Origin of the sequence: Streptococcus mitis (genome assembly GCF_000722705.1) — a bacterium.
Lineage (GTDB): Bacteria > Bacillota > Bacilli > Lactobacillales > Streptococcaceae > Streptococcus > Streptococcus mitis_P.
The window spans coordinates 114,873-345,558 of record NZ_JPFW01000007.1 but is presented as its reverse complement, the minus strand read 5'-3'; the positions used below and the strand labels follow the sequence as shown (position 1 = coordinate 345,558).

The 230,686-nt window shown below is 40.5% G+C and carries 218 protein-coding genes, 2 tRNA genes, 9 pseudogenes and 4 other annotated features (2 of these 233 only partly in view); of the genes and pseudogenes, 27 read left to right on the top strand and 202 right to left on the bottom strand.

Annotated features, from left to right (window positions below; translation table 11 throughout):
• Window positions 1–3,796: the 5' portion of a YSIRK signal domain/LPXTG anchor domain surface protein gene (locus SK642_RS09710; protein ID WP_051734066.1), read on the bottom strand. 1,853 nt of this gene lie to the left of the window's left edge; only the first 3,796 of its 5,649 coding nucleotides appear in the window; its start codon is at window positions 3,794–3,796; its stop codon lies off the left edge, out of view.
• Between the two features lie 247 nt (window positions 3,797–4,043).
• Here SK642_RS09710 and SK642_RS04410 point away from each other — a divergent pair, with 247 nt between their 5' ends.
• The 3 genes and pseudogenes from SK642_RS04410 to SK642_RS04405 all read left to right on the top strand — a co-directional run bounded on the left by SK642_RS04410 (window position 4,044) and on the right by SK642_RS04405 (window position 7,426).
• On the top strand, window positions 4,044–6,317 hold the full coding sequence (locus SK642_RS04410) for a Xaa-Pro dipeptidyl-peptidase (protein WP_033683529.1): 2,274 nt from the start codon (window positions 4,044–4,046) through the stop codon (window positions 6,315–6,317).
• 338 nt (window positions 6,318–6,655) lie between these two features.
• Window positions 6,656–6,949: pseudogene (locus SK642_RS11195) on the top strand (Xaa-Pro dipeptidyl-peptidase); the annotation flags it as partial.
• Window positions 6,950–6,955: 6 nt separating this feature from the next.
• Window positions 6,956–7,426: an arginine repressor gene (locus SK642_RS04405; RefSeq protein WP_033683528.1), complete on the top strand. Its 471-nt coding sequence runs from the start codon at window positions 6,956–6,958 to the stop codon at window positions 7,424–7,426.
• A 45-nt stretch (window positions 7,427–7,471) separates the two neighbouring features.
• On the opposite strand, the gene SK642_RS10735 is transcribed toward SK642_RS04405, so the two are convergent.
• The 29 genes from SK642_RS10735 to ybeY form a co-directional block, all read right to left on the bottom strand.
• Window positions 7,472–7,630 (bottom strand): hypothetical protein, encoded by a 159-nt coding sequence (locus SK642_RS10735; RefSeq protein WP_033683527.1) that lies wholly within the window; start codon window positions 7,628–7,630, stop codon window positions 7,472–7,474.
• 9 nt (window positions 7,631–7,639) lie between these two features.
• Entirely contained in the window at window positions 7,640–8,950 is a 1,311-nt protein-coding gene (gene obgE, locus SK642_RS04395; RefSeq protein WP_033683526.1) for a GTPase ObgE, read from the bottom strand.
• Window positions 8,951–9,013: 63 nt separating this feature from the next.
• The gene (locus SK642_RS04390; RefSeq protein ID WP_033683525.1) at window positions 9,014–9,148 is read right to left on the bottom strand and encodes a DUF4044 domain-containing protein; all 135 of its coding nucleotides are present in this window, start codon (window positions 9,146–9,148) and stop codon (window positions 9,014–9,016) included.
• 58 nt (window positions 9,149–9,206) lie between these two features.
• Complete coding sequence (locus SK642_RS04385) at window positions 9,207–9,383, bottom strand: PspC domain-containing protein (protein WP_033683678.1); 177 nt, start codon at window positions 9,381–9,383, stop codon at window positions 9,207–9,209.
• A 29-nt stretch (window positions 9,384–9,412) separates the two neighbouring features.
• On the bottom strand, window positions 9,413–10,738 hold the full coding sequence (locus tag SK642_RS04380) for a glycosyltransferase family 4 protein (RefSeq protein WP_033683524.1): 1,326 nt from the start codon (window positions 10,736–10,738) through the stop codon (window positions 9,413–9,415).
• A 15-nt stretch (window positions 10,739–10,753) separates the two neighbouring features.
• Window positions 10,754–11,797, bottom strand: coding sequence for an alpha-galactosylglucosyldiacylglycerol synthase (gene cpoA, locus SK642_RS04375; protein ID WP_033683523.1), 1,044 nt, complete (start codon window positions 11,795–11,797; stop codon window positions 10,754–10,756).
• A gap of 115 nt (window positions 11,798–11,912) precedes the next feature.
• Complete coding sequence (locus SK642_RS04370) at window positions 11,913–12,242, bottom strand: metal-sulfur cluster assembly factor (RefSeq protein ID WP_033683522.1); 330 nt, start codon at window positions 12,240–12,242, stop codon at window positions 11,913–11,915.
• A gap of 14 nt (window positions 12,243–12,256) precedes the next feature.
• Entirely contained in the window at window positions 12,257–13,366 is a 1,110-nt protein-coding gene (gene rpoD, locus SK642_RS04365) for an RNA polymerase sigma factor RpoD (protein WP_033683520.1), read from the bottom strand.
• Between the two features lie 2 nt (window positions 13,367–13,368).
• Window positions 13,369–15,129, bottom strand: coding sequence for a DNA primase (gene dnaG, locus SK642_RS04360; RefSeq protein ID WP_033683519.1), 1,761 nt, complete (start codon window positions 15,127–15,129; stop codon window positions 13,369–13,371).
• Window positions 15,130–15,324: 195 nt separating this feature from the next.
• Window positions 15,325–16,083, bottom strand: coding sequence for an ABC transporter ATP-binding protein (locus tag SK642_RS04355; RefSeq protein ID WP_033683518.1), 759 nt, complete (start codon window positions 16,081–16,083; stop codon window positions 15,325–15,327).
• Window positions 16,080–16,946, bottom strand: a complete 867-nt coding sequence (locus tag SK642_RS04350; protein WP_004234420.1) for an ABC transporter permease — start codon at window positions 16,944–16,946, stop codon at window positions 16,080–16,082. The genes SK642_RS04355 and SK642_RS04350 overlap by 4 nt, the downstream gene beginning before the upstream one ends.
• 75 nt (window positions 16,947–17,021) lie before the next feature.
• A complete protein-coding gene (trpX, locus tag SK642_RS04345; protein WP_004259575.1) occupies window positions 17,022–18,017 on the bottom strand; it encodes a tryptophan ABC transporter substrate-binding protein in 996 nt (331 codons plus the stop codon).
• A 112-nt stretch (window positions 18,018–18,129) separates the two neighbouring features.
• Window positions 18,130–18,347, bottom strand: a binding site (T-box leader).
• Between the two features lie 96 nt (window positions 18,348–18,443).
• The gene (gene ppc / locus SK642_RS04340) at window positions 18,444–21,140 is read right to left on the bottom strand and encodes a phosphoenolpyruvate carboxylase (protein ID WP_033683517.1); all 2,697 of its coding nucleotides are present in this window, start codon (window positions 21,138–21,140) and stop codon (window positions 18,444–18,446) included.
• A gap of 24 nt (window positions 21,141–21,164) precedes the next feature.
• The gene (gene ftsW, locus SK642_RS04335) at window positions 21,165–22,388 is read right to left on the bottom strand and encodes a cell division peptidoglycan polymerase FtsW (RefSeq protein WP_033683516.1); all 1,224 of its coding nucleotides are present in this window, start codon (window positions 22,386–22,388) and stop codon (window positions 21,165–21,167) included.
• Window positions 22,389–22,546: 158 nt separating this feature from the next.
• Complete coding sequence (gene prsA / locus SK642_RS04330; protein ID WP_033683515.1) at window positions 22,547–23,485, bottom strand: peptidylprolyl isomerase PrsA; 939 nt, start codon at window positions 23,483–23,485, stop codon at window positions 22,547–22,549.
• A 66-nt stretch (window positions 23,486–23,551) separates the two neighbouring features.
• Window positions 23,552–24,265: an O-methyltransferase gene (locus tag SK642_RS04325; RefSeq protein WP_080708942.1), complete on the bottom strand. Its 714-nt coding sequence runs from the start codon at window positions 24,263–24,265 to the stop codon at window positions 23,552–23,554.
• Window position 24,266: 1 nt separating this feature from the next.
• Entirely contained in the window at window positions 24,267–26,069 is a 1,803-nt protein-coding gene (gene pepF, locus SK642_RS04320; RefSeq protein ID WP_033683514.1) for an oligoendopeptidase F, read from the bottom strand.
• A gap of 18 nt (window positions 26,070–26,087) precedes the next feature.
• Complete coding sequence (gene coiA, locus SK642_RS04315; RefSeq protein ID WP_033683513.1) at window positions 26,088–27,041, bottom strand: competence protein CoiA; 954 nt, start codon at window positions 27,039–27,041, stop codon at window positions 26,088–26,090.
• Window positions 27,042–27,113: 72 nt separating this feature from the next.
• Window positions 27,114–27,974, bottom strand: coding sequence for an SAM-dependent methyltransferase TehB (gene tehB / locus SK642_RS04310; RefSeq protein ID WP_033683511.1), 861 nt, complete (start codon window positions 27,972–27,974; stop codon window positions 27,114–27,116).
• 15 nt (window positions 27,975–27,989) lie between these two features.
• Window positions 27,990–28,457 (bottom strand): SsrA-binding protein SmpB, encoded by a 468-nt coding sequence (gene smpB / locus SK642_RS04305; protein ID WP_001051750.1) that lies wholly within the window; start codon window positions 28,455–28,457, stop codon window positions 27,990–27,992.
• A complete protein-coding gene (gene rnr, locus SK642_RS04300; RefSeq protein ID WP_033683510.1) occupies window positions 28,420–30,774 on the bottom strand; it encodes a ribonuclease R in 2,355 nt (784 codons plus the stop codon). The genes smpB and rnr overlap by 38 nt, the downstream gene beginning before the upstream one ends.
• Before the next feature lie 215 nt (window positions 30,775–30,989).
• Entirely contained in the window at window positions 30,990–31,223 is a 234-nt protein-coding gene (gene secG / locus SK642_RS04295; protein WP_000282517.1) for a preprotein translocase subunit SecG, read from the bottom strand.
• Window positions 31,224–31,262: 39 nt separating this feature from the next.
• On the bottom strand, window positions 31,263–31,412 hold the full coding sequence (gene rpmG, locus SK642_RS04290) for a 50S ribosomal protein L33 (RefSeq protein ID WP_001809104.1): 150 nt from the start codon (window positions 31,410–31,412) through the stop codon (window positions 31,263–31,265).
• Entirely contained in the window at window positions 31,412–32,611 is a 1,200-nt protein-coding gene (locus SK642_RS04285) for a multidrug efflux MFS transporter (RefSeq protein WP_033683508.1), read from the bottom strand. Before SK642_RS04285 ends, rpmG begins: the two co-directional genes overlap by 1 nt.
• Window positions 32,598–33,203, bottom strand: a complete 606-nt coding sequence (coaE, locus tag SK642_RS04280; protein WP_033683507.1) for a dephospho-CoA kinase — start codon at window positions 33,201–33,203, stop codon at window positions 32,598–32,600. Before coaE ends, SK642_RS04285 begins: the two co-directional genes overlap by 14 nt.
• A complete protein-coding gene (gene mutM / locus SK642_RS04275; protein ID WP_033683506.1) occupies window positions 33,203–34,027 on the bottom strand; it encodes a DNA-formamidopyrimidine glycosylase in 825 nt (274 codons plus the stop codon). Before mutM ends, coaE begins: the two co-directional genes overlap by 1 nt.
• 48 nt (window positions 34,028–34,075) lie before the next feature.
• Window positions 34,076–34,975: a GTPase Era gene (era, locus tag SK642_RS04270; RefSeq protein WP_000143264.1), complete on the bottom strand. Its 900-nt coding sequence runs from the start codon at window positions 34,973–34,975 to the stop codon at window positions 34,076–34,078.
• A gap of 16 nt (window positions 34,976–34,991) precedes the next feature.
• Window positions 34,992–35,387 carry a diacylglycerol kinase family protein gene (locus SK642_RS04265; RefSeq protein WP_033683505.1) on the bottom strand — a complete coding sequence of 132 codons (396 nt, stop codon included), beginning with the start codon at window positions 35,385–35,387 and terminating at the stop codon, window positions 34,992–34,994.
• Window positions 35,368–35,865, bottom strand: coding sequence for an rRNA maturation RNase YbeY (ybeY, locus tag SK642_RS04260; RefSeq protein WP_000275156.1), 498 nt, complete (start codon window positions 35,863–35,865; stop codon window positions 35,368–35,370). The genes SK642_RS04265 and ybeY overlap by 20 nt, the downstream gene beginning before the upstream one ends.
• A gap of 104 nt (window positions 35,866–35,969) precedes the next feature.
• Here ybeY and pavA point away from each other — a divergent pair, with 104 nt between their 5' ends.
• The gene (pavA, locus tag SK642_RS04255; RefSeq protein ID WP_033683504.1) at window positions 35,970–37,637 is read left to right on the top strand and encodes an Rqc2 family fibronectin-binding protein PavA; all 1,668 of its coding nucleotides are present in this window, start codon (window positions 35,970–35,972) and stop codon (window positions 37,635–37,637) included.
• A 216-nt stretch (window positions 37,638–37,853) separates the two neighbouring features.
• Here pavA and SK642_RS04250 read toward each other — a convergent pair whose 3' ends face one another.
• Window positions 37,854–38,183, bottom strand: a complete 330-nt coding sequence (locus SK642_RS04250; protein ID WP_033683502.1) for a winged helix-turn-helix transcriptional regulator — start codon at window positions 38,181–38,183, stop codon at window positions 37,854–37,856.
• Between the two features lie 268 nt (window positions 38,184–38,451).
• Here SK642_RS04250 and SK642_RS04245 point away from each other — a divergent pair, with 268 nt between their 5' ends.
• Window positions 38,452–39,822, top strand: coding sequence for a DHA2 family efflux MFS transporter permease subunit (locus SK642_RS04245; RefSeq protein ID WP_033683501.1), 1,371 nt, complete (start codon window positions 38,452–38,454; stop codon window positions 39,820–39,822).
• Here SK642_RS04245 and SK642_RS04240 read toward each other — a convergent pair.
• The 30 genes and pseudogenes from SK642_RS04240 to SK642_RS04090 form a co-directional block, all read right to left on the bottom strand.
• A pseudogene (locus tag SK642_RS04240) lies at window positions 39,787–41,508 on the bottom strand (IS1182-like element ISSmi2 family transposase). The gene SK642_RS04245 and the pseudogene SK642_RS04240 overlap by 36 nt on opposite strands.
• A 166-nt stretch (window positions 41,509–41,674) precedes the next feature.
• A complete protein-coding gene (locus SK642_RS04235) occupies window positions 41,675–43,387 on the bottom strand; it encodes a glucosaminidase domain-containing protein (protein WP_033683500.1) in 1,713 nt (570 codons plus the stop codon).
• 98 nt (window positions 43,388–43,485) lie between these two features.
• Window positions 43,486–44,472 (bottom strand): dihydroorotate dehydrogenase, encoded by a 987-nt coding sequence (locus tag SK642_RS04230; RefSeq protein ID WP_161681766.1) that lies wholly within the window; start codon window positions 44,470–44,472, stop codon window positions 43,486–43,488.
• Window positions 44,435–45,235 (bottom strand): dihydroorotate dehydrogenase electron transfer subunit, encoded by an 801-nt coding sequence (locus SK642_RS04225; RefSeq protein ID WP_033683499.1) that lies wholly within the window; start codon window positions 45,233–45,235, stop codon window positions 44,435–44,437. The genes SK642_RS04230 and SK642_RS04225 overlap by 38 nt, the downstream gene beginning before the upstream one ends.
• A 247-nt stretch (window positions 45,236–45,482) precedes the next feature.
• Complete coding sequence (locus SK642_RS04220) at window positions 45,483–45,863, bottom strand: VOC family protein (RefSeq protein WP_000157153.1); 381 nt, start codon at window positions 45,861–45,863, stop codon at window positions 45,483–45,485.
• A 58-nt stretch (window positions 45,864–45,921) separates the two neighbouring features.
• Window positions 45,922–46,281, bottom strand: a complete 360-nt coding sequence (gene rplT, locus SK642_RS04215) for a 50S ribosomal protein L20 (RefSeq protein WP_000124834.1) — start codon at window positions 46,279–46,281, stop codon at window positions 45,922–45,924.
• Between the two features lie 51 nt (window positions 46,282–46,332).
• On the bottom strand, window positions 46,333–46,533 hold the full coding sequence (rpmI, locus tag SK642_RS04210; RefSeq protein WP_001125941.1) for a 50S ribosomal protein L35: 201 nt from the start codon (window positions 46,531–46,533) through the stop codon (window positions 46,333–46,335).
• A 32-nt stretch (window positions 46,534–46,565) separates the two neighbouring features.
• Window positions 46,566–47,096, bottom strand: a complete 531-nt coding sequence (infC, locus tag SK642_RS04205; protein ID WP_000848180.1) for a translation initiation factor IF-3 — start codon at window positions 47,094–47,096, stop codon at window positions 46,566–46,568.
• A 15-nt stretch (window positions 47,097–47,111) separates the two neighbouring features.
• Window positions 47,112–47,243: a sequence feature (ribosomal protein L20 leader region), on the bottom strand.
• A gap of 160 nt (window positions 47,244–47,403) precedes the next feature.
• Window positions 47,404–48,588, bottom strand: coding sequence for a membrane protein (locus SK642_RS04200; protein ID WP_033683498.1), 1,185 nt, complete (start codon window positions 48,586–48,588; stop codon window positions 47,404–47,406).
• Between the two features lie 3 nt (window positions 48,589–48,591).
• Window positions 48,592–49,179: an ABC transporter ATP-binding protein gene (locus SK642_RS04195; protein WP_033683497.1), complete on the bottom strand. Its 588-nt coding sequence runs from the start codon at window positions 49,177–49,179 to the stop codon at window positions 48,592–48,594.
• 387 nt (window positions 49,180–49,566) lie between these two features.
• A complete protein-coding gene (locus SK642_RS04185) occupies window positions 49,567–51,807 on the bottom strand; it encodes a DNA internalization-related competence protein ComEC/Rec2 (protein ID WP_033683496.1) in 2,241 nt (746 codons plus the stop codon).
• Window positions 51,791–52,441 carry a helix-hairpin-helix domain-containing protein gene (locus SK642_RS04180; protein WP_033683495.1) on the bottom strand — a complete coding sequence of 217 codons (651 nt, stop codon included), beginning with the start codon at window positions 52,439–52,441 and terminating at the stop codon, window positions 51,791–51,793. Before SK642_RS04180 ends, SK642_RS04185 begins: the two co-directional genes overlap by 17 nt.
• 66 nt (window positions 52,442–52,507) lie before the next feature.
• Window positions 52,508–53,077, bottom strand: coding sequence for a GNAT family N-acetyltransferase (locus SK642_RS04175; RefSeq protein ID WP_033683494.1), 570 nt, complete (start codon window positions 53,075–53,077; stop codon window positions 52,508–52,510).
• 107 nt (window positions 53,078–53,184) lie between these two features.
• The gene (locus tag SK642_RS04170; RefSeq protein WP_033683493.1) at window positions 53,185–54,189 is read right to left on the bottom strand and encodes a PhoH family protein; all 1,005 of its coding nucleotides are present in this window, start codon (window positions 54,187–54,189) and stop codon (window positions 53,185–53,187) included.
• 85 nt (window positions 54,190–54,274) lie between these two features.
• The gene (locus SK642_RS04165) at window positions 54,275–54,490 is read right to left on the bottom strand and encodes a YozE family protein (protein WP_001232084.1); all 216 of its coding nucleotides are present in this window, start codon (window positions 54,488–54,490) and stop codon (window positions 54,275–54,277) included.
• Window positions 54,491–54,498: 8 nt separating this feature from the next.
• The gene (cvfB, locus tag SK642_RS04160; RefSeq protein WP_001095445.1) at window positions 54,499–55,353 is read right to left on the bottom strand and encodes an RNA-binding virulence regulatory protein CvfB; all 855 of its coding nucleotides are present in this window, start codon (window positions 55,351–55,353) and stop codon (window positions 54,499–54,501) included.
• A gap of 59 nt (window positions 55,354–55,412) precedes the next feature.
• Entirely contained in the window at window positions 55,413–55,970 is a 558-nt protein-coding gene (frr, locus tag SK642_RS04155) for a ribosome recycling factor (RefSeq protein WP_001262225.1), read from the bottom strand.
• An 8-nt stretch (window positions 55,971–55,978) separates the two neighbouring features.
• Complete coding sequence (gene pyrH / locus SK642_RS04150; RefSeq protein ID WP_033683492.1) at window positions 55,979–56,716, bottom strand: UMP kinase; 738 nt, start codon at window positions 56,714–56,716, stop codon at window positions 55,979–55,981.
• 83 nt (window positions 56,717–56,799) lie between these two features.
• On the bottom strand, window positions 56,800–58,134 hold the full coding sequence (trmFO, locus tag SK642_RS04145; RefSeq protein WP_033683491.1) for a methylenetetrahydrofolate--tRNA-(uracil(54)-C(5))-methyltransferase (FADH(2)-oxidizing) TrmFO: 1,335 nt from the start codon (window positions 58,132–58,134) through the stop codon (window positions 56,800–56,802).
• A gap of 283 nt (window positions 58,135–58,417) precedes the next feature.
• The gene (gene rsmI, locus SK642_RS04140) at window positions 58,418–59,296 is read right to left on the bottom strand and encodes a 16S rRNA (cytidine(1402)-2'-O)-methyltransferase (RefSeq protein WP_033683490.1); all 879 of its coding nucleotides are present in this window, start codon (window positions 59,294–59,296) and stop codon (window positions 58,418–58,420) included.
• Window positions 59,297–59,298: 2 nt separating this feature from the next.
• Window positions 59,299–59,616 carry a DNA replication initiation control protein YabA gene (yabA, locus tag SK642_RS04135; RefSeq protein WP_000358228.1) on the bottom strand — a complete coding sequence of 106 codons (318 nt, stop codon included), beginning with the start codon at window positions 59,614–59,616 and terminating at the stop codon, window positions 59,299–59,301.
• Window positions 59,617–59,655: 39 nt separating this feature from the next.
• Window positions 59,656–60,546 carry a DNA polymerase III subunit delta' gene (locus SK642_RS04130; RefSeq protein WP_033683489.1) on the bottom strand — a complete coding sequence of 297 codons (891 nt, stop codon included), beginning with the start codon at window positions 60,544–60,546 and terminating at the stop codon, window positions 59,656–59,658.
• Complete coding sequence (tmk, locus tag SK642_RS04125) at window positions 60,543–61,181, bottom strand: dTMP kinase (protein ID WP_033683488.1); 639 nt, start codon at window positions 61,179–61,181, stop codon at window positions 60,543–60,545. Before tmk ends, SK642_RS04130 begins: the two co-directional genes overlap by 4 nt.
• Window positions 61,182–61,294: 113 nt before the next feature.
• Window positions 61,295–62,092, bottom strand: a complete 798-nt coding sequence (proC, locus tag SK642_RS04120) for a pyrroline-5-carboxylate reductase (RefSeq protein WP_033683487.1) — start codon at window positions 62,090–62,092, stop codon at window positions 61,295–61,297.
• Window positions 62,093–62,095: 3 nt separating this feature from the next.
• Window positions 62,096–63,358, bottom strand: a complete 1,263-nt coding sequence (locus SK642_RS04115) for a glutamate-5-semialdehyde dehydrogenase (protein ID WP_033683486.1) — start codon at window positions 63,356–63,358, stop codon at window positions 62,096–62,098.
• A 9-nt stretch (window positions 63,359–63,367) separates the two neighbouring features.
• Window positions 63,368–64,477, bottom strand: a complete 1,110-nt coding sequence (proB, locus tag SK642_RS04110; protein WP_033683485.1) for a glutamate 5-kinase — start codon at window positions 64,475–64,477, stop codon at window positions 63,368–63,370.
• 99 nt (window positions 64,478–64,576) lie between these two features.
• Complete coding sequence (gene cbpE / locus SK642_RS04105; RefSeq protein WP_033683484.1) at window positions 64,577–66,460, bottom strand: phosphorylcholine esterase CbpE; 1,884 nt, start codon at window positions 66,458–66,460, stop codon at window positions 64,577–64,579.
• A 2-nt stretch (window positions 66,461–66,462) separates the two neighbouring features.
• The gene (locus tag SK642_RS04100; RefSeq protein WP_033683483.1) at window positions 66,463–67,350 is read right to left on the bottom strand and encodes an RluA family pseudouridine synthase; all 888 of its coding nucleotides are present in this window, start codon (window positions 67,348–67,350) and stop codon (window positions 66,463–66,465) included.
• Window positions 67,340–67,801 (bottom strand): signal peptidase II, encoded by a 462-nt coding sequence (gene lspA / locus SK642_RS04095; RefSeq protein ID WP_033683482.1) that lies wholly within the window; start codon window positions 67,799–67,801, stop codon window positions 67,340–67,342. Before lspA ends, SK642_RS04100 begins: the two co-directional genes overlap by 11 nt.
• Window positions 67,798–68,706 (bottom strand): LysR family transcriptional regulator, encoded by a 909-nt coding sequence (locus tag SK642_RS04090; RefSeq protein ID WP_033683480.1) that lies wholly within the window; start codon window positions 68,704–68,706, stop codon window positions 67,798–67,800. Before SK642_RS04090 ends, lspA begins: the two co-directional genes overlap by 4 nt.
• Here SK642_RS04090 and SK642_RS10730 point away from each other — a divergent pair.
• Window positions 68,699–68,773, top strand: a pseudogene (locus tag SK642_RS10730) (AraC family transcriptional regulator); the annotation flags it as partial. The gene SK642_RS04090 and the pseudogene SK642_RS10730 overlap by 8 nt on opposite strands.
• Before the next feature lie 174 nt (window positions 68,774–68,947).
• Here SK642_RS10730 and SK642_RS04080 read toward each other — a convergent pair.
• The 5 genes from SK642_RS04080 to SK642_RS04060 all read right to left on the bottom strand — a co-directional run bounded on the left by SK642_RS04080 (window position 68,948) and on the right by SK642_RS04060 (window position 71,642).
• Window positions 68,948–69,358 carry a DUF5301 domain-containing protein gene (locus SK642_RS04080; RefSeq protein ID WP_033683479.1) on the bottom strand — a complete coding sequence of 137 codons (411 nt, stop codon included), beginning with the start codon at window positions 69,356–69,358 and terminating at the stop codon, window positions 68,948–68,950.
• Window positions 69,359–69,678: 320 nt separating this feature from the next.
• On the bottom strand, window positions 69,679–69,972 hold the full coding sequence (gene rpmA / locus SK642_RS04075) for a 50S ribosomal protein L27 (RefSeq protein ID WP_000916509.1): 294 nt from the start codon (window positions 69,970–69,972) through the stop codon (window positions 69,679–69,681).
• Between the two features lie 16 nt (window positions 69,973–69,988).
• Window positions 69,989–70,333, bottom strand: a complete 345-nt coding sequence (locus SK642_RS04070) for a ribosomal-processing cysteine protease Prp (protein ID WP_000613699.1) — start codon at window positions 70,331–70,333, stop codon at window positions 69,989–69,991.
• A 15-nt stretch (window positions 70,334–70,348) separates the two neighbouring features.
• Window positions 70,349–70,663 carry a 50S ribosomal protein L21 gene (gene rplU / locus SK642_RS04065; RefSeq protein WP_000109141.1) on the bottom strand — a complete coding sequence of 105 codons (315 nt, stop codon included), beginning with the start codon at window positions 70,661–70,663 and terminating at the stop codon, window positions 70,349–70,351.
• A gap of 36 nt (window positions 70,664–70,699) precedes the next feature.
• Window positions 70,700–70,879: a sequence feature (ribosomal protein L21 leader region), on the bottom strand.
• Window positions 70,880–70,937: 58 nt separating this feature from the next.
• Window positions 70,938–71,642: a YoaK family protein gene (locus SK642_RS04060; protein ID WP_080708930.1), complete on the bottom strand. Its 705-nt coding sequence runs from the start codon at window positions 71,640–71,642 to the stop codon at window positions 70,938–70,940.
• 140 nt (window positions 71,643–71,782) lie between these two features.
• Between SK642_RS04060 and SK642_RS04055 the strand changes: the two genes are divergently transcribed.
• A complete protein-coding gene (locus SK642_RS04055; protein WP_033683478.1) occupies window positions 71,783–72,766 on the top strand; it encodes a Gfo/Idh/MocA family protein in 984 nt (327 codons plus the stop codon).
• Window positions 72,756–73,838 carry a DEAD/DEAH box helicase gene (locus SK642_RS04050; RefSeq protein ID WP_033683477.1) on the top strand — a complete coding sequence of 361 codons (1,083 nt, stop codon included), beginning with the start codon at window positions 72,756–72,758 and terminating at the stop codon, window positions 73,836–73,838. Before SK642_RS04055 ends, SK642_RS04050 begins: the two co-directional genes overlap by 11 nt.
• 150 nt (window positions 73,839–73,988) lie before the next feature.
• On the opposite strand, the gene tuf is transcribed toward SK642_RS04050, so the two are convergent.
• A complete protein-coding gene (tuf, locus tag SK642_RS04045) occupies window positions 73,989–75,185 on the bottom strand; it encodes an elongation factor Tu (protein ID WP_033683476.1) in 1,197 nt (398 codons plus the stop codon).
• Window positions 75,186–75,390: 205 nt separating this feature from the next.
• Complete coding sequence (locus SK642_RS04040; RefSeq protein WP_033683475.1) at window positions 75,391–76,500, bottom strand: AI-2E family transporter; 1,110 nt, start codon at window positions 76,498–76,500, stop codon at window positions 75,391–75,393.
• A 102-nt stretch (window positions 76,501–76,602) separates the two neighbouring features.
• Here SK642_RS04040 and pbp3 point away from each other — a divergent pair, with 102 nt between their 5' ends.
• A complete protein-coding gene (gene pbp3, locus SK642_RS04035) occupies window positions 76,603–77,844 on the top strand; it encodes a D-alanyl-D-alanine carboxypeptidase PBP3 (protein WP_033683474.1) in 1,242 nt (413 codons plus the stop codon).
• Window positions 77,845–77,905: 61 nt separating this feature from the next.
• Here pbp3 and sufB read toward each other — a convergent pair whose 3' ends face one another.
• From sufB to parE, 19 genes are all read right to left on the bottom strand, one after another.
• Window positions 77,906–79,318 carry a Fe-S cluster assembly protein SufB gene (sufB, locus tag SK642_RS04030; protein ID WP_000797054.1) on the bottom strand — a complete coding sequence of 471 codons (1,413 nt, stop codon included), beginning with the start codon at window positions 79,316–79,318 and terminating at the stop codon, window positions 77,906–77,908.
• Window positions 79,319–79,378: 60 nt separating this feature from the next.
• Window positions 79,379–79,816, bottom strand: a complete 438-nt coding sequence (gene sufU, locus SK642_RS04025; protein WP_033683473.1) for a Fe-S cluster assembly sulfur transfer protein SufU — start codon at window positions 79,814–79,816, stop codon at window positions 79,379–79,381.
• Window positions 79,803–81,029 carry a cysteine desulfurase gene (locus SK642_RS04020; protein WP_033683472.1) on the bottom strand — a complete coding sequence of 409 codons (1,227 nt, stop codon included), beginning with the start codon at window positions 81,027–81,029 and terminating at the stop codon, window positions 79,803–79,805. The genes sufU and SK642_RS04020 overlap by 14 nt, the downstream gene beginning before the upstream one ends.
• 10 nt (window positions 81,030–81,039) lie before the next feature.
• Entirely contained in the window at window positions 81,040–82,302 is a 1,263-nt protein-coding gene (gene sufD / locus SK642_RS04015) for a Fe-S cluster assembly protein SufD (RefSeq protein WP_033683471.1), read from the bottom strand.
• A 27-nt stretch (window positions 82,303–82,329) separates the two neighbouring features.
• The gene (gene sufC, locus SK642_RS04010; protein ID WP_000114489.1) at window positions 82,330–83,100 is read right to left on the bottom strand and encodes a Fe-S cluster assembly ATPase SufC; all 771 of its coding nucleotides are present in this window, start codon (window positions 83,098–83,100) and stop codon (window positions 82,330–82,332) included.
• 149 nt (window positions 83,101–83,249) lie between these two features.
• On the bottom strand, window positions 83,250–83,444 hold the full coding sequence (locus SK642_RS04005; protein ID WP_001081602.1) for a DUF3272 domain-containing protein: 195 nt from the start codon (window positions 83,442–83,444) through the stop codon (window positions 83,250–83,252).
• A 27-nt stretch (window positions 83,445–83,471) separates the two neighbouring features.
• On the bottom strand, window positions 83,472–85,127 hold the full coding sequence (gene dnaX, locus SK642_RS04000; protein ID WP_033683470.1) for a DNA polymerase III subunit gamma/tau: 1,656 nt from the start codon (window positions 85,125–85,127) through the stop codon (window positions 83,472–83,474).
• Entirely contained in the window at window positions 85,127–85,624 is a 498-nt protein-coding gene (locus SK642_RS03995; protein ID WP_033683469.1) for a GAF domain-containing protein, read from the bottom strand. The genes dnaX and SK642_RS03995 overlap by 1 nt, the downstream gene beginning before the upstream one ends.
• A gap of 85 nt (window positions 85,625–85,709) precedes the next feature.
• Window positions 85,710–86,912, bottom strand: coding sequence for a 30S ribosomal protein S1 (gene rpsA / locus SK642_RS03990; protein WP_033683468.1), 1,203 nt, complete (start codon window positions 86,910–86,912; stop codon window positions 85,710–85,712).
• A 161-nt stretch (window positions 86,913–87,073) separates the two neighbouring features.
• Window positions 87,074–87,145: transfer RNA gene (locus SK642_RS03985), tRNA-Gln, on the bottom strand.
• A 9-nt stretch (window positions 87,146–87,154) separates the two neighbouring features.
• A tRNA-Tyr gene (locus SK642_RS03980) sits at window positions 87,155–87,235 on the bottom strand.
• Window positions 87,236–87,284: 49 nt separating this feature from the next.
• A complete protein-coding gene (locus SK642_RS03975) occupies window positions 87,285–87,515 on the bottom strand; it encodes a DUF2969 domain-containing protein (protein WP_033683467.1) in 231 nt (76 codons plus the stop codon).
• Between the two features lie 98 nt (window positions 87,516–87,613).
• Complete coding sequence (locus tag SK642_RS03970; RefSeq protein WP_033683466.1) at window positions 87,614–89,581, bottom strand: peptide ABC transporter substrate-binding protein; 1,968 nt, start codon at window positions 89,579–89,581, stop codon at window positions 87,614–87,616.
• A gap of 21 nt (window positions 89,582–89,602) precedes the next feature.
• Window positions 89,603–90,625 carry a branched-chain amino acid aminotransferase gene (locus tag SK642_RS03965; RefSeq protein WP_033683465.1) on the bottom strand — a complete coding sequence of 341 codons (1,023 nt, stop codon included), beginning with the start codon at window positions 90,623–90,625 and terminating at the stop codon, window positions 89,603–89,605.
• A 141-nt stretch (window positions 90,626–90,766) separates the two neighbouring features.
• The gene (locus SK642_RS03960; RefSeq protein ID WP_080708929.1) at window positions 90,767–92,779 is read right to left on the bottom strand and encodes a thiol-activated cytolysin family protein; all 2,013 of its coding nucleotides are present in this window, start codon (window positions 92,777–92,779) and stop codon (window positions 90,767–90,769) included.
• A 63-nt stretch (window positions 92,780–92,842) separates the two neighbouring features.
• On the bottom strand, window positions 92,843–95,323 hold the full coding sequence (parC, locus tag SK642_RS03955) for a DNA topoisomerase IV subunit A (RefSeq protein WP_080708928.1): 2,481 nt from the start codon (window positions 95,321–95,323) through the stop codon (window positions 92,843–92,845).
• Window positions 95,324–95,375: 52 nt separating this feature from the next.
• On the bottom strand, window positions 95,376–96,110 hold the full coding sequence (locus tag SK642_RS03950; RefSeq protein WP_033683464.1) for a CPBP family intramembrane glutamic endopeptidase: 735 nt from the start codon (window positions 96,108–96,110) through the stop codon (window positions 95,376–95,378).
• Entirely contained in the window at window positions 96,091–96,924 is an 834-nt protein-coding gene (locus SK642_RS03945) for an aminoglycoside 6-adenylyltransferase (RefSeq protein ID WP_152548301.1), read from the bottom strand. The genes SK642_RS03950 and SK642_RS03945 overlap by 20 nt, the downstream gene beginning before the upstream one ends.
• 27 nt (window positions 96,925–96,951) lie before the next feature.
• Window positions 96,952–98,895 (bottom strand): DNA topoisomerase IV subunit B, encoded by a 1,944-nt coding sequence (parE, locus tag SK642_RS03940; protein WP_033683462.1) that lies wholly within the window; start codon window positions 98,893–98,895, stop codon window positions 96,952–96,954.
• Window positions 98,896–99,030: 135 nt separating this feature from the next.
• Between parE and plsY the strand changes: the two genes are divergently transcribed.
• On the top strand, window positions 99,031–99,672 hold the full coding sequence (gene plsY / locus SK642_RS03935; RefSeq protein ID WP_033683461.1) for a glycerol-3-phosphate 1-O-acyltransferase PlsY: 642 nt from the start codon (window positions 99,031–99,033) through the stop codon (window positions 99,670–99,672).
• 34 nt (window positions 99,673–99,706) lie between these two features.
• Here the strand turns inward: plsY and SK642_RS03930 are convergent, their stop codons facing one another.
• From SK642_RS03930 to SK642_RS03890, 9 genes are all read right to left on the bottom strand, one after another.
• Window positions 99,707–100,663, bottom strand: coding sequence for an ABC transporter permease (locus SK642_RS03930; RefSeq protein WP_033683460.1), 957 nt, complete (start codon window positions 100,661–100,663; stop codon window positions 99,707–99,709).
• A 2-nt stretch (window positions 100,664–100,665) separates the two neighbouring features.
• Window positions 100,666–101,724: an ABC transporter permease gene (locus SK642_RS03925; RefSeq protein ID WP_033683459.1), complete on the bottom strand. Its 1,059-nt coding sequence runs from the start codon at window positions 101,722–101,724 to the stop codon at window positions 100,666–100,668.
• Window positions 101,717–103,252, bottom strand: coding sequence for an ABC transporter ATP-binding protein (locus tag SK642_RS03920; RefSeq protein ID WP_033683458.1), 1,536 nt, complete (start codon window positions 103,250–103,252; stop codon window positions 101,717–101,719). Before SK642_RS03920 ends, SK642_RS03925 begins: the two co-directional genes overlap by 8 nt.
• A gap of 143 nt (window positions 103,253–103,395) precedes the next feature.
• Window positions 103,396–104,448: a BMP family lipoprotein gene (locus SK642_RS03915; RefSeq protein ID WP_033683457.1), complete on the bottom strand. Its 1,053-nt coding sequence runs from the start codon at window positions 104,446–104,448 to the stop codon at window positions 103,396–103,398.
• Between the two features lie 89 nt (window positions 104,449–104,537).
• Complete coding sequence (locus SK642_RS03910) at window positions 104,538–104,927, bottom strand: cytidine deaminase (RefSeq protein ID WP_033683456.1); 390 nt, start codon at window positions 104,925–104,927, stop codon at window positions 104,538–104,540.
• On the bottom strand, window positions 104,914–105,576 hold the full coding sequence (deoC, locus tag SK642_RS03905) for a deoxyribose-phosphate aldolase (protein WP_033683455.1): 663 nt from the start codon (window positions 105,574–105,576) through the stop codon (window positions 104,914–104,916). Before deoC ends, SK642_RS03910 begins: the two co-directional genes overlap by 14 nt.
• Window positions 105,577–105,595: 19 nt before the next feature.
• A complete protein-coding gene (locus tag SK642_RS03900; RefSeq protein ID WP_033683454.1) occupies window positions 105,596–106,873 on the bottom strand; it encodes a pyrimidine-nucleoside phosphorylase in 1,278 nt (425 codons plus the stop codon).
• Entirely contained in the window at window positions 106,870–107,460 is a 591-nt protein-coding gene (locus SK642_RS03895) for a class I SAM-dependent methyltransferase (RefSeq protein WP_080708927.1), read from the bottom strand. The genes SK642_RS03900 and SK642_RS03895 overlap by 4 nt, the downstream gene beginning before the upstream one ends.
• A gap of 205 nt (window positions 107,461–107,665) precedes the next feature.
• Window positions 107,666–108,070, bottom strand: a complete 405-nt coding sequence (locus SK642_RS03890; protein ID WP_033683452.1) for a hypothetical protein — start codon at window positions 108,068–108,070, stop codon at window positions 107,666–107,668.
• 200 nt (window positions 108,071–108,270) lie between these two features.
• Between SK642_RS03890 and coaA the strand changes: the two genes are divergently transcribed.
• The 3 genes from coaA (at window position 108,271) to SK642_RS03875 (ending at window position 110,060) form a co-directional block, all read left to right on the top strand.
• Entirely contained in the window at window positions 108,271–109,191 is a 921-nt protein-coding gene (gene coaA / locus SK642_RS03885) for a type I pantothenate kinase (protein WP_033683451.1), read from the top strand.
• Window positions 109,192–109,258: 67 nt separating this feature from the next.
• Entirely contained in the window at window positions 109,259–109,495 is a 237-nt protein-coding gene (rpsT, locus tag SK642_RS03880; protein ID WP_001274000.1) for a 30S ribosomal protein S20, read from the top strand.
• A 52-nt stretch (window positions 109,496–109,547) separates the two neighbouring features.
• A complete protein-coding gene (locus SK642_RS03875) occupies window positions 109,548–110,060 on the top strand; it encodes a DNA topology modulation protein (protein ID WP_033683450.1) in 513 nt (170 codons plus the stop codon).
• Window positions 110,061–110,291: 231 nt separating this feature from the next.
• On the opposite strand, the gene SK642_RS03870 is transcribed toward SK642_RS03875, so the two are convergent.
• The 13 genes and pseudogenes from SK642_RS03870 to SK642_RS03805 form a co-directional block, all read right to left on the bottom strand.
• The gene (locus SK642_RS03870) at window positions 110,292–111,023 is read right to left on the bottom strand and encodes an NAD-dependent protein deacylase (protein WP_033683449.1); all 732 of its coding nucleotides are present in this window, start codon (window positions 111,021–111,023) and stop codon (window positions 110,292–110,294) included.
• 228 nt (window positions 111,024–111,251) lie between these two features.
• On the bottom strand, window positions 111,252–111,962 hold the full coding sequence (gene deoD / locus SK642_RS03865; RefSeq protein WP_033683448.1) for a purine-nucleoside phosphorylase: 711 nt from the start codon (window positions 111,960–111,962) through the stop codon (window positions 111,252–111,254).
• 239 nt (window positions 111,963–112,201) lie between these two features.
• Window positions 112,202–112,696, bottom strand: a complete 495-nt coding sequence (locus SK642_RS10905; protein WP_033683673.1) for a thiol-activated cytolysin C-terminal domain-containing protein — start codon at window positions 112,694–112,696, stop codon at window positions 112,202–112,204.
• Between the two features lie 6 nt (window positions 112,697–112,702).
• A pseudogene (locus SK642_RS11190) lies at window positions 112,703–113,893 on the bottom strand (discoidin domain-containing protein); the annotation flags it as partial.
• Window positions 113,894–115,163: 1,270 nt separating this feature from the next.
• Window positions 115,164–115,973, bottom strand: coding sequence for a purine-nucleoside phosphorylase (locus tag SK642_RS03845; protein ID WP_033683447.1), 810 nt, complete (start codon window positions 115,971–115,973; stop codon window positions 115,164–115,166).
• Window positions 115,970–116,531, bottom strand: a pseudogene (locus SK642_RS03840) (DUF1697 domain-containing protein). Before SK642_RS03840 ends, SK642_RS03845 begins: the two are co-directional and overlap by 4 nt.
• Window position 116,532: 1 nt before the next feature.
• Window positions 116,533–117,744: a phosphopentomutase gene (locus SK642_RS03835; protein WP_033683445.1), complete on the bottom strand. Its 1,212-nt coding sequence runs from the start codon at window positions 117,742–117,744 to the stop codon at window positions 116,533–116,535.
• Window positions 117,745–117,757: 13 nt separating this feature from the next.
• Window positions 117,758–118,441: a ribose-5-phosphate isomerase RpiA gene (gene rpiA / locus SK642_RS03830; protein WP_033683444.1), complete on the bottom strand. Its 684-nt coding sequence runs from the start codon at window positions 118,439–118,441 to the stop codon at window positions 117,758–117,760.
• Between the two features lie 750 nt (window positions 118,442–119,191).
• A complete protein-coding gene (locus SK642_RS03825) occupies window positions 119,192–120,034 on the bottom strand; it encodes an NAD(P)H-hydrate dehydratase (RefSeq protein WP_033683443.1) in 843 nt (280 codons plus the stop codon).
• A 13-nt stretch (window positions 120,035–120,047) separates the two neighbouring features.
• Complete coding sequence (locus tag SK642_RS03820; protein ID WP_033683442.1) at window positions 120,048–120,869, bottom strand: hypothetical protein; 822 nt, start codon at window positions 120,867–120,869, stop codon at window positions 120,048–120,050.
• Between the two features lie 63 nt (window positions 120,870–120,932).
• Window positions 120,933–121,793 carry a bifunctional methylenetetrahydrofolate dehydrogenase/methenyltetrahydrofolate cyclohydrolase gene (locus tag SK642_RS03815; RefSeq protein ID WP_033683441.1) on the bottom strand — a complete coding sequence of 287 codons (861 nt, stop codon included), beginning with the start codon at window positions 121,791–121,793 and terminating at the stop codon, window positions 120,933–120,935.
• 177 nt (window positions 121,794–121,970) lie between these two features.
• A complete protein-coding gene (locus SK642_RS03810) occupies window positions 121,971–122,705 on the bottom strand; it encodes an amino acid ABC transporter ATP-binding protein (RefSeq protein WP_033683440.1) in 735 nt (244 codons plus the stop codon).
• The gene (locus SK642_RS03805; RefSeq protein ID WP_001011642.1) at window positions 122,705–123,388 is read right to left on the bottom strand and encodes an amino acid ABC transporter permease; all 684 of its coding nucleotides are present in this window, start codon (window positions 123,386–123,388) and stop codon (window positions 122,705–122,707) included. Before SK642_RS03805 ends, SK642_RS03810 begins: the two co-directional genes overlap by 1 nt.
• Window positions 123,389–123,578: 190 nt before the next feature.
• On the opposite strand from SK642_RS03805, the gene SK642_RS03800 reads away from it, so the two are divergent.
• From SK642_RS03800 to SK642_RS03785, 4 genes are all read left to right on the top strand, one after another.
• Window positions 123,579–123,809, top strand: coding sequence for a DUF1797 family protein (locus SK642_RS03800; protein WP_000443570.1), 231 nt, complete (start codon window positions 123,579–123,581; stop codon window positions 123,807–123,809).
• Window positions 123,810–124,039: 230 nt separating this feature from the next.
• Complete coding sequence (locus SK642_RS03795) at window positions 124,040–126,298, top strand: ATP-dependent Clp protease ATP-binding subunit (protein WP_033683439.1); 2,259 nt, start codon at window positions 124,040–124,042, stop codon at window positions 126,296–126,298.
• A 129-nt stretch (window positions 126,299–126,427) separates the two neighbouring features.
• Window positions 126,428–126,880: an NUDIX hydrolase gene (locus tag SK642_RS03790; RefSeq protein WP_033683437.1), complete on the top strand. Its 453-nt coding sequence runs from the start codon at window positions 126,428–126,430 to the stop codon at window positions 126,878–126,880.
• 58 nt (window positions 126,881–126,938) lie between these two features.
• Window positions 126,939–127,238 (top strand): DUF1827 family protein, encoded by a 300-nt coding sequence (locus SK642_RS03785; protein WP_000767189.1) that lies wholly within the window; start codon window positions 126,939–126,941, stop codon window positions 127,236–127,238.
• A 170-nt stretch (window positions 127,239–127,408) separates the two neighbouring features.
• Here the strand turns inward: SK642_RS03785 and ezrA are convergent, their stop codons facing one another.
• The 7 genes from ezrA to SK642_RS03750 form a co-directional block, all read right to left on the bottom strand.
• A complete protein-coding gene (gene ezrA / locus SK642_RS03780) occupies window positions 127,409–129,136 on the bottom strand; it encodes a septation ring formation regulator EzrA (protein WP_033683436.1) in 1,728 nt (575 codons plus the stop codon).
• A gap of 81 nt (window positions 129,137–129,217) precedes the next feature.
• The gene (gyrB, locus tag SK642_RS03775; protein ID WP_033683435.1) at window positions 129,218–131,164 is read right to left on the bottom strand and encodes a DNA topoisomerase (ATP-hydrolyzing) subunit B; all 1,947 of its coding nucleotides are present in this window, start codon (window positions 131,162–131,164) and stop codon (window positions 129,218–129,220) included.
• A gap of 14 nt (window positions 131,165–131,178) precedes the next feature.
• Window positions 131,179–131,742: an HAD family hydrolase gene (locus SK642_RS03770; RefSeq protein WP_033683433.1), complete on the bottom strand. Its 564-nt coding sequence runs from the start codon at window positions 131,740–131,742 to the stop codon at window positions 131,179–131,181.
• An 86-nt stretch (window positions 131,743–131,828) separates the two neighbouring features.
• Entirely contained in the window at window positions 131,829–132,383 is a 555-nt protein-coding gene (locus tag SK642_RS03765) for a DJ-1 family glyoxalase III (protein WP_033683432.1), read from the bottom strand.
• A gap of 10 nt (window positions 132,384–132,393) precedes the next feature.
• A complete protein-coding gene (locus SK642_RS03760; protein ID WP_033683431.1) occupies window positions 132,394–133,617 on the bottom strand; it encodes an FtsW/RodA/SpoVE family cell cycle protein in 1,224 nt (407 codons plus the stop codon).
• A 36-nt stretch (window positions 133,618–133,653) separates the two neighbouring features.
• Window positions 133,654–136,104 (bottom strand): bifunctional DnaQ family exonuclease/ATP-dependent helicase, encoded by a 2,451-nt coding sequence (locus tag SK642_RS03755; protein WP_033683430.1) that lies wholly within the window; start codon window positions 136,102–136,104, stop codon window positions 133,654–133,656.
• A gap of 199 nt (window positions 136,105–136,303) precedes the next feature.
• Window positions 136,304–137,233 (bottom strand): peptidase U32 family protein, encoded by a 930-nt coding sequence (locus tag SK642_RS03750; protein ID WP_033683429.1) that lies wholly within the window; start codon window positions 137,231–137,233, stop codon window positions 136,304–136,306.
• Between the two features lie 138 nt (window positions 137,234–137,371).
• Here SK642_RS03750 and SK642_RS03745 point away from each other — a divergent pair, with 138 nt between their 5' ends.
• Complete coding sequence (locus SK642_RS03745) at window positions 137,372–137,659, top strand: DUF3270 domain-containing protein (RefSeq protein ID WP_033683427.1); 288 nt, start codon at window positions 137,372–137,374, stop codon at window positions 137,657–137,659.
• On the opposite strand, the gene ciaH is transcribed toward SK642_RS03745, so the two are convergent.
• From ciaH to SK642_RS03670, 14 genes and pseudogenes are all read right to left on the bottom strand, one after another.
• Window positions 137,623–139,026 (bottom strand): two-component system sensor histidine kinase CiaH, encoded by a 1,404-nt coding sequence (gene ciaH / locus SK642_RS03740; RefSeq protein WP_033683426.1) that lies wholly within the window; start codon window positions 139,024–139,026, stop codon window positions 137,623–137,625. The genes SK642_RS03745 and ciaH overlap by 37 nt on opposite strands.
• Window positions 139,016–139,690, bottom strand: coding sequence for a two-component system response regulator CiaR (ciaR, locus tag SK642_RS03735; protein ID WP_000590639.1), 675 nt, complete (start codon window positions 139,688–139,690; stop codon window positions 139,016–139,018). Before ciaR ends, ciaH begins: the two co-directional genes overlap by 11 nt.
• A gap of 107 nt (window positions 139,691–139,797) precedes the next feature.
• A complete protein-coding gene (locus SK642_RS03730; protein WP_033683425.1) occupies window positions 139,798–142,344 on the bottom strand; it encodes a M1 family metallopeptidase in 2,547 nt (848 codons plus the stop codon).
• Between the two features lie 121 nt (window positions 142,345–142,465).
• Window positions 142,466–142,906 (bottom strand): ASCH domain-containing protein, encoded by a 441-nt coding sequence (locus SK642_RS03725; protein ID WP_033683424.1) that lies wholly within the window; start codon window positions 142,904–142,906, stop codon window positions 142,466–142,468.
• Window positions 142,903–143,752 (bottom strand): annotated as a pseudogene (locus tag SK642_RS03720) (putative PEP-binding protein). The gene SK642_RS03725 and the pseudogene SK642_RS03720 overlap by 4 nt, the downstream one beginning before the upstream one ends.
• Window positions 143,730–144,230, bottom strand: coding sequence for an NUDIX hydrolase (locus SK642_RS03715; protein ID WP_033683423.1), 501 nt, complete (start codon window positions 144,228–144,230; stop codon window positions 143,730–143,732). Before SK642_RS03715 ends, SK642_RS03720 begins: the two are co-directional and overlap by 23 nt.
• A gap of 10 nt (window positions 144,231–144,240) precedes the next feature.
• Complete coding sequence (locus SK642_RS03710; RefSeq protein WP_033683422.1) at window positions 144,241–144,939, bottom strand: 3-oxoacyl-ACP reductase; 699 nt, start codon at window positions 144,937–144,939, stop codon at window positions 144,241–144,243.
• On the bottom strand, window positions 144,932–145,168 hold the full coding sequence (locus tag SK642_RS03705; RefSeq protein ID WP_033683421.1) for a DUF2829 domain-containing protein: 237 nt from the start codon (window positions 145,166–145,168) through the stop codon (window positions 144,932–144,934). The genes SK642_RS03710 and SK642_RS03705 overlap by 8 nt, the downstream gene beginning before the upstream one ends.
• 69 nt (window positions 145,169–145,237) lie before the next feature.
• Complete coding sequence (locus SK642_RS03700; protein ID WP_033683420.1) at window positions 145,238–146,053, bottom strand: hypothetical protein; 816 nt, start codon at window positions 146,051–146,053, stop codon at window positions 145,238–145,240.
• Between the two features lie 3 nt (window positions 146,054–146,056).
• Window positions 146,057–146,377: a PadR family transcriptional regulator gene (locus SK642_RS03695; RefSeq protein ID WP_000665414.1), complete on the bottom strand. Its 321-nt coding sequence runs from the start codon at window positions 146,375–146,377 to the stop codon at window positions 146,057–146,059.
• A gap of 418 nt (window positions 146,378–146,795) precedes the next feature.
• On the bottom strand, window positions 146,796–148,793 hold the full coding sequence (gene metG / locus SK642_RS03685; RefSeq protein ID WP_033683419.1) for a methionine--tRNA ligase: 1,998 nt from the start codon (window positions 148,791–148,793) through the stop codon (window positions 146,796–146,798).
• A 123-nt stretch (window positions 148,794–148,916) separates the two neighbouring features.
• The gene (locus tag SK642_RS03680; RefSeq protein ID WP_033683418.1) at window positions 148,917–150,176 is read right to left on the bottom strand and encodes an ABC transporter permease; all 1,260 of its coding nucleotides are present in this window, start codon (window positions 150,174–150,176) and stop codon (window positions 148,917–148,919) included.
• 1 nt (window position 150,177) lies between these two features.
• Entirely contained in the window at window positions 150,178–150,879 is a 702-nt protein-coding gene (locus SK642_RS03675; RefSeq protein WP_000811469.1) for an ABC transporter ATP-binding protein, read from the bottom strand.
• Window positions 150,863–152,068: an efflux RND transporter periplasmic adaptor subunit gene (locus SK642_RS03670; protein WP_033683669.1), complete on the bottom strand. Its 1,206-nt coding sequence runs from the start codon at window positions 152,066–152,068 to the stop codon at window positions 150,863–150,865. The genes SK642_RS03675 and SK642_RS03670 overlap by 17 nt, the downstream gene beginning before the upstream one ends.
• Before the next feature lie 290 nt (window positions 152,069–152,358).
• Here SK642_RS03670 and gor point away from each other — a divergent pair, with 290 nt between their 5' ends.
• Together gor and SK642_RS03660 are read left to right on the top strand one after the other, a co-directional pair.
• Entirely contained in the window at window positions 152,359–153,705 is a 1,347-nt protein-coding gene (gene gor / locus SK642_RS03665) for a glutathione-disulfide reductase (protein WP_033683417.1), read from the top strand.
• Window positions 153,706–153,894: 189 nt separating this feature from the next.
• A complete protein-coding gene (locus SK642_RS03660) occupies window positions 153,895–154,431 on the top strand; it encodes a biotin transporter BioY (protein WP_033683416.1) in 537 nt (178 codons plus the stop codon).
• Window positions 154,432–154,590: 159 nt separating this feature from the next.
• Here the strand turns inward: SK642_RS03660 and SK642_RS03655 are convergent, their stop codons facing one another.
• Window positions 154,591–154,806, bottom strand: coding sequence for a YdbC family protein (locus SK642_RS03655; RefSeq protein ID WP_000807422.1), 216 nt, complete (start codon window positions 154,804–154,806; stop codon window positions 154,591–154,593).
• A 98-nt stretch (window positions 154,807–154,904) separates the two neighbouring features.
• Here SK642_RS03655 and SK642_RS03650 point away from each other — a divergent pair, with 98 nt between their 5' ends.
• Window positions 154,905–155,225 carry a hypothetical protein gene (locus SK642_RS03650; RefSeq protein ID WP_033683415.1) on the top strand — a complete coding sequence of 107 codons (321 nt, stop codon included), beginning with the start codon at window positions 154,905–154,907 and terminating at the stop codon, window positions 155,223–155,225.
• Between the two features lie 29 nt (window positions 155,226–155,254).
• Here the strand turns inward: SK642_RS03650 and SK642_RS03645 are convergent, their stop codons facing one another.
• From SK642_RS03645 to rpsP, 7 genes and pseudogenes are all read right to left on the bottom strand, one after another.
• The gene (locus SK642_RS03645; RefSeq protein WP_001196040.1) at window positions 155,255–155,593 is read right to left on the bottom strand and encodes an ATP cone domain-containing protein; all 339 of its coding nucleotides are present in this window, start codon (window positions 155,591–155,593) and stop codon (window positions 155,255–155,257) included.
• An 11-nt stretch (window positions 155,594–155,604) separates the two neighbouring features.
• A complete protein-coding gene (trmD, locus tag SK642_RS03640; protein WP_033683414.1) occupies window positions 155,605–156,324 on the bottom strand; it encodes a tRNA (guanosine(37)-N1)-methyltransferase TrmD in 720 nt (239 codons plus the stop codon).
• A complete protein-coding gene (gene rimM, locus SK642_RS03635) occupies window positions 156,314–156,832 on the bottom strand; it encodes a ribosome maturation factor RimM (RefSeq protein WP_033683413.1) in 519 nt (172 codons plus the stop codon). The genes trmD and rimM overlap by 11 nt, the downstream gene beginning before the upstream one ends.
• Window positions 156,833–156,862: 30 nt before the next feature.
• On the bottom strand, window positions 156,863–157,651 hold the full coding sequence (locus SK642_RS03630) for an alpha/beta fold hydrolase (RefSeq protein WP_033683412.1): 789 nt from the start codon (window positions 157,649–157,651) through the stop codon (window positions 156,863–156,865).
• Window positions 157,652–157,748: 97 nt separating this feature from the next.
• Window positions 157,749–158,082, bottom strand: a pseudogene (locus SK642_RS03625) (MazG nucleotide pyrophosphohydrolase domain-containing protein).
• Between the two features lie 43 nt (window positions 158,083–158,125).
• On the bottom strand, window positions 158,126–158,365 hold the full coding sequence (kphA, locus tag SK642_RS03620; protein ID WP_000379617.1) for an RNA-binding protein KphA: 240 nt from the start codon (window positions 158,363–158,365) through the stop codon (window positions 158,126–158,128).
• Between the two features lie 19 nt (window positions 158,366–158,384).
• A complete protein-coding gene (gene rpsP / locus SK642_RS03615) occupies window positions 158,385–158,657 on the bottom strand; it encodes a 30S ribosomal protein S16 (RefSeq protein ID WP_000268760.1) in 273 nt (90 codons plus the stop codon).
• Between the two features lie 802 nt (window positions 158,658–159,459).
• Here rpsP and SK642_RS03610 point away from each other — a divergent pair.
• From SK642_RS03610 to SK642_RS03600, 3 genes are all read left to right on the top strand, one after another.
• Window positions 159,460–160,056: a membrane protein gene (locus SK642_RS03610; protein ID WP_033683411.1), complete on the top strand. Its 597-nt coding sequence runs from the start codon at window positions 159,460–159,462 to the stop codon at window positions 160,054–160,056.
• Window positions 160,057–160,058: 2 nt separating this feature from the next.
• Window positions 160,059–160,283 carry a helix-turn-helix transcriptional regulator gene (locus SK642_RS03605; RefSeq protein WP_001041097.1) on the top strand — a complete coding sequence of 75 codons (225 nt, stop codon included), beginning with the start codon at window positions 160,059–160,061 and terminating at the stop codon, window positions 160,281–160,283.
• Between the two features lie 305 nt (window positions 160,284–160,588).
• Complete coding sequence (locus SK642_RS03600) at window positions 160,589–161,392, top strand: peptidylprolyl isomerase (RefSeq protein WP_000731911.1); 804 nt, start codon at window positions 160,589–160,591, stop codon at window positions 161,390–161,392.
• Between the two features lie 55 nt (window positions 161,393–161,447).
• Here the strand turns inward: SK642_RS03600 and SK642_RS03595 are convergent, their stop codons facing one another.
• The 7 genes from SK642_RS03595 to SK642_RS03565 all read right to left on the bottom strand — a co-directional run bounded on the left by SK642_RS03595 (window position 161,448) and on the right by SK642_RS03565 (window position 168,124).
• The gene (locus SK642_RS03595; protein WP_000025377.1) at window positions 161,448–162,989 is read right to left on the bottom strand and encodes an ABC-F family ATP-binding cassette domain-containing protein; all 1,542 of its coding nucleotides are present in this window, start codon (window positions 162,987–162,989) and stop codon (window positions 161,448–161,450) included.
• 116 nt (window positions 162,990–163,105) lie between these two features.
• Window positions 163,106–163,579 carry a VanZ family protein gene (locus tag SK642_RS03590; RefSeq protein WP_033683410.1) on the bottom strand — a complete coding sequence of 158 codons (474 nt, stop codon included), beginning with the start codon at window positions 163,577–163,579 and terminating at the stop codon, window positions 163,106–163,108.
• On the bottom strand, window positions 163,579–164,664 hold the full coding sequence (gene rlmN, locus SK642_RS03585; RefSeq protein ID WP_033683409.1) for a 23S rRNA (adenine(2503)-C(2))-methyltransferase RlmN: 1,086 nt from the start codon (window positions 164,662–164,664) through the stop codon (window positions 163,579–163,581). The genes SK642_RS03590 and rlmN overlap by 1 nt, the downstream gene beginning before the upstream one ends.
• 20 nt (window positions 164,665–164,684) lie before the next feature.
• Window positions 164,685–165,215, bottom strand: coding sequence for a YutD family protein (locus SK642_RS03580; protein ID WP_033683408.1), 531 nt, complete (start codon window positions 165,213–165,215; stop codon window positions 164,685–164,687).
• A 155-nt stretch (window positions 165,216–165,370) separates the two neighbouring features.
• Complete coding sequence (gene sodA / locus SK642_RS03575) at window positions 165,371–165,976, bottom strand: superoxide dismutase SodA (RefSeq protein ID WP_033683407.1); 606 nt, start codon at window positions 165,974–165,976, stop codon at window positions 165,371–165,373.
• 141 nt (window positions 165,977–166,117) lie between these two features.
• The gene (holA, locus tag SK642_RS03570) at window positions 166,118–167,155 is read right to left on the bottom strand and encodes a DNA polymerase III subunit delta (RefSeq protein WP_033683668.1); all 1,038 of its coding nucleotides are present in this window, start codon (window positions 167,153–167,155) and stop codon (window positions 166,118–166,120) included.
• Between the two features lie 33 nt (window positions 167,156–167,188).
• Complete coding sequence (locus SK642_RS03565; protein WP_033683406.1) at window positions 167,189–168,124, bottom strand: dihydroorotate oxidase; 936 nt, start codon at window positions 168,122–168,124, stop codon at window positions 167,189–167,191.
• A gap of 225 nt (window positions 168,125–168,349) precedes the next feature.
• Here SK642_RS03565 and gdhA point away from each other — a divergent pair, with 225 nt between their 5' ends.
• Window positions 168,350–169,696 (top strand): NADP-specific glutamate dehydrogenase, encoded by a 1,347-nt coding sequence (gene gdhA / locus SK642_RS03560; protein WP_033683405.1) that lies wholly within the window; start codon window positions 168,350–168,352, stop codon window positions 169,694–169,696.
• Between the two features lie 477 nt (window positions 169,697–170,173).
• On the opposite strand, the pseudogene tnpA reads toward gdhA, so the two are convergent.
• From tnpA to SK642_RS03410, 31 genes and pseudogenes are all read right to left on the bottom strand, one after another.
• Window positions 170,174–170,560: pseudogene (gene tnpA, locus SK642_RS03555) on the bottom strand (IS200/IS605 family transposase); the annotation flags it as partial.
• A 287-nt stretch (window positions 170,561–170,847) separates the two neighbouring features.
• Window positions 170,848–171,216, bottom strand: coding sequence for a 50S ribosomal protein L7/L12 (gene rplL, locus SK642_RS03550; protein ID WP_001196965.1), 369 nt, complete (start codon window positions 171,214–171,216; stop codon window positions 170,848–170,850).
• A gap of 75 nt (window positions 171,217–171,291) precedes the next feature.
• On the bottom strand, window positions 171,292–171,792 hold the full coding sequence (gene rplJ, locus SK642_RS03545; protein WP_033683404.1) for a 50S ribosomal protein L10: 501 nt from the start codon (window positions 171,790–171,792) through the stop codon (window positions 171,292–171,294).
• A 39-nt stretch (window positions 171,793–171,831) separates the two neighbouring features.
• Window positions 171,832–171,967, bottom strand: a sequence feature (ribosomal protein L10 leader region).
• A gap of 74 nt (window positions 171,968–172,041) precedes the next feature.
• Window positions 172,042–173,301: a TRZ/ATZ family protein gene (locus SK642_RS03540; RefSeq protein WP_033683402.1), complete on the bottom strand. Its 1,260-nt coding sequence runs from the start codon at window positions 173,299–173,301 to the stop codon at window positions 172,042–172,044.
• Window positions 173,302–173,415: 114 nt separating this feature from the next.
• Entirely contained in the window at window positions 173,416–175,164 is a 1,749-nt protein-coding gene (locus SK642_RS03535) for an ABC transporter ATP-binding protein (protein ID WP_033683401.1), read from the bottom strand.
• Between the two features lies 1 nt (window position 175,165).
• On the bottom strand, window positions 175,166–176,890 hold the full coding sequence (locus SK642_RS03530) for an ABC transporter ATP-binding protein (RefSeq protein WP_033683400.1): 1,725 nt from the start codon (window positions 176,888–176,890) through the stop codon (window positions 175,166–175,168).
• Window positions 176,891–176,950: 60 nt separating this feature from the next.
• Entirely contained in the window at window positions 176,951–177,889 is a 939-nt protein-coding gene (gene msrB / locus SK642_RS03525; protein ID WP_033683399.1) for a peptide-methionine (R)-S-oxide reductase MsrB, read from the bottom strand.
• A gap of 258 nt (window positions 177,890–178,147) precedes the next feature.
• Window positions 178,148–179,017, bottom strand: a complete 870-nt coding sequence (thrB, locus tag SK642_RS03515) for a homoserine kinase (protein ID WP_024057159.1) — start codon at window positions 179,015–179,017, stop codon at window positions 178,148–178,150.
• A 1-nt stretch (window position 179,018) separates the two neighbouring features.
• On the bottom strand, window positions 179,019–180,305 hold the full coding sequence (locus SK642_RS03510) for a homoserine dehydrogenase (RefSeq protein WP_033683397.1): 1,287 nt from the start codon (window positions 180,303–180,305) through the stop codon (window positions 179,019–179,021).
• A 151-nt stretch (window positions 180,306–180,456) separates the two neighbouring features.
• Window positions 180,457–181,194, bottom strand: coding sequence for an adaptor protein MecA (mecA, locus tag SK642_RS03505; RefSeq protein WP_033683396.1), 738 nt, complete (start codon window positions 181,192–181,194; stop codon window positions 180,457–180,459).
• A gap of 200 nt (window positions 181,195–181,394) precedes the next feature.
• Window positions 181,395–182,429, bottom strand: a complete 1,035-nt coding sequence (locus SK642_RS03500) for a hypothetical protein (RefSeq protein WP_033683395.1) — start codon at window positions 182,427–182,429, stop codon at window positions 181,395–181,397.
• Window positions 182,422–183,891 (bottom strand): O-antigen polysaccharide polymerase Wzy family protein, encoded by a 1,470-nt coding sequence (locus SK642_RS03495; protein ID WP_033683394.1) that lies wholly within the window; start codon window positions 183,889–183,891, stop codon window positions 182,422–182,424. Before SK642_RS03495 ends, SK642_RS03500 begins: the two co-directional genes overlap by 8 nt.
• A gap of 15 nt (window positions 183,892–183,906) precedes the next feature.
• Window positions 183,907–184,893, bottom strand: coding sequence for a glycosyltransferase family 2 protein (locus SK642_RS03490; RefSeq protein WP_033683393.1), 987 nt, complete (start codon window positions 184,891–184,893; stop codon window positions 183,907–183,909).
• A 1-nt stretch (window position 184,894) separates the two neighbouring features.
• Window positions 184,895–185,998, bottom strand: coding sequence for a glycosyltransferase (locus SK642_RS03485; RefSeq protein ID WP_080708923.1), 1,104 nt, complete (start codon window positions 185,996–185,998; stop codon window positions 184,895–184,897).
• On the bottom strand, window positions 185,988–186,833 hold the full coding sequence (locus SK642_RS03480) for a LicD family protein (protein WP_080708922.1): 846 nt from the start codon (window positions 186,831–186,833) through the stop codon (window positions 185,988–185,990). Before SK642_RS03480 ends, SK642_RS03485 begins: the two co-directional genes overlap by 11 nt.
• A 231-nt stretch (window positions 186,834–187,064) precedes the next feature.
• Complete coding sequence (locus tag SK642_RS03475; protein WP_033683392.1) at window positions 187,065–188,360, bottom strand: LCP family protein; 1,296 nt, start codon at window positions 188,358–188,360, stop codon at window positions 187,065–187,067.
• Window positions 188,357–189,205: a prephenate dehydratase gene (pheA, locus tag SK642_RS03470; RefSeq protein WP_033683391.1), complete on the bottom strand. Its 849-nt coding sequence runs from the start codon at window positions 189,203–189,205 to the stop codon at window positions 188,357–188,359. The genes SK642_RS03475 and pheA overlap by 4 nt, the downstream gene beginning before the upstream one ends.
• Entirely contained in the window at window positions 189,202–189,678 is a 477-nt protein-coding gene (locus SK642_RS03465; RefSeq protein WP_033683390.1) for a shikimate kinase, read from the bottom strand. The genes pheA and SK642_RS03465 overlap by 4 nt, the downstream gene beginning before the upstream one ends.
• Window positions 189,671–190,954 carry a 3-phosphoshikimate 1-carboxyvinyltransferase gene (gene aroA / locus SK642_RS03460; protein ID WP_033683389.1) on the bottom strand — a complete coding sequence of 428 codons (1,284 nt, stop codon included), beginning with the start codon at window positions 190,952–190,954 and terminating at the stop codon, window positions 189,671–189,673. The genes SK642_RS03465 and aroA overlap by 8 nt, the downstream gene beginning before the upstream one ends.
• 91 nt (window positions 190,955–191,045) lie before the next feature.
• A complete protein-coding gene (locus tag SK642_RS03455; RefSeq protein WP_033683388.1) occupies window positions 191,046–191,384 on the bottom strand; it encodes a YlbF/YmcA family competence regulator in 339 nt (112 codons plus the stop codon).
• Window positions 191,385–191,435: 51 nt separating this feature from the next.
• Window positions 191,436–191,723 (bottom strand): hypothetical protein, encoded by a 288-nt coding sequence (locus SK642_RS03450; RefSeq protein ID WP_033683387.1) that lies wholly within the window; start codon window positions 191,721–191,723, stop codon window positions 191,436–191,438.
• A 144-nt stretch (window positions 191,724–191,867) separates the two neighbouring features.
• Window positions 191,868–192,017, bottom strand: coding sequence for a hypothetical protein (locus SK642_RS10725; protein ID WP_200872271.1), 150 nt, complete (start codon window positions 192,015–192,017; stop codon window positions 191,868–191,870).
• Window positions 192,018–192,027: 10 nt separating this feature from the next.
• Window positions 192,028–193,131 carry a prephenate dehydrogenase gene (locus SK642_RS03445; RefSeq protein WP_033683386.1) on the bottom strand — a complete coding sequence of 368 codons (1,104 nt, stop codon included), beginning with the start codon at window positions 193,129–193,131 and terminating at the stop codon, window positions 192,028–192,030.
• 9 nt (window positions 193,132–193,140) lie between these two features.
• Window positions 193,141–194,307, bottom strand: coding sequence for a chorismate synthase (aroC, locus tag SK642_RS03440; protein ID WP_033683385.1), 1,167 nt, complete (start codon window positions 194,305–194,307; stop codon window positions 193,141–193,143).
• A 9-nt stretch (window positions 194,308–194,316) separates the two neighbouring features.
• Window positions 194,317–195,384 (bottom strand): 3-dehydroquinate synthase, encoded by a 1,068-nt coding sequence (gene aroB, locus SK642_RS03435; RefSeq protein WP_033683384.1) that lies wholly within the window; start codon window positions 195,382–195,384, stop codon window positions 194,317–194,319.
• A gap of 18 nt (window positions 195,385–195,402) precedes the next feature.
• Window positions 195,403–196,257, bottom strand: a complete 855-nt coding sequence (locus SK642_RS03430) for a shikimate dehydrogenase (protein WP_033683383.1) — start codon at window positions 196,255–196,257, stop codon at window positions 195,403–195,405.
• Entirely contained in the window at window positions 196,247–196,924 is a 678-nt protein-coding gene (gene aroD / locus SK642_RS03425) for a type I 3-dehydroquinate dehydratase (protein ID WP_033683382.1), read from the bottom strand. The genes SK642_RS03430 and aroD overlap by 11 nt, the downstream gene beginning before the upstream one ends.
• On the bottom strand, window positions 196,921–198,084 hold the full coding sequence (locus SK642_RS03420; RefSeq protein ID WP_033683665.1) for a class I SAM-dependent rRNA methyltransferase: 1,164 nt from the start codon (window positions 198,082–198,084) through the stop codon (window positions 196,921–196,923). The genes aroD and SK642_RS03420 overlap by 4 nt, the downstream gene beginning before the upstream one ends.
• Window positions 198,085–198,427: 343 nt before the next feature.
• Window positions 198,428–198,688 (bottom strand): hypothetical protein, encoded by a 261-nt coding sequence (locus SK642_RS11135; RefSeq protein ID WP_080708920.1) that lies wholly within the window; start codon window positions 198,686–198,688, stop codon window positions 198,428–198,430.
• Window positions 198,689–198,760: 72 nt separating this feature from the next.
• Window positions 198,761–200,398 (bottom strand): hypothetical protein, encoded by a 1,638-nt coding sequence (locus tag SK642_RS03415; RefSeq protein WP_033683381.1) that lies wholly within the window; start codon window positions 200,396–200,398, stop codon window positions 198,761–198,763.
• Entirely contained in the window at window positions 200,379–201,128 is a 750-nt protein-coding gene (locus tag SK642_RS03410) for an ABC transporter ATP-binding protein (protein WP_033683380.1), read from the bottom strand. Before SK642_RS03410 ends, SK642_RS03415 begins: the two co-directional genes overlap by 20 nt.
• A gap of 176 nt (window positions 201,129–201,304) precedes the next feature.
• Between SK642_RS03410 and SK642_RS03405 the strand changes: the two genes are divergently transcribed.
• A complete protein-coding gene (locus tag SK642_RS03405) occupies window positions 201,305–202,759 on the top strand; it encodes an alpha-amylase (RefSeq protein ID WP_033683379.1) in 1,455 nt (484 codons plus the stop codon).
• Between the two features lie 232 nt (window positions 202,760–202,991).
• Here SK642_RS03405 and alaS read toward each other — a convergent pair whose 3' ends face one another.
• From alaS to budA, 10 genes are all read right to left on the bottom strand, one after another.
• Window positions 202,992–205,610 (bottom strand): alanine--tRNA ligase, encoded by a 2,619-nt coding sequence (gene alaS, locus SK642_RS03400; protein ID WP_033683378.1) that lies wholly within the window; start codon window positions 205,608–205,610, stop codon window positions 202,992–202,994.
• Between the two features lie 21 nt (window positions 205,611–205,631).
• Window positions 205,632–206,117: an LURP-one-related/scramblase family protein gene (locus tag SK642_RS03395; protein ID WP_033683377.1), complete on the bottom strand. Its 486-nt coding sequence runs from the start codon at window positions 206,115–206,117 to the stop codon at window positions 205,632–205,634.
• A gap of 273 nt (window positions 206,118–206,390) precedes the next feature.
• The gene (locus SK642_RS10720; protein ID WP_033683376.1) at window positions 206,391–206,642 is read right to left on the bottom strand and encodes a hypothetical protein; all 252 of its coding nucleotides are present in this window, start codon (window positions 206,640–206,642) and stop codon (window positions 206,391–206,393) included.
• Between the two features lie 148 nt (window positions 206,643–206,790).
• Window positions 206,791–207,861, bottom strand: a complete 1,071-nt coding sequence (locus tag SK642_RS03385; RefSeq protein WP_033683375.1) for an ABC transporter substrate-binding protein — start codon at window positions 207,859–207,861, stop codon at window positions 206,791–206,793.
• Window positions 207,858–208,631 (bottom strand): ABC transporter permease, encoded by a 774-nt coding sequence (locus tag SK642_RS03380; protein WP_033683374.1) that lies wholly within the window; start codon window positions 208,629–208,631, stop codon window positions 207,858–207,860. Before SK642_RS03380 ends, SK642_RS03385 begins: the two co-directional genes overlap by 4 nt.
• Window positions 208,628–209,434, bottom strand: coding sequence for an ABC transporter permease (locus SK642_RS03375; RefSeq protein WP_004258194.1), 807 nt, complete (start codon window positions 209,432–209,434; stop codon window positions 208,628–208,630). The genes SK642_RS03380 and SK642_RS03375 overlap by 4 nt, the downstream gene beginning before the upstream one ends.
• Window positions 209,415–210,572 (bottom strand): ABC transporter ATP-binding protein, encoded by a 1,158-nt coding sequence (locus tag SK642_RS03370; RefSeq protein WP_000742900.1) that lies wholly within the window; start codon window positions 210,570–210,572, stop codon window positions 209,415–209,417. Before SK642_RS03370 ends, SK642_RS03375 begins: the two co-directional genes overlap by 20 nt.
• A gap of 158 nt (window positions 210,573–210,730) precedes the next feature.
• Window positions 210,731–211,636: a UDP-N-acetylmuramate dehydrogenase gene (gene murB / locus SK642_RS03365; protein ID WP_033683373.1), complete on the bottom strand. Its 906-nt coding sequence runs from the start codon at window positions 211,634–211,636 to the stop codon at window positions 210,731–210,733.
• A 112-nt stretch (window positions 211,637–211,748) separates the two neighbouring features.
• Window positions 211,749–212,501 (bottom strand): YhfC family intramembrane metalloprotease, encoded by a 753-nt coding sequence (locus SK642_RS03360; RefSeq protein WP_033683372.1) that lies wholly within the window; start codon window positions 212,499–212,501, stop codon window positions 211,749–211,751.
• A 9-nt stretch (window positions 212,502–212,510) separates the two neighbouring features.
• Window positions 212,511–213,242: an acetolactate decarboxylase gene (gene budA, locus SK642_RS03355; protein WP_033683371.1), complete on the bottom strand. Its 732-nt coding sequence runs from the start codon at window positions 213,240–213,242 to the stop codon at window positions 212,511–212,513.
• A gap of 140 nt (window positions 213,243–213,382) precedes the next feature.
• Between budA and SK642_RS03350 the strand changes: the two genes are divergently transcribed.
• Complete coding sequence (locus tag SK642_RS03350; RefSeq protein WP_033683370.1) at window positions 213,383–214,654, top strand: PLP-dependent aminotransferase family protein; 1,272 nt, start codon at window positions 213,383–213,385, stop codon at window positions 214,652–214,654.
• Window positions 214,655–214,871: 217 nt separating this feature from the next.
• On the opposite strand, the gene SK642_RS03340 is transcribed toward SK642_RS03350, so the two are convergent.
• The 16 genes and pseudogenes from SK642_RS03340 to SK642_RS03265 all read right to left on the bottom strand — a co-directional run.
• On the bottom strand, window positions 214,872–215,687 hold the full coding sequence (locus SK642_RS03340; RefSeq protein ID WP_000837372.1) for an ABC transporter substrate-binding protein: 816 nt from the start codon (window positions 215,685–215,687) through the stop codon (window positions 214,872–214,874).
• Window positions 215,688–215,844: 157 nt separating this feature from the next.
• Complete coding sequence (gene phoU / locus SK642_RS03335) at window positions 215,845–216,498, bottom strand: phosphate signaling complex protein PhoU (RefSeq protein ID WP_033683369.1); 654 nt, start codon at window positions 216,496–216,498, stop codon at window positions 215,845–215,847.
• A gap of 11 nt (window positions 216,499–216,509) precedes the next feature.
• Entirely contained in the window at window positions 216,510–217,268 is a 759-nt protein-coding gene (gene pstB, locus SK642_RS03330; protein WP_000133485.1) for a phosphate ABC transporter ATP-binding protein PstB, read from the bottom strand.
• A gap of 12 nt (window positions 217,269–217,280) precedes the next feature.
• Window positions 217,281–218,083: pseudogene (gene pstB, locus SK642_RS03325) on the bottom strand (phosphate ABC transporter ATP-binding protein PstB).
• A 10-nt stretch (window positions 218,084–218,093) separates the two neighbouring features.
• Window positions 218,094–218,978 (bottom strand): phosphate ABC transporter permease PstA, encoded by an 885-nt coding sequence (gene pstA / locus SK642_RS03320; protein ID WP_033683367.1) that lies wholly within the window; start codon window positions 218,976–218,978, stop codon window positions 218,094–218,096.
• A complete protein-coding gene (pstC, locus tag SK642_RS03315) occupies window positions 218,968–219,885 on the bottom strand; it encodes a phosphate ABC transporter permease subunit PstC (RefSeq protein WP_001070903.1) in 918 nt (305 codons plus the stop codon). The genes pstA and pstC overlap by 11 nt, the downstream gene beginning before the upstream one ends.
• Window positions 219,885–220,763: a phosphate ABC transporter substrate-binding protein PstS gene (locus tag SK642_RS03310; RefSeq protein ID WP_033683366.1), complete on the bottom strand. Its 879-nt coding sequence runs from the start codon at window positions 220,761–220,763 to the stop codon at window positions 219,885–219,887. Before SK642_RS03310 ends, pstC begins: the two co-directional genes overlap by 1 nt.
• A gap of 219 nt (window positions 220,764–220,982) precedes the next feature.
• Complete coding sequence (locus tag SK642_RS03305; RefSeq protein ID WP_033683365.1) at window positions 220,983–222,287, bottom strand: RsmF rRNA methyltransferase first C-terminal domain-containing protein; 1,305 nt, start codon at window positions 222,285–222,287, stop codon at window positions 220,983–220,985.
• On the bottom strand, window positions 222,288–223,061 hold the full coding sequence (locus SK642_RS03300; RefSeq protein WP_033683364.1) for an inositol monophosphatase family protein: 774 nt from the start codon (window positions 223,059–223,061) through the stop codon (window positions 222,288–222,290).
• Complete coding sequence (locus tag SK642_RS03295) at window positions 223,051–223,329, bottom strand: UPF0223 family protein (RefSeq protein WP_033683363.1); 279 nt, start codon at window positions 223,327–223,329, stop codon at window positions 223,051–223,053. Before SK642_RS03295 ends, SK642_RS03300 begins: the two co-directional genes overlap by 11 nt.
• Window positions 223,329–223,730: a Spx/MgsR family RNA polymerase-binding regulatory protein gene (locus SK642_RS03290; RefSeq protein WP_000631259.1), complete on the bottom strand. Its 402-nt coding sequence runs from the start codon at window positions 223,728–223,730 to the stop codon at window positions 223,329–223,331. Before SK642_RS03290 ends, SK642_RS03295 begins: the two co-directional genes overlap by 1 nt.
• 316 nt (window positions 223,731–224,046) lie before the next feature.
• A complete protein-coding gene (locus SK642_RS03285) occupies window positions 224,047–224,664 on the bottom strand; it encodes a TIGR01906 family membrane protein (RefSeq protein ID WP_033683361.1) in 618 nt (205 codons plus the stop codon).
• Entirely contained in the window at window positions 224,654–225,427 is a 774-nt protein-coding gene (locus SK642_RS03280) for a TIGR01457 family HAD-type hydrolase (RefSeq protein WP_033683360.1), read from the bottom strand. Before SK642_RS03280 ends, SK642_RS03285 begins: the two co-directional genes overlap by 11 nt.
• Before the next feature lie 10 nt (window positions 225,428–225,437).
• Complete coding sequence (locus tag SK642_RS03275) at window positions 225,438–226,175, bottom strand: acyl-[acyl-carrier-protein] thioesterase (protein WP_033683358.1); 738 nt, start codon at window positions 226,173–226,175, stop codon at window positions 225,438–225,440.
• Between the two features lie 4 nt (window positions 226,176–226,179).
• Window positions 226,180–227,310 carry a radical SAM family heme chaperone HemW gene (gene hemW / locus SK642_RS03270; protein WP_033683357.1) on the bottom strand — a complete coding sequence of 377 codons (1,131 nt, stop codon included), beginning with the start codon at window positions 227,308–227,310 and terminating at the stop codon, window positions 226,180–226,182.
• Between the two features lie 181 nt (window positions 227,311–227,491).
• On the bottom strand, window positions 227,492–230,686 hold the final stretch of the coding sequence (locus tag SK642_RS03265) for a YSIRK signal domain/LPXTG anchor domain surface protein (RefSeq protein ID WP_033683356.1). Its footprint extends 10,122 nt past the window's final position; the window shows 3,195 of its 13,317 coding nt (coding positions 10,123–13,317); its start codon lies off the right edge, out of view; its stop codon occupies window positions 227,492–227,494.

Below are 230,686 nucleotides of genomic sequence, written 5' to 3'. Positions count from 1 at the left end.
ATGTCGGTTTTGGTGTGTTTGGTATTTCATTTCCACCTTCGTCCACTAAGATGACTTTTCCTAATGGTTTATACACTACTGTATCACTTGCTTCTGGATTTGTTGGGGTTACCTCTTTTCCACCTGCTTGTGCTTTATCTGCATAATATCCTTCTACTTTTGGTGTTGTTACGACTCCATAAGTATGTGTTTCTTCATTCCATGTTGTTACGTTTGTAACTTTATTTGTTTTTCTAATAAATGTATAATCTGTTTGTTCATTAGTCGCTGGTGTATTCTCTCCTGCTCCTTCGTACGTTACCGTTTGTTTTGTTGCTTTTGTGATTTCATCATATAGTAAATCATACACATAAGTTACAGTAACTTCAGGGCTATCAATTGTTCCTGTGGGACTTGGTGAAGAATCCTTCACTTTTACAAAGTAATACTCTTTTTCATCTTTTCCAATTAGAGTATTAGGTTTATATTCTTTAGTATCCACATCATAACCTTTTTTATAGGCACGACTTTCAATAGCAGTCACAGTATCTTTAATTGAAACATTATCTTTATTTTCATACGCTACCTTAACGGCACCTTTTTTAACATCTTCAATTTTAACTGAAATTCGAACGGGATTTGTTTCGTTAAATGTATCTTGTCCATCTGTACGTGTTGCTGAAGTAAGAACGGCAACTTGATTATTCGTAGCAGTACTACTTACTTTTGCTGGAAGATAAAATGCTGCAGTTGACCCCGCTCTTAAAGAAGCATTTTGATTAGAAACAAATTTTACTGCTGTTACGGTTGACCAATCTGTAATTTGATCTGCCGTTAATGTAATAGCCTTTTCTAACTCAACTGCTGTTCCAGATACTGGTGTAGTTGAATAATACGCAGTCCAACCTTCTGGAGTTGTCGCTGCTGCAGTCATATGAACATCAAATTGTGAACCACGATCTTTTGAGTTTAATACAATATTTTTATCAGATACTCGTGGTAATGTTGAAATAACTACATTGTTTCCAGTAGCAGCATTTGAACTGTTTGTTAATGACAAACGATACTTCACTTCATCATTTGGAGCTAAGTTATAGGCTCCTGTTGAATAAGTACTTGAATCTGTCGGTTGATCCGTCACTTGTGCAATTAATCGAGTTGCCGAGTTATTAATTACTGGTAATTCATACGTAAAGGTACTCGTATTTGTGATATTTGCATTTGTACCATCATAATCATTATTTGGATTAATCCCAACTACTCTTTCATCTTCATTCCAAACTAACGTATATTTAATAGGATATGTTCCTGATGCCACCCAATTATCTACCACAAATTGTAAATCTGGAGATAATGTATACTTTGAATTTTGACCCCTTGGTGTTACTTCTAAAACTGTTTTTCCTGAATTATTATAATTTTCTACAGTCTTAACAGAACTATCATTTCCTGCGTAACTAAATCCATCTGGTAATTCTACAAGTAATTTCGCATTTTTAGCAGCAATATTTTGTAAATCAACATACGTTTTACGATCCCAGGTTTGGTTATTATAGATACGATTTCCTAATCCATTAGGTGAATACTCATAGACTTCAAATTTACTATCAAGTACTTGAGTTAAGTTCCCCGCTAAAGTAGTAGTAATAGGGTTTGTTGTAGGGACTAGCTTAATCGCATCTCGTGAATATGCAAAGGTTGTTTTTGATACAGCAACCTTTGGTTCATCATATCCATATGTATAGACAGATGCTGTAACGATACTTTCAACTTTATTTCCTTCCTTAGCTAATTTTTTTGCTTCTTCTAATCCTTTTAAATCTTGACTTAAAAATAAACCAACACCTTGTAGCCCAGCAGTTTCTAATGGCATATTTCCTTTTGGTTTTAACTTCACGGTTGTAGTACCATCAGGCAAGGCTACTTTGTCTGCAACATCTCCTTTACGAAGTGATACCTCTCCAATTTTTGATTCTGTACCATTCGTTACAGAGTATACTTCAAAAGTCAATGTAGAATTTAATCCTAAACTTTCTGGATTATCTTGATAACTAACAAAGGTAGATTTCCCTTTATCTGTCGGAGTCCAAATCGCATAAAATTCAATCGCTCGATTTTGATCAATATTACTATCAATCGAAATTTCAGCTTCTTTTAGATTTGCAGGACCGTATGAATCACCATAATCTCCTGATAATTGAATAATTCGGGTATCTTCTGTTTTTGCATTAATATAAGGCATTGCAATATTAACGACACGAGATTTATTATCCTCCATCGTAGTATTAAAAATTGCTACTGGAACATCACTCTTAGTAGGTACTGTGCTACCACCAGTTCCACTGTTGTTTCCACCTGAATTAGTCGGATCATTATTTGGATTTGAACCACTTCCAGAGTTAGAACCACCAATAGATTTTTTAGGATTTACAGCACGAACTGTTACTGTAACATCGTCTGAAGTTGTATTCGTAAATCCGGATTTATCCGTATAAGTTGCATTATCTTTAAACGTTAATTTTTTACCCGTTAAAAATTCTGCTGGTGTTCCACCATTACTTACATTTAAATACAACAGTTCATTTTGTGTATTATCTCCACTAGCAAACATCGTTGTAGAAGAAGGGACTAGTCTTGTATATTTTGCAACACCATTTTCTAATCTCCATCCCTCATCTAGGGAGGTTTGAGCAATAGTAACACCTGCCGGTAATTCAACAGCATGATCAATTTTTGTAATTGCAGCTGCCTCTTTATTGGTAGATTTTAAACTTAATTGTAAATCTTTACTCTTAGAAACATCAACTTCTGTTTCTTGTTGATTTGTTTCTAATAACGTTTGTCTACGAATACCATTTCTAGTATCAACTGAAATATATGGCGTACCAGTTGTATTCGTGTTAGAAAAGTTTGTAGATTTGATTAAAGTATTATTTTTATCAAACAATTCAGCCTTTATAGTTGTATGTGAATCTTTACCTGTTTCAAATTTTTTCAATTTATAACTAACGTTAATATTAGCGTATGCTCCACCTGATAATTCTCCAGTATATAATTTATACTGATTATTATTAACTTTTTCAAATCTTAAACTTGATCCGATTTCAAAAGCATCTAATGGTTCATTATCAGAGGCAGTAATTAAAATATATCCTCCTTCTTCAATTTTTGTTGGTGCCGAAATATCTAAATTATAAGAACCTAAGATTTGTTCACCAACTACATATTGTGTTTTTCCGTCATTTAATCGTCCAGATATCTTAGCACCACTATAATCTGTACCACTATGATCTGGAGTTTCCTCTTCAGATAATGCACGTTTGCTACGTCTGCTATGTTTAGGAGCTACTTCCTCCTTCTTTTTATTTGATTCAGTAACTGTATTTTCTTCAGTGTTTGTCTTCACTACAGCATCTGAAGTAGCTGGTTTGCTCTCTTCTTTTGCTGTTTCTGATGTCGATGTAACTGCAGGAGTCTCAGAAGCAGCCGCTTGTTTCGCAATCTCTTCAGCGCTCAAAGTAGGTTTTTCAAGCACAGCCACTTCAGTTGTAGTTGCTGTTGGAGGCAAGGTTACATTTTTCAAGCCATCTGTCGCGCTATTGGTTCCTTCATCCACACCTTGACCAGTGCTTGTCAGTGCAGTATTTGCAGAAACAGCATCATCCGCCTTGGCTGATGCCTGAGGTAAACCCAAAATCAAAGCAGTGCCAAGAAGGACACTAGCTGCTCCAAAATGGTATTTACGGATTGAGAAACGCTGGCTCAAGCCATACCAATCAAAAGATTTTCTGTTTACTTGTCTTCTTGCTTTATACATAGTTATCGCTTTCTATTTTTATTTTTGTAATCAATTGAATACAATTATACAGTATATATTATACTCCTCTCCCCCCGTAAAAGTCAATGAAATCAGTTGCTATTGCTCATTTTTTAAGCTTATTTTAATAAAAAGATTCGTTTTGTTTATATTATAATATTAACAATAAATCATTTTGACGTTTATATTTGTATTTCCCTATTTTTTTGATATAATAATTTTAACTATAATTTTATATGGAGGTTCTATGCGTTTTAATCAATATAGTTATATAGCCCTGTCTAGAGATAGAATTTATCATGATTTCCAGTTATTCGGCTTCCCTTTTCATATTAACTTATCCGAAAAGGAACTATTAGAGCATTTTCTACGACATATCTTTTTCACCCACCAACATACAGATTATCCTCTAGCAAGTTTAGCTGCTGATAAAGAGACTGACCTCCTAACCTTCTTTCGATCAGACCGAGAACTAAGCGAGGATATTTTCTACACGATTGCTTTTCAAGTGTTAGGTTTTAGCTATCTTGTTGATTTTGAGGATAGCCAAACTTTCCGTAAAGAAACTGGCTTTCCCATCGTATATGGTGACTTGATTGAAAATCTCTATCAGTTGCTCAATACTCGGACCAAAAAAGGAAATCTCCTGATTGATCAACTGGTCAGTGACGGTCTTATTCCTGAGGATAACACCTACCACTACTTTAACGGCAAGAGCTTGGCTACTTTTTCTAGCCATGATGTCATTCGAGAAGTGGTCTACGTCGAGTCTCGTGTGGATACTGACAAAAAGGGCCTACCTGACTTAGTCAAGGTCAGCATCATTCGACCTCGTTTTGATGGACAGATCCCTGCTATCATGACGGCTAGTCCCTATCATCAGGGAACAAATGACAAGGCCAGCGACAAGGCTCTCTACAAGATGGAGGGCGAGCTCGAGGTTAAGCCTGCACACAAGATTGAGCTAGAGGAACCTCGACTCAATCTAGTCCAACCCCAAGGTCAAGCTGAACTTGTGGCAGAAGCCGAGGAAAAGCTAACTCACATTAACGCTAGCTATAGTCTCAACGACTACTTCCTTCCACGAGGTTTTGCTAATATTTATGTCTCAGGTGTTGGGACCAAAGACTCTACTGGTTTCATGACTAACGGAGACTACCAGCAAATCGAGGCTTATAAAAATGTCATCGACTGGCTCAATGGTCGCTGCCGTGCCTTCACTGATCACACGCGCCAGCGTCAAGTAAAAGCTGACTGGTCAAACGGAAAAGTAGCTACAACAGGACTTTCCTATCTAGGTACCATGTCTAATGGTCTTGCGACTACAGGAGTCGATGATTTAGAGGTTATCATTGCTGAGGCTGGCATTTCCTCATGGTACAACTACTACCGTGAAAACGGTCTGGTGACTAGCCCAGGTGGCTATCCAGGCGAGGACTTTGACTCCCTTGCTGAGTTAACCTATTCTCGTAATCTCTTGGCTGGCGACTATATCCGTGGCAATGAAGCTCACCAAGCTGACTTGGAAAAAGTAAAAGAGCAACTTGATCGCAAGTCTGGTGACTACAATCAATTTTGGCATGACCGCAACTATCTGCTCAATGCTGACAAGGTAAAAGCTGAGGTTGTCTTTACCCATGGTTCACAAGATTGGAATGTTAAACCACTTCATGTTTACCAGATGTTCCATGCCCTTCCTGCTCACATAAACAAGCATCTCTTTTTCCATAATGGCGCCCATGTTTACATGAACAACTGGCAGTCTATTGACTTTCGTGAATCCATGAATGCTTTGCTGAGTAAGAAATTACTGGGACAGGAAACAGATTTCCAACTTCCTACTGTCATCTGGCAGGACAATACTGCTCCTCAGACTTGGTTATCACTTGATACCTTCGGAGAGCAAGAAAACTTTGAAACCTTCTCACTCGGTCAAGAAGAGCAAGTTGTTCAAAACCAGTACTCTAATAAGGATTTTGAGCGTTATGGTAAGACCTACCAGACCTTCAATACAGAACTCTATCAAGGAAAAGCTAATCAAATTACTATTGACCTTCCTGTGACTAAGGATCTTCATTTGAACGGTCGTGCTCAGCTCAATCTACGTATCAAATCTAGTACAAACAAGGGCCTATTATCAGCCCAACTACTGGAACTTGGTCAAAAGAAATACCTACAACCTTATCCAGCTGTTTTAAGTGCTAGAACCATTGACAACGGTCGCTATCATATGCTGGAAAATCTCTGTGAATTGCCATTTCGTGAAAATCAACAACGAGTCGTGACAAAAGGCTACCTCAATTTACAGAATAGAAACGATTTACTATTAGTAGAGGATATTACTGCAGATGAATGGATGGATGTGCAATTTGAACTGCAACCAACTATTTACAAGTTAAAAGAAGGAGATACTCTTCGTCTAGTCCTCTATACTACTGACTTTGAAATCACCATCCGTGACAATACAGACTACCACTTGACTGTCGACCTCGCTCAGTCCACGCTTACCATACCTTGCTAAAAGGTATAGGCTATCAAACTTTCAATATGGAAGAATTCCAAGGATAAGGTCACTCAAAGACCCATTTGCCTTCCTATCATCAGAGACACCCACTTGAACAGTCTAACTAATACTCTTCGAAAATCTCTTCAAACCACGTCAGCGTCGCCTTACCGTACTCAAGTACAGCTTACGGCTAGCTTCCTAGTTTGCTTTTTGATTTTCATTGAGTATAAACTACAACTTGGTATCAAATTCTGTCCAAAGAACAGATTATTCTACCCCCACTGCTAAACCTTGGACAAATGATACCAACACCCCTGACCAACATGTGTAACCCTCTATCATACACGCTACCACACCACATGTTGGACAATCTCTGTGAATTACCGTTTAGCGTACATTCACAAGAAGCCGTGACAAAATGCTACAAAATTGAATGATTCACTGTCATTAAAGAACATCAATGCAGATGAAGGGATAGACAGCCAATTCATCTGCACCCAACAAGTGACAAGTTAAAAGAAGGAGATGCTCTCCATCTAGTTCTTTATACTACTGACTTTGAAATCATTATACGTGACAATACCGCTTACCACTCGACTGACAATTTCGATCAGTCCACGCTTTCTGTACTTTGTACAAGGAGTTAAATTATTATGAACAAATCTGAACACCGACACCAACTCATACGAGCACTTGTAAGCAAAAACAAGATTCATACTCAAGCTGAGTTACAAGCTCTTCTTGCCGATAACGACATTCAAGTTACTCAGGCAACTCTTTCCCGTGACATCAAAACAATGAATCTTTCAAAAATACGTGAAGAAGATAATTCTTACTACGTATTAAATACTGGTTCTATCTCAAAATGGGAAAAACGCTTGGAGACTTATATGGAGGATGCTCTTGTACTGATGCGTCCTGTTCAACATCAAGTACTTTTGAAAACTCTTCCTGGTTTGGCTCAATCATTTGGTTCTATTATTGATGCTTTGAGCTTTCCTGACGCTATCGCTACGCTCTGTGGGGACGATGTCTGTCTGGTCATCTGTGAAGATGCAGAGGCTGCACAAAGTTGTTTTGAAGAATTGAAAAAATTCACACCACCATTCTTTTTTGGTGAATAAAAAAACTCCGTGTCTGATGTTAAGGCACGGAATTTTTTATCTTCTTTACTGTGATGGATTTTCATTTTTAGTTCGTGCCAATCTCAGGGCACGATTTGGATTGAGACGATTAAATAGTTCTTCCAATTTCTTTTCATTCCAAAGGTCTGCGGCGGAAACGAAATTGCCATCCGCATCTCGGAAAGATATCGGTTTATCTCCCATATCAGTCTCCTAATCTACAAATTCAAACTCAAATTTACCAATGCGGACCAAATCCCCATCCTTAGCACCACGCGCACGTAGGGCTTCATCAACCCCCATACCACGTAATTGACGGGCAAATTTCATAACAGATTCGTCACGATCAAAGTTGGTCATATTGAAGAGTTTCATGAGTTTTTCACCAGAAAGTATCCATGTCGCATCGTCATCACGACTAATTTCAAAGGCTTTTTCTTCCTCGTCAAAGCCGTAGTAAGCTTCTTCTTCCATATCTGACTCGTCGTAGAGCAAGAATTCTGGTGTCTTGTCTAACAATTCAGCTGTAGCATCCAAGAGCGTTGCCAGACCTTGCTTGGTCAAACCAGATATTGGGAAAATAGCTGGTAACTCTTCAAATTCATCGTAGTTTTCAGCCAATTTTTTCTTAAATTCTTCAAGATTTTCCTGACTCTCAGGCATGTCCATCTTATTGGCTACAATAATCTGTGGACGCTCCATGAGGCGAAGATTGTAAGACTCCAGCTCTTTATTGATTGCTAGGTAGTCCTCATAAGGATCACGGCCTTCGCTAGCTGACATATCAATGATATGGAGGATAACACGGGTACGCTCGATGTGACGGAGGAACTGGGTTCCTAGACCAACACCCTGACTAGCCCCTTCAATCAAACCTGGCAAGTCGGCTACTGCAAAGGATTCACCTGATTGGGTACGAACCATACCTAGATTTGGCACAATGGTGGTAAAGTGGTAAGCACCGATTTTAGGTTTAGCTGAGGTAATAACACTTAGAAGTGTTGATTTTCCTACAGATGGGAATCCTACTAAACCAACATCCGCAAGGATTTTTAGTTCTAACTGTAACTCACGCTCCTGACCTGGTTCTCCATTTTCAGAGATTTCAGGTGCAGGATTTTTTGGTGTCGCAAAGCGGATATTTCCACGACCACCACGACCACCGTGGGCAACGATAAATTCTTGACCGTGTTCAATCAAATCTGTCAAGACCTTGCCTGTCTCGGCATCACGCACAGTCGTTCCTTGTGGTACTCGAACTCTAAGGTCCTCGGCACCACGACCATGCATCCCTTTGGTCATTCCTTTTTCACCAGAATCAGCCTTGAAATGGCGATTGTAGCGGAAATCCATGAGGGTACGCAGACCTTCATCTACAACGAAGACCACATTGCCTCCACGACCACCGTCACCACCCCAAGGTCCGCCATTAGGGACATATTTTTCACGGCGAAAGGCAACCATGCCATCGCCACCATTACCAGCCTTGACCTTAATCTTGGCTGTATCTAAAAACATACTCATTTTTTCTTCTCACTTTAAAAAAGGGCTGGGAAATCCCAGTCACAAAATTTTCTTGAATCTATTTTATAGATTACTGAGGGCACCAATTGCAGTTGCAAAAATACCCAAAATACTTGCCAAAAGCATAATAACAACGATAATTAAAGTTAATTTCTCAAACAAGGTTTTTTTACGATTTCCATTATCTCCAAATGCCATTTTTTTCTCCTTCGTTACATTCTATTTTCTATTATCTTAGCATGAATTCAGCTAGTTTTCAATAGTCAGTTGCTACAGGTGCAATCATCCATAAAATGATATAGGCTACAATTCCAGCTCCATAACCAAAAGCAAGAACACCCCATATTACACGAACAATAGTGGGATCCATATCAAAATAATTAGCCACTCCAGCACAAACACCAGCAATCTTTTTATCATGACCACTTCTCATTAATTGTTTTTTCATAGCTGTTCCTCTTTCTATTCTTCACTGTCTTTCCAATAATCTCTGATGCTGATTAACTGTGTTTTTGAGGCCTTCAGCATGCGTCTAGAGCCTTTTACGGGCACAGCAACCACCTGTTGTGGAAGGTACAAAACAGTTTTAAAGATACGCTGACTGACCGTATCATCTTTAGCCAAATCTTTCTCGAAATTATTTGAAATGATGGCATCCAGATAAAACTCATGCACCCGTTTTCCAAAGTTCTCCGCTGAAATCTCGTACAACTTATCTGATAAAGTATTCTCATTCATGTCTGGCGTAGCAATCAGGGCTTCCAAAATAGCTCCAGCCAGATCATGTTCACCGTAATACAAGGTTCCAAACATTTTATCACTGATCAGATTGTCTAGATAAGGATTTCCATGTGCAATGACAGGCGTTCCACTAGCTAAGCTTTCTAAATAAGTCAAACCTTGCGTTTCACTTGTCGATGCCGAGATGAAGAAATCTGCTGCCTTATAATAAAGAGCTGTCTCACTAGGAGCAATCATGCCTGTAAAGATGACTGAATCTTGAATCTCTAGTTTCTGGGCTTGCTCTTTGAGGTCATCCAGATAAGGACCGTCCCCAGCTACCACCAGTTTGACCTTGTCTTCTTCTTTCAGAACTTCTGCAAAGGCTACTAGTACTGCTTGAATATTTTTTTCATAGGAAATTCTGGAAAGACTAAGCAGCATCTTTTCATCATCTTGAATCCCTAGTTTACTACGTAGTTCTTTTAGATTTTCTTGCTTGATTTCTGGACGTTCAAATTTAGCTAATTCAATCCCAGTTGGAATGATCCGCTTTTCAACCTTGACTTTATAGTCAGATAGCAAGTCCCGAACAATCTCACTCGGGCAAATAACCCCATCCACGTCATGAAGGAAACCTCTGACCAGATACTTGACCATACTCGGACGAATCAACATCCCCTTGGCAATATAATGCACATAGTCTTCGTACTGGGTGTGATAGGTATGAATGACTGGAATTTTCAATTCACGCGCAATCCAAATCCCTAACAAACCAAGAGAAAATTCTGTCTGAGTATGGATAATATCTAGCTGATACTGCTTGGCAATTTCAAGCGCCTTGCTAAAGCCTCGATAGGCAAAGCGGCGATCTTTAAAAGCAAAAAAGGGAACACTTGGAATGCGGATAATTTGCCAATCTTCATAGCGGTTGACATCCTTATCCGTCGTCGTAAAGATAAAAACAGCATGTCCCTGCTTTTCAAGTTCTGTTTTCAGGGTTCGAATACTGGTCGCAACACCAGAAACCTGAGGAAAATAGGTATCTGTAAATAAACCAATTCGCATAGATTACCTCACTTTTTACTTTCTCCCTAAAGCGGCTTGTTTCTCATAAAAGTCTAACCAGATTTGTAACAGATGCTCTTCAGAATATTCTCTGGAAATATTCTTAGCCTTTTCTTTGAGGGCTTTTAAGGCAACAGGATTCGCTTGATATTCCAGAATAGCTTCTTTCATTTCTTCTCTATCTGCTGTCGCCCGATAATTCCCCTCCAAAATCACCTTATAGAGATCCAAATCACGCAACATAATAGGCGCTTCACAACTAGCAGCCTCTAAAATAGTCATAGGAAAGAGCTCATTATAACTAGGTAGCAAGAAAAGGTCCGCTAGGGCATACAACTCACGCATTCGCTCTGGTGACACGATACCTGGAAAAATCAAATTTTCTGGAGGATTATCCATCATTTTCTTATAGCGTTCATAACCATCTGTCATGCCCCCAAAAGAGAAACCACCCGCCCAAATAAAGGTAATGTGGGGTAATTCCTCAGCAAGGCGGATAAAGTCATCAATCCCCTTGCGTTTCTGAACTTGACCCGCACCAACTACGATAAACTGATTTTCATTAACACCTAGCTCTGCGCGCAGTCGAGCCACCTCTTCTTGTGAAAGGGGATGCCATTTTTCCTTATTGACAAAGTTAGGAATATAGGTCACTTTTTCACGGGGGATACCAGCTGCCACCAAATCCTCAATGAACATAGGATTAACCACCACCAAGTGCTCCATCCGATTGTAAAAAGAAAATACATAGCGTTTAACAATTCCCTTTAAGAAAAATGGAATCTTCAAACTCCCCTCAAGTGTATCAGGTAAGAAATGCACATAGCCAATTTTTCTCCCTGAGCGTTTCTTTTGGAATGTTGATAAATAATAGGGGAAATCAATCGTATGAAAGTGAGTCACATCTGCCTCGATTGGTAGATTTTCAGTAACAATCAATTGGTCCTTGGCATCACGGTGAAGAAGACGAACTAATTCACGGTAGGCACCTGAAACTCCTTGTCCTGCTACTTTCTCACTTGAACTCAACATATTGATGCGTAATTTCTTTTTTTCCATAACTACTATTATATCATTTTCTTTGAATAAAATCAGCAAAAGAAAGGAGAGACTAGAGGAAAAGAAAGGGAAATTTCCTCGCTTTTCCAATAGTCTCTCACTTACTTCTATATGATTACTTAATGCCTAGGGCAATGCGGGCATAGCGACTCATTTTTTCAACGGTCCAGGCTGGATACCAGACCAGTTTGACCTCAGTATCCGTTACTTCTGGCACCTCGGTCATGGCATCATAAATCTGGTCTGTCAAAAGATCTGCCAGGGGACAACCCATGGTTGTCAAAGTCATATCAATCTCTGTTTGTCCTGTGTCGCCATCAAAACGAATCTCGTAGATCAAACCAAGATTGACAATATCAATCCCCAACTCAGGGTCGATAACCTCTTCCAAGGCTGATAAAATTCGTGTTTTGATAGTTTCGATTTGTTCTTCTGTATAAGCCATATTTATCCTCACTCTTAGTCTTCAATAAAATCACGAAGCGGTTTGCTGCGACTTGGTTGGCGTAGTTTTCTCAAAGCTTTAGCCTCAATCTGACGGATACGCTCACGGGTTACGTTAAAGACTTTCCCCACATCTTCAAGGGTGCGCATTTTCCCATCATCTAGTCCGAAACGTAGACGTAGAACATTTTCTTCACGGTCTGTAAGAGTATCCAAGACCTCATCCAACTGCTCACGCAAGACGATACGAGTTGTGTAGTCCACTGGATTTTCAATCACTTCATCTTCGATAAAGTCTCCAAGGTGGCTATCATCCTCTTCACCGATTGGTGTTTCCAGAGATACTGGTTCTTGGGCAATCTTCAAGATTTCACGCACCTTGTCAGGGGTCATATCCATACGTTCAGCAATTTGTTCTGGCGTTGGATCTTGTCCCAATTCTTGAAGGAGGTTACGTTGTTCACGAACCAATTTATTAATAGTTTCAACCATGTGGACTGGGATACGGATGGTACGAGCTTGATCCGCAATAGCACGAGTGATGGCCTGACGAATCCACCAAGTTGCGTAAGTTGAGAACTTGAATCCTTTAGAATAGTCAAACTTGTCAACTGCCTTCATCAAGCCCATGTTTCCTTCTTGAATCAAGTCAAGGAACTGCATACCACGGCCGACATAGCGTTTGGCAATGGAAACAACCAAACGAAGGTTGGCTTCCGCAAGACGTTGTTTAGCTTCGATATCGCCAGCTTCAACTGCCAGTGCCAATTCTTTTTCCTCTTCATTGGTCAAGAGAGGAACGACACCAATTTCTTTCAAGTACATACGGACAGGGTCGTTGACCTTAGCCGAAGTTGAACCAATCAAGTCCTCGTCGCTGAGTTCTGGCTCTTCTTCTGCACTAAGAACACGCGCACTTGGATTTCCTTCGTTATCTGTGATAGAAATTCCTGCATCCTGAATTCGTTGCAAAAGGTCTTCAATTCCATCAGCATCCAAGGTAAAAGGAAGGACAAGACTGGCATTGATTTCATCATCAGTTGCTGTCCCAGTCTGTTTATGATTGCGGATAAATTCTGCTACTTGTACATCAAATGTTGTTACTTCTTTTTGTTTTGTTGCCATTATTACTCCATTCTTCTCTTTTGGGAAATTAAACGTTCCAATTCTTCTAGGGCTGTGTCGGTATCTCCTACATGGCTAGCTTCCTGCACCTTCTTTTTGATTCTCATATTGTCATGATTCAAGAGAGCCTTATTTCGAGTCATCTCTACTTCACTAAGTTCCTGCGGTGACATCTCAGCAGGTAAATCCTGAGCTAAGACTTGGTACCAAGCTCTTTCAACTTCCTCTGTCTGTTCTGCTAGAACTTCTGGAGGAAGATTGCCATACTGACCAAGCAAGTCATATAAAACCTGAAATTCAGGTGTGTCAAATGCAAAGTCTTCTCTCAAACGGTAATCATTCAAAACAAGAGGGGATTCCATCATTCGATAAAGTAGATGGGCTTCTGCCCTCATAATAGCCGATAACTGCTTGGTAACAGGCATAGTGATTGGCGTCGGTCTGGAAATTCCTTCCATGCGATTCTGTCTTTGCGCCTGACGACTCTCATTCACAATCTGCTCAATCTGAGTATAATCAAAAGACGCCAGACTGTCAGCTAAAATATGAATATAGCTGTTTTGAGCAATGATAGACTTTTCTTGAACAATCAAGGGAGCTATTTTTTCAATAAACTCAATCTGAGCCTGCAGATTTTCACTGTTTTCAGGTTTGTACTGGTGAATGTAAAACTCAATCGGACTAATACGAGTTTTCGTTAATAGATAGGCCAAGTCTTCTGGTCCATTTTTTTGTAGATACTCATCAGGATCCAAGTTATCAGGCATGCTAACGATTTGCACAGGCATATCGCCAATTTCATCCAAGGCTTTCAATGTCGCAGCCTGTCCAGCCTTATCGCCATCGTAAACAAGAACCAACTTCTTGGTTAACCTTTTTAGATGCTCAACATGCTCACGACTCAAGGCCGTTCCCATGGACGCCACAGCATTTTCGATTCCAGCCCGATAGGCTGCAATGACATCCATGAACCCTTCCATGAGGTAAATCTCACTGGCTTTACCAGAAGATTTTTTTGCCCTATCCATATGATATAATTCGTAACTTTTGTTAAAAATTGCAGTCGATCGGCTATTTTTATACTTAGAAGTTTGTGAATCCGTTTTCTGCCAGATACGACCTGAGAAGGCAATGACCTTTCCCTGATCATTTGTAAGGGGAAACATAATGCGATTGTGAAAGGTGTCTACAAATTGATTGGCATCAGAGAGATAAAACAGTCCTGAATCTAGAAAATCCTCTTCACGATACTGAGCAGACAAACGTTGATAGAGATAGTTTCGTTCTGGAGGCGCTAAACCAATCCGAAAATGTTTGAGCACTTCATCTGTCAAACCACGCTGATAGAGGTAATTTCTCGCCTCTTCACCCATAGTCGTTGTCATGAGAATAGCATGATAAAATTTGGCAGCATCTTCATGCATATCATAAAGAGCTTGGTGGGGGGAGGCTGGCTTCTGCTCACTATAAAGCGGTGTTTCTACCTCTATCCCAACACGCTGACCTAAGATTTGGACAGCCTCCATAAAGGCAACCCCTTGGTACTCCTCGATGAATTTAAAGACATCACCTGAGCGACCACAACCAAAACAGTGGTAAAACTGCTTGTCCTCTACAACGTTGAAAGAAGGTGTTTTTTCACCATGAAAAGGACAGAGCCCTAGATAGTTCCGTCCTGCCTTTTGTAAAGAAATCACATCTCCTATGACTTCCACAATGTTGGCATTGTTTTTGATTTCTTCAATGACTTGTTTGTCAACCATACACAATACCTCCATGTTATCATAGTTTACTTTATATAGTATACTTTATTTCAGAAAAAAAGTAAACCATTTCATACGCTTTCCGTAATTATCTTTGCCTCATTTTTTTAGATTGCAAGAGAAGATAAAAAACTCAGAAACACTTCCGTGCCTCTAAGTTTTGCTTAACAATTTTTGATAAAATAAGGCTCTCGTCTATTCAAATAATTGATAGTAGTCTGAGATTTTCATTTTTGCTTTTTCTTCTTGTTTCAAATCTTGGATAATTCGTCCTTCTTTCATGACAATCAAACGATTGCCATATTTGAGAGCATCTTCCATATGATGGGTAATCATAAGAGCTGTCAGCTGGTCTTTCTTGACAAATTCATCCGTCAATGCCATCAAGGCCACACTGGTCTTTGGATCAAGAGCTGCAGTATGCTCATCTAGCAAGAGTAATTCAGGACGCTTCAAGGTTGCCATCAAAAGACTCAAGGCCTGTCTTTGTCCACCTGATAAGAACTCAATTGGTGTATTCAAATGTTTCTCAAGACCGTTTCCTACTTTTTCAATGGTTGTCTGAAATTCATCCTTGTAGCTAGCCAGACGTCTCGGAAACAGTCCGCGTTTTTCACCACGAAACTTGGCAATCAAAAGATTTTCAGCTACCGTCATACGAGGGGCTGTCCCCATCTTTGGATCTTGGAAAACACGAGACAGATACTTGGCTCTCTTCTCTGGTGAAAACTTGGTAACATCTTCACCTAAGATACGAATTGTCCCACTGGTTAATGATAAGGTTCCTGCAATGGTGTTAAAGAGAGTTGATTTCCCAGCACCATTTCCACCTAAAATAGTGATAAAATCCTGTTCAAAAATTTCTAAGGAAACATCATTTAAAATAATCTTTTCTTCATCAAAGCCATTTTTAACGACTTTGGTTGCATTTTTTAATTCTACAATTGCTGTCATTTACTTAACTTGGCTCCTTTCAAGATTGTTTGCTTAAATGTTGGAATCATGAGGCAGACTGCTAAAATCACTGCACTATATAGACGAAGGTAACTTGTATTAAAGCCAAGTGCGATAACTGCCCATACTAAGAATTGATAGGCGATAGAACCGACAACGATGGTAACCAAGCGCTCTGCCAAGCTCAAACTCTTGAAGATAACTTCTCCAATAATCAAACTTGCAAGCCCCACAACGATAACCCCGATTCCTCGAGATACATCGGCATAACCTTCTTGCTGGGCAATGAGAGCTCCTGCAAGGGCAATCACACCATTTGATAAGACCAAACCCATGAGCTCCATGCGTCCAGTATGAATTCCAAAACTTCTAGCCATATCAGGATTGTCACCTGTAGCAATATAGGCCTGTCCTAGTTTGGTATCCAAGAAAAAGAGCATGAGAGCAATGACAAGACTGACAAAGATAAGACCTGTCAAGAGTTGGTTCAAGTCTGAATCAAAAGGCAAGACATCCTGAATTTGCTTGGTTCCAAGCAAACCTAAATTAGCACGTCCCATAATCAAGAGCATGATAGAGTGACAAGAAGTCATTACCAAAATCCCTGATAGCAAGGTTGGAATCTTCCCTTTTGTATAAAGAAGTCCTGCTGCCATTCCAGCCAAACAACCTGCTCCTACAGCAACAAGTGTCGCTAAAAAGGGATTTACACCTTTGGTTATCAGAGTGACAGCAACAGCTCCTCCAAGAGGGAAGGAACCTTCTGTCGTCATATCTGGAAAGTTTAAAATCCTAAATGTCATAAAGATTCCCAGACCTAGAATAGCCCAGACAAATCCTTGAGAAATAATAGATAATATCATCTGTTTCTTAACCTTTTCTATACGATTTCTTTTGTAAAAAATTGGAGGAGATGTCCCCAACTCCTCCATTACAGATTATTCAATCACTTGTCCTGCTTCTTTGAGAACAGACTCAGGAATAGTAATACCTAACTCTTGTGCCAATTTTTTGTTGATCACTGACTTACCTGTTGAAAAGACATTGACTGGAGTATCAGCTGGTTTTGCACCCTTCAAAACTTGAGCAATCATTTTACCTGTTGCCACACCAAGATCATGTTGGTCAACTACAACGGATGCCAAACCACCTGCTTCTACCATGGCAGTTGCACTTGGATAGATTGGTTTTTTAGCTGATTGGTTGCTTGATACAACAGTTGAGAAAGCTGAAGCAATAGTGTTATCAATTGGAACCCAGATAGCATCAACCTTGCTAGTCATAACGTTGACTGTTGAAGCAATTTCATTTGTTGAAGGAACTGCAAATGTTTCTACTGTCAAACCTGCTTTTTCAGCATAAGCCTTAAATTCTTCTACCTGTGTTTTTGAATTGTCTTCGCTGCTTGAGTAAAGGGCTCCGATTGTTTTCACATTTGGTGTTAGAGCCTTGATGAGTTCAACTTGCTGTTGAGCTGGATTGTGGTCAGACACTCCTGTAATGTTGCCACCTGGTTTTTTCAAATCTTTAACCAAGTTCGCACCGATTGGGTCTGTAATAGCAGCCATGATAACAGGTAGATCTTTTGTTGCACTAGCCAAACCTTGGGCAGCTGGTGTTGCGATACCAACCACAAGATCATTGCCATTTGCAACCAACTGTTTACTCATGGTCGCAACCTTACTTTGGTCACCTTCTGAGTTCATAAAGTCGATCTTCAACTGATCATCTTTATAACCTTCTTCTGCAAGTCCATCTTGAATCCCTTTATAAATCAAGTCAAGAGATGGATGACTCACAAACTGAAGGACACCAACTTTGGCAACTTTCTTTTCGTTCTTAGCTTCTGGTTTATTCATTGAAGAGTAAATCAAGCTTCCTGCTACTAAAACTGCTAATGCAGCGATAATTCCAATTAAACGTTTATTTTTCATTCTATTTCTCCTTTTTAATTCCTTTAAAATACTTCACTTATCTAAACAAGCGACGCCATCGTTTTCTTTTCATACTAACCTCCATCAAAAAAGTCCTCACACAAAAAACTTGTGTGAGGACGTCAATGCGCGGTGCCACCTCAATTATAGGGAATTTCCCTATCGCTCTGTCTCGCAATAACGAGATGCACTGTAAGGTGTGCTCACCGAATTTTTATGATTTCAAATTCTAAATAACATCCAGCCCAATTTTCATCATCGCCACTTATCTGTTTTCAGCTACCACAGACTCTCTAAAAAGTTTGTATGATTACTTTTCTGAATGGTTAAATTATATCATTTTTCAACTACTTGTCAAGACTCTTTGAGAATTTTTTTGAAATATTCAAAAACTTCCCCTATAGAAAAGAGGAAGTTTGATAGGTATCAGCCTGAATTACGCAAACCTGTCGCAATTCCGTTGATGGTTGTATGGATTAATTTTTCTTGATCGCTTGACAATTCTCCTCGACGTTGACGTTTAATCAATTCCAACTGGATATAGTTAAGGATATTAAAGTAAGGCATACGATAATCCAAACTTGCTTTCAGATATGGATTTTCAGCTAATAATTCGTCATATCCTTCAATCTCTAGGATAACATTTTTAGTTAATTGCCATTCGTCTAAAATAGTATCATAAATAGCCTTCACTTGATCATCTTCACATAATTTAGCGTATTCAAAAGCAATATTCATGTTAGATTTTGACAAGACCATGTCTACATTTGAAAGGAGAGATTGGAAGAAAGGCCAATTTTGGTACATATCTCGTAAGATAGCGATATTTTCTGGATTTTTATCGATAAATTCCTTGAAGCTTGATCCTACCCCATACCAGCCAGGGAACATAACACGACTTTGTGACCATGAGAAGACCCAAGGAATCGCACGCAAACCACCGATTTCTGTAATGGTCTTACGAGCAGCTGGACGAGAACCGATATTAAAGCTGGAAATAGCCTTAATAGGACTTGACTCAAAGAAATAATCGTAAAAATGTTCATTCCCAAAGACTAGGTCTCGGTAAATATCATAACTACGGTCCACTACTTGATCCATAATAGCCTCATAGCGATTTGAGGTATTAGTATCACTCTTCCACTGAGTAATCATGCGGTTAATAGCTGCTGAAACCAACATTTCAAGGTTATAATAGGCAGCATCTTTATTACCGTATTTATTGCCAATTACTTCTCCCTGCTCCGTCAAACGGATACGATCCTTGATAGACTTAAGCGGTTGAGAGGTAATAGCTTCATAAGTTGGTCCACCACCACGACCGACAGTCCCACCACGACCATGGAAGAAGGTAACCTTAACGCCAAATTCATCTCCAATGGCAGTCAGTTGTTGTTGAGCCTTGTAGAGGGTCCAGCATGATGATAAGTAACCACCATCTTTATTACTATCAGAATAGCCAAGCATGATTTCTTGATAATTATTGCGCGAAGCAATCCATTTCTTAGCAAGGGCAAGAGAAAGGTATTCTCTCATGGTTTCTTCTGAGTGGTCCAAGTCCTCGATTGTTTCAAAAAGAGGAACGATTTGGACACGAGCTCTTTCTTTATCAACTAACCCTACTTCTTTTAGTAAGATAGCCAATTCCAACATGTCTGATACGCTGGTTGCATGTGAAATAATGGTCTGACGAATAACATCATCACCCAACTTATCTTTCAAATTACGGGCAGCCTTAAAGATGGCCAATTCTTTTTCAAGTAACTCTGATTTTTCAACATGAGTAGCAGAAAGAATGCGTGGATCTTCCTCCAATTCTTTCAAGAGAAGCTGGCATTTTTCTTCTTCACTTAGTTCGCTATAACGAGAATGAATTCCTGCTGATTTCAAGAGTTCTGCTACGCATGCCTCATGAACACTAGAATCTTGACGCATGTCAATAGATGCCAAATAGAATCCAAAAATTTCAACTGCCTGAATCAATTCAACAAAATCACCAGAAATCAGTGCTTCACCCTTGTTTTCCAAGAGGGAATCACGGATAGTAACTAAGTCCTTATAAAAATCATTGGCTGTTTCATAGCGAGCTCCAACTTCCTTATCCTCAATCAGATAAGCTTTTGTTGCTTGGATTTTTGATTGAATATCAAACAAAGCGCGACGATACAGCTCTTTTTCACGATAAATTGAGTTATCCTTAGATTGACGAGCCATTTCTCTGACTTGCTTGCTGACATTGACAATACTAGTTGAGAGAGAGAACTCACGATAAAGTTGGTAAATCTTTTCATCATAGTAGTTCATGATGACTTCACACTGGGTCATGGCAGATTTCTTCAAGGTATCTGCTGTAACAAAGGGATTCCCATCACGGTCTCCACCAATCCACATTCCCATGGTAATTGGTTTAGGATGTTTCAACTCTAAGCCATGTTTTTTAGCCAGACGCTTGTACTCAGCAGTCAAATGAGGAACAGCTTTCAAGAATGAACTATTGTAGTATTCCATAACATTCGTGATTTCATTGGTCACTTTCAATTTCTTTTCACGAATCATATCTGTCTGCATGATAATCTCAATGTAACGACGGAGGTCATTATGCCATTTTTCCTTATTAATCAAGCCTAACTTCACATCACGGTACTTACGCAAGAGGGTATGGATATGGTTGGTCAAATCCAGCATACTCTTACGTTGAACTTGTGTTGGATGAGCTGTCAAAACAGGGACAACATTCAAGTGTTCTAGAATTTCAACCGCATTTTCTTTTTCTGCAACCATTTTGATTGTTGCTGACAATTTACCAAGATAATCTTGATCGATATTATTTTGGTGGTTAATTTCATAGGCCAAGTCCACGTCTTCTGAAATATTAATCAAAAGAGGCAAGATAGAGAAATAGCGTGAAATATAAGCCATTTCATCATTTGTCAGACTAGTCACCAATTGGTTCAAACCTTGATAATCTTCCTGAGTTGACAATTCTTTCAACTGCATGATTTTTTTAAAAGTCTCTGGGGCAAGCATATTTTTAGTGATATCTTCTAACAATTCTGTTAAAATCAATACTTCTTCTTGCACGACAGCTTTATTACTATAGTTTTCTAATTTTTGAAGAGACATAAGTAATCCTTTCCACTCTCAGCTCTACATATAGTGTGATGAGTGAGCTTCTAACTCCTCATATAATTGGGTACGTTTTTCACTGGCATCAATATTTAAGACAAAGGCAATGGCTACAGACAGGACTAGGAGACTATTCCCTCCTTGCGATAAGAAGGGGAAGGTTACTCCCGTTGAAGGAATAATACCAGAGATTCCACCGATATTAACAAAGACCTGTACCAACATCATACCTCCAACTCCAATCGCCATCATGGAATTAAAGGGATTCTTAGCACGAATACCGACTAGGATAATTCGCAAAATTAGGAAAAAGACAAGGGCTAAAATCAAGCTGGCCCCCACAAATCCAAACTCTTCAATGACAATTGAAAATACAAAGTCTGTATGGGCTTCTGGTAAATAGCCACGTTTTTCGATTGAGTTTCCTAAACCTAGACCAAACCATCCACCATTTACCATGGCAAAATAGGAATTTGCGAGTTGGTGACCAGCTCCTGCCAAATCAGCAAAGGGATTAAAATAGGCGCTGAAACGTTTAGCCACATATCCAAATACTGGAACTTTTGAAAACTTATCAACCCCTATCATATCAATAGCTGTTAAGGAAAGGGCCGAAACTCCAAACAAAAGACCGATAAAGGCTATAAACCAACGATGAGCAATCCCACTAACTGTATACATAATCAAGGCAACCAAAGCTAGGATAGTAGCATTCCCCAAATCTGGGAAAATAGCCAGACTTCCTATCATTACCAAGAGGACAAAGCGCCAATCATTAAAAGCACGAGGAATCCATTGATTTTGAGTTAAAACTTGGAAATCATAAACAGCAATTTCATCCTGTTGTTTTGAAAAGCGTTGAGCCAAGTACCAGACGATAATAATCTTCAAATACTCAGCAGGCTGAATGGTCAAAGGTCCTACTGAAATCCAACCATAGGCTCCATTGACTGGCGTACCAATTATACGAGCCAGAGCTAAGAGAATTAGCTCAATAAACATAACAATAAATAAAAGTCGTTCTTTTCTTAAAAAATTCAGTTTTAGCTTATATATCAAGGCAATCAATATTAAACTAAACACCCAAAACATTCCCTGACTTCGAACCAATTGCAGGGCACTTTTACCTTCTTCGATTAGAATGGCACTGGTTGTAGAATAGACTACAATCAAGCCCAAAATAGATAAAAGTAAGTAAGGAACTAGGATAGAATAGTTTAATAGGTGCCTTTTACTAATCTTCATAGTATCACCAATCTAATGAGAACAAAAAATGATTCCCAAATTCCGTTTATTTTCTAGTTTTGATTGCTATTATACCATTTTTTCCGAAAGAAAAAAACTCTTATCCTTAAGATAGAAGATTTTCTCATAAGAAAAAGAGCACTTGGCTCTTTTCTGTTTTATTCTTTTGATGAACTACTTGAGCTTGAATCTCCACCACCGATATATTGGGTAAAGATATTTTGGAAGGCTTGGTCTTTGACCTTGATATTAGCTGCTTGCAATTCTTTTCCGATAATGCTTTGAACAAATGTCGCGTCGTTCTGTTTTTTAGTTAAGATAACAGTTTTTAATTTTTCTTTGTAGTCATCGATATTAGATGATTTTTCTGTTTTTTTAGTGAGTTTTACAATGTAATATTGGCTGCTATAGGCTTGTGTGCCAGCGGCTGTGATTACATCAGAAACCCCATTCACATCTAGAGCAAAAGCTGCTTTCTTAACTTGTTCTGGTACTTCTGTTGAAGCTGAATCAAAAATGATTTCTCCACCGTTCGCTTTGGTTTTCTCATCAGTTGAGTTATCTTTAGCTAATTGAGCGAAATCTGCACCACTTGCCTTAGCTTTTTCGAGGACTTCTTTCGCTTTATCCTCATTATCAAGACGAATGATTTGAGCCGTTACATCTGGAGTATATTCATCAAAGGCCTTCTTATAAGCATCATCTGTCAATTCAGCTTCTGCTGCCTTCTTAACTGCCAACTCAACTAATTTACTTGTACGAATTTGAGCTTTACGTGTTTCAAGAGTCATGCCTGCTTGTGACAAGACACGTTGGTAGTTCTCACCGTATTGTTTTTCTTCTTCTGCAATCGTGTCATTGACTTCTTTGTCATCTACTTCTGAACCGTATTGTTTCTCAAATACTTTTTGAATGGTCAAATTCAACAACACTTGTTGGGCTGAAGGATTGCTTTTCACTTGCTCATAAAATTGATGTTCTGTGATAACATCCCCTTTCATGCTGATAAGGTCTGCCCCTTCTGAACCTTTCGAACAAGCTGCTAATGTTGCTACTGATAATAGTGTAATGGCACCTGCCAATAGTTTTTTCTTCATGTCTACTCCTTTAAGATAAGTGTTACCCTATCTATTTTACTATATTTTCTTAAATTTTTCTGAAAATCATTCGCTGTCAGGCAATTGAACATCTGCTACATTTTTACGAAGCATGAGAATACCGTCTCCCAGAGGGACTAATGTTGCGGTGAGTCCTGGATTGTCTAAGGTTGCATCAAATAGTCTTTGAAGGCCTCGATAAATAGTTCGCTGACCTCGACGGACTTCCATAATGTCCTTGGCAACATCACCACCTTGGAAAATATCATCCAAGACAACCACACCGCCAACTTCCAAATGTTTGAGGATTTCTGGCAAAAAGACGATGTATTTAGACTTAGCAGAATCCATAAAGACGAAATCATAGGACTCTGTCAGGGTTGATAAGACATCTACCGCATCTCCTTCTAGGAGTGTGATTTGTTTGCGACTATCAAACTGGCCAAAATTTTCCTTGGCAAAATCAATCATTTCTGGATTGCGATCAATGGTTGTAATCTTGGCATTTGGCGCATGTTCCGCCATTAAAAGAGCTGAAAAACCTATAGCCGTCCCAATTTCCAGAATATTTTTAGGCTGCATGATTTCCATAAGAAAACGAAAATAAGCAACCGTTTCATGGGGGATGATGGGAATATTTTCCTTACGAGCAAAGTCTTCCAATTCTTTCAGGGAACCTGTGACTTGCTTTTGACGCTGGCGCATCAAGTCCACAATTTCTTCTTTGACAACGGGACGTCGCATGTTATGGTTGGCGTTTTTACTATACGATTCAACCATTTTATGCCAATCCCAATTTTTCAACAAGGGCTTCAAACTCATTTAAACGACGTTCAAAGACTGCAAAGGCATCGTTGAGATAGTCTTCCTTCTCCATATCAACACCAGCTTTTCTCATGACATTGAGTGGGTAGTCAGACTTACCTGCCTTGAGGTAGTCGATATAGCGGTCACGGTCTTCTTGACTACCATGGACAATCTTTTCAGCCAAGGCTGAGGCTGCTGCAAAACCTGTTGAATATTGATATACATAGTAGTTATAGTAGAAGTGTGGAATGCGAGCCCACTCGTATTGGATTTCAGGATTGTCTTCCTTGCTCAATCCATAATACTCTTGGTTCAAGTCTGCGTAGAGTTTATTTAGGAAATCGCTGGTCAAGACTTCTCCATTTTGATCCGCTTGGTGAATCGCGTGTTCAAACTCAGCAAATTGAGTTTGTCGGAAAACTGTTCCACGGAAACCGTCCAAGAAGTTATTAAGAATAGCAAAGCGTGTTGCATCGTCTTCCACTTCTTCCAATAATTTCTCCGTCAAGATATTCTCATTGGTAGTTGAAGCAATCTCAGCCAAGAAGATAGAATAATCTCCGTAAACATAAGGCTGCGTTTCGCGAGTATAGCTGGAATGCATACTGTGACCTGTTTCATGAACTAGAGTAAAGAGATTGTCTAGATTGTCCTGCCAGTTAAGGAGCATAAAGGCATTGGTATCGTAAGAACCGCCAGAGTAGGCACCTGAACGCTTGCCTTGATTTTCATAAACATCAATCCAACGCTCGCTAAAGGCCCGTTTAACACGGCTCAAGTAATCCTCACCCAAGACTTCCAAGGCCTCTTCTGCCTTTTTCAAGGCTTCCTCGTAGGTAAAGCTGTATTCTACTGAAGATAGTGGTGTGTAGACATCGTACATCTTGAGGTCTGAAATCCTCAAGATTTTTGAACGAAGCTCAAGATAACGATGCAAGAGTGGTAAATGCTTGCGAACTGCTGCTACCAAATTGTCATAAACACTCTCTGGAACAAAATTGGCCGCTAGGGCTGCATGACGAGCACTCTTGTAGTTGCGAACTTTGGCACGGTAGTTTTGCACCTTAACATTGGTTTGCAAGGTTTTGGCATAGGTGTGTTGGAGTTGTTCATAAGTCGCATAAAGAGCTTGATAGGCACCACGGCGCACCTCACGGTTTTTAGACTCCATCAAACGCATATAAACGCCATGTGATAATTGTACTTCGTTACCATCTTCATCTTTAACAAATGGAAAGACGATATCTGCATTATCTAAAATAGCAAAGGTTTCACTCGCCGAACCAAAGATTTCTCCAGCTCCAGCCAATAATTCTTCTTCACGTTGTGAAAGAACGTGATCCTTGCCTTGCAAAAGCTTGTCAAAATAGTGTTGATAAACCTGCAATTTTGGTTGAGTCTCTAAAAAGTCAGTATATTGCTTTTCACTAATCTCCATAAATTCAGGTTCATAAAATGAAAATGCTTGGTCTAGCTGGCTGTAGAGAGTCATTGCCTTGGCGTAGTACTCTTGATACTTGGCTTCACGTGTGTCTTGGTCATTTTTCATATGAGCATAAACGTAAAGCTTCTCCATTTGGCGTTCCATCTCAAGAGAAAATTCAGTAATTTCGAGTAGGCTATCCGCACTATCCAAGAGATGACCTTCATACTGGGCCACTGTCTCCAATTGTTCTGTTAAATCTTTTAAGGCTTCTTCCCAAGCCTGGTCAGTTGGGTAAATCGTTGATAGATCCCATGTATCTTTTTCATTTATTTCATGTCTTTGTAATACCATTAGATTCCTCCATCCTTTCTATTCTACCATATTTTTTAAGAAATATTGCTGATAAAAGGCTGGTGGATAGAGCTTTTGCCAATCATTTTGAGGATTTTCTTTGTAATAGGTGTAAAAGTGCTGATAATAGCTATTCAAGTCTTGTTCAATCTGGGAGAACTTGCCCACTAATGGTCGAATTTGTGGATACCATTCTTTGAGCCCATAAGTCAGGATATTTTCTCCCTTCTGATAGGCTTCTGCTTGTTCTTTCATCCAAAAAGGATTTTGATAATAAAGCTGTTGTCGGATATAGCGACAGATGTCCCTATCTTGAGAAACTGTAAAATGCGAAATTTTTTGTTTCTTATAGGGAAGACGTAATATTTCCAGTAAGCTATCTTGACCATAGGGAAATTCTTTAATCTGATAATGGAGTTTCCCGCGGAGATCCTGGTGAATGAGGTATTTGAGTCTTAAAAGCTGTTTTCCCTTGTCTAATTCCCAAACATAAAAGCCCATATTTTGACTAAAATAAAGAAAACCTTGTTGCAGACGAGTCAAACGATCCTTGAGCCACAGTTTTTGACCCAGCAACCACAGTACTTGGTAACCCTGACTACGATAGCCCTCACTTCGCTCTTTAAGGACTTTTTGAGGCAAGGGACTACACTGAACCTCTAGAGCTAGATTGCCATTTACAAACACATCCGCAATCTGTTTAAGCTCTGGAAGGGGGTATTCTAATTGAACCTCTGTCTCTTTTTTCAACCAGTGATAGAGGGATTCCTTATTGGCTAGGTGTTCTGGACTTTCATTTTCAAATGAAAAATCACAGTCTTTTAGGGATTTATGGGCAAAATGAGTCCGTACACTTGGTCCTTGACGCAAACGGAGCTGACCTCCACAAGCTGGGCAAGTGTATGCTTGCTTCTCGAGCTTATCCTCTAGCACATTTACCAATTCTCCCCTAGCATCTTTCGCAACAAACATGATTTCCCTCCTTTTTTATATTATTCGTAAAAAAGAAAAAAGATCAGGAAAATTCCTAATCTTCATTCATCCTTATTTGATTTTTTTAGCTAGCATGGTCGCAAAGCGTAGTTGAATGCGATTGCCATTTTCATCGCGACGGTGCAAATGGCCTGGATTTTCATTGTACTTAACCAATTCCCAATCCTTGTAGTATTCAGCCAATTCTCCTTCTTTAAAGGTGAATGGGAAGTTCACTGAGCAAGGATAATCCTCCGTGTCCATGGCACAGACGATAAGATTGTAGCCACCAATAGTGGTTTTCTCCTGCATATTTTTGATAATTTCAGGAATGCGGTCTGCTTGCAGAAACATGAGAACAACTGTTGAAACAATAAAATCATACTCTTGCCCAATACTGGCTGAATTGATATCATAAAGACCAAGAGGCATATCCAAATCTTCCTGCTCCACAATGCTTTGCAAGATTTCAAGGGCCAGTTCATTTTGATCCACAGCTGTCACATCAAAACCTTGCTGGGCCAAAAAGAGGGAATTACGACCCTGTCCACAGCCCAAATCCAAGGCTTTCCCTGGTTTTACCGTCTGCATAGCTTCCAGAACTTCTGAATGAACAGGATTGGTATTGTATTTCTTAGGGAAATAATCCTCAGGTTTACAATAAAATTCCAAGTACCATTCCACATCATCTGTGGCAGCCTCTACTCGGTGCCATGCTTGAGGTTGCGCCATGGGATTATCTGCCCCTGCTTCAAAGAGGTGTTCAGCTAGAACTTCACCATCCTCTGTCAACTCAATAAACTTGAGAACTCCTTTTACTACAGTGATCTTGCCCCAAGTTCCAACCTTGGTATTGTGTTTCTGCTGAACAGCTTCAGGCATAGTTTCTTTATTCCACAAGGGCATTCGTTTATAGGCAACTAGTTTTTCCATTTCCAATTCCTCTTTTTATCGCTGATTAACAGCTTTCATCACGCGCGCAATGTCGCGGTTTTGCTCACGACGCTTGATAGACTCCCGTTTGTCGTAGTCATGCTTCCCTTTAGCTAGGCCTAAAAGGAGCTTGGCATAGCCATCTTTGATATAGACCTTAAGGGGAACTAAGGTCATTCCTGTCCCTTTGGTCTCTTGTTCCAATTTTTGGATTTGTTTCTTATGGAGCAGGAGTTTGCGACGGCGTTCTGGTTCCTGATTCCAGATATTGCCCTCTTCGTAAGGAGCGATATGAACATTGCTCAACCAGACTTCCCCATTTTTTACTTGGGCAAAGCCATCCTTGAGATTGATTCGAGCGGCTCGCACACTCTTGATTTCAGTTCCAGTCAGGACCATTCCTGCCTCTAGCGTATCTACGATTGTATAGTCGTGGCGCGCCTTTTTATTTTGTGCGACGACCTTTCCCTCGCCCTTTGCCATGCTTGGCTCCTTTCTTAGCTACTTCCTTATAAAAAGGTTTCTTTCCTTTTTTCTTCTTATCTTTTGACGAATGCTTGCGCTTATCATTTGAGCGTCCTGACTTTCTCTTGTCTTCCTTCTTATCTGAACGACGACTGGAACCACGCCCTCTGTCACTACGACTAGACTGTTTCAAGCCTTTTTCAATCACATCAAACTCACTTGGGATATAAGAGAAATCAATTTCCCCCGTCATCTTATCAGCTCTTTCAACCCGAATACGAATCTGCTGTCCTACACGGAAGGTTGTACCCGATTTTTCCCCACGCAGGGTCAAATCACGCTCATTGAAATGATAAAATTCAGGTAAATTGGTGATATGAATCAAGCCCTCAACTGTGTTTGGCAATTCAACAAAGAGACCAAATTTGACAATACTTGATACAACCGCATCGTATTCTTCACCTACATATTCTTCCATGTACTCAGCCTTTTTCATGGCTTCAACTTCACGCTCAGCCTCGATAGCACGACGCTCACGGTTGGAAGACTGGGTCGCAATCTCTGGAATCACTTGCTCAAAATACTCTGCTATTTCCTTAGAACGGCCGTAATCCCGAATCATACGGTGAACTAGAAGGTCAGGATAACGGCGAATCGGGCTAGTAAAGTGAGTGTAATAGTCTGCAGCAAGTCCATAGTGACCGTGATTGTGCTCTGAATAGCGAGCCTGCTGCATAGAGCGAAGAAGCATCATGGACAATACATCCGCATAAGGTTCTCCCTCAACAGTACGCATGATGTCTTGAAGCGCCTCCTGGCTAATCTCACTGGCAGTCCCATAAATCCGCAAGCCAAAACTTGAAGCATAATCAATAAACTTCTGAACCTTTTCAGCCTTTGGCTCCTCGTGAATTCGATAGATGAAAGGCAAATCCAACTTGCTGAAATGCTCGGCAACTGTTTCATTGGCCATCAACATAAAGGACTCAATCATGCGCTCGGCAACACCACGCTGGCGAAGAACGATATCAACAGGCTTACCTTGTTTGTCCACTAAAATCTTCGCTTCGTTGGTATCGAAATTGAGGGCTCCACGTTTCACACGCATGTTTTCTAGCCTTTCATGGAGCTTGGCCATAAGTTCGATACTTGGAACAATTTTCTGATATTCTTGTCTCTTTTCCTTGTCTCCAGCTAGGATATCATTGACATCACTGTAGGTCATCCTGAAGCTTGTCTTGATAACCGTTTGTGTAATGGTGTAATTGACCACACGACCATGTTTATCAATTTCCATAATAGTAGACTGGGTCAGACGGTCAACTTGAGGATTGAGGGAGCAGATGCCATTTGACAAACGCTCTGGAAGCATTGGCACCACTCGGTCTGTCACATAGACAGAAGTCGCGCGGTTAAGGGCTTCCTTATCAAGAGCAGAACCCTCGGTCACATAATAGGAAACATCTGCGATGTGAACTCCAAGCTCCAGATTTCCATTTTTCAGAGCCTTGATATGTACCGCATCATCCAAGTCCTTGGCATCGGCACCGTCAATGGTAAAGGTAATCTCATCTCTCAAATCCAGACGGCCTTCCATATCCTTTTGAGACGGAACATCAGGCACACTTTCTGCTTCCTTGACAACAGCTTCTGGAAACTCGGATACAATGTCCATAGACTCCAAAACCTCAAGGACATCAATCCCAACATCCGTCGAGTGCCCCACCACATCAAGGACACTAGCAACAAAGAAATCATGTTTCTTGCTTGGATATTTGTCGATAAAGACCTTGAGAACTTCGGTTCCTTCTAGTTTAAGAGCTGGTTTCTTAACATAAATTGGTTGGCTGATTTTCTGGTTTTTCGAACGGATGTATCCAGCATACTTAGGTTTTTCCTGATCTAGTACGATTTGACCGACTACGGTTGTCAGACTGTGTTCTAAGATATCAATAATTTTGGCTTCTGCTGCTGTTCCCTTATTGCGGTCAGCGATTTTCTTGATGACGACCTCAACGGTATCGCCATCAATAGCATAGTTGACATCGTTTTTTCCTACAAAAAGGTCGTCCTCTTCCCCTTCTAGACTAACAAAACCAAAGCCATTTTTATGGGCATGAAAAATCCCCTTGAGAGTAATCTCATGTTTTTTCTTGGCTTCCAAGGTCAGACTCCCATCTTCTTCAAAGCGAATCTGGTGCTTTCTTTCCATTAGGGACAAGGTTTTAATCAACTCACGAAAATCCTTGGACCCATCTTTTCCCAAAGCCTGAGCCAAGTCATTGACCGTCACCTTTCCCTTATCTTGCAAATATTCTTTTATTCTATCTTTCATATTTTCTTTCTAGATTTTTAATTTTCTTTTACTGTAAAATCTTCTCAAACATCCTTTAATACTCAATAAAAATCAAAGAGCAAACTAGAAAGCTAGGCGCAGGTTGCTCAAAACACCATTTTGAGGTTGCAGATGGAAGCTGACGTGGTTTGAAGAGATTTTTGAAGAGTATAAAAATAAAAAGAGGCAAAGACCTAGTCCTGCCCATTATTTTCTTATCTACTTGATAATACCGTCAATGCTAAGGCAATGGCTAGCCAGAAAAAGACTAAAATCCCTGTCAAACGCTGCATTACAGCTTCAAAACCGCGTGCTTTACTGCGTTCAAACAAATCACCTGAGCTGGCATCAAATACATTGCTGGATTGGTTTTTAGTTGGTTGCATGAAAATCGCAATCACAATCACAACAGATAATACTAATAAAATGGTTAATAATAGGTTATACATATCAAACTCCTTAAAATCCCTATTATTTTACCATAAAATCTACTTAGATTCAAGATGTAGGGTTACTTTTCTTTCCTTGGGACAATACTTTAAAACCTCAATCTTATCTGGATGGGTTTTTGAATTTTTACTGGTTAGGTAATTGATACTGCCACAAGAGGAGCATTTGAGATTAATTTTTACTCGCACTAGATTTCCTTTACTTTTAATAATGTTCGAAATTGAAGCAGGTTAAAGAGACAACTAAAGGCAACACAAAGGCTTGTCGCATAAAAGACAGCATGGTAGCCAAATTGACCTGCTACTGCGGAACCTGCCATAGGACCAACGACACCTCCCAAATAAAAGAATACCTGATTGAAGGCAAAGACCCTCGAAATGCCGGCTTTGGGAGTCATTTTGCTGAGTAGGGCATTAACCCCAGGGATCAAGGCACCGGTTCCCAGGCCAAAGAGGAAACGATAGAGTCCCAGTTGGAGGGGACTAGAGGCATTGGCACAGAGAAGATAGATGATAACTGAATAAAACTGGGCGACAACCAAGAGACGATGATTGCCCACCTTATCACCTAGCTTACCCATGACTCCTGCACTCATCATGCTGGAAAAGCCCATACTGGATACAATCAAACCAGAGACAAAAAGAAGATTCTCTGTCTGCCCTAAGTCACGCACATAAAGAGCTAAGATAGGGCCAATTGATTGGGCTGAAAATTGGATGACAAAACTGGTTAGAAAGAGATTAACTAAGAGATAGGGATATTTAAGTGATGAAAATAATTCCTTTGTTGGGATGGCCTTTTCCTTGACTACTGGTTTAAAATCTTCCTTAATAAAGCAAATAGTCAAAATAGCAGCTAAGAATAGAAAACTACCAACCAGTAAGAAAACAGTACGAATGCCAAATAATTCTGCGATAAAGCCACCAATAAAGGGACCAGTTAGAGTACCTGCAACTACTCCAGTAGACAAAGTACCTAAGGCAGAGCCTGATTTCTCCTTGGGAACCTGACTGGCTATCAAGGCCGTTGCATTGGGAACAAAACCTGCAAATACACCGTTTAATAAACGAAGAAAGATTAACCAATAGATACTTGGGACAAAGGCCAAGCCTCCCATAGTGATGGTCATGGCAAGCCCAGCCCGAATCATCATGGGTTTTCGACCGTATTTATCGGCAAGGATTCCCCAGATAGGAGAGAAGAGCGCCGCGGAAATAGCAGAGACAGAAATAGCTAAACCTGCATAAAAAGCAGCTTGATCACTCCCTACACCCAGATTTTCCACGAAGATGGGCATAAAGGGCACAACTAAGGAAATACTGGCTCCTGTCAGAAAATTACCAAACCAGGCAATGCGCAGATTATCCTTCCAGTTAATCTCTGTCATCTTGCCTACCTCCCTCAAGTAGGGAGACCACCTGAGTAAGAAGCTGGTCCTGATTTCCATTGTTGTCTAGAACATGGCTAGCCAAATCTTTCTTTTCTTCTAAAGGCCATTGGGCTGCCAGACGAGATTCAGCTTCATTTTTGGGCAAGTGGTCTCTTTTCATTAAACGTTCTACTTGGACATCTCGGTCCACATAGACCAACCACGTCTCATCAAACCAAGAGGCATAGTCCTGCTCAAAAAGCAGGGGAATATCCATGAAAAAAATCTCTTCTGTCTGAGCCAACTGGTCTCTTAATGTAGCCAACTCTTCACGAATAATCTCTCCTTGGATTTGCTTAGACCATTCTTGTTCTTGAGGATTTGGAAAGATGAGACTAGCTAGGAGAGGGCGATTAAGTTCTCCGTTTTCAAGGATGATTTTTTGACCAAAATGCTGGACTAGAGCCTCAAACAGACGACCGCCAGGTTTCTGTAGTTGGTGGACGACTGCGTCGGCATCCACTACTTGAAAACCTTGCTTTCTTAGAAAATTTGTCACGGTTGACTTACCAGAGGCAATTCCTCCTGTGATTCCAATGATTTTTCCCATCAGTCCCTCCTTTGACAAGTTGGACAAAAGTGGGTGCCTCGTCCGCCTAATTGGATTTTCTCAATGATGGTGCCACAGCGTACACATTCTTGACCAGCCTTGTCATAGACCTGATGAAAATCCTGCATGGTTCCGTCTTCCCCAAAGGCATTGGTATAAGTCCGAATGGTGGAGCCACCTTTTTCAACAGCCTGGCCCAATACAGCAATGGTCTGGTCATGAATGGCTGACGCTTCTTCTGCTGTCAAAGTTTGGGAAGGTCTAGCTGGATGAACCTGAGCTCGCCATAGGACCTCATCTACATAGATATTACCCAGACCAGCTACCAAGGTTTGGTCTAGGAGATGGGATTTGATAGGCTTTTTGGACTTGGCTAGGGCAGCTTGAAAGACCTGTAAATCAAAGTCTTGCTCCCTTGGTTCAGGCCCTAATTTCTTAGAAATAAAGTAGGTATCCAAAAGGTCAGGAGACAATAGTTCCATAGTACCAAACTTGCGTACATCCTCATAAACAAGCGTGCCACCGTCTTCAAACTGGAAGAAAACATGGGCATGCTTACGTTCAGGAACCTGGTCTGGATAGTAAAAATACTTGCCTTCCAGGCGCAAATGGGAAATCAAGACCTTATCTGTCAGGTAGAAAATCAAATATTTACCACGACGTCCCATTGACTCAACAATCTGACCAGGCACTTCCTTTTGAAACTCGTCCAAATCTGTCTTCATCATCTTGGGATAGCGAATTTCTATACTCGAAATCTTTTTACCCAGAATCAATTTTTCTAGGCCACGACGAACAGTTTCAACCTCTGGTAATTCAGGCATAAGTCCTCCTTCTGTAAAAACAAGAAGCAGGCATGAGCCCACCTCTACTTAGTATTCTTTTTCATTATAGCCAAAGTCAGCCAAATCTAGCTTTTTATCGCGCCAGTTTTTCTTGACCTTGACCCAGGTTTCTAGGAAGACCTTGTCTCCTAGCATGAGTTCAATATCACGACGGGCCATACTACCAATTTTCTTAAGCATAGCGCCACCTTTACCGATGATAATCCCTTTCTGACTATCGCGCTCCACCATGATGGTTGCACGGATGTGAACCTTGTCTGTCTCTTCGTCTCGTTTCATAGAGTCAACAACTACTGCTACCGAATGCGGAATCTCTTCACGAGTTAGGTGCAAGACTTTCTCGCGAACCATTTCTGAAACCAAGAAACGTTCTGGATGGTCTGTGATTTGATCAGACGGGAAATACTGGAATCCTTCGTCCAGATTTTCACTCAAAATATCCACTAGACGAGACACGTTATTGCCCTGAAGGGCTGAGATTGGAACAATTTCCTTGAAGTCCATCTGATTTCGGAAATCATCAATCTGAGACAAAAGCTGGTCTGGATGAACCTTGTCAATCTTGTTCACCACCAGAATCACAGGAACCTTGGCAGCCTTGAGACGCTCAATAATCATGTCATCCCCCTTACCACGCGCTTCATCAGCGGGCACCATGAAAAGAACAGTGTCCACTTCACGAAGGGTGCTATAAGCAGACTCAACCATGAAATCTCCAAGAGCCGTTTTAGGCTTGTGAATCCCTGGCGTGTCGATAAAGACAATTTGCTCCTTATCGGTCGTGTAAATTCCCATGATTTTGTTGCGCGTTGTCTGCGCCTTGTCACTCATGATGGCAATCTTTTGCCCCATAACGTGATTTAAAAAAGTTGACTTCCCAACATTAGGACGTCCTAAAATGGCTACAAAGCCTGATTTAAAAGTCATAATTTCCTCTTACTGTTTAAAATATTAAATCCCAGATTCGTGGGAGAAAAATCAATGCGCCTGTTAAGGCTGCAAAAAGAGAGACCACTAATACCGCGCCAGCCGCCATATCCTTGGCATTTTTAGCCAGCATGGAAAAGTGATAGTGACTGGCCAAATCCACCACATTTTCAATAGCAGAGTTGATAATTTCAAAGGCTACTACCAAGAAAATGCTCAATAGGAGAAAGAGCCATTCGATTCGTGACACCTGAAAAAGAAAACCTGCAAGGATGACCACGAGAGCCGTCACTGCATGTTTTCGCATATTGCGTTCTTCCTTGATAGCAGTAAAAATTCCTGTGAGGGCAAATTCTAAACTGGATATCAGGTCACGATTTTTCCATTTTCGTTTATTGTCTTGTGAGTCCATAGGCTGTCAAAATTTCTTCTTGTAAACCGAACATCTCCGCTTCTTCTTCTGGAGTGTAGTGATCATAGCCGTTGATATGTAAAAAGCCGTGTACTGCCAAGAAGCCCATCTCACGCTCAAAGCTGTGACCATATTCCTCAGCCTGCTCATGAGCCTTATCGATAGAGATGAACAGTTCCCCAATATAGGCATCAAACTCAGACATCATCTCTGCCAATTCAGGATTTTCAAGCAAATCCTCTTCGTCAAAGGCAATTTCCAACTCTGGCTTATACTCAAGGCTGATGACGTCTGTCGGACGGTCTGTGTCACGGTACTCCAGATTGAGTTCATGACTACGCTCGTTGGTCACAAAGGTAACTGCCATTTCCTTGTCTTCTTTGCCTAATTTTTGGGCTGCAAATTCCAAAATTTCTTGGGTTTGTTGCAACATTTCTTTTGAAACTTGACCAGTTTCATCTACCATTTCAATATACATGTGCTTCTCGTTTCTCTTTACTTGGCTTTATTATACCACATTTCCATGATTTTATTCTACCTTTTTGATATAATACTATGGAATACAATCACAAGGAGAGAACGATGTCATTTGACGGATTTTTTTTACACCACATGGTTGAGGAATTGCGAAGAGAGTTAGTGAATGGTCGCATTCAGAAAATCAATCAGCCTTTTGAACAAGAGTTGGTCTTGCAAATCCGCAGCAATCGCCAAAGCCATCGCCTGCTCCTTTCTGCCCATCCAGTTTTTGGTCGCATTCAGCTGACCCAAACAACTTTTGAAAATCCAGCCCAACCTTCCACCTTTATCATGGTTTTGAGAAAGTATTTGCAGGGGGCCCTGATTGAGTCTATTGAGCAGATTGAAAATGACCGTATTGTGGAAATCACGGTTTCCAATAAAAACGAGATTGGAGACCATATACAGGCTACCTTGATTATCGAAATCATGGGGAAACACAGTAATATTCTACTTGTTGATAAAAGTAGTCATAAAATCCTCGAAGTTATCAAACACGTCGGCTTTTCACAAAATAGCTACCGCACCTTGCTTCCTGGATCAACCTATATCGCTCCGCCAAGCACGGAATCGCTCAATCCTTTCACAGTCAAGGACGAGAAACTCTTTGAAATCCTGCAAACTCAGGAAACGACAGCTAAAAATCTTCAAAGCCTCTTTCAAGGTCTGGGACGCGATACAGTAAATGAATTAGAAAACATTCTGGTTAGTGATAAACTGTCTACTTTCCGTAACTTTTTCAGTCAAGAAACCAAGCCATGCTTGACAGAGACTTCCTTTAGTCCAGTTCCTTTTGCAAATCAGGTAGGAGAGCCTTTTGCCAGCCTTTCTGACTTGTTGGACACCTACTATAAGGACAAGGCTGAACGCGACCGCGTCAAACAGCAAGCTAGTGAACTCATTCGCCGTGTTGAAAATGAACTTCAAAAAAATCGCCATAAGCTGAAAAAACAAGAAAAAGAGTTACTGGCGACAGACAATGCTGAAGAATTTCGTCAAAAAGGAGAATTGCTGACAACCTTCCTCCACCAAGTGCCTAACGACCAAGACCAGGTTATCCTAGACAACTACTATACTAACCAACCTATCACAATTGCGCTTGATAAGGCCTTGACTCCCAACCAGAATGCCCAGCGTTATTTCAAACGCTACCAAAAACTAAAAGAATCCGTCAAATATTTGACAGATCTGATTCAAGAAACCAAGGCAACCATTCTCTATCTGGAAAGTGTCGAGACCGTCCTCAACCAAGCTGGACTAGAAGAAATCGCTGAAATCCGTGAAGAATTGATTCAAACAGGCTTCATTAGAAGACGCCAACGAGAGAAAATCCAGAAACGCAAAAAACCAGAACAGTATCTGGCCAGCGATGGCAAGACCATCATCTATGTCGGACGCAACAACCTGCAAAATGAGGAGCTTACCTTTAAAATGGCCCGTAAGGAGGAACTCTGGTTCCATGCCAAGGACATTCCTGGAAGCCACGTTGTCATCTCAGGAAATCTTGAGCCATCTGATGAAGTCAAGACAGACGCAGCAGAACTTGCAGCCTACTTCTCTCAAGGGCGCCTGTCAAATCTGGTGCAGGTGGATATGATTGAAGTCAAGAAACTCAACAAACCAACTGGTGGCAAACCCGGCTTTGTCACTTACACAGGACAAAAGACCCTCCGCGTCACACCAGACCCCGAAAAAATTACATCCATGAAAAAGAGCCTGGGCAAAAACTAGCTTTAAAATCATGACCACCCGTCAAACGGGTGGTCATGATTTTGCCTGTTTTTACCTATGGTCTTACCCACGACAAAAATTATAGAGCCAAAAAACCCTAGTCACACATTTGAACTAGGTTTTTACGTTGCTTTGATTAACAAGATTACCAAATCTTTCAGAATTACATTTTCTATTTTATAGAAAAATATTAATAATAAATTATGTAAATTCAATCTAATTTCTATAAGTTTGCTCCCATTTTTTCATTTCTTCAACGATACTTCTTAGAGCAATACCTTTTTTTGTCATTTTATATTCAACCTGTGGAGGCGATGTCGGTAAAACTTTTCTTGATAAAATACCTTCTTGCTCGAAATCATGTAACCGTTGAGCTAATATTCTAGGATTAATACCTTCTACACTACGCAAAAGACTACCATAATGTATATTACCATTAATAATTTCAGATAAAATCTCAAGAGTAAATTTACCCTTTAGTAAATTCAAGACCCTTCTTGCTGGACAAATTGATTTTTTCAAAGATTGCATTTTGCTAGTCTCCATTCATTTCCTCATTTTTTGATAGTTACTATACTTTTTTTCCCTTCTTGTTTCATAAATAATTACATGATAAATTAATTATATCACTTGAAAGGGGAAATTACTATGGATATTATAACTAAGTTTGACCGTATTGACGATATTCTCGGTTGCGCTGATGGATGATACTTTGATACTGGATATACTCAAGTAAAATATTTTCAGAAAGTTAAATATATTGCTTTTGATTGATAAATGAAAATTGGTTTGATGAAATAACGGAGGAAGATTGATGAAAAAAACAAATACAAAAGCGCCAGCTTATCTACTTTTTATTCTTTCACTAGGATACATTATGGCGGTCCTAGATACAACCGGAGTGGTTCTTGCTGTTCCCCATATTGAAACAGCTATGAGCGTCTCATTAGAGCAATCCATTTGGATTATTAACGCCTATACACTAGCTTTAGGGTCTTTACTCCTACTTTCAGGAAATCTAACAACAAAATATGGTGCTAAACGAATTTTATTAATTGGAATGACAATTTTTACACTATCCTCGTTTGGGTGCTCTTTTTCACCAAATATTGAAACATTAATTATACTTAGATTCATTCAAGGTTTCGGTGCTTCTTTGTTTATGCCAAGTTCATTAGCACTTTTATTCATTTCATACCCCGATTCTACTAAAAGAGCACGTATGTTAGGAATCTGGACAGCAATTATTTCTGTTGCAACCGGTACTGGTTCTTTTATTGGTGGACTAATTATTAACTACTTCGGATGGAGGGGTATTTTCTTGGTCAATATTCCATTTGGAATTTTGACAGTAATTTCAATATTACTTCTCGTGAAAAATAATATTGCCAATCTAAAGACCAGAATTGACATCTTTAGTAATATATTTTTGGTTACAACTATCGGAAGTCTAGTTATTTACCTTGTTGAAGGGAATCAATATGGTTATAGTAACTCAAATCTTTTATTGTTTCTTCTCCTATTTATATTATTTGCTATTGGTTTAGTAGTCCACGATAAAAAAAGTAAAGCACCTATTGTTCCCCACCAACTATTAAAAAATGCTAAGTTTATTGTCTCTAATCTATTAGGTTTAGTAGTTAACATTTCACTATATGGCATTGTTTTGGTGCTAGGACTCTATTTTCAAACTTATTTAAACCTTTCCTCAATGGTTTCTGGACTCCTCATTCTACCAGGAATGATTGTCTTAATTATTGGTAATTTATTTTACGCACGTGCTGTAAAACGATTTTCCGTGGGAAGCCTCGCTACTGTCTCAATTATTTTTGCCATTGTAGGAGCAGCAGGAATTTTTGGAATTGGAGTTCTTTTTAATGAAATTCAACTATACATCCTAATTCCTTTATTTTCTTTAATGAGTCTAGGTATCGGAGTGTTAACTCCAGCAACTACAACCATTCTTATGGAAGCTGCTGGTCAAGAATTATCTGGAATTGCTGGTGCAACTCTAAACGCTAACAAACAGATTGGTGGACTTTTTGGTACAACAATTATGGGGATTGTAACTACTAATTTATCCCATGATTGGAATATAGTCATCGTTATCGCATTTTTGGTTAACGTGATAATGTATATTGCTATTTGGTTAATTGCTAGTCGTTACCTTTATGGAAAAGAATAAAACTAAACAGAACGAGGCTGGGCAAAAACTAGCTTCTAAATAAAACCACACAGTGATTCCAGTCTTGAATCCAATCAAGCTGAAAGAAATACTGTGTGGTTTTTGAATAGTGGATGTTTTAGAGGCTAGATTCTTGGCCAACTTGGTGAGATTCATGCTTATAAAGATGAATCCTATTTCTGTTGAGACAGCTTGTTTCCCTCTGACATGCACTCCTCGCACGCCAAAAACACTCTTCAATCTACCAAAAACGGGTTCAACATCGATTTTCCGTTTGGCATAGATTCGAGAGCCTTCTTCACTATGTAATGTTTGCTTAAGGAGTTCCTTAAAGTAATTCCAAGTTGGATTATAATGGATTTGTTTATGATTGCCACTATCTGTTTTAGCCAACTGTTCTAACTATGGAGTGTCTTGAACTTTATCCGCCTCATAAATCTTGAAATCACGTTGAAAGCCATACTTGTCAGTTCGACTAGAGTAGTTCTTAAAAGAATAAACTAGGCCGTCGGGCTTTATAAACTGATCCGTGTCCTCAAGATATTCCCAGTTCATTGGATTATCTGTGCTCGTCTGGTACTTTTTAGTCAATTCCTTCTGATACATGGTGTAGGGAATAAGCGGTGTTTTTTCCAATTCATCAATGATAAAACGATAATTTTCTTCGCTACCATAACCAGCATCTGCTACGATATAGTTGAATAAGTCTAGGGTTTGAATCGATTGGAGAAAGGGTTTCAGAGTGCGAGTGTCTGTTGGATTTGGAAAGATATCAAAATCAAGGACATACTGACCATTGGTAGCCGCTTGGACATTATAACCAGGTTTCAGTTGCCCATTTTGCATATGGTCTTCCTTCATTCGCATAAAAGTGGCATCATGATCCGTTTTTGAGAAAGAGTTGCGGTCTTCTAAAATTTTTCTAGCTTCTTCATAGCGCTGTTTACGAGGAAGGAAATCATCCTTTAATTGCTTACGGATTTTCTTTATCCGACGGCGTTTTTGTCTATTGGCAGACCCACCCTTTATCACTTTAGGCTCTTCTTCAATAGCTTGTTCTATTTCAACTAAGGTAGCCTCCGTTTTTTCTAGTAGCTCCTCCAATCCCTGACTGGTTTCCCGTTCTTCTTTAGATAAGGCGAGATTTACTCCTTCTTGAATCAGCTGATCATAGAGCTGGGAAATTTTCCCATTCAAGGCTGCTTCATATTTGTCAATAGCTCTTTTCCAAGTGAAAGAATAGAGATTGGCATCAGCTTCTAGTTTTGTTCCATCAATGAACAAGGCATCATCCTCAATCATTCCGTTCTCACGCATGAGTAAGGTGAAGTAAATAAAAGCAGTTTTGATTAGGTTGTTGGCATGTTTACTGGAGCGGAAGTTATTAATCGTTTTATAGCTAACATAGGTATCTTGGCTCAACCATTTCATGGGAATGACTTCTTCGTTCATTTGAACGATTTTACGTCCAGAAAACACTTGACGAGCGTAAGCGAATAGGGTCATCTTCATAAGAATGGCTGGATGAAAGGCAGGGCGACCAGTGTGAGAGGTCTCTTCCAATAGAACTTGACTAGGGATACTGTCCACAAAGAGGCTAATCATTCTCGCTTCGTGACTTGATGGAATATCGTAGGCAAGATTTACTTCCAAACTTAACTGATTTGTGTTATAATCTTTATACATTGTCATGGCTTTCTAATTGTTTTGTTGTTATTTTAATTATAAACCATGACATAAGAAAACGAGCATTTCCAACTACGGAAATGCTCGTTTTTTTGATAGTTAGAAGTGGGTTTTTTCCCAGCCTCTTTTAACTTACTATTCAGTCAAATCATATCCAATTATAGGACTAATCTTTGCCACCTAGTTTTTCATTGATTTTCATCATCACACTAGCAATTTTTTCGCCCCAATAAGGATCTGAGGCATATTCCACATTCATACCAGAAGCCTTGTTGCCAAGGAAAGTTCTGCCCCTATCGATATAATTTTCCTTAATCCACTTGCTTGCACCTAAAATTCCCTTATCCACATCATCAAATGTCTTGGCAGAAAGGTATGGAGTCGTATCATAGGCTGTAATGCCAAAGAAATTATTCTTATCCTTGGCAATATTACTTCTTCCCCAGTCACTTTCTAAGGCACTATGGGCAAGGAGATAGAGGGCATTGATATGGTAATGTTCTTCAGCTTCCTTAAAGGTAGCGCCCTTATTCTCCAAGAGACTATTGTCAATATTTAACAGACTAAATACCTTATCCAATTCTTCAGCACTATAGTTTGTTGCCTCTGTCAAATCTTTGAATAGGAAGGGATTTTCAAGCTTAAAACCATCAAAATGTAGCCCATCTGCCGAATAATATTTCTTGCCTACTTCCATATCAGAAAGATGAGAAGCTACTGGGATACTAGCATTCTGAGCCACATAGTGATAAAAACGGTGGCCATCACTCTCATAATAAGGGATAAAATCCTTACTAGCATCTAGTGCTTGTAAATCTTCTATTTTCATATAGCCTGACAAACCAGAAACAGTAATAGCCAGGCGCTTATCATCACTTTTTCTATCCTTATCTAGCCAAACGACACTACCTTGCGATATATAGGAGAGTTTTTCACCATCTGCATCATAAACATTTGCTGTGACAGGTACTACTTGATAATAAGCAGCATTTTCATTTGTAGCTTTTTCTCCAAGCCATTTACCATCGCTTCCAAACTGATAACCATCTACTGTTTCATTTTTCGCCATGTAGCCACCAGATTTGAAGTAGTACCAGGCTTGACTTTTAGCATCGTATAACCATTCTTTATCAGCCATTTTGCCATCAGATTTGAGGTAAAACCATGACTCTTTATCCCAAATCCATTCATTTGCTGCCATATAGCCACCAGATTTTAGATAATAATAGTGACCATTTTCGAAAATCCATTCTTTATCAGCATGATTTCCATTTTCTTTAATGTAAAACCAAGATTGGTATTGTTTGTCATATAGCCAACCTTGCTGTACTTTGGCACCACTAGCATTCACATAAGCCTGGTCAATCCACTGACTTGTTAGCAAATAACCACCAGATTTAAAATAATAGTCCTTGCCCTTAATTTGGAGCCATTCTTTCTCTGCATGCTCTCCATCTGCTTTGATATAAAACCAAGCGTCGTATTGAGAATCATAGACCCAGTCTTCGATTACTTTGGCACCTGTTGCACCAACATAGGAAGTTCCTACCCAAGCATTTCTTTTCATCTTTCCATTTTGGTCAAGATAATAGAGGACTCCCTTGTCTTCTATCCATTCTGACTTGGCCATATAGCCGCCAGATTTGAGGTAAAAATAGTCGTCACCTTGCTTCAACCATTCATTTTCAGCATAGTTGGCATCTGCTTTTATATAAAACCAAGATTGATAATGAGCATCAAAAACCCACTCATTGGCTGCTTGACTGCCATCCGCTTTCAGGTATTGTTTTCCTTGCCAAGTACCATCGCTAGCCATTGCACTCTCTGGTCTGACTAAGAAAAATAGCAGGGCTAAAAAAATAAATCTCAATTTCTTCATTAACTTTCTTCCTCTGTTCTTACTCATTTCATTATATCAAAATTCTCTATAATCAACATTACAAACTAATAAAAAATCAAGAACAGATTGATTGCAGTTTACCTCAGAGACTCTTTCACTTCCTTGCGTAGATTTTCTAGACTGCTGATGCCATATTTATCCATGACTTTTGGCAAATTTTCAATAATATCAGGGCAGGCATATGGATTGGTAAAGTTGGCTGTTCCAACTCCGATGGCAGATGCCCCAGCCAGATACATTTCTAGCGCAGCTTCAGCCGAATCTACTCCTCCCATTCCAATGATAGGTAGGTCTGTTGTTTGAGCTACCTGACGGATAAGTTTGAGGGCTACTGGAAAGACTGCTGGACCTGACATGCCACCCGTTCCATTTGCCAAGATTGGTTTTCTGGTTTTAAGGTCAAAACGCATTCCAACCAGAGTATTGATCATGGTTAAGCCACTTGCCCCTGCATCTTCTGCTGCTTTTGCGACAGTAACGATATCCGTCACACTAGGGGTTAGTTTGACATAAACTGGTACATCAGAGGCTTCCACAGCTGCTTTCACCACATCATAAGCTAAATCTGGGTCTTGACCAATCAAAAGACCATGATTACAGTGGTCAACATTGGGACAAGAAATATTGAGCTCAATAGCCTTCACATTAGCTGCCTTGGAAATACCATGAGAAACAGCCGCATACTCTTGTTTTGAAAAACCAGCTACATTAGCAATAATAGGAAGATTTGGATATTCTCTTTCCAGCCAAGGAAGTTTTTCAGCCAAAACAACCTCTAAACCAGGATTTTGAAGGCCGATTGCATTCAGCATACCTGCAGGTGTTTCTGCCACCCTTGGAGTAGGATTGCCAAAACGTGGTTCAAGCGTTGTCGCCTTAATCATAATAGAGCCTAAAAGGTCTAAATCATAGTACTTGGCATATTCCTGGCCAAAACCAAAACAGCCTGATGCTGGAATAATGGGATTTTTCAAATCCAAGCCAGGTAGAGAAACTTGTAAACGATTTCTAGTCATGATTTTCTCCTTACAATACAACTGTTCCAGTACGGAAAACAGGGCCATCTTCACAGACACGTTGACTGACGGTTTCACTATCTGGGACTTTTAGGACACAGGCATAGCAAGCCCCCATCCCACAAGCCATACGAGATTCCAAAGATAGATAGGCTCTTGGATGGTCATAAAAGTTTTGATTGATATACTTCATCATTCCAGGTGCCCCACATGAGTAAACAGCATCAAATGGACTATCTAAATCATTAATGACAACGGAAACATTCCCCTTAATACCATAAGAACCATCATCCGTCGTTACAAAAACCTGACCATATTGGGCCAATTCCATCTCTAAAATAACAGCATTTTTAGTCGCAAAACCAAGAACCGTCACTACTTTTACTCCACGCTCATGCAATTCCTTAGCCACCTCAAGCAAGGGCGGAACACCAATCCCCCCACCAACAAGGAGTACCTGACTCTGCTCATCAAGGCCAGACAAGTCAAACCCATTTCCCTGAGGACCCATCACATCAAGAGTATCTCCCTGACTTAAGGTTGAGAAAATAGCTGTCCCAGCTCCCTCAATCCGATAAATGAGATGACACTGCTTCTTAACCTTATCGATAGACGAAATCGAAATAGGGCGACGCAAGAGATGAGCATCATCAGGCACACGCAGATGAAGAAATTGACCTGCTCGCATAGATTCAACCATTTCCCCTTCTAGGACTAATTCAAATATCGCTGGCGCGATTTCCTCCTGTGCAACCACCTTCATGGTTTCCAAGCGAATCGCACCCAAACGTTTCTTACATGTGGGATTCATGACTTTTCCTCCTTAAATTTTAAGGGAACCAGATAAAGAAAAGACCTTGCTAGTGCAAGGTCTCAGTTAAAATCGTACAACACAAGAGAGCGCACTCAAAAAGTCTCCTCTAGAAAATTGTACTATTCTTTTATCTGACACCTTGTGAGTCTCTCTGGGCTCCCCTTAAAGGTTAAATTTTTACTAGTATACTCTTTCAACTAAAAAAGTCAAGTAGAAAACGAACATTCTACTTGACTTCACGAGATTATTTTTCACGAATAACTTCGACCTTGTAACCATCAGGGTCTTTGACAAAGTAATAGTTTGGTGCAGTTCCTGGTAGACCATTTGGCTCAGTTACTTCATAGCCTTTTGCACTATGCTCTTGATGAAGTGCCTCAAGATCAGGTGTACTGAGGGCGATGTGGGCAAATCCATCTCCAACCACATAAGGGCCGTGATCATAGTTATAAGTCAACTCCAACTCATAGTCGTCACCCTCAAGACCTAGATAGACAATCGTGAAGGCATGATCTGGAAAATCTCTGCGACGCAATTCTTTAAAACCAAAAGCATCTTGATAAAATGCAATTGATTTTTCAAGATTTTCTACTCGCAAGCAAGTATGTAGCATTTTTGAAGCCATATTTTTCTCCTTTATTTTTAAAAAGACTGGGACAATTCTGTTCCAGTCTTATCTGTTATTATTTACCAAGTTTTGCTTTCGCTGCATCTGCAAGAGCTGTGAAAGCTGCTGCATCGTTAACAGCCAAGTCAGCAAGCATTTTACGGTTAACTTCGATCTCAGCCAATTTCAAACCATGCATCAATTGTGAGTATGAAAGTCCGTTCATACGAGCTGCCGCGTTGATACGAGTGATCCACAATTTGCGGAAGTCACGTTTTTTCTGACGACGGTCACGGTATGCATAGTAGTAAGAGTTCATTACTTGTTCTTTCGCAGTACGGAACAAGATGTGTTTAGCTCCATAGTAACCTTTTGCTAATTTAAGAATACGTTTACGACGTTTGCGTGATACAACGCCACCTTTAACACGTGCCATGTTTTATTTCCTCCAAATATTTCCTAGAATTGTTTACTTACAGTCAAGCTATTATTTCAAGCGAGTAAGCATTGCTTTGATACGTTTGTAATCTCCTGCATGCACCATAGATGCTTTACGAAGATGACGACGTTGTTTCTTAGTTTTTCCGTGGAAACGGTGAGAAGTGTAAGCACGGAAACGTTTAAGTCCACCAGAACCTGTACGTTTGAAACGTTTAGCTGATGCGCGGTGTGTTTTTTGTTTTGGCATGATTTTTTCTCCTTTATTTAACTTTCTGACAATTATTTTTTGTCAGTTGCTGGCGCCAATTGCATGAACATTTGACGTCCATCCATTTTAGCACGTTGTTCGATGATTGCAATATCTTGAGTTGCTTCAGCAAACTCGGCTAAAACTTTTGCACCAATCTCTTTATGGGTAATCATACGACCCTTAAAGCGAATAGATACCTTAACTTTATTTCCTTTTTCAAGGAATTTGCGTGCATTGCGAAGTTTTGTATCAAAGTCACCCTTGTCAATCGTTGGACTTAGACGAACTTCTTTCACAGTAACAACACTTTGTTTTTTACGTTGTTCTTTTTGTTTCTTCTGGTACTCAAATTTGAACTTACCGTAGTCCATAATTTTTGCAACAGGCGGTTTGGCTTGGGGTTGAATCAATACTAGGTCAACATTAGCGTTATCAGCCAAAGCTTGCGCTTCACTGAGTGGCTTAATGCCTAACTGTTCTCCTTCAAGACCAATCAAGCGAACTTCACGTACACGAATCTCATCATTGATGAATAAGTCTTGCTTTGCTATGGTTTTCACCTCTTTTGTTTTATTAGAGAAAAACAATAGCGGACTCGTAAATATACAAGCCCGCACGTTATGATAGCGTTTCTTAGAAACTTTTCATCCGTAGGGCCAGGCAACTTAATGTCACAAGGCGAGAAGCTCTCACTTCTGCTTTTCTCAACTTTTATATGATACCAAGTTTTCTAGTCCTTGTCAAGATAAAAAGTTATTTTTTTGAAAAGTTTGTGTTTGTATTTTGCCTTGGTTTCCTCATCAAAAAGAGAGAATCAAGTTGATTCCCTCTCTATGTTAGTTTTTACTTATTTTCCCTATAGGAAAGCTAGGATCTATTAAAAAATTCTTTTTTCCGTGAACTTCCCCATCTTTCGATAAATAGAATCCCCACTAACAAAAGGATAATCAGGCAAGGAAGTAAGACCATCCCCATGCTCCAATTTAGATTGACATTATCAATTTGCTTAGGTAATCTTCCAGATAAAATATCCACTGAACGTAAGTAAGTAAAGGGAATCAGATGTGCAATCTTTTGAAGAGGCTGGATTGTTTGGATGCCAAACAATAAGCCAACAATCCCAATGAGTGAAAGAAAGAGGATGGGCATTTTTTGCTTGAAAAAGGATGCAATCAAGTAGACGACTTCCACAATGACGATAAAGGCTAAGAAAGCTAAGAACAAGCCAGGAAATAACACATCTTGTATCTTTCCAATAGTTACCTCTTGATTCACTAAGCTATAAATCGGGTAGGGATAATCTAACTGTCCAAAACCACTTATCAGACTTCCCACTAGAAAAGAAAATCCGCTGATTCCGATAAACAGCACAGTTACATAGCCCACTCCAACTCCAAGAGAGGACATGGCAAATGCCACTTTTGAAAAAGGATATAACTGAGCTGTATCCAGATGATTTTGATATCTTTCTGCAAATAGTTGCGTTAGCATAAAAATAATAGCAACCACAAACAAGCTTGGGATGATAGCCTCTAAAATCCAGACAATCTGATCAATCCCGTAGGTCGGATAAACTAAATTGTGGGCTTTTATGTTCAAGGGATATAGGGCTTGGTAAGTCTTTCGTTCGCGGTCAACCGCCATTTTTAAGTCAGAACTAGCAGTCGGTTCCTTTGATAAAATTTCATAACTCTTCTCTACATCTTGCCACTGCAAATAATAGGCTTCTTTCCACCGTCCTTCTTTTAACAAAGCCAGAATTTCTTTCTTTTGAGTCGAAAGATTTTTTTGCGATTCTAAATTAATTTTAGCAATCTGGTATTCCTCCGAGTTGGTGTCAGATATTTGGGAGAGTTTCTCTTCATATTCATTGATGACTCTCTCATTTTTTACAAGACGGGTTTCCAACTCGCTCTCCAAGCTGACGGAGTTTGCAGTCCGACTATTGAAATAAAAGGTAACACCGAGTCCAGATACAAATAAAGCTAAGATAATCCAATTTAAGCGACTTTTGAAAACTTTTTTCAATAAAAATAGACCAACATCTTTCATAAACTAAACCTCTTCTATCTTTCCCCGATGAATGGTTACTACTCTATCGCAGACATCAACCAACTCTTCCTTATAGTGGGAACTTAAAAGAACCAGCTGCTCTTGTCTATCGATTTGTGCTAGCCTATCAAAAAACTTCTGTCGATAATACTCATCTAAGCCATTTGTAATCTCATCCATAAGCCAGCATTTCGCCTGACTGAGGAAATACATGGCAATCACCAAGCGTTGCTTCATGCCTAAGGAATACTTACGAATGGGAAGGCTGATATAGTCAGACATTTCCCAGTAATCAATTTCATCCCCCAAGTTTAGATCTGACTTCCAGATGTTTTTTATGAGGCGAAGGTAGTCCATCCCACTTAAGTTTCCATCCAGCCATTCAACGCTCTCATAATAAAATAAAGAAGGAGGGACTGCGATATTTCCGCTACTTATAGGAATTAAATTGCTAATGGCGCGGAACAGTGTCGTCTTTCCAGAACCATTGATAGCAAGAATACCATAAATCCTACCCTTTTCAAATGTAAAATCAACATCTTGTAAGATGACTTGTCGCGTTTTTAAGGTCACATGAGTAAGCTGCAACATATCTAGCCCTCCTTTTTGGATTAATAGCCTCTGCTGTAGTAGTTTAGTACCTCATAACAATCGTAGTTCCAACCAGAACCAATTTTATATTCAGAATAGCTGTCATAACGATACCATAACAGGGAATTAATATAGTTATATCTCTAGCAATTCATACTAGACTTATAGTAGGTATTCCAATCATACCGATAAATTTTAAGAACGCTCACAGCAGATATACTGGAATGAAAAAGACCAATAGATCATAAACTAACTAATTAAACGGTTTTTACTAATTTTTAATGGTTTTATATCATCAATATCGAATACGCTTTTATTATATCGTTTTTATCATTATTATGCAACAGATTTTTAGTTTATTTTACTAATATATAATATTTTTCCTTCCTATCGAACGCTTTCGATTTTCCAACTTTTCCACCCTTTAAAGCGTATAGCTCCTTGCTGGTCAGTTCGGTAAACTTTACTATTGATACCTTCCAGTCGGGTCAAAGTTTCCTGATGGGGGAGTTTGGTTCGATTGTTTTTTCCAACTGAGATAAGAGTAAGCTCTGGTTTGAGTTTTTCTAGAAAGGCTGAACTTGATGATTTTTTAGAGCCATGTTGGCCAGCTTTCAAAACATCCACTTCTAGGTCAGAATATTGCTTCAGCAAGTCCTTCTCTCCTTTCTCCTCCAAGTTTCCTGTGAAGAGGAAGTGCTTATCCAAGAGTTTCCCATACAGAACTATGGAATCTTCATGACCTCCATCTCCAATTTTCCTTGGAGATAAGACTTCTAACTGACTTCCAAAAATTGGCAAGTTCTCTCCTACTGTCACACTACGCACGTTAGTTTGAGTAGCCTGTAGTTCTGCTACAAATTCCTTCTGTTTCAAACTGCCTTTTGATACTAAAATTTCGCCTACATGAAAAGCCTTGGTCACCTCCAACAAATCTCCAACATGCTCCTTGTCTGTGTTTGTCAAAACCAGCTGGTCAATCTTGGATACTCCTCGACTTTTGAGATAGGGAATCAAGGTTCGCTGGGCATTGCTGGTCGTCGTCCTTTCTTGCCATTTTTCGATTTTCTTATCAGATTCTGCCTTGCCACCGACATCTATGAGAATGGTTTTACCAGTTACATCCCGTAGGAAAATACTCTCGCCTTGCCCCACATCCAGCATAGTGATTTCATTTTCCAGTGGATACTTGGTCAAGAAAAAGAGACCTGTAATCAATAAGCTCAACACTGCTAGCCTTTTAATGTTTTTCCTCAAATCATAGACTAAAGCCAAGGAAATTAACAATAGGATTAAAAGCCATGCATTGGGTTGTCCAAAGACCAGAGGTCTACTTGCCACCTGTGATACCAAGCGAATAATGTCCTCCAACCATTCAAAAATAAAATTAAGCTGAATAACTGGATAAAGAAAAGAAAGGGCAAATAAGATAGACAAGAGCGGTAAGAAGACCAAGTCAAATAGAAAGGAAAAGACAAAGGTCAAAAGGATAGACCAAGGTTGAAATTCTGCAAAATAGAAGGATAGAATGGGCAATATTCCCAAGGAGATGACTAGACTTTCTCTGGCAACAGCCTTAAGTCCCTCCCCTTCTTTGCTGCTCATAGTCAAGATAAAAGCATAAGCACATGACAAAACTCCTCCTGCAGTCAGGAAAAAGTTGGGCATGACGATAAAGAGGACAAGGACTGTCAAGGCAAAATTATCCAAGCCCTTAACACCATGTTGAGCCAGTAACTTTTGCAGGAGACTGCGAACAACCGAAGCTGAAAATCCTGTCAGACCAGCATAGATAAGGGAAAAGGGATAAGTCAGCCATTTCAACTTTTCTTGGGTCAAGCCCAATCGCAAGAGAAGTTTCCTAAATCCGTCCATGAAAAAGCCTACCTGCATGCCGGACAAGGCAAAAAGGTGGATAATTCCTAGACTGGAATAAAGCTCATTCATCTCCTCAAAGTCGGTGTCCAGATGTCCCAATAAAAGACCTGTCATGTAATTGCGCATAGGGTCTGGAAAGTGTGTCTTAATCCAAACTACAGCCTTTCGACGTAAACTGGACAGGTTTTCTCCTATATCCCAACTGCCAACCTTTTGAAGTGACTGGATTTTTTTGACATTGAGAGTCTGGTAAATTCCCTGAGTTTTCAGATAGGCTTGATAGTCAAAGCCACCAAAATTTCTCTGCCCTTCTGGCTCCGAAAGTTTTCCTTCAAGTTCTATCTCATGAAGATCTGTTAAGGTTTGAAAGACTTCTTTTTCATTCTCGGACTGGAGTTTATAATAGACTTGAAAAATGCGTCCATCAGACTTACCACGAAAGGATAGACTATCACCATTAACCTTAATAGTGTCAGGAAAAATCCGTACCCTTTCAACAGAGTCCGCTAGGTTTTGACTCGCTTGACTCTGTTGCCAAGTTTGAAACAGAAACCAAAATCCAAAGATTCCACAAATCGCTAGAACTCTACCAGCAGACTTCCACGGAAATTGGATAAAGAGACAGACCAGCAGAAAAACGAAGCCCAACAAAGCAAGATAGGATGCTGAGAAAATGGCATAATAAAGCCAAAGCAATAGAAAACTCAGATAGATTAGGGAAATTGGGAAATTCTTAATCCACTGTAACATAGTCTTTTAACTTTTCTATGGTCTTGGCACCAATGCCAGAGACCTTCTTGAGTTCGTCAACCGACTTGAACTTGCCATTTGCCTCACGATGGTCGATAATATCCTGAGCTCGTTTGCCGCCCAGACCCTTGACCTGCTTGAGTTCTTCCAGACTAGCCTTGTTGACATTGATCTTCTTTTCCTTGCTCGTTGAAGAAGCCGTCCCAGAACCAGTCTGTTGACTAGTTGCTTCTTCTCCCTTAGTTGGAACGTAAACTAGAGCCTCATCACTAACTTTCTGAGCTAGATTGAGCGACTTGCTGTCTGCTTGCTCTGTCAAGCCACCCGCCTTTTGAACAGCATCATTGACCCGACTACCTACAGGCAAGTCATAAATCCCTGGCGATTTAACAGCACCCTTCACATCTACTGTAATCAAATCTTGTTCAAGTGGTTCTTCCTTCTCTTCCTTCTTCACTTCCTTTTCGGATAATGAATCCTTGGAAACAGCTGCAACTTCTGCCTGTAAATTCGTCTCTTTAACAGGTGTTTGTGGAACTGGTTTTAGCAGGAAAAATCCTCCTACAAGCAAGCCCAGACCAGTACAAATGACGATGATTTTATACTCTTTGATTTTCTCGATAATTGCTTCCATATTTTCTCCTCTCTTAGATTATTCGTAAGAGGAAGAAAAAACAGTTGAAAATTTCTTCTCAACTGCTTATTTATTTGCAAAATAGTCTTCCTTGGTCAAGACATAATGAACTCTTGTAACAATTCGACCTTCTTCATGCTGGTCCATACAAGCATATGGTTCTGCATGGGAAAAACGCATGCCTGATTTCTCCATGACCTTGCCAGATGCAGGATTGTCCTTATCGTGTAAAGCAACTAACTTATTCATTCCTATCTTCTCAAAAGCTAGCTCAATTACGGCACGATTGGCTTCTGTCGTTAACCCTTGATTCCAATATTTTTTATTGATAATGTAGCCAATAGCCGCTTTCTTAAGAACAGGATCAATCTTGTGTAAGTCAATAGTTCCGATAAATTTGCCATTGCTTTTTAGTTCTATTCCCCAGCGTCCCAAGGGATTGGCCAAGTAGAACTGAGCAATGTTATTCTTAGTTTCTTCCAAGCTTTGATTGGTTGGAAAAGTGTAGCGCGTATTTTCTCTGTCTGAGGCATACTCAAACATAGCTTCCGCATCATCCAAGGTTACAGGTCTAAGCAATAAACGCTCCGTTTCTATAGACGGATACTGGGCAAGTTTTACAAAAATTGATTCCATACGTTTCCTCCACTTGAAACCTTTCTAATCTAATACAAGGATATTGAATAAAACATCTAAAAAGCAAATTTATACTTGGTATTGAGATAACTTTAATTACAAAAGAACTATCCTTCAGACAGAGGTTGAGACTCTAATTCTTCACTCTCTTCATTCTTGACAGGTGCTGGTTCATAAGCTCGGATAATCTGAGCAACAACTGGATGGCGAACCACATCCTTAGCTGAAAAATGAACAAAGTCAATCTGGTGAATGTTCTTGAGCTTTTCTTGGGCGTCAATCAAACCTGACTTGACATTACGTGGCAGGTCAATCTGACTGATATCTCCATTGACAATCATCTTAGAATTAAAACCTAAACGAGTCAAGAACATCTTCATCTGCATGATGGTCGTATTTTGCGCTTCATCGAGAATGACAAAGGCATCATCCAAGGTCCGTCCACGCATGTAGGCAAGGGGTGCGATTTCGATAATCTCACGCTCCATGAGACGAGTTGTTTGGTCTTTCCCCAAAATCTGATACAAGGCATCGTAAACAGGTCTAAGGTAAGGATCTACCTTCTCCTTAAGATCACCCGGAAGAAATCCTAGACTTTCTCCTGCTTCCACTGCTGGACGAGTTAGAATAATTCGCTTGACCTGCCCACGTTTAAGGGCTGTCACTGCCAAGGTCACTGCAAGAAAGGTCTTCCCTGTCCCTGCAGGCCCAATTCCAAAGGTCACATCATGCTGTTTAACACTATCCACATAAAGCTTTTGACCCAATGTTTTGACGCGAATCGGTTTCCCAGTATTGTCCTTGATGATTTCTTCTTCGTAAAGGGCGACAAACTTGTCTATTTCATCATTTTTGACCATGCTAATCGCAGTGACCACATCTGGCGTGCCAACGGTCATCCCCCGATTCACCAAGACCATCAAAGCCTGAATAACCTGACGGGCTTCCTCACATGCAGATTCTTCGCCTAAAACCTGTACAATCTCTGTACGGGCATGAATCACCACATCAAGCTCTTCTTCCATCAAACGAAGATGGCGTTCATTGGAACCAAAAAGATGAAACAGGTCATCTGGATGACTCAGTTGAATGTCTATTGAATGTTCCTTCAAATAAAGAACCTCTCTAATCCGTTTATTTCTTTTTATTATAGCAAAGGGATGGAGAAATTACTAGCCTAAACCCAATGACTAAATGCTAGTGTTCTAAGTATTCTTGCCAGATAGCGTCAAAGTCTCCTAGGTTAAAAGAGAAACTGGCATGTTCCTCCAAAAAGCGACTGACCTCATCAAAATCGTCTGTGTGTTTTGGAAAAGCAGACTCTTCAAAAGCGAGGTCTGCCAAGATGGCTTTGGGACTATTACTTTTAGGATTACGCTCAGTCATGAGCCAAGTGTAAAATGATTTTCTCATAAGTCACCCTAAATCAACTCGGTCCCAAACTGGTCTTGCTTGATTTTGCCAGCCTTCATCAAGCCACCAAGTGCTTTCTTGAACTGACCTTTAGAAATACCAAAGGTTGCCTTTATATCGTCTGGAGATGACTTATCATTTAAGGTCATGAACCCCCCATTACTTTCCAAGTAGGTCAAAATCATCTGGGCATCATTTTCCAACATTTCAAAAGAACGTGGTTTAAGGGAGAGGTTCAAGGTACGGTCCACTTCACGGAAACCAATGACACGCGCATCTAGAACTTGGCCCAAACGTGGCTCTGCATAACGCTCACTTGGGTGAATAAAACCAAGCATATTATTCTCTGGTAGGTAGACAAAGGTTCCTGACAGCTTGAGACGGTATACAATGGCTGGCCAGTTTTGGTTCTGCATGTTGTTGTAGGCAGGACGAGCCAGACGTTGGAAGTCTTCTTGATAGGCTAAGAGTCCCCAGATACGGTCTTTCTTGTCCACCTCAAGACGGATGTAGAGTTGGTCGCCCTTCTTAGGCCAGAGTTCCTTGAGCTCAGGGAGAATATCGAGTGACACAACGATTTCCTTGTCAGGAAGACCTGTATCCACAAAGACACCCAAGTCCTTACGAACTTCTGTGACACGGCCCCAACCAAATTGATCCTGAGTAGCAGTCACTTCTAGAGTGGTCAAGCGGAGCTTTTGCTTCATGTCTGTATAGGCGAAACCTTTAACCGTATCACCTACCGTATGCTGACCTTCTTCCTTGGCAAGCGCATAGGTCTGGCCATCCTTTTGCACAAAGTAAAAACGGTCATTTTCATCGATGATCAGTCCAACGATAAAACTTGCAAGATTTGTATTCATATTTCCTTCTTTCGAATAAAACTCAGCCAGCAATGCCAACTGAGTTTTTCTGTTTTATTTTAGACTTCCAAAAGTTCTTTTTCTTTATTGGCAGTCATGTCGTCGATGTGTTTGACAGCATCGTCTGTTACTTTTTGAATATCTTTTTCAAGAGTCTTCAATTCGTCTTCAGTGATTTCTTTTGCTTTTTCTTGTTTCTTAGCTTCGTCCATAGCATCGCGACGGATATTGCGGACAGCCACTTTAGCATTTTCGCCGACCTTCTTCACTTCTTTAGCAAGGTCACGACGAGTTTCTTCTGTAAGAGCTGGGATAACCAAGCGAATCACAGAACCATCATTAGCTGGTGTAATACCAAGATCAGAAGCGTTCAAGGCACGTTCGATGTCTTTCAATGAAGACTTGTCAAATGGTGTTACCAACAAAACACGCGCTTCTGGAATCGTAATTGAAGCGATTTGGTTAAGAGGAGTCTCTACTCCATAGTATTCTACATGTACACGGTCCAGCAAGCTTGCATTGGCACGTCCAGCACGGATACCACCAAATTCACGAGCAAGTGATTGGTGAGACTGAGTCATTCTCTCTTTAGCTTTTTCAATAATTGCGTTAGCCATAATCTTTCTTATTCCTTTTCTTCGATATTATTTGAAACTGTAGTTCCGATATTTTCACCAAATACGACACGTTTGATGTTACCTGGTTGGTTCATGTTGAAGACAACCAAGTCAATGTCGTTGTCCATTGAGAGGGTTGAAGCTGTTGAGTCCATGATACGAAGACCTTTATTGATAACGTCACGGTGAGTCAATTCTTCAAACTTAACGGCTGTCTTGTCCTTCTTAGGATCGGCATTATAAACACCATCTACGCCATTTTTAGCCATGAGGATGGCGTCTGCTTCGATCTCAGCTGCACGAAGGGCCGCTGTTGTATCTGTTGAGAAGTATGGTGAACCAATTCCAGCACCAAAGATAACGATACGACCTTTTTCAAGGTGACGAAGGGCACGTCCACGTACGTAAGGCTCTGCCACTTGTTGCATGGCAATGGCTGTTTGTACACGCGTATCAACCCCAACTTGTTGCAAGGAATCTGCCATCACAAGAGCATTCATAACAGTCCCAAGCATTCCTGTGTAATCTGCCTGAACGCGGTCCATTCCTGCTTCTGCAGCAGGTTCTCCACGCCAGAGATTTCCTCCACCGATAACAAGGGCAATTTCGATACCTAAGCTATGAACTTCTTGAATCTCTTTTGCGATTGTTTGAACTGTTTGGATATCAATCCCTACGCCACGTTTACCAGCAAGGGCTTCACCTGATAACTTGATTAAAATACGTTTATACTTGGGATTCGCCATTTTCACTCTCCTTTTTTTATCCTACCTATTTTATCACAATTTCTAAGATTTTTATAGTATCATGAGCAATTCTTTCAAAAAAATTAGACCGTTAAAAATTCCTCTAAGTCGGCAAGGGCACGCTCTGCAATTTTTTCATAACGAGCCTTCTTATCACGAATACGCTCGCCTTCCAACTCCTTGATAATTCCGAAATTGACATTCATCGGTTGAAAATGTTTGCTGTCCGCATGGGTGATGTAATGAGCAAGACTTCCAATCGCTGTTGTTTCTGGGAAAATAGCCTCGCTTTCTCCCTTGAAGAGACGAGCCGCGTTAATGCCAGCTACTAAACCAGATGCTGCTGATTCAACATAGCCTTCCACACCCGTCATCTGACCAGCAAAGAAGAGATTTGGTTGTTTCTTAGAACGGTAAGTCTGCTCCAGAAGATTTGGTGAATCCATGTAAGAATTGCGGTGCATAACACCATAGCGAACAAACTCCGCATTTTCAAGACCTGGAATCATTTGGAAGACACGCTTTTGTTCTCCCCATTTGAGGTGGGTCTGGAAACCGACGATATTGTAGAGGCTACCAGCCGCATTGTCCTGACGAAGCTGAACCACCGCATAAGGAGTCTTAAATTCTCCATCACGAGGTCCTGTGTAGTCGTCTGGATACTCAAGCCCGACTGGCTTCATAGGTCCATAAAGCATGGTTTTAATACCACGTTTGGCCATGACTTCGATAGGCATACAACCTTCAAAGTACTTTTCTTTTTCAAAGGAATTCAGCGGTGCTTCTTCCGCATTGACCAAGGCTTCATGGAAATTCATAAACTCTTGCTTGGTCATGGGAGCGTTGAGGTAGGCCGCCTCTCCCTTGTCATAACGAGACTTGAGATAGACCTTGCTCATATCGATGGTGTTGACATCGATAATAGGCGCTGCCGCATCGTAGAAATAGAATCCATCGCCGTCATTAAGGGCATGAATCTTCTCAGCCAGGGCATCGCTAGTCAAAGGACCAGTAGCGACCACAGTAATAACGTCCGTTGGCAATTCTGTAATTTCATCGCGAACCACTTCAATCAAGGGGTGGTTGGCCACTTTTTCGGTCACCATTTGAGAGAAACCATCACGGTCTACCGCAAGCGCACCACCTGCAGGAACACGTGTAGCCTCAGCAGATTCTAAGATAACAGAACCCAAGCGACGCATTTCTTCCTTGAGAAGCCCAACAGCATTAGTCAAAGCATCCCCACGTAGGGAATTGGAACAAACTAACTCAGCAAAATTGTCTGTTTTATGCTGAGGAGTTGACTTGACACCACGCATTTCATAGAGTTTAACTGGAATACCACGCTCTGCGATTTGGTAGGCTGCTTCAGAACCTGCCAAACCAGCACCGATAACATTGATATAAGATTGAGACACGACACTAATACCTCTTTGGGAGTGTAAAGACAAGCTTCACATTGAAAAAGCCAACCGAACTTACTCGCTTTCGAGTTGCTTAGCTCAGGCGGAAAAAGTCCACAGGACTTACTTCGCTTTCGAGTTTCTTGGCTCAGGCTGAAAAAGTCCACAGGACTTACTTCGCTTTCGAGTTTCTTGGCTCAGGCTGAAAAAGTCCACAGGACTTTTTCACTCCCACAAATCTTTCTATTTTTTCTTCTACTAGTATAACAAAAAAAGGGAAGAAGGCAAACTTCCCTGTTTAGTCATTTTCTTGATTTTCGTCCCAATCGTGGTAAGCAGCATAGAGCTGGCTTTTATTCCACTGGTAAATCTTAGCGACTTCCTTAATAGCTTGATTTTTCTTCACACCTTGCTGGATGCGGGTTTGAATTTCTACGAACAAGTCTTCCTCGTCTTTTTCCTCCACATCTTGGCTGGCACCTTCAACAATGAGAAGGCATTCGCCCTTGAGTGGCGTTGCAGCGATACTTTCCAGCAATTCAGAAATGGTACCTCTTTGGTATTCTTCATAGATTTTGGTCAATTCTCTAACCAAGACAACCGAGCGGTCACCGTAGACTTCTAGCATATTTTCCAATGTATCCGCCACACGATGGGGCGATTCGTAGAAAATTTGTGTTTCAGGATAGTCTTTTTTTGAGTCGAAAAATTGCTTTTGCTGGCCTGATTTTCTCGGTAAAAAACCGTAAAAGATATGTGGCTGCGGTGCTAAACCACTGGCAATCAAGGCCGAAATCCCTGCAGAGGCTCCTGGCACTGTGACAACCGCAATTTCTTCCTCAATAGCTGCCTTAACCAAATCATGACCAGGGTCCGAGATACTAGGCAGACCTGCATCAGAGACCTGAGCAATACTTTGCCCTGCTTTCAGAAAACCAATCAAATCAGGAATTTTTTCCTTGGCGTTGTGCTCATGAAAACTGATCTGCTTTGTCTGAATGTCAAAATGCTTGAGCAAAAGGCCAGTATTGCGCGTGTCCTCAGCCGCAATCCAGTCCACTTCTTTCAGGGTTTGGATAGCACGGAAGGTCATATCATCTAGATTGCCAATCGGCGTTGCCACTAGATACAGCTTGCCATAAGGAGACTGCCCCTTAAAACTTTTTTGAATCTGCATGCTTACTCCCTGTATAACAACTCGTCACAGAACATACATTCCTCGTCCTGCTCTCGACGTTGTCCATAAAAATCATTACATACGTGAAATCCATCACGGTAAATGCGACGGACACTTTCACGAACATGCTTGGCCTTGACAGGAGCATCTGCCTCCACCTCACCCAAGCGTTCTCGCAACTTAGAATTTTCCAAGCGAAGAGCTGTATTTTCCTCTACCAGGCTCTTGAGATTTTTCTTGATGGCTTCCACATCGGCCAAGGTTACCAATAACTGTTGGGAAAAATCATCCAGCGCGTCAAATAATTCTTTTTTGTCCATAAACCAGCCCTTTCCTTTCTTTATCGTTCATTTTTGAGTTTACATTTCTTTCAAGACCAGATATTCCATGGCGTTTTGAAAGCTAACATTGGCTTGCCACATTTTTCTAGCTTCTAACAAATCTTGTAGAACCACTCTTACTCTTGCTTGCAGGAGGTCCTGCCCACAGAGGACTTCAAAAATCCGTAAAACCTGATCCTGTTTTTCCTTGTCATCTGCCAAGTTGGCTAATTTAGCAACCTGCAGATAACTTTCTTTTTTCTTAGCTACTAACCAAGTCAGCAGCCGTTCACTTTCATCGACCAAAGTCCAAAAACTTGCCTGATTAGCCAACTTTTCTGCTTCAGCTCGCGATTGACTAAACTGAGCTAGGAGAGTCGCTTTTTTCTTAACCAACCCCATTTGTTCTAAGAGCAAGATGAGTTTTTCTTCCTGCTTTTTAAAGTGGAAAATCTGGGTCCGACTACGGATGGTCGGTAACATCTTTTCCTCATCGCTGGTCAAGAAGAAAATATAAACCTCACTCTGGGGTTCTTCGATGACCTTAAGCAGAGAATTAGCTGCGTTGGGATGCATTTTCTCAGCTTGCTCGATAATAAAGACCTGTTGCTGACTTTCAATCCCTGCTTGAGAAAACTGACCCACTAATTCCCGAATGCGTTCTGTCTTTATGACCTGATTGACTGGCTTAATCAAGGTAACATCGGGAAACTCTTCCTGTTCAATCAGCTTGCAGTTTCGGCATTTCTCACATGGTAAAACACCTACTTTATCTGTACAAAAGAGGCTCTTAGCCAAAAACTGCGCCATTTCCAAGCTTCCAAAGAAACCTGAAAAGAGGTAAGCATGATTGAGCTGGTCTTGCTCCAAGATACGGACAAAGCGGTCAAACTGGGCTGGCTGCCAAGCCTTTAGTTGATCTTGTTTCATTTAGCCAAGCCCATTCTGTCAAACAAGACAGCCTTGGTCGTTTCCACAACTTGGTCCAAAGGAAGGCTGGCATCAATCTTGACAATGCGATTTCCTTCTTTTTCCAGAAGAGAAAGGTAGCCTTGACGAACTTTTTTATGCAAGTCCAACCCTTCCAAGTCCAAACGATTGACCTCACGATTACTATTAGCAGCAATGCGAGCCAGTCCCTCTTCCACCTCGATGTCAAAATAAAGTGTCAAATCAGGTTTGAGGCCATCTGTCGCAAAGTGATTGAGCCAGTCAATGGCTTCAATGTCCAAACCACGACCAAATCCCTGATAGGCAACAGAACTATCAATAAAACGATCCATAATGACCAACTTACCAGCTTCAAGGGCAGGGAGAACTTTTTCCACCAAGTGCTGTCTGCGACTGGCGATATAGAGAAGGAGTTCTGTTTTAGGATCCATCTGAGTATGACTTGGATCCAAAATCACTTCCCGAATCTTCTCTCCTATCAAGACTCCGCCAGGTTCACGGGTCGTCAGCACCTCTCCCCCTTTTTCCTCTAAAATTGGCAACAGTGCCTCTAAAACACTGGTCTTTCCTGCTCCCTCTGGTCCCTCAAGAGAGACTAAAAATCCTTTTGACATGTCTAACTCATTTCTTTTTTACTACTTCTATTTTATCAAAAAAATAGATATTGTGAAAATCTTTTTGGACACTGATTTTAAGGAAGTATAAAAGAGGTAGATTTCTCCACCTCTTATTTACCTAGTTTTTTAGTTCGTTTGTAGGCTTTTTTGACTGCCTCCATAACGGTTCCTCTAAAGGCATGTGCTTCTAAACTAGCTACACCAGCAATAGTAGCGCCCCCTGGACTACAAACCTTGTCTTTCAATACTCCTGGATGTTCTTGAGTATCTAGGACCAATTTGCCTGCTCCAATAACTGTTTGAGCTGCCATTTGTAGAGCAGTTTCTCGTGGCAATCCTGTCTGAACACCTGCATCCGCCAAAGCTTCAATGAAAAGATAGACAAAGGCTGGTCCACAACCTGCAAGACCCGTTGCAGCATCGATTAACCCTTCACTGATTTCAAACAATAAACCAGCATGTTGTAAAAGTTTACAAAAGACTTCCTTATCATCTACTTGGCAGTTAGCTGACAAAGCATAACTAATGACTCCTTGACCGATAGAAACTGGAATGTTGGGCATCATGCGAATTAAACGGTGCTGACTTGGAACAAGACTAGCTAGTTTTTCCAACGTTATACCCGCTGCCATGGAAATTAAGAGCAGACTCTCCCGTTTTTCAAGAATATCTTGAGATTCCGCAAGTAAAGTAGATACTTGAGCTGGTTTCACTCCTAAAAAAATCACATCTGCTTCCGCAAAGATTTCCTCATTACTAGAAACTTGACCTCCGTAGCTAGCAATAAAATCATCCACTCTATCTTGACTTAGATTAGAAAGAAGAAACTTATCTGTCGTATTAGCTTGCCAAACAACCTTGGCCAAACTAGCACCCATATTCCCCAAACCGATAAATCCAATCTTCATTTTTTACTCCCTTATCTGTCCATCACCAGCAACTACATACTTGTAACTGGTTAATTCTTTTAAGCCCATTGGACCACGTGCATGCAGTTTCTGAGTAGAAATCCCCATTTCACAACCAAGACCAAATTGACCTCCATCTGTAAAACGCGTTGAGGCATTGACATAGACTGCTGCAGAGTCCACTTGATCTGTAAAGTAAGCTGCAGCATCAGCATTTTCAGTCACAATGGCATCCGAATGATGGGTACTGTGGGCTTCAATATGCGCAACCGCTTCTTCTAAACTGCTCACTACTTTAACAGCTAGAACATAGTCTAAAAACTCGGTATCAAAGTCTTGAGCCCCAGCTGCTTGGCCAGATACAAACTGACTAGCCTTCTCATCCAAACGGAATTGAATCGGTTCAAGTCCAGCTTCTTTACGATCTGCAACCAGCACTTGCTCCAAACGAGGAAGGAAACTTGCTGCCTTAGCTTCATGAACCAACAAAACCTCCATAGCATTGCAGACAGAAGGACGACTAGTTTTAGCATTGTTTATGATCGATAGAGCCTTATCTTCATCCACATCCTTATCCACATAGACATGGACAATCCCAGTTCCTGTCTCGATAACAGGTACGATAGCATTCTCAACCACTGCATTGATCAAACCAGCTCCCCCACGAGGAATAAGAAGGTCTAGATATCCCTTGGCCTTCATCATGGCATAGCTGCTTTCTCGGCTGGTATCTTCCACCAGTTGAATCACATCTGGATGAATGGTAGTCGTCTCCAAGCCCTTCTTCAAGGCTGTGACAATGGCATGAGCTGTTTGATAAGCATCCTTCCCACTACGAAGAACGACCGCATTCCCACTCTTGAGAGCCAAAGCAACCGCATCAGACGTCACATTTGGACGGCTTTCATAGATAATGCCGATAACACCCATAGCCACCCGTTTCTTGGTGATAACCAAACCGTTTTCAAGCTGACTGGTTTCTATAACTTCACCGATTGGATCTGGTAAGGCAACCACTTCACGAATACCAGTTGCCATTGCTTCTATACGTCCTGCATCCAAATAAAGACGATCCAGCATCACATCTGAGATTTTACCCTTGGCCGTTTCCATATCGAGGGCATTGGCCGCTAAAATTTCCTCAGTAGCTGCTATTAAGTGATCAGCCATGGCTAGCAAGGCTTGGTTTTTCACCTCTTCACTAGCTGTGTTGATCGATTTTTTAACAGCCTGTACCTGTTCAAATTGTTCTTGTGTACTTACCATAGTTTACCTCTAAAATTCTGTAAAGAGTAGTTGGATTTCAGGCGTAATGGAAATCCAGTCATCACGGTGAATCAAGACACCCTTAGCTTTTTGAGAACGCAACATATCCTCCAAAGCAGATGCTCCAAATTGCACGCGTCCTTTTCCAAGTGATTTTCCACTTTCCTTGTCAAATACTGTCACGATATCACCGTAAGAAAAGGCTCCTTCTGCTTCAACAATACCAGATAAGAGAAGACTCTTGCCATGTTGAGAGAGAGCTTCTGCAGCCCCTCTATCAACCCAAATAGAACCCTGACTTTTGGCATAAAAAGCTAGCCATTGTTTCTGGGTACGAAGTCCCTTCTTTTGCGCAACAAAGTAGGAACCATCCTTGGTCTCCTCAGCTGCTTCAATCATGGCATCTTCCTTCAAGGATAAGCAGATATAAACTGGAACTCCTGATTCTGTTGCGATAGTCGCAGCCTTAATTTTGGTTAACATGCCCCCAGTTCCGTTTGAAGAACCTGCTCCGCCAGCCATATCGATAATCTCACGATTAATGGTCTCGATTTTCTCCAAGCGTTTGGCTCTTGGGTCTGAATTAGGATTTCCAGTATAAAGACCGTCCACATCTGTCAAGAGAACCAAAAGGTCTGCTTGTACCATGGCCGCTACCTGGGCACTTAAAGTGTCATTGTCCCCAACCTTGAGCTCATCAATAACAACACTATCATTCTCATTGATGATAGGAATCGCCCCACGGCTAAGTAGAACTGACAAAGCCTGATGGGCATTTTTATAACGACGCTTATCCACAAAGTCGTCCTGGGTCAGCAAAATTTGTGCAGAAACGATTTGACGCAAGAGAAGATTGGTTGTGTATTCTTCCAACAAAAGCCCTTGTCCTACCGCTGCTGAAGCCTGTTTATCAGCAATCTTAGTCGGACGTTTCTTAAATCCTAAGGCTCCAAAACCTGCAGCAATGGCACCTGACGACACCAAAATCAATTCATGACCCGCCTCGTGCAACATCGCCAACTGCTGGGTAATAGCCTTTACCTTACTACGTGATAAACTTCCATCCTCATTCGTCAGAGAAGAAGTTCCTACCTTAAAGACAATCCGTTTGTATTTCATAGTCTCACTCCGATTCTTCATATTTATCCATTATAACATGAATGACAAAAAATAGAAAAGAGTTGATAGGAAAAAGAAGGCCTAAAACCTTCTTTTTTACTACTGTTCTAATTCAGATCTGTTTACAATCGTTTCAGAGCTTTGTGAAGTTGAAGAAGTCAAATCCTGACTAGTCGAAGAACTTGTAACACTTTCGTTCTGAGTCGTTACTTTATTTTCAAGATCTTTTTTCACTACTTCACTGGATTCTTTTGTCTCTGAATGACTTGTAGTTTTAATTGTAGCAGATTTTTCTACTGGAATATCCACTAACCAGACACCACTTGAATCAACAGTATAACCTTCTGGTGTCTTACCATTCACAAGTAATTGACCATTTTCTTTCAAGAAGTACCATTTATCCTTGTCCTTGATCCAACCCGCGGCTCGTGAACCATCTTCCTTGTAGAAATACCAATCATTTGCCTTTTTAAGCCAGCCTTGCTTCATAGCTCCTGATTCTTCTAGATAATAATGTTGACCTGCAACTTCTATCTCGCCTGTCTTCATGATACCAGCAGAATCCATATAGTACCAGATTTCTTTATCTTTTACCCAGCCCGTTTTCATTTCCCCTGATTGAGCAAAGTAATACCATTGCCCCTTATATTGAAGCCAACCTGTTTGCAGCGAACCATCCTTGGATAAATAATAATTCTGACCTCCAGTATTTATCCAACCAATTTCCATCTGGCTTTCTTTGTTGAAATAATACCAGCTTCCATCGATTTTCTTCCAATTTTTTGCAGCAGCACCAGAGTCTGTCAAATAAAACCAACGATTGTTCCACTTTTTCCATTGATTCTGTAACAAGATACCCGTTTGGTTAAAGTAATACCATTCACCCTTGATTTCATTCCAACCAACTGCATACTCTCCTGTAGAATCAGGTGCTTGATACCACCAATTCCCATATGCACTCTTATGCCAACCAGCTTGAAAACTTGGAATATGCTTGTAGGAGGTTGAAATATTGACAAATCCGTCTTGTCGAATATCAAAAACTGTCGCATCATAGTCTTTGCTGGCTGCGTTAATTCTCTCAATTCCAAGTTCTTTAAGCCAATTGACATACTCACTATCAACACCATTTTTCCAAGGTAGACTATCCGAAGTTTGAACAATCAAACTCGGACTCAAATTTTTAATAAAATTCTTTGTGTTTGATTTGTTGGTATCATGGTGATGGTTAAACTTCATCAAATCAACTTTTCCAATGAGAGGACCATACTTGTCTTCTGCTCCATGAACATTATCTAAGTCGCCCCCAAGGTAAATTTTCTTGCCATTGACTTTCACTACACTAATCAAGGAATTGGAATTGTCATCCCAAATTTTCTGTAATTCACCTGACGAATCGGTTTCATTCTCGTAGTTATAGAGTTGAATATCCATGTCTCCAAACTGAAAATGAGCATCTCCTTGTGAGATGTTTTGAATAACTGAAACACCTTTTTCTGCAGCAGTCTGTAAAACCTTATCATAACCGTACAGATTATCCCATAAACGTTCAGAATTAGTAATACGATTATCACTATATTTTTTAAGATAGACTCGGTCAACTGGATAGGTAGACAGTAATTCATCAACATTTCCAATATGGTCACTGTGGGTATGGGTTACCAAAATAAAATCAAGTTTTTGAACACCCAATTCCTTCAAACGACGAAAGACACGGTCTGTTAGAACATGCTTATAAGATGTTTCAATTCCTTCTCTCCATGGATAACGAGAATCACTTCCATCAGGAAAATCATAATCTTCTCCTGTATCCACCATGGCAAAATGCCCATTGCTTTCAAGAATAATCGCATCACTGCCACCTTCTTGAACATTGATAAAGTGAATTTTATTTCCTGAACTTTCTTGAGCTTGAACATTTCCATACCATGACAAAGCTAAAAAAGCGCCTGCAAGTGCTAAACTAGTTAATTTCTTTTTCATTCTTACTTTCTCAATCTCTCCAATGTTTCCTTAAAAATCTCTGGGATATCTGCTGTAAATTCTAAGGTCTCACCTGTTCTCGGATGAGTAAAACCTAAAGTCTTGGCATGAAGAAATTGCCCATGCCCTTTCAGAGTCTTGCGTGGTCCATAGACTTCATCACCAGCGACTGGATGACCAATATAAGCCATGTGAACACGGATTTGATGGGTACGCCCTGTCTCCAGTTGTAACTCCACTAAGCTGTAATCACCAAAGCGTTCCACGACATGGAAACGGGTCACTGCAGGTTTCCCTTTAGCAGTTACAGCCTGTTTCTTACGATCTTTTTCACTACGACCAATCGGTGCTTCAATCACACCACGATCATTGGGCAGATTTCCATGAACAATCGCCCAATATTTGCGGAGAGACTTTTTATCCTTGAGTTCTTGAGCAAGTGCTAGATGCGCCTCATCGTTTTTAGCAATCATGAGAAGGCCTGACGTATCCTTGTCAATACGATGAACAATTCCTGGACGCAGAACCCCATTGATACCCGACAAGTCCTTAATATGATACATGAGAGCATTTACTAGGGTTCCACTAGTATGACCAGCACTCGGATGCACAACCATGCCCTGAGGTTTGTTAACGACGGCCACATCCTCATCTTGGTAGATGATTTCTAGCGGAAGATCCTCAGCCACATACTCTAAAACCTCTGGTTCTGGCACATGATAAGTGACGATATCGCCCTCTTGGACAGTGTATTTAGCTTTCTTGACTTGGCCATTGACCAAGACCTGGCCTGATTTGATTTGTTCATTCGCGAGACTACGTGATAATTCTGTCAAATCCGACAAAGCCTTATCCAAACGCAGGCCACCAGTTTCAATTTTAATTTCCATTTATTTCCTCTTTTAGCATTGCAATCAATAAAATAATCACTCCAACAGTCAGATAGCTATCTGCCACATTGAAAATTGCAAAATTGATAAAGTCAAGGTGGAACATATCCACAACAAAGCCCTGACTGATCCTGTCAATAAAGTTTCCAAGACCACCTGCGATTATCAATATCAAGCCCAAGAGCATCCAGAGTGAGTCCTCCATGTGTTTATGTAGATACCAAATGGCACCTATCATAACGACCAATGTAATGATAGCAAATAACCACTGCTGGTCTTGTAAGATGGAAAAGGCTGCCCCTCGATTTTGCAGGTAGGTTAAGCTAACGAGATTGGGAATCCACGAACGAACTTCACCCAGTGGAATCTGCCAGACGATATAGGATTTGACTAACTGATCCAGCGCAATCAAAAGCAGTACAATGACTGCCACTATTCCTCTTTTTTTCATGATTTCCTCTTCTGATCAAAATATTCTTGCATGACTTCTACGAAAAGAGTTCCAGCCTGACTAAGCTCCACTTCCTCACGTTTAACATAGACCATGCGATTATCTAGGTTATCCTTGAGACGAATAACTGTGATGCCATTAACACTATCACTATCTAAAAATCCAGAACCTGTCGCATAGGCATCCGCCCGCTCCAAAATACCATTCAAAGTAGCACGGTCTGTCACATTGAACATCTGCGAGCTAGCGCTGGTATCAACAAAGTTCTCCGAATAATAAAGGTACTCGTCTTTCTCTTGAGTGAAACGAACCGTTGGTAGATCCGCTAAATCCTCCATGACCAATTCATCTTTCTGAGCCAAAGGATGCCCTTCACGGAGATAAATGTGAGTATGGAAAGGAATCAATTCAATGACCTCAAGACCCAGCTTTTCAACCCGCTGCATAATACCCTTTTTATTTTGATTGTTAAGGTAGATAATCCCAATCTCACTGTGACCTTGTGCTACTTCATCTAAGATTTGAACAGTAGTTGATTCAAAAATACGAAAGTTCTTATAGTCAGGATAACGCTCTGAAAAAGCTGTAATGGTTGGTGGCAAGAAGTCATAGTGCTGGCTAGCAATGGAAAATTCATCTTTTTCTTCCTCAGGATTGGCATACTGATTTTGAAAAATATCAAATCCCTTGACCAATTCTTGCGCTTTTTCATAAAATTCCATCCCACGACGGGTCAAGAAAGTCCCTGAGCTGGTCCGACGGAAAATCTTAAAACCCAACTCTTTTTCCAAATCACGAACAGAAATAGACAGACTCGGCTGACTAACATACATCTTTTCAGCAGCTTCACGGAAAGTACCACTATTGGCAATGGCAACAACATAGCGTAATTGTTGAATGTTCATCTTCTACCCCCAACTTCTTTATCTTTTCATTATACCATATTTTAGAAGTTTTCCAAAAAGGAAAAAAGTCTAGAAATTTTCAAGTCTCAATAAATACTCTAACATCCCAATACAAGAATTTGAACCATTCTTTTTTCAGTCTTTATATGATTTCAAGCAAATAAAAACAGCAAATCTTTTTGATTTACCGTTTATAATATGATGCAAGAAAAGCCTCTAATATTTTCTTTTGCCCTATAAATCAACTAGAAAAAGCCTCTTCAATCCTATTAGCTATATCTGGATTTACTTCCCAAATACCAGCATAAGGTTGTTCAATATACTGTTTTTCTTTCATAGTATATAGATAGGCTACACTATCATTTTCTTCATTCTGATGATAAAATTTGATAATGATGTAATCTTTAACATTTGTCGGTTGATCATTTACACTCTCTAAAGTTGTAGATTTTGATTGTTTGTGTATCTCCTTAATCAATTCTGAAATTTCTTCTCTCTTACTTATTGTTTTAATTTCTCCAGAGATACTTTTCTGCAGGGAAATTACAGAAATCCTTTCAGATTCAGGAAGAATGATTTTTTTGTTATTGTCACAAGCAGATAGAACAAGAAAAGAGATTGAACAGACTATTATGATGAATATCTTTTTCATACAGGGTCACATCCTTTCATTCTTCTTACTTCTTCTTTTAGATACAATTATAATATCAAAGCTTAGCAATTTTTACAATATCTTATTACCTTATAAAATTCATTACTAAAAAATTTTTACATCATGCTATTTTTTAATTGTAAAATAAAGTAACCGACAAATTCACTTCTTACATTGGTTTTTAAAATATGGGTATCAGCGTGGGTATCAAAATAAAAAAATAGGCTCTCCGAAAACTCGGAAAGCCTTAGTTTATGCTACTTCTAGCTTCCTCGCCTTTACATTTCAAGGCTCGGGATAAAAAGGTTCACTGGACCTTTTTATTTAGCGATTGGGTAAACAGAAACTTGTTTTTTATCGCGTCCTTTACGTTCAAAGCGTACTACGCCTTCAACTTTAGCGAACAAAGTATCGTCTCCACCACGTCCAACGTTTACACCTGGGTAGATGTGTGTACCACGTTGACGGTAAAGGATTGAGCCACCTGTTACAGTTTGTCCGTCAGCTGCTTTAGCTCCAAGACGTTTCGCTTGTGAATCACGTCCGTTTGATGTAGAACCTCCACCTTTTTTGTGGGCGAAAAGTTGCAAGTTGTTAAGAGTCATTTTTAACATAATGTTTTCCTCCGTGTTAGTTTTCTGTGATAACTCTGGTTTGGACGAACTCAGAAGAGTTCTCCGATAAGTTTGCCATACCTAAGAAAAATGATTCAAAAAATAACTGGGTCATTTCTCTCTGGTGTGAAGGAAGATCTTTTGGAATCTCAACCATCAGATAGCCACCTTCATCTTCGTTTAATTCTAGGATTGGTTCATAGCCTGCAAATTTTTCAATAGAATTGATAAAGTTAATGGCAAGCGTAGAAACCGATGCACACACGACATCTAAGCCGTATTCGCCACTCTCGGCGTGTCCAGTAATTTCCGCACTCCTCAGCTCGCCATCTTCGGCTCTCTCAAAGACTGCTTGTATCATGTGTTCTCCTTAAAATTAAGCGTTGATTGCGTTGATGACAACTTTTGTATATGGTTGACGGTGACCTTGTTTACGGTGGCTACCTTTTTTAGGTTTGTACTTGTAAGTAACAACTTTCTTTTGTTTTCCTTGTTTTTCAACAGTTCCAACTACAGTAGCTCCAGCAACAAGTGGAGTTCCGACAACAGTGTTTTCACCACCAACAAGAACAACTTCGTTAAAAGTAACTTCTTGACCAGCTTCAACGTTCAATTTTTCAACGTAAACTGCTTGACCAACTTCAACTTTAACTTGTTTTCCGCCAGTTTTGATAATTGCGTATGTGCTCATTATGCACCTCCTATGATTTTTATGGGTTTCCCCGAATTTTTTGTGAAGACTCGCCTAGCATCGTGGGACGAACCACTTAAAGGAAGAGCTCTAAGTATAACAAAGAATAAACTAGGAATTGAGCCGAAGACATAACTTATGTTAGGCAAGGCGACAATGACGAAGTTTAAATTTGTTATACGACGAGCAACGATGTTCGTGCGGTTGCACAGGATCGTGCATAGTCAACTCTTCAAGTATAGCATATCTCCTATTTTCTTACAAGTAATAACACCTAAAATGAAGCTTTTTCTTTTACTTTTTTCTGCCACGAGGCAAAAAGCATACTGAGATAAAAAATACTCATCATAATAGGAACACCAAGAATGGTCTTTTCCTGATAAAAAATCGTCAAATAGGCTGAAAAGACAACGCCAAGGACAAAACTACTAAGCAGGCTAACAAATATGAACCCTTCACGCAAAAAAGGAGTGTGCTTGGTTCGGAAATAATCTCCAAAAGCCAGCATGGTCCGCTTGATATTTCCTGTCATAAAGGCATTATTATAAGCAATACCGGACACTTCTCCAAAAGCAGTTGTCACCAGTCCCATACAGAAGGCCAAGGGTGGTACTAGATAGATATTATCCACAGTCTGAGGCACAAAACCAATAACTATTGATAAGATTGCCAAAGGAATCAGTGACAGAATCGGTTTTTTCACAATTCTCAATTTTTCCTTATAAACAGTTAATAAAAAGATCCCCATCATAAAAGCTAGCAAGGTGAGAACCTTGTCCCTAACATCTGAAACATTATTCTGGATTAATTCTACTGAAAGAAAGACGACATTCCCAGTTTGTCCAGCTACAAGAGTATTCCCTCGCACAATAAAAGTATAGGCGTCTACATATCCTGCACAAAAAGTCAAAAAAAGCGCTAGCCTCTTAGACTGACGTGATATTTTTCTTATAGGTAATAACCTCATTTTCCCTCCCATTCATTTACTCATCTCATTATTGTACCACTTTCTTTGGAAAAGACCTAGTAGCTTATTTGAAATTTTTTACCCTCTGTTGGATAGTCCCGTCTATCTATGTTATAATGAAAGAAGGATTTGAAATCGGAAAAGGAGTAACTATGCTTAAATTAGGTGTCATCGGAACAGGGGCTATCAGCCATCACTTCATAGAAGCAGCCCATACCAGTGAAGAATACCAGTTGGTCGCAGTCTATTCTAGAAAACTAGAAACTGCAGCAACCTTTGCTTCTCACTATCAGGATATCCAACTCTTTGATCAATTAGAGGACTTCTTCAAGAGCTCTTTTGATGTAGTCTATATTGCTAGTCCAAACTCCTTGCATTTTGCTCAGGCAAAAGCTGCCTTGTCTACTGCTAAACACGTTATTCTTGAAAAGCCAGCTGTCACGCAGCCACAAGAATGGCTGGATTTGATTCAAACAGCTGAGAAAAATCACTGTTTTATCTTCGAAGCAGCTCGTAATTATCACGAGGAAGCTTTCACAACTATCAAAAATTTCTTAGCAGACAAGCAAGTGTTAGGGGCAGATTTCAACTATGCCAAGTATTCTTCCAAGATGCCGAACTTATTGGCTGGACAGACACCTAACGTCTTTTCAAACCATTTTGCTGGAGGAGCCCTTATGGATTTGGGGATTTATCCCCTCTACGCTGCCGTTCGTCTCTTTGGAAAAGCTAAGGATGCAACCTATCAGGCTCAACAGCTTGACAATAGTATTGACCTAAATGGTGACGGAATCCTCTTCTACCCAGACTATCAAGTTCATATCAAGGCTGGAAAAAACATCACTTCCAATCTCCCTTGCGAGATTTATACAACAGATGGTACCTTGACCCTCAACACCATCGAACATGTCAGCTCAGCTATTTTTACCGACCATCAAGGCAATCAAATCCAACTCCCTATCCAACAGGCTCCTCATACGATGACTGAGGAAGTCGCTGCATTTGCACAGATGATCCAGCAACCAGACCAGACACTCTACCAGACTTGGCTGGACGATGCAGGCTCTGTTCATGAGCTACTATATACCATGCGCCAGACTGCTGGCATTAGATTTGAGGCAGAAAATGAAAACTAAACTACCGACTGAATGGCAAGAACTGAGCGACCAACTCGGTTTCCAAGAATTTACCCCCATTCAAACTCAACTATTTGATCCCCTTCTTGCAGGAGAAAATCTTCTAGGAGTGAGCCCAACAGGAACTGGTAAGACCCTAGCTTACCTCCTACCAAGTCTTCTCCGACTACAAAAGAAAAAAGCGCAACAACTCTTGATTCTAGCACCAAACACGGAACTTGCTGGACAGATTTTTGATGTATGTAAAACGTGGGCAGAAGCCATCGGTTTGACAGCCCAACTCTTCCTATCGGGTTCAAGTCAGAAACGTCAAATTGAACGCCTCAAAAAAGGACCAGAAATTCTGATTGGAACCCCTGGTCGTATCTTTGAGTTGATTAAATTGAAAAAAATCAAGATGATGAATGTAGAAACCATTATCCTGGATGAATTTGATCAATTGCTAGATGATTCTCAGATTCACTTTGTCGAGAAAATCACCCACTACGCACCTCGTGACCACCAACTCATCTACATGAGTGCGACAACCAAGTTTGACCAAGAAAAGATTGCGCCTAATACACGTACCATTGACCTCTCTGACCAAAAATTGGACAACATTCAACATTTCTATATGCAGGTATATCAACGTCACCGAGTGGATATGCTACGAAAACTGGCTCATGTAGAGGATTTCCGCGGACTAGTCTTTTTTAACAGCCTGTCAGATCTAGGAAGTGCAGAAGAAAAACTACAATATCGTGATATCTTGGCTGTTTCTCTAGCGAGTGATGTCAATGTTAAATTTAGAAAAGTCATCTTAGAAAAGTTTAAAGACAAGCAACTAACCCTACTTCTTGCAACTGACCTTCTGGCTCGTGGAATTGATATCGATAGCCTCGAATGTGTTGTAAACTTTGATGTCCCTAGAGATATCGAGACCTACACCCACCGTGCTGGCCGTACTGGCCGTATGGGCAAGGAAGGTTATGTTATCACTCTCGTCACTCATCCAGAAGAAATCAAAAAACTCAAAAAATTTGCAAGCTTACATGAAATTGTCTTGAAAAACCAAGAACTATATATCAAATGAAGCCCCATTTGCTCTATACACACCAAGTGTATGGAGCTTTTTTGTAAGCAATTCTTCAATTTTAGTTCAATACCAGAAAAAAGAACCTTGCAAAGCAAGATTCTTTTAGTGTCTGACTTAAATAATTGTTCTTCTGGGAACTAAATCGAATTAAGCTTCGATTTCTGTAACCATACCTGAACCAACAGTACGTCCACCCTCACGGATAGAGAATGTAGTACCTTGTTCTACGGCGATTGGGTGGATCAACTCAACGTCGATTGTCACGTTATCACCAGGCATTACCATTTCAGTACCTGCTGGAAGTTCGATTGAACCTGTAACGTCAGTAGTACGGAAGTAGAATTGTGGACGGTAGTTGTTGAAGAATGGAGTGTGACGTCCACCTTCTTCTTTAGTAAGGATATAAACTTCACCTTTGAATTTAGTGTGTGGGTTGATTGAACCTGGTTTAGCGATAACTTGTCCACGTTCGATTTCATCACGTTGAACACCACGAAGAAGGACACCTACGTTATCTCCTGCAAGACCTTCGTCAAGTTGTTTACGGAACATTTCAACACCAGTTACAACTGCTTTATGAGTTTCTTCTTTAAGACCAACGATTTCGATTTCGTCGTTGACTTTAACAACACCACGGTCGATACGTCCTGAAGCAACTGTACCACGTCCAGTGATTGAGAATACGTCTTCGACTGGAAGAAGCAATGGTTTGTCAGTGTCACGTTCTGGTTCTGGGATGTACTCATCAACTGTGTTCATCAATTCCATAACGATATCTTCGTATTTAGAGTCACCTTCAAGAGCTTTAAGAGCTGAACCTTGGATAACTGGAAGATCGTCACCTGGGAAGTCGTATTCTGACAAGAGGTCACGGATTTCCATTTCAACCAATTCAAGCAATTCTTCGTCGTCAACCAAGTCAACTTTGTTCATGAAGACGATAAGGTGTTTAACACCAACCTGACGTGAAAGAAGGATATGCTCACGAGTTTGTGGCATTGGTCCGTCAGTTGAAGCTACTACAAGGATAGCTCCGTCCATTTGAGCAGCACCAGTGATCATGTTTTTAACGTAGTCCGCGTGTCCTGGAGCGTCGATGTGAGCGTAGTGACGTTTTTCAGTTTCGTACTCAACGTGCGCAGTGTTGATTGTGATACCGCGTTCGCGTTCTTCTGGAGCAGCATCGATAGACGCATAGTCTTTAGGTTGGTTAACTGATGAAGGCAAGCGACGTGCCAAAACAGTTGTGATAGCTGCAGTTAGGGTAGTTTTACCGTGGTCAACGTGTCCGATAGTACCAATGTTAACGTGCGGTTTACTACGATCGTATTTTTCTTTTGCCATTTGAGTAAAAGCCTCCAATAAAATATATTTTATAGATAGACAGTAGGCAATACAGTCTAACTTTCCTTACTATTTTATCAAATTTCAGCTAAATTGCAAGTGTTTTACAAAGTTTTTGTGAATTATTCTTAATCTGCTAATCTAAACGACACTTCTACTCCTATCACTTAGCTAAACAAAAAGAAAAATCAGGAATTCCTGACTTTTACTTAGCTAATTCTCTTTCTCGTTCTTTCATTATTTTATGATTTTCATACAAACGTGATAAAAACTTAGAAATTTCTTTTAAGATAGAATAAGTTGGTACTGCGACAATCATACCAATGACGCCATAGATGTTACTTGATAATAAAAGTAATACTAAAATCGTAATTGGATGAACCTTCATCACTCCGCCAACGATTCGAGGGTAAAGGATGTTCCCATCCACTTGTTGAATGATCAACATGTAAATAACTGCAATCAGCATTCTATGAGGATCAGTAAAGACATTTGCGATAATCATTGGAATCAAACCAATACTTGGTCCCACATACGGAATGAGATTGGCTAATCCTGAAAAGATGGCGAAGACCAAAGCGTATTTTAAACCGATCACGCTATATCCGATAAAGGCCAAACAACCAATAATAATCGCATCAATGGCGACTCCACTAATATATCGAGCAATTGTCGCATTCAAATTTTTTAAGAGGCCTACAATATGCAACTTATCTCTCTTTAAAACAGTACGTTCAAGCATCGGTAAAAATTTGTGACCATCTAACAAAAAATAAACCAAAAATACAGGTGTCATGATAATAATTAAAACAGTACTAAAGAGAGCTGATAGGATACTTCCGACACTATTGGTCACACTATTTAGTATATTTTGTAAAATATCTACATAAGAAAGATTTAACTGTTGAATAGTCGCTTGGATATCCAAATTTTGAAAAGCTGGATAAGTAGATAAATCCAAAATCAAATCTTGTAAACGGCTGTAGATAGTCTGGCTAGTCGCAATCAAGCTGGTCAACTGATTGACCAAAATCGGTAAGAGATAGACTACCCCAATAACTAGCCCCCAAACCAAGGCACACAAAGTTAGTAGAATACCAATGATACGATTAATTTTGAAATACTTTTGTAAAAAACTAACAAAGGGATTGGTCAAATAATATAAAAAACTACCTAGAAGAAAGGGAATCATTATGGTGTTTGCGACACTTACAAAAGGCGTTATAATCCCACCCATCTGTCTCCATAAATAAAAGATGATGGTTAATAATAAAATCTCACTGGTCCAAAAAAATAATTTATTCTTACGAAACATGGGGTACCTCCATTCATCTATTTTACCACACTTTCAAAAAAGCTTCTTTCTTCTATCGTGAAACTGGGAATATTTTTTTCTTTATGTTAGAATAAACTTACTATGAAAAAAATCATTTTAACTCTACTAAGCTTATCTGTGATTGGGTCAGCATCTACTGTTGCTGCTCAAGATTTTAATATTGCTGCAAAACATGCAATTGCCGTTGAGGCAAATACTGGAAAAATACTTTATGAAAAAGATGCAACTCAGCCAGTCGAAATCGCTTCTATTACAAAATTAATTACAGTTTATCTTGTCTATGAAGCCTTGGAAAACGGAAGTATTTCGCTATCTACCCCAGTAGATATTTCTGAATATCCTTACAAATTAACAACTAATTCTGAAGCAAGTAACGTCCCTATGGAGGCTCGTAATTATACCGTCGAACAACTACTGGAAGCAACACTAGTATCTAGCGCTAACAGTGCAGCCATTGCTCTAGCTGAGAAAATTGCTGGCTCAGAAAAAGATTTCGTCGATATGATGCGGGCAAAACTCTTGGAATGGGGAATTCAAGATGCTACTGTTGTCAATACAACTGGTCTGAACAATGAGACTCTAGGGGATAACATTTACCCAGGCTCTAAAAAAGATGATGAAAACAAGCTCAGTGCTTATGATGTTGCTATCGTTGCTCGTAACCTCATCAAAAAGTACCCACAAGTCTTGGAAATCACCAAAAAACCATCTTCTACTTTTGCTGGAATGACAATCACTTCAACAAACTACATGTTAGAAGGCATGCCTGCTTACCGTGGTGGTTTTGATGGACTGAAAACAGGAACAACAGACAAAGCTGGAGAGTCTTTTGTTGGTACTACTGTCGAAAAAGGAATGAGGGTTATCACAGTTGTTTTGAATGCAGATCATCAAGCCAATAATCCTTACGCTCGTTTCACAGCTACATCTTCACTAATGGATTATATCTCTTCTACATTCACACTTCGCAAAATCGTTCAAAAAGGCGAGGCCTACCAAGATAGCAAAGTCCCTGTACAAGACGGAAAAGAAGATACAGTCACTGCTGTTGCCAAAGATGATATCTCTCTAATTGAACGTGTTGGGAATCAATCTTCCCAATCTGTTCAATTCACACCTGATTCCAAAGCAATCCCAGCACCACTTGAAGCTGGAACAGTGGTTGGCCATTTAACTTATGAAGACAAGGACTTGATTGGTCAAGGTTACATTACCACTGAACGTCCTAGTTTCGAAATGCTAGCAGAAAAGAAAGTTGAAAAAGCCTTCTTCTTAAAAGTTTGGTGGAATCAGTTTATCCGCTTCATCAACGAAAAATTATAAAAAAATCGCGATTTTAAACCGCGATTTTTTTACTATTTCTTAGTTCTACTAAAATATAACTTTATCCAACTGATCCTTCCATTTCATAGCTAATCAAGCGGTTAAGCTCAACAGCATACTCCATTGGAAGCTCTTTTGTGAAGGGTTCTACAAATCCCATAACAATCATCTCAGTTGCCTCAGATTCTGACAATCCACGGCTCATGAGGTAATAGAGTTGTTCTTCAGAAATCTTAGATACCTTAGCTTCGTGTTCCAAAGCGACTTGTGAGTTGTGAATTTCATTAAATGGAATAGTATCTGATGCTGACAAGTCATCCATGATAATAGTATCACACTCGATGTGAGAGACAGATTTTTTAGAGTTCTTATTAAAGGTTACCTGTCCACGGTAGTCAACCTTTCCTCCGCCTTTAGCGATGGATTTAGAAACAATAGACGAGCTAGTATGTGGAGCATTGTGAATCATCTTAGCACCCGTATCTTGGTGTTGCCCTGCATTAGCAAAGGCAATAGAAAGCATAGTACCACGCGCCCCTTCTCCATCAAGGTAAACAGATGGGTATTTCATAGTAGTCTTTGCACCCAAGTTACCATCAATCCACTCAACCGTGGCATCCTTTTGAGCCTTAGCACGCTTAGTAACCAAGTTATAAACGTTATCAGACCAGTTTTGGATGGTTGTATAACGCATATAAGCACCATCTAAGGCAAAAATTTCTACGATGGCAGCATGCAAGCTGTTACTTGAATATGTTGGTGCCGTACATCCTTCTACGTAATGGACGCTTGCTCCCTCATCAACGATAATCAAGGTACGTTCGAACTGACCTGTATTTTCGTTGTTGATACGGAAATAAGTTTGAAGCGGAATATCTACCTTAACACCTTTTGGTACGTAGATAAAGGTTCCACCTGACCATACTGCTGAGTTCAGGGCAGCCAACTTGTTATCAGTCGGCGGTACCAACTTCGCAAAGTATTGTTTAAACAAGTCTGGGTATTCCTTGAGGGCAGAATCTGTATCTGTAAAGATAATCCCCAATTTTTGGAACTCTTCCTTCATGTTGTGGTAAACCACTTCTGACTCGTACTGGGCAGAGGCACCTGCTAGATAAGCACGCTCAGCTTCAGGAATCCCGATACGCTCAAAGGTTTCTTTGATTTTTTCAGGAACTTCATCCCATGAACGGGCTGGTTTATCAGATGGTTTTTGATAGTAAATCAAGTCATCAAAGTCAATCTCTGACAAATCTGCTCCCCAAGTCTGCATTGGCATTTTTTTGAAGGTTTCATAAGACTTCAAACGGAATTCTAACATCCACTCAGGTTCTCCCTTAGCAGCTGATAATTCGCGAATGACATCTTCGTTCAATCCTTTTCCTGTCGATAGGACAGGCTCTACATCGTCATGGAAACCAAATTTATATTCACCAAGATCAATTGGTTTTGGTTCTACTCTTTCTTCAGCCATAATATCCTTTCCTTTATTCTTCATTTCTACTGATTCATAAGACAAAAGAAACTTGTCTTACTAATTTTCTTGATTTTCAATTGTTTTCTTCAGGGCATTCCAAGCTAGGGTTGCACACTTAATTCGTTGAGGGAATTTAGCAACACCTGACAAGAAGGCTGCATCTCCAAGACTATCTTGTCTGTCATCTTTTTGCCCTTGAACCATTTCAGAAAAAATAGTCGCAAGTTCTAAAATTTCTTGTTTGGTTTTTCCTAAAACTGCGTCCGTCATCATACTAGCAGAGGCAGTTGAGATGGTACAGCCTGAGTTTAGAAAAGCGATATCCTCCAAACGATCATCTGCATCAAACTTGACAGAGAGGTTGATGACATCTCCACAGGTCGGATTGTTGAGACTGATTTGCTCAGCATCTTCCAACTTCCCTTGGTGATGTGGATTTTTCGAATGGTCCGCTACCACTGCCATATAAAGGCTATCTAGTTTAGAAAGTGCCATTGAAAAACTCCTTTGTCTTTTGTAGGGCATCGACCAACTTGTCGCAATCTGCCTTGGTATTGTAGATATAAAAACTTGCACGAGCTGTTGCTGGAACTTCCAAATACTGAAGCAAGGGTTGCGCACAGTGGTGACCTGCTCGAACAGCCACTCCTTCATAATCCAAAGCAGTCGCAAGGTCGTGAGGATGAAGGTCGCCTAGGTTAAAAGCAATGACACCTGAACGTTGAGCCAAGTTCTGCGAACCATAAATGGTCAATCCTTCAATCGCCTGCAGTTTCGGATAGACGTATGAAATCAATTCCTGCTCATGAGCTTCAATGGCATCCATACCAATCTTTTCCAGATAATCCACTGCTGCTGCAAGTCCAATAGCACCTGCCATATTGGGCGTTCCAGCCTCAAATTTCCAAGGCAATTCTTTCCAACTAGCAGATTGCTCATAGACGAAATCAATCATCTCACCGCCAAATTCAACTGGTGACATTTGTTCCAGATACTTCTCTTTGCCGTAAAGGACACCAATACCAGTTGGACCCGCCATCTTGTGACCTGAAAAGGCGAAGAAGTCCACATCCAAGTCCTGAACATCAATCTTCATATGGGGTGTAGATTGAGCACCATCTACCACCATGATTGCTCCAACTTGGTGGGCCATTTGAGTAATTTCCTTAATTGGATTGATCACTCCAAGAACATTAGAGGCATGAGCTAGCGAAACAAACTTGACATTGTCCGTCAATTTAGCTCGCAAGTCATCCATATCCAAGGCACCGTCCTTGAGATAAACATAGACCAGCTCTGCTCCAGTCTTGCGACAGGCTTCCTGCCAAGGAATAATATTGGAATGGTGTTCCATGATAGAAATCAAGACCTGGTCTCCCTCAGTCAGGATTTCCTCAGCAAAGCGCGCCACCCAGTTAAGACTGGTTGTCGTTCCTCTAGTAAAGAGAACTTCCTTTGTAGAGCCTGCATTGATAAACTTACGAATGGTTTCACGGGCAGCTTCATAAGATGCTGTCGCCCTTTCAGCCAAGGTATGAACGCCACGATGAACATTGGCATTGTCGTTCTCATAGTAGCGGTTAATCGTCTCCAGAACTGCTAGTGGTTTTTGTGTCGTCGCAGCATTGTCCAGATAGACCAGAGGTTCATCGTTAACAATCTGGTCTAAAATCGGAAAATCCTTGCGAATCGCTTCTACATCTATCATAGGCTACCCCTTAGCGTTTTGACAATTTTTCTTCAATAGTTGCAATCATTTCATCACGAACTTCTTTGACTGGTATCTCAACGATAACAGATCCAAGGAAACCACGAACAACCAAACGTTCTGCAGTTGCCTTATCCAGACCACGGCTCATGAGGTAGTACATATCTTCTGGATCCACCTGACCGATAGAAGCCGCGTGTCCTGCAGTTACGTCATTTTCATCAATCAAAAGAATTGGATTGGCATCTGAACGCGCTTGATCTGAAAGCATGAGAACACGACTCTCTTGTTGCGCATCGGCTCCCTTAGCACCCTTGATGATATGACCGATACCGTTGAAGGTCAAAGTTGCTTTTTCAAGGATAACCCCATGCTGGAGGATATTTCCGATTGAGTTGCAACCATAGTTAGTCACACGAGTATCAATCCCTTGAATCTGACGTCCACTTGAAAGAGCTACCACTTTTAGGTCGGCATGGCTACCGTTACCAATCAGGTCGCTATCAAAGTCAGCAACGACGTTTCCTTCGTTCATAACACCAATCGCCCAGTCAATGCTTGCATCGTTGCCCAATTTACCTCGACGGCTAATGTAGGCAGTGACGTTTTCACCTAAACGGTCAATAGCCGCAAACTTCACTTGCGCACCAGAACGTGCAATTACTTCTACTGTGATATTAGCAGTTGCTTTGGCACTTCCTTCACCGCGTGACTCTAAACGTTCCAGATAACTAATCTTAGAATTTTTACCAGCGATAATCATAATATGCTTGTTAAACGGCACATCACTATCGCTGTCTTGATAGAAAATTCCTTCGATTGGTTCTTTAATCTCAACATTATCAGGAATGTAGAGAACAGCACCACTGTTGAAATAAGCTGTATGGTAGGCTGCCAACTTGTCATCGTCATACTTAACAGATGACATGAAGAATTCCTCAATAAGCTCTGGAATTTCTTCTAAAGCTGAGTGGAAGTCTGTAAAGACGACACCCTGTTCAGCCAACTCAACTGGAATTTGCTCAAAAACAGTTTGAGTTCCTACTTGAACCAATTTCAAGTGGTTATCTAGTGCAGTGAAATCTGGAACATTTGCTGATGGCTCACTTTCTATAATCGTTCCATCACCCAGATTCCAACGGTGGAATTTGACACGCTCAATAACCGGTAATTCTAAACTCTCAATCTTATCAAAAGCTTTTTGACGGAGGTCAGCCAACCAGCTTGGTTCAGCGTGCATTTCTGAAAAAAGTTTAATATTTTCTTTAGTCATTTACTTCTCCTAAAAGATACGAGGGAATTACAATTCTTCCTTGTAGTCGTAGCCAAGTTCTTCAGCTAGTTTTGCGTATCCTTCACGTTCCAAACGCGCAGCCAATTCTGGACCACCAGAAAGGACAACACGACCTTCCATCATGACGTGTACCACATCAGGTGTGATGTAGTTCAAAAGACGTTGGTAGTGAGTGATAATCATAGCACCAAAGCCTTCCCCACGCATGGCATTCACACCTTTAGACACAACTTTAAGGGCATCAATATCAAGACCAGAGTCAATCTCGTCCAAAAGGGCAAATGTTGGTTCCAACATCAAGAGTTGAAGAATTTCATTACGTTTTTTCTCACCACCAGAGAAACCTTCGTTGAGGTAACGCTCAGCCATTTCTTCTTTCATGTTGAGCAATTCCATCTTCTCATCCAATTTAGTGATAAACTCACGAACTGAAATCTTCTCATCGTCTTCTTTACCAGCATTCATGGCTGCACGAAGAAACTCAGCGTTAGTAATTCCAGGAATTTCTGATGGGTATTGCATAGCAAGGAAAAGTCCCATACGCGCACGCTCGTCTACTTCCAATTCAAGAATGTTGACGCCGTCAAACAAGACTTCACCTTTGGTAACTTCATAGTTTGGATTTCCCATGATAGCGGCAGAGAGAGTCGATTTACCCGTACCATTTGGCCCCATGATAGCGGCTATTTCACCTGTTTTCAGGGTCAGGTTAACCCCTTTTAAAATTTCTTTTCCTTCAATCTCAACGTGAAGATCTTTGATCTCTAATACTGACATGATAGTTCCTTTCTTTTTCAAGGCCTTTACAATACTTACTAGAAACATACTTGATTTCCCTAGAAAACACGGTAAAAGGTCAATAAATATACTTTTATAGTATAACAAAAAAAGCCTAAAAGGCTTTGATTTTGTCTAGAAGCTGAGGACTAGTCTTTTCCTTTCAAGTGCTGGTCAATGACATCTACTATTTTCCCCATCAAGTAACTGACTCGAAAATTTCTAAAGAGCAAAATGGCCCAAAAGGCTGCCATAATATAGCGACCAGTCATCCAGGCTTCATTAAAAAAATAGGTCTCAGCAGCTGTAAACAGCGCGATGATAATAAATTGTTGTCTATTCATAAACTTATTGTATCATGAAATCTTTCTTTAGTCTTCCTCTACCTTCACTTTATCTGCCAAAAATTCAAATCCTTCTGGAATCAGGCTTTCTTCTGCTTCTTTTTCAGTTTGAGAAGATTTGGCTTTGGCTGAAAAGGCTGCGCGAACTTCTTTCCATTCTTCCATAGAAATAGCTAAAATCTCAGGTGAAAAACCTGCTGCTTGACTTAGAATGTTGCCAAACATGGTGTTGAGATTGTCTCGTTTCATGGTTTGACCAGCATTGAAGTTAGACTCAAAAGCAAGAATAGCGTGGTGTTCATTGGCCGCAACTGGTTGAGATCCAACTAGCAGAGCCTTATCAGGACCTCCAAGACTTTCAATCACCTCTCCCCAGGCATTCTGTAAACGAATCAGATTTTGACGTGCTAAATCAGGATTTTCGACGGCCTCTTGTAAGATAGATTGAACTTTATTGCGATCTACACGATAGACTGTTTTGCCTGCCGCTGGACGACTAGGCGCTGGACTAGTTGGCTTGGCTACAGTTCCCACATTGGCGAGTTCTTGTTTGAGACGGGCAACTTCCTGTCTCAGCGTAGCAATTTCATTTTCAACCGCCCCTGAAAGAGCTGGTTCAGGCTCAATCTCTGCCAATCGAATAGTCATCATCTCAGCATAAATCTTTAGCTGTAAACTAGACTTAATATCTGCTAAACTGACTGTCGCCAAGCGAATCATTTCAAACAGATTTTCTTGAGGAAGTGCCAAGTTTTCTACAAAGACTGGACTATGATGAGTGTTTTCTCCACCTGTTTGAACAATTAACAAATCTCTTAAATAGTGCAAAAGATCGGTCACAAAACGAGTCATGCTCTTACCATTCTCAAAGAGAAGATTTAAGCAAGACAAGGCTTTGGGAACATCCTGTTGAGATAAGGCAGACACATAATCATCCAAGGCTGACAGACTAATAGTTCCTGTAATTTCTTCAGAGATAGCAGTCGTCAATTCATTTCCCTGTGTCAAACTCAGCGCTTGATCCAAAATAGACAAGGCATCTCGCATTCCACCTTCAGCCCGTCTGGCAATGATTTCCACAGCCTCTGGTTCAGAACTGATATTTTCTTTGTCTAAGATATAGTGGATATGTTCCTTAATATCTTGTGTCTTAATTGATTTAAATTCAAAACGTTGCACACGGGATAGAATAGTCGCAGGAATCTTGTGCAATTCCGTTGTAGCTAAAATAAAGACCACATTCTGTGTTGGCTCTTCCAACGTCTTTAGGAGAGCATTAAAAGCCCCTGTAGACAACATGTGAACCTCATCTATTATATAAACCTTATAACGGGCAAGGCTAGGGGCGTAGGTAGATTTATCACGAATTTCACGGATTTCATCGACCCCATTATTAGAAGCCGCATCCATTTCAATGACATCTTCTAAACTACCATCTGTCACTGCTTGACAAATATAGCAGTTATTACAAGGTTCACCACCCACTTGATTGGGACAATTCATAGCTTTAGCAAAAATTTTAGCTACACTGGTTTTTCCCGTCCCACGAGGGCCAGAAAAAAGATAAGCATGACTTATTTTCTCTTGCTCCACCGCTTGTTTAAGAGTCTTAGCAACAACTTCTTGACCAACCAACTGGGAGAAATTTTGACTTCTATATTTTCGATAAAGTGCTTGATACATTAGGCTTTCTCCTCAAACATTGTAAAGTCCCATTCTGTCTTTTCAAGCAAAATAGCGACAAATTGTTCCAAATAATCTCGATCCATAGCATCATAATCATCAATCTCTGAAGAATCCATATCCAGAACTCCAAGTAATTGACCATTCTTAGCCATCGGAACAACAATTTCACTTTTAGCTCGACTATCACAAGAAATATAGTTGGGATAGGTTGTTACATCACCAACCAGAACAGTTTCCTGAAAGTGAGCTGCCTCACCGCAAACTCCCTTTCCAAGTGCAATACGGATGCAGGAAACACCTCCTTGGAAGGGACCTAAAACCAATTCCTTTCCATCGAACAGATAAAAGCCTGCAAATACGGTATTAGGAAAACGTGATTTTAGAAGAGCACTGGCGTTGGAAAGATTAGCCAAAACATTGGTTTCGCCTTCCAATAAAAAAGAGAGCTCTTCATTTAACATTTGATAACGTGATTGTTTTTCTGATTCTAACATAGAACTATTATATCAAAAAAGGCTTGCAGACAAAAGAAAAATCCCTTGTTTAGAAAACAAAGGATTTTGTGAATTTTCAATTTGATTAAAGTTCGATATCACCGAACAAGTCAGCCATTGAGAATCCTGTTTGTGTTTCTGGAAGTTCGAAATCACGTTTTTCTTGACGTTTTGGACGACGTGGACGTGGAGCACGTTTTTCTTCTTTTTGTCCTTCTTCTTGAGCTGGACGCTCTTCAAGAGCTTTGATAGAAAGTGATACGCGCTCTGCATCTGCGTTAACTTCAAGAACTTTAACTTGAACTTCTTGACCAACTTTAAGAGCTTCTTTTGGATTTTCAATACGTTTGTGTGAAATTTGTGATACGTGAACAAGTCCATCGATACCTGGCAATACTTCAACAAATGCACCGAAGTCAGTCAAACGTTTAACTGTTCCTTCTACTACATCACCTTTAGCCAATTTTTGCTCAACGCCATCCCATGGTCCAGGTGTTGTTGCTTTAAGTGAAAGTGATACACGTCCTTCTTCTTCGTTAAGATCAAGGATTTTCACTTCAATTTCTTCACCAACAGTTACAACTGATTTTGGTGAAACGTTACGTTCATGTGACAATTCAGTCAAGTGAACCAATCCGTCAACACCACCAAGGTCGATGAAAGCACCGAAGCTTGTGATACGTGCAACTTTACCAGTTACTACATCACCAACAGCCAACTTACCGAATACTTCAGCGCGAGCTGCTACTGTAGCTGCTTCAACAACTTCACGACGTGAAAGGATGAAGCGGTTTTCTTTAGCGTCAACTTCTTTGATTTTAGCATCAAATTCTTGACCTACAAAACGCTCAGTGTTACGTACGAAACGAGTATCCAACATTGAAGCTGGGATAAATCCACGAACACCTTCAAATTCTACTGAAAGTCCACCTTTAACGGCACGAGTTCCTTTAACAGTAACAACTTCTTCTTCGCGACCAACAAGTTTGTCCCATGCTTTGCGAGCTTCAAGGCGTTTTTTAGATACAAGGTATGTAACTGTATCAGTATCTTTACCAACTACTTGACGAAGTACAAGAACATCCAATACTTCTCCTACTTTAACAAAGTCATTGATATCTGCATCGCGATCGTTTGTCAATTCGCGAAGAGTCAAGACACCTTCAACACCAGTTCCAGAGATTGCAACGTTAGCTTGAGTCGCATCAACTGTCAATACTTCAGCACTAACAACATCACCAGTCTCAACTTGGCTAACGCTATTTAGCAAATCTTCAAATTCGTTCATCTAAAAAATCCTCCAACAATCAAGTTTTTCTTAAACTTGACATACTTATAATTTTTTTCCTAAGCACCCGCAAGGACATGTTCATATCGTTCACGTCTTTCAATTATAAAAATAAAATACCCTAAGATATTTTGCTTTTTATCTTGATCATTACCTAAGAACTGGGGTAGCTGGATTCGAACCAACGCATGAGGGAGTCAAAGTCCCTTGCCTTACCGCTTGGCTATACCCCATTGATAAAATGGAGAGAGAGGGATTCGAACCCCCGAACCCGAAGGAGCGGATTTACAGTCCGCCGCGTTTAGCCTCTTCGCTATCTCTCCTATAATCAACATGGACTATTATATCATGAAAATTTCAAAAAAACAAGACTTATTTTGCTAAATTATAATTTTCAATCAAAATTTCCACAGCTTTTTCCAATTTTTTATAAAAACTATCGACATTCCCATTCTTTATGATGGCAAATTGTCCATCTAATTCGGCAATTTCTCCAATAATTTTTTTACCGATAGTCAATGTATAACCTTCAAAACTGTCTTTTCCTACATTAACTTTGGCATCTGCTACTTGAATTTCAATTTTTTTATCTTTCTTACTCATTTCATACCTCTCTTCACTTTTTCTATTTTACAAGAAAATCCAAAAACTAGCAAGAAAAAACTCTATATCATTCCGTGTCTGATATAGAGTTTTCTGCTTTATTTAATGTGTTTTTCTAGTTCTTTTTGGTACTTACCGTTTGATTCCAATTTTTCTTTTTGCCATTTTTTCAGTGCTTCTTCATATTCTTTTGTTGTAACGATATCTTTTTGCAATTTCATTCCTTTAAAGATATATGGGTCACCCTTAATACCAACTTGTGAGTATGGTTTTGAGAATGGCACTACATTACTTACAACTGGAGAACCACCAGATGAGGCTGTTGGCATCAATAATGAACTATCTGTCAACCAAGCTTGAGCCTTGGCATATTTTTCATAGCGCTCTTCAAGATTCGTAGTTTCTGAATCTGCATCATCCAATAATTTCTTATATTGGTCCAAACCAAGTTTAGCTACAACATCCTTATCTTTTCCTTTAGTGATACCAAGGTGTTTCATAGCAGAACCTGATTTAGGATCCATGATAGTTAAATAAGATGCTGGGTCTTGATAGCTTGGAGCCCATCCTGTACTGTTCAAATCATAGTCTTTTTGAGAAGGAACACGCGCTTGTGAAGTGATTGTTTCCTTTTCATTATCTGTCATTTGAAGAACATCGATGACAACATTTTCAGCACCAAGAGTTGATTCGATTGACTGTTTGAAAGAGTTACTTTGTTGAACGGCGATGGTATCTGTTTGTTCAACTGGAACATCCAAGTGAATTGGGAAGGTTACCCCTTTAGATTCCAAGTCTTTCTTAGCTTTTTCAAAGGCAACTTTAGCCTTGTCAGGGTTGTAGATAGAATCCTTACCATCAACTAGCTCGACACCTTTCCATTGGTCACCATAGTTCACCAACTCAGCTTGAGCAATTTGACCAAAGTTCTTACCGCCTGCTTGTACAAAGTTGTCAGGAACGAGACTGTTACGAATAATCTTGTCCGCACCGTCTTCACCATTTAGCTGGGCAGCGTAAGAATGGCGGTTGAAGGCAAAGTTGATAGCCTGACGGAAATCCTTATTCAACATAGCTTCTTTTGTAGAAGTCTTTTGTTCTTCACTTGTTTTCGCAGTTTTATTGTATGACTGACGATTTACGTTAAAAGTGAAGTAATAGCTACTTGAATCCTGTGGACTATAAGTAATTTTATCTCCGTATTGTTCCAAAGTTGAAGCAAAGTTTGAACTACTTGGGAAGAGACGGGCTGTTGTGTAGGCACCAGAAGAGAAGCTTCGAATCAATGATTCCTGATCTGAACCATCGTAGTAGGTCAATTTGATCTTCTCGATTTTTACATTTTCTTTATCCCAGTAATTTGGATTTTTCTCGTATTCAATCAACGATTTAGAAGTCAAGGTCTTCAAGAAATAAGGACCATTATAGAGAATTCCCGCTGGAGTCACTGCTCCATAATCTTTACCTGATGCCTTCAGAAACTCTTCATTTACAGGTAACATCGTTGCTGTTGTAACTTTAGAATTCCAAAAGCTTTCTGGTTTGTTTAGGGTATATTCGACTGTGTAATCGTCCAAAGCCTTGACACCAACTGTAGAGAAATCATTGGTTTCACCAGTCATGTAGGCATCCAAGCCCTTGATTGAATTTTGAATAAGAGAGACACCGTCTGACTTGCCATCAGCTACGTGTTTTAGTCCTGTCACAAAGTCATGGGCTGTTACTTCTGCGTATTCTTCACCCTCAGAAGTGTACCATTTCACTCCTTTACGAAGTTTATAAGTATAAGTCAACCCATCTTTTGACACAGACCAATCTTCAGCCAAGGAAGGAATAACATTTCCGTATTGGTCGTTTTCCATCAAACCATCAATAACATTTCCAATAACGTCTGTCGTCGATGTCCGAGTCGCTATACTGTAGTCCAAAGATGCTGGATCTACTGCATAGACATATGAAAATGTTGTCGGTGCATCTGCTTCTTTATCAGCTTTTCCACAAGCTACTAAAAAAGCTGTTGTGCTCAGGACCACTCCTGCTGTTAAGAGCCACTTTTTCGATTTCATAAAAATCTCCTTTTGTTTATTTTAATCTACTTTTACAATCCATCCTTCTGGCGCTTCAATATCACCAAACTGAATACCTGTCAATTCATCATAGAGTTTACGAGTCACAGGCCCAACTTCTGTCTCACTATAGAATACATGGAAATCATCACCGTGTTGAATTCCACCAATTGGTGAAATCACTGCTGCTGTACCACAGGCACCTGCCTCTACAAAACGATCAAGATTATCAATTGGTACATCTCCTTCAATAGGAGTTAAGCCCAAACGATGTTCTGCCAAATAAAGCAAAGAATACTTAGTAATAGATGGCAAGATAGATGGACTCAATGGTGTTACAAATTCATTGTCAGCTGTAATTCCAAAGAAGTTAGCTGAACCGACTTCTTCAATCTTTGTATGAGTTGATGGGTCTAGGTAGATAACATCTGAGAAATGGCGTGATTTAGCCAATTTCCCTGGCAAGAGACTGGCAGCATAGTTCCCACCAACCTTAGCCGCACCCGTACCATTTGGAGCGGCACGGTCGTATTCATCCTGAATCAAGAAGTTGGTTGGAACCAAACCACCCTTAAAGTAATTACCAACTGGCATAGCAAAGATGGTGAAAATGTATTCCTCTGCTGGTTTTACTCCGATAATATCTCCTACTCCAATCAAAAGTGGACGAAGATAAAGGGTTCCACCTGTTCCATATGGTGGTATGTATTCTTCATTCGCGCGGACAACTTCCTTACAAGCTTCTACAAACATGTCTGTCGGAACTTGTGGCATCAAGAGACGATCACAAGTGCGTTGCAAACGTTTAGCATTTTCGTCAGGACGGAAAAGTTGAACACTACCATCTTTAGTACGATAAGCTTTCAAACCTTCAAATGCTTGTTGACCATAGTGAAGACTTGGAGAAGACTCTGAAATATGTAAGGTTGCATCCTCTGTAAGCTCTCCTTGATTCCATTGTCCATTTTTAAAATGAGCAATATAGCGATAAGGTAATTTCATATAGGAGAAACCAAGGTTTTCCCAATCAATCGTTACTGTCATATTCCACTCCTTATTCTAAAAACTTATTTCTTTTATTCTACACTATTTTTCTAAAATAGCAAGCATATTTTGTAATTTTCAGAAAATTTCTTCAATAAAAAGAACCAGCTCTGAGAACTGATTCTTCTTACAAGTGAGAAATTAATTATTTTCAACTTTTTCATCGTATTTTGGTCTTAGTGTTGTACCTGAGTTAATAATTGTACGTTTTTGAACAAGAGGAAGGTCTGTACGATTATAAACTGTACGCCATGGTTCCCAAACAAGACCTGTTTTTTCTTGAATCTTCACTCGTAGGTTACGTACATTTCCTTTAAATTGAAGTTCAGTTTGGAAGCCAGCTGTTCTGTTTTTACCATTATCTTCCCATTGACGTGAGCGAATACTTTCAATTCCATCCTTATCATAAGTTACTTCATCCCAGTAAACATAGTAACGAGCAATATAGGCTCCCTTATGTTGTAAATTAAGATAACCATTTTTGTATGAAGTCACTTTAGTTTCAATGTAGTCTGTGTTACTTTGAATTGTGGCTACTTGATTATCTTTCAAGAATGCAGTCTTGTAAGAAATTGGAACAGCAGGGTTTTGTGTACTGAAAGTAGCTCCTTCTTGAATCAATTTCTTCAAATCTTCTATTGTACCTGTCACAACACGTGCAGCACCATCAACATTTCCACCTACGATTGAAACGGTTACAGTTGTATTCTTCAAGACACGCGCCCATTCAGATTCAGCTTTAATAGGTACTCCCTTAATTACAGCATTGATGGCTGCTTTCAACTCTGTACTCTTGCTTGTTGTTTCAAATTTGACATACATTTGACGTCCGTATGAAACGCTTGACACGTATACAGGAGGTGTTTTATCATCAATTCCACGTGCTTTCAATTGATCAACCGATACTCCTGGGGCAAATACATCTGATGGATTTTTTGGAGCATCAAAGTTAGCAGTATAGTAAATTTGTTTAAAATCAACAACTTCAACTTGTTTTTCACCCTTGTTCACAGCCTCAAAGTCAATTTTCAAATTAACACCGACTTTTTCAAAATCACTTCCGAATTTTGCTTTCAATTGATTCATGCTGTAAGCAGAAGTTGATTCGTACTGCATACGTGCTGGAGCAGGATTTTTTGCAGCATATTTTTCATGCCAACGGTTTAACAAGGTATTCACACCTTCCTGCATACCACTTGCAGTTGGATTAGCATCTACATAGCTATCTCCGCCTACCATTCCTGGTAGATCAACACTAATTCTACCTTTGCTACGATCTAAACTAATTTGTTGTGGTTTATTTTCTAGAAGGTCTTGATTTGCTTTAAACAAAGCACCTAGGAAAATATCTCCGTTTCCATTAATAGCAACATCAGCGTGACCACTGGAAAGGTTTTTCTTCACTTTTTCTACAACCACAAATTCATTTCCTTGTTGTTTTGTGCTTGTATTCGTGTAATTTTCTATTGCCTCGCCTCGTCTAGTTAAAATATTTGTTTTATCATAATTCAAGCCAAACAAATAGTTATTTAGTTCTGCAGTATAATCTGTTTTAACTTTGTTTTCTGTTTTCTTACTTGCTACTACTTTTTCTTCTTTTACAGAACGATATACTTCAACTTCTGCTAAACTAAGTGGAGTTTTAGATTTATTTAATTCAATTTTTACATATCGTGCAGCAACTCCTGAGAATTGAACATCAACTGTTGGTTGATTGTTTAAGCTATCTACATGTTGACGAGCCACTTCATTTCCAGCTTTATCCAACAAAATAACATCAAAATTAGATAAACGATTTGCTACATCCCCATCTCCACGATTGTAGATACGAACAGTTCCTACTGATTCTTCTTTCTCTAAATCAACTTTCCACCAAGAATGATCTTGAAAATCTGTATGGGTAACGGAACGGTGGCTCCATGCGTTATCACGATTGCCATCAACTGCTCTAGAAGCATCTCCGCCATAGGCAATTGAACTTTGACTTGCAGGTTTGTGAGCAGCAATGTTTTCACCAGAAACTGTAGCTACACTTGGCTCTGTAGCTTTTACTACATTTGATTGAAAAATTAGTCCAGAACCTAGTAAAAATGTTGCAATGACAACGCCACATACTCCAATACTACGCTTACTAATCCCTTTATTTTTAATCATACAAAACTCCTTTAGCATAAAAACTATACTTAATTCGCTATTATTATAGCAAAAACACAGATATTAATCAATCGTTTTCTTGTCTATTTCATAACTATATAAATAAGCCTCAAAAACTTCTTCATCTGAAATCGTGTCAGAGATGAAGCTACCGTTGCTAGTTCGTTCTGACAAATTCAAGTCTTGCAATCGGCTTTCATAGACAGTTCCTTTGTTGGATTGAACAAGCAGAATTTGATCATTTTCTTCTACTTCCGTACTAAAGAGGTCACCAACGAAGTCTTGCTCGGCAACTGCTCCTGCCAAGAAAACTCGATGTGGTTTATTTTTTAACTCACGTAAAACTTGTAATCCTCGTTTGGCACGACTGGTTGCTGGAATTTCCTCAATAGAAACACGTTTCAAGCTTCCACGCTGAGTCAAGAGGTAGAAGGATGAAGTATTACAGATAAAGGCCGATTGGAGGACATCATCTTCTTTCAGGTTCATAGCCTTAACACCTGCAGCCTTGGCACCCACAACCGGAACCTCTTCTATGTTAAAGCGCAGGGCATAACCGTTTCGACTTATCAAGAGAACATCATCTAGTTTAATTGGAGCCACTGCTACAATCTGGTCTGTCTCGTCTTTGAGCTTAGCATACTTGACCGACTTAGACTTGTAGGTCCTCCATGGAGTGAATTCTTTACGTTCTACACGTTTGATTTGACCGAGACGAGTGGCTGCAAAATAGGTTGTCGCATCATCAAACTGATCCACTACTTCCACATAAAGGATTTCTTCATTCGTTTCAAAGTTTGTAATGGTCTGGCTCAGATGCTCTCCGATATCCTTCCAGCGAATATCTGCCAATTCATGGATTGGTCGATAGATGACATTTCCAAGACTTGTGAACATCAAGAGGTGCTGAGTTGTCTTGGCAACTTGCACAAAAATCAAACGATCATCATCACGTTTGCCAATTTCTTCCAGCGTTGAAGCCGCAAAGGAACGTGGACTAGTACGCTTGATGTAACCTGCCTTGGTCACGCTGACATAGGTATCTTCCTCAGCGATAAGACTAGCTGTATCAATCTCGATTGCTTTCGCAGTGTCTTCTAAAGAACTCAAACGCGGAGTTGCAAATTTCTTCTTGACCTCACGAAGTTCTTTCTTCATAAGATTGTACATAGTCCGTTCATCACCGATAATCGCCGCAAGCATGGCAATCTTTTCACGAAGTTCTGCTTCTTCTTCCTGCAAGACAACCACGTCTGTATTGGTCAAACGGTAAAGTTGCAAGGTTACAATAGCCTCAGCCTGCTCTTCTGTAAAATCATAGCTGACCTTGAGGTTTTCCTTGGCGTCAGCCTTATTCTCAGAAGCACGGATAAGGGCAATAACTTCATCCAGAATTGAAATAACCCGAATCAAACCTTCCACGATATGGAGACGCTTCTCAGCCTTTTCCTTATCAAAGCGGGAACGTGCCAAAATCACTTCACGACGGTGGGCGATGTAGCTAGACAAAATTGGGACAATCCCAACCTGACGAGGCATGAAATTGTCAATCGCCACCATGTTGAAGTTATAATTGATTTGTAGGTCAGTGTATTTAAATAGATAGTTTAGAACAAGCTCCGTGTTAGCGTCTTTCTTGAGTTCAATCGCAATACGAAGACCATCACGGTCAGATTCGTCCCGAACCTCAGCAATACCTGCTACCTTGTTATTGACACGAACATCATCGATTTTCTTGACTAGATTGGCTTTATTGATTTCATAAGGAATCTCGGTGATAACGATTTGTTCCTTACCACCTTTTAGCTTTTCAATCTCAGTCTTGGAACGAACAACTACACGCCCTTTCCCAGTTTCATAGGCCTTCTTGATTTCATCACGACCCTGAATGATTCCTCCAGTCGGAAAATCTGGCCCTGGCAAGAATTCCATGAGCTTTTCAATCTTGGCAGTAGGATGATCAATCATGTAGACTGTAGCATCGATAACTTCAGCCAAATTATGTGGTGGAATATCTGTGGCATAACCAGCTGAAATACCTGTAGAACCATTGACTAAGAGGTTTGGAAAAGCCGCTGGTAAGACAGTTGGTTCTTTCTCGGTATCGTCAAAGTTCCAAGCAAAAGGAACTGTCTTTTTGTCGATATCCTGAAGAAGATAGCCTGCAATCTCAGACAAACGCGCCTCAGTATAACGCATAGCTGCAGGCGGATCTCCGTCCATAGAACCGTTATTACCGTGCATTTCAACTAGAATCTCACGATTTTTCCAGTCCTGAGACATACGGACCATGGCATCATAGATGGAACTGTCACCGTGTGGGTGGAAATTCCCCATGATATTCCCGACTGACTTAGCCGATTTACGGTAGCTCTTGTCAAAAGTATTGCCATCCTTATTCATCGAATAAAGAATGCGACGCTGAACCGGCTTGAGCCCATCACGAATATCTGGCAAAGCACGGTCTTGAATAATGTATTTGGAGTAGCGACCAAAGCGCTCTCCCATGATGTCCTCAAGGGACATGTTTTGAATGTTAGACATAATAATTCTCTTTTTAGTGTTTTATTGTAAAGTAAATCTATATTTTATAAATTTAAGTGTTTCTTTGTAGGTAGTAAGAAAAGAAGAGCAATCCTACTAATCCTAGAATGAATAAAAGATTAATTTTAATAACAAATAAGCTAAGTAGGGTATTAATTAGACCGTGAAAAATGGCGCAAAAAAGGATTGACTTAGTCTTTTTGAAAACAGCTGCTAGAAGAATACTGAGATAAATTGCAAATAGACTGAATAATATAAAAGGCATCCCACTTTGGGAACTTCCAATCACAAACCATAAAGGTACATGCCATATTGCCCAAATACAACCTGTTATCAAACCGGAAATCCAAAAGGAGAATCTAGTTTCCAAAATTGGTTGCAAGATGCCTCGCCATCCCAATTCTTCTTCGCCACCATAAACACAGACTGCACTCAAAAAAACAACAAACAAATTTCCTAGTGGAAAAGCCAGATTAAGTTCCTTAGAGGAGAAAGCGATGACACCTGTCTGTACGAAAATTAGTAAAAGAAATAACAAAATATATTTCTTTGAGTCCCCTAAGATAAAAGAGACTATGCTTTTAATGGATTTTTGAGGCAAACAAAAAATGGCTGCAATGGTTGGACCGAAACCTCCTAGTAAATGGAGAAAAACTCCTAGTGGACTTGTTAGACTTAAGAGGCTCATTTGCGTCAGAAAAGCGAGTAATCCCCAACCAAATCCCCAAGAAATGAGAAAACTAATCAGTAAAAATTTTGTTATCTTATTATTTTGTAAATGTTTCATTTGTTTCGAGTCCCTCCTCAGCATACTGAATCATCTTCTCAGCTACTTCTTTATCATAGTCAAATCCCATTTTTTGAACAAGGTACTGAGCTTCTTGGTGGAAGAATTTCATCGTAGCAAATAAAGACTGGGTGAGCTTCTCTATACTTGAAAAATCAAGCAGATTTGAGAATTCCTTTTCTTTCTCAGTGGGTAAATAGTTAAAAAGATACTTATAATTCTTGCCGACGTCTACTGTTCCCTTATCCCTTGCCACCTGCCAAGCTAAGACTTTTAATAACTCTTGTTGACAAATGCCGTAGAGATGGTCAGTGGCATAGATGACTTGCTTGCGACAAATTCCTTTGACCACGTAAGCCGACACCCACCAAAATTCATTACAGGCTTTTTCAAAATCCGTTTCAGTAGCTGAGGTTATCCAGTAACGCTCTAGATTTGGGAAATAGGCTTCAAATAAATTTTCTGGATCTTCCAAAACAGCAAATCCTGATTCACTGTCCACCCACTCTTGAATGTATTCTTTAGGGCAAAGAGTCAAATCAATGCGGTTACCATCTTCAAAGAGCATGAGATAGAGACGACGATTACCAAGACTAACTTCTTGCTCGATAATGCGTTTCCCGAAATAGGCCAACCAAGAAAGGTCACTCGTCAGATTATCCAAATCATCCACAATATAGACCACGTCGTAGTCTTGAAATTCATCTTTTGGGACATTTGGGCAAGTCCGTGAACCAGACATGGCGACAGCTTTGACTTGTAAAGTTTTGCCTGTTTGTAAAATTCGATTTAGCATTTCTGTTTCAGTTCTCATGTTAATACCCATTCGTTAAAGACAGATTTAAAACACTGTCGCTTCTTCCAGCGTAAACTTGACATTATCTTCAATCCACTTGCGACGTGGTTCGACCTTATCTCCCATGAGGACATTGACACGACGTTCGGCACGTGCTAAATCTTCGATCGTTACACGGATAAGAGTACGTGTTTCTGGGTTCATGGTTGTTTCCCAGAGCTGGTCCGCATTCATCTCACCAAGACCTTTATAGCGTTGGAGGGTTGCGCCTTTACCGAACTGCTTACGGAGTTCTTCTAGCTCTCCATCTGTCCATGCATAGGCAACTTCTTCTTTCTTGCCTTTTCCTCTGGACATCTTGTAAAGAGGTGGAAGGGCAATATAGACATGTCCCGCCTCAACTAGCGGACGCATGTAGCGGTAAAAGAAGGTTAAGAGAAGTGTTTGAATGTGGGCACCGTCGGTATCCGCATCGGTCATGATAATGATCTTGTCATAATTGGCATCATCAATAGAGAAGTCTGCCCCAACACCTGCACCAATGGTATAAATCATGGTATTGATTTCTTCATTTTTGAGGATATCCGCCATCTTGGCCTTGGCTGTATTGATAACCTTACCACGAAGAGGTAGGATAGCCTGGAACTTGCGGTCACGACCTTGCTTGGCAGATCCACCGGCAGAATCACCCTCGACTAGATAGAGTTCATTCTTAGCTGGATTCTTAGACTGGGCTGGGGTCAATTTCCCAGACAGCAAGCCCTTGTCTTTCTTGTTCTTCTTACCATTTCGGCTCTCATCACGCGCCTTACGTGCCGCTTCACGAGCATCACGCGCCTTGATAGCCTTGCGGATGAGGTTAGAAGCCAATTCCCCATTTTCCATAAGGAAAAAGGTCAACTTATCAGCCACAATGCCATCCACAACCGGACGAGCTAGTGGGCTTCCAAGTTTGTCCTTGGTCTGTCCTTCAAACTGGAGGTGTTCTTCTGGAACCAAGATAGAAAGAACGGCTGCTAGTCCCTCACGATAGTCTGAACCTTCAAGGTTTTTATCTTTTTCCTTGAGAAGACCTGTCTTACGCGCATAGTCATTCATGACTTTGGTAATGGCAGACTTGAGTCCTGTCTCATGCGTTCCACCGTCCTTGGTACGAACGTTATTGACAAAGGACAGAATGTTATCTGAAAATCCATCATTGTATTGGAGAGCAACTTCCACTTGGAAACCATTATCTTCCCCATCAAAGTACAGAACTGGTGTCAAGATCTCCTTGTCTTCGTTTAGATAAGAAACAAAGTCCTGAACTCCGTTTTCATAATGAAACTCAATCGCTTCATCTGTTCGCTTGTCCGTCAAAGACAAGGTCACATTTTTCAAAAGAAAAGCTGATTCATTAAGGCGCTCTGAAATGGTATTGTACTTGAAATCTGTCGTAGAAAAGATGGTCGCATCAGGCATGAAGGTAACCTTGGTACCTGTTTTAGACTTGGGCGCTGTACCGATTTTCTTCAAAGTCGTGACAGGTTTTCCACCATTTTCAAAACGTTGTTTGTAGATTGCCCCATCACGGGTGATTTCAACTTCTAACCAGCTAGAAAGAGCGTTAACAACGGAAGAACCGACCCCGTGGAGACCACCAGATGTCTTATAGCCCCCCTGACCGAATTTCCCTCCAGCATGAAGAATGGTAAAGATAACCTCAACAGTTGGAATTCCCATAGCGTGCATACCCGTCGGCATCCCACGACCATGGTCTTGAACCGTTAAACTTCCGTCTTTATTGATAGTTACATCGATACGATCACCAAACCCAGACAGGGCTTCATCGACTGCATTATCGACTATTTCCCAGACTAGGTGGTGGAGACCAGCACCATCGGTCGATCCGATATACATCCCTGGACGTTTTCGGACCGCATCCAACCCTTCTAGCACCTGAATGGCATCATCATTATAATTGTTAATATTGATTTCCTTTTTTGACACAAGGAACCTCCTATTCGTTCATCTTTACTATTCTACAGGTTTTCCAAGAATTTTGCAAAATTTTTCTTTCTCCGCTGTGACAATTTCAGAAGAGATTCTCTGCCTTTCTTCTCCATTTCATGATATAATAGGAGTATGATTACAATAGTTTTATTAATCCTAGCCTATCTGCTGGGTTCGATTCCGTCTGGTCTCTGGATTGGACAAGTATTCTTTCAAATCAATCTACGCGAGCATGGTTCTGGTAACACTGGAACGACCAATACCTTCCGCATTTTAGGTAAGAAAGCTGGTATGGCAACCTTTGTGATTGACTTTTTCAAAGGAACCCTAGCAACGCTTCTGCCAATTATCTTTCATCTGCAAGGCGTTTCGCCTCTCATCTTTGGACTTTTGGCTGTTATTGGCCATACCTTTCCAATCTTTGCAGGATTTAAGGGTGGTAAGGCTGTCGCAACCAGTGCGGGAGTGATTTTCGGATTTGCGCCTGTCTTCTGTCTCTACCTTGCGGTTGTTTTCTTTGGAACCCTCTATCTTGGTAGTATGATTTCACTATCTAGTGTCACAGCATCTATCGCGGCTGTTATCGGGGTTCTACTCTTTCCACTTTTTGGTTTTATCCTGAGTCACTATGACCCTCTCTTCATCGCTATTATCCTAGCACTTGCTAGTTTGATTATCATTCGGCATAAGGATAATATCACACGCATTAAAAATAAAACTGAAAATTTAGTCCCTTGGGGATTAAACCTAACCCATCAACATCCTAAAAAATAAAACGCCAGTTGTGAACTGACGTTTTTTTGTATACTTATTTTGATTTGATGTAATTGATACCATCTGCTTTTGGTGCAACTGCTTTTCCAAAGAAGGCTGCCAAGACAAGAATTGTCAAGACATAAGGTGCGATTTGAAGATAAACCGTAGGCACTCCTTGTAGGAACGGCAATTGAGAACCGATAACAGCCAAACTTTGTGAAAGTCCAAAGAAAAGACTAGAAAGCATGGCTCCGATTGGATTCCATTTTCCGAAAATCATCGCAGCAAGGGCGATAAATCCAGGTCCAACAATGGTTGTCACTGAGAAGTTAACTGAGATGGATTGAGCATAAATCGCTCCACCAATTCCACCTAGGAAACCTGAAATAATAACCCCTAAATATCTCATCTTGTAGACATTGATTCCCAAGGTATCCGCTGCTTGAGGGTGCTCACCGACAGAGCGGAGACGAAGACCAAATCGAGTCTTGAAGAGGATAAACCAAGCAAGGAAGGAGAAGGCAATCGCCAAGTAACCAAGAAGACTAGTTGACTTGAAGAAGATATCACCAACCACTGGGATATTTGCCAAGACTGGGAAATCAAAGCGTCCAAAAGTCTGACTTAGGTTGTCGGTTTGTCCTTTGTTATAAAGGACTTTCACTAAGAAAACAGCCAAGGCTGGTGCCATCAAGTTCAATACCGTACCGCTGACAACATGGTCTGCCCGGAAATGAACCGTCGCTGCTGCGTGGATGATAGAGAAGAGACCACCAACCAATCCTGCTACAAGCAAGGATAGCCATGGAGTTGCTGCTCCAAATTGTTCTGCAAATTCAAGGTTAAAGACGACTCCAGAGAAGGCACCCATAACCATAATTCCTTCAAGGCCGACGTTTACCACACCACCACGTTCAGAGAAAACACCACCGATACTTGTAAAGATGAGGGGTGCTGAGTAGATCAGCATAGAAGACACCAAGAGGGTGAGCAAGGTTGTAATAGACATCTTTACTTACCTCCTTTAACTTGTTTTTTCGGTTTGACAAAGCGTTCGATAAGATAATGAACACTGACAAAGAAGATAATAGACGCTGTGACAATGCTGACAAGCTCAGATGGTACCTGCGCCGCATTCATACCAGGAGCTCCAACTTGGAGAACACCAAATAGGAAGGCTGCAAAGAGAATACCAATTGGTGAGTTGGCCGCAAGCAGACTAACTGCCATCCCGTTAAATCCGACAGCCAATGATGCCCCTTGAACATAGACGTTCTGGAAGGTTCCCAGACCTTCAACAGCTCCACCAAGACCAGCCAAAGCACCTGAGATAATCATAGAGAGGATAATTGTTCGTTTTGCAGAAATACCAGCGTATTCTGATGCGTGAGGATTGAGACCAACCGCACGGATTTCAAAACCAAGAGTTGTTTTCTTGAGCATGAACCAAATGACTGCAACGGCAATGAGAGCAAAGAAAATACCGATATTCATCCGCGAGTTACCAGTCAACTCAGCCAACCAAGGTGTCTGGTAGGTTGCATTAGCTCCGACACGAATCGTCGAATCTGTACTTTGCATGAAGTCTTTAGGAAAGGCATGGATAAAGGCATTTCCTACATACAAGACAATGTAGTTCATCATGATGGTTACGATAACCTCTGATGTCCCTAGATAGGCTCTAAGAATACCTGGAATCGCTCCGACAATCCCACCAGCAATCAAGGCAATCACGATAGTTGCTAGAATCATCAAAGGACGTGGCATATCTGGATGCGACAAGGCAAACCAACCACTGAGAATCCAACCTGCCAAAGCCTGACCAGGAAGTCCGACGTTAAAGAAACCAGCACGACTGGCAACGGCAAAACCAAGACCAATCAAGACCAAAGGCCCCATAGCACGGAAAATCTCCCCAATCCCACGCAGACTACCAAAGGCTGTATAGAACAATTCTTCGTAGCCCCAAATAGCATCATAACCGAAGATCCACATGACAATGGCTCCGAGTAAAATTCCTAGGAAGACAGAAATCAAGGGAACCGAAATTTGTTGTAATTTTTTAGACATCACTCTTCTCCTTTCCCAAGTTTCCACCAGCCATCAAGACACCAAGTTCTTGTTTATTGGTTGTTTCTGGTGACACAACACCTTGAATCTTACCATCGTGGATAACGGCAATACGGTCTGAGACGTTTAAAATCTCATCCAATTCAAAGCTGACAACAAGGACAGCCTTCCCATTATCACGCTCTTCAATCAAGCGTTTGTGGATATATTCAATGGCACCGACATCCAAACCACGAGTTGGTTGGCTGACGATAAGGAGATCAGGATCTCGATCAATTTCACGAGCAATAATTGCTTTTTGTTGATTTCCTCCTGAGAGTGCCGCTGCAGGCACAAATTCACTGGCAGCACGAACATCAAATTCTTCCATTAGCTTTTTAGCATAAGAAGTAATATTTGAATAGTTCAAAATTCCATTTTTACTATGTGGTTCTTTATAGTAGGTTTGAAGGGCAATATTTTCAGAAATCATCATTTCCAAAATCAAACCATCACGGTGACGGTCTTCTGGAACGTGCCCAACACTTAACTCTGTAATCTGACGTGGGTGCAAGCCTACAATTGAATCTCCTTTTAGCTCGATGCTACCAGATTCAACCTTGCGAAGACCTGTGATGGCTTGAATGAGTTCAGACTGACCATTTCCATCAATCCCTGCAATCCCAACAATCTCTCCAGCACGAACATCCAAGGATAGATTTTTCACAGCTGGGACACCACGGTTTTCATTGACCACCAAATCTTTGATTGACAAGACCACTTCTTTTGGTTGAGAGGCTTGTTTCTCTGTTTTAAAGGAAACAGAACGACCTACCATCATTTCTGCTAAATCAGCATTGGTAGCTCCTGCAATTTCGACTGTTTCAATTGATTTCCCACGACGGATAACTGTAACGCGGTCAGAAACTGCGCGAATCTCGTCCAACTTGTGGGTAATCAAGATAATTGATTTCCCTTCTTTGACAAGATTTTTCATAATAGCCATCAACTCCTCAATTTCTGATGGAGTCAAAACAGCCGTTGGTTCGTCAAAGATAAGAATATCAGCCCCCCGATAAAGGGTTTTTAAAATTTCTACACGTTGTTGGGCTCCAACTGAGATGTCTGCTACCTTGGCAGAAGGGTCTACAGATAAGCCATAACGTTCAGAAAGAGCCTTGATTTCTGTGCTAGCTCCAGCGATATCTAGCACACCATTTTTAGTCAATTCACTACCTAAAATGATGTTTTCAGCCACTGTGAAGGCCTCTACCAACATAAAGTGCTGGTGAACCATTCCGATTCCCAAGCTAGCTGCTTTAGATGGTGAGTCAAGGTTAACAACTTGACCGTTGACCACAATTTCACCACTGGTTGGTTCAAGAAGCCCTGCTAACATGTTCATGAGCGTAGACTTTCCAGCCCCATTTTCTCCTAAAAGTGCATGAATTTCACCTTTTCGTAGGTGCAGGTTGATTTTGTCGTTGGCAACAAATTCACCAAACACCTTGGTAATATCACGCATCTCAATGACATTTTCGTGTGCCATGTGCTCTTCCTTTCAGAGTCTTATTTTATTTCAATAAAACTTGCTAGTTTCTCTAGTAGCAAGCTTTACTGAGACAAAATGACTTTGTCTCAACTCTTAAAAAAGCGGCCAAGGGCCGCTTCCTAAGAAATGACTTCCATCCATTATTTTTCAGGAACTTTTACGCTTCCATCAAGGATTTTAGCTTTTGCAGCTTCGACAGCTTTTTTACCTTCTTCTGAAAGGTTTGTTACTGCCAAGTCAACCCCTTTATCTTTCAATGAGTAAACGATCACTTGACCACCAGGGAATTCACCTTTTTCTGCCTTGTTCGCAATATCTTTTACAGTTGTACCAACTTGTTTCAAAGTAGATACAAGAACAAAGTTTGATTCTTTACCATCTTTAGAAGTGTATTTACCTTCTGCTACTTGGTCACGGTCAACACCGATAACCCAAACTTTTTCACTTTCAGGACGGCTTTCGTTGAGTGATTTTGCTTCCGCAAAGACACCAGCACCTGTTCCACCCGCTGCTTGGTAAACAACGTCTGCACCAGCTGCGTATTGTGCTGCTGCAATTGTTTTACCTTTAGCAGCATCACCAAATGAACCAGCGTAGTCTACTTGAACTTTGATAGATGGGTCTACTGACTCAACACCAGCTTTAAATCCAGCTGCAAAACGTGAGATAACTTCAGACTCAATACCACCTACAAAACCAACTTGTTTTGTTTTAGTTGTTTTAGCTGCTGCAACACCTGCAAGGTAAGCAGCTTCGTTATCAGCAAATGTTACGCTAGCAACGTTCTTTTGATCTTTAATCACATCATCAATCAAGACATAGTTCAAATCAGAGTGGTCTTTCGCTGCTTCTTCAACCGCATTGTGAAGGGCAAAACCAACACCGAAGATTAGGTTGTAACTTCCAGCCGCTTGTTGCAAGTTGTTAGCGTAGTCAGCTTCACTTGTTGATTGGAAGTAAGTAAAACCTTTATCTTTTGAAAGATTGTGTTCTTTACCCCAGTCTTGCAAACCTTCCCAAGCTGATTGGTTGAATGATTTGTCATCAACACCACCAGTATCAGTGACGATTGCTGCTTTTGTCTTCACATCAGAAGATGAAGCTGCGTTACGAGAAGAGCGGTTACCACATGCAGCAAGTCCAACTGCTGCCACTGCAACTAGACCAAGGCCTAGCCATTGTTTCTTGTTCATTACTGAACCTCCTAAATAAGATGTGCAACGATGTTGCAAGTATGGATTGGTTGGCCACAAGGACCGTGCCACTCAGAGAGCGACTCAGACTAGTTTAAGTCTGTAAAAGAGTATGGAAGTAACTCCCCGACCGTCATCTCGACCGTCGATTTATCTTTTGCGACTAAGGTCACTTTTAGATCTTGTTCAAAAAATTCAGCCATCACTTGGCGACAAGCACCACATGGTGAAATTGGTTTTTCAGTTTGTCCATAGACAATCAATTCTGAAAACTCTCTTTGACCTTCGGAAACTGCTTTAAAAATCGCTGTACGTTCTCCACAGTTGGTCAAAGAATAACTAGCATTCTCGATATTGACACCAGTATAAATACTACCATCCTTTGCCACTAGAACAGCGCTAACAGGAAAGTGAGAATAGGGCACATATGCTTGCTTGCTGGTTTCAATTGCTAGTTCTATCAACTCAGTAGTCGCCATCTACCAATTCTCCTTTTAAAATGGCTACCCCAGCTGAAGTTCCGATACGGGTCGCCCCTGCTTCCACAAAGGCAAGAGCATCTGCATAAGAACGAGCTCCACCAGCAGCCTTGACTCCCATATCAGGTCCAACTGTTTCACGCATTAATGTAACATCTGCTATCGTAGCGCCACCAGTTGAAAAACCAGTAGATGTTTTAACAAAATCAGCTCCAGATTTTTGAGCTAATTGGCAAGCCACAACTTTTTCTTGGTCGGTCAGAAGGCAAGCTTCAATAATGACTTTCACTAACTTGTCACCACTTGCTTCCACGACTGCGCGAATATCAGATTCAACCAAATCAAGATTACCCGATTTGAGAGCTCCAACATTGATCACCATATCAATCTCATCTGCACCATTTTGAATAGCTTCTTTGGTTTCAAATGCTTTCACGGCTGAAGTTGTTACTCCCAAAGGGAAACCTACTACTGTGCAGACCTTGACATCTGTTCCTTCAAGCCCTTTTTTAGCATATTTAACCCAGGTCGGATTGACGCAAACACTGGCAAAATCATACTCTCTAGCCTCAGACAACAAACAATCAATGTGATTTTCTGTCGAATCTTGTTTTAAAAGCGTATGATCGATATATTTATTTAATTTCATATTCGGATTCTCCTGCGGTTTATGAGATAATTTCTATAATTTCTCGTAAACTTTGCACCCTATCATTTATTTTAACATATTTTTGAAAATCTGTAACTAGCTGAGGAGAAATTTTTCCATTTGTGTATACTTTTGCAACAATTTCTCCCTTTTGAACAGAATCTCCAACTTTCTTTTCAAAAACAATTCCTGTTTCATAGTCCAAGGCATCAGACTTGACTGCACGGCCTGCCCCCAGTCTCATAGCATAAAGCCCAAATTCCATAGCTGGAAGAGCTGAAATGACACCCGTTTCCTGGGCAGGGATTTCCACCACATGGGCTACATTTACAGGACGATAGAGGTCTTCCAAGTCTCCACCTTGGGCTTGGACCATTTCCTCAAACTTAGCTAGCGCTTGGCCATTTTCAAGATGTTGGCGAACTTCTTCAACTGTTTTATTTACATTTGCCATGCCAAGCATAATTTGAGCCAATTCACAGATGAAGTGGGTAATATCCTGACGACCTTGCCCTTGTAAAATCTCCAGTGCTTCAAGAATTTCGAGGCGATTTCCAATCGCTCGTCCCAAGGGCTGACTCATATCCGTAATCACTGCTACCGTTTTTCTACCAACTGCCTTACCAAGTTCCACCATGGTTTGAGCCAACTCACGCGCCTCATCAACCGTCTTCATGAAGGCACCCTCACCGACAGTCACGTCTAGCAAAATAGCATCCGCTCCTGCCGCAATTTTCTTGCTCATCACCGAACTCGCAATCAAAGGAATCGTGTCAACAGTTGCGGTCACATCACGGAGGGCGTAGAGAAGCTTGTCTGCTTTAACCAGTTGGTCTGATTGCCCAATGACAGATACTCCAATGTCTTGCACTTGATTAATGAAATCCTCTTGACTGCGCTCAACTTGATAGCCCTTAATGGATTCCAATTTATCAATTGTTCCACCAGTATGACCGAGACCACGACCACTCATTTTCGCGACTGGAACTCCAAAACTCGCTACTAAAGGAGCTAAAATCAGAGTCACCTTATCACCAACACCACCCGTAGAATGCTTGTCAACCTTAACCCCATCAATAGCAGATAAATCAAACTCTTGCCCTGTCTGAACCATTTTCATAGTTAGGTCAGAGATTTCTCGAGTCGTCATTCCTTTGAAATAGACAGCCATAGCAAAGGCAGACATCTGATAATCAGGAACAGTTCCTGACACATAGCCTTCAACTAGCCATTCAATTTCACTCGAAGTTAGTTCTTGACCGTCTCGTTTTTTTTGGATTAGATCAACTGCTCTCATTCGTTCACGCTTCTAAGGATGTAATATCCCTTATCTTTTTTGACAATTTCACAATTGCCAAACACATCTTCCATCTTGGATTTGGCACTTGGAGCCCCTTGTTTTTTCTGGATAACGATTGTTAAATCTCCACCAGTTTCCAAGAAATCTTTACTTTTCTCAATGATTTCATGAACCACTTGCTTGCCCGCACGGATAGGAGGATTGGAAATGACATGGTCAAATTTCCCTTCAACTTGTTCATAAATATTAGACTGGAAAATCGTCGCTTCTATTTTATTTCGTTCAGCATTTTGTCGCGCTAAATCCAAGGCACGATTATTAATATCGACCATGGTCGCCTGAACTCCATAAACCTTAGCCAAGGACAATCCCAAAGGCCCGTAACCACAGCCTACATCAAGGACAGTTTCTCCTTGGTTGACCTCAAGACACTTGAGCAAGAGTTGACTGCCAAAGTCAATCATTTTCTTGCTAAAAACACCCGCATCCGTTAAAAAGGTCATTTTTTCTCCCAACAAGTCCACTCTCAACTCATGAATGTCGTGAGTAGCATCAGGATTTTCTGCATAATACATTTTACTCATGAAACTATTTTACCATAATTTGACTTAAATTGTAAATCGTTTACAAATTGATAATAAAACGAAAAAGACTGAAGAAACCTAGTCAAGAAGACCTTTTCTTCAATCTCTTTCAACACTTATAAATAATAAGCCATTTAGAACTAGAAATATCATAATCAGGATAAAACAACAAATTTATCATCTATAATTAGGCTCATTTTTATGACTATTGCTTAACCTTCAAATACTTTATTATCAACAAAATTCCCAACAGGATGTTTAGATAAAAGCCCAACTGATACGTTTTTGTCAGGAATTCCAAACTTGTCCAAAGTCGTATCAAATCTTCTAGTGACATTCGAAAGAAATAACCCTCTGTAGCAATCCATAGAACTAAGAAGACATAACTTCCAGCAGCAAGCCGTTTCGTCCACCGTTTTTTGAGTAGCCAAGCAATCAAGAGGGAACAGATAAAGACAGCCGTTACAATGGCATGTTCCATCAAAAAAGTAAAACCGTAATAGGTTTCCACAAAACGTCTACCATTATCCGCATTGACTCCTTTTAAAAAAGGTAGTGCAAAACTTAAAATAAAACAGAGTTCCAATATGTAACGTTTTAAGATTTTCATAGTAGACCTCCTATAAGTTGTGAACTAAAAATTTCCCTTTATTAGCTTATAAATCAGCAAAAACTATCTCCTACTTCATCATTAAATTGTTCAGTCTCTATCTACCTCTATTATACAATATTGACTTACCAGCATCAAGAAACCGCTTTATTTTTTTAGCTTTTTATGGTATGATAGACAAAATATCTAGGGGAAAATAAATGACCAACGAATTTTTACATTTTGAAAAAATCAGCCGCCAGACTTGGCAATCTTTACATCGAAAGACAACGCCTCCTTTGACAGAAGAGGAATTAGAATCCATCAAGAGTTTTAATGACCAGATTAGCTTGCAGGATGTTACCGATGTCTATCTTCCCCTAGCCCATCTCATACAAATTTACAAACGTACCAAGGATGATTTGGCCTTTTCAAAAGGAATTTTCCTTCAACGCGAAAGCAAATCCCAGCCTTTTATCATTGGGGTTTCTGGTAGTGTTGCCGTTGGAAAATCAACAACCAGTCGCCTACTTCAAATCCTACTATCCCGTACGCTTACAGATGCTAGGGTTGAGTTGGTAACGACTGACGGCTTTCTCTACCCCAACCAGACCTTGATTGAGCAAGGGATTTTAAATCGTAAGGGATTTCCTGAAAGCTATGATATGGAAGCTCTTCTCAACTTCTTGGATCGCATCAAAAATGGACAAGATGTAGATATTCCTGTCTATTCTCATGAAGTCTACGACATCGTACCTGAGGAAAAACAAAACGTCAAAGCAGCTGACTTTGTGATTGTCGAGGGGATTAACGTCTTTCAAAATCCACAAAACGAGCGTCTCTATATCACTGATTTCTTTGACTTTTCCATCTACGTTGATGCTGCGGTCGATGACATCGAGAGTTGGTATCTCGACCGTTTCTTGAAAATGCTGAGCCTAGCCCAAAACGATCCTGATAGCTACTATTATCGTTTTACTCAAATGCCGATTGGGGAAGTGGAATCCTTTGCCCATCAGGTCTGGACCAGTATCAATCTCACAAATTTACAAAATTATATTGAACCGACCAGAAATCGTGCGGAAGTGATTCTTCATAAAACAAAGAACCATGAAATAGATGAAATTTACTTAAAAAAATAATTTCCCCTTGTCAAAACGTAAGTTTTCAGATATAATAGTATAGTTAGTAAATATGGAGGTAAGAACATTGGCAAACATTAAATCAGCTATCAAACGCGCTGAATTGAACGTTAAACAAAACGAAAAGAACTCAGCTCAAAAATCAGCTATGCGTACTGCTATCAAAGCTTTCGAAGCAAACCCATCTGAAGAACTTTTCCGTGCTGCTAGCTCAGCTATCGATAAAGCAGAAACTAAAGGTTTGATTCACAAAAACAAAGCAAGTCGCGACAAAGCTCGTCTTTCAGCTAAACTTGCTAAATAAGAAACAGTCCATAGAGGCTGTTTTTTTGTCTCCAAATAGGAAAAGGTAGAAAATGAAAATCGCAATTATCGGATATTCTGGTGCTGGTAAGTCAACGCTAGCCGAAAAGTTATCTAACTACTACTCCATCCCAAAACTTCACATGGATACACTCCAATTTCAACCTGGTTGGCAAGACAGTGACCGTGAATGGATGTTGACCGAGATGAAAAGCTTTCTCACCAAGCATGAAGCTTGGGTCATTGATGGAAATTATTCTTGGTGTTTCTATGAGGAAAGAATGCAGGAAGCTGACCAAATCATCTTTCTCAATTTTTCGCCATTAACCTGTCTCTTTCGAGCCTTTAAACGTTATCTCACATACCGAGGTAAGATCAGAGAAAGTATGGCAGCTGGTTGTCAAGAACAATTTAATTGGGAGTTTATCAGATGGATTCTCTGGGATGGCCGAACAAATAATGCTAAGGATAGATACCAATACTTAAACAATACTTACCCAGAAAAGATGCGTATTCTCCATTCGCAAGCAGAGATTGATTGTTTTTTGCGATCTCTTAAAAAATAGACGGTAGAGCAACATTCATTTAGGTCACAGTATGGACTGAATGACTAAAAAAGGAAGATTTTCATCCAGAAAATCTTCCTTTTTCCTTTTATTCAACAATTAAAAATAACTCGAGCAATTTATAAATCAACAATAAAATTCCCCTAGAAATGAAGAGAATCTTGTTCATAGTTTCTGAGTTCGTGATACAAGAAAACTGAAGGAAGTATAGTCCTACTTCTTTCAGTTTTTTTATTGTCTCAATTTAGAAAAAACTTCTCCAATCTTACCTTTGATAACTAAATCAGCTTGGCTGTCTTGAGGAGTGCTGGATTTGTTGATAACAACAAGATTTGACCCTGAAAAATAATTGATTAAGCTAGCTGCAGGGTAAACAACTAAGGAAGTTCCACCAATGATCAACAAATCTGCTTGCTGAATGGCTCGAGCTGCGCGACTAAATACATCCATATCTAGCGCTTCCTCATAAAGGGTCACGTCAGGTTTGACCACCTTGTCACAATCTAAGCAGTAGGGAACTGGACCTTCAAGTTCCAAAAAGGCAGTCAAATCATAAAAGCGATGACAGCCCAAACAATAATTACGATCTGCACTACCATGCAGTTTCAAAACTTTCTGAGATCCTGCCATTTCATGGAGACTATCGATATTTTGCGTCACAATCGCCTTTAATTTACCTGTTTTTTCCAACGACGCTAGATAATCATGTGCTAAATTCGGCTTGGCATCAGGATAGACCAGATACTTTTTGTAGAAATCAAAAAAATCCTCTGGATAGCGCTCAAACATAGTGCGTGAAACCAGTTGCTCGGCAGTAAAATGGCGACCTAGTTTCAGACTATATATACCATCTGAACTACGAAAATCTGGAATATTAGACTCTGTAGAAACCCCTGCACCACCGAAAAAGACAATTCTCTGACTTTGATCAATAATACCTTGTAATTGTTCAATCTTATCCATTTTGTACTCCTAGGAATTTTCAAGTTAAAAAGTTGAAAGTCTTGACTTCTTGTCAACTTGGCTTCCAACTTTATTTGATTATGATTTAGATATTAAACTGACTAGTCTCTGTCCTTTGACACAATTAGGCTTTCTTCAATTTCCTTATTCTTACCTATTTCAGAATTGATTCATTGTTAATAGTTATCATTTGAGAACAAGAGAAATCATTCTGAATATAGCCTACTTTTAGTCTGCAATCAATGTTTCCAAACCTACCTTCATCATATCTGTGAAGGTATTTTGGCGTTCTTCTGCAGTTGTATCTTCATCTGGATTGACCAAGCTATCCGAGATGGTCATGATAGCTAGCGCATCAACATGGTATTGGGCTGCCAGATAGTAAAGGGCTGCTGCTTCCATTTCCACAGCCTTGACTCCCCATTTACCAAGTTCGATGTTCTTTTCAAAGTAGTTTGAATAAAAGACATCAGAAGACAAAACGTTCCCAACGTGGGTGGTCATACCGAGTTCTTTAGCGATATGGTAGGCCTTATCAAGCAAATCAAAGCTAGCGATTTGTGGAAAATCGTACTGTGGCCAATCGTTGCGGATGATGTTTGAGTTGGTTGCAGCTGCCTGCGCCAAAACCAATTCACGAACGTGGACATCTTCATTCAAAGAACCCGCAGTTCCCACACGGATCAATTTTTTCACACCGTAGTCAACAATCAACTCACGCGCATAAATCGAAATAGATGGCATTCCCATCCCAGTTCCCATGACAGATACACGGTGACCCTTGTAAGTACCAGTGTAACCAAACATGTTACGAACTTCGTTAAAGCAAACAGCATCTTCAAGAAAATTCTCAGCGATAAACTTAGCACGAAGAGGATCCCCAGGAAGAAGAATTTTATCAGCAATTTCACCCTGCTTAGCAGCAATATGGATAGACATAATTTATGATACAAAGAGCGACAAGAAAACGACTGAAAATTAGGAATCTGACGAGAAATCCTGATTTCTCAGTCAGATTATCTATTTTCCGAGTTTTCCGCTCGTGTTCAAATTAGAACACTTCACTCTACCTTTCTGTTTTATTTTTTTCTCTCATAGAAAGCTACCTGAATTCTGTTCAAGATTAGCTAGTACTTTCCTTATAAGCTAGACAAACTAACTGTCATTGTACCATCAGATTATAAGACATCATCGTCACTCACCTTAGAATTCAATGTTGTTCCCCAGTGAGTGATTTTTCGATGGGCTTGTGCAAGAATTGGTCTATTATCATAGATTGTTTGCCATCTATTCCAAAAAAGACCAGTTCTTTTCTCAATCTTAATTCGAAGATTGCGCATATTAGACTTAATTGGGAGATTGAGGACAGAGCCTGCGGTCTGATTTCGTCCATTCCCTTCCCAAGAATGACTGCGAACAACTGAATTACCCTCTTTATCTACTGTAACTTCTTCCCACGATATTGAATAACGTGCAATATAAGCACCACTATGTTGGATAGTTAGGGTCTTATCTTTTACAGGAGTGTAGTTTAACAGTTGTACAGGCTTAGAAGCTTGAGTAGTTGCATTATTTTTAGCTACAAATCGAAAAACTTCTACTTCTGCAAGGCTGAGAGCTTGATTTTTTTGACGCAATTGAATGCGAACACGGCGACCTAATTTACCATTCAACTGGAGATCTAAACTGCTTCCTTCTAAACGAGAAACATATTGTCTAGCAACTTCTGTCCCTTTTTCATCATATAAAATCACATCAAAGTCTGACAGACGTTTAGAAAGTTCTCCATCCCCACGATTATGAAGGCGAACAAGTCCTACCTGTTCTGTACGACCTAAATCAACTTCCCACCAAGGCTGGTTTTCAAATTTTGTATGGGTAATTGATTGCTGGCTATAACTACTATTGGTATTGCCATCCAAGGCACGACTAGCATCTCCTCCAAATTCGGTAGAGCTTTGACGTGCTTGTTTTTTCCAAGCAATATTTTCAGCGCGAAAAACCTGAACTTCTGCAAGACTGAGAGCGTTATATCCATCTAACTCAATGCGTACAAAACGAGCTTTCTTATAATCAATTGAAATCTGAGCGGAACTATCTCGTAAGTATGCAATACGCTTTCTTTCAATTTCCTTTCCAAAACTATCCAAAAGAATCACATTAAAATTAGTCAGTCTATCTTGAGCAGCATCTGTTCGATTGTAAATATTAATCTGACGAATCGTTTCTTCCTTGTCTAAATCGACTTGCCACCAAGGTTTTGATTGAAAATCTGTATGAGTGACAGAGTTATGTCCGTAATTCCCATCTAATTTCCCATCAACCGCTCTTCTAGCATCTCCTCCAAAAGCTGTCGAACTTTGAGTTACTCGTTTTCCTAGAGCTATGTTTTCAAATGATTCTGAACTAGGTTGAGTAGACAAGAGGGGAACTTCCTTTTTCTTAAAGAAATAAACGTTGTCCAATTTTTGATCACGATATCCCTGTTTATCAAGCGTATCACGTTTTCCAATATTAAAATTCGGGATAGCATTCATTCTACTTTCAAAATAACCACGCGAACGGTGCTTGAAACTAGAGTTACCTGTAAAGGTTACAATATCATTATCATTACGAATCAAAGATGTCACAACATTATCATTATCGACCACATAATGTTTTATTTTTCCAGATAAAGCCAACTTACGACTTTCTAATCCTACATCCCAGAAACCATTTTTAGCATTCCAAATAGTTCGAGAAGTAATTACTTTAGGAGCGCTAAATGTCGTAACTTTTTTCAAAACATTATTATAAAAAGTAGGATATTTTTGATAAGCTTCAACTGCCGCTATTTGAGCTAAGTAGCCTCCCAGCGAATGACCTGTCATATAAAGATTGGTAATGCTGGAATCCTGCGCTAGTTCTTTTACAACATTACGGATATCATCCGCTTGTGCAGGTTTATTTCCTCCTAACAAAACAAAATCTGCACTTAAATCTTTCGCATCATTCAGTCTTGTTCCACGTATAGCCAACATTTGAACAGTATTGTCTTTTAAATAAGGAAGATCACTCTTAGTTTCAAACAAAAAAGCATCCATCCCACTTGCTGTATGATAAGCCTTTTTCATCTTCCAAAATGGGGCTAACTCATTGTGCATCATTTTATATTCTTGACGATCAAGATAAAGACTTGGAAAAGGATTTTTATGATCTAGAATTTTGTCAATGTAATCATCATTACGATAAGCCAACTCCATAAAAAGGAGAGAATCACGATCTGTGACATACCATTGTTTCTTGTTATCATCTTCTCCATCTGCTAATCCATCTCCATCACTATCTGCTAGTAATGGATGGCTATGGTAACCTAAATAGTCTTTCCCATCTTTATTGTAAATATACAATTCATCCTTATTTTTTATTCCATCATGATCATCATCGCCATCAGGATCTAAAAATTTTCCACCGTATAAAGAATTATCTACAAGATCCTTCTCTACATGGAGTTCTCCTTTAGAAATTTTGACAAAGTCTGCCTCTGTTACTGGACGAAAATTTTTCGGCTCATCCTTTAGAATTTCCTCTTTCTTCAATTCCTCATGAGGTACAGCAGATTCTTTTTTATATAATTCTTCTCCTGCTTTTTCTTTCTCATGTGTAACAACTTCTTTTGTTTCTAAAGTTGATTGAGTAGCTGTAGCTTTCTCCTCTGTAATAGATATTTCCTGTTTTTTATCAGTACCTTCTTTTACAGGACTATCTATTGCATTTACTACTAGAGGAGTCTCATTTTTCACAACTGGATTTCCTTCATTGGCAGAAATTCCTGTCGGTGCTAAAAAAGCAAAACCAACTGCAACAGACACAACTCCGATACTTAGTTTTTTATACCAAAACGCATAATTCGTTGATCAATTCTCATTTATTCATATATCTTTCTTTTATTTTTTTCACCCTCTTTACCAACAATATTCTCCAATCAGCTAATCTCCCTTAGCGTCACAGTTTCATTTTTATACTTGGTTAACAAGGATTTGATGAGGTTTGTAAAAGTATAGGAACCTCATTCAATTTTATATCATAATTCTATATGGAAGTTAATTGTTTCATTCATCTTCCAACTTACAGAAATGCTTTCCTACTTATTTTTCTTTCTCATAGTTCAGCAAGAATCGCTTTGAGCAAGCCTTTGAAATCACCTTTGACACGTTCGGTTACTTCTACAACTTCTTCGTGGTTGAGTTCTTCTTGGAATCCTGCAGCATGGTTAGTAATACATGAAATTCCTAGAACTTTCAAGCCTGAGTGAGCTGCTACAATAACTTCAGGAACAGTGGACATACCGACTGCATCTGCTCCCAATGTCTTATAGGCACGAATCTCTGCTGGGGTTTCATAAGTCGGACCAGTTACACCGATATAGACACCTTCATCAAGCTTGATACCAAGTTTTTTAGCCACTTCATGGGCAGTTGCACGGTATTCTGGTGTGTAGGCTTTAGACATATCTGGGAAACGTGGACCAAAATCATCCAAGTTTTCACCCATTAATGGGTTTTGCCCCGTCATATTGATATGGTCTGAGATAGCCATCAAGGTACCAGGACCAAATCCAATACCTCCAGCTGCATTAGTTACAATGACACCTTCACATCCGAGAACTTTCATGACACGTACTGGGAAAGTCACGACTTCCAGAGGATTTCCTTCATAGAAATGGAAACGACCTTGAAGAGCCAAGACCATGCGACCTGCAAGTTCTCCATATACCAATTTACCAGCGTGACCGACTACTGTCGAACGGCCCCAGTTTGGAATCTCAGCATAGTCTACTACAACTGGATTTTCGATTTCTTCTGCCAATTCTCCAAGTCCTGATCCAAGGATTAGACCGAACTCAGGCGCTAGTATTCCCTTGTCTTTCAGGAAGGCAGCTGTTTCATTGATTTTATCTAAAAATGTCATTGTGTGTCTCCTTTATTATTTTTTTAGCATTTGACCGATTTTGTCAAAAGTTTTAGCATTGCGAATGGTGATGTTGCGATAAAAGGGCATCTTGAGCAAGTACTTATGATAGGCAGTTGCATAGTAGGATTCCTCGGAGAATTTCCCCCAGAAAATCCCAAGTCTTCCAAAATGAACCACTTCATCTTCCAGTTCCAAACTGTTCACTTTCTCGATGACTTGATCCACAGCCAAACTCTCCGTGTAGAAGAGCACATCTTTTCGAGCTAGGTCTTTGGTCCACCAATCTGGCAGATTATTCAGCTCTTCTTCATAATCTTCCTGACCCAGCAAAGAAAAGCTCTGAATAAATGGATAATGGACTGTAAAGAAAGCCTCTAACTTTTCAACCAATTGGGCTTTGGGAGCTGTCGAAGTAAAGAAAATATTGCCACTGTTGATGTAGGTCTCAACCTTTTCCAGTCCCAACTCTGTCAGTTCTTGACGAAGTTGCTCCATGACAACCTTATTTTTCCCACCTACATTAATGCCCCTTACCAGTAAAGCATATCGTGTCATCTTATACCAATTTATCTAAGAAACTTTCCCCAATCATGGCAGTTTCCACACCAAAGTTATCCGCAACTGTCGCTGAGATATCTGCAAAATGTCCGACAGGAATGAGACCATTTCCTTTAAAGGAAGGGCTATAGGCCAACAATGGAATATATTCACGAGTGTGGTCTGTTCCTGCATAAGTTGGGTCATTTCCATGGTCCGCTGTAATCAAGAGAAGATCATTCTCTCTCATGGCTGCGATAATTTCAGGTAAGCGTTCATCAAACTCATGCAAACAATCACGGTAACCATGAGCATTACGACGGTGGCCGTAAAGAGCATCAAAGTCTACCAAGTTTGTGAAGGAGAATCCTTTTTCAAACTCAGCAAGGCCCATAGTCTTCAACAGTGTGTCAATTCCATGACTATTTGACTTGTTGTGACCCATATCATGGTTGATACCAGCACCGTTAAAGATATCGTTGATTTTACCAACAGCATAAGTATCGATACCTGCTTCATTGAGTTTATCCAACACAGTTGGTGCAAATGGAGATACAGCCAAGTCACGACGATTTGCTGTACGAGTGAAGTTACCAGGCTCACCTACATAAGGACGGGCAATGATACGACCTAGAAGAGCTGGGCGCTCAAGGGTAATCGAACGAGCGTATTCACAAATACGATAAAGTTCATCCAAAGGAATAATGTCTTCGTGAGCAGCAATTTGCAAAACAGGGTCAGCTGAAGTATAAATAATCAATTCGCCAGTTTCCATCTGACGTGGTCCAAAGTCATCGATAACAGCCGTTCCTGAGTAAGGTTTATTTGCTTCACGAATGACTTTGCGTCCTGAGAATTCTTCGATTTTTGTCAAGATTTCTTCTGGGAATCCGTTCCAGAAAGTATCGAAAGGCTCCGTAATGTTGAGTCCCATGATTTCCCAGTGTCCAGTCATGGTATCCTTACCAAGAGATACTTCTTCTAATTTTGTTGCATATCCAGTTGGATTGCTTTCAGCTGCTACAGTCTTAAGAGGAGTTTCACGAGGAATATTTCCTAGACCGATTTTAGCCATGTTTGGCACATTCAGACCAACTGTTTTTGAAATGTGTCCCAGTGTGTCAGAAGCTCCATCTGGAACCCCTGCATTGACAAAGTTATTAGCATCTGGTGCAGCACCGATTCCTACAGAATCTAGTACCACCAAGTGAATACGATTAAATTTTGACATAGTGTATCTCCTCCTATTTTCCTTTGTTTGAAGTTAAAATCTGAACTCCATCTCGTCCAGCAACGATGACCTTGTCCACCATTTGGTTGAATAATCCATGCTCCACGACACCAACGACATGGTCCAGTTCTTGTCCGAAAGCAATTGGATCTTCAATGACATCCAAGGCAAGGTCAATGATAAAGTTCTGCATATCAGTCACAAAACGTTGGCCGTCTTTTTCACGGAAACTTGGTTTGTAGCCAGCTCGCTCAAAACGACGAAAGACCTGTTCTGCGCCATACTGAACCACTTCTACTGGCAATTTAAAAGCACCTAGTTTGTCTACCAGCTTGCTTTCATCCACTACCCAAATATATTCTTTTGAGGGCGTTGCGACAACCTTCTCCATCAGAAGAGCACCACCACCGCCTTTGATTCCATTAAACTGATTATCCACTTCATCCGCCCCATCAACCGTCACATCAACAGAGTCCACTTGGTCAATAGACTTAAGAGGGATATTGAGTCCTTCTGCCTGTTTACTGGTTACACTAGAAGTCGTCACAGCTGTAATCTGCAAGCCTTCTTCCTTGATTCGACGACCGATTTCCTCCACGAAATAATAGGCAGTAGAGCCAGTTCCAAGTCCGACTACCATACCATCAGTAACAAACTCAGCAGCCCTGATACCTGCCATTTTCTTCAGATTTTCCACTCAAATACCTCCATTAGAGAGCTACTTTCATTATATCATGTATACCTTTATTATTCAAAAATTGGAAACATCAAATATTCTATTTGCGGCAACATTAAAACAATAAAATGAGATTGAAAATATTTTCATTTCAGAAATTCTTTATTATTATTTTTAAAAATTTATAAAATGAATAAAAAAAGCAATTAAACAAGAACATTCATTATTATAAAATTATTTCCGTTTCTTTTTTCCATTTGAACTGTCTTTTCCCAAATTTCTCATAATTGACTTCCTGTGATACAAAAAGTAATAAAATAGAGATATAATTAGGGTAGAAAATATATTTGGCAAAGTAAAGTTCTTTAAAATTTTTTCAACAGCCTATCGAAGTTGAAGGAAAAGGTTGGATTGAGAATGAATCTAATTATTGAAATGATTGGTTTTAAAAGTAATTAACATTGCTCAGGATGTCTACTTGAACTAAGATATAGTAAATTGAAGTTAGAATAGCACAAATTAACTTCTAAAGCATTTTTAAAAATTAATTTGAATGCCCCAAGTGATTTATCTAAATCTTATTCCAATCTGCTATATTTTTTAATGAATTGTCAACAAAAAGGTACAGTATCATTTTAAATGAGTATAAAAGATCACAGAGATTTCAAAATTATAAAAACGCATATTATCAGGTATAAAAAACTTGATATTGTGCGTTTTATCTTAGAACATTTTTCTAAATTTCCCACTCAAATTAAATTCTAGCCCAGCCTATTTTGAGACATTTTTCATTGCTTCTGGAAGATAATTACTAATCTCCGTCGGCAAGATCACATAATGTTCTTGTGCTAGTTCTTGAGCAATAGCTGAATGAAGATGAGTCGCTACTGCCACACGCTCGTAGAGACTGGCCTGTTGGAATTGGCCTGCAAATCCTGCAATCATCCCAGCAAGTGTATCTCCCATTCCTCCAGTCGCCTGATAGGGACCGCCAACCTGTAACTGGTAATAATCTGATTGGCCAGCTTGCCAAATACGAGTAGCCGCACCTTTCTCTACCAAAATTGTTCCTTGAGGGAAGGAAGTCAGGGCACTAGCCGTTGCATCTTCGTTTTGCTTTTCAATAGCAATACCAGACAGCTTTTCCCATTCTTTTTGGTGGGGAGTTAGGATAAGCTGACTCGAAGGAAATGACAAACTTATCCTAGAAAGAATGGTCAAGGCACCTCCGTCTACAATCAAAATCTGATTCTGTTTTAAGCTAGCAAATACCTGTTTTACTAGATTTTCTCCAAAAGTATCGTCTCGTAAACCAGATCCTAGCAAGATAACTTCTGCCTTCTCCAATTGCTCTTTTAACAATTGCTGGTCTTGAATAGAAAAGGCCATAGCCTCAGGTAAATAGCTGTGCAGAGCTGGGATATTTTCCCTATCTGTTCCAACGGTCACCAATCCTGCACCACTTTTAACAGCTGCCAAAGCAGCCATGATGATGGCACCACCATAAGGATAGGTACCACCCAGCAACAACAGACGGCCATAGTCTCCTTTATGACTGGTACGAGAACGTTCAATAATGACTTTTTCTAATAATGCTTGCTCAATCACTTTCATCTTTTTTCCTCAACTATCCTTTATCTGATTGTTTTAAAACAACTTGATAGACTTTCTTAGTCCACTCTTCTAAGTCTTCTCCAGCATAGTCAAGATAATACACCCTATCTTGTATTTTGGTTGGAATAATATTTTCAAATTGGCTCTTATTATGAGTTGGAATAATGCAAATATACAACTCACTTAATAAATTAAGCATGTCCTTAATTTTTGCAACATGATAGCCATCAAAAATATAACCAGTAACTTTAATCAAATCTGTATAGATAAAATGAAAACTTACTCCAGGAATAAACTTGTCTTGTAATTCTTTCTCTGAAGGAGCTCGACCTAATAAACGCTCCATCGCTAATCGATAACCAGAACTTGTATTTGACCACCCTAACATGACATAGTCAAAATAATCTATCGGATCCGATGCAGCATTTCTACTATCCAAAACCAACTCCTCAGCATCTCGCCCAAAGGCTTTCACAGCAGATAAAATCTGACCTGTTTTAAAGATAGAAATCGCTGCATCTATAGTCGTAGTATGACTACAGTAGTCTGAAGTCACTAACCTCTTATGTAGATCATAAGTCGAGGCTACTCTTTTATCTGTAGGGGTAAATGGTGGCAGAAAGGGATGCTGACAGATGTAATCTAAAATTTCTTTTTTTAAATAAGAATCAGCACACTCAATACTTGTTTGACGTCTATGAAGTTTTTCGTAAGCTATAAATTTAGCAATTTTTTCTAATTCCCACTCTTGAATATTTGGATAATCAATTAGTGCTAAGTAGTATATTCTATCCCATTGTAAACTATATTCTCCATTATAAATTTTTAAAATCATCTAATCACCTCACTCCATTATACAACAAAAAGGAAGCGCATACCTCCTTTTATAAACTTACTTTTAAAATTTTCTCTCCAAAGTCCAAAGGGCTGCCTGATAGGTTTGCTCCATCAGCATAGTAATGGTCATAGGACCTACACCTCCAGGAACTGGTGTAATATGGCTAGCAAGTGGGGCAACTGCCTCATAATCCACATCCCCACAGAGCTTGCCATTTTCATCACGATTCATCCCAACGTCAATGACTACCGCACCTGGTTTGACAAAGTCATCAGTCACAAACTTGGCACGACCGATTGCTACTACAAGAATATCTGCTTTAGCAGCTACCTTGGCAAGATTATGAGTACGTGAATGGGTCAAAGTCACTGTAGCATTCTTTGCCAAAAGAAGTTGAGCCATGGGTTTTCCAACGATATTGGAACGACCGATGACGACCGCATTTTTACCTTCCAAGTCAATCCCATATTCATGAAACATTTCCATAATTCCTGCAGGTGTCGAAGGAATCATGACTGGATGACCAGACCAGAGACGCCCCATGTTTAAGGGATGGAAACCATCTACATCCTTTTCTGGGTCAATGGCCAACAAAACTGCCTCTTCATCAATATGTTTTGGTAATGGTAACTGAACCAAAATTCCATGCCAAGCTGGATCTTGATTGTATTTGGCAATCAAGTCTAACAATTCAGCTTGACTAATGGTATCTGGAATTCTCACTACTTCACTACGGAAACCAGCCGCAAGTGCAGAACGTTCCTTGTTACGAACGTAGACTTGGCTGGCAGGGTTCTCCCCAACCAAAATCACTACTAAACCAGGTACTAGCCCCGTTTCTTCCTTTAATCTTTCAGTCTTTTCAGCCAGCTGTCCTTGTAACTTAGCTGCTAGAGCCTTCCCATCAATAATCTGTGTCATATCACTTCTCTTTTCTTTCAAATATCTTCCATTATATCAAAAACTGCTAATCCTCTCTAACACTTCTTTCCTAAGCTATCCTATAGTTTCAAACTATAAGAAAAAGCTCGAGTCGAGCTTTTCATTAATCTATATTTTATATGTAAAGTTGGCTACAAATAGCTTAACAAAGCTAACTTATAAAACCTTACTCAAGAAGTCTTTAGTCCGTTGTTCTTGGGTTTGTTCAAAAATCTGTTCAGGTGTTCCATCTTCAACAACCACACCGTTTGCCATAAAGATGACACGGTCTGCCACCTCACGAGCGAATCCCATCTCATGCGTTACGATAACCATGGTCATTCCTGACTTGGCTAAGTCTTGCATAACAGCCAACACCTCACCTACCATTTCAGGGTCCAGGGCTGAAGTTGGCTCGTCAAAGAGCAAAACATCAGGTTCCATAGCTAAACCACGCGCAATAGCAATCCGCTGTTGCTGACCACCTGACAAACTCTGTGGATAAGCAGTTGCCTTATCTGGTAAACCAACTTTTTCCAAAAGTTCCTGAGCTCTCTTCTCTGCAACTTCCTTACTTTCACCTTTTGTCTTGATAGGAGACAAGGTGATATTTTCCATCACAGTCATATTAGGAAAGAGATTAAATTGTTGAAAAACCATGCCCATCTTCTCACGCATAGCAAACAGGTCATTCTTCTTGTCCGTAATATCGACTCCCTCAAAGATAACCTTCCCCTTGGTCGCTTCTTCCAACAAATTCATAGAACGAAGCAAGGTAGATTTCCCACTTCCTGAAGGACCAATGATAACGACAACTTCTCCTCTTTTAATCTCGAGGTTGATGCCCTTCAATACTTCATTCTTTCCAAAGGATTTATGTAAATTTTCAATTTTTATCAAGGTTTCTGTCATTATTTTTTATCTCCTTGTCCCATACGTTTTTCAAAAGCTTTCAAGGCTACTGTCAAAATAGAGGTCATAATCAAGTAGTAAAAGGCTGCAAATAAAAGTGGTGTCAGAGGTAGATAGGTTGTTGTAGAAACTGTTGTAGCCCCATTCCATAACTCCATAACACCGATAGCTGATAAGAGGGAACTATCCTTGATAATAGTGATAAATTCGTTCCCCAAGGCTGGCAAAATATTTTTGATTGCTTGTGGCAAAATCACATAGCGCATCGCATTTTTAGGACGAATCCCTAAAGAATAGGCCGCCTCTAACTGACCCTTAGGAACTGCATTAATCCCAGCACGCACAGTCTCAGAAACATAAGCACCACTATTCATAGAAATAATCAAAATCCCTGGAATCAGGCGAGACAAATCAACACCCAAAATCCCAACCTGAATAGTCGGAGCATTGATATGCATAAGAGCAAAGGCAATCATAATCTGAACCATCATCGGTGTCCCACGGAAAATCCAAACGTACAAGTTGGCGAGCCAAACAAGCGGTTTAAACTTGGAACGTTGCCCAAAAGCCAAGACAACACCCAAAATAGTTCCCAAAAAGACAACACAGATAGAAATAAGAACCGTCACAACAGCCCCATAGTTAAAATAAGGTAAATACTTGGGTAAAAAAGAAAAATTCATAGTCACACTGCTTTCTAAAATAGAATACTGTATGATTATAACATTAATTGAATTAAAATTCAAATCTTTTATCTAATTTATTCAAAAAAACTTTAAGCTGGTAGAATTAGCGAGAAATCTTAGTTTTTTCTAGTCAAGTTGACCTCCTTTATGGTAAAATAGTAACGATAAGAAATGAAGGAGAATCAAAATGGAATCACATTTGGTTAGAATTATCAACCGCCTTGAAGCAATGGCAAAAGACGGCGGAAATTTAAAACGTAATTTTGAACGCGAAGGAGTTGTTGTTGCAGAAGTTGCATACAGCCACGACGAAGAAAACGGATCAATCTTTACCCTTCGTGATGTCGAAGCTCGCGAAACTTATACGTTTGACAGCATTGACTTGATTGCAATGGAGATTTACGAACTCCTCTACTAATCTAAAACTAGCCGGGATTACCCCTGCATCTCTAACCAAAATCCTTTTTGTCTCACAAATAGGATTTTTTTTATAGTCCAAATCCACAAAGATTTTCATTGTAACAACTTCTCAAAGCTGCAATCTTTTTACTTGCTTTACACCCCAATCCTGTTATAATGAGAGTATAGAATTTTGACTATTTTTGACCTTTAAACAGGTCAGGCTAAAGAAAGAAATGAGGTAGATGTATGCTTTGTCAAAACTGTAAAATCAACGACTCAACAATTCATCTTTATACCAATCTCAATGGAAAACAAAAACAAATTGACCTCTGTCAAAACTGCTATAAGATTATCAAAACAGATCCTAACAATAGCCTCTTTAAAGGTATGACGGATCTGAATAATCGTGACTTTGATCCCTTTGGTGATTTCTTCAATGATCTAAACAATTTCAGACCTTCTAGCAATACCCCTCCTATTCCCCCAACCCAATCAGGTGGAGGTTACGGTGGAAACGGCGGTTATGGTTCCCAAAATCGTGGACCTGCTCAAACTCCGCCCCCAAGCCAAGAAAAAGGCCTGCTGGAAGAATTTGGTATTAACGTAACTGAGATTGCCCGTCGTGGAGATATAGACCCTGTTATTGGACGCGACGATGAGATTATCCGTGTCATCGAAATTCTCAATCGTAGAACCAAGAATAATCCTGTTCTTATCGGTGAACCAGGTGTCGGAAAAACGGCCGTTGTCGAAGGTCTAGCTCAGAAAATCGTTGATGGAGATGTTCCGCATAAACTCCAAGGTAAACAAGTCATCCGCTTGGATGTGGTTAGCTTGGTTCAAGGAACGGGGATCCGAGGACAATTTGAAGAACGCATGCAAAAACTCATGGAAGAAATTCGCAAACGTGAGGACATCATCCTCTTTATCGATGAAATCCATGAAATTGTCGGTGCTGGTTCTGCGGGCGATGGCAATATGGATGCTGGAAATATCCTCAAGCCAGCCCTTGCTCGTGGGGAGCTGCAACTGGTCGGTGCTACTACCCTCAATGAATACCGTATCATTGAAAAGGATGCTGCTCTCGAGCGTCGTATGCAGCCTGTTAAAGTCGATGAACCAACTGTGGAGGAAACGATTATTATCCTCAAAGGGATTCAAAAGAAATACGAAGACTACCACCACGTTCAGTATACCGATGCTGCAATTGAAGCAGCTGCAACTCTTTCTAATCGCTACATCCAAGATCGCTTCTTACCTGATAAGGCCATTGACCTCCTAGATGAAGCGGGTTCTAAGATGAACTTGACCTTGAATTTTGTAGATCCTAAAGTAATTGATCAGCGCTTGATTGAGGCTGAAAATCTCAAATCTCAAGCTACACGAGAGGAAGATTTTGAAAAAGCTGCTTACTTCCGTGACCAGATTGCCAAGTATAGGGAAATGCAAAAGAAAAAGGTCACAGACCAGGACACTCCTATCATCAGTGAGAAAACAATTGAATACATTATCGAGCAGAAAACCAATATCCCTGTTGGGGATTTGAAAGAGAAAGAACAATCTCAACTCATCCATCTAGCTGAAGACCTCAACTCTCATGTTATTGGGCAAGACGATGCTGTCGATAAGATTGCTAAGGCTATTCGCCGTAATCGTGTCGGACTTGGGACTCCTAATCGCCCCATCGGAAGCTTCCTCTTCGTTGGGCCAACCGGTGTCGGTAAGACAGAACTTTCCAAACAACTAGCCATTGAACTTTTTGGTTCTGCTGACAGCATGATTCGCTTTGATATGAGTGAATACATGGAAAAACACAGTGTGGCTAAGTTGGTCGGCGCCCCTCCAGGTTATGTTGGCTATGATGAAGCTGGGCAATTAACTGAAAAAGTCCGCCGTAATCCCTACTCACTTATCCTCTTGGATGAAGTGGAAAAAGCCCATCCAGATGTCATGCATATGTTCCTTCAAGTCTTGGACGATGGACGTTTGACAGATGGACAAGGACGTACCGTTAGCTTCAAGGACGCCATTATTATCATGACCTCAAATGCAGGTACAGGTAAGGCTGAAGCCAGCGTTGGTTTTGGGGCAGCTCGCGAAGGACGTACCAACTCTGTTCTCGGTGAACTCGGCAACTTCTTTAGCCCAGAGTTCATGAACCGTTTTGATGCTATTATTGAGTTCAAGGCTCTCAGCAAGGACAATCTCCTTCAAATCGTCGAGCTCATGCTAGCTGATGTTAATAAACGCCTTTCCAGCAACAACATTCATTTGGATGTAACTGACAAGGTTAAGGAAAAATTGGTTGACCTCGGCTATGATCCAAAAATGGGGGCACGCCCACTTCGTCGTACTATTCAAGACTATATTGAAGACGCAATCACTGACTACTACCTTGAAAACCCAAGCGAGAAAGACCTCAAGGCAGTGATGACCAGCAAGGGCAAGATTCAGATTAAATCTGCCAAAAAAGCTGAAGTAAAATCTTCTGAAAAAGAAGTATAAATCCTATAAAAAAGGAGTAGAAAATGAAAATTTTCTGCCCCTTTTTACTAAAATAACTATAAATTCTTGACAGCTAGGCCTTTGTCCATTAAGATAATAATAAAGATAATAGATAATGAGGAAAATGCAATGTCAAACCCAACTTTTGGAGAAAAAAAAGCAAATATAGACTATATTGCACGCTATGGAGTGTATGCAGTTATTCCAGACGATGAACAAAAACAAATTGTTCTTGTTCAAGCGCCTAATGGCGCTTGGTTCTTACCAGGTGGCGAAATTGAAGCAGGTGAAAATCATCAGGAGGCCCTAAAACGTGAATTGATTGAAGAGCTTGGATTCACTGCTGAAATTGGTACCTATTACGGACAAGCTGACGAATATTTTTACTCTCGTCACCGTGATACCTACTACTACAATCCTGCCTACCTCTATGAAGCGACTTCTTTCAAAGAAGTACAAAAACCACTAGAAGACTTTAATCATATTTCCTGGTTCCCTATTGACGAGGCTATTGAAAACCTCAAACGTGGTAGCCATAAATGGGCAATCCAATCTTGGAAAAAACAGCATAAGATTGACTAAATCAAGCTACTTTATTTAAAAAGTGCTATAATAGAATTAGAAAATCGGAGGAAATGTTATGAAGCTTATCAATACGACAAACTCACACTCGCAACTTGTAAAAAGCCAGCTAGAAAGTACAGATGCAACCCTTGTTGAGGTTTATTCTGCAGGTAATACAGATGTTATTTTTACCCAAGCTCCGCTTCACTATGAAATCCTCATCTCAAACAAACACCGCGCTATTCGCGAACCTGAAATCGAAGCCATTCAAGAATTTTTCTTGAAACGTAAAATTGATAAGGACTCTATTGATGAAGCCAATATCAAGACACTCTACTCAGAAAAATTAATTGGGATTTCGATTCCAACCAAATAACATTTTGGAGAGATTAGAAAGCTATTGAACCTAATAAGCCAAACATAGGTTCTGACTTGCTTTTTAAATCGTCTCCAATTTTTTATCTTGAGATTTTATCATAGAAGATTTTATAGACAATAAAAAAGATTTGGTTCTGCTTCTCACAAAACCAAATCTTTTTTATTATGTTAGAAACGAATTGTCTCACGTGTCTTTTCATATGAAGTAACGAAACGGTTGGTTACACCAGGTTCTGCAACTTCCAAAGCTTGCGAAATCTTATCAAATGAAGCATGGTAATCAAAATCTTTTTCAAAGATTTCTAATGAGTCATTAAAGGCTTCCTGAATTCGTTCATCAAATGAGCGGTAACGATTCGAATACTGTAGTAATTGTTCAGTCAAAGTTGCATATTTAACAATATTATAAGTTTCATCTTCAAGTGCTTCCATATGATTTGTTGTAATCTCAAGCATACGGTTTACAACTTCGATATTAACCTGAGATTCTTCTAGTTCAGCCATTAACTCTTCTGTATGGTTACTTGCTGTAAAGAATAACTGTAAGAAATTCTGAGGAATACCTGGAAGATTGCGTTTCTCCATATATCTCTTAATTGTATGAAGACGATTAACATAAACATTTGCCTTTTGGCGAGCATTGATATCATCTTTTTCAATCTGAGCAAGACGTTGACTAAGTTCAACTTGTTCATCCTCAATCTCTTTCAAAGTTGCTTGTAAGTTTTCCAAACGTTCTTCAAGCAATGAATATGGCTCAGAATGTTCCTCTTGTTCAGAAGTTAATTCTAATACAGATTCTTCCAAAGAGTCTAATTCAGTTTGCAATCTATGAACATGACTAACATCTGTTTCAGAAAATAGATAACTCTTACTTAATCGTTTAATATCTTCGACTAAAACAGCGTTACTATCTTTCATGTGTTGAAGATAAGTAGGAAGTGTTGCTACTAAACCGTCTACAACTTTCTGAGCAGCAATTTCTCGTGTAAAAATATCATAAAGTGCATTAATCTCTTCTTGGATTTGAGTATTTTCGTACTCAGCATTATCCAATTCTAATTGCGCAATATTCTCGTGATTTTTCTTAAGAGCTTCATGAAGCAATTGGAAACGAGCTTCAATATCCGTCTCAGCAAAATGATAGTTAGCATCTAAAAGCTTACGGTAACCATTCTCCAAATCTTCTAACTGATCTGGTAGCTCTTTAGATAATGTTGTTACAACTGCTGGTATACGATCAACAATATGTGTCAAAGCCAAGATATGATTTTCAGCATTATCCAAAATCACAGCAGCTTCTACTGGGTCACCAGACGAGTTTAAAGTTACAAACTGAGAAAACTCTGATTGGATATTTTCCAATTGTTTTTCGATTTCAGACAAACCTTGTCCATATTCTTCAGAATGATCAGCAACTCGGTGTTGTAACTCTTCAAACAAGTCCAAGGTATGAAGAACACGTCCACTATTTTTAGACTCTTGTTTCTCCAAATCTGCCAAGGCATTGCGAATTGATGCAATATCTTCTTCAATCAAGGTAATTTGACTCTCGATTTGATCAATTTGATGACTAGCTTTGAAAAAACGGAATGAGTTGTTATAACCTTCTGCCTCGAAAAGATTATTTTCGATATCGGCAAAAGAATTAAGAGATAGGTCAACCCATTTTTGATTCCACTCACGGAAAGTCACCTGACTTTGTCCAATCAAGTGCATGTTTTTTACAGCTTCAACCTCATCATTAACTGGAAGATTATACAGCTCTTCTTTTTTCTCTTCTAAAATTGCTAATTTACTTTCATTGCGTTTTCGTACGTAGATTGCGATAGCATATGCAACGATCAATAAAACTGCGATTGCAATGATTAGATAAATTACTAGTCTAGCAGACATATTAAACTCCTTTTTTACTTGAAACAATCGTAATGATTATATCATATTTTTTAGACCAAGGGAACTACTTCTCCCCTTTTTTTAGACATCAAGTGTACTATAGACAGCATTTTCTTCGATAAACTCACGACGAGGCTCTACTCGATCCCCCATCAACATATCAAAGATTTTATCTGCTTCTGCAGCATCATCCACAGAAACTCTAGCCATTAAGCGGTGTTCTGGATCCATTGTTGTTTCCCATAATTGGTGGTCGTCCATTTCACCTAGACCTTTATAACGCTGAATTGTCGGTTTGGTTCGACCTTCACTATAACGGGCTAAAGCTTCTTGAAGTTTAATTTCTTGATCTGCACCTGGCTGGATGTATTCTTTAATTTCACTTCCAACCTTGACACCGTAGATTGGTGGTTGGGCAATATAAACATAACCAGCTTCTAGGATTGGTTTCATATAACGATAAATCAAGGTTAAAAGAAGGGTACGAATATGAGCTCCATCGACATCGGCATCGGTCATCAAAACGAGTTTTTGGTACCGAGCTTTTGAAACATCAAATTCTGCTCCAAATCCTGTTCCCATAGCTGTAAAAAGACTTCGAATTTCTTCGTTGGCAAGAATTTTATCCATGCTTGCTTTTTCAACGTTCAAAATCTTACCGCGAATTGGAAGAATTGCCTGAAATTCACGGTTACGACCAGATTTAGCTGACCCACCAGCTGAGTCTCCTTCGACGATAAAAAGTTCTGTTTCAGCAGGATTGTTAGAAGAACAGTCTGCTAGTTTTCCTGGAAGGTTGGAAATTTCCAAACCAGATTTTTTACGAGTGACTTCACGCGCACGCTTGGCAGCAACACGAGCCTTGGCAGCTAAAATCCCTTTTTCCACGATTCGCTTGGCAATCTGTGGATTTTCCATAAGGAAATCAGAGAAGGCATCGCTGAAGAGGCGATTAGTAATCTTGACTACTTCGCTGTTTCCCAGTTTGGTCTTAGTTTGTCCTTCAAACTGTGGATTTGGGTGTTTAACTGAGATAACTGCAGTTAATCCTTCGCGAACATCTTCCCCTGTTAGGTTGTCTTCATTGTCTTTCAGTAACTTATTTTTTCGAGCATAATCGTTGATAACACGAGTCAGTGCTGTACGGAAACCTTGCTCATGCGTTCCACCTTCATGGGTATGAATATTGTTGGCAAAACTCATGACATTTTCATGGTAGCCCGTTGTGTACTGCATGGCTACTTCAACTGTGATATCATCCATCTCACCATCTGTGTAGATTGGTGTATCAAAGATAACATCCTTGTTCTCATTGATATATTCAACGTAACTAGCAATCCCACCTTCATAATGGTAATGCTTGGTTTGTTCCAAACCTTGGCGCTTATCTGTGATGGAGATTTGAAGACCGCGATTTAGAAAGGCCAACTCTTGAATCCGTTTATTTAATTTATCAAAATCAAAGGTTGTTGTTTCAGTGAAGATATCTGGATCTGGTGTGAAATGAACCGTTGTTCCAGTTCTATCTGTATCTCCGACTACCTCAAGATCCGCAACAACATGACCACGACGGTATTCTTGGTAATGAATTTTACCGTTTTTGTGGACATGGACGTCTAATTGAGTGGAAAGGGCATTAACTACTGATGACCCTACTCCGTGAAGACCACCTGAAACCTTGTATCCGCCACCGCCAAACTTTCCTCCAGCATGCAGGACAGTAAAGACAGTTTCTACGGCAGGCCGACCTGTTTTTTCCTGAATATCGACTGGGATACCACGTCCATCATCGACAACAGTAATCGAATCATCTGGCTCAATGAAGACTTGAATATGGTTGGCAAATCCTGCCAAGGCCTCGTCGATTGAGTTATCAACAATTTCCCAGACTAGATGGTGAAGACCTTCTTTTGAGGTTGATCCGATATACATCCCTGGACGCATACGTACAGCCTCTAAGCCCTCTAAAACTTGAATTTGACTGGCATCATAATCCTGTGCCTGCAGATTTTTGATTTCTTCTGTCATCTCATTCCTTTTTCTTACATGTCTAATACTTGTCTTAAATTCACGATACTGGTAAACAAGTGGGTATCCAGGCCAGCAGCTTGCCCTGCTTCGATATCAATCGGCCGATCTCCAATGACAAGACCAGAGCTAATCTGATACTTTTCTCTTAAATAAAGCATGGACTCAGGATTTGGCTTTCTCTTAAAACCTGAGCTAGAAGTCACTACTTCTGTAAAGTAGGTTGCTATAGAAGTTTTTTCTAAAATTTCTAAGACCTGATCATTTCTGTGAGAAACCAAGAAATGACGCCCACCTTGATTTGAAATGTACTCCAATAAGTCAGAAACTCCATCAAATAAAATCGGGTGTTCCAGCTCTCTGGCTTCATTTTCCTTATACTTTTTTAAAAAATTCTCTAGGTTGGGAGCGAATGTCTCAATCGCAAAATCAGTAGAAACCTTTAAAGCTTGATAGACACTATCATGATCTTGTGTAATACCATACAGCGCTAATGTTTCAACAAATGCAGCTGTTGAAGTTTCATAATTATCCAGTAAAGTTCCACCTAAATCCCAGATGTAATCGTGATATTTCATACCCCTCATTATACCATTTTTTTATGAAAAAAGCGATGATTTCCTAGATTTTTTCCAAGTAAAAAAACGAGAGGTTGACTCCCGTTTTATTGATTTTTACCAAAGACATCTCGATATAGCATTCCAATTCGTAAACTCTCTGCGTCTCCCCCTAATTGATCCACTAACTCGTAGGCAAAGGCAAGGGCTGTTGAAGGGCCCCGACTGGTTGTCAAATGACCATCTACCACTACTGTTTCCTTGACGTATTGCCCATCAAGGATTTGCTCTTGAACACCGTCATAACAAGTGTACTTCTTATTTTTCAATACTCCTGCTTGATTGAGGGCAATTGGTGCTGCACAAATGGCTGCCAGTCTCTTCCCTTCTTGCTCGAAGCTTTGCAATTCTTGAATTAAAGCCTGATTGTCACGCAAATGTGCAGAACCAGGCATGCCCCCAGGAAGTACAATCATGTCATAGTCTGATAAATCACCATCAAATACACGATCTGCTCTGACTTGGATTGCGTGCGAACCTGTCACTTGCTCCTCAAATCCTACCATATCACAAGTGATATTTGCTCGACGCAAGACATCTACAACTGTCAAAGCTTCAATTTCTTCAAAGCCCTGAGCTAACATAACGGCTACTTTCACCATGATTTTCTCCTTATTTGATTCGTTTTAATACAACCTTTTTCCGCTTGAATGGGACTTTTCCACTCTTTTCTTCAGCTAGATTAGTCTGGTAACTCATCGATAAAAGCAAGCCAACACCGATCAAATTACTAATAATAGCCGATCCCCCTTGTGAAATGAAAGGCAAAGGAATCCCAGTCAAAGGAAGCAAGCCCGTCACAGCGCCAATATTCTCAAAGATGTGGAAGAGTAACATCATAATCAAACCTGTGGAAATATAGGTATAGAACTGGTTATTTGATTTGAGAGTAATCTTCAACATACGGTAAATGAGCATGAGGTAAAGAGCGATAACAAGGACTGAGCCAATAAAGCCAAAATCTTCTGCAATAACCGTGAAAATCATATCCGACTCACGAACTGGAATAAGCAGATTCGAAGCATTAAACCCTTGACCAAATAAGCCACCACTTCCAATGGCAATTTGTCCTTGAGCCTGTTGATAAGTAGTTGTTTGGGCAAAGTCAAATGGATTGAGCCAAGCCAAGATACGATTGATTTGGTAGGTCGGCATCCCCAGTTGATGGAGAAATGCACGACCGTCCTTACTGATAAAAATGGCTAGAAAACCAGCAATTCCTGTTACAGCAGTCACAAATACTGGAATAATAATTTTCCAAGAAACTCCTGATAGCAAGACGATTCCTGAGAAGATGGCCACAAAAACCAAAGCCGTCCCCAAGTCACTCTGAAGTGCCAAAAGAACTAGGACTGGAATGGTAAAGAGAATCATCCAGAAAATCAACAAGAAGTCCAGCGGAACTGTGCGTCTCCATTCCTTATGTTTTTTGGTAAATTGGACAATGACACGGGCCAACATGAGGATATAAGATATCTTCATAAATTCTGACGGCTGGAACAAGGTAACACCATTTACTGAAATCCAGTTTTTAGCACCCGTGGATGCAACTAAGCTCGGATTATAAAAGACAATCGGCAGAACCATGAGTCCCAAGCCTAAAATATACAGAAAGGGGGTCACTTTCCAAAGAAACTCAGTATTAAAGAGCATGACGATAAAACCAATCACAAGCCCCAAGGCAATCCAGGCGACCTGCTGCCCTAAAATGGGCAGAATATTGTTTGGATAATCATGACTAACAGCTATATAAATAGCCACCACACCGATAACCAGTAGAAAAAATACTGGCAGGAGCAAACTATAATCGACTCTAGAGTCGAGAGAACGTTTCATATTTACTAACCTTATACTTTCATACTATACTATTTATCAAAGTTCATTTAAAAATCTATCAATAGCCTCATTAACTTCAGATTGAGCAATCGTTGTAACGATCGCTTCTTTTGCTAGAGAAGTCACAATTTGCTTGCCGTATCGTTTTCCGACAATTCTCCTATCCAGAATGAGGGTTAAGGAACGTTGGTATTCGCGTCTCGTGCTTCTTCCCAAAGCCTGTTTTAAACGAATAATAGCCATTGGCAATTGATAATCATAAAAGGCATTTTTCCCTTCTTGAATTAGTTCCTGATTGATCTTTTTCGTCAAGGGCTCTTGGGGATTTTGGAAAGGAAGTCTTGGTACAACTTGAATCACAAAAGGATGACTTGAAAAATCGACTCCTTCCCAGAAACTTGCGGCACCAAGCAGAATTTGTTGTTCACCTTTTTCAAAGCGTTTCTTCAGTTGATGAACATCCCCATTTTTATACTGGGCCAGATGGCTAACTGGAAGTAAATCCGATACTGCTAGAAGCATGTCTTTAGCAGTAAAGAGAACCAAAATCGGTTGTTGGAAATCTTGAACATCCATCAGCAAATCAGCTACCTCTTTGGCGTAAACTTCTAAGGAGGTTTCTGTTACTAGAGGGAAATCTTTGACCAAGACCACTTCTTGATCCTGTTTTTTGTGAGCTTCAATCTTGACAAATTTGGCTTCAGGGTAACCTAAAAGGTCTGCCAAAGAAACCCTCTGACTAATCTCAAGAGTGGCCGATACTCCCAAGACTTGACATGAATCAGGCACTAAAGAAGATAGAAGAATACGACCTGATTTTGTAGAAGAAATCTGAATTTTCTTCTGACTCGTTTCAGTGGCTTCAAGCCAGTAATCACCTTCAGCCGTAAAATAGCGAACCAATTCCTCAAAGCCTTCTACCTCTAATTCTGAAAAATACTGGTGGAGATTGGCAAGAGAATCCAAGATATTTTTCCGAGATTTTCCAGACTGAAATTGGTCTATCAAGTAGAGACACTCAAAGCGAATACTTTCTAGTATTCGTTGCTGGACCCTGTTTTCTTCTTCTACTAAAGCCTTATCAACTAAAGCAATAATAGACTGGATATCGTAGGTCTGTTGAAGCAGATTTTCTAGAGCTAACAAAATCTTTTGAACTTCATCAATAATCAATAAACGGTCTCTGACAAATTCAGGATTATCTTCAAGTCTGGTTACAAGATAGGCATGATTGGTCACTAAAAGCTTGCAGGTTTGTGCCCTTTCTTGACTACGTTTCCAGAAATCTTCCGTCACAAATAAGCTCTGGGATGATAAATTCCCATCATGACGAAGGTCTGTTAGAAAATGTTGGTAACGGTAGAGTTGCCCAATTTCATCCAGATCTCCTGTTTCTGTCTCTGTCAACCAAACCAAGAGTTGCATTTTAAAGCGTCTAAATAAGCGATTTTCATCATTTTCCTGCAAGGAACGATAAAAGGCATCCAACTTCAGGTAATTTTGTGGACCCTTTAAAGAATGGATATCTGTATGGAACACCTCTTTAAGACGTTTACCCTCTTCTTCCATGATTTGATTTTGAAGAATCTTTGTCGGAACGCTAAGGACAATCTGACGCTCTTTTACTTGGGACAAAGCAGGTAAGAGATAGCCATAAGTTTTCCCAATCCCAGTTGGTGCTTGAATTAATGATACAGGCTCATCCTTCAATAGCAAACCAACCTCTTTAGCAAAACGTTCTTGCTCCTCCCTTATTTCAAGGTTCAATAGAGAAATATTTTTAGAAAAATCTTGAGATAGTTTTCGTGTCTCCAGAGGAGATGCAGTTTTCTTGAAATACAGTCCTTGAACTTGGACCAAGTCTGGAGAAGTCAGGATAGATTGATTTCTATAAATTTCCTCAATAACCAGGTAAGACTCATATAGGAGGGAATCAGCCATTTCCAGCAAGCGTTCCAAGAGACCTTTAGGAAGTTGGGCCATCTTTTCTCGTAAAAATAAGAGTAATTCCGCGGTAGCTTGGGCATCTGAAAGGGCTGTGTGGGCATGTTTTAGAGGAATTCCTAATTCTCGACACAAAATCGGTAAACTATATTTTTCCAGCTCCGGGAAAAAGACTTGGGCCAATTCGACCGTGTCAACACGAGGATTTCTTAGCTCATATCCTTCGAAAAATAAATTTTCCGCCAAGAGATTGGCATCAAACTGAACATTATGGGCTACAAAAATACCATTCCCCACCAAGTCAAAGATTTTTCTTGCAACTTGCGAAAAATCAGGTGCTTGCGCCAGACGTTGGTCTGTCAATCCTGTCAGTTCTTTAATATGGGCATCCAAAGGTTCATGTGGATTGACATCCGTCGTATAGCGATCGACGATTTTCCCATCCTCAATCACAACAATTCCCACTTGAATAATTTTAGCCTTACTACCTGTGCTAGTTGCCTCTAAATCCACCACAACATAGCGATTACCAATCGTTTCCATTATAAAAAATTATACCAAAAAAAGGGCCATTTGGCACCTGCAAACATGGGATAATTTTCAAACTCAAGAACGTTACTTAGCTTAAAAATCACATCAAATAGAGTATCCTCACATGCTGATTTTTTTGAAAATATTGGAGAATAAGAAAAATTGAGAGAAGAAAGGTTTGCATCTTCCTTCTCTCAACTATTGATTTACTTTATTTAACCATATCAGGGTCGTAATCATAAAATCCTGTATCAAGGAAACGGTTTTTAGGATGTAACTTGCGCACTTCTTCATCCAGCAAGAAGGCTTGGTCATGGCTAAAGTTGCCCTCTTGGATCAAGCTACGCGCTTGGATAAAGAGTTTTGCAATCTCAACAAAGTTCTGACCTGGAGTATAAAGACCTTCTAATTTCCAGTGAGTAAAACCATGCTCTACCAATTCTGTCAATTTGGTCATCAAATCAAGGTCATTATTGGCAAAGATGTGGGTCCCATGATTGTCTTCAAAAATGGAATAATGGCTCTCGGGGTCACTTGGCTCAGCCAAGAAGAGGTCCCGCTTGCGGGTCTTTTCATCATCGATATGCGTAAAGTTATAGTAGTTTTGCAAGAGTGGACGTTTAGAATGGTGAATCACACTAGCACCATACACCAAAACTTCAGCAGGAATTTCCAAAATCTCTGGCATTTTAAAAAGTTCAGCAGATGGAATTTCACGCGCCAAAACAGCCTCAGATGCGCCAGCCTTTTGTCCCCAGAAGTTAATCTGACGACTGCTTGTCACCATTGTAGAAGCATCATAGATGGTTTTAAAGGGATATCCATCGCGGTTGACTACGTAAAAAACGCCTGCATCTCCAATCGTTATGTAGTCTGTCTTGATTTCTTCCAAGAAATCGAGAAAAGGCTTGATACGGTCCATCATATCTTGGTGCATGAGGGCATTGACTGCAACAATCAATTCCTTACCAGCATCATGAACCAGCTTAGCGATTTCACGCAATTGGTCATGACTAAAGGTTGTTGGCAGACGAAGCCCAAAGTCTTTCTCACCGACATAGATACGGTCCACGCCAGCTTCGAGCAGTTGTTCAACTTGTTCAATACTTTCAGCAGTTGCTGTAATAATAATCTTTTCCATAAGAAAAATTATACCACAATTCTGGAAAATCAGCTATTCTTTGAAAATGAAAAGGGACTTTATTCTTTTTGTAACCTTTCTGTAATAATTCTCTGCTGAAAAAATGATAAAATAGGTATGTACTGTAAGGAGAGAGACATGCCCGTAAGAAAATTACAATCCTATGAGGTAGACTATCAAGAAGAATTGCACCAGCAGGTTCCTCGCTATCAAGATTATATACCTGAAGCGCAATCTGATACCAATCTCAAGGAAATCCTATTTTTTGTTAATATAGCTATTTTTTGTATCTGTATTGCTATCTTTAGTTTTATCTTTTTAGCATTAAAATTCTCAACTGCTCTTGCATTTGTCGCAGCAATCGGATTCAGTTTACTTGTTTTAAAAATTCAACGCTCTATTATCAAACGAAAACGTAGAAGATAAATCCAAAATATCGCCCCAGCTGGAGCGATATTTTTATTTTTCTTTTTAGATGGTGTGTGGATGGCAATCTTCACTTCAAAGATTGTTCCCTTTGGTTTATTATCTTTAACAGTAATGGTTCCTTTTAGGGCATCTACAATTTGCTTGGCTAGGGATAATCCTAAACCGAAACCACCTTTTTGACGGGTTCTAGCCTTATCCACTCGATAAAAACGGTCAAAAATCTTCTTCTTATCTTCTGCTGAAATACCGACTCCATTGTCGGAAACTAACAAGTAAAGACTACGATCAGTAGCTGAAATCACAAAATCAATTTCACCATCCTCTTCAGTATACTTGACAGCATTATCAAATAGGATGGTCATCAGTTGTTTCAAAAGGAGCTGATCTGTGACAATCGTGCGATGGATGCGATTTTCAAAACGAAAGACACGGTCATTTTCTGAAGCAATCATCTCATAGTTTGTGAAAGTCGTATTAAAAAAGCTAGTTGGAACTTCTGCAAGTTCTGGCTTAATCCCATCATCTCTACGCGCTAAGTTCAGCAAGTTTGTCGTCAAAAAACGCATATTGCGGACTTCTTCCAAACTCGATGCAATGCTTTCACTCACATCCATAATGGTAGCTTCTGGCTTTCGAAAAAGGGTCTCTAAACGATTTTGCAGAACTGCAAGTGGAGTTCGTAACTCATGACTGGCATTTTCCACAAAGGATTGCTGCTTCTGCATGCTCTCAAGCAGAGGACGAACACTGACTCGAGCTAGATAGAGACTGGCAAGCAAAGATAAAATCCAGAAACTAGCCATCACGACCACAATCAACTGCTCATGCTTTTGACTGGCCTGCTCTAACTGACTAGTATTAATCAAGACAGCCGCATACTTGATATTGGTTGAAACCGAACTGATATTAGTTTCCATCAGAATCATGCGATAGATTTCTTCCTGGCCATAGCTATTAAAAACTTGAATCTGATAGATATGGCCTAGTTCTTTTTTCTCTAACTTAATCTTATCCAAGCCCAAAAATCGATTTCCAGAAAGGAGCTGGGTAAAATTCTTATCAAAAAGAATAACCTCCGTATTGGAACTGACATTGGGTTTTATCTCCGTCTTACTAGTATCTGTAGCGGCATTCTCTAAATCTTTAATCTCTTCTGTTGCCCTATTTACCGCAAGCTGAATAACCGCCTGAGGATTCTTACTTAAGCCATAGAGCGTATCATCGACCGAAGTATAGAGGCTCGAATGCATAACCTGCAAAATAATCAGAGTCATGGTAGAGAAAATCAGGGTGAAGACACCAAAGTTGCGGATAAAGTAACTAAAGTCATCCGCATACCATGTTTTTTTTAGTTTACTGAACATCTTTTAAAATATACCCAACACTGCGCAAGGTTTGCAAATTCTCTGCAAAAGTAGTTCCTTTTAATTTCTTACGGACTTTTGAAACATAAACTTCGACAACCGAAATCGTTGTATCACTATCAAATCCCCATAGACGATCAAAAATCTGAGTCTTAGGCAAAATAACATTTTGATTTTGAAGGAAATAAACTAGTAAATCAAACTCTTTCCCCAGCAATTCAACAGGAGTATCTTCAACCTTAACGGTATTGGTTGACAAATTAACTACAATATTTCCATAAGTCAAGGTGTTTTCATTAAACTTCCCTGAACGTTTGAGAAGGGCTTGAATCCGCATTTTGAGTTCTTCTAGGTAGAAAGGCTTGGTCAGGTAATCATCTGCTCCCAATTCAAATCCATGTCCCTTGTCATCCAAACTTTCCTTGGCAGTCATAATCAGAACTGGTGTCGTAATTCCCTTTTCACGCAATTCTTTCAATACTTGGAAACCATTTTTTTCTGGCAACATCAAATCCAGCAAAATCAAGTCATAGACGCCACTTTCAGCTTCGTAGAGACCTTCTTCTCCATCAAATACCTGCATGACATCCGCAAAATCGTCTAAAAAGTCAAATACTGAATTTGATAGGCCTAGGTCATCCTCAACTAATAAGATTTTTATCATGAGAAACTCCTCCTTATTAAAACCATTATACCAAATTTGCCTTAAAAAAAACTCAACTCCCTCTTACTTTAAGAGAGAAAGTTGAGTTTTTATTATTTTACGAATGTTTAAGCTTTCCCATATTGAAGAACGACTGCTTCCACTGCAGCTTTTTCACGGTTAATCAAGTCAACACGCGCTGCAATGTCCTTAATTCCCATGCCAATATTACGGCTAAGAGCAAGATCAGAAAGTTGTGGTTCAAAGAACTCCTTGTATTCCGCCAAGCGTTGTTCTGTCTTAAATACATGGGCAGGAAGAATAACAAAGCTATCAAAGCTCATATCTCCTCCAAGAGCTGCCTTAATCCAAGCCCAGTTTTCACGAGCCCAAGACCAAGCTGTTTCCTGAGTTGCTTGATGAGATAGGAAATGATTATACCAAGCTGATAAGTCTTGTGGTTTGACCACAAATTTGTCCTTCCAAGAAGCAATCAAGGTTTGGATATTGTCCGCATCTGTACTGTAGGCAAGAGCAGCTGCCAACTGACGTTTAAAGACAGCATCTGTTGCGTGCGTATAAGTATCAAGATAAAGTGCTAACAAGTCTTTAGTCTCATGATGTTTCATCTCATTGATCAGAACCTGTGAGCGAATAGCTGCTGGGAGTCCTGCAAGATTCTCCTTGTGAGCTGCGAAGACTTGGCTAGCGACTTGACTAGCTTCTGCATTATTTGAGCGAATCATCATAGAAATGGCTAACTGACGAACCAATTCATCCTCATCTGATTCCCCTTCTTTAGCTTCAAAACCAAGACGGTCATAGTTGTGACGAGCCAATTTAGCAACCAATACTTTGAAGGCTGTTTCAGCTTCTGTTCCTTCATCGATAAAGCGCTCAAGGGCAGAAATAACTTGAGAAACAGCTGAAACCACAAGGTAAGACTCTTCCTTGGCAAGTTTATCAAGGACTGGGAGCAAGTCAGCATAAGAAATGTGCCCTGCTTCAGCAAGCAAGCGACGTTCTTGGACGATTTGCAATTTGCTTGTGTTATCAAGATCAACTAGGTCAGCAAGAACAGCATCTAGCAAGTCTCCTTGGTAGTCTGTAATATAGTGGGCTGTATTTTCAGTATTGAGACGAAGGGCTGTTTTGTTTTCTGCAAGAAGAGCTGCGTAGCCAGGGATTTCGATACTTTCAGTTTCAAGTGTATCTGGCAAGCCTTTCCAGTTGCTGTTGAGTGGCACAACCCAGAGACGGTTCTTATCTTCGTGCTCACCGATGAAGAATTGTTTTTGTGAAATCTTCAAGATATCATTTTCAACCTTGACAGTAAGAACTGGATAACCAGGTTGTTCCAACCAAGAATCCATGAAGGCTGCAACATCACGTCCTGACGCTTGACCAAGGGCATCCCAAAGGTCACGACCGATGGTATTGCTGTATTGGTGTTTTTCAAAGTAAGCGTGCAAACCTTTAGCAAAATCAGCATCTCCTAACCAACGACGAAGCATGTGCATGAGACGGCTTCCTTTGGCATAGACGATAGCTCCGTCAAAGAGCGTATTGATTTCATCTGGGTGTTTGACTTCTACGTGAACAGACTGCACACCATCTGTCGCATCACGTTTCAAGGCAGACGGAACACCACCTGTTTGAAAATCTTCAAAGATATTCCAGCTTGGCTCGATGGCATCCACACAGACATATTCCATCATGTTAGCGAAGCTTTCATTAAGCCAAAGGTCATCCCACCATTTCATAGTTACGAGGTTTCCAAACCATTGGTGAGCCAACTCATGTGCCACTACAAGGGCAACTTGTTGACGACTGGCAAATGTAGAGTTTTCATCGACAACCAAGTAAACTTCACGGTAGGTCACAAGACCCCAGTTTTCCATAGCACCTGATGAAAAGTCAGGAAGGGCGATGTGGAGAGATTGAGGGATTGGGTACTTGACTCCGTAGTAATCTTCGTAAAACTCGATTGAACGAACGGCGATGTCCAGTGAGAAATCAAGATTAGATAGTGGGTGAGCTTTGGTTGAGTAGACACCTACGAGGGTACCGTTTTTAGTTTTAGCCGTTACTCCTTGTAAATCACCAGCAACAAAGGCCAACAAGTAAGAAGACATGCGAGGTGTTGTCTCAAACTTCCAGATACCTGTTTCCTTGCGGTTTTCAACATCGATTTCTGGCATGTTTGACAAGGCCACTTCACCTTCTGCTTGGTCAAAACGTAGAGAGAGGTCAAAGGTTGCCTTGGCTTCAGGCTCATCCACACATGGGAAGGCTTCACGCGCAAAATGGCTCTCGAACTGAGTTGACAAGACTTCCTTCTTCACTCCATCAACTGTGTAATAAGAAGGGTAAATCCCTGTCATGTTGTCTGTGATTTTTCCTGAAAAAGCGATAACCACTTCAACTTGACCTACTTCCGCAAGTTCAATATGAAGTGCTTCATTTTCATGGTCAACTGTAAATGGACGAGCTTGACCTGCAACTTCTACAGAAACGATTTCCAAATCTTTTTGATGAAGGGAAATACGGTCACTCTGTGCTTGACCAGTAATGGTCACCTTCCCAGAAAACGTCTTGGTCTCACGACTCAAGTCTAAAAATAAATCATAGTGTTCAGGAACAAATTGCTTAATAAAATGTTCAACTGCTTGCATAATTTTCTCCTATCTAAGTTTAAGAGCTAGAGCTCTTCTTCAAACAAACTTATTATATCATGTTTTGCTTGAGAAAAAAGGATTGGACGGCGATTTCCAAAACTTTCTTCCTTCTATCTGTCTACAGAGGGTAGACCTTGCGAAATTCTTCTAAAACAACCTTGCTTTCAGGTGTAAAAGTCAATCCTGCTTCACCCAAGCAGTCTCTGAAAAAATCTTCATGAACCTGGCGCCAATATGCTAAAGATTTGTCTCCCTCACCTTCCTTAAAGGCATGGTCAGCTGACACTTGATTGAAGGGTTCAACAGAAACCTTTGTAATTTCAACAATGCAGACAGCTTGATTTTGACTATCTAAAATGACATCGAAGGTCCCTTTTTGTGGAAGAGGTTCGTCTTCTAGTGCGTAGAGGTCATAGGCTGAGGCGGTTGCTGTCTTTTCGCCTTTTAAAACCAAATCTTCCAAGAGATTAGCATCTACTCCAAAAGCCCAGGCATCTATCTCATCTCCAATTGAGGGATTGATTTGCTTGTAGGCATTCCACATTTCTTGCGGTGTCATAGGTTGCTCCTTTGTAATTTTTTACTTACTTCTTTTACACGTTTGAGGTGGTCTGGATGCTCAATCTCTAAATCAAAAATTTCTGGAATAGAACTATAGTGGATAATGCACTTGATACCCATCAGATTCATTTTTTGTATGAAGGAAGCATTCAGATAACCTGCCACAGCAAAGTCAATCTTTTTCATCCTTGCTTTATCCTGCATCTGTTTCAGCATATCTAACATTATTGGACTTTCCATATCATGCCATTGACTATTTCTCACAGTCGCAAAAACAAAGGAAGTCAAATCATTCATTCCAACTACAATCTTTGAAATGCCCGTTTCCATTATTCTGTCCAAGTCAAAATATGCTGACGGTAATTCAATCATTGTGCCAATTTTTCCAGCGAAACCATGCTGACGTAATACTATAATAGCTTGTTTTAATTGGTCAGCATCATTGACAAAAGGAAAAAACAACAGACAAATTGGGATTGGTTTGATAAACTTCTGTAACGACATGTGCCTCAGCCTGAAATTCATCTGGACACGCCAGCAAACGCCTGGTTCCTCTATATCCAAATAAGGGATGATTTTCATCAAAGTACTCTTTAGTCCCTACTAAACAATTGGCTTCTGTATTCGTTAATTCAGAAAAACGATACCAAACTTCTTCATCTGAGTACAGGGAGCAGATAGTCTCTAGGTAATCTTTTACAAATTGCTGACAACTTGGTAACAGGATGTTTTGATTTAGCTCTCTCAACAAGTATTCCCCACGAATCATACCAACATGATTCAATAACTGAGGATAAACTTTTTCAACAATTTGTTCGCCACTAAGAGCTAGTTGGTTTCTCATCATTCACCTTCCAATTCATATACAAGGTCTTGTCCAGTTCTGGAAATCCTAATAATTCAGACTTAACCTTCAAGACCAATGGCGATGCATTTTCTTCTGTGATTTCTTGAATTGCCTTCCAAACATATCCAAGAGAATCATTCGCACCATCAGACACAGCTTCAGAAATTGTAACTTGAGCTTCCTTCTCGTTTATCTCAATATCATAAAATGCCATGATATGGTGAACCATAAAATTTGTTAACTCTTCCCTGACGAAAACATCGTAGATTCGAGGATTGGAGTAGCTTCTAACGGTAAATCCCGTCTCTTCCATAACTTCTCTAATCAGCGTTTCCGTCAGTCCTTCACCAATTTGCTGACTACCATCGGGAAGGTCTAACCTATTTTTGTAGGGACCTGCTGTTTTTTGAATACAAAGAAGGTAACCATGTTTATAGCAAACACCATAGACTCCAAAGTGTTTTTTGATTTCCATCCAACTACTCCTACTTTAAGCTCCAGCCACCATCTATTGTCAAGATTTGTCCTTGCATGGCGCTTGCTTTTCCACTTGCTAAGAAAAGGCTAATTTCTGCTACTTCCTCTGGCTCAATCCAGCGCTTGATTGGGGTTTCACTAGCCACCCAGTCCGCTAAACCACCTGGTTCAAAGTCCGCAGCGGTCATACCCGTCTTGACAGCTCCTGGAGCAATCCCAAAGATCTGAATCCCAGCTTCTGCATAGTCTAGAGCCAACTGCTTGGTGAAGCCAGCCAAGGCGTGCTTAGAAGAAGTATAGGCGTGACCACCTCCACCTGCTAGGCTAGAAGCAATAGAGCACATATTGATAATAATCCCTTTTTTATTTTCCAACATTTGTGTCAAATAATAGCGAGTTAGCTCCACTGGTGTTATGTAGTTAATTTCAAAAATCTCTTGAATGTCCTGCGCTGTTTGTTCCAACAGTGGTTTGTAATCATCCAAAACTCCAGCAGTATTGCACAAAACATCCACCTGAGAACACCAGTCAAAAATAGGCTCCAAGTCCAAGGTCAAATCTCTCTGTAAAAAGTGAAAATCACCCTCTAAGAGTGGATTTTCTCCTTGGTCAACTCCATAAACTTGATAGCCATTTTCTAAAAAGATTCGAGTCTGAGCCAGACCAATGCCTGAACTCACACCTGTAATGAGTACACGTTTAGTCATGCACTTCTACCCAATCCGTCGCCAAAACATCACAAGGTGTCGGGCTCCACATAGAAAAACCTTCTCCCTCCCCAGACACGTTGATTAGGAAATAGGGCGTTACTTCAAGCGCAACCCCATTTTGCTCGATAGTGTCAAAAAGTTGGACATAGTTTTCCGCCCCTCTCCAACCAGTACGTACATATTTTTTCTTAGCCTTTAACCCAGGCAGAATTTCTTCAAATGTCATATTATTCTCCTTTGATTCTACATTCTTCATTTAATTATAACAAAAAACCGCTTTGCAACGGCTTTTTGACTATATTTCACTCCATTTTATCTTCTTAAACCCACGGAAAAAGAGAAAGATTCCGATAAAGAGGATAGCTAAAGGAATGATTTTTGTAAGGAAAGCATTTGAAATCCCCATCCACTCATAGTAACGGAGCAGAGAACCTACAACAAGATGGGCAACAACCATACTGACAAAGGGACGAAAGACCGCTTCTTTCCAATTCCAAATACTGATGACTAGAGAAAGCGTAAAGACAAGGAAACTATCCCAGGGAGCAGGAAGATAAAAGGCCCCTTCTTGTATGAAACTTGCCATTCCTACATATCCCAGAATTACTAGAAGGACAAGAATCCCAACGACAATATAAGTGCCAATTTTCATTTTAGAAGAATCTTGGACTAAACTCCATCGTAAGATTGTGGCCACAAGCCAAAATCCAATCAAAAAAAGAAGAAGTTGCCCTAAAAACGTAAGCAAATTGACTGTTAAGAGAGGACCTTTAGAAAAATCACTTAGTAGTTGATAATAACGTAATACCACTAGGACAAGGGTTGGCGTCAACAGTGACTCCTTGATAGAACTGCGTGGTGCTTCCTTGAATATCTCTTTCATTATTTTTTTAGGATTCTTACCTAGATAATCCTCTGCACTCATGCCATCTCGTTCTGCTTCTGAGAAATCTAACATCATCAAATAAATTTGCTCTCTGAGATAGTCCTCATCATAGAGAAATCCAGCAAGATTAAAACTATCCCACAACTCCTCAAAATACTGCTGATTCTCCTCAGAAAACTCATGCAACAAGGCGCTTGTTTCTTCATAATACTTCATTTTCTTCATGGTTTAACCCCCATTCTTAATTCCTTCTACTTTTTGACTCAAATCGTCCCATTGTTGCCAAAAGACTGAGACACGCTCTTCTCCTTCTTTCGTTAACGAAAAATACTTCCGATCTGGACCATCTGGCGACGGACGCATGTCTCCTCTTATCCATTGATTTTTTTCTAACTTTTGCAACAAAGGATAAATAGTTCCTGGAACGATAGTGTCAAATCCAGCCTCTCGCAAAGTCTGAACCAACTCATAACCATACCGCTCTTTTTGACCGATCATATCCAAGACACAACCTTCAAGAATACCTTTTAATAGCTGAGTTTCCTTCATCCCTTCTCCCTTCAATCTATTTTGTAATACCTACTAGTATCTCCATCAATAATATACCACTTTCACACTAGTTTGTAAAGCATAATAGTTAATGCTCTTCGAAAATCTCTTCAAACCACGTCAGCGTCGCCTTAGGGTATATATGTGACTGACTTCGTCAGTCTTATCTACAACCTCAAAACAGTGTTTTGAGCTGACTTCGTCAGTTCTATCCACAACCTCAAAACCATGCTTTGAGCTGACTTCGTCAGTTCTATCTACAACCTCAAAACAGTATTTTAAGCTGACTTCGTCAGTTTCTTCTACAACCTCTAAGCAGTTCTTTGAGCAACCTGCGGCTAGCTTCCTAGTTTGCTCTTTGATTTTCATTGAGTGTACATAAAAAAACAGAACTAGCATGAACTAGTCCTGTCTACTTTTAGCCAATCACACTTCCATTTGGTACAGCTGGATCAACTGTGAGAAGGGTTAATTGTCCATCATGTTCAGCTGAGAGGATCATCCCTTGACTGACATATTTTTTCATCATTTTACGTGGTTTAAGATTGGCAACGATTTGAACTTTCTTGCCGACCAATTCTTGTTCGTTTGGATAGTATTTTGCAATTCCAGAAAGAATTTGACGATCTTCACCATCACCAGCATCTAGGCGGAATTGAAGCAACTTATCAGAACCTTCTACTTTAGACACTTCTTTGACTTCTGCAACACGGATTTCAACCTTGTCAAAGTCCTCAAACTTGATTTCTTCTTTGTTTAGTTTGAGTTCGACTTCGTCTGGGTTCCACTCTTTTTCGACTGCTGGTTTATTGCCTTCCATTTGTTCCTTGATATAGGCGATTTCTTCTTCCATATCGAGACGTGGGAAGATTGGTGTTCCTTTGGCAACTACAGTCACATCTGCTGGGAAGTCAGCCAAGCTCAAGTTTTCAAGGCTAGAAACTTCTGCTAGACCAAGTTGATTCAAAACTGCACGACTGGTTTCCATCATAAATGGCTCAATCAAGTGAGCAACGACACGAAGACTGGCTGCCAAGTGGCTCATAACACTTGCTAATTGGTCACGAAGTGCTTCATCCTTAGCCAAGACCCATGGAGCTGTTTCATCAATGTATTTATTGGTACGAGAGATAAGAGTCCAGACTGCTTCAAGGGCACGTGGGTAGTCAACTGCTTCCATGTGTGTATGGTAGTCAGCAATTGATTGTTCTGCAACCTCAGCAAGAGCATTATCAAACTCTGTTACACCCTCTACATAGGCTGGAATTTGTCCATCAAAGTACTTGTTAATCATAGAAACCGTACGATTGAGGAGGTTCCCAAGGTCATTAGCCAATTCGTAGTTGATACGGCCTACATAGTCTTCAGGAGTGAAGGTTCCGTCTGAACCGACTGGAAGGCTACGCATGAGGTAGTAACGAAGTGGATCTAGTCCAAAACGCTCTATCAACATTTCAGGATAGACAACATTCCCTTTAGATTTAGACATCTTGCCGTCTTTCATGACAAACCAACCATGACCAATCAAACGTTCTGGCAATTTGATATCCAACATCATAAGAAGGATTGGCCAGTAGATTGAGTGAAAACGAAGGATGTCTTTTCCAACCATGTGGAAGACTGTTCCGTTCCAGAACTTGTCAAAGTTAGCGTGTTCGTCTTGATCGTAGCCAAGAGCTGTCACATAGTTGAGCAGAGCATCAAACCAAACATAAACCACGTGTTTTGGATTAGATGGTACTGGGACCCCCCATGTAAAGGTTGTACGAGAAACCGCCAAATCTTCCAAACCAGGTTCGATGAAGTTGCGAAGCATTTCATTCAGACGACCATCTGGAGTGATGAACTCAGGATGAGCTTTGAAAAATTCTACCAAGCGGTCTTGGTATTTGCTGAGACGAAGGAAGTATGATTCTTCAGATACCCATTCAACTTCGTGACCGGATGGAGCAATACCACCAGTTACATTTCCAGCTTCATCACGGAATACTTCTGCAAGCTGGCTTTCTGTAAAGAATTCTTCATCTGAGACTGAGTACCAACCAGAATATTCACCCAAATAGATGTCATCTTGAGCCAGCAAGCGTTCAAAGACCTGCGCCACTACTTTTTCATGGTAGTCATCAGTTGTACGGATAAACTTATCATATGAGATATCTAGTAATTGCCAGAGTTCTTTGACTCCAACTGCCATGCCATCAACATATGCTTGAGGTGTGATACCAGCTTCTTCTGCTTTTTGCTGGATTTTCTGACCATGTTCATCAAGACCTGTCAGATAAAAGACATCGTAGCCCATCAGGCGTTTGTAACGAGCTAGGACATCACAGGCGATGGTGGTATAGGCAGAACCGATGTGAAGTTTCCCAGATGGATAGTAAATCGGCGTTGTAATATAAAAATTCTTTTCAGACATAATTTTTCCTTTCCAGGCAAATGAAACCTGTTTTTCTAACACTTCATTATATCACATTTTTAATGATTTTCGATAGGGAAATCCATACAAAAACAAGATAGACGAGTGTCCATCTTGTTGATCTTATTCATAACGAAGGGCTTCGATTGGATCAAGCTTCGATGCCTTGTTGGCTGGCAAGACCCCAAAAACTATACCCACGCTAGCCGAAACTGCAAGACTAAATAGGGCAACTGGAATCGATACTCCCACTTCTATACCCGCAATCAAGCCTTGCAATAGTATACCAGCTATAGCGGTTAAGCCACTTGCAATTGTCAATCCAATCAAGCCACCTAACAAGGTCAAAATCATGGATTCAATCAAAAACTGGATTAAAATATTAGCACGTGTCGCACCCAAAGCCTTACGGAGACCAATCTCACGAGTACGCTCTGTTACTGAAACCAGCATGATATTCATAACACCAGTTCCTCCAACAAAGAGAGAAATTCCTGCGATTGCACTAATAATCGTCGTCATAAAACTAAACGATTGTTGAACTTCTGCAAATGCAGCTGACTCATCTGCTACTTGATATTCTCCCTGTTGCAAGCCAGCAAGCTCTGTCATTTTTCGTGCTAATTCTGGACCCAGAGTTTGAGTCAAGCTTGTATCATTCACTCGAAAGACAATATTAGCTATTTCATCTACATTAAAATTCGCAGCAAGGGAGATATTTGTGGTAATGGGTAAGCCGCCAAGACCATATATTTTTGAATTTTTAGATTCTTGGCTAGTATAAACACCAATGACTCGATAACTAAAACCATTGACTTCTACAACCTTGTTAATAGCCTCTTGAGGAGAGCCAAATAGACTAATGGATAATTCTTCATCAAGCAAAATAACACTTGCAAATTCTTTGAAATCTTGCTCTCTCAGACTACGACCTGCAAGAATTTCATTGTTAACAGCCTCCATATAAGTTCTGTTACCACCTGTCAAATTGGCATTTTCAACCTTTTTATCTTTATAAGTCAAGATGGCGTTCGTTGAGTTGGTTACATAGTAATTATCCACTCCCTTGAGTTTGGCTGCCTCCTTGACCCAAGATTCTTGCGGTTTTGGTGGTTCAACATGAACTTCCTCTTCTTTTCCAGAAATCGTAAAAGCTGATTGTTTCTGAGTAAAAGACCCATCTTTACTTTTTTTAGAAGAGAAAAAGACACTGATATTCTTCTGAGATCTGGTCATGTTTTTATTGAGCTGTCGAGACATAGAATCTCCCAGAGCCATAATCACAACAACGGATGAAACACCGATGATAATCCCAATCATGGTAAGCAAAGAACGCATCTTATGAGCCATGATAGATGAAAAGGCAAATTTCAGATTCTGCATCTTAGTTTTCCTCCTTTTCTAACTGAGCACTATCAGACGAAATAACTCCATCTCGAATGACAATCTGACGTTTAGCATAAGCAGCGATTTCAGGCTCATGCGTTACCATGATAATGGTTTTTCCTTCTTTGTTCAAGTCAACCAATAGTTGCATGATTTGGTTCCCTGTTTTGGTATCCAAAGCTCCTGTCGGTTCGTCCGCTAGGATAATAGAAGGATTGTTTACTAAGGCACGCGCAATAGCCACACGTTGCTTTTGACCTCCAGATAATTCTGAAGGCAAATGATGACTACGTTCTGTCAATTCAACCTTATCTAGATACTCCTCAGCTAACTTGCGACGTTTTGAAGCCGAAACTCCCGCGTAAATCAAGGGTAATTCTACATTTTGCAGAGCATTGAGTTTGGATAGAAGAAAGAACTGCTGAAAGACAAAACCGATTTGTTGGTTGCGAACCTTGGCTAGTTGTTTTTCACCCAATCCAGCCACTTCTTGACCTTCAAGATAATACTCTCCACTGCTTGGTGTATCCAACATTCCAATGGTATTCATGAGAGTAGACTTACCAGAACCTGATGGTCCCATGATAGCAACGAATTCACCCTCATTCACTTCAAGGTTAATATTTTTGAGTACCTGCAGTTCTTGGTCACCATTACGGTAACTTCTGCAGATATTTTTTAGACTAATTAGTTGCTTCATCAGCCTTCACCTCTTTTCCTTCCTCTAGAGAAGACGTTGGGTTACTGATGACCTTGACTCCATTTGTCAGACCTGAAGTGATTTCTTGGTTGTCTGCATCAGCATTGCCCAAACCAACTTCCACTTTCTTGGCCTTTTTCTGCTCGTCAAGCACCCAGACATAGTTCTTATCATTTTCAGTCACAACACTTGTTAGAGGAACCAAAATGGCTTTAGTCTTGTTCTTCACCTCAACACTTACTGAGAATCCTTGTTTCAAGTCACCAATTTCACTTGTAACATCGATGGTATATGGATATTTAGAACCAGAATTACCAGCAGCTGCGGTAGCTGTACTTGCTGCTTCGCCATTGTTTTTAGGGTAATCAGAGATATAGCTAATCTTACCAGTCCATCTCTTATCTTGATAAACTTTAGAAGTAAAGGTTACTTCTTGACCAACAGATAGGTTGGCAAGGTTATATTCAGACAACTCCCCCTTAACTTGCAAGTTTTCATTACTTACGACATGCACTACCACCTGGCTAGCTCCTGTTGGAGATTTTGAAACATTGCGGTTGACTTCGACTACAGTTCCCTCTAGGGTACTTAGAACAGTCGTTGCATCCAACTGACTTTGAGCCTTGCTTAATTGCGCTGCTGCATCTGCACGGGCATCACGAGCATCACCCAGTTGTGCATCAATAGATGAAACTGAATTTCCTGAGACTGGAGCTGGAGCTTGCACTGCAGCACCTTCTCCTCCTGCTGGCGCTGGTAACTGTGGAGCCGGAGCTGAAGCGGCTTCATTTCGTGCTTGATTGAGTTCGTTGATATGACGATCTGCCTTAGCTACTGCTCGACTAGCTGAATCATAGGCAGCCTGGGCTTCTGAACTACTGTACTTGACTAAAGCCTGCCCTTCGCTGACCTTATCCCCCACAGAAACAAGGATTTCATCTAAATCTCCCTTACTAGCATCAAAATAAACATATTGTTCATTTTTTGCTGTTACTGTCCCTGACAATAAAACAGAGGATGCCACGCTTCCTTCCTTAGCAACAACAAGATGAGTAGCTTCATCTTTTACAGCGGTATGAGAAGGTTGTCTAAAGAGCAAAATGCCCCCAGCACCCAATACAACTACACTGGCAGCACCAACTGCTGCATACAATTGCCACTTTTTAGCTTTACCATTCTTTTTCATAATGAAACTCCTTTTTTGATTTAAAGTCCTTAACAATATTATACAAAAATTATCAATTTGAAACAATAACATTTTAGAACGAAATAATGACATTTCAGGACTAAATTATTGTTCGGAATTCATTTTACAATCATTGTACTAGTTATATAATACACTTTATTTTTCTTTTTCGCAAGCCTTTTTCTTAATTTTTTTGAACGTAGCAGATTTTTGCAATCAAATCAAAAAAAGATAGAATATGACTATCAAAAAATGACACTCTACTATTTAAAAGAGTACAAAGGAGTTTTTTAATGAGAGAATATGATATCATTGCTATTGGTGGAGGTAGCGGAGGAATTGCTACCATGAACCGTGCTGGTGAACATGGAGCCAAAGCAGCCGTTATTGAGGAAAAGAAATTAGGTGGAACCTGTGTCAACGTCGGTTGTGTTCCTAAAAAAATCATGTGGTACGGGGCACAAATCGCTGAGACTTTCCATCAATTTGGAGAAGACTATGGCTTTAAGACTACTGATCTAAACTTTGACTTTGCAACCCTACGTCGCAATCGTGAAGCCTACATCGATCGCGCTCGTTCTTCTTATGATGGCAGTTTTAAACGCAACGGCGTAGACCTGATTGAAGGCCATGCTGAATTTGTAGATTCTCATACTGTCAGCGTAAATGGTGAACTCATTCGTGCTAAACATATCGTGATTGCTACTGGTGCCCATCCAAGTATTCCAAATATTCCTGGTGCTGAACTAGGTGGTTCTTCTGATGATGTATTTGCCTGGGAAGAATTGCCAGAGTCAGTTGCTATTCTAGGCGCTGGTTATATCGCCGTTGAATTAGCTGGCGTACTCCACACTTTTGGTGTCAAGACAGACCTCTTTGTTCGCCGTGATCGCCCTTTACGTGGTTTTGATTCCTACATCGTTGAAGGTTTGGTCAAGGAAATGGAAAGAACAAACTTGCCACTGCATACTCACAAAGTCCCTGTTAAGTTAGAAAAAACTGCTGAAGGCATTACCATTCATTTTGAAGATGGTACTAGTCACACAGCTAGCCAAGTTATCTGGGCTACAGGTCGCCGTCCAAATGTTCAGGGCTTGCAACTTGAAAAAGCTGGAGTAACTCTGAACGAACGTGGCTTTATCCAAGTGGATGAATACCAAAATACTGTTGTTGAGGGAATCTACGCTCTAGGTGATGTAACGGGTGAGAAAGAACTGACTCCAGTTGCTATCAAGGCTGGACGTACCCTATCTGAACGTCTCTTTAACGGAAAAACAAGTGCAAAAATGGATTACTCAACTATTCCAACCGTTGTCTTTTCACACCCTGCTATCGGAACTGTTGGATTGACCGAAGAGCAAGCTATTAAAGAATACGGTCAAGACCAAATCAAGGTTTACAAATCAAGCTTTACTTCTATGTACTCTGCTTGCACTTGCAACCGCCAAGAAACACGTTTCAAATTAATCACAGCTGGTTCAGAAGAAAAAGTTGTCGGACTTCATGGAATTGGATACGGTGTGGATGAAATGATTCAAGGTTTTGCCGTTGCTATTAAGATGGGAGCAACCAAGGCTGACTTTGATGCAACTGTGGCGATTCACCCAACTGCATCCGAAGAATTTGTTACCATGCGTTAATCGAAACAAAAGAAGCTGATACAAAGATATCTGCTTCTTTTTTGATGATTTACGAATAGATGAAAACAACTTACCCCGTCAGGAAAATCGGCTGTTACAGTTTTTGTTACCTTTGTTATAAAAACAGGTTGACAATGATATTAATTTAAGTATAATAGTTACTATACATAAGAAAAGAGGTTAACTATTTTGAAAAAAGCTCACGTTTATGCTATCCCTGCTATTGGGGCTGCTATCATTGCTGTATTGGCACAAATCAGTCTTCCAATTGGACCTGTTCCCTTCACTCTGCAAAACTTTGCAATCGGCTTGATTGCTACTGTCTTTAGACCGAGAGAGGCTGTACTTTCTGTTGGACTCTATCTTCTTCTAGGCGCTATCGGTCTTCCTGTCTTTGCAGGAGGTGGAGCTGGATTTCATGCTTTGATTGGTCCTACTGCAGGCTATCTTTGGTTTTATATTGTTTATTCTGGACTTACCTCTTCTCTAACTAACAGCAATAGTGGTTTTGTCAGAATTTTTCTAGCAAATCTCTTGGGAGATACACTTGTCTTTGTTGGTGGAATCATTGGATTGCATTTCCTAGCTGGAATGCCATTTGAAAAAGCTCTTGTTATAGGGGTATTTCCCTTTATCATCCCAGATCTTGGTAAAATTATTGCTATTAGTATTATTAGCCATCCACTACTTCAACGCCTTAAAAATCAGGCTTACTTTGCTCACTAAAAAAGGATATCGAGTTGTCATGACTCAGTATCCTTTTCTTTCATTTTGAAAACTTATACTCTTCGAAAATCAAATTCAAACCACGTCAGCTTCGCCTTGCCGTACTCAAGTACTGCCTACGGCTAGCTTCCTAGTTTGCTCTTTGATTTTCATTAAGTATTAGTTGCCTTTAAAGGCATCCACCATGGTTTGAAATTCTTCATTGGAGAGAGTAATCCCTTTGCCCATTTTAGTATGATCTGGACTCCAAGCACGAATATCAAACTTTGCAGGAGCACCATTAAAGCTCACACGGTTGATTTCCTTAGTCCAACCTTTTTCGTTTTCAGAAAGAGTCAACAAGTGCTCTTCAATTTCAAATGTAAATTCTGCCATTTTCTTCTCCTTTTTTAGCTTTCATTTGATTATTCGTAAAATCTTGTAGATTTTAGGAAAATTTTATATAATATTGATATAAAAGAAGGGAGGCCAATATGAGACATAAATTCCAGCAAGTTCTAGATAAAATCCATGACTTTTTAAATGGACATGATCAACCTAACCAGACTGAAAGCAACTCCCTGACTGCTACTATTGAAGAGGCTATCCAGAAACAAACCGCTGTTCACCTTATCTTGTCTGAAACAAGCTTTACAGGTGATATCATCAAATACGATCAGCAACGCCAGCAAATTATCGTGAAAAATTTTGCCAAAAATGTGAGCCGTATTATCCGCATAAGCGATATTCAACGCCTGCGATTTGTCCCTTCAACTGTCCAAACAGCCCAAAAAAATAGATTTAAGAAAGAGTGAGATGTAGTTGCTTCATCCCACTCTTTTTCTTAGCGAATTTGTTCAAAATGTAAATGAACAGCGATATGGTCTCCATAACCACTTCTTTCCAAGTCACGTTGTAGACGATAGGAAATGTAGTGTTCTGCAATGGTAATGTAACCTGCACCCAGTAAACGATGTTCAACCATAGACTGAATCATGCTAATGGTAGCACGTTCCACCTTGGCTTCTTCCAAGTCCAAAACCACTTTCTTAGTGACTTGTGCAAGGTTTTGACGCAAATCATCTGTCAATACATAGACAGTCTGGGCTGCCTTTAAAATAGCTTGGTAAATCTTGTCTGGATTAAATTCAGCAATTTCGCCGTCACGTTTGATTACTTGCATAGGTTTCTCCTTTATTCTTTGTTTTCTTTGATTTCTGCCAGCATTTTTTCTTCTTCTGCTGTCAGTTGATAATTTTCTAACAAATCCGGTCTGCGCTCATAGGTTTTCTTTAAACTCTCATACAGGCGCCACTGACGAATCTTTTCATGGTGCCCGCTCATCAGTATATCTGGCACAAGCATACCTCGATAGTCATAGGGACGTGTGTACTGAGGATATTCTAGAAGGCCTGAAGAAAAACTATCATCTTGGTGGCTAGACTCCTTGCCAATTACTTCTGGAATCAGGCGAACTGTAGCGTCAATCATAGTCATGGCCGCCAATTCTCCACCAGTCAGTACATAGTCCCCCAGGGAAATCTCATCTGTCACCAAGGTCTTAATGCGCTCATCATAACCCTCGTAGTGCCCACAGATAAAGATTAGCTCATCTTCTTGAGCCAAATCCTCAGCATAAGCCTGATCAAATTTCTTCCCTGCAGGATCGAGGAGAATCACTCTCGGATTTTTCTTTTCAATAGCGTCAAAGGCATCGAAAATGGGTTGGGCTCGGAGCAACATCCCCTGTCCGCCTCCGTATGGCTCGTCGTCTACATGGCGGGCCTTTTCAGCATACTCTCGAAAATTATGATACTGGATATCCAAGAGCCCTTTTTCTCGAGCCTTTCCAACGATTGAGTGCTCCAGTGGAGAAAACATCTCTGGAAAAAGGGTTAAAATATCAATTTTCATCGTCTAACCCTTCTAAGATTTCCACATCGACGCGGTTATTCGGAATATCAACATTGAGAACCACTGGTGGTATATATGGTAAAAGCAAATCACGTTTGCCTTTTCGCTTGACCACCCAGACATCGTTAGCACCTGGTTGCAGGATTTCCTTGATGGTTCCAACCAAGTTATCACCCTCATAGACTTCCAAACCGATAATCTCGTGATAGTAGAACTCACCATCGTCTAGGTCATTCAAATCTTCCTCAGCGACCTTAAGACTATATCCTTTGTACTTTTCGATAGCGTTGATATGGTACATATCTTTGAATTTAATGATGTCAAAGTTCTTCTGTTTACGGTGGCTAGCAATAGTTACTGTTTGAACAAACTGATCTTTTTCATCAAACAAAGCTAGCTCAGCCCCTTTTTTAAAGCGTTCTTCTGCAAAATCCGTCACAGACAAGACTCGCATCTCACCCTGTAAACCCTGCGTATTGACGATTTTCCCAACATTAAAGTAGTTCATCTTGTCTCCTATAGTCTCCTTCTTTCCATCTTATTCTGACAATTCTCGAATAATAGTCGCAATTTTTTCAGATTCAGACCACTGTAAATAATGGTGATTCCCTCCTAAAATGAGTTTAGTATTAGAAGTCCAATATTCTGATTCTCTGTACTCTTTTTCTCTATAAGCCTGACAAAAAATAAATACAGGGACATGAGATTGTATCGATAAATTCTCAAAATCTTCCTCAGTAATCTCTCCAGATATCTGAAATTCTGGATCTTGATTTTCAAACTCTAAGCCTTTTTCTTGCATTAATTCCCAGATTTCTTTATTAGTTTCAGTGCTAAATGTTGCTTGAGTTAAGTTCTTAAAATAAAGTTCAGGACCACACTCGTCAATCAGCCTCATCTGCTCTTCCATTTCTGGATAAGGATTTTCTGAAAAATCAGCAAACATTACTTTTTTTGTTGTCGGTTCAAGCGCTACTAAAGCCTGACACTTAATTGGTTTGTTGAGCAATTTGCAAGCTAAAATTCCACTCAAACTATGTACACAAAGTATATATTCAGAAATCGCCAATTCTTCAAGTATTTCATAAACCGCATCTGCAAGATTATCCAGATTTTTACCAGCTTGGTCATGAATCGGACTCCTACCTGTGTTTGGAAAATCAATTGTCAAATAACCAATTGTGGGAGGAAGTTTTTCGATTATCAGTGAAAAATTTTCATAACTTGGTAGCAACCCTGCGCCACTTAAACAAACTAGCACTTTCTTTTGCTTTTTATAAGTAACAGAGAGACTACCAATTTCTGTAGATACTTCAAGCCTCTTCATAAAGAAATCCACTCATTCTGTATAATGAATTATAAAAAATCCTTATCCTTTATTTTATCACGTTCCAGGGATTTTCTCAAGTTGGAGGAAGAGGAGATCAACTCTCCTTCCCCTTCAAAAGACCTTCCAAATCACGTTCATGTTGGTACTTAATGGCTGCAGTTTTGTCTTTCTCAAAGATGGTTTTAGTGAGATCAATATGATTAATAGCTGCGATTGCGACGGTGTAGTGAATAATATCAGCCAGTTCTTTAGCAAGTTCCTCGTTAGAATCTTGCACCCCTTCTTTTCGACCAGAGCGCCCATTCAAAACTTCGGCTACTTCTCCGACTTCCTCCACTAACTTCATAAAGAGACCTTCCTCAGTCCGAGACTGCTGGTAATGTTCCAGTAGGTAGTCTTGTAATTGTCCTAAACGTTAAATCCTTCATATCTTGCTTCTCGCAAAAAAGCGAGACATTCGTCCCGCCCTTCTTATTTTTCGTCAATAACGATTCTTACCTTTTTGTCTTCAGTTGGGACAGAGTAGACAATCGTTCTTATCGCAGAAATAGTGCGACCCTTACGACCGATTACACGACCCACATCACTTTGATCAAGATCCAAATGATATTCCAAAAATTCTGGTGTATCTTCAATCTTGATAGTTAAGGCATCTGGTTGTGAAATCAAGGGTTTCACAATCGCAATAATGAGATTTTCAATCGTATCCATCTGTCAACCTACTTTAAACTTATTTTGAGAATTTAGAATCGTGGAATTTTTTCAATACGCCTTCTTTTGAAAGGATGTTGCGAACTGTATCTGAAGGTTGAGCTCCATCAGCCAACCATGCAAGAACGCGGTCTTCTTTCAAAGTTACTTGGTTTTCAGCAACAAGTGGGTTGTAAGTTCCAACTGTTTCAATGAAACGTCCGTCACGTGGTGAACGTGAATCTGCTACGTTGATACGGTAGAAAGGTTTTTTCTTAGAACCCATACGAGTCAAACGGATTTTAACTGCCATTTTTAAAGTCTCTTTTCTTATTTTTTATTTCGGTGAAATAGCTGAGCTATTTAGCACATGTTCTATTATAGCAGATTTATGACAGGTGTCAAGAAAAAAACTTGACAGACTATAAAATTTTTAAACCATTTAGAAATTTGTTAGAAGTAGGAAATAAATGTTTGAAAGAAGCTAGCCGTAAATACTATTTTATACTCAATGAAAATCAAAGAGCAAACTAGAAAGCTAGCCGCAGACTGTACTTGAGTACGGCAAGGCAAAGCTAACGTAGTTTGAAGAGATTTTCGAAGAGTATTAGAAACATTTTATAAAGACCATCAACTCAAACCCTTCATATCGCCTGAACGTGATTTGGATGCTTGGCTCCTAAATCCTAAGCCCATTCCCAAACGAAACATCAAGGATTTTAAGAACGATATCTACTAATTAATTTATAAAATATGAATTAATAGATTCTAAATAGGGGAATAATTTAGTTCTGTAAAAATTAACTTCTACACCTATAACGCTTATTCTGACAGACTTTATAACAGTCTAAGAAAAAAGTAGAGATTCATACAGTATCTAGATTTTTCAAAAATTCTTTATCATCAAATATTATTAACGAAACTATCCAAACCAAATCCGATGCATTGCTTCAAAGATTTCTTTAGTTGTTTGACTATCAAGTGCTTTTATTAAAAAATTTTTTCAAATAATTGCCACCTTGACACATAAAATTCTTGCTTTCTAAATTTAAGTGTGATATATTTATAACATAACATTTAAATGTTATATATTTATAACAAAAAAGGAGTCTATCATGAAAAAAAGTCAAAAAATGCGTGGCCTCATTGCAATGATTGCCGTAGCTCTCTTTATTGATTTTATTGTTTTATTTGGTTCTAATCTTAGTTGGGGACCCAAGTTAGTTATCACTGGTATTTCAGTGCAAGGTCAAATTGTAGCTATTTGGAGCTGGCTACATATGAAACTATGGTCTCATAAAAGTCAGAAAGGTAAGGGAAAGATTATTTTTGACTTGTCTGCTAAGCTTTACACGATACTTTTGTTTGCAGCAAGTATTTTTTATACATTAGGAATTTGGGTTGCGACCCCAAGCGAAAGTTCTGGTATTAAAGAATGGATTTTGGGAATTGGCCTCGTTATTGAAGTGATTTTATTTGCTTTTTTCTGTTTGAAAAATGTCAAGGAAACTCCGGACGAACGCTTTTATGCTAATTTAGCCAAGGCAGCTAGCTTGATGTTTGTTTTTATACTAGGCGCACTGATGATCCTAGCAGTTATCATTGGGTATATGGGGTCTCTCACTCTTTACATGGGACAGATATTTATTAGCATAGCTGCCTTGATTTTCATCTTTGCGGTTGTCTATTTTATCTTGGAACGTAGAGGATAAGCATGGCCAAAGAAAGCAAGATTATTACTAATCTCAAATCTGTTCGTGAGTCCACAGGCATGACCCAGCAGGAGTTAGCCGACCTCATCGGCATGCGACGCGAGACAATTCTGCACTTGGAAAATAATCGTTACAACCCTTCGCTGGAAATGGCTCTTAAAATTGCTCAAGTTTTTAATCTGAAAGTAGAAGACCTCTTTGAACTCAGACAGAAAGAGGAAGCATAATTCTTTTCGAGACCTAGTATTAAGTTCATTGATTAATTAGGAATTGAAGCCAAAAGAAAAAATCCTTTGAAAATGTGCTCTTTTAAAATATAGTAATTCTTTCTAATTAACGTTTACTAATTGTGATGCTTTACGAGCTTTCTTAAGATCTGGTTCCCAAAATACTTTGAGTATACTTATGGCATTGATGCCCCTAAACAAGCGACTTTATGGTTGACTTCCTCTTAAACTGTCTTGTCACTAATATTTGAAATCCACTTCCTTTTAGGGTACAATGGTAGAAATGAATTTTTGAGAGGAACAGAATGAAAAAACTAGCAACCCTTCTTTTACTGTCCACTGTAGCCCTAGCTGGATGTAGCAGCATCCAACGCAGTCTGCGTGGTGATGATTATGTGGATTCCAGTCTTGCTGCTGAAGAAAGTTCTAAAGCAGCTGCCCAATCTGCAAAGGAGTTAAACGATGCTTTAACAAACGAAAATGCCAACTTTCCTCAACTTTCTAAGGAAGTTGCTGAAGATGAAGCCGAAGTCATTCTCCACACAAGTCAAGGCGATATCCGCATTAAACTCTTCCCTAAACTCGCTCCTCTAGCAGTTGAAAACTTCCTCACTCATGCCAAAGAAGGCTACTATAATGGCATTACCTTCCACCGTGTCATCGATGGCTTTATGGTCCAAACTGGAGATCCAAAGGGAGATGGTACAGGTGGTCAGTCTATCTGGCATGACAAGGATAAGACAAAAGACAAGGGAACTGGTTTCAAAAATGAGATTACTCCTTATCTCTATAACATCCGTGGTGCTCTTGCGATGGCAAATACTGGTCAACCAAACACCAATGGCAGCCAGTTCTTCATCAACCAAAACTCTACAGATACCTCTGCTAAACTCCCTACAAGCAAGTATCCAAAGAAAATCATCGAAGCCTATAAAGAAGGGGGAAACCCTAGTCTAGATGGCAAACACCCAGTCTTTGGTCAAGTGATTGACGGTATGGATGTTGTAGATAAGATTGCTAAAGCCGAAAAAGATGAAAAAGACAAGCCAACTACTGCTATTACTATCGATAGTATCGAAGTAGTGAAAGACTACGATTTTAAATCTTAAAAATCTAAAAAATACAGTACCCACATTCGGTACTGTATTTCTTTTATATTCATTTTTAAGTTAGCTTGTTAAAATCCCAGATTTGGTCCATCCAACCTTCATAAAAGTCTGGTTCGTGGCAGACCATAAGAATAGACCCCTTGTATTCTTTAAGAGCGCGTTTGAGTTCATCCTTGGCATCCACATCCAGGTGGTTAGTCGGCTCGTCCAACACTAACACGTTGTTTTCACGATTCATCAAGAGACAGAAACGAACCTTGGCTTGTTCCCCACCCGACAAGACCTGAATTTGGCTTTCGATATGCTTGGTTGTCAAACCACAACGGGCAAGGGCTGCACGGACTTCTGCTTGGTTGAGGGCTGGAAAGGCATTCCAGACAGCCTCTAGTGGTGTTTGGCGATTACCACCTTCTACTTCCTGTTCAAAATAACCAAGTTCTAGGTAATCACCGCGTTCAACTTCCCCAGCAATTGGCGGAATAATCCCCAAGAGAGACTTCAAGAGAGTTGTTTTCCCGATACCATTTGCTCCGATAATGGCAACCTTTTGATTGCGTTCAAAGGTAAGATTTAAAGGCTTAGTCAGAGGACGGTCATAACCAATTTGCAAATCCTTGGCTTGGAAGATAAAGCGCCCTGGCGTACGAGCTGGTTTGAAATCAAAGGATGGTTTTGGTTTCTCACTTTGCAACTCGATAATATCCATCTTATCCAATTTCTTCTGACGAGACATGGCCATATTTCGTGTTGCAACACGCGCTTTGTTTCTAGCGACGAAGTCCTTGAGATCCGCAATCTCTTTCTGCTGACGTTCATAGGCTGCCTCCAGCTGAGATTTCTTCATGGCATAGACTTCTTGGAACTGGTAGTAGTCACCAGAGTAACGCGTCAGCTGTTGATTTTCCACATGATAGACGATATTAATAACATCATTGAGGAATGGAATATCATGTGAAATGAGGACAAAGGCATTTTCATAGTTTTGAAGATAGCGCTTGAGCCAGTCAATATGTTCAGCATCCAAGTAGTTGGTCGGCTCGTCCAAAAGCAAAATATCTGGCTTTTCAAGGAGAAGCTTAGCCAAAAGCACCTTGGTTCTTTGTCCACCTGACAAAGAAGTTACATCCGTATCCATGCCAAAGTCCATAACACCAAGGGCACGCGCCACTTCGTCAATCTTTGCATCCAAGGTATAGAAATCACGACTCTCCAAACGGTCTTGGAGTTCTCCAACTTCTTCCATGAGAGCATCAACATCCGCTCCGTCTTCAGCCATTTCCATATAGAGGTCATTGATACGTGCTTCAGCTTTGAATAGCTCATCAAAGGCCGTACGGAGAACATCGCGCACCGACTGCCCTTCAGCAAGGACAGAGTGCTGGTCCAAATAACCAGCCGTCACATATTTGGACCACTCAACCTTTCCTTCGTCTGGCAACATCTTACCAGTCACAATGCTCATAAAGGTTGATTTCCCTTCACCATTGGCACCGACTAGACCGATATGTTCCCCCTTGAGGAGACGGAAGGACACATCTTCAAAAATTGCACGGTCACCAAAACCGTGACTCAGATTTTTAACTTCTAAAATACTCATTTTAATTCCTTATCTTGTTTTTATACTCTTCGAAAATCAAATTCAAACCACGTCAGCTTCACCTTGCCGTACTCAAGTACAGCCTGCGGCTAGCTTCCTAGTTTGCTCTTTGATTTTCATTGAGTATTATGTAATCGTTTATAAAGTAGCCAAGCCAGATAGCCACCCAAGGTATTGGTCCACAAATCATCAATCTCAAAGACGCGATTGAAATCAAAGAAAAAGTCCAAGATCAACTGCGTACACTCGATTCCAAGACTTACTAGAAAACTGAAAAGAAGAACTCTTTTTATTTTCCTTAAATTTGGGAAGAGATAGATAAGTTGAAAGATCAGAGGGAAGAGCAAGAAGACATTGAGGATATTTTGTAAAAAAATCCAACATAATTGTCCCATATCACTCACTTCACCCAGTTTCCAGAGAGAATTGAAAGGAGTTAAAAGAAAAACCAGGCGTCCAAGATGCTGAATACCTGGAGTTTCCACTCCCACAGGAGAATGTCCTTGAGGAGTAAAACAAAAGTAGACGATACAAATGCTATAGAAAATAACTCCCCAGACCAAAATATGATTATGAGTTTTCTTCATCATTACGGATTGACTACTGCGACTGCTTTCTGGCGGTCACGTTTCATTGTATTAGAACGCAATTGTCCACAAGCTGCATCAATATCAGTTCCATGTTCTTGACGAACAACACAGTTAACCCCTTTTTTCTTAAGAGTATCATAGAAGGCCATGACGCGCTCTTTTGGACTACGACTATATTGGTCATGCTCACTAACTGGGTTATAAGGAATCAAGTTTACATAAGACAATTTCTTGATGTTCTTGAGCAATTCAGCCAATTCCAAGGCTTGTTCTACACCATCGTTAACTTCATTGAGCATGATGTATTCAAAAGTTACACGGCGGTTGGTTGTTTCAATGTAATACTCAATAGCAGCAAAGAGTTTTTCAATCGGAAAGGCACGGTTAATCTTCATGATGCTTGAGCGCAACTCATTGTTAGGTGCGTGAAGTGAAACGGCAAGATTGACCTGAACCCCTTCATTAGCAAAATCACGAATTTTATGGGCTAAACCTGAAGTTGAAACCGTAATATGACGAGCTCCGATTGCCATTCCCTTGTCATCATTGATGGTCCGAACGAAATTCAAGACATTGTTGTAGTTATCAAAGGGCTCACCGATTCCCATGACAACGATATGGCTGACGCGTTCGTCCTGACCACGCTCATCAAAATATTTCTGAACCAGCATAATCTGCGCTACGATTTCACCGTTATTTAGGTCACGTTGTTTCTTAATCAAACCAGAAGCACAGAAGGTACAACCGATATTACAGCCGACCTGAGTAGTCACACAGACTGACAAACCATAGTGTTGACGCATGAGTACAGTCTCGATCAACATACCATCAGGCAACTCAAAAAGATATTTAACGGTACCATCAGCAGATTCTTGAACGATTCGCTGTTTCAAGGGATTGACAACAAACTGGTCATTGAGCTTAGCAATCAAATCTTTTGAAAGGTTGGTCATTTCTTCAAATGACTGCACACGTTTACGGTAAAGCCATTCCCAGATTTGATCAGCACGGAATTTCTTCTCTCCCTGCTCCAATACCCATTCCTGCATGGTTTGACGTGTTAAACTATAAATTGACGGTTTCATTTCTTCTCCTTATTCTCTACTCACTTCTGACGAATGACAAAATGACGTTGTCCCTTGTCCTCTTTCTGAGAATACTGGTCTTTCTGACGACGTCTATTTTTCTTATCTGCATTCGGTCTTCGTTTGGTTTGAGCCTGTTTCTTCCCTTTTCTAGAAGGCGTTTCTTCTTCCTTCTTACGCATTTTCTTGTCAAATGATGCTCGCTTAGGGGCTTCATTTTCTAGGACAAAATAGGCACAACCATAACTACAATACTCTAAAAGGTAGTCTTGTAAACGACTGATTTTTTCAAGTTTTTCTTCTGTTCGGTCATCCTTGTAAAAACCTCGTAGACGAAGCTGTTCATTACTCCAGTCTCCCACGATATAATCAAACTTGGTTAAGACTTCTGAAAAACGCTGATTAAAAGCCGTCACATCAAAGGCATCCTTGATATTTTCCACCAAGGAAAAAGCTATCCCTTCCGTTTCAACCTTGTCCCCGTGTAAATGGAACTCAGGCCCAGGAAACTTGTTATAGTTGTATAATTCAGGTGCAATTTCTTTTCGCATAGATATCCTTTTTCCACGATTACTTAATACTTTATTCTACCATAATTTCCAGCAGTTAGCACGTTTCTCATAAAAATGAAAAAAGTCTGACGATTTTGTCAGACCAAATAATATAACCTTAAAAAGAGAAGAACAATTCTTCCCTCCAACTATCATTATTTAGCAGCTGCGTACAATTCATCTACTTTATTCCAGTTGATCACTGAGAAGAAAGCTTTGATGTAGTCAGGACGCACGTTGCGGTATTTCACGTAGTAAGCATGTTCCCAAACGTCCAAGCCCAAGATTGGTTTTTTACCTTCTGTGATTGGTGTGTCTTGATTGGCTGTTGAAGTCACTTCAAGTTTCCCTTCTTTGTTGACAACCAACCATGCCCATCCTGAACCAAAACGAGTTGTTGCGGCTGCAGTGAAGGCTGCTTGGAATTCTTCGAATGAACCAAATGTTGCATCGATTGCTGCTGCAAGTTCTGCTGAAGGAGCAGTTTTCTCAGGAGTCATCAATTCCCAGAAAAGCGCATGGTTCAAGTGTCCGCCACCATTGTTGATAAGTGCTTGACGGATATCAACTGGGATAGATTCTACATCAGCAAGCAAGGCTTCAAGATCTTCACCGATTTCAGGGTGTTTTTCAAGAGCTGCATTGGCATTGTTGACATAAGTTTGATGGTGTTTGTCATGGTGCAAGTGCATTGTTTCCGCATCGATGTATGGTTCCAAAGCGTCGTATGCATATGGAAGATCTGGTAAGATAATAGCCATCTGTAATACCTCTTTTTCTTTCTATATGAAAATGATAACGCAAACATTCACTTTTTTCAAGTTTTTTGCTTAAAGATAAGCAAATCAGCAAGAAACACACGACAAGCTAATCCTGACGCGGGCTGGAGTTTCAAAAAAATATCAATTTACCTGACTAGCAATCTGTAAGAGTGCCTTTTCAAAAAGGAAACCTTTTTCATAAAGACCTGTCTTAATCTGATAGTCTGTCTCAATCAAATAGGAAATAGCTTGCTTCAAAAAGCTCAAGGAAAGTCCTCGCGAATCTCTTAATGCAAACTTGATTTGATAGGGATTGGGAATCCGTCCTAGATAACTACCTAAACTACTTGCAATCTGCGCTTCTGTTTGGCCAGACTCCGACAAAATTTTCACCTGAGTAAAAGTACGAAATTGTCCTAGCATGACTGCAATCAACTTGATTTCATCTTCCCCTTGCAAGGTCAAGTCTCTAACCAAGTCGCGCGCTTGGTCCATCTTTTTAGTCAGAATAAACTGAGTTAAATCAAAAATATTATCCTGTAAGGTCTTGGGAATAGCATTGACAATATCCTCTTCCTCAATAATAGAATCTGCCTTATAAGACTGTAAAAAGAGGAGATTTTTCTGGATTTCGCTAAATTGAAAACCAGATTTGATAAGTAGATTTTCAAAGGATTGCCCCACAAACTGCAGACCTTGTTTCTGGCTCCACTTTTGGAAATACTGGCGCAATTCTTGTTCTTTGGCTTCTACTGCGTCAAAAACCTTGGCATCACGCTTAAGTAATTTAACCAACCGTCTTTTGCTATCCAGTTTTCCTTCCGCAAAGATCAACAACTTGGTTGTTGGCGAAGGGTTATCAAGGTATTCCTCAAACGACTTAAGCTCATCATCTGTTAAAAAGCGTTTCTTGGCTGTTGTGATATCGACAAAATGGTCTAATATCACGATTTTCTCATCCGCAAAGAAGGGAAGGCTAACCAACTCCAGTTCCACATCCTTGTAGGTCACTTCTTTCATATCAAAGTAGGCAAAGTTGAGGTCTGCAGAATCATAACCAATCTGTTTCAGCACTTGACTTTTCATCACTTCAAACTGGCCCTGATCTATGCCTGTAAAAAGGCTCAGACTCGGTAAATTGGATAAAGTCAACTTCTGACTTTCTTCAATGGCTAGCATCTTCTCTCCTTTCTTCTGATTTTTTGATTTCATTTAGTCAATATAGCGCAATTTTCCACGGAAATCTTCTAAGCTCTCGTACCCTTTTTCCACCATGATTGCTTTCAGTTCCTTGGTAATACGTTCGAAGGCACCGACACCTTCTTTGTGAAGGGTGGTTCCCACCTGCACCATACTCGCTCCACAGAGGATGTGTTCAAAGGCATCACGACCAGTCAGAACACCACCTGTTCCGATGATTTGGATTTGAGGATTGAGACGTTGGTAGAAAGCGTGAACATTGGCTAGAGCAGTCGGTTTGATGTACTCTCCACCAATCCCACCGAAACCATTCTTAGGTCGAATCACGACCAACTCATCTTCTATATAGAGGCCGTTCCCGATAGAGTTAACGCAGTTGACAAACTTGAGCGGATATTTGTTGAAAATAGCTGCCGCTTGGTCAAAGTGAACAATGTCAAAATATGGTGGGAGCTTAATTCCAAGAGGTTTGGTAAAGTAGGCAAATACCTCTGACAAGATACGGTCTGTCGTCTCAAAATCATAGGCAATCTGAGGTTTTCCTGGAACATTTGGACAAGAAAGGTTTAGCTCTGTTAGACCACGAAAATCACTCTCTTGGACTTTTTTCAAGATAGTATGGGTTTCCTCTGGAGACATGCCGACCAGAGATAAGAAGAAAGTTCGGTTCGGCTCTTTTTCCTGCAGATCCAAAAGATAATCCAAATAATAGTCTAAGCCATTATTTGGCAAGCCCATAGAGTTGATAGAACCAAGCGGAACATCTTGGTAGCGTGGCTCAGGATTTCCCTTACGGAAGTCCAGGGTCGCTGTCTTAGTGACAAAGGTTCCTGCCACTGAGTTTTTAACTCCTTCTAACTCTGCTATCGTCATACAAGCCACACCTGCTGCATTCATCAAACAATTTTCAAACTCAAAACCAGCAATTTGTGTTTTCGTTGATACCATGATTCTGATCCTCCAGATTCCTTTTATTGCTAATATTATACCATATTTTCACAATTTCTCTTTGAGAAAGATATTTCCAAGAAAAAGGTTCGTATTTTATGAATTAAAGAAAAATCTGGAACTGAATTGAAAGAATTTTTAGAAAATTTTTGTTTTTCTCTTTACAGTTAAAAAAATTCTGCTATAATGACACACATAATTAAATTAGAATTTAAGGAGAACGATATGACATCTGCTAAAGAATATATCCAAAGCGTGTTTGAAACTGTAAAAGCTCGTAACGGGCACGAGGCTGAATTCCTCCAAGCTGTTGAAGAATTTTTCAACACTTTGGAACCTGTATTTGAAAAACACCCTGAGTATATCGAAGAAAATATCTTGGCACGCATTACTGAGCCAGAGCGCGTGATTTCTTTCCGTGTTCCTTGGGTTGACCGTGATGGAAACATTCAAGTAAACCGTGGTTACCGTGTTCAATTCAACTCAGCTGTTGGACCATACAAAGGCGGACTTCGTTTCCACCCAACTGTAAACCAAGGGATTTTGAAATTCCTCGGATTTGAACAAATCTTCAAAAACGTCTTGACTGGACTTCCAATCGGTGGAGGTAAAGGTGGATCAGACTTCGATCCTAAAGGTAAAACAGATGCTGAAGTGATGCGCTTCTGTCAAAGTTTCATGACTGAATTGCAAAAACACATCGGACCGTCACTTGACGTACCTGCCGGTGATATCGGTGTTGGTGGACGTGAGATTGGTTACCTTTACGGTCAATACAAACGCCTTAACCAATTTGATGCTGGTGTCTTGACTGGTAAGCCTCTTGGATTTGGTGGTAGCTTGATTCGTCCAGAAGCAACTGGTTACGGTTTGGTTTACTACACTGAAGAAATGCTCAAAGCTAACGGCAACAGCTTTGCTGGTAAGAAAGTTGTTATTTCAGGTTCTGGTAACGTAGCTCAGTACGCTCTTCAAAAAGCAACTGAACTTGGTGCAACAGTTATCTCTGTTTCTGACTCAAATGGTTATGTCATTGACGAAAATGGTATCGACTTTGACCTTTTAGTAGATGTTAAAGAAAAACGTCGTGCTCGCTTGACTGAGTATGCTGCTGAAAAAGCAACTGCAAGCTACCACGAGGGTTCTGTATGGACTTACGCTGGTAACTATGATATCGCTCTTCCATGTGCTACTCAAAACGAAATCAACGGTGAAGCAGCTAAACGCTTGGTTGCTCAAGGAGTTATCTGTGTATCTGAAGGTGCTAACATGCCAAGCGACCTTGATGCCATCAAAGTTTACAAAGAAAATGGTATCTTCTACGGACCTGCAAAAGCTGCCAACGCTGGTGGTGTAGCCGTTTCAGCCCTTGAAATGAGCCAAAATAGCCTTCGCCTTTCATGGGCTCGTGAAGAAGTTGATGGACGTCTCAAAGACATCATGACAAACATCTTCAACACAGCTAAAACAACTTCAGAAACATATGGTCTTGATAAAGACTACCTTGCAGGAGCTAACATTGCTGCCTTTGAAAATGTAGCAAATGCTATGATTGCCCAAGGTATTGTTTAATACTCTTCGAAAATCTCTTCAAACCACGTCAGCGTCGCCTTACCGTACTCAAGTACAGCCTGCGACTAGCTTCCTATAGTTTGCTCTTTGATTTTCATTAAGTATAAGATTTATAGCTCAATCCTCAATCACTATGATTGGGGGTTTTTATGTTGAGTTAAACAATTTGTATAGTTATTTATTCCTTTTTTACCCCCTGCTACATAATCATGACCACCCGTCTAACGGGTGGTTTGAACCAGGGCTATAAGCCCAAATTACCAGCCAGCGCCTAAAGACGCTGGCTTTCACGTTGTTCAAGCCTTATTGCTCTTGACTCGTCACTTGCCTCTTAAAGAGGCTTTAGTATTACTTACCACTATCCCTAAAGGGATCCTCATATTCTTTTACACTTAATTTATCTAGTGCTATATCATGCTTTACTCGTTTTCAAATTTTCATACTCGTGAAGAAATCATCCACTGGATAATTTCTTTAATCTTGAATATATTTCTTAATTGTGGCTTCATTGAGTTCAACCGTACTCACATAATAACCTTCCGCCCAAAAATGCCGATTCCCAAACTTGTACTTGAAATTGGCGTGTTTGTCAAACATCATGAGTGCACTTTTACCTTTTAAATAACCCATGAAACTTGAAACACTTATCCTTGGTGGAATACTTACTAACATATGTACATGGTCTGGCATTAAGTGACCCTCGATAATTTCAACTCCTTTATAACCACACAAGCGATGAAATATTTCTCCTAAACTACTTCGATATTGATTATAGATTACTTTTCGTCTATACTTAGGGGTGAACACAATGTGATACTTACAGTGCCACTTTGTGTGCGATAAACTATGTGCCTTTTGTGCCATATTTTTCTCCTTTCGCTTTACAATTGGCTTGAACACCTTTATTGTATCGCGTTTGGAGTTTTTTGGGTATAACCTTCGACGCGCACCCGCATAGCGGGTGGTTTTTTTGTCTCGCACCTAACGGAGCGAGACGGACTAATAGTCACATAAAAAGAAAAACCCTGCCAAATTAATTTTTGGTAGGGTTTTTGGTAGGAAACTAAATTAATTTATCAGTTTCTAAAATGTGTTCACGATTCTAAAAGGCTGATACTATAGTATTCCGAATTCTAATTGGTATATGCCTCTTATTTAAGAGTAACTGAAGCTCCAGCTTCTTCCAATTTAGCTTTGATTTCTTCAGCTTCTGCAGTTGCAACGCCTTCTTTAACAAGTGCTGGTGCACCGTCAACAAGTTCTTTAGCTTCTTTAAGACCAAGACCAGTGATTTCACGTACAACTTTGATAACGCCAACTTTTTTGTCGCCTGCAGATGTCAATTCAACGTCGAATGAATCTTTAGCAGCACCAGCGTCAGCAGCACCAGCTGCAGCAACAGCTACAGGAGCAGCTGCAGTTACACCAAATTCTTCTTCGATAGCTTTTACAAGGTCGTTCAATTCAAGGATTGAAGCTTCTTTAATTTCAGCAATAATGTTTTCAATGTTCAATGCCATTGTTATTTCCTCCAAATATGTTTTTAAATTTATAATAGATTTTTTCGTAGCTAGGCTACGCTGCGTAGCTTAAAATTAAGCTGCGTCTTCTTTGTTGTCTGCAACCGCTTTGACTGCAAGAGCAACGTTGCGCACTGGCGCTTGAAGTACAGAAAGGAGCATAGAAAGAAGTCCTTCGCGGTTTGGAAGAGTTGCAAGAGCAATAATCTCTTCTTTAGATGCGACAGCGCCTTCGATTGCACCACCTTTGATTTCAAGTGCTTCAGCGTTTTTAGAAAAGTCGTTCAAGATTTTCGCTGGTGCGATAACATCTTCGTTAGAAAATGCTACTGCAGATGGTCCAACAAATACTGATGCAAGATCTTCAAGACCAGCTTTTTCAGCTGCACGACGCAAGATTGAGTTTTTAATGACTTTATACTCAACTTCGTTTCCACGAAGCTCACGACGAAGAACTGTATCTTGCTCAACTGTCAAACCACGAGCGTCTACAACGACGATAGATGCAGCAGATTTCATTTTCTCAGCTACTACGTCAACTAGTTCCGCTTTCTTAGCAATAATTGCTTCACTCATTAGTGTGTTCACCTCCGTTATTATTTTGCTTGGGGAAATTTTTCCAAAAGAAAAACGCGCCCAAACCTAGACACGAAAGTACAATACGCTTCTTTTTACATGATACGTTTTGTCCTCGGTAGGATCCTTATGAGTCGAGCTCCCCTACTGTCTTAGGCAGTTTTTTCAAACCGTATATAAGTATAGCATAGTTAAAAAAAGAATGCAAGATTTTTGCAAACTTTTTTAAAATTTTTCGTGATTTTTCTTTTAAAGTTCTACTGTCAGGACTTGACCTTGCTTAACGACCTGTTCTCCAGCGATATAAACATCATCTACATCACTAGATTTGACTGCATAAACCAGATGAGAGAGCATATTTTCTTGGGGTTGGAGATGGATTTTCCCCTGTGGTTGAATAACCAGAAAATCTGCCTGCTTACCAACTTCTAGACTTCCTATCTGATTTTCCATTCCTAGAACCTTAGCCCCTTCGATTGTCAGAGCCTTGAGAACTGTTTCGATAGGAAATTGGCTGGCATCTCCACTTTTCATCTTCTGAAGGAGGGCTGCAGTCCGTCCTTCCTCAAACATATCAAGGTTGTTGTTGGAAGCAACTGAATCTGTCGCAATTCCCACAGCCACACCCGCTTTTTGGATCTGGATAATTGGAGCAATTCCTGATGCCAGTTTGAGGTTACTGATAGGATTGTGGGCAATAGCCACTTGAGAGGATACCAAGCGCTCAATTTCTCGCTCGTTTAATTCTACCCCATGAGCAAAGACGGACGGATGATCTAAGTAACCCAGTTCTTCTAGAAAAGCAAGGGGGCGTTTGCCGTAGCGTTTCAGGATAATTCCTGATTCCTCCTTGGTCTCAGCCACATGGATATGGATGGGAATATTCAGTTCTTTTGCCAAATCCAAACTCGCTTCCAGTAAATCTTTACTACAGCTGTAGGGAGAATGTGGGGCTACCATAACCTTGAAATTTGGATTTTCATATCCAATAATTTCCTCAATAATTGCTCGAGTTTTACTTATGGTCTCAGCAGTTGTCTCTGCCTCTGAAGAAAAAAGAGTCGGTGAGAAATAGCAACGCATCTTGGAAGTTTTCACTGCCTGATAAATCCGTTCAATATCCACACCATTGGGATTATACATATCATTAAAGGTTGTTGTTCCTGACTGGAGCATCTCTGTCAGAGCTTCTTTGACCGCCTTGGTAGTCATGTCTGGAGTAAACTCAGCTTCTGCTGGCCAGATATAGTCATTGAGCCATTCATGGAGATTGCTGTCATCCCGAATTCCTCGCAAGCCTGTCATAGCAGAATGGGTGTGACAATTGACCAATCCAGGCATGATCCAGGCTCCCTGATAGTCTATAATCTGCTCAGCTTGCACTAAAACCTCTGGCTTCTCTTGACCGACATAGATGATTTGAGAATCCTTAATTGCTAAGATTCCATCCAGATAAACATGGAAATCTTGGTCACAAGTCACGATATTTACATGCTGATAGACTTTCATTCTAGGCTCCTTTTCTAAAAGACAATTTATAGCGAATAATTTTTCTAGCTATTGTAACAAAAAAGTCACCCGAAGGCAACTTTTTTCGTCCATAAGATTTCAAAATAGAAAGGCTTATTCTGAGCTAAAAGCTGCTGCTTGCTGCATTTGATAATACTTGCCCTTCCTATCCATAAGGTCCTGATGGTTCCCATACTCAACAATGTCACCATCCACCAAGACAAGAATCAAATCTGCATCCTGAATAGTTGACAAGCGGTGGGCAATGATAAAGCTAGTGCGCCCCTTCATGAGTTTAGCAAAGGCATCCTGTACTAGCACTTCTGTCCGCGTATCAATGGATGAAGTTGCCTCGTCTAAGATAAGAATCTTAGGGATAGCTAGAAAGACTCGGGCGATGGTCAAGAGCTGGGCTTGCCCAACAGAGAGAGATTCTCCTGCATTTTCCAACTTGGTATCATAGCCCTGTGGCAACTGTTGGATAAAAAAGTCTGCATTGGCTGCTTTGGCAGCAGCAATCACTTGCTCCCGACTGGCATCAGGATTTCCAAAGGCAATATTGTCATGAATAGTCCCTTGCTTGAGCCAGGTTTCTTGTAGCACCATCCCAAACTGCTGTCTCAATGATGCTCGGGTATAGTCGTAAATGGAACGGCCATCTAGCAAGATATCTCCTGAGTTAATAGGGTAAAAACGCATGAGAAGATTGATAAGAGTTGATTTCCCAGCACCTGTCGGACCAACAATGGCTACCTTGCTACCAGCTGGAATATCAATAGACAACTCCTTAATCAAGATTTTTTCTGGATTGTAGCCAAAAGAGACCTGTTTAAAGGAAATAGCTCCCTTAACTTGGTCACTTGTCAAGACTTCCTTACCTGTTTCAGCCACCTCAGGACTTTCTAAGACAGCATAGACGCGCTCTGCACAAGCCAGAGCACTTTGCAACTCAGCTAGAACTGAAGAAATATCGTTAAAGGGCTTGGTATACTGCTGAACATAGTTTAAAAAGGTCACTAAACGCCCGATTGTCAAGGTTGAACCCATCATGATACGATAAGCTCCTACTCCAGCAAGAAGAGCATAAATAAGCGCATTGACAAAGCGAGTCGAAGGATTAACCGTTGAAGAATAAAAAATGGCTGACTGAGAATAGCCTGCGTAATTGTCATTAGCCTCACGCAGTCTATTTATAAATTCTTCCTGAGCATTAAAAGACTGGATAATGGTCTGCTGGCTAATTGACTCTTCAATCAGCTGAGTTTGAATCCCCCTAGTCTCTGTCTGCTTCTGAAAGAGATGATAGGATCTCTTGGCAATGAAGCGTGAAATGACCATAGACAGAGGTGTTAAGAGCAAGACCGAGAGAGTCATGAGGAGATGAATCTGAAGCATGGCTAGAATACTAACCAAAATCATCAAAACACCAATGAAAAATTGGTTAAAAATCATGGTCAAACCAGCTGTCAACTGTTCTATGTCTGTGGTCACACGACTGACCATCTCTCCACTGCCTTGCCGATCCACAAAAGCAATCGGCAAACGATGGAGCTTATAGATGATTCGCTCTCGCAAGTCTCTGGTATAAGAGAAGATTAGGCGATTATAAAGAAGAGGATTTACCCATTGTACCAGAGTATTTCCTATGACTACTAAAATCATGTGGATGAAAATCTGCCAAAAAACTGGTGATGAACCAGCCACTAGAACTTGGTCGATGACCTGCCCAATCAAGATAGGTAGGTAAATTGATAAGCCAACTTGGGCAATAGTTCCTAGAAAGGCTAGGAAAAGGAGGAAGGGATGGCTTGCTAAATCTACGGCTAAACGTTTGAGAGTCTGGTTTGCAGTTTGTCGTCTCATGTTAATCCTCCTTTCCATGTTGGGATGTATTGATTTCACGATAGACTTGACTAGTTTGCATCAAATCCTCATGCTTGCCAACAGCTAGTAACTCACCTTTTTCCAAGAGGAGAATCTGGTCAGCCATCTGTAAAGTCGATGTTCTTTGAGAAATCAAAATTAAGCTCGTATTTGGCAAATTTTCTCGAATAGCTTTCAAGAGCTTGGACTCAGTGATGGTATCAAGGGCCGAGGTAGCATCATCTAGGATGAGAAATGAAGCTTGGCGCAAGACTGCTCGAGCAATAGACAACCTTTGTCTTTGTCCACCTGAGAAATTTCGTCCTCCTGCCTCAACTAGGGCATCCAAGAGCCCTTCCTTTTCACTGACAAAATCCTTAGCTTGCGCAATCTCCAAGGCCTGCCAGAGTTCCTGGTTAGTCACTTCTTGATTGAAACCTAAAGTCAAGTTAGAACGAATAGTTCCCTTAAAAAGTTCGACCTTTTGGGGTACATAGGCAATCCAAGACCGCCACTGCTCAAGATTAAGAGGACTACGTCCATCTCGATAAAGGTCAATGCTCCCCTTGTCTGCTGGGTAAAGTCCAAGTAAGACTTGCACCAAGCTTGATTTACCAGAACCCGTTCCCCCAATGATACCAAGGCTTTGCCCTTGCTTCATATTAAAGGAAATGTCTCTCAGAGAAGGCTGGGCCGCATCAGGATAGGTAAAGGTCAGTTCTTGGACTTGTAAAACCTGATCACTGGTAGCTTGCTTTTCTTCTAACTCTGAGTGAATATCTTCTGAAGCTTCAGCAAAGACTTCTTCGATTCGCTTGGCTGAGATATAGGACTGGTTGAGAGAATTGATCAGCATGGCTAATTTGACCAATTCCACCAAAATCTGTAAGAGATAGTTGATAAGAGCAATCAGGGCGCCTTGACTGAGTAAACCTTCTTGAATCGAAATATAGCCCTGCCAGATGATGATGAGAAGAGTTCCATTAACAATCAGATAAGTCAGAGGTGTTAACAAACTAGACCAGAAACCCGTCTTTTCTTGCAATCGAGCATAGACTTGGTTAAGGGTTTGAAAAATCTGTAACTCTCGTTTTTCTTGACCAAAAGCACGAATAACCCGCATCCCTTGTAATTGCTGGCGTGTTTCCTGAACCAGTTGGTCCGTTTTCTTTCTGAGACTACTGTAGAGAGGATTGACCAGCCGAGAAAGGCCTACAATGATAATGGTCAAAATCACAACCATGACCAAGAACCAGAAAGTCAGCTCAGCCGAGATGCGATAGGACATAAAAATGGCACCAAAAACGATAATAGGTGCTCGTAAAAAGAGACGCAGGAATTGATTGATACCAGTCTGAATCTGATAGGTGTCCGAAGTCAAGCGAGTCACCAAGCTCGAAGTTGTCAGACGGTCTCTACTGTTCTTAGGTAAGGAAAGAATATGACGATAAAGGTCGTTTGTCAGTTCTTTGGTAAACCCAACCGCTGCCTTGGCTGAATAAAACTGAGCTACCAAGGCCACTAAAACGCCAATGACTGCAAAGATAAGGAGCAGACCAATCTGCATCCAGAGATGCCCTTGATCTCTCTGGGGCAAGGATTGGTCAACAATTCCTGCAATCACCATGGGAACCAAGAGTTCAAACACAGCTTCTAATAACTTGAACAAGGGTGCTAGAATTGATTCTTTGATGTAGGGTTTGAAGTATAGTAATAAGTTTTTCATAAATCCCTTCTATGCGTATTCTGGAAATGAAGAAAGTGGGGAACTCCCACCCTCTCAATTTTATTTGTTTAAGTATGGCAATAGATAGCCATATCCTGCTTCGTCCATCTCATCCTTGGACACAAAGCGTAAAGAGGCAGAATTGATACAGTAACGAAGGCCACCTAACTCCCGAGGTCCATCTGTGAAAACATGCCCCAAGTGAGCATTTCCTGACCGAGAACGAACCTCGATTCGCTCCATTCCATGGCTCAGATCTTTGTAGTAGTGAACCAATTCCTTGGAAATTGGACGGCTAAAACTTGGCCAACCACAACCTGAAGCAAACTTATCCTTTGCAAAAAATAGTGGCTCCCCCGTCGTAATGTCTACATAAATGCCCTCTTCAAAAGTTTGGTCATAGGCATTACTAAACGGCGCTTCTGTAGCAGCTTCTTGAGTAACACGATAAGACTCTTCAGTTAAGCTTTCCTTTAACACCTCTTGACTAGGCTTTTCATAATTTGCTGCGTCAATCAATGGCTTCTCAGCATCCGTCACATCAATATGACAGTAACCTGAAGGATTTTTCTTGAGATATTCTTGGTGGTAGTCTTCAGCCAGAATGTAATGACGTAGTTTCTCCACCTCTACTGTAATCTTTCGCCCAAGCATGCGCTCCTGCTCCTGCACCACCGTGTAGATAGCTGGCAAATCTGCTTCATCTTGGTAATAAATCCCAGTACGATATTGGCGACCACGGTCATTCCCTTGTCGATTAATCGATAAAGGATCGATGACTCGGAAATAATAAAGTAAAATCTCTCTGAGTGACACTGTCTTCTCATCATAAATCACTTGAACCGTCTCTGCATGGTCTGTTTCCTTAAGCAGTTGATAATTGGTCGTTTCGACTTGCCCATTAGCGTAGCCAACACTAGTTGCCAACACTCCAGAAATACGTGAAAAATACTCCTCTAGGCCCCAAAAACAACCGCCTGCTAGATAAATTTCTGCCATCTTTATTTCTCCTTTATCAAGTTTTTAACTAATACTCTTCGAAAATCTCTTCACACCACGTCAGCTTACATCTGCAACCTCAAAACAGTATTTTGAGCTAACTTCGTCAGTTCTATCCACAACCTCAAAACACTGTTTTGAGCAGCCTGCGACTAGCATCCTAGTTTGCTCTTTGATTTTCATTGAGTATAAACTTCTTTTCAAAAAAAGGATAGGAAGCCCTCTGGTCGAGAGTTTCCCCATCCTATCCTCTATTCTTTATTTTGCTTCAACACGGACACCTTGGGTATCAACTTTCAAATCATGCAGTTTTCCTTTGAAGGGTTGCTTTTCCAATTCTGCCTTAATCGTTGGCATCTTGTCATGAGAAGCCAAGACCATAACTGTTGGTCCAGCACCAGAGAGGTAGGTTGCATAGGCACCATTCTCTTTGGCTACTTGTTTAATCGTCGCAAATTCTCTCACTAGGTCCTGACGGTAACGCTCGTGGAAGAGGTCTCCCTCGATTGCTTGCCCAGCTGTCACCATATCTCCCGCTAACAAAGCTGCAACCGCCACATTGGCGATAGAACTGGCAGCAACAGCTTCCTTATAGGACAATTTTTTAGGTAAGACACCACGGCTGTCTCGAGTGCGCAATTCATAGTTTGGAATGTAGGCTAGGAAATCACACTCTGGGAAGTCTGCTACGATAGCTGAAACTTGCCCATCAACAGAACTTGCAATAACGAGATTACCATAAATGGCTGGAGCCACATTGTCTGGATGCCCTTCAATCTTGGTCGCTAACTGCAATTTTTCATGGTCTGACAAGTTGAGCTGGCCTAATTGGTTGGCTAGTTCAATCCCAGCAACAATAACAGAGCTAGAAGAACCCAAACCACGCGCCAAGGGAACATCACTGGTCATTTTCAAACGTCTTGGTTGCAAGTCTGGTACAATTTGTAAGGCGATTTTGAGCAAGAGATTACGCTCGTCATGAGGAATCCATTTGCCAATCTGGTGTTCAATCAACCACTCATCACGTTCTTCGCAGACCTCGATTTGAAGATACTTGGTTACAGCTACACCAACCGAGTCAAAACCTGGCCCGATATTAGCACTGGTTGCAGGTACGATAATCTTCATCTTATTCTCCTAGCACCTTGAAGGTATTCAAGAGGTCAAATTCTGAAACCTTCTTCAATTCAGTTGAAACATTTTCAAGCTGGGCTTTATTAATCTTATGAGTGATAATCACAACACGCGCCTTATCACCTTCTTTGCCATCTTGGAGGATTTGCTTGAAGGAAATATCCTGGGCATTGAAGATTTCAGCCAATTTCAAGACCTGACCTTTTGAGTCTGGAGCCAAGATTGAGAAGTAGTAATTAGCTTTGACATCTTCTGGATTTGCCAATACCAAGTCACGGCTATATTCATTGAAGTCTTTGCCAATGGTACCATCATTCAAACGACGAACGATACGGACAATATCTGCTACAACACTCGTAGCAGTTGGTTTTTGACCCGCACCTGGTCCGTAGTACATAGACTCACCGATACCGATAGATTCCACAAAGACAGCGTTCATTACCCCATTCACACTAGCAAGTGGGTGCGCTTTAGGTAGGAAGGTTGGAGTTACTTCTGCAGCAATTCCTGAAAAAGTTTCCTCAATAGAACCAACCAATTTCACTACATAGCCAAGTTCTTGGGCTACAGCTACATCTTCTGGTGTGATGTTGCGGATTCCCTTGTGGGCTACATCATCAAAGGCAACCTTCATTCCAAAGGCAAATTGGCTCAAAATGACCATCTTGTAGGCTGCATCAATCCCATCTACGTCATTTGTCGGGTCACTTTCTGCAAATCCTAGTCTTTGTGCTTCCGCAAGAGCATCATCGTAAGACCATCCTTCTTCCACCATCTTGGTCATCATGAAGTTGGAAGTTCCATTGACTACACCCAATACGCGAGTGATTTTATCAGAAGCCAATGAATTTGCTAGAGTACGAAGAATTGGAATACCCCCAGCTACTGCTGCTTCGTAGTAAAGTGCTACCTTATTGGCTTTAGCGATTTCTAGCAATTCTGCGCCATGAACAGCCAAAAGATCCTTATTGGCAGTAACAACGTGTTTCCCAGCCTCCAAGGCACGAGTGATAAAGGTTTTAGCTGGTTCGATACGCCCCATCAATTCCACTACGATGGTAATATCTTGGTCTGACAAAATGTCATCCACATTGGTTACAAAGTTAAAGTCATTCCCTGCTGCAAGCAAGCGATTCTTTTCATCTTCATCCTTGACCAATACCTTAGCAACTTCAATCTCTGAATGTGCTGATTGATTGATTTTTTCTCCATTTTCCTTTAGGAGGAAAGGCACGCCACTTGCAACGGTACCAAATCCTAGTAAAGCAATTTTAACTGTCATGTTTGTCTCCTCGAAATTTTCTAATATAGCCATTATAACAGAATTTTGTGAAAATTCCTATTATAGTAAATCACTATTTCAGTCTAGAAAAGAAAAAACGAATCAAACGATTCGCTCTTCCTAAAATCTAGAAATAATTTTCCAGAAATGATTATCCAATCTTTTGCAGATTGATCACTGCATCGTGATTCATCAAGACTTGGCCATACTCTTGTAAGACTGAACGACTGATATCACTATCTTCCGCAAACTCGCGCATACGAGCCAACAGCCAAGCTGGATATGGACTTGGATGATTTTCAATATCCACTAAAATGGTCAAATAATAGCGCTCGTTCATTTTGTAGAGTTCAGAAGTTTCCATCTCAAAAGTCACTGTCTTAGCAAAAGCTACCAAGTCAGCTAACTTAGAAAAAGAAAGGATGTAGTAGATGTAAGGCTCTTTCTTGTTCTCAACTTCTTGTTCAGCTTGCTCCTGCTCTTCTTCCTTGGCTTCTACTTGCTCTAGAGATTGAATGGCTTCGATGTCATCCTTGGTTTTGTCTGCGATGCTTTTTTCTAAAGTTTTGATAAATTCATCTGGCGACATCTGAGCCAATTCTTCCATGTCTGGCAAATCCGATAAATCTTCAAAATCTAGATTTTGGTCAATCTTTGACTTGGTTACAAAGACATCAACCTTATCAGGTTTTGGAGTCACACGGAAGCTCAACATGCCTGTATCCAAAAAGCTCTCAGGCATCTCTAGCTCATCCAAGATAGCATAAAAGAACTCTTCTGTTTTTTCTTGAGGAACGAGAAAGTCTGCGATCTCCATTCCTCGATCCATCAAATCCTCTAAAGACATCGTGATTTTCAAAGTTGTATCACTAATTTGTTTCATTTTCATTGCTAGTAACCTCATACTTTCAGTTCTATCTATTATACTAGATTTTTACGATTTTATCAAAAGAAGGCTCCTCTATCGTGCTAGATTTTCCCTAGGGTAACTTCTGTAGAAAATTCTAAAGGGAAATTTCTGCTAACAAATAGAAAAAGCCTTCAAAATCGGCTCTTAGCCAACTTTGAAGACCTAATACATCAGAAAGCTTATAGTTTAAAGGTTGCTACACCAAGGATAGAACGATTTAAATTTCTAAGAATTTGAAGACTTTGTTCAAATTTCTTATAACGAGTCACTCCATACTCTTCAACAAGAAGGACTGTATCTCTTTCCAAAAGAGATGGCACATCTTGTAAATCGACAAAATGCATTCCTTTTAAAGCCTCTTGATTTTGTTTCAATTTATCTAAGATAGCTTTATTTGAGCTAACGATAGTCAATTCTTGTCCAGCATTTTTGTATGACAAGACATCTGCTAGGTTGGCAATTGTTGTGATCTCTGTTACAAAATCAATTTGATATTGAGAAAAATCACCTGCTCTATTGATTGTTGGATTAAAGAGATAAACCAATACATTTCCCATCACAACCAAAATCACACAGACTACTCCAATAACAGCTAAACGGAGAATCAAGTTTTTCACATTTAATCCAAGCGCTGTCTCACCGTTTGCATTCAATTCTTTAGAGTTGATGGTTTCCAATTTTTCAATTTTCACATTTGCATAAGTATGTTTAAATTTCTCAATCAATCCATCAAATTTTCGCTCTAACAAGTCATTGACATCCTTGCTTGGTGTCAAAATTTTCACACCGACCCCTGCATCGTCAATCATATAGTAGACGGTCAGTTTTTTCCACCAATAATCATTCGTAGAATTTTTCAAGGTTGTTTCTGTCGTATCCAATTCACTGGCAATTTTTTTCAGTTCACTCGGTTCTACATCATTGAAAAGATAAGCTCCATTCAAATTCCCATCAATCAATTTACCATAGAAATCACTATAACCACCAATTTGATGATTCAAAATCGTTTTAGCTGAATCTTCTGGAGGAGTAATTTTATAGCTAAGATAAGTTGAATAACTTGTTGTGTCTTTGACAGTATTTTTATTCTTAACTGCTTTAATTGTAAATGGTACAGCAATGAGAGCAAATAAAGCGATGAGAGCTAGAATATTTGCTTTTCGTTTTTTGTAAAGATTTGCAAATAAATCAGCTACTGAATAATGTTCAAACATGATTTTTTTCTCCTTTGTTTAGTAGATACTGGTTCTCTTTTGTAAGCATTTTTGCTACGAATATAATCACAAGAACAATTCCCCAGAATTGCATTGTAAATAGATTGAAGAAGCTTTCTGAAAAGCTACTTCTTGGCATAAAGAATAGATTGTTCAAGATGAGTAGGGACAAGGCAAATAGGATTGTTCTAGAGCGATAGGCTACTTGCAACATGGCTATAAATAGCATGCCTAGTAAGAGACTAAGTAGAAAGACTCCTACCATACCATAGTCTGTATACAACTCCATGATATAACTACTTCCGATACCATGTCCTTTCAAATATTCCTTGTTCAAAACAAGATAGGATAGATTGTGGGCATAACTATTACTATCAATAGCTAGTTCCACACTATTAGTTGTATGCTCAAAGGCTTTTCCTCCGAAAATAGCCCCCAAACTTCCTCTTGCAAAATAATCAAGAACAGGGCCAAAAGTAAAATTACGGAAATCTCGATAAGGTAGGCTATTGTTAAATAGAAAACCTCTAGCCAGAACACCAAAACTGGTTCCTTGTTTATAGATAAAGTCGAGCAGGATATCCCAGAAACCTGTATGGGAAACCTGGACATTATCCCGTACATAATTGAGCACTCCCATTCCTAACATGAGAATAGGAGAACCTACAAAAATCGCTAACTTTTCTTTAAACCCAATCCATTTTCCTTTTTCAGTTTGCTCTCGCATAAAGTAATAAACAAAAGCAAATAAAATACTTAAAATAAAGGGATTTCGTGTCCCGATTGCCAAATGAATGGTATTAGCTGCAATAAAGGAGACAAGAACTGCTGTTGCCTGCAATTTCTTTGGCTTGCTTGCCAGATACATACACATTGCATAGACCGTAAAGGTCGATAATATGTAGGTAAAATAAGGCAGTTTACTTTCAAAATTTGCATAGTAGGCATAGTAGGACGTCTGCAAGCGATACAAGAGACGTTCAAATAATCTAATGAAATAGAATGGATAAGTTAGAAGAAAAACTCCTAGTGATACAAAGCGCAACCGCTTGACATAAATCTCTTTTAGAGAATTTCCTATATTTGGTACTTTTATTTTCTTCCTAGCTATGAAGTAACGAGCTAGGACGCCTCCTGTAGTCAAACCCAGAATCGAAACCATGACGACTATAAAAGCAAAGCGATAGGCTATCGGATGATAGGTATCCAAAGCTCCATCCCTAAAATAATCAATGGTCGGTCTTGATACCAGAAATATAAAAATGGTTAAAAAGAAAATAAAATGGATTAAGTAATACTTGATATCATTCCAGCAGGCAATTAAGCTACTAACCAGTAAGAACAATAAAGTAGAAAGTAAGTTAACATTATTATTATTAAACAGATACACAATTCCACTTACTAACGTCAAGGCATAGCTGACTATGGTCAAACTAAATAACAATCGTTTTCCATCAATCACTTGCTCACCCCCATTCTAATGTAATTTTTTAGATTTTTCAATATTTTTCAGTAATAAGAATCGGTATAAGGAAATGTTTATAAATAGAGCTAAGGCACTAATTCTTCTTCCCTTACGAAAAATTGGATTCCTAGAAATAGCAAAGGCATGGCCTTTTAAAAAACGATGAATCTGAGAATAGGCTTCAAACCGTTTGTACTGTTCATCTAGCAACATCTTATCCAGAATAAAGAAATGGGCATAGGCCAATCTGAAGAAAGCAACCTCTTTCAAGTCAGGATAGTTTTTCACAACTTCATTGTAAAAATTTTGATAGATATCAATATAGGCTAAATCCTTCTCTGCATACGGTTTGGTCGTAATACTGTCTCCTCTATGGAAATAGTAATAATAGGGTTTGGTATTAACAACGTACTTCTTAGCCAACTTGATTAAATCAAAATGATAATAGGCGTCTTCATAAATCAACCCTTTAGGAAAGGATAGAGCAATTGCGATTTCTCTCTTGATTAGCTTATTGCAAATCGTCCCAGGTATTTTTTCGCCTATGAGGTATTCCTTTAGAAATGTTTGAGAATCACAGACAAAATACTCATCCTGATTGGCTGACTGTGGGCTTTCATCATTAGCATAGACATTCATGACACCACAGCTCGAAACATCCGCATCTTCCTGAATTAATTGCTCATATAAACTCTGAATCATTTCTGGATGGATATAATCATCTGAGTCAATAAAAATCAGATAATCCCCATGAGCCTGCTTCATTCCATCATTTCGTGCTTGTGACAAGCCTTCATTCTTTTTATGAAGCACTGATACCCTATCATCTAGTTCAGCGATTGAATCACACAAGCGACCACTTTCATCTGTTGCTCCATCATCAACAAGAATGATTTCCAGATTTTGATAGGTCTGCTTCTGAATGGAAGCTATCGATTTTTCTAGGTACTGCACCACATTATAGACTGGCACAATCACACTAATTAATGCAGTTTCCATGCTACTCCTCTAATAGTTTTTCTACTTGTTCGATTTGTTTGGCAATTGTAAATTGTTGAATGAATTGGCTAGCCTCATTGACATCGAAGTTTGAGGCAGAAGTCATGTAGTTCGTAATTGCCTGAGTTGCCTCTTGATTACTCTCAATGATTTGTCCAAATCGACCTTCTTGGGATAATTCCTCAGCACCTCCAACATCCGTAGAGACAAAAGGAAGTCCCAGACTCAAGGCTTCCACATACACTCCAGGAAAACCTTCTTGCTTAGACATAGACAAGAGAACTTTCGTCTGAGATAAATACTGATAAGGATTTTTTTGATAACCAAGGAAATGAACATAGTCCTCAAGTTCATACTCTTTGACCCGTTTTTTCAAGTCCTCTTCCATATCACCTGTACCTATGAAGTAAAGGTGGTAGTTTTTTCCTTCTTGGTGTAATAGTCGTATCACTTCCACCACACGGTCAGAACCCTTATTTCCCTCAATCCGTCCAATAGTACAGATACTTTGAGGCGCAATCTCGATATCGATCTTCTCTTGAGATTTTTCTAGAATGGTCTTAAAATCATAACCATTGTAAACCGTCTGTAATTTTGAAGCATAATCTGGATAGACTTCCTTGATAGAATGACTGGTCTTTTTAGAAATTCCTACAATAGTATCAGCAACGTCCAACTGGCGTCTATGTGATTCCCTTTTGGAGCTATCCTTAAGAAATTCTTCTATACTTCCATGAATCCAAGATATCTTCTTGACTTCTTTTCTTCTAGAGAACAAAAGTGGTGGATTCATAATAGTAAAGGAAACTTCTACATCATAGTCATCTTTCACAAGCAAACGCCGAGTCAATCTTGGAAAATAAATTCTTATTCTCCACAAAAGAGCTCGGAGCCATCTGGCTTGACGATAATCCTGAAAGGATTTTAAAATTCGTACATGTTTAGGAACAAATTCATATCCCTTGTCAAAGTGTTCCATTTCAAGAATATCAATATCATACTTTTCTGGATCCAGATTAGAAACAATGGTAGATAGAATCTTCTCTGCTCCGCCTCCGAGAGAAAAAGACCACATAAAGAATAAGATTTTTTTCTTAGCCACCATATTCTCCCTTGTATTCTGTATAAGACTTATCCATATCAGCGATGACAGCATCATGATGCGGTACCTGTTTATCTGCTGGCGGAGGAGTCATATAATCCCCAAAAGCAGTGCTGAGATAAGCATCATAACCAACTGGAATAGGCATCTCTGTTTCTTCAAATGGCAAGAAAAGGTTATCTTCAAAAGATGCGATTGGGTACTTGTTTCTCATATAACCAGGACCTGAGCATAATTCTGTAATGCCATCGCTCTCAGCCAAACCATATTTGGTCATTTCTTGTTCAGCTTTTTTCCAAATGCGATAACGGAGAGATTTTGGAGTCACTCCCAGTAAAATACGGCTTCCCCATTTCATAAGTGCACCATGCTTTTCTGGAATAGTTTGGGCACAAAAAAGTGAATAAATCAGTGCCCAGCGAACCTGTTTCTTCCGCTCAGCTGGATTTTTTGGATAATAATCCAAAGGCAAGACATCCAAGGCTAATCCATGTGGCAAATCCAAATCCTGCTGATAAGGTTTGATACAGGTGGTTTCCTTGTCACGAATGGTAATAAAAAGATTACGGTCGACAAAATCCTTGTTACTCTTTGATAAGAAATAACGCTCCTCTGCATAACGAGGCCATAATTCTGCTAATTTCTCATAATCTTTACGAGGCATAAAAAAGTCTAGGTCGTCGTCCCAAGGAATAAAGCCCTTGTTTCGAAGGGCACCAATAGCACCTCCACCACAGAGATAACAGAGCAAATCATGTTCTTTACAAAAGGCCACAAAATATTCAGCCATCTCCAGACTACGAGCCTGAATTGCTTTTAAATCAGTCATATTGTTCATTATTCTTTCTATCGTATCGTTTCATTATACCACAAATAAGGGCTAAAAAGCTATTTCAGACTGTAAAAAAATCAAAGCCTGACTGCTAGATAAATAGCTATCAAACTTTGATTCTTCTGTCTTATACCCTTCGAAAATCTCTTCAAACCACGTCAGCTTCACCTTGCCGTACTCAAGTACAGCCTGCGGCTAGCTTCCTGGTTTGCACTTTGATTTTCATTGAGTGTTATCTTATCTCATTCCCATCTGGGCCAGCTTGGTTTGATATTTATTTTGGTCGATCTGGAGAGCTATACCACCATAGACATCATAGGCATCCACCCAATCGCCTAGTTCTGGAACTGTTAATCTTTCAATGCCGTTTTGCGCCCCTCCTAGGAAGGACAAACCATTGGTCAAAAGAAAACTATAAGGAACGTTCGTAGAGGTCATCCCAAAGACCTTACCAAGCGCTTCTGATCCAGTAAAAAGTTTGGTTGGATCCTTAAGTTGCTGCAAAACAGCTGTCAACACTTGCTGTTGTCTCTTGGTACGACCATAATCTCCTTCATCGTCATCACGGAAGCGAGCATAATTGAGCAAGGTTGAACCATTCATCTGCTGTTTCCCGACTTTAATAGTCTGAGTTGGAGACTCTGTTTCCGTAGCATGTAAGTCATCTCCCACCGTAGCTTCTGTTAGTGGACGCCCATTCAATGTTGAAAACTGAGCATCAATTGTCACCCCATCAGGGAATAAAGTGTCAATAGCAGTTGCAAAGGCCTGAAAATCAACCAAAGCGTAGTACTTAATGTCCAAGTCAAAATTATCTTTCAAGACTTGACGAACCATCTCTGCCCCTTTTTGCCCCTCTTGTTCTCCTAACTCATAGGCTACGTTTAACTTGTTATCCCTCTGTTTTCTACCATTAATGACTTGACTGTAACCGTCTATATAAACCAAATTATCACGCATGAAGCTGACCAGCTTGATTTTCTTATCTGATCCACCGACGTTTAGGACCATAATCGAGTCCGTTCTCGTTTCAGCACTATTTTGACCAATCCGTCCATCCGTTCCCATAATCAAAATATTAACTCCATCCTTGGTATCTTGACCATGAAAAACCTCTACTTGAGCCGCCTTTGCATTGGTAGGTTTGTTTGGTTCAGCATTTGAATATCCTTTTAGGAACATGAAAATCATGCCAAAACCTGCACAGGCTAGAAGAGCAAGCACTCCAGCAAAAATACGACCCCACCGTAGCTTCCGCTTTTTAGTCTTTTTCTTTGGAAGAGAATTGATCTTCTGGTATCGCTCAGAACGGCTACGACTATTATAAGAAGGAATTGAAGCGTTAGCACTTGTCTTTCTATAATCCTCGGTCAATTCTTGACTTTCTGAGGTAGCATCACTACTTGCCCTACTTAATTTGTCTTGCAGGTAAGCAAACTCTTTTTTCTCTCGCTCATTTAGGTAATGAATGTTCTTAAAAAGATAGTCATAACGTAACTGCTCGTGATGGCTTAAGGGATTTTCTTTACTCATCTTCTCTCCTTTCCATGCTCTGATATTGGATAAATAGGATAGGCACCCAGAACTTTATACTGGATTCCAATGGCTTCTAATTCTTTTTGGGCAAAGTGGACCAAGTCCTTATCGACATAATCCACATCGATAATGAAAAAGTATTCGCCCAGTGCTGTCTTAAGTGGACGACTTTCAATTTTTGTCAGGTCAATTCCTCTCCAAGCAAAGGTTGAAAGGGCTTTATAGAGAGCACCAGGAAGGTTGTCAGGTAAGGTCAGGGCCAAACTCATTTTTTCAGTTTGTACTTGCAAGGGAATGGCTGCACCTTCAGCTCCCAGAACCCAAAAACGTGTGAAATTGGCTTCCATTTCCTGAATATCCTCGGCAATCAGTTCCAAGCCATATTCTTCGGCAGAACTTCTAGGTGCAATGGCTGCATAAGGCTGGTCTGGATGTTCGGAAATAAAGCGGGCCGCATAAGCTGTACTAGCAGTCACCTCAATTTTGGCCTCTGGATACTCTTCATTGATGAATTTCTTTCCTTGCGCCAAAGCCTGTGGGTGTGAAAAAATCTTTTCAATCTTAGTGTGACCTGGAACCACCATCAACTGCTGGTGAATGGGCTGAACGATTTCTGCTACTGCTTGGATGCGAGCTTGATGAAAAAGGTAGTCCAAGGTTTCATGAACACTACCCTCGATAGAATTTTCAACTGGCACCACAGAATAATCCACCAAGCCTTGTTCATAGGCCTTGATGACATCTGTAATGTTGGCAAAGGCCTGCAATTCCTCATGAGGAAAAGCTGTCTGCACAACGTGGTGTGAAAATGATCCCTTGGGACCTAGATAAGCAATTTTCATCTTAGTTCCTCTATAATTTCCTCTGGGCTTAGCTTGGTCACATCCAAAACCCGACTGGCTACTTCCTCATACCAGTACTGTCTTTCTTGAAAAATAGCTGCTAGTTTCTCCTTACTATTATTGAGAAAAAGCGGTCGCAAATTGTCCTTATCAGCTGATATGCGTTGGTAGAGGGTTTCAAAGTCTGCTTTCAGGTATATATTCTCAGGATTCGTCTTTAGTAAGTCACGATTACGTTCAGAAATGACTACACCTCCACCAGTTGACACAACTTGATTTGTTTCTAGTAACTCAGCTAGGACTTCTGACTCCACCTGACGAAAGGCCTCTTCTCCCTTTTCAGCGAAAAAATCCGCAATAGACATACCTAAGCGCTTCTCAATCAGAGCATCCATATCAAGGTAATTTGGATCCAAGCCTCTTGCAATAGTCGATTTGCCAGCCCCCATAAATCCTAGTAGTACCTTAGCCATGAATCAATCTCTCCAAATCATCAAAGAAGCTAGGATAGCTGGTATTGATGGCTTCTGCACGGTCAAGCTCCACTTCTCCATCTGCAACCAAGAGAGCCGCGATAGCTGTCATCATACCGATACGGTGGTCTCCAAAAGTATTGACCCTAGCACCGTGAAGGGCTGATTCCCCTTTGATAATCATCCCATCTGCTGTAGGGGTGATATCTGCTCCCATACTATTTAAGGCGTCTGCTACCACCTGAATGCGATCTGTTTCCTTGACCTTAAGTTCTTCTGCATCCTTAATAACCGTTACACCTTGGGCTTGAGTAGCAAGCAGGGTAATAATGGGCAATTCATCAATCAAACGTGGAATCAAAGCGCCACCAATCTCTGTTCCTTTGAGGTCTGAAGACTCAACAGTTAAGGTAGCAGATTTAGCGACTGGATCGATTTCAGTTATTTCCAATTTTCCACCCATGGCGCGAATAACATCAATAATACCAGTACGCGTTTCGTTGATGCCCACATTCTGCAGCACTACATGAGAATTTGGAACAATCAAACCTGCAACCAACCAAAAGGCTGCACTGGAAATATCTCCTGGCACGACCACCTTTTGTCCTGTCAATTTTTGTGGCCCTTGGACTGTGATTTTCTTGCCGTCCACACTTAAATGACCACCAAATTGTTGTAACATATCTTCAGTATGGTTACGAGTGCATTCTTTTTCGATAATTACGGACTCTCCCTGAGCCTGCAAGGCCGCTAACATCAAGGCTGACTTGACTTGAGCAGAAGCTATTGGCAACTCATAATGAATAGGTCTTAGGGTTTTCGTCCCTTTTAAACGCAAAGGAGGCAGGTCTCGCTCAGTTTGCCCTGAAATGCTGACGCCCATTTTTTTCAGAGGAATCGTCACACGGTCCATAGGACGTTTGGAAAGACTATCGTCTCCGAACATTTCTACTTCGAAATCTGCACCTGCAAGGACACCTGAAATTAAACGAATAGATGTCCCAGAATTCCCCATATCCAGGGCTTTCTGAGGTGTTTTCAATCCATCCATCCCAACACCTTGAATAGTAACGACACCGTCCTTATCCTCAATCTCTACGCCGAGGTCACGAAATACCTGCATGGTTGACAAGACATCTTCACCACGCAAGATATCATAAACCTTGGTCTCACCCTCAGCCAAACTTCCAAAAATAATGGAACGATGGCTAATAGACTTATCACCTGGAACTCGGATACTGCCGTGTAAGTGGCGAATGTTTGTTTTTAGTTTCATACTGGACCTCATACTTGCAATACTTTTACTTATTTTATCATAAAAAGCCAGAAATTCCTTAAAAATTCCTGACTTTATGATAGTTATTTTCTTATTTTAGCAATTCTGAAACTGGTTCGAAAACAATTTTTTCAATGTCAGAAAGGTAAATTGCCAATTGTTGTTGCTTAGTAAAGAATTCTGACAAGAGGCTGTTCCCCTGAATCTGCTTGCCAAAGCCTTCCATTTTCGCTTGGAAGGAAGCGTCTGGCATTTGACCTGTCTGTGCTAGTTTTTGAATTTCCTCTTGGAAAGCAACATATTCTGTAAAGATTTTGCTTGCCTCAGAATCTGCTGCAATCGCATCTTTAGCTGCTTTAACAGCCTTGTATTCTGGTAATTCGCGTAGACCGCGACTGAGTTCGTTTGCACTATCGTAAATATTTGACATGATTTTCTCCTTATTCATTTTTTAAAATTAATAGTCACTCTGTGATCTTTATTATTGTGCAATTACTTTTATATAACCTCTTGAATGTCCATTGCTTAATTCCTTATCTGGTACAAGTTCTATTTTTAAAGAACCCAATTTAGAATCTGTTAAAGTCTCATTTGATACAAGATTATCAAAATAGTTATTTATCTCATCATCAGATAAGGATGATTCAATCGATTTGACAATATCATGAAATACTTCTTTCATTCCCGCAACACCAGATTCACTATTTTCATTTGTCTGATTTATTGTTACATTGATTTTATCAGTATCATTTGCATGTAAAAATTCCAAGTAGTATCCGTAGCTTGATGCGAAATATTTTATGTTTATATTTCCTTTTTTGATATTTTCTAATGGGCTATTAAAATGTTGATTATAGCTATTGATAAACTCATTAATAATTCTATCGTCTACATACTTTGAATTGGTTTTCTCTTAACTTATTTCCTTGTTGGATCGTTCATTTTTTGTCTCAACGCTTGCTTCTGAAGTAGTTTTCACATCTTTTTTAACAACGTAAGCTCTAAGTAAGATAAAAGAAATAAAGATAACACCAAATATGAATCTAGGCTCTATTTTAGGCATGATTTTCTCCTTATTTGATGACGACTGTGTAGTCGGTATTTTCTGTTATGAGGTGCTCGGCTCGTTCTAAATCTTGAGCATTTTTAAATGAAATTTGTAGAATCCCATGAATATCCTCACGGTTTTCCTCGTTGATGTGGATGTTAACCAAGGAAGTTCCACGTAGTAGTTCCAAGATTCGTAAGATGACATCTTCTTCATCGGGAACATCGACATAGAGGTCGTAAGAACTATCCACACCGCCACGCTTATGGATTTCCATGGCCTGACGTTGCTCACGTGCTTGATTGAAAAAGTTCCAAATCTGCTCCTCATCTCCCTTGCTGATAGCCTGACCGACCTCATCCAAACGCTCCTTGAAATCCGCAATTCGATCCAGAATAGTTTCACGATTGGACAAGAGAATGGAAGTCCACATACCTGGTTCGCTTTCCGCAATTCGAGTCATATCTCGAAAACCACCTGCCGCAAAGCACCTTGCCATCTCATGTTCTTGAGCATAAACCGCGGTCTGCTCCATAAGACTAGAAGCCAGAATATGTGGAAAATGGCTAATCTGAGAAGTCACGCGATCATGCTCCTTGGCATCAATCTCGATAAAACGAGCATGAAGACCTGAAAGTAGAGCCTTCATTTCCTCAAGCGTGTCAGTACTTGTCAGCCTCGAAGGTGTAAAGATATAATAGGCATTTTCAAAGAGATTGACATCTGCAGAAGCAGCCCCTGTCTTGTGACTACCAGCCATGGGATGAGCCCCGACAAAGCGAATAGATTTGCCAGCCAAATACTGCTCCGCCGCATCTACGATGGATGACTTGGTTGAGCCTGCATCCGAGATAATCACTCCTTCTTTCAAGTCTAAGTGACCCAACTCCTTAATGAAAGCAATGGTTTGTTTGATTGGCAAACTGAGAATGATGATATCTGCTAAAGGAGCAAAGCTAGCAAAATCATCTGTTGCACGGTCAATCATGCCTTCTTTCAAGGCGATATCTCTCGAAGCTTGACTGCGATTATAACCTAAAATTTCATAGTCTGGATGATCACGTTTGATACCAAGTGCCATAGAGGCACCAATCAAACCAAGACCTGCGATATAGATTGTTTTTGCCATAGGAACTCCTTAATAGTTCTTTGCATAGTCTCGGTGTTTAGCTACCGCTTCTTTTAATTCCTCAAGATTGTCTGATGAGAATTTTTCAAGAATTTCTTGTGCTAGAACCGTTGCCACAACAGCTTCCATGACCACACCGGCAGCTGGAAGAGCGGTCGGATCACTTCTTTCAACAGTTGCCTTGTAAGGTTCGTGGGTTTCGATATCCACACTCATAAGAGGTTTATAAAGAGTAGGAATGGGTTTCATGACGCCACGAACAACGATGGGTTGCCCATTAGTCATACCACCTTCAAAGCCACCCAGATTATTGGTGCGACGAGTATAGCCATCTTCTTTAGACCAGAGAATTTCGTCCATGACTTGGCTGCCCTTACGGTAACCAGCTTCAAAGCCAAGACCAAATTCCACTCCTTTAAAGGCATTGATAGAGACAACTGCTTGGGCCAATCGCGCATCCAATTTTCTGTCCCATTGGACATAGGAACCAAGGCCAACTGGAACACCTCCAACGACTGTCTCGACAACTCCACCGATGGTATCACCGTCACGTTTGATTTGGTCAATATAGTCCTTGATTTCCTGTTCTCGTTCTTGGTTGACAATAGAAACTTCAGACTGGGCAGCTCGTTCCTTAATCTCAGCCACTGTCAGATCTTCAGGTACATCGATTTCCTTGCCACCAAAGACCACGACATGGTTGGCGATTTCTATATCCAGTTCAGCTAAGAGGCGTTTGGCTACAGCCCCGACTGCCACTCGCATGGTAGTTTCACGAGCTGATGAACGTTCCAAAGAATTTCGCAAATCATCAAAACGGTACTTGATGCCCCCAACCAAATCGGCATGACCTGGACGAGGATGGGTGATTTTTCGTTTGCTTTTAAAGCGGTCTTCAATGTCCTCCGCAGACATGATATCCAGCCATTTCTGGTGGTCCTTATTGATGACATCCATGGTAATAGGAGCCCCTGTCGTCTTCCCGTGGCGAACGCCTGAGGTAAAGACAACCTGGTCACTCTCAATCTTCATACGACCGCCACGACCGTAGCCACCCTGACGGCGTTTAAGGTCTCCATTAATATCCTCAGCTGTCAAAGGAAGTCCAGCTGGAATTCCTTCAATGATAGCCGTCAGACGGGGGCCGTGTGATTCTCCTGCAGTTAAATATCTCATACGTTCTCCTTATTTTACCAAGTAGTCTTTCATCTCTTCCAGAGAAACTGGGTGAATGGTTGCCGAACCGAGCTCTGACACCAAGACCAATTTCAAGGTGTTGCCACGCGCTTTCTTGTCATGAGTAAGAGCTTGATAAAGCTTATCAACATCCCAGTTTTCATAGTCAACAGGTAGTCCAAATTTCTGACACATCTCTGTGATAGATTGGGTAATGCCAGCTGGCATGAGTCCCTTTTCCTCAGCAACCTTGGAAATCTGAACCATTCCCATAGCTACAGCCTCGCCATGCATGACTTTTCCATAACCTGCAGTCGCTTCAATGGCATGGCCAATAGTATGACCAAAATTGAGGAAAAGGCGAACACCATTATCCAACTCATCCTCAACTACCATCTTGCGCTTAACCTGACAAGAATGTTCAATCAAGGTCTCTGCATGCTCCAAAATGCTCTCTACAGAACCATCCAGCTCCGTCAAGAGAGCCCACAGTTCTGGATCCTCAATCAAGCCGTACTTGATGACCTCACCCATCCCTTCAATCAGTTCTCTTTTACCAAGTGTTTCAAGGACAAGCGGATCGATCAGAACCCCGTCTGGTTGGGCAAAAGTTCCCACCATATTCTTAGCAAATGGAGTATTGACGCCTGTCTTTCCGCCGATAGAAGAATCCACCTGGGCTGTCAAGCTGGTCGGAATCTGAACAAAGTGAATGCCCCGCATATAGGTAGAAGCCACAAAACCAGCTAGGTCTCCAACGACACCACCACCAAGAGCCACGATTCCATCGCTACGAGTTAGACCTTGCTTGACTAGAAATTCATAAACTTTCTGAACAGTGGTTAAATTCTTTCTTTCTTCGCCTTCTAAAAAGTCAAAAACTGCTACCTGAAAACCAGCATCTTCTAGGCTGAGCTTGACCTTCTCTGCATAAAGAGAAGCTACATGGTTGTCTGTTACAATGACCACTTTTTGCGGTTGCCAGAGTTCTCGCAACCATTGACCAGCCTGAGCCAGACAACCTTTTTCAATCTGAATATCATAAGGATGATGAGGAATATCGATTCTGATTTTCATAGGAGAATCTCCCTTTCTTTATTGGTATTTTTCTGTTAAGGACTGCCAAATTTCTTCTGTCGGCATTTCCTTGCCTGTCCACAGTTGAAAGGCTTCAGCAGCTTGATAGAGCAACATCCCCAGACCGTTTACAGCTGGACTGCCCTGACTTCTGGCCCATTTCAAAAATGGCGTTTCAAAAGGCTTGTAAATGATATCAGCTACTAAGAGAGTTTCTGATAGGACAATATTTTCAGGGACTGGAGATGATTGACCATCCATCCCTACACTTGTCGCATTGACCAGTAAATCCGACTCAGCAATCCTTTCCTGCAAGACAGAAACATCTTCTAAAGCATACAAGTCCACTTTAAAGCCTGTCTGCTCCTGTAACTTGTCTAGGTAAGGTCTTGTTTTTTCCATAGAAACTGAACGAACACAGACCGAAATCTGACTGACGCCGTCCAAAATAGCCTGGGCAAGAATGGACTTGGCCGCACCACCTGCACCCAGCAGGGTCATCTTCTTATCTGTAATTGTAAAAGAAGGCAAGCTCTTAAAAAATCCCTTGCCATCTGTATTATATCCAATTAAATTGCCATTCTCATTGACAACCGTATTGACCGCACCGATCAAGCGCGCTTCGTCACTCAGCTCATCCAAATATGGAATCACTTGCTCCTTATAGGGCATGGACAGGTTAATGCCAAACATCTGGTAGCGACGAATATTGGCCACTGTCTCTGCCAAATCAGCCGCTTCAATCTCCCAAGCCACATAAGCACCGTTGGTAGCTGTCACCTCAAAGGCACTATTGTGAATGAAGGGAGAGATAGAATGCTTAATAGGGTTGGCAACAACTGCAGCTAAACGTGTATAGCCATCAAGCTTCATCCAAAATCTCCCTGATTTTTTTCATGTTAGCTAGGGAAATCTGACCAGGAGCACTAGCCTCATCCAGACTAGCAAAGGACCAGCTAGAACCAGTCACATCCGCAGTGATACGAGACACCTTGCCCACCTTGCCCATAGAAATAGTCACATATTCCTGTTCAGGATTGAGGGTTTTAAAGCCTCGTGTATAGTTCATCAAATCTAAGACATCCTGCTCCGTGTGAGCCATCACCGCAACCTTGACAAGTTTTGGATTTAGGCTCGTCAACTCTGACAAGATTTCCATCATATTTTCAGGCGTTTCTTGGAAATTGTGATAACTCAAAACGAGATTTGGGAAGTCCAACATTTCCTCAAAGACATTCTTGTAGCTGTAATACTCAAAATCAATATAATCTGGTTGATAGAGTTGCGCCACTTCCTTGATTAGATGGATATATTCTTCTGAAGAAAGTTCGATTTCTCCCCCTTCAGTGCGAGTTCGCAGCGTGAAAACCAATTCACGACCTGCAAATTTTTCAAAAATAGCTGGAGCTACCTGCAAAATCGCTTCTTTAGGCAGATAGTCGGCACGCCATTCAATGATGTCGGCATCCAGGTACCTCGTGGCATCCAGAGCCTGGGCCTCCTCTAAACTTCTTGGCATTACTGAAACGATTAATTTCATTTACTAACCTTCATACTAATCACCTTGAGGTAATTACTACTTTCATCTTTTTTATTATAGGCAAAATCTGCTGGAAGACCGTATTTATTTAAAATCTGGTAACTTCTTCCTGCAAAGCCTTTATCAATTTGTTCTATAAATTTTTGGCGGGAAACATTGGCAGCATTGGTACTGGCAATGATGATTCCTCCCGGATTTAAAATCTCCAGACTCTGGGAAATCAACTTGTGATAATCCTTGGCCACAGAGAAAGTTTGTTTTTTGTTCCGAGCAAAGCTAGGCGGATCTAGGACAATCATATCGTAGGTCAAGCCTTTTCGTTTGGCATATTTGAAATACTCAAAGACGTCCATGACCACAAAACGGTGGTTGTCTGTGCTGAGCCCATTTGCCTGAAAATGCGCTTGAGACAATTCTCGTGAACGTTTAGCTAGGTCCACAGAAGTTGTCTGGCTTGCTCCTCCCATGGCCGCAGCTACTGAAAAAGCTGCTGTATAGGAAAACATATTGAGCAAGGATTTACCCGTAGCCAAGCCATCAACCAGACTACCACGAACTTCATGCTGATCTAGGAAAATCCCTGTCATCAAGCCATCATTCATAAAGACTTGATACAGAACCCCATTTTCCAAAACAGTGAAAAAGTCAGGTGTTTCTTGACCATAAACATGAGCAGATTCATAATCCAATCCCTTAAAGCGAATCTTCTCATAAGCCCCTAACACTTCAGGGAAAACCTGTCTAAAGGCTTCTGAGATGGTCTGACGAATCTGATAAACATAAGAGTTATACCAAGAAAAGACGGCATAATCGCCATACAGGTCCACTGTTAGACCGCCAAAGCCATCTCCCTCTTGGTTGAAGAGACGAAAGGCAGTTGTCAAATCATCTTGATAATAGGATTTTCTCTTTTCTTTAGCTTGTCTAAACAGCGTTTCAAAGAAAGCTTGATTGAAGGCTACCTTGTTTTTACTAACAAACCAGCCAAAGCCCTTGTTTTGCTGAGATAGGTAGGCAGTCCCAAGAAAGGTTCCTTCCTGACTCTGCACTTCTACTTCCTGATCCTTGAGATTGACATTCTCAAGATCACTGGCTTCTAGTAAAACCAGACCTTTGGCAAGCTTTTTTTCAACCCTTTTGCTGACTCTTATTCTATTCATAACTACCATTATATCAAATTTTTAGACAATTCTCAAAAAAGAAACAACCCTTGCTTTTTTACTCTCGTTTTAAAAAATAGTATACTATACTAATAAAAAGTTAGAAAGTAAATGTGTGAGAATCAAAATAAAAGATGCTCTTCCATCTTGGAGGAGCATTTCTTTTTATCAACAAAAATCAAAGAGCAAACTAGGAAACTATCCTCAGGTTAACTGTGAGATTATAGGTAGAGAGGCTGTATCAGCACTATGTGTCTGTCAAATTTGGTGACGAAGATAGATGAGAAGATAAATCAGCTTCAGCAGATATCTAGAAAATTTGATTTTATAGAGAAGCTTTTTGTTACAAACTCAATATACTATCAATAAATAATATTATAGAAGCAACAATAATTATCATTTCACCTATCTGAATAATTCTATTTCGAACTCTAAATATATTTTCTATTGAAAACACTTGGATTACACACATTATAGGAATTAACGTTTTTGAAATTGAAAAATATCCAAATAAATAAACTATAAACAACAATAATAGAACTATATTGTATTTCTTATTCAAAACCTTCCTCCCTATATATTTTTGATTACCAATCTTAATAATTTATAACTACATTATAACAAACTTTGAAAGTGTTTTGTCAAATGAAATTTATCAAGCAAGCGACCAACTAACTCATCTTTTTTCTATTTCTGCTAATATATGTGACAGATAGTAATGATAGCTAAAAATAGCAAGACCAAGCAGAAGGATAAGAGCTCCTACTCCCAAGCTGATGGCAAGGACAGGGGAGAGAGACTTAACTAAGAATAAGCTCCCTATTACAAGGACCATTAGGATTGCACTATATATAAACAATAAAACTATTGCTACTATACGATTTGAACGGTTCACCAGATCCGTAATGTTACTCCAATTGGTTGACAGATTTTTCACGTCCTTAAAATAATGATGGCAAGAAAGGATGACACTAGCAAGGAACCATGCCACAAGAAGGTAGATCATCGAAAGAATGGGCAATCCTAAATAAAGGGAAAGACCAAGTAAAGTCAAGATAGGTAAGAGGGACTGAACTGCAAATATAATCCAAAATTTCACTTTCACATAACGAGCAAAATCAAAAGGCAAACTCTTAAGAAAATCAACATTTTCCCTCTCCAAGGACAAGGCAATTGAAGGTAGGCTGGTGATATTGTTATTGACAACTGCTATAAAGAGAGCTATAAAAAACAAGGGTAACCAGTATGGAGGATGAATATCTGGAACTATCTGAGAATCTCGGATGTTGGAAATCAGACCGATCATCATGAGATAAGGAAGGAAAGCACTTGTAAAAAGCACTGTAATCACGCCAGTTCCCTGTCCCAAGAGGGTGAGGTGGTAGCGTAAAACCATACGGAAAAAGCCCTTTTTATTAGTAGTTGAAATTCTCTCCTTATTGCGACGTTCTTTTTTGACCTTCTCCTCACTATTAAGCAGGATCACATCATAAAAACGAGGAAGGACCTTCTTTTTGGTCAGATAAAGCAAGAAGAGAGTTAGTCCTATCCAAGCGAGCAGACCCAGGATGGCTTCTTTCGAAAAAGGCTCCACTGCTATTTTGTAAAAAATATGAAGAGGATAGAGGAGAAATGGAATGTCTCTAACTTTGTCAACAATACTTCCAAAAGTCGACTGAAGAAAGAGGACAAATATTAAAGGTATGAGAACTCCTATCCCAATCATCACATTCGAAAAAATAGACTGATACTTTCTAAAAAGCGCAGTTTGAGCCAAGAAATGCACTGCCACTACCATCACTAAAGCCAAAGAGACAAATAATAAGGCCAAGGACAGCAGCATCAAAGGCAAGCCCAGCCAAAGAGAAGGTGCTAGCCTAATGTAGAGGACTAGAAAATAAGCTAGGATTGGTACAATTCCAGGCAGAGCTGGTAAGAGGACAGACAGTCCTTTAGCGATTATAATCTCTGATTCTTTAAAGGCATAGGGCCTATACGATGCCAAGTCCTTACTCTCATAAAAGACATTGTAAAAGGCAGTGAAAGAAGTTGAAAAGGCAAGCACCAGTAAAATAGCAACCATGCTACTAAAAAAACTTGGCCTTTCCTCAAAAGGAAAACGAAAGGCTATATTTATAAACATGATGAGCATCAAGAGACTGGAAAAAATGTAAGAACTTAGGACTCTAGCGGAAACATTTACTTTTTTCCCAGGATTCTTAGCCTGCTTCTTTCGTAGGTTAGCCAGATTAGCTTCCTTAGATGAATAGAGGATATTGATATCAACTAATTTTTTAATGACCTTGAGACGCATCTGAAACCTCCTCTTTTCTACCAGCAAGGCTAAGGTAGATACTTTCCAAAGACTGGTCTGGGTGGTCTTTTCTCAAGTCCTCTACGCTACCACAATAAATCAAATGCCCCTTTTTCAAAATGGCAATCCGATCACAGACTTGCTCGGCCACCTCTAGAACATGGGTTGAAAACAAGACCGTCTTACCTTTTTGTGCATGTTCCTTCATCATCTGTTTCAAATCAAAGGCAGCCTGGGGATCCAAACCAGTCAAGGGTTCGTCCAAGACCCAAATATCGGGATCGGACAAGAGTGCTCCGATGACAAAGACTTTCTGACGCATTCCGTGAGAAAGGGTTTCAATGACCTGATAGCGATTTTCAGCAAAATCAAAAACGTTCAATAGCCTAGCTAGACTAGCCTCCAAGTCAGAACTGCTCAGATCATAAGAGGAGGCGATTAATTCCCAAAATTCATTAGCCGTTAAGCGTAAAAATAAGTCAGGCGAGTCTGCTACGTAGCCAATCTTTCGTTTAATAGCCAAGCGATTTTCCGATAAATCCTGACCATCTACTAAAATACGACCACTGCTGGGAGAAATGATACTAACTAAGGATTTTATAGTGGTTGATTTTCCAGCCCCATTATGGCCAATCAAGCCCATAATCTCCCCATTTTCAATCTGCAAATCGAGATTGCTCAAGGCCTCTTTATCACCATACAACTTACTAACATTTTGAAATTCAATCATGAGAAATCTCCTCTCTTTATCTGTTTTATATACCATTATACTAGCACTTTGATACAAAAAAATCAACACTTTATCTTAAATCGTTAAAATAGTTTTTTCTTTTTACGCAAACGTTTGCTCTGAGAGATACTTTATGATAGAATAAAGAACAAGATTGACAAGTAAAAGGAAACATCATGCAAAATCAAACACTCATGCAATACTTTGAATGGTATCTGCCCCACGACGGTCAGCACTGGACACGTCTGGCTGAAGATGCTCCACACCTAGCTGATCTCGGTATCAGTCATGTCTGGATGCCACCAGCTTTTAAGGCAACAAATGAAAAAGATGTAGGTTATGGGGTCTATGATCTATTTGACCTTGGTGAGTTCAACCAGAAAGGGACTGTCCGCACCAAGTATGGTTTCAAAGAAGACTATCTTCAAGCCATTCAAGCCCTAAAAGCGCAGGAAATTCAGCCTATGGCCGATGTAGTTCTCAACCACAAGGCTGCGGCCGATCACATGGAAGCCTTTCAGGTTATCGAAGTGGATCCTGTAGACCGTACAGTTGAACTTGGGGAACCCTTCACCATCAATGGCTGGACTAGCTTTACCTTCGATGGTCGCCAAGATACCTACAATGACTTCCACTGGCACTGGTACCACTTCACCGGTACAGACTATGATGCCAAACGTCGCAAGTCTGGCATTTATCTCATCCAAGGGGACAACAAGGGTTGGGCAAATGAGGAATTGGTCGATAACGAAAATGGTAACTACGACTACCTCATGTATGCCGACCTAGACTTTAAACATCCTGAAGTCATCCAAAATATCTATGACTGGGCTGACTGGTTCATGAAAACGACTGGTGTAGCTGGTTTCCGCTTGGATGCCGTTAAGCACATCGACTCTTTCTTTATGCGCAATTTCATCCGTGATATGAAGGAAAAATACGGTGAGGATTTCTATGTTTTTGGTGAATTTTGGAACCCAGACAAGGAAGCTAACCTAGACTATCTTGAAAAAACAGAAGAACGCTTTGACCTTGTCGATGTTCGTCTCCACCAGAATCTCTTTGAAGCCAGTCAAGCTGGAGCAAACTACGACCTTCGTAACATTTTCACAGATAGCTTGGTTGAACTCAAGCCTGACAAGGCTGTAACCTTTGTCGACAACCACGATACCCAACGAGGACAAGCCCTTGAATCGACTGTTGAAGAATGGTTCAAACCAGCAGCCTATGCCCTCATTTTATTACGACAAAATGGGCTTCCATGTGTCTTTTACGGAGACTACTATGGGATTTCTGGCAAATACGCCCAAGAAGATTTCAAAGAAGTCCTTGACCGTCTCCTAGCCATCCGAAAAGATTTGACCTATGGAGAACAAACAGACTACTTTGATGATGCTAACTGTGTCGGTTGGGTACGTTCAGGTACTGAAAATCAATCCCCAATCGCAGTCTTAATCTCAAATGACCAAGAAAACAGCAAGTCAATGTTTGTCGGCCAAGAATGGGCTAACCAAACCTTTGTAGACTTACTTGGCAACCACCAAGGCCAAGTTACAATTAATGAAGAAGGTTATGGACAATTCCCAGTCTCAGAAAGATCTGTAAGTGTTTGGGCAGCCAATACAATCTAATACTCTTCGAAAATCTCTTCAAACCGCGTCAACGTCGCCTTGCATTTTATATGTGACTGACTTCGTCAGTCTTATCTACAACCTCAAAGCTGTGCTTTGAGCAACCTGCTTTCCTAGTTTGCTCTTTGATTTTCATTGAGTATAATAGCCAATGATAATTAAGCCAGATCCAATCGGATTTGGCTTTTTAAGTATGAAAAAGACCTACCCAAATGGATAGATCTTTACTTGATTACAATTTACCTGCTACCGCATCCAAGAGTTCTTGGATTTTAGCTTGGTTACTTCCTCCTGCCATGGCCATGTCTGGTTTACCACCACCACGTCCATCGACGATTGGTGCTAATTCTTTGACAAGGTTTCCTGCATGAAGGTCTTTTGTCTTGCTTGCTACAAGGACATTGACTTTGTCACCAATAGCGGCAACTAGGACGAGCAAGTCCGAGTAGTCTTTTTGTTTCCAGTTGTCCGCAAAGGTACGAAGGGCACCTGCATCTGATACAGACACTTGACTAGCAATGTAACGGTGACCGTTGACTTCCTTAACATCCTTGAAGATGTCGCCTGCAGCTGCAGCTGCGGCTTTTTCTTTCAACTCAGCATTTTCTTTTTGAAGTTGACGAAGTTGTTCTTGAAGTCCTTCTACTTTATGGGGTACTTCCTTGACTTGAGGGGTTTTCAAGGTTGCTGCGACAGCTTTAAGAGCGTCTTCTTGTTCACGGTAGGCTTCAAAGGCTTCCTTACCAGTCACTGCCAAGATACGGCGAGTTCCTGATCCTATACCTTCTTCTTTGACAATCTTGAAGAGGCCAATCTCAGAAGTGTTGCCAACGTGGGTACCACCACAAAGCTCGATAGAGTAGTCACCAATAGTAACAACACGGACTTCTTTTCCGTATTTTTCACCAAAGAGGGCCATAGCTCCCATTTCCTTAGCAGTGTCAATATCCGTTTCAACTGTCTTAACTTCAAGAGCTTCCCAGATTTTCTCATTGACTTGCTGTTCAATGGCACGCAATTCTTCTGCAGTTACTGCTTGGAAATGAGTAAAGTCAAAGCGAAGGAATTCAACTTCGTTAAGAGATCCTGCTTGTGTTGCGTGATTTCCAAGGATATTGTGAAGGGCAGCGTGAAGCAAGTGAGTCGCAGTGTGGTTTTTCATGACACGGTGACGACGATTTGTATCGATTGCCAGCGTATATTCTTGGTTCAAGGCAAGCGGTGCAAGGACTTCAACAGTGTGAAGAGCTTGTCCGTTTGGTGCTTTTTGAACATTTGTCACAGTAGCCACAACCTTACCTGACTCATCCAAGATTTGTCCGTGATCAGCTACCTGTCCACCCATTTCAGCGTAGAATGGCGTTTCCGCAAAGATAAGAGAGGCAGTTCCTTCAGATACAGCTTCTACTTCTGCATTGTCAGCCACGATAGCCACCAATTTAGAAGACAATTGGCTAGCATTGTAGTTGAAGACACTTTCTACAGTGATGTTTTGAAGGGTTTCATTTTGCATACCCATTGAACCACCCTTGACAGCTGACGCACGCGCGCGTTCTTGCTGTTCTTTCATGGCTGCTTCAAAACCTTCACGGTCGACAGTCATACCAGCCTCTTCAGCGATTTCTTCTGTCAATTCAACTGGGAATCCATAAGTATCATAAAGTTTGAAGACATCTGAACCAGCAATGACAGATTGACCTTTTTCTTTCAAGTCTGCTACTATGCCTTGGGCAAAGTGTTGACCTGAGTGAAGAGTACGGGCAAATGACTCTTCCTCGCTCTTAACGATTTTTTCGATAAAGTCACGTTTTTCAAGCACTTCTGGGTAGTAGCTTTCCATGATTTTTCCAACAGTTGGAACGAGTTTGTAAAGGAAAGGTTCGTTGATGCCCAATTTTTGACCGTGCATAGAGGCACGACGGAGAAGACGACGAAGGACGTAACCACGACCCTCATTTCCCGGAAGGGCACCATCACCGATGGCAAATGAAAGAGAACGGATGTGGTCAGCGATGACCTTGAAGCTCATGTTGTCGCCATCTTGGTCATAGACCTTACCAGACAATTTCTCCACTTCACGAATGATCGGCATGAAGAGGTCTGTTTCAAAGTTTGTCTTAGCACCTTGAATAACCGCCACCAAACGCTCCAAACCAGCGCCCGTATCAATGTTCTTGTGTGGCAATTCCTTGTACTCGCTACGAGGAACAGCAGGGTCAGCGTTAAATTGTGACAATACAATGTTCCAGATTTCGATATAACGATCGTTTTCGATATCTTCTGCGAGCAGGCGAATGCCGATATTTTCTGGGTCAAATGCTTCTCCACGGTCAAAGAAAATCTCTGTATCTGGTCCAGAAGGTCCAGCACCGATTTCCCAGAAGTTATCTTCGATCGGAATCAAGTGACTTGGGTCCACTCCCACTTCAATCCAGCGGTTGTAAGAATCTTTATCCTCTGGATAGTAGGTCATGTACAGTTTCTCAGCTGGGAAATCAAACCATTCAGGGCTTGTCAAAAGCTCATAAGCCCAAGTGATAGCTTCGTCACGGAAGTAATCCCCGATAGAGAAGTTCCCCAACATTTCAAACATGGTATGGTGACGCGCAGTCTTCCCTACGTTTTCGATATCGTTTGTACGGATAGCCTTTTGGGCATTTGTAATACGTGGATTTTCAGGAATAATAGTCCCGTCAAAGTATTTCTTAAGGGTTGCTACCCCAGAATTAATCCACAAAAGAGTTGGGTCATTTACAGGAACCAAACTTACTGATGGTTCTACTGAGTGACCTTTGGTCGCCCAGAAATCAAGCCACATTTGGCGGACTTGTGCACTAGATAATTGTTTCATATTGTCTCCTTATTTTCTTCTTTAATGTGATTGGCTTTCCAGCATTTCCACATAGTCAATAGCGACACAGAGGGAAATAACTAGGTCTGCATAAGTGTCCTCAAGGACTGTTACGTTATAGGTAGAGGTCAGATGGAAGAGTTCCTTCTTAATTTCTGCAATCAACTGATCGCGATCATCCAGCAATTTGAAATCCAAATCCCAGATATTGCCCTCGATACGAAGCCCCAGATTATCAAACTCATACTTATCTTGCCAGAAGGTCAACTTCTTACGAATGACAAAATTTGAACCGTCCCGTAGCTGAATCTCGAAACGAGGTAGCAAGGTCAAGATTTCTTTACTGATCTCACTGACCTGTTCACCATTAGCATCATAGATGGTAAAGGTTTTGGGAATCTTAAAAAATGATCCCTCTACCTGATAGGCGATTTCTCCCCTGTCATCCTTGATAGCGAAACGTTCGCCTCCAAGACGAAACTTTTGTTTGACAAGAAATGTTTTCATCAACACCTCCAAAAACCAAAAGACAAGCTCATATCACGAAGGGCGAAAAACCGCGGTACCACCTTCATTCAATGAACTTGTCATTCTCTTATTCTTATGCAATTGTATGATTGAGTAGCATGACTTCCTAGCTTAGATGGCTCGCAGCACCGCCATTTCTCTGGACTAAGACAACTGAAAATCAATTCTCAACTTTCTTATTATATCGTTTTTTTAATCTTGCGTCAACTAGAAATGATCCCCATTTAAATAACCCATTCCCTACATCTCTTCTTACTTTTTCAGGATATATTTTTTCTTACTGCTATCACTCTTTTTATCCCAACTTTTATCCCACATTTTCGAATTGCTAAAAATAGCTACGAAAATATTCCAAAATATAAAGTTTCCTATCACCAAATATATGGAATCAGTTGTTAGGTATTGTCGATCCAAACCATCCTTTAGATAAAATAGTATATATGTTTGGTTAACAATCATTAATGTTGGCCAATAACTTTTTTTGAAAAAAGTAGACATTTTCATTATTTGTTACCGCTTTCTGTAAGGTTAGGCTTAATATACTACTAGGCAAGAAAATAAGCAACTAGAATAGAAAAAGATATGGCTATAAAAGCTGACTTCTATTAAAAAACGAACCAGCTCTAACTGATTCGTTTCTTACGTCTATCTCCTACTTCCGATACATTTTAAACTGTAGGAAGAGGTCGCTATATTTGCCTGTCCATTTATGGTCAAATTTCTCATAAACTTCTAGGTGTTTCATGGTTTCAGCATCAGGATAGAAGGCCTTGTCTTCTTTCTTCTCCTCTGGGAGCATTTCCTTGGCTGGTAGGTTTGGAGTTGAATAACCGATATACTCTGCATTTTTGAGAGCATTTTCGGGTTTCAACATAAAGTTGATAAAGGCATAGGCTGCGTCTTGGTTTTTGACTGTTTTGGGAATGACCATATTGTCAAACCAAAGGTTGCTGGCCTCTATCGGTACCACATATCGTAGATTTTCATTTTTTTCTAGCATTTGGCTGGCTTCACCAGAGAAGGTCACGCCGATAGCAGCGTTATTCTGAATCATGTAGCCCTTCATCTCATCCGCCACAATAGCCTTGATATTGGGAGTCAGCTTGTAGAGCTTATCCACTGTCTCTTCCAACTGCTGGGTATCCTTGGAGTTAAGGCTATATCCGAGGGAATTGAGTCCGAGTCCCAGTACCTCACGCGCTCCATCAAAGAGCATAATAGAGTTCTTATACTCTGGTTTCCAGAGGTCGTCCCAATGCTCAGGTGCCTCATCTACCATGGTTTCATTATAGACAATTCCCAAGGTTCCCCAGAAGTAAGGGATGGAGAATTTATTGCCTGGGTCAAAGGACTGGTTGAGAAACTCTGGTCCGATATTTTCAAGACCTTCAAGTTTTGAATAATCAAGCGGTACCAAGAGGTCTTCGTCCTTCATCTTGTTGATCATGTACTCACTTGGGATGGCAATGTCGTAGGTCGTTCCACCCTGCTTGATCTTAGTATACATGGCTTCGTTGGAGTCAAAGGTCTCATACTGGACTTGGATTCCTGTTTCTTCTGTGAATTGCTCCAAAAGTTCTGGATCGATATAGTCTCCCCAGTTGTAGATAACCAGTTTTTGACTATCTCGGCTATTGATTTTACTATCTAGATGAGTCGCAATTCCCCACAAGACTAGGATAATCGCTGCTATTCCTGCTAAAAATGAATAGAGTTTTTTCATGATTGCTCCTCCTTCTCACGTGAGATAAAGTAATATCCAACCACTAGGATAATACTAAAGAGAAAGACAAGGGCAGACAGGGCATTGATTTCTAGGGAAATCCCCTTACGAGCACGAGAATAAATCTCGACGGACAAGATTGAAAAGCCATTTCCCGTTACAAAGAAGGTCACGGCAAAGTCATCCAGCGAATAGGTGAAGGCCATGAAATAACCTGCAATGATAGACGGAGTCAGATAAGGAAGCATGATTTCCTTAAACATCTGAAATTGACTGGCACCAAGGTCATAGGCTGCATGAATCATGTCGCCGTTCATTTCCTTGAGACGAGGCAAGACCATCAAGACAACAATAGGAATGGAGAAGGCCACGTGACTAGAGAGAACGGTCAAAAAGCCAAGTGAAAACTTGAGTTGGGTAAAGAGAATCAAGAAGCTAGCACCAATCATAACGTCAGGCGCAACCATGAGGATATTATTGAGTGATAGAAAAGCTTCTTGGTATTTCTTACGAGACTGGTAGATGTAAATAGCACCAAAAGTCCCGATAATGGTCGCAATCAAGGCTGACAGAAAGGCCAAGAAAAAGGTCTGAGTCACAATCAACATGAGACGACCATCACCAAACATGGTTTTAAAATGGCTCAAGCTAAAGCCTGTAAAGCTGTTCATGTCGTTGCCTGCGTTAAAGGCGTAGCCAATCAAGTAAAAAATCGGCAGGTAGAGGACAAGAAAGACCAGTCCCAGATATAGATTGGCAAATTTTTTCATCGTTCTCTCCTTTCCTTGGTCACCCACATGGTGATGAACATGGTCAGAATGAGAATCACACCGATGGTTGAACCCATACCGTAGTTGTCATTGGTCAGGAAGTTCTGTTCAATGGCTGTACCTAGTGTGATAACGCGGTTTCCACCGATCAAACGGGTCAGCATGAAGAGGCTCAGACTGGGGATAAAGACGGATTGAACCCCACTTCGCACACCATTCATCGATAGAGGGAAGATGACATGGCGGAAGGTTTCCCACTTGGTCGCACCGAGGTCGTAGCTAGCATTGATGAGGTTATTATCCATATCGTCCAAAACATTGAAAATCGGCAAAATCATAAAGGGAAGCTCGATGTAGCTTGCGACAAAGATAAAGGAGAAATCGGTAAAGAGCAACTGCTGCGAACCGATTCCGATAAATTCCAAGAATTGGTTAATAGAGCCATTTTGACCAAAAATCCCGATAAAGGCATAGGCTTTGAGGAGCAGGTTAATCCAGGTTGGCAGGATAATCAGCATAAGCCAGAGTTGACGGTGCTTGAGGCGGGTCAAAAAGAGAGCTGTCGGATAGCTGATAAGGAGGGTTACAAAGGTCACAATCCCTGCATAAAGCACTGAGTTGAAACTCATCTTTAGGTAGGTCAAGTTTTGTGACGCAAAGTAGGATTTATAGTTTTCTATACTGAACTGGCCTTCAATGTTGAAAAAGGATTGACCGAAAATCAAGACCAAGGGTGCCAACACAAAGAGGGCAATCCAGAGCATATAAGGCACTACAAAGAGTTTAGAGCTTGTTTTCTTCATCTCTTTCCTCCTCGATTGCATTGATCAGACCTGCTTCTTGCTCTTCGATTTCCACGTATTCTTCGATACGAGCATCGAACTCTTCTTCGGTTTCGTTGAGGCGCATGATATGGATGTCTTCTGGTTCAAAGTCCAGACCGATTTCCTCACCAACAATAGCCTTACGGGTTGAGTGGATCATCCATTCATTTCCAAGTTCGTCATAGGCGATAATCTCGTAGTGAACCCCACGGAAGAGCTGGGTATCAACCTTAACTTGGAGCTTGCCTTCTTCAGGAAGAGTAATGCGCAAGTCCTCTGGACGAATCACGACTTCGACTGGCTCATTTGGTTTCATCCCACCATCAACTGCTTCAAAGCGTTTGCCATTAAACTCAACCAAGTAGTCCTCAATCATGGTTCCTGGCAAGATATTTGACTCACCGATAAAGGTGGCAACAAAGTGGTTGATTGGCTCATCATAGATGTCCACAGGCGTTCCAGACTGGACAATCTCGCCATCATTCATAACGAAAATCCAGTCACTCATGGCAAGGGCTTCTTCCTGATCGTGAGTAACAAAGACAAAGGTAATGCCCAATCGTTGTTGCAGTTCACGCAGTTCGTACTGCATGTCTGTTCGTAATTTTAAGTCCAGCGCTGACAGAGGCTCGTCCAACAAGACCACACGGGGTTGGTTGATGATGGCACGGGCAATGGCCACACGCTGACGTTGTCCCCCAGAAAGTTTACGGATGGAACGTTTTTCATAACCTTCCAACTGAACCATCTTGAGAACTTCCGCTACGCGTTGCTCGATTTCTTTCTTGTCAATTTTACGCAAGCGGAGTGGAAAGGCAACATTTTCAAACACATTCATATGTGGAAACAAGGCATAGGATTGGAAGACCGTATGGACGTCTCGCTTGTTGGTTGGGATGTCATTGATGCGGACTCCGTCCAGTAAAATATCTCCTGTCGTCGCATCCAGTAAACCTGCAATGATGTTCAGGATAGTTGATTTCCCTGATCCAGATGCGCCTAAAAGGGTATAGAATTTCCCCTCTTCCAACTCAAAGTTGATGTCTTTGAGAACCTTGGTGTTGCTGTCTTCAAAAACTTTAGAGACGTTTTTGAATTCAATAATTGGTTTTTTCAATTGTCATTTATTCCTTCTTTTTCATAGATTAACAGATTAGGCTCTGTCAGGCCGCTACTACCTCGTGTAGGAGATGGAACTGCCTACATATTTCTGCACTAACGATAGGCTTTCATCCCCTTTCCATGATATAGCAGCAGCTTTTTAGCTAAAGCTTCCTACTTGCTTTCGCCCAAGATACGAACTTCTCTCTCAAGAGTGACTCCAGAGTGTTCCTTGACTTTTTCAATTACAGACTCAATCAAGTCCTCGTAGTCTTTAGCCGTTCCATCTGCGACATTAATCATAAATCCTGCGTGCTTTTCTGACACTTCTACGCCACCGATACGATAGCCTTTCAAGCCAGCTTCTGAAATTAATTGACCTGCAAAATGCCCTACTGGACGCTTAAAGACCGAACCACAAGATGGGTATTCTAAAGGTTGCTTGAGTTCACGGAGATGCGTCAAGCGATCCATTTCTTGCTTGATAACCTGATGGGCTCCTGGAGCTAGGGCAAATTTAGCTGACAAGACAACTGCACCTGACTCCTGAATAGCTGAATGGCGGTAACCAAAAGCCAAATCTTTGACAGACAGGGTCTCGATTTCTCCATCCTTGGTCAAGACCTTACAAGACTGCAAGATGTGGGCAATCTCGCCACCATAGGCACCCGCATTCATAAAGACCGCACCACCGACGCTCCCTGGAATGCCACAAGCAAACTCAAAGCCAGTCAAACTATGACGAAGGGCAATGCGAGTTGTTTCAATCAAGTTAGCACCAGCTTCTGCTTCAATAGTATAGCCATCAACAGAAACATTATTGAGCTTGTCACACAAGATGACAAATCCACGAATTCCACCATCACGAACGATGATGTTGCTGGCATTTCCAAGAACCATCCAAGGAATATTTTCTTGATTGGCAAATTTAACAACGCGCGCCAACTCAAAACGATTTCGTGGAAAGACCAGATAATCAGCCTCTCCACCTACTTTTGTATAACTATAGCTATGCAAGGGTTCCTTAAAACGGATATCAATCCCTTCTAATATTTCAAGCATTTTTTCTCTTACTGACATGTCACTCTTCCTTTTTAAAAATTCATTCCATTATACCATTTTTAGAGACATTTTACGACCATAAAAAAACCTTGTTTGCTTTTTGAACAAAAAAAGAGGTCCCCCTCTTTTCTTAAGATTTTTTGCAAAAGATTGCCTTGGTTCCATAGGCAACCAGAACGAGCTCTAGTGCTAGGACCACTTCCACCAAAACTGGATTGGTCAACCAGCCAACTTGGGCTAGAGATGGTGCTAGGTCAAAGAAGGCATGGAGTCCATAGGCTGCTAGGAGATATGTCCATTTCTTCTGACGAACAGCTTGGTAAACCCAAACTGTCAAAAGTAATTGGAATCCTAAAGCCAAAATCCGTTCAAAACCAAGCAAATAAATCTGCCAGACAGATAGTGACTGGATGGTTTTCAACATATTTTCAGACAGCAATTGCATAACCTGTGGATTCTGAGTTTGAACTGCCGAAAGAACGATGTAGAGATTAATCAAACTAGTAAGGCCTAGGAAAATCAATTCCAAGCCACCATGCCCCAGTCCATAGGCCAAGGCATCTGCCTTTTCCAAACTTCTCTTTTTCTCCAACCATTTGAAGAAAATAAGACGAGCTGTTTCCTCAAAAAATGCTGCCATGGCTAGTCCATAGATGATATAGACAAGTGGATGATCCTGCAAGAGGGCAATACTACCGTCTTTTTGAGGATGCAAAACCAAGATATGCACCAGTTTTTCTAAAATCTGTGAAGAGACAAAGAAGGCGACAGCCCCCAAGCCCAAGACAGATAAATTAATCTGATATTTCTTTTTGGCATACCAAATGCTTCCTATCAAGAAAGCCAGCAAAAGCACCATGGTAATGATAATATGAATAGTCATTTTCGTCTCCTATTCTGCCTTTTCAATATCTTTTCTCATCTCTTCAACATTGAACTTAGCAAACAAGTATTGACGGTCTTGGACAGGAAAACGTTGGTCCAATTGGTCAACAGCTCCCACCTCGATAATACCTTCCTTGATGACAAAGTCCATGACATGTCCACCGAAAGTCAAATCATCTGATATGAAGTGCAGATGGTAGCCTGCCACACTGACCCCATGGAAAATCTCAGGCGTCCAGAAACCAACGATGGTTCCCGCCACATTGTCACGACTATATTCTGGTTGATGGGTTGCGACATCAGCAAACTTGGTATCTGGTGTCGACTTGGGAATCATGCGCACATGCATATGCGAAAATTTCCCACGAATCTTGATAGAGCGGAAAAGATTTTCCCCATCATAATAAGACTCGATTCGCTCTTCCAATTCCTTGTCTGTCATCTCAAAGCGCTGGCGGAAAATGACCTCTGCCTGATGCGGTACCACTGCTGCATAAGGAATAAGGGCATCTGGTGACACTTCCACAATTTCTGGCTGGTCTCCTGACCCTTTGGCCTGATAAGCCTTGCCATCTAAGACAATCAATTCCCCATCAATGGAATCCAAGGTTCCCAAACCAAGGTCACCATGCTCTAGCAATTCTCCTACTGTCATGGTACCACCATAAAGGCCAGCCATCAAGGCTCCAAGGGTATTGTATTGAAATAATTTCACTGGTTCCTGCACGTTCTTATCCATTCACTTTCTTATCTGTTATTCTATAAATGTTACTCCTAAGTATACCACATTTGCCCCTAGATGTGAACGAGAGAAACACTCTAGACATTGCCAAGAAGGAAAAAAAAGGTACAATGTAACAAAATCAAGGGAGGTCTGGAATGAAGAAACAAAGCAAGTACCAAGAGGTCGTTTCCTATCTGAAAAATGGTATCGAGTCTGGATGCTTTCCGACGGGTAGTCGCCTGCCTTCTATCCGTCAACTGAGCCTTGACTTCCACTGTAGCAAGGACACCATTCAGCGAGCCCTGCTAGAATTACGACACGAACAATACCTCTACGCCAAGCCCCAGAGTGGCTACTATGTCCTAGAACAAGGGCAACATCAGGACCTAGAAATCGAGGTTACCGACGAACATGCCAGTGCCTATGACGATTTCCGACTCTGTGTCAATGAAACCCTGATTGGACGGGAAAACTACCTTTTTAACTACTATGACAACCAAGAAGGATTAGAAGACCTAAGACAGTCCATTCACAAACTACTCTTTGACCAAGCTCTCTACTGCAAGGCTGACCAACTAGTACTGACTTCTGGGACCCAACAAGCCCTTTTTATCCTCTCTCAAATTTCCTTTCCTAGCCAAGCCAAGGAAATCTTGGTGGAACAGCCGACCTACCATCGGATGAATCGTCTCTTGATTGCTCAGGGGTTAGACTATCAAACGATTGAACGAGGCATTGATGGAATTGACTTGGTGGAACTTGAACAGCATTTCCAGACGGGAAAAATCAAGTTTTTCTACACTATTCCTCGTTTTCACTATCCTCTGGGACATTCCTATTCAGAGCAGGACAAACGAGCTATTCTTGACTTAGCAGCTAAGTATGGTGTTTATATCGTCGAAGATGATTATCTGGGGGATTTGGACTCCAAGAAGGGCCAGACCTTCCACTATCTGGATACAGAAGAGCGCGTTATTTATATCAAGTCCTTCTCAACCAGCCTCTTTCCAGCCCTGCGGATTACGTCGCTCATTCTTCCAAATGCTATCAAGGGAGCCTTTGTTTCCTACAAAAATATCCTAGATTACGACAGCAACCTCATCATGCAAAAGGCCCTGTCACTCTATATTGACAGTCAACTGTTTGAGAAAAATCGTCTGGCTCGCTTGTCCAATCAGGAAACTTACCAAAAACAAATCGAGGAAAGTTTAACCAAAACACCTTGTCCCCTGCCTCACTATCCCCTTCACGATGGTTTATTGCTAGACCTCAGACAGTATCCTAAAATCGCCAGCCTAAAACACAGTCAACTGGGCTTAGACTTCTTTGAAGAGGCTTACTTGGATAACTGCCCTTATCAATTTGCCAAGGTATCCTTAGAAAATCTGGAAAATGTTTTAAACTATTTAAAAGCAGAATTGGACTGACTTCCAACTCTGCTTTTTTCTTATACTCTTCGAAAATCTCTTCAAACCACGTCAGCGTCGCCTTACCGTAGATATGGTTACTGACTTCGTCAGTTCTATCCACAACCTCAAAACCATGTTTTGAGCTGACTTCGTCAGTCTTATCTACAACCTCAAAGCAGTGCTTTGAGCAACCTGCGGCTAGCTTCCTAGTTTGCTCTTTGATTTTCATTGAGTATTATTCTTCAACTTCTGTTAGGGTTGCCGCTTTTTCAAGATATTTTTGATAGGTGCCGTCATCCTTGAGTTTTTGGATGACCTTGTCCACCACTTCTTTCAAATCAGCACTATTTTTTCTAAGGGCAACTGCATTGGCTTCGCCATCCTTCATCTTCAAGCTGACAGTTGCGACAGCTAGGTCTGCATTTTTAGCAGCATAGCTAAGAGCAACAGGCTCATCCATGTGAACAGCATCTACTTTTCCAGCCTGCAATTCATTGACAGCTTCACCCATATTGGTTAGGGAAGTCAATTGAGCTTTTGGCAACTGTTCCTTGACCATAGATTCTGGAACAGTCCCTTTTTGGGCCGCAATATTAGCACTTTCAAGGCTAGTTAAATCCTTGTATTTTTCTACATCAGCCTTACGAACCAAGAAACTAATCTTGTTTTCATAGTAAGGGATTGAAAAATCAAAGACTTCTTTTCTCTCGTCAGTAGCGCTAATTCCTGCAACCGCTAGGTCAGCCTTCCCAGTTTGAAGACTGGTCAAGACATTGTCAAAACTCATGCTTGAAATTTCCAACTTCACCCCAAGTTCATCAGCGATAGCTTGGGCCATATCAATATCCGCACCGACTACCTGATTTTTTCCATCAACTAAGGATTGGAATTCAAAGGGTGCATAGTCAGGACTAGTCGCCACAACTAATTTCCCCTTTTGCTTAATGGCCTCAACAGCTGACTGAGAACCATTAGAACCCGACTGGCAAGCTACTAAGAAGAAACTTGCAAGAAAACTACATAAAACAAATATCCATTTTTTTGATTTCATAAATAAACAACCTCTCTGTTAATTTTGTATAATTATAACGCTATCCAAGTTGCTTGTCAAGTGTTTTTTGAATTTTTATCTTAAAAATATTTTTTTCATTCAATAAAAGGAGCTATCAGTTGATTTTAAGCTCCTTTTTATACAGAATGAATCTATTTTATAGTTCGACAATCTTACCTGTTTCAAAGTAAACAACCCATTCACAGATATTCTTAGCATAATCTCCAATACGTTCCAAGAAGGCAATCACTTGGAAATAATCACGACCTGTAACGATGGCATCTGGATTTTTCTTGATTTCTTCTGTAGCTAGGTCACGAATGCTATCAAAGTATTGGTTGATTTTTTCGTCCATGGCTGCTACTTCATAGGCCTGATCTACTGAACCATTCAGATAGAGGTCAAGGGCTGCTTCGACGAAGTTCTTGACATCGCGACCCATTCTCTTGATTTCTTCTTCAACAGCTGGGATGCGTTGCTCCCCTTTCATACGGATTGCCGCTTTGGCAATAGAAACAGCATGGTCACCCATACGTTCCAAGTCAGACACGGCCTTCAAGACTGTCAAAACGGTACGCAAGTCCTGAGAAACGGGTTGTTGAAGAGCAATCATTTCAAATGATTTCTTCTCCAATTTCACTTCGTATTCATTTACTTCTGCATCGTCTTCGATGACTTCCTTGGCCAAATCACGGTCATGCGTAACAAAGGCACGTACCGTACGATTGATTTGGGATAGCACTTCTTGTCCCATTGCATAGAACTGGTTGTGCAATTTCTCTAAATCTTCTTCAAATTGAGAACGTAACATCATTTATCTCCTTATCCAAATTTTCCTGAAATGTAATCTTCTGTTTCCTTGTGTTGTGGGTTGAGGAACATCTTCTTGGTATCGTTAAACTCAATCAAATCTCCATCAAGGAAAAATCCTGTCTTGTCAGAGATACGAGAGGCTTGTTGCATAGAACGCGTAACCAAGAGCATGGTGTATTTATTTTTTAGCCCATACAAGGTTTCCTCAATCTTCCCAGCAGAGATAGGATCCAAGGCTGAAGTCGGTTCATCCAAGAGAATGATTTTAGGACTGGTTGCCAAGACACGGGCAACGCAGACACGTTGTTGTTGTCCACCTGAAAGGCCAATAGCTGAATCATGTAGGCGGTCCTTGACCTCATCCCAGATAGAAGCACGCTGCAAGGCTTTTTCCACTGCTTCATCTAGAACTTGCTTGTCCTTCACTCCATTGATACGAAGTCCGTAGACAACATTTTCGTAGATGGACATAGGGAAAGGATTTGGCTGTTGGAAGACCATACCGATTTCCTTTCGCAATTCAACTGTATCTGTACGTGGGCTGTAAATGTTGTGACCGTTGTAAACCACCGAACCAGTTGTGGTCACCTCTGGATTGAGATCCCCCATACGGTTGATAGCCTTGAGGAGGGTTGATTTTCCTGATCCAGATGGACCAATCAAGGCTGTAATTTCCTTGGGTTGAAAAGATAGGGAAACACTATTCAAGGCCTTTTTTTGATTGTAGTAAACGGACAGGTCTGACACCTGTAAAATCGCTTCTGTCATACTGTTTCCTTTCTATCCAAAGTGTCCTGTTACGTAGTCATTGGTTGACTGTAGTTTGGCATTTTGGAAAATATTAGACGTCTTATCGTACTCGATCAAGTCACCCAAGTAGAAAAATCCTGTGTAGTCACTAGCACGCGCAGCCTGCTGCATACTGTGGGTCACGATGATGATGGTGAAGTCCTTCTTCAATTCCAGCATGGTTTCTTCCAGCTGGGCTGTCGCAATCGGATCCAAGGCTGACGCAGGCTCATCCATCAAGAGAATGTCAGGTTTGACCGAAATAGCACGAGCGATACAAAGACGTTGCTGCTGACCACCTGATAGGGTCAAGGCTGACTTGTGCAAATCGTCTTTGACCTGATCCCAAAGGGCAGCCTGACGAAGAGAAGTTTCCACAATTTCATCCAAGACTTGCTTGTCCTTAACCCCTGCACGTTCATGGGCAAAAGTAATATTGCGGTAGATAGACTTGGCAAAGGGATTTGGTCGTTGGAAGACCATTCCGATGTGCTTACGCATCTCATAAACATTGATTTCTGGACGGTTAACATCAATCCCTTGATAGAGGATTTGACCTGTGACCTTGGCAATATCAATCGTATCATTCATACGATTGAGGCTGCGGAGGTAGGTTGATTTTCCTGATCCAGATGGGCCAATTAAGGCTGTAATCTTATTTTTTCAAATTGCATATCGATGCCCTTGATGGATTCTTTTTTACCGTAGTAAACATGTAAATCCTTAGTAGAGAGGGCCACTTTCTCTTCAGGAAAGGTGATGATATGCTTTTCATCCCAATTATATTTTGACATGGCTTCTCCTTTAGGCAGCGGTTAATTTCTTATGTAGGTAGCTTCCGAGTTTGCGGGCTCCAAAGTTAAAGATGAGGATAAAGATAAGGAGCACGGCGGCAGAACCTGCTGATACGATAGTTCCATCTGGAATGGTTCCTTCACTATTGACCTTCCAGATGTGGACAGCCAAGGTTTCTGCTTGACGGAAGATAGAGATTGGGCTAGTCACACTGAGAATATTCCAGTTAGACCAGTCTAGGGCTGGAGCGGATTGTCCTGCTGTATAGATAAGTGCAGCCGCCTCACCAAAGATACGGCCAGAGGCCAAGACAACCCCCGTGACAATACCTGGTAGAGCTTCTGGAATGACCACATGGACCACTGTCTCCCAACGAGAAATCCCAAGGGCTAGACCAGCCTCACGTTGCGTATGGTGAACGTGTTTCAAACTATCTTCAACATTACGAGTCATCTGAGGCAGATTAAAGACCGTCAATGCCAAGGCACCTGAAATGATTGAAAATCCATACTCAAACTGAACTACAAATATTAAGTAACCAAAGAGACCTACAACCACAGATGGCAGTGAAGACAAGATTTCAATACAGGTTCTGACAAAATTGGTCACAGGACCTTTTTTGGCATATTCAGCTAGGAAAATCCCAGCTCCCATAGACAAGGGCACAGAGATAATCAAGGTAATGATCAAAAGGAAGAAGGAATTATAGAGCTGAATTCCAATCCCTCCACCTGCTTGGTAAGAAGATGATTTGCCAGTCAAGAAAGACCAAGAGATGTGGGGCAAACCACGAACCAAGATATAAAGAATCAAGGATGCCAAGATGGCAACGATAATTCCTGCAATTGAGTAGAGGACAGCTGTTGCAATTTTATCTAATTTCTTAGCGTGCATAGTTTTTCTTTCCTCTTTCTTTCGTAATCAATTTAATCACACTGTTGAAGGCTAAACTCATCAAGAGCAAGACTAAGGCCAAGGACCAGAGAACGTTATTATCAACTGTTCCCATAACGGTATTTCCGATACCCATGGTCAACACAGAGGTCAAGGTCGCAGCAGGTGTTGTCAATGAAGTCGGGACAACGGCTGAGTTTCCGACTACCATCTGAATAGCCAAGGCCTCACCAAAGGCACGCGCCATCCCAAAGACCACCGCTGTGAAAATCCCTGAACGCGCCGCCTTCAAGGTCACGCGCCAGATGGTTTGCCAACGAGTGGCTCCCATAGCCAAACTAGCTTCGCGGTAGTGACGAGGCACCGCACGCAAGCTGTCCGTTGTCATAAAGGTTACCGTTGGTAAAATCATGACAAAGAGAACGAAAATCCCTGACAAAATCCCAAAACCAGTCCCACCAAAGACACTACGGACAAAAGGAACTACGACCTGCAAACCGATAAATCCATACACGACTGAAGGAATCCCAACTAGCAATTCAATGGCTGGTTGCAAGATTCTAGCACCTTTTGGTGAGACCTCGGTCATAAAGACTGCCGCACCAATGGCAAAAGGAGTTGCGATAAGGGCTGATAGGATTGTGACAATAAAGGAGCCCAAAATCATGGGAAGGGCACCAAATTGTTTACCTGAAGGATTCCAAGTTTGTCCAAAGAGGAAATCAAAGATGTTGACCCCATTGACAAAGAAGGTCGACAAGCCTTTCTGAGCTACGAAAATCAAAATCATGGCCACAATGATGACAATCAAAGACAGGCAGGCAAAGGTCAAGCCTTTTCCTAATTTCTCTAGACGAGAGTTCTTTGAGGGAGAAAGTAATTTTTTAGCTAATTCTTCTTGATTCATTAGTGACTCCCTTCTAGTGCTGTCACCGTTCCTACAGCATCTTTTTCAACCTTCATTTCCTTAACAGAAATATAGCCCATTCCCTTAACGATTCCGCTTTGCGCTTCATCTGAGAGGACAAAGTTGAGAAATTCTGCCACCAATTCATTGGGCTGACCTAGGGTGTACATGTGTTCATAAGACCACAAAGGCCAGTTATTACTTGTAACATTTTCTGCAATCGGCTCATAGCCATTCAACTTCATGCGTTTCACCGAGTCATCCACATAGGCAAAGGCTAGGTAAGAAATGGCTCCTGGTGTCTGGGAAACAATGTTTTTGACCATCCCATTTGAATCCTGTTCTTGACTCTGCACGGCAGATTGACCATCCATGATAACACTATCAAAGGTTGCACGCGAACCAGAACTTGCCGCGCGGTTGATAATGGAAATGGCTAGGTCTTTCCCACCGACTTCTTTCCAGTTGGTCACTTGACCTGTGAAGATGCTGCGGAGTTGTTCAGTTGTCAGATTTTCAACGTCAACTTCCTTATTTACAATCACTGCCAAGCCCGCTACGGCTACCTTATGGTCCACTAGAGCGGATGCGTTGATACCGTCTTTTTCCTCGGCAAATACGTCTGAATTTCCTACATCAACAGCTCCAGACTGAACCTGAGACAAGCCTGTACCAGATCCACCACCTTGGACATTAACTGTTTTTCCAACGTGCAGAGAGCCAAATTCATCTGCTGCTGCTTCGACCAAGGGCTGAAGAGCCGTTGAGCCAACAGCTGTCATGGATTCTCCACGATCAATCCAGCTAGCACATCCCGCCAAAGAACCTACCAGCAAAAGAGCTGCAAGGGATAGAGCGAGTTTTTTCCTTTTTTTCACTGTTTTTCTCCTTGAAAATAATGGTGAATGCTGTGAATTTTTTCAACTATTTATTTATGTTTTTCTTTTGAAAATTGGGAGCCAACTGAAGTTCTTAGCTTGATTTTACTTGAAATTTACTCAGTTATCTTCTCCACCAATTTTGACTTAAAATGAAAGACAATTTGAAAAAATCCATACTTCCACTATAACATAGACAAGCTACTTTGACTAGCATTTTCACTTGAATCTGAGGCCTTTTGGAAAATAATTTTTCAAAACATTTCCAGTCACCTTAGCAAAGCCCAACCCATTGCCTTGAACCAAAACTTGATACCAACCATTTGGCAGACTTTCCGACAGCTGAATGGTTTCTCCAGCCACATACTTTACAAACTCTTCTTGATCAATTGTAACGGACTGCTTGACCTGACTCGGTTTCAAGGCTAGTCCAAGAGCGAAACTAGGCTCAAAGCGTTTCTTCTTAAAGGTACCCAGATGTAGTCCATTGCGAGCAATCTTGAGCTTCCCTAAATCTGGCAAAAGTTCTGGCAAGAGATAGAGTTGGTCACCAAACGTCTGCAAGATTCCTCTTAGATTGACCTTTAAGTGATTTTGGGCAAATTCCTGCCACAAAGCAAGCTGTTCACGGCTGAGGTTACTCTTACTTGCCTTACATTTAGGTGCTGTATTTTCACCTTTAAATTGTAAATGGGCGACAAACTGACCCTCTCCCTTAAACTGATGAGGGTACATCCGAGCCGTTTCTTGCAGGTCAATACCAGCTACCATTCCATTGATATGATCAACTGGCAGCAAATCAAAATCATACTCTTCCAGTAGCCAATTGACAATCTCTTCGTTTTCCTCAGGTGCCCAAGTACAGGTTGAATAAACCAAGCGACCACCTTCAGCTAACATGGTTACCGCATCTGCCAGAATTTCTCTTTGCAAGCTAGCACATTGGCTCGGATAATCAAGGCTCCAATAGTCCATAGCATCTGGTTGCTTACGAAACATCCCTTCCCCAGAGCAAGGAGCATCAAGGACAATAAGGTCAAAATAGCCTTTAAAGACCTTGGCCAAGCGGTCGGCAGATTCATTAGTCACTACGACATTTGTCGCTCCAAAGCGCTCCATGTTTTCTACTAAAATCTTAGCCCGTTTACTTGAAATTTCATTTGAAACAAGGAGACCCTCTCCTGCTAGATAGGCGGCCAGCTGAGTTGATTTTCCACCTGGAGCAGCAGCCAAATCCAAGACCTTCATCCCAGGACTGGGCTGGGCTACCTGAGCCACCATCTGGGCAGCGGGTTCTTGCGAATAAACCAAACCAGTAGCATGCTCAGGCGATTTCCCTGATACCTTCCCATAATGTCCCCAAGGGGTTTGAGGAATGGCATCAGAAAAGGAAAGTTGCTCTTCTTTTAAGGGATTGACCCGAAAGGCAGAAACCGCTTCCTCTTCAAAAGAGGCAAGAAAATCTCTTGCCTCATCTCCTAGTATCTTCTCATATTTTTCAACAAATCCTTCTGGAAATTGCATTTAAGTTCTTTTCCTTTCGTAAATATAGGACTGAATTTCCTCCTGCATCTCAAGAGGCACCATCATGACCGCCTGTCTGGTTTGAAAATTAGGAGTTTCACCAGAAAGAGTCACAATCCGATAGCCCAGACTTTCCCCTAAAATACTAGCAGCAGCATAATCCCATGGTTGCAGATAGGTGACATAGGTCAACAAACGCCCTGACAAAATCTTGGCAAAACTAATGGCCGCACTCCCATAGACACGAACACCGAGGACGGCTCGACTCAAATCAGCCAGCCCCCATTCGTTGGTTTCCAGCATGCCACTATTTCCTGCAATAAGAAAATCTCCAAGTGGTTTTGCTTTAAAGGGAGCTAGGGGCTTATCATTTAGACAAACGGGAAAGGCTCCACCACCGTGATAACAATTCCCTTTGACCACATCATAAATCAGGCCAAACTGGCCTTGACCATTTTCAAAATAAGCCATCATAACAGCAAAATCTTCCTGCTGGGCTACAAAGTTATTGGTACCATCAATCGGATCAATGACCCAAACCTTTCCTTCTTGAACCGAAGCTCGCAGACAACCTTCTTCAGCACAAATCTTATCCTCAGGATAACGAGATAAAATCTCACCCACCAATAGTTCCTGAACTTCCTTGTCCAGTCTGGTCACCAAGTCTGTTGGAGAGGACTTGGTCTCAACACGCAAGTCTTCCTGCATATGGTCAAGGATGTACTGGCCTGCTTTCTTAACAAGTTCTTTAGCAAATTCAAATTTACTTTCCAAGAGAAATCTTTCCTTCCCCTTTTTCCTTAGCAGCCTGAACTACTCGGTAAAGCGAATAGCCACTAACCATTTCAAATTCTCGCCCCAAACGTTTCTCTTCACTCTTGCTTGGCACGACCGCTTTGAATCCCTTATAGGAGTCCAGTAACTTTTTAGCCTCTACCTTGCCTTCATAGGCAGCTTCAACATCATTAAAAAAAGAAAGCACTGAAGCAAGTTCTTCAGTGCTCCACGACAAATCTAGTGGGTAACTATACTGTTTGTTCATTAACTAATACCAGCTCTCATTCTTGCTTCTTTTAGTTCTTGCTTACGATAACTACGGGGGAGAAAAGCACGAATCTCATCTTCATTAAAACCGATTTGCATGCGCTTAGCATCAATAATAATTGGACGACGCAAAAGACTAGGGTACTGCTCAATTAAATGAAGCAATTCCGATACCGAAATACTCTCTACATCAATATTCAATTTTTGAAAAATTTTTGAACGAGTTGAAATGATGTCATCAGTACCATTTTCGGTCAAGGAAAGGATGTGTTGCAATTCTTTTCTTGTTAAAGGACTGGTCATAATATTGTGTTCCACAAATGGAACCTTATGTTTTTCTAACCAGGCCTTAGCCTTACGACATGATGTACAGCTCGGTGATAGAAATAGTGTAATCATGCTTTTCTCTTCTTATCTATACTTTGCTACTTCTATTATACAAAAAAATAAAGCGCTTGACTAGGGATTTTTAGAAAAAAAGCCTATTTTTTCAAGAAAAATAGACTGTTTGCGAACGATTGACTCTGTTTGGATTTGATTAATTCATTCTTATACTCTTCGAAAATCAAATTCAAACTGCGTCAACGTCGCCTTGCCGTACTCAAGTACAGCCTGCAGCTAGTTTCCTAGTTTGCTCTTTGATTTTCATTGAGTATTGACAATAGTTTCAAATCACATACCTAACTTATTTATTCAAAATAAGAACATCTTAGTATTATTTCCTACGACTTTTCAGGTATAGAAAACCAAAGAAGCTCTCATAGAGGGCGAAAAAGAGGAGGAAGGCATGGAGGAAGAAGGCCTCTGGCAAAATCAGAATAACAGGATCCTTGGCTGGATTAAAAAGCCAGGTATCATCTCCCACAAAGAGAATTTGATGGAAAAGGGTAAAGAATTGATCAAAACCAATCAACACTCCCCCAAGCCCAATCAGCAAAGGCAAGACCACTAGAGCCAAAAGCCCTTTACTAAATAGAGACAAGAAGCCCTTTTTCACAATCCCTTTGACAAAGACATAGAAACTTGGCAGTGTCACTAGAGCTACTAGCTGAACCAAATGAAAGAGATTCTTGACCACTGCGAAATGGTGCAGACCAGCTGCTGACGAACGAAAATCAGGCATCTGCAAGACCTGACTAAAAGGATTAGTCAGATAATTCATCAAGATATGAAAGTTGTATTGAATGGTTTCTGGTTTTAGATAAACTCGATTTGTTAAGTTCAGCCACTGCATCTCTATAGGATAGAAAACCCAAGCCAGATAGATGGTCAGAAGGATTGAAAGGGAGAGGAGAAAGAGCATAGAGCTCCAAAAGGTCAGTTTAGTTCTCATCAAAATCCCACTCCGCAAGGCTAGAAACCACATGTGTCGGTGTGATTGGCAGGTCTGCTACTTCTTCTGCCTTGGTAAAACCTGTTGTCACCAAGAGCGTTGGAATACCATTGTCAATCCCTGCTCGAATATCAGTCAGGTAATTGTCCCCAACCATGATTAATTCTTCACGTCCCAAACCTAAGTGCTCAACCGCCTTGTCCATAATGATGGCATTTGGTTTTCCGATATAAACAGGCTTCACTCGTGTTGCTACTTCAAGGAGAGTTACTAGCGAACCTGCTCCAGGTAAAAGACCACGTTCTGTCGGGATGTTGAGGTCAGGGTTGGTTCCGATAAAGTGGGCACCCTTTTGAATAGCCAGAGTTGCTGTCGCAAATTTTTCGTAATCCACTTGCCAGTCCAAACCTACTACCACATAGGCAGGATTTTCCTTGTCTTCCACATAACCAGCCGCCTTGATGGCTTCCTTGAGCCCTGCTTCACCAATGACATAGACCGTCTTTTCCAGTCCCAAGTCGTTCATATAGTCGATAGTTGCCAAAGTCGCTGTGTAGACAGTCGATAGGGGCGTATCGATATTAAAATTCTGAGCCAGCATCTCCTGAACACTCTCTGGAGTGCGGGTTGTATTGTTGGTCACAAAGAGATAAGGAATATCACGCTTTTGCAATTCATGGACAAAAGCCTCTCCTGCTGGGATTCGATTTTTCCCCTTATAAATAGTTCCGTCTAAATCAATTAAATAGCCTTTGTATTTCATATATTTTACCCTAATCTTTTTTTATTTCTTGCCAAGTGATGATGGCTTGAGCATTGGTAGCCCCGTCGCTTGTAATCTCATGCTTGCTTTCCAGTCCAGTCCGTTCAACAGCCGATGTAATCACCCCACCTGGTCGAACTTCCTTGACATACTTGAGGTTGATTTTCTTGGGAATATACTGGGTCAAAAAATCCGCTCCCATGACCTCAAAAATCCAGTCCAAGTATTTACTGTTATTGACATGACCATTCATATCCAAGTCGTAAAAACGAACATGGTAATCCTTGCTGTTTGGTTCTTCCAAGGAATTATACTTTGGTCCACGGATAAGTTTTTTATCAAACTCAGACTGGTAAGGAGCCACAATCTCAGGTTCAACAGCATGGACTTTTCGACTGTCTCGGTCCATGAGAACAAAGGTCGCCAACATGTGGATGAGTTCCTGTCCTGCTTCATCATAAATGGTAAAGCGACGGTAGCAAAAGAGTCGATTGTAGCTCAAAGCTTCCGTTTCGATGGTGATTTCTTCCGCAAAACGAGGTAAACGAACCACCTCAATATCGTATTCTGTGATAATCCAAACCAGATTATGCTCTTCCAAAATGGCCTTATCACTAACCCCGAGTTCAATCGACTGCATCCCTGAAACTTGCAAGGACAGCAAAATCACATCTGGAAGTTTGATATGACCGTTCATATCAGCCATATCAAAAGGAATCTTCATTTTCATTTGATAAGTTAAGCCCATGATCCTACTCCAAAATAAATCGTTCTGCTACAGTGTCTCCCAAAAAGAGACCTCTTTTTGTCATGCGCACGCGATTACCGTCTATTTGCATGAGACCTTGTTGAACCAAGTCTCTGACAATTTCTCCATAAAGTCCCTCGAAAGACCGTCCAAATTTTTCTTCAAATCGCGCCATAGAGACCCCTGATTTCTTGCGGAGTCCCAGAAACATTTCTTCTTCCATCTGCTCTTTTTGGCTCAGCTGCTCTTCTGTAATACGAGCATTGCCTTCCTCAACTGCACTGAGATAATGACGAATGGGACCATGATTTTTATAGCGCACTCCATTGACATAACCAGATGCCCCAGCACCGATGCCATAGTATTCAGCATTGTCCCAGTACATGAGATTGTGGCGACTTTCAAAACCAGGCTTGGAGAAATTGGAAATCTCATAATGCTCAAAACCAGCTCGCTCCAGCTCTGCGATGATGTACTCAAACATCTCAGCTTCCAGTTCCTCCTTAGGCAGAGGCAATTTCCCTCGTCGCATACGATTCATAAAGACCGTATGATTTTCCAATATCAAGCTATACAAACTCATATGGGGAATATCCAACCCAATGGCCTTAGCTACATTTTCCTTAACTTGCTCCATAGTCTGACCAGGCAGTGCATAAATCAAGTCGATAGAGATATTGTCAAAACCAGCCAGTTTCAGGCGGTCGATATTTTCATAAATATCCTTCTCCAAATGACTGCGCCCAATCTTTTTCAGCATCTTGTCATCAAAGGTCTGCACGCCCAAGGAAACACGATTGACAGCCGAGTTCTTCAAAACAGCAATCTTGTCCGCATCCAAGTCACCTGGATTGGCTTCAATGGTCAATTCTTCCAAGACTGACAAATCCAAGTTTTTAGTCAAGCCATCCAGCAATACCTCCAGTTGCGGAGCCGACAAGGCTGTCGGTGTCCCACCACCGATATAGAGGGTTCGCAACTTTTGAATATCATAGGAACGAAACTCTTCCAGCAGATGCTCCAAATAGCTGTCGACTGGCTGATTCTTGATAAATACTTTTGAAAAGTCACAATAATAACAAATCTGGGTACAAAATGGGATGTGCACATAAGCTGACGTTGGTTTCTTCTGCATAGTAATTATTATACCACAAAAGCGAACAATACTTAGAATTTCGTTTAACAAAATCCTAGCATTGTTCGCTTTCTCTATTCTAAACATTCTTTGTATTTTATGACTAACACGATTCCCAGAACCAATCTAGTTTATCTTTACAATACAAAAGAATGAATGTTGCTGTGACTAAATTTTTATTTTAGTCTTCTTTTTTCTTTCCCAAAGCAAGTCCTAGACCACTTAACATACCAAGAAGTCCTAGAGAGGCAAGAGTCGCATTTGATTCTGTTCCTGTATTTGGCAATACATTTTGAGAATCATTTGATTTAGCTCCATTGTCACTAGCATCTGTAGTATCTTCATGATTTGCATTCGGAGTAACTACATCTGGAATTGGAGTTGTTGGTGTAGGCGCAGGTGTATCTTGACCAGAATTTCCATTGGTAGCAGGTGTTACTGTGCCGTTCCCTGTATTTGGATCTTGTTCTAACACTACGGTTGGAGTACGTTTCGCTGGGGTTGTTACCACTGGAACTTCAACAGGATCTTTTCCTGGTTCTGTAATCTTAGCATTCCCTGGTACTTCACGGTCTGGTAAGTCTTTATTTGGTACTTTACCTTTTCCATCTTGTCCAATTATTACAACAATCGGTGTGCCATTCTTACCTGGAATTTCTACCTTCGTTCCTGGTGGGTATGTTGACCCATCTGGTTTCTTAGGTGTTACTGTTACATTACCTGTATTTGGATCTTGTTCTAACTCTACTGTTGGTGTCTTACGTGCTGGCGTTGTTACATCAACTGGTTTAGATGGTCTCTTATTCGGCTCTGTTACTGTTCCTTTTCCTGGCAAATCTCCTTTTGGAAGTTTACCATTTGGTACTTCACCTGATCCATTATCTCCAATAATCACTTCGATTGGAGTGTTATTGTCACCTGGGATAACTACCTTCGTTCCTGGTGGGTATGTTGTTCCATCTGGTTTCTTAGGTGTTACTACAGCATCTCCATTTGGTTTTCTTGTTATTTCAATTTCACCTGGTTGTTCTGTTTGAGGTGCATTTGGATCTAGTTTTTTCGGTGTTTTCACGTTTACTTCAACAGAAGGTTTTCCTGGTTCTGTAATCTTACCTATTCCTGGAACTTCACCGTCTGGTAAGTCTTTATTTGGTACTTTACCTTTTCCATCTTGTCCAATTATTACAACAATCGGTGTGCCATTCTTACCTGGAATTTCTACCTTCGTTCCTGGTGGGTATGTTGAACCGTCAGGTTTCTTAGGTGTTACAGTTACGTCCCCTGTGTTTGGATCTTGTTCTAACACTACTGTTGGTGTCTTACGTGCTGGCGTCGTTACATCAACTGGATTAGATGGTCTCTTATTCAGCTCTGTTACGATACCTTTTCCTGGTAAATCTCCTTTTGGAAGTTTATCATTTGGCACTTCACCTGATCCATTATCTCCAATAGTCACTTCGATTGGAGTATTATGATCTCCTGGGATAACTACCTTCGTTCCTGGTGGATATGTTGTTCCATCTGGTTTCTTAGGTGTTACTACAGCATCTCCATTTGGTTTTCTTGTAATTTCAATTTCACCTGGTTGTTCTGTTTGAGGTGCATTTGGATCTAATTTCTTAGGTGTTTTCACGTCTACTTCAACAGAAGGTTTACCTGGTTCTGTAATCTTACCTGTTCCTGGAACTTCACCGTCTGGTAAATCATTATTTGGTACTTTACCTTTACCGTCTTGTCCAATTGTTACAACGATTGGTGTTCCATTCTTACCTGGAATTTCCACTACTGTTCCTGGTGGGTACATTGACCCATCTGGTTTCTTAGGTGTTACTGTTACATCACCTGTATTTGGATCTTGTTCCAACTCTACTGTTGGAGTAAGTTTCGCTGGTGTTGTTACCACTGGAACTTCTACAGGATCTTTACCTGGTTCTGTAATCTTAGCATTCCCTGGTACTTCACGGTTTGGTAAGTCTTTATTCGGTACTTTTCCTTTACCATCTTCTCCTATTGTTACAACGATTGGTGTGCCATTCTTACCTGGAATTTCCACTGTTGTTCCTGGTGGATATGTTGTTCCATCTGGTTTCTTAGGTGTTACCGTTACGTCACCTGAATCTGGATCTTGTACCAACTCTACTGTTGGTGTCTTACGTGAAGGTGTTGTTACATTCACATTTTCATCAGGTTTTCCTGGCTCTAGAATTTTACCTGTTCCTGGAACATCTCCTTCTGGTAAGTCTTTATTCGGTACTTTTCCTTTTCCATCTTCTCCAATTGTTACGATGATTGGTGTGCCATTCTTACCTGGAATTTCTACCTTCGTTCCTGGTTGATAAATTGAACCATCTGGTTTCTTAGGTGTTACTGTCACATCACCCGTACTTGGATCTTGTTCCAACTCTATTGTTGGTGTCTTACGCGCTGGCGTTGTTACATCAACTGGATTAGATGGTCTCTTATTCGGTTCTGTTACGATACCTTTTCCTGGTAAATCTCCTTTTGGAAGTTTATCATTTGGTACTTCACCTGATCCATTATCTCCGATAGTAACTTCTATTGGAGTATTATGATCACCTGGGATAACTACCTTCGTTCCTGGTGGATATGTTGTTCCATCTGGTTTCTTAGGTGTTACCACAGCATCTCCATTTGGTTTTCTTGTAATTTCGATTCCACCTGGTTTTTCTGGTTTTTCTGTTTGTGATGCATTTGGATCTAGTTTTTTCGGTGTTTTCACTTCTAATTCAACAGAAGGTTTACCTGGCGGTGTAATTTTACCTGTTCCTGAAATTTCTCCATCTGGTAAGTCTTTATTTGGAATAATTACTTTTCCATCTGGTCCTGTTGTTACCACAATTGGTACTCCATTCTTACCTGGAATTTCTACCTTCGTTCCTGGAGGATATGTTGTTCCATCTGGTTTCTTAGGTGTTACTGTCACATCTCCTGTATTTGGATCTTGATCTAATACTAACGCTGGTATTAAGCGAGCTGGTGTTTCAACAGTAACTTTTTCAGGCGTTTTACCTGTACCAGGCTCAGTGATTGTTCCTGAACCTGAAACATTACCGTCTGGTAAGTCTTTATTTGGAACTTTTCCTTTACCATCTTCTCCGATTGTTACAACGATTGGTGTGCCATTCTTACCTGGAATTTCTACCTTCGTTCCTGATGGGTATGTTGTTCCATCTGGTTTCTTAGGTGTTACTGTTACTTCCCCTGTATCTGGATCTTGTTGTAACTCTACTGTTGGTGTCTTACGGGCTGGTGTTTCCACCTTCACATTTTCAACAGGTTTATTCGGTTCTGTTATCTTAGCATTACCTGGAGTGTTCCCGTCTGGTAATTCACTATTTGGAACTGTACCCTTACC

Coding starts and splice junctions, on each gene's coding strand:
- SK642_RS04410 (WP_033683529.1), top strand. CDS start 4,044: ATGCGTTTTAATCAATATAGTTATATAGCCCTGTCTAGAGATAGAATT.
- SK642_RS04405 (WP_033683528.1), top strand. CDS start 6,956: ATGAACAAATCTGAACACCGACACCAACTCATACGAGCACTTGTAAGC.
- SK642_RS10735 (WP_033683527.1), bottom strand. CDS start 7,630: ATGGGAGATAAACCGATATCTTTCCGAGATGCGGATGGCAATTTCGTT.
- obgE (WP_033683526.1), bottom strand. CDS start 8,950: ATGAGTATGTTTTTAGATACAGCCAAGATTAAGGTCAAGGCTGGTAAT.
- SK642_RS04390 (WP_033683525.1), bottom strand. CDS start 9,148: ATGGCATTTGGAGATAATGGAAATCGTAAAAAAACCTTGTTTGAGAAA.
- SK642_RS04385 (WP_033683678.1), bottom strand. CDS start 9,383: ATGAGAAGTGGTCATGATAAAAAGATTGCTGGTGTTTGTGCTGGAGTG.
- SK642_RS04380 (WP_033683524.1), bottom strand. CDS start 10,738: ATGCGAATTGGTTTATTTACAGATACCTATTTTCCTCAGGTTTCTGGT.
- cpoA (WP_033683523.1), bottom strand. CDS start 11,797: ATGGAAAAAAAGAAATTACGCATCAATATGTTGAGTTCAAGTGAGAAA.
- SK642_RS04370 (WP_033683522.1), bottom strand. CDS start 12,242: ATGGCTTATACAGAAGAACAAATCGAAACTATCAAAACACGAATTTTA.
- rpoD (WP_033683520.1), bottom strand. CDS start 13,366: ATGGCAACAAAACAAAAAGAAGTAACAACATTTGATGTACAAGTAGCA.
- dnaG (WP_033683519.1), bottom strand. CDS start 15,129: ATGGTTGACAAACAAGTCATTGAAGAAATCAAAAACAATGCCAACATT.
- SK642_RS04355 (WP_033683518.1), bottom strand. CDS start 16,083: ATGACAGCAATTGTAGAATTAAAAAATGCAACCAAAGTCGTTAAAAAT.
- SK642_RS04350 (WP_004234420.1), bottom strand. CDS start 16,946: ATGATATTATCTATTATTTCTCAAGGATTTGTCTGGGCTATTCTAGGT.
- trpX (WP_004259575.1), bottom strand. CDS start 18,017: ATGAAAAATAAACGTTTAATTGGAATTATCGCTGCATTAGCAGTTTTA.
- ppc (WP_033683517.1), bottom strand. CDS start 21,140: ATGTCTCTTCAAAAATTAGAAAACTATAGTAATAAAGCTGTCGTGCAA.
- ftsW (WP_033683516.1), bottom strand. CDS start 22,388: ATGAAGATTAGTAAAAGGCACCTATTAAACTATTCTATCCTAGTTCCT.
- prsA (WP_033683515.1), bottom strand. CDS start 23,485: ATGAAGAAAAAACTATTGGCAGGTGCCATTACACTATTATCAGTAGCA.
- SK642_RS04325 (WP_080708942.1), bottom strand. CDS start 24,265: ATGGTTGAATCGTATAGTAAAAACGCCAACCATAACATGCGACGTCCC.
- pepF (WP_033683514.1), bottom strand. CDS start 26,069: ATGGTATTACAAAGACATGAAATAAATGAAAAAGATACATGGGATCTA.
- coiA (WP_033683513.1), bottom strand. CDS start 27,041: ATGTTTGTTGCGAAAGATGCTAGGGGAGAATTGGTAAATGTGCTAGAG.
- tehB (WP_033683511.1), bottom strand. CDS start 27,974: ATGGAAAAACTAGTTGCCTATAAACGAATGCCCTTGTGGAATAAAGAA.
- smpB (WP_001051750.1), bottom strand. CDS start 28,457: ATGGCAAAGGGCGAGGGAAAGGTCGTCGCACAAAATAAAAAGGCGCGC.
- rnr (WP_033683510.1), bottom strand. CDS start 30,774: ATGAAAGATAGAATAAAAGAATATTTGCAAGATAAGGGAAAGGTGACG.
- secG (WP_000282517.1), bottom strand. CDS start 31,223: ATGTATAACCTATTATTAACCATTTTATTAGTATTATCTGTTGTGATT.
- SK642_RS04285 (WP_033683508.1), bottom strand. CDS start 32,611: ATGACAGAGATTAACTGGAAGGATAATCTGCGCATTGCCTGGTTTGGT.
- coaE (WP_033683507.1), bottom strand. CDS start 33,203: ATGGGAAAAATCATTGGAATCACAGGAGGAATTGCCTCTGGTAAGTCA.
- mutM (WP_033683506.1), bottom strand. CDS start 34,027: ATGCCTGAATTACCAGAGGTTGAAACTGTTCGTCGTGGCCTAGAAAAA.
- era (WP_000143264.1), bottom strand. CDS start 34,975: ATGACTTTTAAATCAGGCTTTGTAGCCATTTTAGGACGTCCTAATGTT.
- SK642_RS04265 (WP_033683505.1), bottom strand. CDS start 35,387: ATGGACTCACAAGACAATAAACGAAAATGGAAAAATCGTGACCTGATA.
- ybeY (WP_000275156.1), bottom strand. CDS start 35,865: ATGTATATTGAAATGGTAGATGAAACTGGTCAAGTTTCAAAAGAAATG.
- pavA (WP_033683504.1), top strand. CDS start 35,970: ATGTCATTTGACGGATTTTTTTTACACCACATGGTTGAGGAATTGCGA.
- SK642_RS04250 (WP_033683502.1), bottom strand. CDS start 38,183: ATGGAGACTAGCAAAATGCAATCTTTGAAAAAATCAATTTGTCCAGCA.
- SK642_RS04245 (WP_033683501.1), top strand. CDS start 38,452: ATGAAAAAAACAAATACAAAAGCGCCAGCTTATCTACTTTTTATTCTT.
- SK642_RS04235 (WP_033683500.1), bottom strand. CDS start 43,387: ATGAAGAAATTGAGATTTATTTTTTTAGCCCTGCTATTTTTCTTAGTC.
- SK642_RS04230 (WP_161681766.1), bottom strand. CDS start 44,472: ATGGCCCTGTTTTCCGTACTGGAACAGTTGTATTGTAAGGAGAAAATC.
- SK642_RS04225 (WP_033683499.1), bottom strand. CDS start 45,235: ATGAATCCCACATGTAAGAAACGTTTGGGTGCGATTCGCTTGGAAACC.
- SK642_RS04220 (WP_000157153.1), bottom strand. CDS start 45,863: ATGGCTTCAAAAATGCTACATACTTGCTTGCGAGTAGAAAATCTTGAA.
- rplT (WP_000124834.1), bottom strand. CDS start 46,281: ATGGCACGTGTTAAAGGTGGCGTTGTATCACGCAAACGTCGTAAACGT.
- rpmI (WP_001125941.1), bottom strand. CDS start 46,533: ATGCCAAAACAAAAAACACACCGCGCATCAGCTAAACGTTTCAAACGT.
- SK642_RS04200 (WP_033683498.1), bottom strand. CDS start 48,588: ATGAAAGATGTTGGTCTATTTTTATTGAAAAAAGTTTTCAAAAGTCGC.
- SK642_RS04195 (WP_033683497.1), bottom strand. CDS start 49,179: ATGTTGCAGCTTACTCATGTGACCTTAAAAACGCGACAAGTCATCTTA.
- SK642_RS04185 (WP_033683496.1), bottom strand. CDS start 51,807: ATGTTACAGTGGATTAAGAATTTCCCAATTTCCCTAATCTATCTGAGT.
- SK642_RS04180 (WP_033683495.1), bottom strand. CDS start 52,441: ATGGAAGCAATTATCGAGAAAATCAAAGAGTATAAAATCATCGTCATT.
- SK642_RS04175 (WP_033683494.1), bottom strand. CDS start 53,077: ATGGAATCAATTTTTGTAAAACTTGCCCAGTATCCGTCTATAGAAACG.
- SK642_RS04165 (WP_001232084.1), bottom strand. CDS start 54,490: ATGAGAAAATCATTTTACACTTGGCTCATGACTGAGCGTAATCCTAAA.
- cvfB (WP_001095445.1), bottom strand. CDS start 55,353: ATGAATACAAATCTTGCAAGTTTTATCGTTGGACTGATCATCGATGAA.
- frr (WP_001262225.1), bottom strand. CDS start 55,970: ATGGCTAACGCAATTATTGAAAAAGCTAAAGAGAGAATGACTCAGTCT.
- pyrH (WP_033683492.1), bottom strand. CDS start 56,716: ATGGCGAATCCCAAGTATAAACGTATTTTAATCAAGTTATCAGGTGAA.
- rsmI (WP_033683490.1), bottom strand. CDS start 59,296: ATGCAGATTCAAAAAAGTTTTAAGGGGCAGTCTCCTTATGGCAAGCTG.
- yabA (WP_000358228.1), bottom strand. CDS start 59,616: ATGGACAAAAAAGAATTATTTGACGCGCTGGATGATTTTTCCCAACAG.
- SK642_RS04130 (WP_033683489.1), bottom strand. CDS start 60,546: ATGAAACAAGATCAACTAAAGGCTTGGCAGCCAGCCCAGTTTGACCGC.
- tmk (WP_033683488.1), bottom strand. CDS start 61,181: ATGTCAAAAGGATTTTTAGTCTCTCTTGAGGGACCAGAGGGAGCAGGA.
- proC (WP_033683487.1), bottom strand. CDS start 62,092: ATGAAGATTGGATTTATCGGTTTGGGGAATATGGGTGCTAGTTTGGCC.
- SK642_RS04115 (WP_033683486.1), bottom strand. CDS start 63,358: ATGGTAAGTACACAAGAACAATTTGAACAGGTACAGGCTGTTAAAAAA.
- proB (WP_033683485.1), bottom strand. CDS start 64,477: ATGAAATACAAACGGATTGTCTTTAAGGTAGGAACTTCTTCTCTGACG.
- cbpE (WP_033683484.1), bottom strand. CDS start 66,460: ATGAAAAAGAAATTAACTAGTTTAGCACTTGCAGGCGCTTTTTTAGCT.
- SK642_RS04100 (WP_033683483.1), bottom strand. CDS start 67,350: ATGGAAATTAAAATTGAAACTGGTGGCCTGCGTTTGGATAAGGCTTTG.
- lspA (WP_033683482.1), bottom strand. CDS start 67,801: ATGAAAAAAAGAGGAATAGTGGCAGTCATTGTACTGCTTTTGATTGCG.
- SK642_RS04090 (WP_033683480.1), bottom strand. CDS start 68,706: ATGAACATTCAACAATTACGCTATGTTGTTGCCATTGCCAATAGTGGT.
- SK642_RS04080 (WP_033683479.1), bottom strand. CDS start 69,358: ATGAAAAAGATATTCATCATAATAGTCTGTTCAATCTCTTTTCTTGTT.
- rpmA (WP_000916509.1), bottom strand. CDS start 69,972: ATGTTAAAAATGACTCTTAACAACTTGCAACTTTTCGCCCACAAAAAA.
- SK642_RS04070 (WP_000613699.1), bottom strand. CDS start 70,333: ATGATACAAGCAGTCTTTGAGAGAGCCGAAGATGGCGAGCTGAGGAGT.
- rplU (WP_000109141.1), bottom strand. CDS start 70,663: ATGAGCACATACGCAATTATCAAAACTGGCGGAAAACAAGTTAAAGTT.
- SK642_RS04060 (WP_080708930.1), bottom strand. CDS start 71,642: ATGGGAGGGAAAATGAGGTTATTACCTATAAGAAAAATATCACGTCAG.
- SK642_RS04055 (WP_033683478.1), top strand. CDS start 71,783: ATGCTTAAATTAGGTGTCATCGGAACAGGGGCTATCAGCCATCACTTC.
- SK642_RS04050 (WP_033683477.1), top strand. CDS start 72,756: ATGAAAACTAAACTACCGACTGAATGGCAAGAACTGAGCGACCAACTC.
- tuf (WP_033683476.1), bottom strand. CDS start 75,185: ATGGCAAAAGAAAAATACGATCGTAGTAAACCGCACGTTAACATTGGT.
- SK642_RS04040 (WP_033683475.1), bottom strand. CDS start 76,500: ATGTTTCGTAAGAATAAATTATTTTTTTGGACCAGTGAGATTTTATTA.
- pbp3 (WP_033683474.1), top strand. CDS start 76,603: ATGAAAAAAATCATTTTAACTCTACTAAGCTTATCTGTGATTGGGTCA.
- sufB (WP_000797054.1), bottom strand. CDS start 79,318: ATGGCTGAAGAAAGAGTAGAACCAAAACCAATTGATCTTGGTGAATAT.
- sufU (WP_033683473.1), bottom strand. CDS start 79,816: ATGGCACTTTCTAAACTAGATAGCCTTTATATGGCAGTGGTAGCGGAC.
- SK642_RS04020 (WP_033683472.1), bottom strand. CDS start 81,029: ATGATAGATGTAGAAGCGATTCGCAAGGATTTTCCGATTTTAGACCAG.
- sufD (WP_033683471.1), bottom strand. CDS start 82,302: ATGACTAAAGAAAATATTAAACTTTTTTCAGAAATGCACGCTGAACCA.
- sufC (WP_000114489.1), bottom strand. CDS start 83,100: ATGTCAGTATTAGAGATCAAAGATCTTCACGTTGAGATTGAAGGAAAA.
- SK642_RS04005 (WP_001081602.1), bottom strand. CDS start 83,444: ATGAATAGACAACAATTTATTATCATCGCGCTGTTTACAGCTGCTGAG.
- dnaX (WP_033683470.1), bottom strand. CDS start 85,127: ATGTATCAAGCACTTTATCGAAAATATAGAAGTCAAAATTTCTCCCAG.
- SK642_RS03995 (WP_033683469.1), bottom strand. CDS start 85,624: ATGTTAGAATCAGAAAAACAATCACGTTATCAAATGTTAAATGAAGAG.
- rpsA (WP_033683468.1), bottom strand. CDS start 86,912: ATGAACGAATTTGAAGATTTGCTAAATAGCGTTAGCCAAGTTGAGACT.
- SK642_RS03975 (WP_033683467.1), bottom strand. CDS start 87,515: ATGAGTAAGAAAGATAAAAAAATTGAAATTCAAGTAGCAGATGCCAAA.
- SK642_RS03970 (WP_033683466.1), bottom strand. CDS start 89,581: ATGAAATCGAAAAAGTGGCTCTTAACAGCAGGAGTGGTCCTGAGCACA.
- SK642_RS03965 (WP_033683465.1), bottom strand. CDS start 90,625: ATGACAGTAACGATTGATTGGGAAAACCTTGGTTTCTCCTATATGAAA.
- SK642_RS03960 (WP_080708929.1), bottom strand. CDS start 92,779: ATGATTAAAAATAAAGGGATTAGTAAGCGTAGTATTGGAGTATGTGGC.
- parC (WP_080708928.1), bottom strand. CDS start 95,323: ATGTCTAACATTCAAAACATGTCCCTTGAGGACATCATGGGAGAGCGC.
- SK642_RS03950 (WP_033683464.1), bottom strand. CDS start 96,110: ATGAAACATTTACAAAATAATAAGATAACAAAATTTTTACTGATTAGT.
- SK642_RS03945 (WP_152548301.1), bottom strand. CDS start 96,924: ATGAGAACTGAAACAGAAATGCTAAATCGAATTTTACAAACAGGCAAA.
- plsY (WP_033683461.1), top strand. CDS start 99,031: ATGATTACAATAGTTTTATTAATCCTAGCCTATCTGCTGGGTTCGATT.
- SK642_RS03930 (WP_033683460.1), bottom strand. CDS start 100,663: ATGTCTATTACAACCTTGCTCACCCTCTTGGTGTCTTCTATGCTGATC.
- SK642_RS03925 (WP_033683459.1), bottom strand. CDS start 101,724: ATGTCTAAAAAATTACAACAAATTTCGGTTCCCTTGATTTCTGTCTTC.
- SK642_RS03920 (WP_033683458.1), bottom strand. CDS start 103,252: ATGGCACACGAAAATGTCATTGAGATGCGTGATATTACCAAGGTGTTT.
- SK642_RS03915 (WP_033683457.1), bottom strand. CDS start 104,448: ATGAACAAGAAACAATGGCTAGGCCTTGGTCTAGTTGCAGTGGCAGCA.
- SK642_RS03910 (WP_033683456.1), bottom strand. CDS start 104,927: ATGGCGACTACTGAGTTGATAGAACTAGCAATTGAAACCAGCAAGCAA.
- deoC (WP_033683455.1), bottom strand. CDS start 105,576: ATGAAATTAAATAAATATATCGATCATACGCTTTTAAAACAAGATTCG.
- SK642_RS03900 (WP_033683454.1), bottom strand. CDS start 106,873: ATGAGAGCAGTTGATCTAATCCAAAAAAAACGAGACGGTCAAGAACTA.
- SK642_RS03895 (WP_080708927.1), bottom strand. CDS start 107,460: ATGAGTAAAATGTATTATGCAGAAAATCCTGATGCTACTCACGACATT.
- SK642_RS03890 (WP_033683452.1), bottom strand. CDS start 108,070: ATGAAAATCTTAAAACGTTACATATTGGAACTCTGTTTTATTTTAAGT.
- coaA (WP_033683451.1), top strand. CDS start 108,271: ATGACCAACGAATTTTTACATTTTGAAAAAATCAGCCGCCAGACTTGG.
- SK642_RS03875 (WP_033683450.1), top strand. CDS start 109,548: ATGAAAATCGCAATTATCGGATATTCTGGTGCTGGTAAGTCAACGCTA.
- SK642_RS03870 (WP_033683449.1), bottom strand. CDS start 111,023: ATGGATAAGATTGAACAATTACAAGGTATTATTGATCAAAGTCAGAGA.
- deoD (WP_033683448.1), bottom strand. CDS start 111,962: ATGTCTATCCATATTGCTGCTAAGCAGGGTGAAATTGCTGATAAAATT.
- SK642_RS03845 (WP_033683447.1), bottom strand. CDS start 115,973: ATGACATTTTTAGATAAAATCAATGAAACAGCTGCCTTCCTGAAAGAC.
- SK642_RS03835 (WP_033683445.1), bottom strand. CDS start 117,744: ATGTCAAAATTTAATCGTATTCACTTGGTGGTACTAGATTCTGTAGGA.
- SK642_RS03825 (WP_033683443.1), bottom strand. CDS start 120,034: ATGAAAGTGATTGAGCAAGCATTATTAGAAAAAGTCATTATTGAACGT.
- SK642_RS03820 (WP_033683442.1), bottom strand. CDS start 120,869: ATGATTTTAAAAATTTATAATGGAGAATATAGTTTACAATGGGATAGA.
- SK642_RS03815 (WP_033683441.1), bottom strand. CDS start 121,793: ATGACACAGATTATTGATGGGAAGGCTCTAGCAGCTAAGTTACAAGGA.
- SK642_RS03810 (WP_033683440.1), bottom strand. CDS start 122,705: ATGACAGAAACCTTGATAAAAATTGAAAATTTACATAAATCCTTTGGA.
- SK642_RS03805 (WP_001011642.1), bottom strand. CDS start 123,388: ATGAATTTTTCTTTTTTACCCAAGTATTTACCTTATTTTAACTATGGG.
- SK642_RS03800 (WP_000443570.1), top strand. CDS start 123,579: ATGGAATCACATTTGGTTAGAATTATCAACCGCCTTGAAGCAATGGCA.
- SK642_RS03795 (WP_033683439.1), top strand. CDS start 124,040: ATGCTTTGTCAAAACTGTAAAATCAACGACTCAACAATTCATCTTTAT.
- SK642_RS03790 (WP_033683437.1), top strand. CDS start 126,428: ATGTCAAACCCAACTTTTGGAGAAAAAAAAGCAAATATAGACTATATT.
- SK642_RS03785 (WP_000767189.1), top strand. CDS start 126,939: ATGAAGCTTATCAATACGACAAACTCACACTCGCAACTTGTAAAAAGC.
- ezrA (WP_033683436.1), bottom strand. CDS start 129,136: ATGTCTGCTAGACTAGTAATTTATCTAATCATTGCAATCGCAGTTTTA.
- gyrB (WP_033683435.1), bottom strand. CDS start 131,164: ATGACAGAAGAAATCAAAAATCTGCAGGCACAGGATTATGATGCCAGT.
- SK642_RS03770 (WP_033683433.1), bottom strand. CDS start 131,742: ATGAAATATCACGATTACATCTGGGATTTAGGTGGAACTTTACTGGAT.
- SK642_RS03765 (WP_033683432.1), bottom strand. CDS start 132,383: ATGGTGAAAGTAGCCGTTATGTTAGCTCAGGGCTTTGAAGAAATTGAA.
- SK642_RS03760 (WP_033683431.1), bottom strand. CDS start 133,617: ATGAAACGTTCTCTCGACTCTAGAGTCGATTATAGTTTGCTCCTGCCA.
- SK642_RS03755 (WP_033683430.1), bottom strand. CDS start 136,104: ATGGAAACGATTGGTAATCGCTATGTTGTGGTGGATTTAGAGGCAACT.
- SK642_RS03750 (WP_033683429.1), bottom strand. CDS start 137,233: ATGGAAAAGATTATTATTACAGCAACTGCTGAAAGTATTGAACAAGTT.
- SK642_RS03745 (WP_033683427.1), top strand. CDS start 137,372: ATGCCCGTAAGAAAATTACAATCCTATGAGGTAGACTATCAAGAAGAA.
- ciaH (WP_033683426.1), bottom strand. CDS start 139,026: ATGTTCAGTAAACTAAAAAAAACATGGTATGCGGATGACTTTAGTTAC.
- ciaR (WP_000590639.1), bottom strand. CDS start 139,690: ATGATAAAAATCTTATTAGTTGAGGATGACCTAGGCCTATCAAATTCA.
- SK642_RS03730 (WP_033683425.1), bottom strand. CDS start 142,344: ATGCAAGCAGTTGAACATTTTATTAAGCAATTTGTTCCTGAACACTAT.
- SK642_RS03725 (WP_033683424.1), bottom strand. CDS start 142,906: ATGACACCGCAAGAAATGTGGAATGCCTACAAGCAAATCAATCCCTCA.
- SK642_RS03715 (WP_033683423.1), bottom strand. CDS start 144,230: ATGGAAATCAAAAAACACTTTGGAGTCTATGGTGTTTGCTATAAACAT.
- SK642_RS03710 (WP_033683422.1), bottom strand. CDS start 144,939: ATGACTAAACGTGTACTCATTACAGGTGTGAGTTCAGGCATTGGTCTG.
- SK642_RS03705 (WP_033683421.1), bottom strand. CDS start 145,168: ATGACATTTGAAGAAATTCTGCCTGGGTTAAAGGCTAAGAAAAAATAT.
- SK642_RS03700 (WP_033683420.1), bottom strand. CDS start 146,053: ATGAAGAAAATGAAGTATTATGAAGAAACAAGCGCCTTGTTGCATGAG.
- SK642_RS03695 (WP_000665414.1), bottom strand. CDS start 146,377: ATGAAGGAAACTCAGCTATTAAAAGGTATTCTTGAAGGTTGTGTCTTG.
- metG (WP_033683419.1), bottom strand. CDS start 148,793: ATGTCTGAAAAGAATTTTTATATTACAACGCCGATTTACTATCCATCT.
- SK642_RS03680 (WP_033683418.1), bottom strand. CDS start 150,176: ATGCAGAATCTGAAATTTGCCTTTTCATCTATCATGGCTCATAAGATG.
- SK642_RS03675 (WP_000811469.1), bottom strand. CDS start 150,879: ATGAAGCAACTAATTAGTCTAAAAAATATCTGCAGAAGTTACCGTAAT.
- gor (WP_033683417.1), top strand. CDS start 152,359: ATGAGAGAATATGATATCATTGCTATTGGTGGAGGTAGCGGAGGAATT.
- SK642_RS03655 (WP_000807422.1), bottom strand. CDS start 154,806: ATGGCAGAATTTACATTTGAAATTGAAGAGCACTTGTTGACTCTTTCT.
- SK642_RS03650 (WP_033683415.1), top strand. CDS start 154,905: ATGAGACATAAATTCCAGCAAGTTCTAGATAAAATCCATGACTTTTTA.
- SK642_RS03645 (WP_001196040.1), bottom strand. CDS start 155,593: ATGCAAGTAATCAAACGTGACGGCGAAATTGCTGAATTTAATCCAGAC.
- trmD (WP_033683414.1), bottom strand. CDS start 156,324: ATGAAAATTGATATTTTAACCCTTTTTCCAGAGATGTTTTCTCCACTG.
- rimM (WP_033683413.1), bottom strand. CDS start 156,832: ATGAACTACTTTAATGTTGGGAAAATCGTCAATACGCAGGGTTTACAG.
- SK642_RS03630 (WP_033683412.1), bottom strand. CDS start 157,651: ATGAAGAGGCTTGAAGTATCTACAGAAATTGGTAGTCTCTCTGTTACT.
- kphA (WP_000379617.1), bottom strand. CDS start 158,365: ATGGATACGATTGAAAATCTCATTATTGCGATTGTGAAACCCTTGATT.
- rpsP (WP_000268760.1), bottom strand. CDS start 158,657: ATGGCAGTTAAAATCCGTTTGACTCGTATGGGTTCTAAGAAAAAACCT.
- SK642_RS03610 (WP_033683411.1), top strand. CDS start 159,460: ATGAAAAAAAGTCAAAAAATGCGTGGCCTCATTGCAATGATTGCCGTA.
- SK642_RS03605 (WP_001041097.1), top strand. CDS start 160,059: ATGGCCAAAGAAAGCAAGATTATTACTAATCTCAAATCTGTTCGTGAG.
- SK642_RS03600 (WP_000731911.1), top strand. CDS start 160,589: ATGAAAAAACTAGCAACCCTTCTTTTACTGTCCACTGTAGCCCTAGCT.
- SK642_RS03595 (WP_000025377.1), bottom strand. CDS start 162,989: ATGAGTATTTTAGAAGTTAAAAATCTGAGTCACGGTTTTGGTGACCGT.
- SK642_RS03590 (WP_033683410.1), bottom strand. CDS start 163,579: ATGATGAAGAAAACTCATAATCATATTTTGGTCTGGGGAGTTATTTTC.
- rlmN (WP_033683409.1), bottom strand. CDS start 164,664: ATGAAACCGTCAATTTATAGTTTAACACGTCAAACCATGCAGGAATGG.
- SK642_RS03580 (WP_033683408.1), bottom strand. CDS start 165,215: ATGCGAAAAGAAATTGCACCTGAATTATACAACTATAACAAGTTTCCT.
- sodA (WP_033683407.1), bottom strand. CDS start 165,976: ATGGCTATTATCTTACCAGATCTTCCATATGCATACGACGCTTTGGAA.
- holA (WP_033683668.1), bottom strand. CDS start 167,155: ATGCTAGCCATTGAAGAAAGTCAGAAGTTGACTTTATCCAATTTACCG.
- SK642_RS03565 (WP_033683406.1), bottom strand. CDS start 168,124: ATGGTATCAACGAAAACACAAATTGCTGGTTTTGAGTTTGAAAATTGT.
- gdhA (WP_033683405.1), top strand. CDS start 168,350: ATGACATCTGCTAAAGAATATATCCAAAGCGTGTTTGAAACTGTAAAA.
- rplL (WP_001196965.1), bottom strand. CDS start 171,216: ATGGCATTGAACATTGAAAACATTATTGCTGAAATTAAAGAAGCTTCA.
- rplJ (WP_033683404.1), bottom strand. CDS start 171,792: ATGAGTGAAGCAATTATTGCTAAGAAAGCGGAACTAGTTGACGTAGTA.
- SK642_RS03540 (WP_033683402.1), bottom strand. CDS start 173,301: ATGAAAGTCTATCAGCATGTAAATATCGTGACTTGTGACCAAGATTTC.
- SK642_RS03535 (WP_033683401.1), bottom strand. CDS start 175,164: ATGAGACGACAAACTGCAAACCAGACTCTCAAACGTTTAGCCGTAGAT.
- SK642_RS03530 (WP_033683400.1), bottom strand. CDS start 176,890: ATGAAAAACTTATTACTATACTTCAAACCCTACATCAAAGAATCAATT.
- msrB (WP_033683399.1), bottom strand. CDS start 177,889: ATGGCAGAAATTTATCTAGCAGGCGGTTGTTTTTGGGGCCTAGAGGAG.
- thrB (WP_024057159.1), bottom strand. CDS start 179,017: ATGAAGATTATCGTACCTGCAACCAGTGCTAATATCGGGCCAGGTTTT.
- SK642_RS03510 (WP_033683397.1), bottom strand. CDS start 180,305: ATGACAGTTAAAATTGCTTTACTAGGATTTGGTACCGTTGCAAGTGGC.
- mecA (WP_033683396.1), bottom strand. CDS start 181,194: ATGAAAATGAAACAAATTAGTGATACAACTTTGAAAATCACGATGTCT.
- SK642_RS03500 (WP_033683395.1), bottom strand. CDS start 182,429: ATGTTTGAACATTATTCAGTAGCTGATTTATTTGCAAATCTTTACAAA.
- SK642_RS03490 (WP_033683393.1), bottom strand. CDS start 184,893: ATGGAAACTGCATTAATTAGTGTGATTGTGCCAGTCTATAATGTGGTG.
- SK642_RS03485 (WP_080708923.1), bottom strand. CDS start 185,998: ATGGTGGCTAAGAAAAAAATCTTATTCTTTATGTGGTCTTTTTCTCTC.
- SK642_RS03480 (WP_080708922.1), bottom strand. CDS start 186,833: ATGAACAATATGACTGATTTAAAAGCAATTCAGGCTCGTAGTCTGGAG.
- SK642_RS03475 (WP_033683392.1), bottom strand. CDS start 188,360: ATGAGTAAAGAAAATCCCTTAAGCCATCACGAGCAGTTACGTTATGAC.
- pheA (WP_033683391.1), bottom strand. CDS start 189,205: ATGAAAATTGCTTATCTAGGTCCCAAGGGATCATTTTCACACCACGTT.
- SK642_RS03465 (WP_033683390.1), bottom strand. CDS start 189,678: ATGGCTAAGGTACTACTAGGATTTATGGGGGCTGGCAAATCGACTATT.
- aroA (WP_033683389.1), bottom strand. CDS start 190,954: ATGAAACTAAAAACAAACATTCGCCACTTACACGGCAGTATCCGAGTT.
- SK642_RS03455 (WP_033683388.1), bottom strand. CDS start 191,384: ATGTCAAATATTTACGATAGTGCAAACGAACTCAGTCGCGGTCTACGC.
- SK642_RS10725 (WP_200872271.1), bottom strand. CDS start 192,017: ATGCCTAAAATAGAGCCTAGATTCATATTTGGTGTTATCTTTATTTCT.
- SK642_RS03445 (WP_033683386.1), bottom strand. CDS start 193,131: ATGGCAAAAACAATCTATATCGCAGGTCTTGGTTTGATTGGTGCCTCT.
- aroC (WP_033683385.1), bottom strand. CDS start 194,307: ATGAGATATTTAACTGCAGGAGAATCACACGGCCCCCGTCTGACGGCT.
- aroB (WP_033683384.1), bottom strand. CDS start 195,384: ATGAAAATCAGAATCGATATTCCTCATCATCCTTATGATATTCAGATT.
- SK642_RS03430 (WP_033683383.1), bottom strand. CDS start 196,257: ATGAAGCTTGATGGCTATACACGTTTAGCTGCAGTTGTTGCCAACCCT.
- aroD (WP_033683382.1), bottom strand. CDS start 196,924: ATGAAATTAATCGTTTCAGTAATGCCAAGAAGTTTAGAGGAGGCCCAG.
- SK642_RS03420 (WP_033683665.1), bottom strand. CDS start 198,084: ATGAATAGAATAAGAGTCAGCAAAAGGGTTGAAAAAAAGCTTGCCAAA.
- SK642_RS03415 (WP_033683381.1), bottom strand. CDS start 200,398: ATGCGTCTCAAGGTCATTAAAAAATTAGTTGATATCAATATCCTCTAT.
- SK642_RS03410 (WP_033683380.1), bottom strand. CDS start 201,128: ATGATTGAATTTCAAAATGTTAGTAAGTTGTATGGTGATAAAGAGGCC.
- SK642_RS03405 (WP_033683379.1), top strand. CDS start 201,305: ATGCAAAATCAAACACTCATGCAATACTTTGAATGGTATCTGCCCCAC.
- alaS (WP_033683378.1), bottom strand. CDS start 205,610: ATGAAACAATTATCTAGTGCACAAGTCCGCCAAATGTGGCTTGATTTC.
- SK642_RS03395 (WP_033683377.1), bottom strand. CDS start 206,117: ATGAAAACATTTCTTGTCAAACAAAAGTTTCGTCTTGGAGGCGAACGT.
- SK642_RS10720 (WP_033683376.1), bottom strand. CDS start 206,642: ATGAAAATGTCTACTTTTTTCAAAAAAAGTTATTGGCCAACATTAATG.
- SK642_RS03385 (WP_033683375.1), bottom strand. CDS start 207,861: ATGAAAAAACTCTATTCATTTTTAGCAGGAATAGCAGCGATTATCCTA.
- SK642_RS03380 (WP_033683374.1), bottom strand. CDS start 208,631: ATGAAAAAATTTGCCAATCTATATCTGGGACTGGTCTTTCTTGTCCTC.
- SK642_RS03375 (WP_004258194.1), bottom strand. CDS start 209,434: ATGAAGAAAACAAGCTCTAAACTCTTTGTAGTGCCTTATATGCTCTGG.
- murB (WP_033683373.1), bottom strand. CDS start 211,636: ATGTCAGTAAGAGAAAAAATGCTTGAAATATTAGAAGGGATTGATATC.
- SK642_RS03360 (WP_033683372.1), bottom strand. CDS start 212,501: ATGACTATTCATATTATCATTACCATGGTGCTTTTGCTGGCTTTCTTG.
- budA (WP_033683371.1), bottom strand. CDS start 213,242: ATGGATAAGAACGTGCAGGAACCAGTGAAATTATTTCAATACAATACC.
- SK642_RS03350 (WP_033683370.1), top strand. CDS start 213,383: ATGAAGAAACAAAGCAAGTACCAAGAGGTCGTTTCCTATCTGAAAAAT.
- SK642_RS03340 (WP_000837372.1), bottom strand. CDS start 215,687: ATGAAATCAAAAAAATGGATATTTGTTTTATGTAGTTTTCTTGCAAGT.
- phoU (WP_033683369.1), bottom strand. CDS start 216,498: ATGTTACGTTCTCAATTTGAAGAAGATTTAGAGAAATTGCACAACCAG.
- pstB (WP_000133485.1), bottom strand. CDS start 217,268: ATGACAGAAGCGATTTTACAGGTGTCAGACCTGTCCGTTTACTACAAT.
- pstA (WP_033683367.1), bottom strand. CDS start 218,978: ATGCACGCTAAGAAATTAGATAAAATTGCAACAGCTGTCCTCTACTCA.
- pstC (WP_001070903.1), bottom strand. CDS start 219,885: ATGAATCAAGAAGAATTAGCTAAAAAATTACTTTCTCCCTCAAAGAAC.
- SK642_RS03305 (WP_033683365.1), bottom strand. CDS start 222,287: ATGCAATTTCCAGAAGGATTTGTTGAAAAATATGAGAAGATACTAGGA.
- SK642_RS03295 (WP_033683363.1), bottom strand. CDS start 223,329: ATGAACAAACAGTATAGTTACCCACTAGATTTGTCGTGGAGCACTGAA.
- SK642_RS03290 (WP_000631259.1), bottom strand. CDS start 223,730: ATGATTACACTATTTCTATCACCGAGCTGTACATCATGTCGTAAGGCT.
- SK642_RS03285 (WP_033683361.1), bottom strand. CDS start 224,664: ATGAGAACTAAACTGACCTTTTGGAGCTCTATGCTCTTTCTCCTCTCC.
- SK642_RS03280 (WP_033683360.1), bottom strand. CDS start 225,427: ATGAAATACAAAGGCTATTTAATTGATTTAGACGGAACTATTTATAAG.
- SK642_RS03275 (WP_033683358.1), bottom strand. CDS start 226,175: ATGGGCTTAACTTATCAAATGAAAATGAAGATTCCTTTTGATATGGCT.
- hemW (WP_033683357.1), bottom strand. CDS start 227,310: ATGCAGAAGAAACCAACGTCAGCTTATGTGCACATCCCATTTTGTACC.